This is a genomic window from Albimonas donghaensis, from assembly GCF_900106695.1.
Lineage (GTDB): Bacteria > Pseudomonadota > Alphaproteobacteria > Rhodobacterales > Rhodobacteraceae > Albimonas > Albimonas donghaensis.
In genome coordinates this window covers 565,192-790,306 of record NZ_FNMZ01000002.1, presented here as the reverse complement: position 1 = coordinate 790,306, position 225,115 = coordinate 565,192, and the positions used below count along the sequence as shown (strand labels likewise).

The window sequence follows — 225,115 nt, the reverse complement described above, 5'->3', positions numbered from 1 at the left end:
CACCTCGATGAACTCGGGCGCGTCGGGCGCGTCCTCGGGGTTCACGGTGCGCTGGTAGACGTAATCGGGCGCGTCCACCGCCGGATCCTCCAGCACCTTGCCCTCCGACGAGGTGTGCAGAAGGTTCGCGTCGACCGAGAACGGGGCCTCGTTGCGCTTGTCGGTGGGCACCGGCACCTGGTGCTTCTCGGCCCAGGCGATCAGCGAGGTGCGCGAGGTCAGGTCCCACAGCCGCCAGGGCGCGATCACCTTGATGTCGGGGTTCAGCGCATAGGCCGACAGCTCGAACCGCACCTGGTCGTTGCCCTTGCCGGTGGCCCCGTGGGCCACGGCGTCGGCGCCGGTCATCTCGGCGATCTCCACCAGGCGCTTGGAGATCAGCGGGCGGGCGATGGAGGTGCCGAGCAGATACAGCCCCTCATAGACCGCGTTGGCGCGGAACATGGGGAAGACGAAATCGCGCACGAATTCCTCGCGCACGTCCTCGATGAAGATGTTCTCGGGCTTGATGCCCAGCAGCTCGGCCTTGGCGCGCGCCGGCTCCAGCTCCTCGCCCTGGCCGAGATCGGCGGTGAAGGTCACCACCTCGCAGCCGTATTCGACCTCCAGCCATTTGAGGATGATCGAGGTGTCGAGGCCGCCGGAATAGGCCAGGACGACTTTCTTGGGGGCGGACATGGGCGGGCTCTCGGGTCAGGCCGGGCGAGGGGCCGGGATCGGGAGCGGGGCCGGGCCGGGGCGCAGGGCCCCGGACGCGCGACCCCGCGGGGTCGGCCCCGCGCATAGCGCGCGGGCGCGGCGGGTTCAAGCCGGAGCGCGTTTCGGCGCGGGCGGGCAGCCCGGCGGCGCCCCTTGCGGGGCAAGCCCATGTCTGCGGCCGCAGGCGGCCTTCGGGGCGCCCCTCTCCCTGTCCCTCTCCCCGGTGGGGGAGAGGGGAGCGGGCGGCGGCCGACCCGGTGACCGGCGGGCCGGGCGCGTGTGGCGGGCCAGAGCGCCGTTGCGCCGAGAAGGCCCGGAAGCCGGCCTTGCGGGAGCGTGAGGCGAGCCTTCGTCCGCCTCGAGGCCGGGCTGGGCCGGGCCGGACGCTGCGCGGGCCTTGAGGCGGTCGACGTCTCTCGGCGCGGTCAGGGCGCCGGCCTACGGTATCAGGATCGCCCTGAAATCGTTGACATTGGTCAGGGTCGGGCCAGTGGTCACCAGGTCGCCCAGCGCCTCGAAGGCCGAGAAGGCGTCGTTGGCGTCCAGCTGCTGGCGCAGGTTCAGGCCCAGCGTCGCGGCCCGGGCGCGGGTGTCGGGGCCGATCATCGCGCCGGCATTGGTCTCCACCCCGTCGATGCCGTCGGTATCGGCGGCCAGCGCGTGGATGCCGCCGCCCGCAAGATCCTCGCCCAGCGCCAGCGCGAGGGCCAGCAGGAACTCCGCGTTGCGCCCACCCCGCCCGTCGCCGCGCACCGTCACCGTGGTCTCCCCGCCCGAGAGCAGCACGCAGGGCCGCGCCGCGGGCTGGCCGTGGCGCAGGACCTGACGGGCGATGCCGGCCATGACCGTGGCGACCTCGCGGGCCTCGCCTTCGAGGGAATCGCCCAGGATCAACGGGGTCAGCCCGGCCTTGCGCGCGGCGGCGGCGGCGGCCTCCAGCGCCATTTGCGGGGTGGCGAGCATCCGGAAGTCCTGGGGGGCGAGCGCCGGGGCCGGGTTCGCGGCCATGGCCTCCGCCAGGTGGTCCGGCAGGGCCACCCCGCGCCGGGCGAGGATGGCCTCGGGCGCCTCGCCTTCGGGCAGAGGGACCGTGGGGCCCGAGCCGATCACCGCCGGCGCGTCGCCGGGCACGTCCGAGATCGCCCAGGTCACGCAGGCCGCGCCCCGCGCCCCGGCGACCGCGGCCAGCCGCCCGCCCTTCACCGCGGACAGCGCCTGGCGCACCCGGTTCATCTCGTCGATCGGCGCGCCGGAGCGCAGCAGCGCCCGCCCGATCGCCTGCTTGTCGCCCAGGCTCACCCCCGCCGCCGGCGCCGCCAGCAGGGCCGAGGCGCCGCCCGACATCAGGAACACCACCAGGTCGTCGGGCCCGGCCTCGGCCGCCAGCGCCAGGATGCGGCGGGCGGCGGTCTCTCCGGCGGCGTCGGGGACGGGGTGGGAGGCCTCGGCGACCTCGATGGCGCGGGTGGGCGCGCCATGGCCGCGGCGGGTGACCACGAGGCCCTCGGGCAGGGCGCCGGCATGGGCCTCCCACGCGTCCTCGAAGGCGGCGGCCATGCGGGCGGCGGCCTTGCCGGCGCCCAGCACCAGGGTGCGGCCGCGCGGGGGGGAGGGGAGGGGGGCGTAGCGGCCTTCCGGTCCGGCGGCGTCGAGGGCGGCGCGGAACAGGGTGCCGAGCAGGGCGCGCGGGTCCATGGGTCCTCCGGTTTCGGCCTGGGGCGGGCGCCCGGGCCGTTGTGGAGCGGGCAGTGTCGCGTCGCGGGCGGGCGGGCGCAAGGGCGGGCGCGGCGGGAGCGGGGGCGAGGGCCGGGGCGGAGGCAGGGCGGGGGCGCCGCGTCCGCTGAAGCGCCCGGCGGCGCCCGGGCGCCCGCGGCGCGCTGCGACGAAGGCGCGGGCGGCGAGGTCTCGGGTCGCCGGGGCCGGGGAGCGGCGGCGAGCGTGGATCTCCCGGCCCCGGCCCGACGCTCCACCGGGCGCGCCCTCGAACGGGCTCGCTCCCGAGTCCCGGCCATGGTCCGAGCGCTCGCCCGGGGTCCGTTCCGCGCGCCCCCGGTGGAACTGGCCGGCCGGCGCGCGCCCCGCCCCGACCGCCCCCCCGGGTGGCGTCCCCGCCCCCGCTTCCCTATATGCGGGCCGAGCCGCAACGCCCCATCCGAACCCCATCACCAAGCAAGGCGGAGACCCATGAGCGACGACACCTTCCCCGGCTGGCACGGCACCACCATCCTCGCGGTGCGCCGCGGCGGCCGCGTCGTCGTCGCCGGCGACGGCCAGGTCAGCCTCGGCCAGACCGTCATCAAGGGCTCGGCCCGCAAGGTCCGCCGCCTCGCCCCCGGCGGCCAGGAAGTGGTGGCGGGCTTCGCCGGCTCCACCGCCGACGCCTTCACCCTGCTGGAGCGGCTGGAGACCAAGCTCGAAGCCCAGCCCGGCCAGCTTCTGCGCGCCTGCGTCGACCTCGCCAAGGACTGGCGCACCGACAAGTACCTGCGAAATCTCGAGGCCATGCTGATCGTCACCGACGGCGCCCAGCTGTTCGTCATCACCGGCGCCGGCGATGTGCTGGAGCCCGAGCATGACGTGGCCGCCATCGGCTCGGGCGGGAATTTCGCGCTCGCCGCCGCCCGCGGGCTGATGGAGACGGATCTGGACGCCGAGGCCGTGGCCCGCGCCGCCATGGCCATCGCCGCCGATATCTGCGTCTACACCAACGGCAACCTGACGGTGGAATCCATTGCCGCCTGACGCCGCGCCGACCGCTCCGGACGCGCCCCCCTCCGACGCCGTTCTGAACGCCGGCGACCTGCGCGCCGCCGTCGGCGCCGGGCTGGTGACCGAGGCGCAGGCCGTGCGGCTCGCCGCCCTCGGCCAGTCCCGCCGCGGTCTGCGCGCGCGGGTCGGCGACGAGCCGTTCGAGCTGTTCCGCGGCCTCAACGACGTCTTCGTGGCGGTCGGCGTCGCGGCGCTGGGCCTGGGGCTGTGGCTGCTCGGCCTCGCCTTCGGGGACGCCGGGCCGGGCCTGCTGGGCATGGCCGGGTCCTGGGCGCTGGCCGAGTATCTCACCCGCATCCGCCGCATGACGCTGCCCAGCCTGCTGCTCGCCATCGGCTTCGCGGCCTCCGCCGCCATAGCCGCCGCCGGCTTCGCGCCCATGGTCGGGCACGGGGCGCTGGCCCTGCAGGGCGGCCTCGCCTCGGCCGCAGCCGGCGCCGCCGCGATCGCCTTCTTCCTGCGCTTCCGCCTGCCCTTCGCGCTGTTCCTCGCCGCGCTCGCGGCCTACGCGGCGTTGATGAGCGCGCTGATCATCGACATCGACGCGGTCGCCATCCAGGTGATCGAGGGCGGCGGGATCGAGGCGCTGTTCGACCTCGGCGCCTCCTCGGCCTTCGCCATCGCCACGCTGGTCTTCGGGCTGGCCTGCTTCGCGCTGGCGCTGTCCTTCGACCTGCGCGACCCGCACCGGGTCACGCGGCTTTCCGCCTGCGGGTTCTGGCTGCACCTCGCCGCCGGGCCCGCCATCGTCAACACCGTCGCCCTGTCGCTGCTGCGCGATCCCGGCCCCGCCTCGGGCGCCGCCATGGGCCTGTTCCTGGCGGCGCTGGCCGGCCTCGCGCTGGCGCTCGACCGTCGCTCGCTGCTGCTGGCGGCGGCGGCCTATCTCGCCTCCATGGTCTGGGGCGTCGCCCAGGCCGCGACGCTGGGGCCGGCCGGCGGGCTGATGCTGCTGGGCGCCGCCGTGGTGGGCCTCGGCGCCGGCTGGACCGGCCTGCGCGCCCTCCTGATGCGGGCGCTGCCCGATTTCCCCGGCAAGGACCGCCTGCCGCCCTGGACGCCGAACCTCCCGGAGACCCCTCTATGACCGACCTGACCCCGCGCGAGATCGTCTCGGAGCTCGACCGCTTCATCATCGGCCAGGCCGACGCCAAGCGCGCCGTCGCGGTGGCCCTGCGCGCCCGCTGGCGCCGCCGCCGCCTGCCCGCCGAGATGCAGCCCGAGGTCACCCCCAAGAACATCCTGATGATCGGGCCGACCGGCGTCGGCAAGACCGAGATCAGCCGCCGGCTGGCGAAGCTCGCCCGCGCGCCCTTCCTGAAGGTCGAGGCCACCAAGTTCACCGAGGTCGGCTATGTCGGCCGCGACGTGGAGCAGATCGTGCGCGACCTGGTGGAATCCGCCATCGTCATGGTCCGCGAGCAGCGGCGCGAGGAGATGCAGGCCCGCGCCCACCAGGCGGCGGAGGAGCGCGTGCTCGACGCGCTCACCGGCCCCGGCTCGCGCGAGGGCACGCGGGAGATGTTCCGCCGCAAGCTGCGGGCGGGGGAGCTGGACGACACCGAGATCGAGATCGAGGTCTCCGACCAGTCCAACCCGCTGGCCATGTTCGACATTCCCGGCCAGCAGCCAGGGCAGATGGCGGATCTGGGCGCGATCTTCGGCAAGGCGATGGGCGGGCGCACCAGGAAGCGCAAGGTCAAGGTCCGCGACAGCCATGACCTGCTGATCGCCGAGGAGGCCGACAAGCTCGTGGACCAGGAACGCGTCACCCGCGATGCGGTCGAGGCGGTGGAGCAGTCGGGCATCGTCTTCCTCGACGAGATCGACAAGGTCTGCGCGCGTGAGGGCGCCCGGGGGGCCGACGTCTCCCGCGAAGGCGTGCAGCGCGATCTGCTGCCGCTGATCGAGGGCACGACGGTTTCCACCAAGCACGGGCCGGTGAAGACCGACCATGTGCTGTTCATCGCCTCGGGGGCGTTCCACGTCGCCAAGCCCTCGGACCTGCTGCCGGAACTGCAGGGCCGTCTGCCGATCCGGGTGGAGCTGGGCGCGCTGACCGAGGCCGATTTCGTGCGCATCCTGACCGAGACCGACAACGCGCTGACCGGCCAGTACACCGCCCTGCTGGCGACCGAGGGCGTGACCGTGACCTTCGCCGAAAGCGGCGTGGCGGCGCTGGCCGAGATCGCGGCGGAGGTGAATCGGACGGTGGAGAATATCGGCGCCCGGCGCCTCTACACCATCCTGGAGCGGGTGTTCGAGGAGCTGAGCTTCGAGGCCCCCGACCGCGACGGCCAGGCCGTGGAGATCGACCGGGCCTATGTCGAGGCCCGCGTCGCCTCGCTGGCCAGGTCCACGGACATGAGCCGCTACGTGCTCTGAGCCGGGGCTTCGGGTTCGCAGGGGCGGCGCGGGCGGCCCTCGCTTCGCTGCGCTCCGCATCGCCCCGCCCGGCCGTCCCCGCTCCTGCGCCCGGCGGAGCCTGCGTCGCCCGGGCTTCCGGCGGGGCGGAACCCGGCGCGCCGCGCCCTCCCATCCGTTTCGCCCGCCTGCCGCGAGCCGCCCCTCTCCCACGCTGGGGGAAAGCTGGGTCCGCCGAGGTCGCGGGCCCCTCGCCGCTCGCGCCCTGGCGCCACATCTCCGCGCGCCGCGGGCGCCCCGGTGCAGCCCGCGCGCCCTGGACGCGGCGCCTGCGATCCGGCCGACCTTCGGCCCGACGCCGATCCCCGCGCGCGTCGCGGGCCGCTCAGCCGTCACGCCGCGCGGCGACCGCCCGGCGCGGGAGGCGGGACACGGGACACGGGACACGGGGCGCGGGACACGGGGCGCAGGCGGCGTGACATGCGGCACGCCGCGCGCATAGGCTGCGCCACCATGCGCATGCCCCGCGCCAGCGAAGGACCCGCCCCATGACCGACGCCGCCGCGCCCAAACCCGCCCCGGCCCCGCTCTGGACCGAGACCCCGGCCGAGCGCGCGCTGCTGGAACGCGACATGCTCTACCTGCCCGACAGCCCGCCGCCCTCGCTGGAGCGGCTGGCCTCCTCGCGCCTCCTGCGCCGGATCAACACCATCCGCACCATCCGCCGCGCCTCGCGCAACCTGCTGGACATGGTGCATCCGGACCTCGCCCATCGCCGCTGGCACGCCACCCGCGTCGGGCCCGAGGTCGTCATCACCATCAACGACCCCGACCTCGCCCGCCACGTCCTCCAGGCCAACGCCGGCAACTACGTGAAGGGCCGCTTCTACGATATCGTCTTCGCGAAATTCCTCGGCGCCTCCAGCCTGACGCTGGACGGCCCCGCCTGGCGTCAGCGCCGCCGCCTGATCTCGCCCGCCTTCAACGCCCGCGCCATCCGCGGGGTCGAGGACATCGTGGCCCGCCATGTGGAGGCCATGCTGGACCGCTGGCGCGCCGTCGCCGGAGCCTCCCCGCAGGGCGGCGAGATCGACCTCAGCGCCGAGGTCTCCGAACTCGCCATGCGGGTGGCGATGGAGGCGTTCTTCTCCTCGGACATGGGCGAGGAGACGGCGCGCATCGGCCGGCTCATGGACATCACCATCACCGATGCCGGCTCGCCGCCCTTCGCCGACGTGATGGGGCTGGGGAAATGGGCGCCGCGCCGGTCCCGCAAGGCGGCGATGGAGGCGCTGGAGGCGCTCGACGCCTGGCTGCTGCCGCTGATCGACGCCCGTCTCGCGCGGCGGGCGGACGGGGCGGGAGAGCCCGATTCCCCCGACCTGCTCGACATCCTGGTCCATGCCCGCGACGAGGAGACCGGCGCCCTGCTCGACCGCGGCGCCATCCGCAACGAGGTGCTGACCCTCTTCGCCGCCGGGCACGAGACCACGGCCCTGTCGCTGGTCTGGGGCCTCGACCGGCTGTCGCGGGAGCCCGTGTGGCAGGACCGCCTGGCCGGCGTCGCGGGGGCGGCGGCCGAGGCCGCGGGCGCGCCGCTGGACCCCGCCGGAGCCAAGGCGGCGGCGGAGCTTCCCGCCGCCTATGACGAGATCCTGCGCCTCTACCCGCCGGCCTTCACCGTCGGGCGACAGGCGATCGAGGCCGACCGGTTCGAGGACCTGGAGATCCCCGCCGGCGCCCGCATGCAGGTGGTGATCGGGCTCATCCACCGCAACGCGCGCCTGTGGGAGGCGCCGGGCAAGTTCGACCCGGGGCGCTTCCTGGGCGATGCGAAGACCGGCCGGCACCCCTTCGCGCATATCCCCTTCGGGGCGGGGCCGCGGATCTGCGTCGGCCTTGCGCTGGCGCGGCTGGAGGGGCTGATGGTTCTGGCCCGCGCGCTGCCCGACCTGCGCCTCAGCCCCGCCGGCCCGCCGCCCGACCCGCTGGGCAAGATCACCCTGCGCACCAAGGCGCCCGTGCGCCTGCATGTCGCTCTGCGCCGCGCGGCGGAGGGCTAGGCCGGCGCGCGCGGCCCTCGCTCCGCTGCGCTCCGCATCGCCCCGCCCGGCCGTCCCCTTTCCTGGGCATGTCGCCGGGGGCGTCTCGACTGCGGGCAGGGGGCGGGGAGGGGCGACCGTCCCCCGGCAGATCCCAGCCCGCCAGGGCCCGGATCCCGGACGCTCCCCGGACGGCCCTGCCTCCGCATCCCGCCAGGGCCCCCGCGCCGAGCGAAGACCGCGGATCGCCCCGCGGGTCCCGGAGGGTCGGGGCGCCGCGCAAGCCCCGCTCAAGCGCGACCGGTCCCGAATCCCCGCCCGGCGGGTCGGCTTCCTGCCTTCGCCCTCCCGCCTCCGCCCTCTCGACCCGCGCCGCCGCCGCCCCGCGCCGCGGGCGCTTCGGCGCAACCGGGCGCGGCCTCGACGCGGCGCCTCCCCCGACGCGTGAGGGCTCGCCTTCCGGCCGGGTGCGTGGTCAGTAAGCCCATGCTCACGCCGCCCGCATCTCCGCCCTCCCGACCGGCCGCGCAGGACGCCTCCGGGCCCGCGGGCGATATCGAGGGCGGGCTCGGCGGCTTCCTCTCCGCCAACGCCCGCTGGTTGGGGGCCGGGGCGCTGATGACCTTCGCGTCCTCCTTCGGGCAGACCTTCTTCATCTCGCTCTCGGCCGGCGAGATCCGGGGCGAGTTCGGGCTCAGCCATGGCGAATGGGGCGGGATCTACACGCTGGGCACCCTCGCCTCCGCCGCCACCATGCTCTGGGCCGGCGGGCTCGCCGATCGGGTCCGCGCCGGGCGGCTGGCCGGCGCGCTGATGGCCCTGCTGGCCGGGGCCTGCCTGGTCATGGCCGCCTCGCCCGTCGCCGCCGCCCTGGTCGGCGCGGTGTTCCTGCTGCGGCTCTTCGGGCAGGGGATGCTCTACCACACCGCCATGGTCTGCATGGGGCGCTGGTTCGCCCGCCGCCGCGGCCGCGCCGTGGCCATCGCCGGGCTCGGCATCGCGGTCGGCGAGGCGCTGCTGCCGCTGGGCTTCGTGGCGCTGACCGGGCTGGTGGGCTGGCGCGGCGGCTGGATCGCGGCGGCCTGCCTGGCGCTGGCCCTCGCGCCCCTCGCCCCGCTCTGGCTGCGGCGCGAGCGGCGTCCGGGCGCCCCCGGCGCGGCCTCCGAGACCCCAGGCCTCGGCGGCCGCCACTGGACCCGGCCGCAGGCGCTGCGGCACTGGCTGTTCATCGCCACCTTCCCCGCCTTCCTCGCGCAGCCGGTGTTCTCCACCGCCTTCTTCTTCCAGCAGGCGCATCTGGCCGACATCAAGGGCTGGACGCTCGCCCAGTTCGTGGCGCTGTTCCCGCTCTACGTCGCCGCGGCGATCCCGATGACCTTCCTCGGCGGCTGGATCGTGGACCGGGTGGGGGCGCGCCGCGCGGCGCCCGCCTGGCCGCTGCTGCTGGCGCTGGCGCTCGGCGCGGCGTCCTTCGGGCAGGGGCTGGCCGCCGCGGCGGCGATCATGGCGCTGATGGGGGCCATGCAGGGCTACGGGTCCGCGGTCGCCGGGGCCTGGTGGCCCGAGATCTACGGGACCCGCCACCTGGGCGCGATCCGGGCGGCGGCGGCCTCGGTCATGGTCTTCGCGACGGCGCTGGGCCCTGGATTGTCAGGTATGCTCATCGACGCAGGAGTCGGATTGGAAACCCAATTGTCAGGAATGTCGTTATACAGTCTTCTGATGGCCGGCGTGTTCCGGTGGGTGGATCGGAGGGCGGGACGTGATCCCGACCTCTTGGAAAGGGTGAAATGAACAAGCGGTCGGGCGGACGAAGCAAGAAGGCGGATCCTCTGGGCCCGTGGCGGATCTGGACGGACCTGTGGACCCAGCAGACGGAGACGGCGGTCGCTTCGGCCGAGGTCATCGCGCGGCGGTCCATGATGATGATGACCGGGTCGATGACCACGGAAGAGGCCATGCGGATGGTCACGGAAAAGCACACCGCCTTCACGCGGGGGATCGAGGCGGCGGCGCTGGCCCTGGCCTCCGGGGCGACGCCCGAGCACGCGCTTTACGACGCGACCGAGCCGGTGGCCGTGCGGGTGCGCAGCAACGCGCGCCGTCTTCGGGGCTGAAGTTTCGGGCGGCGGGGGACGTCGCGGGCGGCCCTCGGGTCGCTGCGCGCCCCATCGCCCCGCCCGGCCGTCCCCGCAGCGGGACGCGGCCGCGGGCCGCGCGAGGCATGACGGGGCGCGGTGGCGGTGAGGCGCGAGGCGGGGCGAGGGCGCTCAGTCCTCCGAGGCCGCGCCGCCGCCGGGAATATACACCCGCCGCAGCGGGATCAGCCGCTGCCAGCGCGGCTCGAACTTGTGATAGTGATTGTAGATCAAGGCGATGAGCGCATCGCCATCGACCAGCCGCAGGTTCGGTTTGCTGCGCTCGAACACCCGCGCGTCGTTGGTGAACCCGCCCAGCGTCTCGAACAGCCCATGCTCGCCGGTCTCGATCGCGCCATGCAGCTGCTGCACCGCGGGCCGGCCGATCTGGTCCAGAACCTGCTTCACCTGCACCTTGATGATCGGCGGCTCGAAGCCCAGCTCGTCGCGATGCGCGATCACGTCCACCCGGCCGTCGCCCGAGGCCTTGGTGACCCGTGCGTGATACCCCATGCAGGTCAGCGGATGCGCCCCGAAATGCTCGAAACGATGATGCTCGAACCGATAATGCGTCCGGCCTGATTTCAGACGTTTGAGGATGAGATCCCCGGCGGTCTCCTCGACCTGGGCCGAGACCCGGAGCCGGGTGATCGCCAAGCGGATCCCCGGCAGGGCCGACTTCGAGAACATGGCCCATGGCGCGCTGCGTCGCCCGCGCAGGCGCCTTCGGCAGGGGGAGCGCCGCCGCCCGCGCAGCCCGGTTGCAGCCGCTCCGGTCCCGGCGAGACCTCGCCAGGTCAGAGGCGGCCGCTCGCTCCCGGTCCGGGCGCCGGAATGCGAAAAGGGCGGCCCGGGGGCCGCCCTTTCCTGCGTCGGATCCGCGGGCGCGGCCTCAGACCAGGTCGCGCACGTCGGTCAGCTTGCCGGTCACCGCCGCGGCCGCGGCCATGGCCGGGCTCAGCAGGTGGGTGCGGCCGCCGCGGCCCTGACGGCCCTCGAAATTGCGGTTCGAGGTCGAGGCGCAGCGCTCCCCCGGCGCCAGCTGGTCCGGGTTCATCGCCAGGCACATGGAGCAGCCGGCCATCCGCCATTCGAAGCCCGCGTCGATGAGCTTCTGGGCGATGCCCTCCTCCTCCGCCTGCGCGCGCACCAGGCCCGAGCCCGGCACGATCATCGCCCGCAGGCCGTCCTTGACCTTGCGGCCCTCCATCACCTTCGCGACTTCGCGCAGATCCTCGATGCGGCCGTTGGTGCAGGACCCGATGAACACCGCGTCGATCTCGATATCCGACAGCCTGGTTCCCGCCGTCAGACCCATGTAGTCCAGCGAGCGCTGAACCGCGTCGACCTTGCCGCCGGCGAAGTCGCCGGGCGCGGGGACCGCGGCGGTGATCGGCAGAACGTCCTCGGGCGAGGTGCCCCAGGTCACCACCGGCGCGATCTCGGAAGCGTCGATCTCGATGATCTTGTCGTAATGGGCGCCGTCGTCGGAATAGAGGGTCTTCCAGTAGTCCAGCGCCTGCTCCCAGGCCGCGCCCTTGGGGGCGTGCGGCCGGCCCATGACATAGGCGAAGGTCTTCTCGTCCGGGGCGACCAGACCCGCGCGGGCGCCGCCCTCGATCGCCATGTTGCACAGGGTCATGCGGCCTTCCATCGACAGCGCGCGGATCGCCGAGCCCGCGTATTCGATGACGTAGCCGGTGCCGCCGGCGGTGCCGGTCCTGCCGATGATGGTCAGCGTGATGTCCTTGGCGGTGACGCCGGGGGGCAGCTCGCCCTCCACCTTCACCAGCATGTTCTTGGCCTTGCGCTGGATCAGCGTCTGGGTGGCGAGCACATGCTCGACCTCCGACGTGCCGATCCCGTGCGCCAGCGACCCGAAGGCGCCATGCGTCGCGGTGTGGCTGTCGCCGCACACGATGGTCATGCCGGGCTGGGTCCAGCCCTGCTCCGGCCCGATGATGTGGACGATGCCCTGACGCACGTCGTCCACGCCGTAATAGGTGATGCCGTTTTCCTTGGCGTTCTTCTCCAGCGCCTCGACCTGGATGCGGCTTTCCTCGTTCTCGATGCCCTTGGCGCGGTCGAGCGTGGTGGGCACGTTATGGTCGGGCACGGCCACGGTCGCGTCGGGGCGGCGGACCTTGCGGCCGGCCATGCGCAGGCCCTCGAAGGCCTGGGGGGACGTCACTTCGTGGACCAGGTGCCGGTCGATATAGATCAGACAGGTGCCGTCCTCGGCCTGGTTCACCAGGTGGGCGTCCCAGATCTTGTCATACAGCGTTTTGGGGGCGGACATCGGATGGTCTCCGGAATTGGGGTCGTCGCGGGGGAGGCGTCATCGGCCGGCGGCGCGGGCGCGCGCGGGCATGCGGGCTCAGCCTCGAAGGGGGAGCTCGGCGAGCCGCGCGTAGAACCGCCAGGGCAGGCGGGCGCGATCGGATATGACGAAGGGTCCGGACATGCCGCGGAACCTATGCCCGGCGGCGCTTGGTCGCAAGCCGGATTCGGCGGCGGCGGGGCCGGAGGGGGCGGCGATCCGCGGGGTCACGGGGCCGGCCAGCGGTCGCGGACCACCTCGATCAGCTCGATGAGCGTCCCGTCCGGGTCGCGGGCCAGCGCGATCTTCGCCATCCCCTCGGGACATTCCCGGGGGGGCGAGACGAAGGCGACCCCCGCCGCGGACAGCCGGGCGTGCTCCGCCGCCAGGTCGCGGGTCCCCAGGCAGATCCGCGCCACGCCGAGATCGGACGTCTCCAGCGGCGGTCGCGCCGCCAGCCCGCGGAACTCGGTCAGATCCAGCTTCGGATAGCCGCCGCCCAGCTCCAGGATGCAGGCCCGTCCGGTCGCGCCCGGCGGAACCCCCAGCGCCTCGGCGCATTGGGGGGGAAGGGGGCGCGGCTCGGCTCCGTCCTCAAGCCCCAGATAAGGGATGCCGGCCCGATACTCGGTGAAGCCCAGCAGCGCGTAGAACGCCCGCGCCCGGTCGAGGTCCGAGACGTTGATGTTGATATGCCCCCACATCATCCGGGGCGTTTCGGGCGCCATGTCGCCGCCTCCCTGTGCTCCCGGTCGTGGCGCCGGGTGGGACAGGGGTAGCGGCGCGGGCGGAGGGCGGCAATCGCCGCGAGGGGGGGGAGGCGCCGCGCCCCGGTCGCGCCTGCGGAACCCGGGCGCCCGCGGCGCGCGGCCTTCGTCGGCGCGGGTCGCCGGGGGCCGCGGGTGACAGCGCGTCGGCGCGGGGCTAGGGAGAGAGGCCCCCCGCCCATATCCCCGCCCATATCCCCGCCGGAGCCCCATGCCGCCCGACACCTCCCCCCCCATCCCGCTCCCCATCGCCCCGGGCGTGCCCTCCCAGGGTCTGCCCGTGGAGGCTGCGCTGCCCGAGCTGCGCGCGGCGATGGCGGGGGCGGGGGTCGCGGTGCTCCAGGCCCCGCCGGGCGCCGGCAAGACCACGCTGGTCCCGCTGGCGCTGGCCGCGGAGCCCTGGGCGACCGGCCCCGAGGGCGGCCGCATCGTCATGCTCGAACCCCGCCGCGTCGCCGCCCGCGCCGCCGCCGACCGGCTCGCCTCCCTGCTGGGCGAGTCCCCCGGCGCCTCCGTCGGCTACCGCATCCGGGGCGACTCCCGCCCCGGCGCCCGCATCGAGGTGGTCACCGAGGGCGTGCTCACCCGCATGATCCAGTCGGATCCCGAACTCCCCGGCGTCGCCTGCCTGATCTTCGACGAGATCCACGAGCGCGCCCTGACCGCCGATCTCGGCCTCGCGCTGGCGCTGGAGATCCGCGCCGCGCTGCGCCCCGACCTGCGCCTGCTCGCCATGTCCGCGACGCTGGAGACGGGGCGGCTGGCGGAGCACCTCTCCGCCCCCGTCATCGCCTCGCAGGGGCGGGCATACCCGGTCGAAACCCGCTGGCTCCCCCGCGCCTGGCGCACGCCTCCCGGCCGCGGCCGCGGCCCCCGGTTCGAGGACGCCATGGCCGACCTGATCGCGGAGGCGGTGGCGGCCGAACCCGGCTCGGCGCTGGCCTTTCTGCCGGGCGTGGGGGAGATCGAGCGGGTGGCCCGCAATCTCTCCGGCCGCCTGCCCAAGGGGATGGAGCTGCGCCGCCTCCATGGCTCGATGCCGCTTGCCGACCAACGCGCAGCCCTCGCGCCGGGGGGGCGCAAACTGGTGCTCGCCACCGCCATCGCGGAGACCTCGCTGACCGTCGAGGGCGTGCGGGTGGTCATCGACGGCGGCCTCGCGCGGCGCGCCCGCTTCGACCCGGCCTCCGGCATGCAGCGGCTCGTCACCACCCCCGTCACCCGCGCCGAGGCCGAGCAGCGCCGCGGCCGCGCCGGACGGCTGGAGCCGGGCGTCTGCTTCCGCCTGTGGACGAGGGGGGAGGAAGGCGCGCTCGCCGCCCATCCGTCCCCGGAGATCGCCGAGGCCGACCTCGCCGCCCTCGTGCTCGAATGCGCCGTCTGGGGGGCGGAGCCGGAGGCGATGCCCTTCCTCGACCCCCCGCCCCCCGCCGCGCTGACCATGGCGCGCGACCTGCTGGCCGGGCTCGGCGCGCTGGACGGGGGCGGGCGGATCACCGCCCATGGGCGCGCGCTGTCGGCGCTGCCCGCCCATCCGCGGCTCGCCCACATGATGCTGCGCGCGCTGGAGACCGGCGAGGACCCGGCGCTCGCCGCCGAGCTCGCCGCGGTGCTGGAGGAGCGCGACCCGCTCTCCGCCCGCGCCCCCGCCGACCTCGCGCTGCGCATCGAGGCCCTGCGCGACCCGGCCCGCTACGCGCGTGAGCGCGCCGGCGCCCCGCCCGACCGCGGCCGCATCGAGGCGCTGCGCGAGGCCGCCCGCCGTCTCGCCGCCGCCGCCGCCCGGGCCGCCGGCCGCAAGGCCCCGCAACCGGGCCGCCCCGCGCGCTTCGACCCCGCGACCCTCGCCCGCCACGCCGCCCGCGCCTACCCGGACCGCATCGCCCTGCGCCGCCCCGGGGGCGCGGAAGGGCAGGGCGCGCGCTACCTGCTGTCCGGCGGCAAGGGCGCGCGGCTGGAGGCCGGCGACCCGCTCGCCGCCCCGCGCCTGCTCGCCGTGGCCGATACCGACGGCGACCCGCGCGAAGCCCGCATCCGCCGCGCCGCTCCGCTCGCCGCCTCCGACCTCGAAGACCTGTTCGGCGACCGGATCCGCTCTGAGAACACCTGCGAATGGTCCCCCCGCGACCGCGCCGTGCTGGCCCGCCGCCGGCGCATGTTCGGCGCCCTCGCGCTCGACGACCGCCCCTGGCCCGAGGCCCCGGAAGACGCCCGCGCCGCCGCCATGGCCGAGGGCGTCCGGGCGCTGGGCCTCGCCTGCCTGCCCTGGTCCCGCGCCGCCGCCCGGCTGCGCGCCCGCGCCGCCTTCGCCCGCGGCCATGGAGAAACCCTTCCCGACTGGTCGGACGAAGGCCTCATCGCCTCCCTCGACCAGTGGCTGACCCCGTTCCTGGGGAAAATGCGCGGGGTGAACGACCTCGCGGGGCTGGACCTCGCCGCCATTCTCGAAGGCGGGCTGGACTGGGAGGCGCGGCAGGCGCTGGACCGCGCCGCGCCGGGCGCCTGGACCGCGCCCACGGGCACGCGCTGTCCCATCGACTACGACCGCGATCCGCCCGCCATCTCGGTGCGCATCCAGGAGCTTTACGGCCTCGACCGTCACCCGTCGCTGCGCACCGCCGCCGGCGACACGCCCCTGCTGCTCGACCTGCTCTCCCCCGCAAGGCGCCCGGCGGCGACCACCCGGGACCTTCCCGGCTTCTGGCGCGGCGCCTATGCCGACGTGCGCCGCGACCTGCGCGGTCGCTACCTGCGCCACCCCTGGCCCGACGCCCCGTGGGAGGCCGAGCCCACCCAGCGCGCCAAGCCGCGCGGGACCTGACGCGCGACCTGATACGGTCGCCTGAACACGCCCCTGATACCCGGCGTAACGCATCGTGATCGCGCTCGGGTTGCGCCTCCTTCACATTCCGTAAACCATGAGCGGGCAGCATCGAGACCCGCGGGACCGGACCTCGCGGACCCCGCGCAGCGTCGGCCCCGACCGCGAAACCGACCGCGTTTCCGAACTCGGCCCGCCGCGCCTTCGCGGAGGACATTCGTCCGGGGCGAGGAAACGCAGCCATGAGAGACTTTTCCACGGAGCCGGGCTTCCGCCAGTCGGTGGAGCTGATGTTCAACCGCGCCGCCGCGCTTATGGACCTCTCCCCAGGGTTGCAGGAGAAGATAAGGGTCTGCAACTCCACCTATATCGTCCGCTTCGGGGTGCGCCTGCGCGGGGCCATGCACACCTTCACCGGCTATCGCGCCGTGCATTCCGAGCATCTGGAGCCGGTCAAGGGGGGCATCCGCTACGCGCTCTCGGTCAACCAGGATGAGGTCGAGGCGCTGGCCGCCCTGATGACCTTCAAATGCGCGCTGGTGAAAGCGCCTTTCGGCGGCTCCAAGGGGGGGCTTTGCATCGACCCGCTCGACTGGACGGAGGAGGAGCTGGAGCGCATCACCCGTCGCTTCGCCTACGAGCTGATCAAGCGCGACCTGATCCACCCCTCCCAGAACGTCCCGGCCCCCGACATGGGCACGTCGGAGCGGGAGATGGCCTGGATCGCCGACCAGTATCGCCGCATGGCCACCACCGACATCAACGCCCGCGCCTGCGTGACCGGCAAGCCGACCTCCATGGGCGGTATCCGCGGCCGGACCGAGGCCACCGGCCGCGGCATTCAATACGCCCTGCGTGAGTTCTTCCGGCACGCGGAGGACGTGGCCGAAGCCGGCCTCACCCCCGGACTGGGCGGCAAGCGGGTGGTGGTGCAGGGGCTGGGCAATGTCGGCTACCACACCGCCCGCTTCCTGTCGGAGGAGGACGGCTGCAAGATCACCACGGTGATCGAGCGCGACGGCGCCGTCCACAATCCCGACGGCCTGCCCATCGTGGCGCTGAAGGCGCATATCACCGCCACCGGCGGGGTCGGAGGGTTTCCCGACGGCCGGGTCTCCCCCGACGGCGCCGCGGCGCTGGAGACGGAATGCGACATCCTCATCCCCGCCGCGTTCGAGGGCGCGATCCATCTCGGCAACGCCGCCCGCATCCGCGCGCCCCTGATCGTGGAGGCCGCCAACGGCCCCGTCACCGCCGGGGCGGACGAGATCCTGCGCGCCCGCGGCTGCGTGATCATCCCCGACCTCTTCGCCAATGCCGGCGGGGTCACGGTCAGCTATTTCGAATGGGTCAAGAACCTCAGCCACATCCGCTTCGGCCGCATGGAGCGGCGGCGCGAGGAAGCCCGCCACCAGATGCTGGTGGATGAGCTGGAGCGGCTGGGCGACGGCCTCTCCGACGGCTTCAAGCAGGCCTATCTCAAGGGGGCGGGAGAGCTGGAATTCGTCCGCTCCGGCCTCGATGACACGATGCGCGAAGGCTATCAGGAGATGCGGGAGATCTGGCGCGCGCGCCCCGAGGTCCCCGACCTGCGCATCGCCGCCTATCTGGTGTCGATCGAGCGGATCGCCGCCAGCTACCGCGCCATGGGGCTTTGAGGCGAGGGGCGCGCCCCTCGCCGCAGGGCGGGCTTCGGCCCCCGGGTCAGCCGGGCGTCCCGGCCTCGGGCGCGGGGCCGACGATGGCGGCGGATTGCGAGACGAACGGCGCGCGCATGCCCGGCGGGCGGGCGTTGGGGCCCACCACGCGCCCGGGTTTCGACCGATCGCGATAGGACCGGAGGCGCGGCTTCGCGCCGGGCCGGCGCAGCACCACCGCCATGGCCACGGCCAGCGCCAGCAGCACCGCCACGCCGATCAGCACGGCGCGGGCGTCGACGCTCTCGGTCTGCGTGTCGCGCGCGGCCTCGCGGTTGGGCGTCCCGGGCAGGGGCGGCTGGTTGGCCAGGTCGTCGGGGACGCGGGCGTTCAGCCCTGTCTCGGCCGCCTGGGCCGCGCGGCCGGTGGCGATCGGGTCCAGCCGTCCCGCCTGCAACGTGCGCAGCAGCGCCGCCGGCGCGTTGGCCAGCAGTTGCGCGATCAGGCTTTCGACCTGCGGGCCGCCGCTGATCCGCGCCATAAACGGCTCGCGCGGGCCCAGCAGGTCCGAGGACTCCACCGCCCGGCTCAGCGCCGCGCGTTCCGGGTCCGGGGCGGCGGTGTCGCGCAGAGCCTGGGGGATGGCGCTGACGTCGGCCAGCGCCTCGATTCGGACGGGGGTGATCCGCGGCGCGCGCACAAGGGTCTGGGGAAAGTCGGCGGAGAGCGGCGAGGCCAGGGTTTCAGGCGCCGCGACGGCGATCGCCGGCGGGCCGTCCAGCGGCGAAACGGAACCGCCGAGGGCGATTCCGGGGACAACGAACGCGAACGCGAACAAGGCGAGGCGCAAGGCGATGCGCATCGATGCCTCCTTCCAAAAGCCCCGCATACAGGTGGCGGGGCGCAAGCAAACGGAACAGCGGGAACCTTACCTTGGTCCTGGCGTCGCCGCAGCAGGAAAACGGGCGCCTCGCCGCGGCGGCTTGTCTGCGCCCCGTCCGGCCGGGATGGGGCCGACCCGCTCAGGCCAGGCCGCGCGACCCGATCTCCAGGAACTTGCGCCGCCGGGCCGCGCGCCGCTCATCCGGGGTCATCGCGTCGAGCTCGCCCAGCATGTCGCCGATGGCCTGCCCGACCCGCGCCAGCGCCAGCCCGCGGTCGCGCTGGGCGCCGCCGACCGGCTCGGGGATGATGCGGTCGATCACGCCCAGCTTGTGCAGGTCCTGCGCGGTCAGCCGCAGGGCCTCCGCGGCCTCGCGCATCTTCTCGGCGTTCTTCCACAGGATCGAGGCGCAGCCCTCCGGCGAAATCACCGAGTAGACCGAATGCTCCAGCATCGCCACGCGGTCCGCGGTGGCGAAGGCCACGGCGCCGCCGGAGCCGCCCTCGCCGATGATGACCGAGATCGACGGCGCGGTGATCTCCAGCCCGGTCTCGGTGGCGCGCGCGATGGCCTCGGCCTGCCCGCGCTCCTCCGCGCCCTTGCCCGGATAGGCGCCGGCGGTGTCGACCAGCGTGATCACCGGCAGCCCGAACCGGTCCGCCAGCCGCATCAGCCGGATCGCCTTGCGGTAGCCCTCGGGCCGGGCCATGCCGAAATTGCGGTCCAGGCGGGACTGGGTGTCGTGACCCTTCTCATGGCCGAAGACCACCACGGGGCGATCCTCGAACCGGGCGAGGCCCCCCACCACGGCGCGATCCTCGGCGAAGCCGCGATCGCCGGCCAGCGGCGTGTATTCGGTGAACAGCGCCCCGATATAGTCCAGCGCATGGGGCCGCTGCGGGTGCCGCGCCACCTGGCATTTCCGCCACGGCGTCAGCCCCTTGTAGAGATCCGACAGCATGGTCTTGGCACGGCTGTCGAGCGCCTTCGCCTCGTTCGCCACGTCCATCTCGGGGTCGTGGCGCGCCATGGCGCGAAGCTCTTCGGCCTTGCCTTCGATCTCGGCGAGGGATTTTTCAAAGTCGAGATAGGTCTGCATGGGGGGGCGCGCTCCCGGGCTTTGGTCCGGGGGCATGTAGGGCGGGAAGGGGTCGGGAGGCAAGGGCGGGCGCCCCGCCGCCCGCATCCGCGCCTCAGTTCCGCGGCGCGCCCGAGGTCATGTCGGGCAGGTGCGACAGGCTGGAGCTTCCCGCCTCGCGCAGCGCCTTCAGAGCGCGGGCGCGTTCGACCTGCTGCTGGTAGCGGCCCTCGGCGTCCGGGTCCTGCAACGCCCGGATCTCCGGCGTCGCATCCACCGGCGAGGCGGCGTTGCGGGCGTTGAACCGCTGCGTGGTCCCGTAGGGCAGTTTGCGGAAGGTGATCTCGTCGGCGCCCGGCGGCTGCGTCGCGCCGGGGGTTGCGACGGGGGTTCCAACGGGGGCCGAAACGGAGGCCGGGGCGGGCGCGGACAGCGCGGCGGCGGCGGCGTCCAGCGGTCCCGGCGCCGGTTCCCGCGTCTGGGCCGCCCCGACGCCGGGCGACGCCAGCGCGACGAGGACCGCGAAAGCGGCGACGGTCGGCAGGGGGCGGGCGCGGCGGGTCATGTCGATCTCCTTGGCTTGAATGCTCAAGGACTTCCACGCCCGGCCGGCGGAATTCAGGCGGAGACGCGGCCGAACCGCGGGCGTGCCCGAAAAAGACGGCTCAGATCACCAGCTCGGCCGGGTCCGACAGCGCCGCGATCTCCACATTCGCCTCCGGCGCCGCGCGGTCCGCCACCAGGAAATCCTGGCTCGCCAGGGTCAGCAGCGGGAAATGCCAGATCCCGCGCCCGATCTGCGCGCCCTGGTCGCCGCGGCACAGAAAGGCGTGCAACGCCTCCCCCGGCGCCTCGGCGCAGACCACCAGCCAGGGATGTCCGCCGAGCGGGAAGAACGCCTGGCTCCCCTGCGGATGCCGCTCCAGCATGTCGATGACCAGCGGCCGCGGCCGCCCGCGGAAGATCGACAGGATCGGGGCCGCCCCCTCCACGTCGATTTCCGCCAGCCCGTGAAACCGCGTGGTGAAGCCCGCATTGATCCCGACCGCCGAGGCGGGGTCCGCCTCGATCACCGACCCGAAGGGCGCGAAGCCCTCCGCCGTCAGCGGCGTCGGGACCAGCGTCCTCACGTGCGCCGCCCGAACACCCGGATGCGCGAGATGCCGCCATCGGGGTGGATGTTCAGCTTGATATGCGTGACCGGGGCCAGCGTCTCCAGATGCTCCTTGCCGAAGACATGGATCTTGTCGGGGCCGAGCTTTCGCTCCTGCATCAGCCGGGGCCAGAACATCGACTGGGTGACGACGCTCTGATCCGTCCCCCAGCCCACATCCGCCGCCTGGATCGAGCAGCGGTCCGGGTAATTGCCCTTGAAATTGGCGGTGTCGACCTCGATCCGCTCGACGATCCCGGGCGCGCCCAGCTGCACGATCAGCCAGTCATAGCCCGGCTCGCGCCGGCGCCGCGTCTCCCAGCCATCGGCCTGGTTGCGGCCCCGGCCCTCGGACAGCACCGCCCACACGTCGCCGTAATGCGCGTCGTTCCAGCCCAGCACGCGGCCGCCGTTGCGCAGGGCCGACAGCTCCACGATCCCTTCGCGGTCCGACCCCTCCCAGGACGGCGCCGGGTTGCCGTAGACCCGCAGCCGGGCCACGCCGCCATCGGGGAAAATGTTCAACCGCACCCAGTTGTAGAGGCCCGGATTGCGGGTCTCCACGAAGTGATGCGCGTTCGGGCCCAGCGTGGTGGAGGGGATGATCTCCGTCCACGCGGAGCTTTCGGTCGGCGGCGCCTCCGAATACACGGCCCAGACCGAGGCGGCGCGGGGGTAGTTGCCGGTGAAGAACGAGGTGTCGATGTCGACCCCGTGGATCGACCCCTTGCCGCCCAGCTTCAGCACGCACCAGTCATGGCCCGAGTCGCGCCGCCGCCGGCTTTCCCACCCGTCCATCCACTTGCCGTTGTCGTCGAATTCCTCCGGGCGCCAGATCGGCGGCGCGTCCTGGAGCATCCGGTCCATCGGCGCGAAGAAATCGTCGGTGCAGGCCGCCGCCTCGGCGCCCAGGCGCGGGGAGGCCAGGTTGATATGCGTGGCCGCCCATTCGGGGAGCTCGGGAAGCGGGGCGATGACGTCCTGGGCCATGGATTCTCCGGTCTGGGGCGGCGGATGTTCGGGATCCCTTACCTCTTGGACGCGGTTGCGGCGCCGCGCAAGTCTCGCGGCGCCGTCGAGGGGCGGCGAAAGGCGCCGCCTGATGGAAGGGCCGGGGCGGCGGGCCGCGGCCGTCCCTGTCGCGGCGGGAACAGCCGTTCAGCGCCCCCCCGCCGCCCCGCCCGCGTCGCGCCCGCCGGGCCTGCGCCTTCCGCATGACGAAGGCGGTCGCCGGGGGCGCCCCGCCGGGTTTCCAAAATTTTTCCGCGCCGACCCGTCACGTTCGCTTGCCCGGGAACGTCTTCGCTTCGACACTCCCCGGCAGAAGGACCTCCGCCATGCACGCCCGTCTCGACTACGCCGCCGCCGCCCCTGACCCGCTCAAGGCCATGATCGGGCTGGAACGCGCGCTCGCCGCCGCCAGCCTCGCGCCCGCCCTGCGCGAACTGGTCAAGATCCGCGCCTCCCAGATCAACGGCTGCGCCTATTGCCTGGAGATGCATACCCGCGAGGCGCTGGCGGCGGGCGAGGATCCGACCCGCCTGCACGTGCTCGCCGCCTGGCGCGAGTCGCCCCTGTTCTCGGAGCAGGAGCGCGCGGCGCTGGCCTGGACCGAGCAGCTCACCCGCCTCGCCGAAAAGGGCGCGCCCGACGCCGCCTTCGCCCCGGCGCGCGCCGCTTTCGATGACCGCGCGCTGGCTGAACTGACCTTCCTGATCGGGGCGATCAACCTCTGGAACCGGCTCAGCGTCGGCTTCGCCGTGCCGCATCCGGCGCGGGCGGGCGCTGTTCCGGCCCGGGCATGAGCGGCGCGCGGGGGAGGGGGACGCCCCCCTCCCCCGACCCCTCCCCCGACCTCGCACGCGGTCCTGTTCCCGATGCGGGGCCCGATGCGGCGGAGATCTTCGAGGCCTACCGACGGCGGCTCTTCGGCCTCGCCTACCGGATGCTCGGCTCGGTGGCCGAGGCCGAGGATGTGGTGCAGGACGCCTTCCTGCGCTGGCTCGCCGCCGATCGCGCCGGGGTCGCGCGCCCCGGCGCATGGCTCGCCACCGCGGCGACGCGGCTCTGCCTCGACCGGCTGCGGGCGGCGCGGCGGGCGCGGGCGCTCTATGTCGGGTCCTGGCTGCCCGATCCGCTGCCGGATGCGGCGCCCGACCTGCCGCCCGACCTGCCGACCGACCTTCCGCCCCACATGCCGCCCCACCTGCCGCGCGGCGCCTTTCGCGAGGAGCCGCCCGACCCCGCCCCCGGCCCCGACGTGGCGCTGGAGCGGGCCGAGGCGGTGTCGCTCGCCCTGATGCTGGCGCTGGACCGGCTCGGCCCGGCCGAGCGCGCCGCCTTCCTGCTGCATGACGTGTTCGGCGCCCGCTTCGCCGACATCGCCGCCACCCTGGGCCGGACCGAGGCCGGCTGCCGGCAGCTCGCCGCCCGCGCCCGCGCCCGGCTGGCGGACGCCGCCCCCTCCGTTCCCCGCGCCGCCGCGCCCTCCGACCCCGAGGCCGCGCGCATCGCCGACGCCTTCTTCGCCGCGGCGCGCAGCGGCGATGCCGGCGCGCTGGCCGCGCTGCTGGCCGAAGGGGCGGCGCTGGTTTCGGATGGCGGCGGGCGGGCGCGCGCGGCGCTGAACCCGATCCTGGGCCGCGACCGCGTCGCCCGTTTCTTCGCCGGCATCGCCGCCAAGCGCAGCCGGCTCTACACCGACGCCGCCCCGGTCCTCGCCCGCCGCCTGACGCTCAACGGTCTGCCCGGCCTGCTGAGTCTCGGGGCCGACGGCGCCCTTCAGACCCTGTCCGTCGAGATCGCCGCCGGCCGGGTGGTCGCGGTCTACATGACCCGCAATCCGCATAAATTGGCGCATCTGCGCGCCTACCTGCCCGAAAACGCGCCCGCTCCCCCGTCCTGAGCGCCCGTTCATGCATGAATTTTGTCCATGTTGCGCTGCGGGGTGGTTTCCCGCGTCGCAAACAGGCTAGGCTTGTCGCATTCGAAACAACACGGAGACGCGCGCGATGACCCTGCTGACCTCGGCCGAGGAGATTTCGGATATCGCCTTCGGCTTCATGGGCTCCAAGGCGCTGTTCGCCGCGCTCCATTACGGGGTGTTCACCCATCTCGGGGACGGTCCGCTCTGCGCCGAGGAGGTCGCCGCCAGGTCCGATCTGCCGGTGGAGCGCGCCCGCACCCTGCTCACCGCCGTCGCTTCGCTGGGGCTGGTGTCGGTCGAGGACGGCAAGTTCGCCAACGCCCCCGCCTCCGAAGCCTTCCTGGTGCAGGGCGCCAAATACGACTTCGGCGACTATCTGCGCCTGCAGGTGGATCGCCAGATGTACCGGCTGCTCGACCAGATCGAGCCGGCGCTGGCCAACAAGCTGTCCGACGCCGACACCGGCTCCTACGCCGAGTGGTTCTCCGACCCCGAGGAAGCCCGCCTCTATTCCGAGAGCCAGCACGCCGGCTCCCTCGGCCCGGCCCGCGGCCTCGCCAAGCTGGTGGACCTCTCCGAGGCCCGCAAGCTGCTGGACGTGGGCGGCGGCACCGGGGCGTTCTCGATCACCCTCTGCAGCGCCAATCCGGAGCTGACGGCGACCATCGTCGACTTCCCCAACGTCGCCAGCCTCGGCCGCAAATACGTCGCCGAGGCCGGCCTGTCCGACCGCATCGCCTATGACGACGGCGACGCGCTGGAGCTCGGCTGGCCCGGCGGGCAGGACGCGGTGCTGATGTCCTACCTGTTCTCCGGCGTCCCCGGAGACGCGCATGAGGGCCTGATCGCCGACGCCATGACCGCGCTGAACCCGGGCGGCCGCATCATGATCCATGATTTCGTGGTCGAGTCCGACCGCACCGGCCCCAAGCTCGCCGCGCTCTGGCAGCTCCAGCACACCGCCTTCACGCCCACCGCGCGCTCGCTCGACGACGCCTGGCTGGCCGAGGCGCTGGGCAAGGCCGGGTTCGAGGACGTGACCGTCGGCCCGATGATCCCCGGCCTCACCATGCTCGCCATGGGCCGCAAGCCCGGCTGACCGGGGCGGAGGGGCCCCGCGCCCCTCCCCTCACGCCGCCGGCGCCGGGAACCTCGCCTTCCAGTGCCGCGCGATCTCCAGCCGCGTGGTCACCCAGATCTCCGGGCGCCCCGCCACCTCATCGAGAAACCGCTTCAGCGCCGCCGCCCGCCCGGGCCGCCCGACCAGCCGGCAATGCAGCCCCACGGTCATCATCTTGGGCGCCCCGTCGCGCCCCTCCTCCAGCAGCACCTCCACCGAGTTGGACAGGTATTCGTGGAAATCCCGCGGCCCGCCCCAGCCCTGCGAGGAGATGAACCGCGCGTCGTTCGCATCCAGAGTGTAGGGCAGGATCAGCTGAGGCCCCGTCGGCGCGTGATGCCAGTAGGGCAGGTCGTCCGCGTAACTGTCCGCCGCGTACTCGAACCCCCCCTCCGCCGCCACGATATCCACCGTGTTGACCGAGCATCGTCCCGTATACCATCCCAGCGGCCGCTCCCCAGTCGCCTCGGTATGCATCGCGATCGCCTGGTGGAGATGCGCCCGCTCCGCCTCCACCGTGAAATCCTTGTATTCGATCCAGCGCAGCCCGTGCGAGGCGATCTCCCACCCCGCCGCCTTCATCCCGGCCACCGCCTCGGGGTTGCGCGCCAGCGCCATGGCCACGCCGTAGACGGTGACGGGAAGGTCTCGCTGGGTGAAAATCCGGTGCAGCCGCCAGAACCCGGCGCGTGAGCCGTATTCGTACATGCTCTCCATGTTCCAGTGCCGCTGGCCGGGCCAGTTCGTCGCCTGGGTGACTTCCGAGAGGAACGCCTCCGACTGGTCATCCCCATGCAGCAGCGAGTATTCGGAGCCCTCTTCGTAATTGATCACGAAGTTGAGCGCCAGTTTCGCGCCCTTCGGCCATTCGGGGTCGGGCGGGTTGGCGCCGTAGCCGATCAGGTCGCGCGGGTAGTCGGGGTCGAGCATGGGGGGCCTCCGGGGTGGTGTCCGGGGGATAATGGCGCCGGGGGGGGGGGGGAGGGAAGGGCATTAGTTGTAAATGCGGTGCCTTTGAAGCGGTATCACTAGCTCGGCCGTCTCTGCCTCAATGGGTCGACGCCATCGATCCAATCAGCGGGCGGAATCTGACTGGCGGATCCTACAATATACTTCACTAATCTTCCTGCTTGAGTCTCTACTCTTTCACCAGTTATGCGAATATGTCCGTTTCGACCGATTGAGTATTGCTCCATGCTTAAAATCAAGGCAGTTGTGGTGTCGTGCTGTGTGAAATCACGAAGACTGAAGGGGATCGTGGCGTCTATTTCATTGCTGAATAGTCGCCCGTTTCTTGTTAATAAATTAAAAGATGTAATATTGCTGTCGATCGTGTCGAAGTCGCCAGTCGGCCTGGATTTCAGATTTTCCTTGGTGTTTGAGTCAAAGCAGAAGATTTCGCGTGCGCCCGTTCTTAACGTAATCGTCTCTGCTGTTCGTCCGATCGCTGCGTGGGCTCGAGTAAGGGGGGGCTCGATTCGCTGAGTGATTGTATTGAGATCGTTTCGATTGAGCTTTTCAAGAAAAGTGCCTAATTCATCTGAGGGATTGTCACCTAGTCCTACTACTTGGTTAAAGAGGTAGCTAATCAGGCCGCTGATGTAGGGTGTTACGACATTTACTGCAATTCCTCCGACAACTAAAGCTAGGAAGGGGTTCTGCTGAACGAGGATGTTTAGATCATACAGGACGCTGCCTCGGCGTGGCGGCGAAATGAAAATCTTTGCCGATTTGCTCAGGTCTCGCGAGTATCGAGTTCTCCCTGTGATGCCATAGTTTAATACTAGCGCAATGGCCCAAGATAGGCCTTCAATGCTTTGTCCTGCGGAGTGAGCCTCAAGCATGTTTCGGTCCGCATCGCGTCCATCGAAATTTAGGGCGTAGCTAATCCAAATGTTCTCTATCTCAGCCAAGGCACTCCGCTCCTCCACTATTTGTGCTATTATAATATAGCGCGCTCACGCTTTAGCGAGCAAGGGATATGAATTATCCATTGCGGCGGGCAAATTTCCAGAGATACTGAGGGATTGGCCGCTCTTTATATCTACTATCTGCTAAAGGTTGGCTGCTGAAGGGCCAAGTCTGTCATTCCTAATTACGTTGAGCCGATGTTTGACTCTCGCAGAGGCTAGGTTGATTAGCCATCTTGCCCCTCAATCCTGACGATTTTACTAGGCATACGCCCGGTGCACGCACGGTGCACGGGTGTCACCCCCGCCGAAACGCCGAAAGCGTTAACGTGAACCTGAACGACCCTCAGTCTCCTGAAGAATCACTCCGCCGCCGCCTCGACCTCCGCCAGCCGCAGCAGAACCGCGCCCTCGGCCACCTGGGACCCCTCGGCGCAGAGCAGGTCCAGGACCTCGCCGTCGCGGGGGGCGGTCAGGCGGTGCTCCATCTTCATCGCCTCCATGACGATCAGCGTCTGGCCCTCGGTCACGCGGTCGCCCGGCGCCGCCGAGACCAGTTTGATCAGCCCCGGCATCGGCGCCGACAGCGCGTCGCCCCCGCCCGAGGCCGCCGCCTCCGCCGCCGCGATCGGGTCCGGAAGCGTCCAGGTCGTGGCGGCGCCGTCGAGGATCACCGTCGCCTTGCCGTCATGCCGGACCAGCCGCACCGGGCGCGCCGGCGCGGCCTCGCCCCAGGTCATGCGCAGCGCCTCCGCCGGACGGTCGAGGCTCAGCGGAACCGCGCCCTCCGCCCCGATGACGGCGAAGCGGCCGGGGCCCCGGATCTCCAGAACCACCTCCGTCGGCCCCTCCGGCCCGTCCAGCACCACCCGTCGCCGCTCCGGCGCCCAGAGCCGGAATCCGTCTGCCATTCCAAAGGGTTCCGCGCCGTCCGGCGCCGTTCCGGCCAGCCCCAGCGCCGCCACCGCGGCCAGCGCCGGCGCGGCCTCGGGCATCGGCGGAGGCGCCGTCAGCGCCTCCAGCTCCCGGTCCACGAGCCCGGTATCCATCTCGCCGGCCGTGAACGCCGGATGGTCCACGAGCGCGCGCAGGAACGGCAGGTTCGTCACCAGCCCGGCGATCTCGGACGCCCGCAGCGCCGCGAGCAGCCGGGTCCGCGCCTCCTCCCGCGTCGCGCCGGTGGCGATGATCTTGGCGATCATCGGGTCATAGTGCGGGGTGATCGCGTCGCCGGCCCGCACGCCCGAGTCGATCCGCGCCGCGCGGTCGGGCAGGGCGAGATGCGCGAGCCGTCCGATCTGGGGCAGGAACCCGCGGGCCGGGTCCTCGGCGTAGAGCCGCGCCTCCATCGCCGCGCCGCGGATCGACAGGTCCTCCTGCGCCGCTGGCAGAGCCTCGCCGGCCGCCACGCGGAGCTGCCATTCCACAAGATCGGTCCCGGTGATCGCCTCGGTCACCGGATGCTCCACCTGCAGGCGCGTGTTCATTTCCATGAACCACACCCGATCCGCCCTCAGCCCCTCCGACCCATCCGCGATGAACTCCACCGTCCCCGCCCCGGAATAGCCGATGGCCTTGGCGGCGCGGACCGCGGCGGCGCCGATTTCCGTGCGCATTTCCGGGGACATGCCGGGGGCGGGGGCCTCCTCGATCACCTTCTGGTGGCGGCGCTGGAGAGAGCAGTCGCGCTCGAACAGATGCACCGCGTCGCCGTGGTCGTCGGCGAAGACCTGCACTTCGACATGGCGCGGGCGGGTCACGTATTTCTCGATCAACACCGCGTCGTCGCCGAAGGCCGAGGCGGCCTCGCGGCGGGCGGAATCCAGCGCCTCGGCGAAGCCGCCGGGTTCGTCGACCCGGCGCATGCCCTTGCCGCCGCCGCCGGCGCGGGCCTTGATCAGCACCGGATAGCCGATCTCGGCGGCCCGTTCGGCGAGGAAGGCGGGGTCCTGCTCGGCGCCGTGATAGCCGGGCACGACGGGCACGCCGGCCTTTTCCATCAGGGCCTTGGCGGCGTCCTTCAGCCCCATGGCGCGGATCGCGGAGGCCGGCGGGCCGATGAAGCGCAGCCCGGCGGCGGCGACCGCGTCGGCGAAATCCGGGTTCTCGGAGAGGAAGCCGTAGCCGGGGTGGATGGCCTGGGCGCCGGTCGCCAGCGCGGCGGCGATGATCCGGTCGCCGCGCAGGTAGCTCTCGGACACGCCCGCCGGGCCGATGCGCACGGCCTCGTCGGCCTCCGCCACATGCAGGGCGGCGGCGTCGGCGTCGGAATGGACGGCGACGGTCGCGACCCCCATGCGGCGCGCGGTGCGGATCACGCGGACCGCGATCTCGCCGCGATTGGCGATCAGGATTTTTCCGAACATGCCCGTCCTCCCCGGTTTTTCACCGTCGCGGCGGCCTTCGCGGGCGCCTACGTGGACAGGTATCGCCCGGCCGGGGCGGAACGCGCAAGGCCGGGCGGGGGGCTCAGGCGGCGTGGGTTCCGCGGATCGGGTAGCCCTTCTCGCGCACGAAGGCGATGCCGTTGGTCAGGGATTCGAGGTCCGGGCGCGCGAAGGGGGCGTTGGAGATGTCGAGGATCTGCACGCGGCCCTCGGCGTTGGTCACGAAGACGGCGGGTTCGGGGAAGGGGCGGTCGGTCTCCTGCGGGGAGCGCGGGTCGGAGATCCACAGTCCGAGCGCGGCCATCTGCTCCGGGCTCAGGTCGTGGCCGACGGGCAGGGTGAGGGCGTTGTCGGCGGCGAAGGCCTCGGCCTTGTCCAGCGGGTCGGCGGAGACGGTGGCGACGTCGACGCCGAGGCCGTGCAGACGGGGGAGCAGCGTTTCCAGCGTCTTCAGGTAGCGCGCGCAGATCGGGCAGTGCTTGCCGCGATAGACCACGAGCATGGCCCAGTCGCGGCCCGAATCCGGGGCGGGACGGCCGAGCGCCAGGGTTCCGCCGCCCAGGCGGGGGACCGAAACGTCAGGGAAGGCGGAGCCGGGGGCGAGGCGGGGCATGGAGGCGTCTCCTTCAGGGGGCGGGCCGCTGCGGGCCGGTTGCGCGCAGGAGGCGCCGACTTGAGCGATTGGTCAAGTTTCTGTCGATCACGTTCGCGGGCACGTTCGCGGGCATGTCCGAACGGCGCGCCGAGCTCGCGGGTCGCCCTGCGCCCTGCGCAGCCTCCCGCCCGCCCACCCCGGCGCGCAGGGCGCAGGGCCTGGCGGAAGCGCGCCTATTCAGGTCACCCGCGCGGCGCCGGCTGTCAGGATCGCCTCGGCCTCCGCCGTCATCCGCTCCAGCAGTTCGGCGGCGGGACGGATGTCGCGCATCAGGCCGGCGGCCTCGCCGATGATGGGGTTGGCGACCGAGGCGTCGCCCGCCGCCGCCGCGTCGCCCCAGCGTGGCCCCTCGGTCCCGATCGCGGCGCGCAGGCCCTCGGGGTCGGCGTGCCAGCGGTCGGTGAAGCCGTTGCGCAGCACCCTTATGTCGAAGCGCTCGGGCCAGTCGCGGCCCCGCGCGATGTCCACGGCGGAGGTGCGCAGCGTGTCGTCGCCCGACGCCGCCACCGCCGCCGCCTGAAGGCCGGGATGGACGAGGCATTCCTCGGAGGCCCAGAAGCGCGAGCCGACCACCGCGCCATCCGCCCCCAGCGCCAGCGCGGCGGCGAGCCCGCGCCCGTCCGCGATCCCCCCCGCGGCGCAGAGCAGGACGTCGGGGGCGCGGGCGGTGAGCAGGTCGGCGACCTCCGGAACCAGGGTCATGGTGGCGCGGCGGGCGCCGTGGCCGCCGGCCTCGGTCCCCTGGGCTACGAGCACGGCGGCGCCCGCATCAAGCGCGGCGCGGGCGTCGTCGAGGGTCTGGACCTGGCAGATCAGGGGCGTGTCGGCGGCATGGATGGCGGGGGCGAAGGGCGCGGGATCGCCGAAAGAGAGGAACAGCGCCCGCGGGCGGCGGGCCAGCGCGGCGTCCAGCAGCTCGGGGGCGTTGGCGAGCGACCAGGTGATGAAGCCGACGCCGACGCCCTCGTTCCCGGCTTCGGCGTATTCCCGCTCCAGCCAGGCGCCGTCGCCATAGCCGCCGCCGATCAGGCCGAGGCCGCCGGCCCGACTCACCGCGGCGGCCAGCCGGCCGCCGGAGGCCAGCGCCATGGGCGCCGAGATCACCGGATGGGTCAGGCCGAACTGCGCGGTGAGGCGGGTGGAGATCATGGCGGGGCTCCCATCAGGTCGGCGAAAACATGCGCCTGATCCGAAGCATTTGGCAAGCCTGCGGGCGGGATACCTCTCGACCCGCGTCTCCGGTCCCGCGCGGCGCGGGCGCGACGGCGCCGGCGGCGGGCGGTCCGACGCGCCGCTCCCTCACATGCGGAAGACGCCGAACTTCGTGTCCGGGATCGGCGCGTTCAGGGCCGCCGACAGCGACAGGGCCAGCGCGCGCCGGGTCTGGCGGGGGTCCACGATGCCGTCGTCCCAGAGCCGCGCGGAGGCGTAGAGCGGGTGGCCCTGCTGCTCGAACATGTCGATCACCGGGCGCTTGAAATCGGCCTCGGCCTCGGCCGACCAGGTCTCGCCCTTGCGCTCCATGCCCTCGCGCCGGACGGTGGCGAGCACGCCGGCCGCCTGTTCTCCGCCCATGACCGAGATGCGCGAGGTCGGCCAGGTCCACAGGAAGCGCGGCGAGTAGGCCCGCCCGCACATCCCGTAATTCCCCGCCCCGAAGGAGCCGCCGACGATCATCGTCACCTTGGGCACGGAAGTCGTGGCGACCGCCGTCACCAGCTTGGCGCCGTGGCGGGCGATGCCCTCGGCCTCGTATTTCCGGCCGACCATGAAGCCGGTGATGTTCTGCAGGAACACCAGCGGGATCTTGCGCTGGCTGCACAGCTCCACGAAATGCGCGCCCTTCACGGCGGACTCGGAGAACAGGATCCCGTTATTGGCCACGATGCCGACCGGAATGCCCTCGATATGGGCGAAGCCGCAGACCAGCGTCGTGCCGAAGCGGGCCTTGAATTCGTCGAAGCGCGAGCCGTCCACCACCCGCGCGATCAGCTCGCGGATGTCATAGGGCTGGCGCAGGTCGGCGGGGACCACGTCGAGGATCTCCTCGGGGTCGTAGGCCGGGGGTTCGGGGGCCTGCATCTCCACCGTCACCGGCTTGGGGCGGTTCAGGTTGCCGATCATCCGGCGCACGAGCGCCAGGGCGTGGGCGTCGTCCTCGGCCAGGTGGTCGGCGACGCCCGACAGGCGCGTATGCACGTCGCCGCCGCCCAGATCCTCGGCGGAGACGACCTCTCCCGTCGCGGCCTTCACCAGCGGCGGGCCGGCGAGGAAGATCGTCCCCTGCTCCTTCACGATGACGGTTTCGTCCGACATCGCGGGCACATAGGCGCCGCCGGCGGTGCAGGAGCCCAGAACGGCGGCGATCTGGGGGATGCCGCGGGCCGACATGTTGGCCTGATTGTAGAAGATGCGCCCGAAATGCTCGCGGTCGGGAAAGACCTCGTCCTGCTGGGGCAGGTTGGCGCCGCCGGAATCCACCAGGTATACGCAGGGCAGCCCGTTCTCGGCGGCGATCTCCTGCGCGCGAAGGTGCTTCTTCACCGTCACCGGGTAGTAGGTGCCGCCCTTCACGGTGGCGTCGTTGCACACCACCATGACCTCGCGCCCCGCCACCCTTCCGACGCCGGTGATGATGCCGGCGCAGGGCGCGGCCCCGTCATACATGCCATGCGCCGCCGTCATCCCGGTTTCAAGAAAGGGCGAGCCGGGGTCGAGCAGGGCCGCCACCCGGTCGCGGGGCAGCATCTTGCCGCGGCTCTCGTGCCGGGCGCGCGCCGCCTCCCCGCCCCCCGCGGCGGCGAGCCCGGCGGCCTCGGAGACCTGCGCGATCGCGTCCAGATGCGCCGCGCGGTTGGCGCGGGCCTCGTCCGAGGCGGGGGAGAGGGCGGAGGCGAGCACGGTCATCAGGTCAGTCCAATCCGGTCTGGCCGCGCAATTGAATCGCGCGGCGGGCGAGGGTGCGCATCTCGCAATCGGCTTTCGCCACGTTGCGGAAATCGGAACGGCCCCAGAGCGCGTAGGCGTAGCCGCATTCGGCCTCGGCGAAGCTCTCCCAGGCGCGCTGGGCGCGGCGCAGGGCGTCGGAGGAGGCGCTCTGCCGGTCGTCGCGGGCGTCGAGCGACACGGCGGAGGCCAGAAGGTCCGGCCACCATTCGCTCATCAGGCTGTCCCAGGCGGCGGTTTCGCGGGCGAGGCAGGCGGATTCGGCGGCCTCGCGGGCCTGGGTCGGGCTCTGGTCCTCGGCCGGGTCGCCCAGCGGGGCCTCGGCGCAGGGCAGGGCGATGAGGCCGAGGCAGGCGGCCTCCGCGGCGGCGGTCCCCTGCGAGAGATGGGATTCGACGCATTGGCCGATGAAGCGGCTGTCGTCGATGGCGTCGGCGCGCGCCGGGGGGGCGGCGAACAGCGCGGCGAGCCCCGCGGCCAGCGCCAGAGAGGCGAGCATCAGCGCGGTCGGCCCGCGCGACAGGCGGGGCGCCGGGGCGCGGCGGGCGATGGCGCGGGGCCGGGCCGGCGGGGCGGGGTGTCGGGAGAGGCGTTGCATGACGGCTCCTTTGTGACGCGGCGCGGGCGGGGCGCCAAGGGGCGCGGCGTTCGCGTTCGCGAGGGCGGGCGCGGGGGCGTCGGCGGGGGCGGCCCCGGCGCGACGCGGCGCGAACGCAGGTGACCCGTGCGGCGCGGCGCGGGTCGGGCGCGGAGAAGGCGCGAAGATGGCGCGACCGGCCGCGGGCTCACGGCGCCGCCGCCAGCCGCTCGCGAAACCGCAGGGCCCGCGCGGCGGTCAGCCGAAGCTGGCATTCGGCCCCGTAGACCTGGCGAATCGTGCCGCCCCCGGCCAGCGCGTAATCATAGGCGCATTCGGCGTCGCGGAAGGCGAGCCAGGCCCTCTGCGCCTCCTGCAGCATCGGCGCGGCGGGGGGAAAGCCGGTGTCGCCCGACGCCTCGTCCAGCTTCAGGGCATGGGCGCGCAGCGGTTTCCACCACAGGTTCAGCAGGGCGTCCCAGGCGTCGCGCTCGGCCAGGGCGCAGGCCATCATGCCGGTCGTCGTCTGGTTCTCGGGGCGGTCGATGCAGGCGGAGGTCTCCTGCCCCACGCAGCTCCGGGCGCCGGCCCCGTCCGCATCGCCGCCCGCCGCGGAGGCGGCGTCGAGGCAGGCCTCGATGGCGGTTCGCATGACGCTGGGCGCGGGGATTCGCTGGCTGGTGTCCGCCGCGGCCATGCCCGGCGGCCCCGCTATTCCGAAGGCGATCAGCCCGGATGCGGTCAGGGCGGCGGCGAGGGGCGGCATGCGGGGCCGGGAAAGGCGCGGAAGGCTCATGGGCGGGGCCGGCTCCGGATGCGGCGGGCGGGAGATGCGGGGCGGAGCTTGGCCCGCCCCGGCCGGCCGCGCAACCTCGGCGCCACCCGCGGCCCGGCCTCAGACCAGCCCGGCCAGCGCCCAGAGGCCCATGGCGGCCATGCCCAGGTTCTCGCCCAGCGAGACCGCGCCCAGCGGGGTGCGGCTGCCGGCGCCGAGGCAGGCGCAGGTCAGCTCCCGCCCGTCGATCCACACCGCCTTGATCACCGAGGCCGCGCCGATCCCGCCGATCGCCAGCGCCACCGGGCCGGACAGCCAGGGCGCGATCCCCGCCAGCATCAGCAGGCCGGCCCCCGTCTCCAGATACGGGTAGGCGTAGGCGTAGGGGACGTGGCGCCGGGCCAGCAGGTCATAGCCCAGGAACATGGTCGAGAATCCCTCGACGTCCTGCAATTTCTGAAGCCCAAGCAGGCACATGGCCGAGGCGACGGCGGCGACCAGCGCACGCCCGGCCTCGAACCCGCCGGGCGCCGCCCAGGCGATGCCGAGCCCCATCAGCGCCGCCACCGCCAGCAGGGCGATGATGGGCCGGTAGGTGGTCGCCTCCGGATCCGGCAGGGGTTTCCCGAGCCAGGCGCGCAAGTCGTCGTAGCCGCCGATGCGCTCTCCCCCCACGAAGGTCTGCGGCGTGGTCTTCACGCCATGCGACTCCATGAAGGCGTCGGTCGCCTCGCGGGTTTCCAGGGGGTGATCCTCGACCTCGTAGCCCGCGCGCTTCAGCAGGCTGAGCGACTTGAGGCCGAAGGGGCAGAGATGGTCCGGCATCGCCATTCGATACAGCGCGGCGGTCTTGCGGTCGGCGCCGTCGGTCTCGGCGGCCCTGGCCTTGGGGCGGGTCTCATCGAAGGGCATGGGGCGCTCCTTTCCCGTGTCGCGGAACGGGAGGGCGCGCAGGAGCGGGTTGCGATGGCGGCCCCGCCGCCGCGCGCCCCCCGAATGACCCTCCACCTAGGGCGGATCTGTCGGGATTCGAGCGCGCGAACCGGAATCGGGGCCGGGTTCCAGCGGCGGGAGCGTCGGCCCGCCGCAGGGGCCGCCTGGGGTTACGCGGTGGCCTTCATCAGTTCGCGCCCGCAGAGCATCCGGCGGATCTCGGAGGTGCCGGCCCCGATCTCCATCAACTTGGCGTCGCGGAAAATCCGGCTGACGGCGCTGTCGGCGAGATAGCCGGCGCCGCCGAAGGCCTGCACCGCCTGCACCGCCTGCTGCATGGCGACCTCGGAGCAATAAAGCACGCAGGCCGCGGCGTCCTGACGGGTGACCTCGCCCCGGTCGCAGGCCCGCGCCACGGCATAGAGATAGGCCCGCGCGGTGTTCAGGGCCGTGTACATGTCGGCGATCTTGGCCTGCATCAGCTGGAAATCGCCGATCTTCTGCCCGAACTGCCTGCGCTCATGCATGTAGGGCATGACTTCGTCCAGCATGGCGTGGATCAGCCCGGTGCCGATTCCCGACAGCACCACGCGCTCGTAATCCAGCCCGGACATCAGCACGTTGACGCCCTTGCCCTCCTCCTTCAGCACCTGCTCGAAGGGGACCTCGCAATCGTCGAAGATCAGCTCGCCGGTGTTGGAGCCGCGCATCCCGAGCTTGTCGAAATGCGGGCCCTGGGCGAAGCCGGCCATGGATTTCTCGATCAGGAAGGCGGTCATCCCGCGGGGGCCGGCATCCGGGTCGGTCTTGGCGTAGACCACCAGCACGTCGGCGTCGGGGCCGTTGGTGATCCAGTATTTCGAGCCGTTGAGCACGTAGCGGTCGTTGCGCTTCTCGGCCCGCAGCTTCATCGAGCCGACCACGTCCGACCCGGCGCCGGTCTCCGACATGGCCAGCGCGCCCACATGTTCGCCAGAGACCAGCTTCGGCAGGTATTTCGCCTTCTGCTCGGGCGAGCCGTTGAGGCGGATCTGGTTGACGCAGAGATTCGAATGCGCCCCGTAGCTGAGGCTGACCGAGGCCGAGGCGCGGGCCACCTCCTCCACCGCCACGGCATGGGCGAGATAGCCGAGGCCGAGGCCGCCGAACTCCTCCTCCACGGTGATTCCCAGCAGGCCGAGCGCGCCCATCTCCGACCACAGATGCGCGGGGAAGACGTTGTCGCGGTCGATCTCGGCGGCGATCGGCTTCACCCGCTCCTGCGCCCAGCGATGGGCGGTGTCGCGAATCGCGTCGATGTCCTCGCCCAGGGCGTGGTCGAGCGTGGCGTGGAACATGGCGCGTCCTCCCGGTTTGCCGCGGCGCGGGCCGTCGCTTCGGGACGGGGCCGCCGGGGAATTGGTAGCGGACCGGGCGGAGGGCGCAAGCCGGGGCGTCGAAACGGGGCGGCCGCTCGGGGCGTCCCCGGGCGGAACCGGCCCCCGGAATCGCAGAGGCCCCGGACCGAAGTCCGGGGCCTCGCGGGGCTGGAGCGCGGGTCTGGCGGGCCGCGCTCCGGGGTCTGGCGACCGGATCAGAGATCCGAACGCAGCAGGATGATCTCCACCCGTCGGTTGCGGGGGCCGCTCGGATGCTCGACGTCCGAGGGATCGCGGTCGGCCTTGCCCACCACCCGGGCCACGCGGTCCTCCGCCAGGCCGGCGGTGACCAGGGCGCGGCGAGCGCTCAGGGCGCGGTCGCTGGACAGCTCCCAGTTGGTGTAGTCGCCGCCGGGGAAGGTCCGGTCGTCGGTATGCCCGTCGATGGCGACCTTGTTGGTGACCAGCTCGGTGACCTGGCCGACCATCTTCAGCAGGGCCCGCATCTGGGCCGTGGGACGGGCCGTGCCCTTTTCGTAGAGCGGACGCTCGGCGGTGTCGAAGAGCTCGATCACCAGGCCCTCGTCCGTCACCCGGGTGCGGATGTGCTGCAGCAGGGCGTTGGCCTGCTCGGATTCGCCGGACATGCCGCGGAACATGTTGTCCAGGGCGGTCATCGCCTCGGCGACGCCTTCCCTGTCGGCGGCGTCGGGGGACGCGCCGGTCTCGCCCTTGGCCTTGTCGTTGTCGCTGGGCGTGTTCTTCGAGGCGCCGGTGCCGTTCTGCGCCATCGTGTCCTCGGACATCATCGAGTCGCCCCCGAACGCGCCGGTGCCGCCGCCCGAGAGGCGGGCGATCGGGACCTTGGGATCGAAATACTCGGCCAGGCCCTGCTTCTGCTCCTCGGACGTGGCGTTGAGCAGCCACATCAGCAGGAAGAAGGCCATCATCGCGGTCACGAAGTCGGCGTAGGCCACTTTCCAGGCGCCGCCATGATGGCCGTCGCCGCCCGAGACCTTCTTGCGTTTGATTATCGTCGTTCCGCCAGCAGCCATGATCGTGTCCTCGCTGTTTGCCAATCACCAGACCCAGCGCCGTTCTGCGCCGCGCCGACTTGCGGGCGGCTTTCGGAACGCGGTTGCCCAAAAGTTTCAGGGTTTCCCGGAAGTTGATGGCGGCGGGTCGTGGTGCGGCGCGCGCCGCGGCCCAGGGGCGGGGGCCGGCGGTCGGCGCGTCCGCCGGGGGGGCGGGCACGCGCGCCCGCACGCGAGGGGGGCGCAGGAAAACCGCGCCGAAGCGAGACGACGGCCCCGACGTTCACCCGTTTCTAACGAATGCAGACGAGTTTCCGCGGCAGGAGAACCGGAGGCGCCGAGCGCGCGACAGGAGACGGGCCATATGGACCTTGCCGAGGACAGCGCGATTCGCCGCAAAGTGGCCGGCAACCGGGTGGGCCGCGCGCCGATTCCGGGGATCGAGGAGATCGGCGAAAACTTCGCCACGCTGCTCGACGAACGGCTGCGCGGACTGATGCGGACCCTGACCTCCACCATCGTCATCGACTGCGAGGTGAAGAAACTCTCCTCCGTGCTGGAGGAGATCCCGGTCCCCGCGATGATCGCGGTGGTCGACGTGCGCGGGTCCCAGAACTCGGCGCTGATGAACATCGGCATGGACCTGCTGTTCAATGTCGTCGACCTGCGCATGGGCGGCGATCCGGCCGCGGCCCCGGGGGCGATCACCCGCTCGGTGACCTCGATCGACTGCGCCTTGTGCGAGGATTTCATCCGCGTGGTGCTGGAGGCGTTCGAAGCGTCGCTCCGCGTGCATCTGGGCCCGGGCATCCGCTCGGCCATGAAGCTCGATCACTTCGAGCAGCACGTCACCATGGTGCGCATCGCGCCGGACCATTCCGACGTGCTGGTGCTGAAGCTCAGCCTCGACATGGGGGAGGCCGCGCGCAGCGGCGAATTCGACTTCGTGCTGCCGCTGGCGGTGCTCGATTCCTATCGCGCGGCGGCGCCGGGCACGTCCCAGTCGGGCGGCGGTCGCGTGCGCTCCGACATCTGGTCGCGCCACATGGCCAAGGCGGCGAACGACGCGCCGGTGCGGCTGCGCGCGGTGCTGCACCGCCAGAAGCTCAACGTCGCGCAGCTTCAGGCGCTGGAGGTCGGGGACCTGCTTCCCCTGCCGCAGGAGGCTCGGGAGGCGGCGGAACTGGTGATCGAAGGGCCCTCCGGCGGATCCTTCGCGGTCGGGCGCATCGGCGCGATGGACGGCGGCAAGGCCGTGAAGCTGACCGAACCGCCGGACCGGACGTTGCTGGCGGGGCTCAAGCGGATGCTGGCGGCCAAGGACGTGAAGGAAAAGGACGCCGCCAAGGACGCCAAGGGATGAGCCGCGCGCAGGCGTGGCGGAACTGCGGGGCGCAAGCCCCTGACCGCAAATGGAGCCGGGGAAGGATCGGGCGATGACCATGAACAAGGACGCGGAGGCGACATCGAAGGTCGTTCCGGACGACGCCTCGGCGGACCCCGGCGCGGAGGCGCCTGAAAAGGCGGCGGCCGATGACCTGGCGTCGGAGGCATCCGCCGCGCCCGATGCCGAGGCCGCTGCCGAGGACGCCGACGCCGACGCGCCCGGAGAGCTCGCCGCCGTGGCGGGGGATGAGAGCGACCCCGAGGCCTCCGACCCCGCGCCCGATGACGAAGAAGACGCCAGGCCCGAAGCGCTCGCGCCGGAAGACGCCGCCGCCCCCGACCCCGACGCGGCGGCCGGCGGGCCCTTCAAGCTCCACCGGCGCGCCCGGCTGGAGGAGACGGAAGCGCTGCTGGCCTGGCTGCTCGCCGCGCCGGCCGACGCCCCGTTGGAATTCGACGCCTCCGAGGTGGACAACATCTCGACCCCCTATGTCCTGGCCATCGTCGGCGCCGCGCGCGCCCGGGCCGAGGCGGGGAGCCCGGCCGCCGTGCGCAGCCCCTCCCCGGCCTTCGTGGACGCCTTCTCGGACCTCGGCCTGTTCGGGGACCTCATGAAAATGGAGATCCGCCCATGAGCCGCATCCTCGCCGTGGACGACACCCGGTCGCTCCTCAACATGCTCAAGGCCTGCCTGGAGCGCGGCGGACACGAGGTGTTCACCGCCAAGGACGGGGTCGAGGCGCTGGAAAAGCTGCGTGAGCACGAGCCCGATCTGGTGATCACCGACCTCAACATGCCGCGCATGAACGGCCTGGAGTTCATCGCCGCCGCGCGGGGCGAGCCCTCGGGCCGGGCCCTGCCGATCCTTCTGCTGACCACCGAGACCGCGCAGGAGCTCAAGGACCGGGCGCGGGAGGTGAAGGCGACGGGCTGGCTGACCAAGCCCTTCGACCCCGACCAGATCCTGGGCCTCGTGGCCCGGCTCGCCTGACGCCCCGCAATCCAAGGACGGACATCGCAGATGGACGACGACAACGAAGACTATCTCGCCCTGTTCTTCACGGAATGCGGGGAGCTTCTGGCGGATCTGCAGGAGCAGCTCGACCGCCTGATGGACGGCGAACGCGATCCGGAGCTGGTGAACGCCGCCTTCCGCGCCGTGCATTCGGTCAAGGGCGGCGCGGCGGCCTTCGGCTTCGACCATCTGATCGGCTTCGCGCATGTGTTCGAGACGGTGATGGACGGACTGCGGTCCGGTCGTCTCCAGCTGGGCTCGGACATCGTGAACCTGCTGATGCGGTCCGGCGACGTGATGGAGACCCTGATCGAACAGGCCCGCGACGGCGGCGACGTCGATTCCGGGCATGTCGACCGTGTCCGCCAGGAGCTGGAGGAGCAGATCGGCCGATCCTCGGCCGAGGAAGCGCCCGAGGACGGCCCCTCCGCCCCGGCCTCGGCCGCCCCGCCGCCGCCCGCGCCGGCCGAGGCCGAGCCTGAACCCGGCGAGCCGCGCGAGGTCATCGTCTCCTTGATCCCGAGCGAGGATTTCATCCATGGCGGCCACGATCCCCTTCGGGTGATCCGGGCGGCGCGCGAACTCGACCTTGTGGCGGCCGAACCGATCGGCGACCTGCCGCCGCTGGCGGAGTTGACGCCGGAAGGCTGCCCCATCGGCTGGAAGCTGCGCTTCGAGACCGATCGCCCGCCCTCGGCCTTCACCGATTTCTTCTCGGTCTACGAGCATATCGCGGTCGTCGAGATCGTGGACGAGAACTGGTCCGAAGCCCCCGCCGCGCCCGCGGGCGCCGAGGCCGCTCCGGCCTCCGTCGCGCCGACCGAGGCGAAGGGCGACCCCGCGCCCTCCGCCGCGGCCGCGCCTCCCGAGGCGGGCGGCAAGGATGCGGGCAAGGACGGCGCGCGCCACTCCGCCGCCAAGACCTTGCGGGTGGAGCTTCCGCGCATCGACCGGCTGGTGAACCTTGTCGGCGAGATCGTCATCACCCAGGCGGTGCTGGCGCAGAAACTGTCGGAGACCGACGCCGCCACCGCCCTGGAGGTCGGTCATTCGGTCGAGGCGATGTCGCGGCAGACCCGGGAGCTTCAGGAATCGGTCATGGCGATTCGCGCCCAGCCGGTGAAATCGGTGTTCTCGCGCATGCCCCGCGTGGTCCGGGACCTGGCCGACAAGCTCGGCAAGGAGGCCAGGCTGGTGCTGGCCGGCGAGCATACCGAGGTCGACACCACGGTGATCGAGGAACTCGCCGAGCCCCTCACCCACATGCTGCGCAACTCCATGGATCACGGGCTGGAGCTGCCGGACGAGCGCGCCGCCGCCGGCAAGCCGCGCACCGGGACCATCCGACTGGCCGCGGAACATCGCGGTGAGCGCGTGATCATCATCATCGAGGACGACGGCCGCGGCATCAACCGCGAGCGGGTGGTGGAGAAGGCCATCGAAAACGGCCTGATCGGCCCCGACGACAACCTGACGCCCGAAGACATCGATCAGCTGATCTTCCATCCCGGCTTCTCCACGGCGAAGGAGATCAGCTCGGTCTCCGGCCGCGGCGTCGGCATGGACGTGGTCAAGAAGAAGATCCAGGCGCTGGGCGGCCGATGCCACCTGCGCTCGGACCCCGGCAAGGGCACGCGCTTCCAGATCACCCTGCCGCTGACGCTGGCGGTGCTGGACGGCATGACCATCTGCGTGGGCGACGAACGCTTCATCCTGCCGCTCAGCTCGGTGGTCGAGGCGCTGCGCATCGACGGGGAGCGGGTGGAGGTGCTGCCCGACCGGTCCCAGGTGCTCGCCCGCCGCGGCCAGTACCTGCGCCTGATCAGCCTGCGCAACGCGCTGGGCATCGACCTCGGCGACAAGCGCGAGGAGATGGCGATCGTCGTCGACACCGAGACCAACGGCCATGTCGCGCTGCTGGTCGATGAGCTGATCGGCCAGCGCCAGGTCGTCCTGAAAAGCCTCGAGGCGAACTTCAAGCGGGTCGAGGGCGTCTCCGGCGCCACGATCCTGGGCGATGGACGGGTGGCCCTGATCCTCGACATCCCGTCGCTCGTTTCCATGGGCGGCTCCGCGCGCGCCCCGATCCAGGAGGTGTTCCATTGACCGAAGCCGCGATGCAGACCGAGCCCGCCCCTGCCGCCGCCCTTCCGGGTGAGACGGAGCCCGCGGGCGCGGCGCGCTACAAGCAGTATGTCACCTTCCTGGTCGGCGACCGGGCCTACGGGGTCGACATCGTGCTGGTGCGCGAGATCAAGCAGTGGACCCCGACCACGGCCCTGCCCAACCAGCCGCACTACATGCGCGGCGTGCTGAACCTGCGCGGCACCATCGTGCCGGTGCATGACCTGCGCGCCCGCTTCGGCGGCAACCTGACCGAGGCGACCGAGACCCATGTCGTCGTCATCGTCTGGATCGGCGACCAGACGGTCGGCGTTCTGGTCGACGCGGTGTCCGACATCATCACCGTGAGCTCCGACGACATCCGGCCGGTCCCGCCCTCCGAGGCGGATCTCGACCAGTCCTCGATCGGCGGCCTGGTGAACGCGGAATCCGGCATGGTCGCGCTGCTCGACCTCAAGGCGCTGTTCGGCGGGGCGTCGATGGGCATGGTCTGAAGACGCGCCCGGAAAGCCTCCCGCCCCATGACGGTCCCGGCCCGGCCGCGCCCCGGCGCGCCGATGACGCTGCGACGAACGGAGACGAGCATGAACAACCCCCCTCCCGCCTCCGCCTTGACCAAGGGTCCGGGCATCGGACCGCGCCTGACGGCCGCGGCCGGAGGCCTGGCGTTGCTGACCGGCGTGACCGTGGGCGCGGTCAGCTACATGCTCGAGGCCGAGGCCCTGCGTCATGAGGCGGCGAACCGGCTGGCGTCCATGGCGGACGGCGCCGGCGCGCGGGTCGAGTTCCTGCTCGACGACGTGCGCCGCGACATGGCGCTGCTCGATGCGTCCGAACTGGGGACGGACCACCTCCTCGAATTCTCGACGACCTGGGATGCCGAGGCGATCGTTCCGCTCTACCTGGACGGCAACCCGCATCCGCTGGGGCAGCGCCAGGCCCTGCGCGACGCCGGCGACGGCTCCGACTGGTCGGACGCGCACCGGCGCCACCATGTCACCCTTCGCGCGTTTCAGGAGCAGCGGGGCTACTACGACCTGTTCCTGATCAACCCGGCGGGCGACGTGGTCTACACGGTCGCGAAGGAAGCGGATTTCGGAACCAACCTGACCAATGGCCCCTACGCGGATTCGGGCCTTGGCGAGGTGTTCAGGCGGGCCAGGGACCTTTCGGCCGGGCAGGTGATCTTCGCGGATTACGCGGCCTACGCGCCCTCCGCCGGCGCGCCCGCGGCCTTCGCCGCTTCGCCGATGTTCGACGAAGACGGACGACGCATCGGGGTGGTCGCGGCGCAGCTGGGCGCCGAGCGGCTGGCCGAGGCCCTGTCCTTCGCAGGGGCGGAGAGCGGGCTCACGGTCTTCCTGACCGGCGCCGACGGCATCCTGCGCACCGAGCTCGCCTCGACCTCCGGCGACGACGTGCTCAGGACCCGCTACGCCCCGCCCCCGGCCGAGCCGGGCGCCGACGTCGCCTTCGGTCCCGGCAGCGACGGGGAGGACGCCTATGTGGTCACCCGGCGCATCACGCGCGACGGGCTCGACTGGACGCTGGTGACGGAGGAGCGGGGATCGCTGATCGCCGGGCGCCTGAACGAGGCCGCGATGGCCCTGGCCCTGACCATTCTGCCGGCGCTTGGCGTGGCGCTGCTGCTGGGCTGGCTGATGGCGCGCGGTTTCGCACGCCCGGTGCGCGAGATGGCGCAGGCGGTGGGCGAGCTGCTGGAAGGGCGTCGCCACGACGTGCCCGGCGCGGAGCGGACGGACGAACTGGGCGGGCTGGCCCGCTCGCTCAACCGGATCCACGGGAATGCGGTCGCCGCCCGGCGCATAGCCACCGCGCTCACCGCCTCGGCGGACATGGTGATGATCCTCGACAACGACATGAAGGTGGTCTTCGCCAACCAGGCGATGGAGGACGGGTTCCGGCCCCTGCTGGGCAAGCAGGCCGAGGGGCCCGACGGGCTGGTGGGCCTGCCGGCCTCGGCCTTCGTCAAGGACACCTCGCAGTTCCTGAGCCCGGACCGTCGCGGCGCGCCGCTGGTCGAGATCGGCGACAAGCAGTTCGGCCTCGCCATCACGGAGATGCGTGACGAGCATGGCGACATGATCGGCCGCGCGATCACCTGGCGCGACCGCTCGACCCCGATGCTCTCGGAGACCCAGGTCAACGAGGTGCTCGACGCCACGGTGAACGGCGACTTCTCGCGGCGGCTGGACGGCGCCACGGGAGACCGCTTCACCCAGCATGTGTCCAAGTCGATCAACCGGATGGGCGAGGTCGCCGGCGGCTTCTTCGCGGATCTCGAGAAGATGGTCGACGCGCTCGCCACCGGCCGCCTGTCTCACCGGATGGTGGAGACGCATTCCGGCCGCTTCGGCGAGGCCGCGGGCAATCTCAACAAGGCCGTCGGCCGGCTGGCGGAGACCATCGCGGATATCGAGAGTGCGGCCGACGGCATGCGCGGCGCGGCGGACTCGATCTCCGAGGAAGCCGGCCAGCTCTCCGCCCGCACCGAGGCCCAGGCCTCCTCGCTGGAGGAGACCGCGGCGACGATGGAGGAGATGGCCGCCAATGTGAAAACCACCGCCGAGAACGCGTCGAGCGCCGAAAATCTCGCCCGCGACGCCGCCCAGCGCGCCCAGTCGGGCCGTTCGGTGATGTCGGACGCGGTGTCGGCGATGGGCCGGATCGAGGACAGCTCGACCAAGATCTCGGACATCATCTCGGTGATCGACTCGATCGCCTTCCAGACCAACCTGCTGGCGCTGAACGCGGCGGTGGAGGCGGCCCGCGCCGGGGAGGCCGGCAAGGGCTTCGCGGTGGTGGCGGCCGAAGTGCGCACGCTGGCGCAGCGCTCCAGCCAGGCGGCCAAGGACATCTCGGGCCTGATCCAGACCTCCTCGGGCCATGTGGTCGAAGGCGTCCGCCTCGTGCAGGGCACCGGCAAGGCGCTGGAGGATATCGCGGACGGCATCGCCCGCACCGCGGCGACCATCGAAGACATCTCCTCCGCGGTGCGCGAGCAGAGCTCGGGCGTGCAGGAGACCAGCCAGGCGGTCAGCCATATGGACGAGGCGACCCAGCGCAACTCGGCGATGGCGGAGCAGAGCGCCGCGGCCGCGCGCCGGCTGCAGAACGAGGCGCGCTGGCTGATCGAACGGGTGGGCTTCTTCGACACCGGCCTGTCCGCGGCGAGCCGCAAGGCCGGGGGGGGCGCAGCCCGGGCCGGCGACGGGATCTCTTCCTCCTCCGCGGCGTCCGGGTCCCTGGCCCCGTCGGCGGGCCGGCAGGCGGCGGCCAAGCCTGCCCCGAAGCCGACCCCGAAGCCAGGCGCGTCGTCGATCGCCGCCCGCCCCGGCGCCGCCGCGGCGCCGCGGCCCAGGGCTCCGTCCGCGGCGGCCGCAGCCGGAACGGCGTTCAAGCCCGCGCCGAAACCTGCGCCGAAACCGGCCTTGAAGCCGGCGCCCCAGCTCGCGCCCCAGCTCGCGCCCAAGCCGGCGGACAAGCTCGCCGTGCCGATGCGCAAGCCCGCCGCGGTCTCCGAGAACGCCCATCCCGAGCCTGCCCCGCGTCCGACCCCGGCCCGTGCGCCCGCCGCCGTGCAGGCCGCGGCGGTCGCGGACGACCAGGACTGGTCGGAGTTCTGATCCCATGACCCCCCGTTCCTCCGCCCCCCGCGTTTCCGACAGCCGGGACACCGGCGCCTATGGCGGCGAGTTCAACATGTCGGACGCCGAGTTCCAGCGCGTCGCCGACAAGGTGTTCGAGATCGCCGGCATCGTGCTCAAGGACCACAAGCGCCAGATGGTCTACACTCGCCTGTCGCGCCGTCTGCGCGCGCTCGGCATGACCAGCTTCACCGACTACATGGACCATCTGGAAAGCGGGGCCGGATCCCGGGAGATCACCGAGTTCTCCAATGCGGTGACCACCAACCTGACGTCCTTCTTCCGGGAGTCCCACCATTTCGACCACCTCCGCCACGAGGTGCTGGAGCCCCTGGGAAAGGCCGGGAAATCCCGGATCCGGGTCTGGTCCGCAGGGTGTTCGACGGGGGAGGAGCCCTATTCCATCGCGCTGACCGCCCGCGCGGCGGCGCGCAGCATGGGCGGGGCCGATTTCCGGATCCTGGCCACCGATCTCGACACCAACGTCCTGGCCAAGGCCAAGGCGGGCATCTATCCGGAGGCCCGGGCCGCCGACGTGCCGTCCGAGCTGCGATCCGGCGCCATGTCCCGGCGCGGCGCGGATGTGGAGATGTCGGCGCAGCTCAAGTCGATGATCGCCTTCCGCCAGCTCAACCTGCTGCACGCCTGGCCATTCCGCGGGCCGTTCGACGTCATCTTCTGCCGCAACGTGCTGATCTATTTCGACGCCGAGACCAAGGCGGGCCTGGTGCGCCGCTATGCGGAGGCGCTGACCGACGACGGCATCCTTTATCTCGGCCACTCGGAATCGCTGCTGGGGGAACACCCGCTGCTGAGCTCCGAGGGCCGCACCATCTATCGGAGGCGCCGATGAGCTCGCGGGCCGGGGGGGGATCGGCCTCCTATTTCGACCCCAAGATCGGCGCGCGCGCGATCTCCGTCCTGCCGGGGCACCACGACGTGACCCAGGAGACGGACGTCGCGGTGACCACGCTGCTTGGCTCCTGCGTCGCGGCCTGCATCCGCGATGTGGACAAGGGCATCGGCGGGCTCAACCATTTCCTGCTGCCCGGCGAGGACAGGTCCGAGGCCGGCGCCCGCTCGGCGCGCTACGGGGTCCACGCCATGGAGGTCCTGATCAACGACATCCTCAAGCGCGGCGGCCAGAAATCGCGGATGGAGGCCAAGGTGTTCGGCGGCGCCAACGTGATCGACGTGTCGGCCAAGGATACGGTCGGCATCCGCAACGCCCAGTTCGTGAAGGATTATCTCCGCTCGGAGGGCATCCGTCTCGCGGCTTCGGACACCGGCGGAGACCGGGCGCGGCGGGTCTATTTCTTCCCGTCTTCCGGGCGCGTCTCGGTGCTGCGCCTGCCGGCTTCGGAAACCCGGACCATGCGGCGGACCGAGACCCAGCTTGAGCGGAAGGTCCAGCAGGCGCCGCGCGGCGGCGGGGTGGAGCTGTTCTGATGGAGGGTTCCTGATGTCCGGCGGACCGATCCGGGTGGTCGTGGTCGACGACAGCCGACTGATGCAAGGCATCATCACCGCCGCGCTTGAGGCGGAGGGCGACATCAAGGTCGCGGCGAAGGCCGGGAACGTCGCCGAAGGGCGTCGGATGATCAAGGAGACCGACCCCGACGCGGTGACGCTGGACGTGGAGATGCCGGGCATGAACGGCCTGGAGTTCCTGGAAAAGATCATGACCCTGCGGCCGACGCCGGTGGTCATGGTCAGCTCGCTGACCGCCGAGGGGACGGAAATCACCCTCGCCGCGCTGCAGATCGGCGCGGTGGACGTGGTCCGCAAGCCCAGCGGGCCGGATCCGATGGGGCCCTTCGGGCGTGAGCTGCGGGAGAAAGTGCGCACCGCCGCCCGCGCCCAGGTCCGGCGTCGCGCGCCGCTTGCGGCGCCGCCGGTCCCTCTTCCCGGCGACGGCGCCGGCAAGGCCGCGCCTCCGCTTCGAACGGGCCGCCCCGCGTCGAGCCGGCCCGATCCGGCGCGCGTCGGGCAGGGGCGGCAGCCGGCGCCCGCGCCCGCGCTCGCCGACAGACCAGCCGCGCCGCCGGAACCGACCCGTGCCAGCGCCTGGAAGCGCGCGCTGATCGCCGTCGGCGCCTCCACCGGCGGCGTCGGCGCCCTGGCCGAGCTGCTGGAGGGGCTGCCGCATGACCTGCCTCCGGTGGTGATCACCCAGCACATGCCGGAGGGATACACCGACCGCTTCGCGCGGCGCCTTCGCGACAAGCTCGGCCGCGACGTGGCCGAGGCCCGCGACGCCGAGCCCCTGACCAGCGGCATGGTCCGCATCGCCCCCGGCTCCCGCCATCTGGAGGTTCAGATCGGCGGCCGCAGGCTGCTGACACGGTTGGGAGATTCGACCCCGGTCACCGGTCACTGCCCGTCGGTGGACGTGCTGTTCGGCTCGGTCGCCCGCGCCGCCGGTCCCGGCGCCGTCGGCGTGATCCTGACCGGCATGGGCCGGGACGGCGCCGCCGGGCTGCGCGCCATGCGCGGCGCCGGGGCCGCCACATTGGGCCAGTCCGAGCGGACTTGCGTGGTCTACGGAATGCCCCGCGCCGCCCGCGAGCTGGGCGCGGTGGAGGAAGAGCATGACCTCGACCGGCTCGCCGCCCGTATCTGCGATTTCGCCCGCAGCGCGCCGTCCCGGCGCGCCGCCCCGGGAAACTGAGGAGACCTGAAATGCCCGCAGCAAAATCCCTGAAGGTGCTGGTCGTGGATGACCAGCAGACCATGCGCGGCCTCGCGCGACAGTGCCTGAAGCGGCTCGGCGTGGTCGACGTGACGCTCGCCGCGGCCGGCGACCAGGCGCTCGAGGCGATGATGACCAAGAAATTCGACGTGGTCATCTCGGACCTCAACATGCCCGGTCTGACCGGGGTCGAACTGGCCCAGAAGATCAAGGAGCATCCGGTCTTCAAGGCGACGCCGGTGTTCCTGGCCACGTCCGACGCCTATCGCGACCAGGCGGCTGTCGACACGGTGGACCACTTCGTGGCCAAGCCGTTCTCGGTGGCCGACATGCGCACGGCGATCGAGGCGCATCTGGGCGCGCTGACCTGACCCTCGCCCGGCCCGGCGTCGCGCGATCCGCCGGGCCGGCGGGCCGGCGCCGGGGCGCATCCGATCATCGCGGGCCCAAGCCCCGCGCAGGATGTCGACACGCGCGCCCGCGATCCTGTCGCGAAGCCTGACCTGTCGCGAAGCCCGGCTCCGGAACGCGGTCCGATATGGCGGGCCGTGGGCGGAGCGCCATGAGAATTCACGTTTCGGGGCGGTCCCCTCGGCGATCCCCTCGGCGGCCTCCAGGGCGGGCGATTCCTCGCCGCCGCCTCCCGCCGTCTGTTCGCAAGCCCATCGGGTCGCCGCCCCGGCCAGCCGGCCCAGCCTTCGCCCGTGCGCCTTCGCCCGTGCGCCTTCGCCCGTGCGTCTCGACCTCGCACCGGGCGCGCCGACCGGAACCCTCTTGCCTCCAATTCATCCTATCCCGCCGCCCCGCATTAAGGGCCGGGTAAGAGTCCCGGCCGATTTTCAGGACCGGGCCAGCCGCGCCGTCGCCAGACGAGTCGCGGCCCGGATACGGGACCCGCCCAAGGGCGCGCCCGGCGACGGTCCAGGCCCATCGACCTTCTCCGCGGCCCCGCGCCCCGGAGATCCGCAGTACGTGGAGCCGGCGCCGCCGGACCGAACCTGAAGGAATAGCGATGACCATCTCCTCCTCGCTCAACGCCAGCGTCGCCGGGCTGAACGTGAACGCGAGCAAGCTTGCGACCATCTCGGACAACATCGCGAACGCCGGGACCTACGGCTACAAGCGCGCCGATGCGGATTTCTCCGCGCTGGTCGTGTCTTCGGGCAATGGCGGCTACACCGCAGGCGGCGTCACCGCCACCGCGACCCGGGAGATCTCGGCCCAGGGCTCGATCGTCTCCACCGAGCAGGCGCTGGACCTCGCCGTCGTCGGGCGCGGCATGCTTCCGGTCACCCCGGCCGCATCGCTCAACCTCAGCAATCCGGAACTGCGGCTCAAGCCGACCGATTCCTTCTCGCCCGATCAGAACGGCACGCTGGTCTCCGCCTCCGGCTTCGCGCTGCTCGGCTGGCCGCTGGACAATTCGGGCAACGTCATCACCCAGCTGCGTGATTCCACCACGGGGATGGAGCCGATCTCCGTGGCCTCCAGCCAGTTCGTCGCCTCGCCGACCACCGAGATGGATCTGGGCGTGAACCTGTCGGCGGAGGATACGCGGGCCGGCGCTTCGGGCGACACGCTCAGCGTGCCGATCGAATATTTCGACAATTTCGGCTCCTCCCAGACGCTGACCGCGACCTTCACGCCGACGGTGCCCGCCACCGGAGCGTCCAACGAATGGACGTTGAGCTTCGATGACAGCGCCACCGCGGCGGCCTCGAACCCGATCGCGACCTATACGCTGACCTTCGACAGCGCCCGCGGCAGCGGGGGCTCGCTGCTGAGCGTCGCCACGGTGACGGGCAACGCCTACGTCCCGGCCGACGGCACGGTGCAGCTGGACGTCGATGGCGGCCCGATCGACGTGACCTTCGGGCCGCTGGGGCCGGGCTCGTCCCTCACCCAGCTGTCGGCGGAATTCGCCCCGTCCTCGATCCGCAAGAACGGCAACAGGGCCGGTATCCTGACCAGCCTGGAATTCGATCCGGACGGCTACCTGAATGCCATCTACGACACCGGCTTCACCCGCCGGATCTACCAGGTTCCGATCGTCGACGTGCCCAATTTCGACGGGCTGGCGGTGCAGGATGGGCAGACCTTCACGGTGACCCCGCAGAGCGGACCGTTCTACCTCTGGGACAGCGGCTCCGGCCCGGCCGGCATTCTCACCGGCTTTGCGCTGGAGCAGTCGACCACCGACATCGCCGGCGAGCTGACGTCGCTGATCGAGACGCAGCGCGCCTATTCGTCCAACGCCAAGGTCGTGCAGACCGTGGACGAGATGCTGCAGGAAACCACCAACATCAAGCGCTGAGGCGCTGAGCTCTCCGGGCGGTCCGCCGCCCGGAGCCCCCTGAACCCGGAGCTGACGAGACCGCGCCATGAGCATGTCCGCCGCCCTCACCAACGCCCTGTCCGGCCTGAACACGAATGCGCGCCGGACGCAGGTCATCTCCGACAACGTCGCCAACGCGCTGACGCCTGGCTACGCGCGGCGAAGCGTGTCCACCGCGCCGCGGGTCGCGGCCGGGGAGGGCGCCGGCGTGACCGTGACCGGCGTCGCCCGGGCCACCGATCCGCGCGCCACCGGCGATCGCCGCCGCGCCGAAGCCGCGAGCGGGGAGAGCGCGGCTCTCGCCAGCGCCGAATCCCGCCTTCTGGGAAGCATCGGCGGCATCGCCGACGCGGGTTCGATCTCGGCCCGCGCGGTGACCTGGGAATCGGCGCTGGCCCGGCTGGCGGACTCGCCCGAAAGCGCGGCCCTGCAGGCCGACGCGGCGGCGGCGGCGCGCGGGCTGGTCAGCGGTCTCAACGCCGCGAGCCAGGAGACCCAGCGCGTGCGCATGGATGCCGATGGCCAGATCGGCCTGATGGTTTCGGAGATCAACAGCGCCCTCGAATCGATCAGGGAGCTGAACTCGGACATCGAGCGGATGACCATCTCCGGCCGCGACACCGCTGCGCTCGACGACGCGCGCTCGCGGGAGATCGACCGCATCTCTTCGCTGGTCCCCGTGAGAATCGCGGGGCGGGAGAACGGCAAGATCGCCCTCTACACTCCGGACGGGGGGATCCTGCTTGACGGGCGCGCCAACCTGCTGGGCTTCGAAGCGACGGGCCAGATCACCGCGGACATGACGCTTGGCTCCGGGGCGCTGTCTGGTCTGACCCTGAACGGAGAGCCGATCTCGGCGGGAACCGGCGACGGTCCGCTCGACGGCGGCGCGCTGGGCGCCCAGTTCGCGATCCGCGACACCCTTGCGCCGGAGGCGCAGGGCCAGCTCGACGCGCTCGCCCAGGACTTGATCCTACGCTTCGAGGATCCCGCCGTGGACCCTACCCTGGCGGTCGGCGATCCCGGCATTTTCACCGATGAGGGCGGGGCTTTCGACGCGCTGGACGTGATCGGCCTGGCGGGGCGGCTCCAGGTCAACGCGGCCGTCGACCCCGCGCAGGGCGGCGAGGCCTGGCGGCTTCGCGACGGCATCAACGCGGCGGCGCAGGGGCCGGTCGGCCTCGACACCCTGCCGCGCGCCCTGATGGCGGCGCTGGCGGACCCTGTCTCAGCCCCGGCCGGCGTGGGCTTCTCCGGCATGTTCGGTTTTCTCGACCTGGTCCAGTCCGCCGTCGCGGGGCGCGAGCAGGCCAGCGCCGATCTCGAATCCCTCGCCGCTTTCTCGGGGGGGCGCTTCACCCTGTTGCAGGAGGCCGAGGCCGCGGTCACCGGCGTCGACACCGACAAGGAGCTCTCGGATCTGCTCGTGGTCGAGAACGCCTATGCGGCCAATGCGCGGGTGATCGAGACTGTCGACGGCCTGCTCAAGCGCCTGCTGGAGATCTGATCGTGCGATACGCCCTGACCCCATTCCGGACCGGCATCGCGCCCGGACGCCGGCCTGTTCCAGACCTGACGGGAGACTGCAGATGATGACCTCTCCGCTTCCCGATCTCGCTTCGGCGCTGCGTTTGCAGCGCGACGCGGGCGACGTGCGCGCGGCGCTGGAACGCGCGGGCCGGGAGTTGTCGACCGGCCGCAAGGACGACCTCTTCGCGGCCTCCGGTCACGATCCGCGCCGTTTGCTGGCCATCGAGGCCTCGCAGGCTCGCGCGGCCCGGGAATCCGAGGGCGTCAGCCTGTCCCAGGGACGCGTTTCCCTGACCCAGTCGGTGATGGGCGGGCTCGGCGAGCTCGCCAACGAACTGGGGCTGGAGCTTTCGGCCTCGCTGGCCCGGGGCGATTACAACAGCGCCCGCATTCACGCGGCCGGGGCGCAGGATGCGTTCCGGGCAGCGGTGCAGAACCTCAACACGCGCTATGGCGGCCGGACGCTGTTCGCGGGCGCCGCCGTCGATCAGCCGGCATTGGCGCCGCCCGACGACATCCTGGCGGACGTCTCCGCGCTGCTGGCCGGCGCGGTCGACGCGGCCGACGCCATCGCCCAGGTGGATTTCTACTTCGATGACCCGGCCGGAGGGTTCGCCGCCACCCGGTTCCTTGGATCGGCGGAAGACGCGCCGCGCGCCACGATCGACGAGGGGGCCTCGGTGGACATTTCCCGCCGGGCGGACGATCCGGAGGTGCGCGCGTTGCTCAAGGGCCTGGCCCTGGCCGCGGCGACGGTGGACCCGGCCTATGCCGGTCCGGCGGATGCGGAGACCGACCTGCTGGGTCACGCGGCCGACGTCACGGTCGCCTCGCGAGAGTTGATCGTTCAGTCCCAGGCCATGCTCGGCCTGTCGGAACAACGGCTGGAGGAGGCGTCGGTCCGCATCTCCGCGCGTCGCGACGCGCTCGACATCGCCTGGAACGACGCCACCTCGCGCGACCCCTTCGACGCGGCCACGGAATTTCAGGCCGTAGAACAACAGCTTGAGCGGGTCTTCGCGGTCACCGCGCGCATGTCGCGCCTCACCTTGCTCGATTTCCTGCGATGATCGGTTGCGCCGACCGCGCGGGCTCGCGCATCCGGAACTGGACCGTGCTGGCCCTGGCCAGCCTGGCGCTGATAGTCTCCGCCTGGGTCGGCCCCCTGCCGGCCCGCGCGGGGCAAAACCGCGACGCGATGTCGGTCATGGAGCCGCCGGAGGGCGCGATCCGCGTCCGGCTCAAGGACCTCGTCGAATTCGACGGCGTCCGGGGCAACGATCTGGTCGGCTACGGCCTCGTGGTCGGGCTCAACGGAACCGGCGACGGTCTGCGCAACTCGCCCTTCACCGAGGAGGCTCTGGTCAACCTGCTGGAACGGCTGGGCATCAATGTTTCGGGGGAGCAGTTCCGCCCCAACAATGTGGCCGCGGTGCTGGTCACCGGGGTGCTGCCCCCCTTCGCCCGGGCCGGCAGCCAGATCGACGTCACCGTTTCGGCCATCGGCGACGCGTCGAGCCTGCTCGGCGGCACTCTGGTGATGACCCCGCTCAACGCCGCGGACGGAGAGATCTATGCGGTGGCGCAGGGCTCGATCATCGCCGGCGGCGTGACCGCCGAAGGAGAGGCGGCCACCGTCACGCAGGGCGTGCCCACCGCCGGCGGCATCCCCAACGGCGCCCGTGTGGAACGTGAGATCCCCTTCGACTTCAGTCAGATGGGCCGCATGCGGCTCGCCCTGCGCGACCCCGACTTCACAACCGCCGCCCGGATCGCCGACACCATCAACAGCCAGGCCGACATGCAGCTCGCCCAGATGCTGGACGCCGGCACCATCGAGATCGACGTGCCGCGCTCGCGCCTCTCCCCGGCCCGCCTGATCAGCGCGCTGGAGAACCTGGAGATCGCGCCCTCTCGCAAGGCCCGCGTGGTGGTCGACCAGCGCTCCGGCACCATCGTGCTGGGCGACGACGTGCGCGTCTCGCGCATCGCCATCAGCCAGGGCAACCTGGTCCTGCGCATCCAGGAAACGCCCGTCGTGTCCCAGCCCAACCCCTTCGCGCCGCAGGGGGAGACCATCGTGGTCCCCCGCACCGAGGCGGCGATCGAGGAGGAGCCGGGCACCGGCCTGGCCGTGATCGACAACACCGTGACGCTGTCGCAATTGGTCGAAGGGCTCAACGCGCTGGGCGTCACTCCGCGCGACATGATCGACATCCTGAAAACCATCAAGGCGGCCGGCGCGCTGCACGCCGAGTTCATCGTTCAGTAGTTACGATCCGCCGGCTGATCTCGCGACGCCGAGCCGATGTCCCCGGCGAAGCCAGGCGACACGGTTCTTCGCGCCGCGGGCGGTCCCGTTCCGCCGGCGCGCGTTCGACGCGGCGCTTCGCTGCCATCGCAGCCCGCGATCGGCGGCGAAAGCTGCGCGGCTGAACGAAAAGCGAACCTGGCCCTTGCCGCAGCGCCTCGGCCGCGCCAGTTTCCCCGCCATGAAGGCGACCGAACTCCTCGAACTCCGGCCCCAGGGCCTGTGGTGCCCGCCCGCCGGCGCCTTCATCGACCCGGTGCGCCCGGTCGACCGGGCCATCGTCACGCATGGACATGGCGACCACTGCCGACCCGGCTCCCGCGCCCTGCTCGCCACCCCCGAAACCGTGGCCATCGCCGAGGCCCGCTACGGCCGCACGGCCTTCGCCGCCACCCAGGCGATCCCGGCCGGCCGTCCCATGCGCCTCGGCGACGCCACCATAACCCTGGTTCCCGCCGGCCATGTCCTCGGCTCCGCCCAGGTGGTGGTCGAGGCCGGCGGCGCCCGGGCGGTCGTCTCGGGCGACTACAAGCGCGCCGCCGACCCCACCTGCGCGCCGTTCGAACCCGTCCCCTGCGACCTCTTCGTCACCGAGGCCACCTTCGGCCTGCCGGTCTTCCGCCACCCCCCGGTGCAGGACGAGATCGCCCGCCTCCTCGCCTCCGTCCGCGCCCAGCCGGAGCGCTGCCACGCCATCGGCGCCTATGCCCTCGGCAAGGCCCAGCGGATGATCGCGGAACTGCGCCGCGCCGGATGGGACCGCACCATCTACCTGCACGGTGCGCTTGTGGGCCTGTGCACTGTCTACGGGCGCCTCGGCATCCCCCTCGGCCCGCTCGAAACCGTGCGCGGCCAGGGCGCCGAGCTGAAGGGCGAGATCGTGCTCGGCCCCCCTTCGGCGCTGAACGACCGCTGGGCGCGCCGCCTGCCGGACCCGGTGATCTGCGCCGCCTCGGGCTGGATGCGCGTCCGCCAGCGCGCCAAACAGCGCGGCGTGGAACTGCCCCTCGTCGTCTCCGACCACGCCGACTGGGACGAGCTGACCGCCACCATCACCGAGACCGGCGCCCAGACCGTCTGGGTCACCCATGGTGCGGAAGAGGCGCTGTGCCTGTGGTGCGCCGACCAGGGGCTCGACGCCCGCCCTCTCGCCCTCGCCGGGCGGGGCGAGGAAGAGGCGATGTGAGCCCATGCGCGCCTTCGCCGACCTGCTGGAGACGCTGGTCCACACCCCGCGCCGCACCCGAAAGCTGGCCCTGCTGCGCGCCTATTTCCGCGCCACTCCCGATCCCGACCGCGGCTACGCGCTCGCCGCGCTGGCCGGCACGCTGGAGATGCCGAGCCTCACCCCCTCGGTGATCCGGGGCGTGGCGCAGGCCCGAGTCGACCCCCGCCTGTTCGCGCTGTCACATGACTTCGTGGGCGACCTGGCCGAGACGGTGGCCCTGATCTGGCCCGACCCGCCCACGCCCCCCGGCCCCCCGCCGGGCCTCTCCGAAACGGTCGAGCGTCTGCGCGCCGCCTCCCGCGCCGCCCGCCCCGGCCTGCTGGACGAGCTTTTCGACCGGCTCGACCCCTCGGCCCGCTTCGCGCTGATCAAGCTCTGCGCGGGGGGCATGCGGGTCGGCGTCTCCGCGCGCCTCGCCCGCACGGCGCTGGCCGAGGAATTCGGCCGCCCCCTCTCCCGGATCGAGGAGCTGTGGTTCGCCCTCTCCCCCCCCTATGCCGACCTTTTCGCCTGGCTGGAGGGCGGGGAGGAGCCCGAGGCCGACCTGTCGCTCGCCTTCCGCCCGATGATGCTGGCCAACCCGCTGGAGCCCGAGCGGTTCGAAACCCTCGCCCCCGCGGACCATATCGCGGAGATCAAGTGGGACGGCGTCCGCGTGCAGGCCGCCGCCACCAGGGCCGGGCGGCGTCTCTATTCCCGCGCCGGCGAGGATCTCGCCCCCGCCTTCCCCGACATTCTCGCGGCGATGGACTGGCAGGGTTGCGTGGACGGAGAGCTGCTGGTGGCGATCGACGGCGCCCCCCGCCCCTTCGCCGAGCTTCAGGCCCGGCTCGGCCGCAAGCGGGTCACCGCGAAGATGCTGGCCGAGGCGCCCGCCCATATCCGCGCCTATGACCTGCTGCATGACGGGGAACGGGATCTGCGCGCGCTCCCCCTCGCCGAGCGCCGCGCGCGCCTCGCCGCCTGGATCGAGACCCACGCCCCCGCCCGCCTCGACCTCTCCCCCGAGATCCGGTTCGAGACCTGGGACCAGCTCGCGGCGCTTCGCGACGCCCAGCGCGCCGAGGGGCAGGAGGGGCTGATGGTCAAGCGCCGGGACGCCCCCTACGCCGCCGGCCGCCCCATCGGCCCGTGGTGGAAATGGAAGCGCGACCCGCTCAGCGCCGACTGCGTGCTGATGTATGCCCAGCGCGGGCATGGGCGGCGGTCCTCCTATTATTCCGACTTCACCTTCGGGGCGTGGGAGCCGGACCCGGAGGGCCCGCCGGGCGCCGAGCGTCTCGCGCCCGTGGGAAAGGCCTATTCCGGGTTCACCGACGCGGAGCTGGTGGAGCTCGACCGCTGGGTGCGCGCTCACATGACCCAACGTTTCGGTCCGGTCCGCGCGGTGGAGCAGGCGCTGGTGGTGGAGGTCGCCTTCGACGCGGTGCAGATCTCGCGCCGCCATCGCTCCGGCGTCGCCATGCGCTTTCCGCGGATCAAGCGCATCCGCTGGGACAAGCCGGCGGACGAGGCCGACCGGGTGGAGACGCTGCGCGCGCTGGCCGCCCCCCAGGGCTGACGCGGCGCCCATCCCGGTCCGCCGAAGCCCACGGGCGGCGCAGCCGTCCGCGCGTCCCCGGCGCGGCCGGGGTGGGCGGGCGGGAGGCTGCGACGGGGACGCGCCCTTCGCTCCCGTCCGCGCGCCCGCGCCGTATCGCGGGAACCGATCCCACCTGCCCGCCCCCCCTCGGGTCCCGGCGCCGGGCGGCTCCGCCCCTGTGACGCCCCCGAAAGCAGGTGCATGGCCGCCGCGCGCGCCCGGCCGGCGCGCGACCCGAAGCCGGCGCCGCGTGGCCATCGCCCCGGGATGGGTCTGGGGGGTTTGCGGCGCGACGCCCGTGGGCTATCTGTGTCCCGTCGCCCCTCCGGCGGCCGCGCTGATTTCCCTGCGCACCTTTATCGAGCACCGGGCCGAGCTGCTGCCCGATCATCGCAGCGCGGTCGTGGAAGCGGGAGCGTTCTGGCGGCTCATGTTCCTCAACGACACTCTTCAGGCGGTGCGTCACGCCGAGCCCTCGCCGCCCCGGCACGCCCCGCCCGCCCGCTGCCGCGAGCCGCGCGACGAGGCGCTGTCGGGCTGCGGCCGCTTTACGCCCCGCGCGCGGGCGCCGCGGGCCCTTCCCCTCATGCGGTGCGCGCCATGACCGGCGCCGCCCTGCAGGGGCTCGCCTCATTGCCGCTCTATGACTGGCCGGAGCTGCGCGACGCCACCGACGCGCTGTGGGCGGCGCTGGGGGCGCGGCTGCGCGAGGTCGGCCTGCCGGCGCCCGAGACGCTGGACCGCGACACACCGGCCGCCGCGCTCTGGGCGGATCCGGAGCTGCTGTTCTCTCAGACCTGCGGGTTGCCGCATGTCGCGGGCGCGGCGCGGGCCACCCGGCTGATCTGCACGCCCAATTATGACGCCGAGGGCTGCGGTTCGGGCCGCTACAGTTCCGCCATCGTGGCGCGGCGGGGGGCGGTCGCGGATCTCGACGCCTTGCGCGGCGGGCGTTTCGCGGCCAATGGCTCGGACAGTCTGTCGGGCTGGGCCGCGCTGCTCGACGCCATGGAGCCCGCGGCGATCGGCGAGGTGGTGTGGACCGGCGCCCATCGCGCCTCCGTCCTCGCGGTGGCGGAGGGCCGGGCCGACGCCGCCGCCATCGACGCGCTGTGCTGGGACATGGCGCAGCGGTTCGAGCCCGCGGCGAAGGAGCTTGTCGTGCTGGGCTGGACCCGCCCGGCCCCGGCGCCGCCCTTCGTGACCTCGGCGCTCACCGTCTCGGGCGACCGGGCGCGCATCCGGGCGGCGCTGGTGGAGACGCTGGTGGACCCCGAAACCGCCGCCATCCGGGCCGAGCTGCGGCTGAGCCGCATCGTCGCCTTCGCCGACACCGATTACGACGACGCCCGCGCGCTGGCCCGCCTGGTCCGCGTCGCCGAGACCGCGCGGCCCGAGCTGCGCGAGGGCTGAGCCCGGCTCGCCCCCCCGCATTCTCCCGGTTCCGGCAACAGTTCATTGCTGTCGCAACGGTAGCGTCCGCCGCCCTGCGCGCTAGGTTGCGCGTCAGACATTCGGGACAGGGAGCGCGCGCGATGGGATTGTTGGTGGAAGGCGTCTGGCACGACCAGGGCTATGACACGTCGAAAACCGGCGGCAAGTTCGTGCGCACCGACGCGAAATTCCGCAACTGGGTGACGCCCGACGGCGCCCCCGGCCCCTCCGGCGAGGGCGGCTTCAAGGCCGAGGCCGGGCGCTATCACCTCTATGTCTCCTACGCCTGCCCCTGGGCCCATCGCGCGCTGATCCTGCGCGCGGTCAAGGGGTTGGAGGACCTGATCGACGTCTCCGTGGTGCATCCGGACATGCTTTCGGACGGCTGGACCTTCGACACCGACTTTCCCGGCGCCACCGGCGACCGGCGCGCAGGCCATGCGTTCCTGCGCGAGGTCTACCTGGAGGCCGCGCCGAAATTCTCCGGTCGGGTGACGGTGCCGGTGCTCTGGGACAAGGAGACGGGGACGATCGTGTCGAACGAAAGCTCCGAGATCCTGCGCATGTTCAACGCGGCCTTCGACGGGATCACCGGGGATCACCAGGACTTCCACCCCCCGCAGCTGCGCCTGGCCATCGAGCCGGTGAACGCGCGCATCTACGACACGCTCAATAACGGCGTCTACAAGTCGGGCTTCGCCACCACGCAGGCGGCCTATGAGGAAGCCGTCCAGCCGCTGTTCGAGACGCTGGACTGGCTGGAGAAGCGCCTGAGTTCAAGGCGTTACCTGATGGGCGCGCGGGTGACGGAGGCCGACTGGCGGCTGTTCCCCACCCTGGTGCGGTTCGACGCGGCCTATTACGGGCACTTCAAGTGCAACATCCGCCGGATCGTCGATTACCCCAACCTCTGGGGTTATCTGCGCGAGCTCTATCAGTGGGGCGGCGTGTCGGGGACGGTGAATTTCGACCACATCAAGCGGCATTACCACTACAGCCACGAGTCGATTAACCCCTACCGCATCGTCCCCGTCGGTCCGGCGCTGGACTTTCATCAGCCGCATGGGCGGGACGCGCTGCGCGGAGCGGCGCGGGAGACGGCCTGAGCGGGAGGCGGCCGCCGGGGGCCGTCAGTCGAAGGTCCCGACCGACTGGGCGACCAGCATGAAGGCCCGCCCGGTGCGGCTGTCGGCGAGGTCGACCAGCCGCCCCTCGCCCCGCGGTTCGGCGGCGGCGAGGCGCAGGACGGCGTCGTAGCGGCGCATCAGGTGCATGGCGGTGTCGCGGAACACCGGGTCCGCCTTCATCATCCGGCGCACGGTGTCGACCAGCGCCTCCGAGGCGACCCCGCCGACGGAGGCGAACTCCGTCCCCCGCTCCCCCCGCGCGAAGCGCAGCCAGAGCGCGGGCGGGGCGTGACGGATCTCCAGATCCTCCATGTAGATGCCATGCTGGGCGAGGATGGTCAGCGCGTCCTCGGCGGCCTGCAGCAGCTCGGCCATGGGGCGGTCGCGGGTGGCGACTTCAAGCGCGGCGAAGCCGGCCTCGTCCCGTTCGTCCCTGGGGAAGTCCAGCGCCAGCGCCATCACCGACCAGTCGCGGATGCTCGTGGGCGGCGCGGTTTCCTGCGGGTCCGAGAGCGGCAGCGAGGGCTGGCTATCCGGCGTCTCCGGCGCGCGCGGCGGGGAGGCCGGGATCGGGGCCGCCTGGCGGAGCGCCTGGGCGGGCGCCTGCTCCGGGGCCGGTTCGGGCGCCGCTTCGGCTTCGGCGGTCGGTTCCGGCTCAAGCGTAGTCTCGGGCGACGGATCGGGCGGCGGCTCGGACGACGGCGGGGCGAAGGTCGCGGCCGGTTCGGCGAAGCCCGCGGGCGCGGGGGCTTCCGGATGCGGGGCGGGGGGCAGCACGGGGGCCTGAACGGTCGCGCCGGCGCGTTCCGCCGTGTCGGCGATCACCAGGTCTATGCGCCGCTGGGTCTCGCCCAGTTCGGCGAGCTGCCGGGCGATGGCCCCGCGCTCGCGGTCCAGCGCGTCGCGGGCGGCATGGGCGACGGCGTGGGTCAGATCCTCGCGGCTCAGCCCCTCCGCCACCGCCTGCGCGCGGGCGCCGGGCCCGGCCCCGAGCGCGGCGCGGGAGGCGGCCCGGCCCACGGCGTCGAGCCGCAGCTCCGCCGCCGCGGCGCGCGACGCCAGCGCGCCCCAGCCGATCGCCAACGCCGCCGGCGCGGTCACGCAGAAGGCCAGGGTCACGGCTTCGGTCAGGGTCGCGGGGCGCAGCCCCTCGGGCAGAAAGCGCACCGCCCAGGTCAGCCCCGCGCCGACCCCGAGCCACAACGCCGCGCCGCCCAGCGCCGCCGGCCAGACCGGGGCGCGGTCGCGCAGGGGCGAGGCCGCGAGGCCGTCGTCCCGCATCGGGCCAAGCGCCCCCCGTTCCGTCGCGGCCTGGGCCGCGCCGGGGTCCGGGTGGGCGCCGCGCTGCGGCGGCTCGACCATGCTTGCGTCCTCCGCGTGGATTGGGACGGGGTCAGATAAAGGCGATCTTGAGGATCTCGTAGGCCTTGCCGCCGCCGGGCGTCATCACCTCGACCGCGTCGCCCTCTTCCTTGCCGATCAGCGCGCGCGCCAGCGGCGAGCGCAGGTTCAGCTTGCCCTTGGCGATGTCCGCCTCGGTTTCGCCGACGATCTGGTAGGTCTTCTCCTCCTCGGTGTCCTCGTCCACGAGGGTCACCGTGGCGCCGAACTTCACCGCGCCCGACAGCTTGGACGGGTCGATGACATCGGCGCGGGAGATCAGGCCTTCCAGCTCCTGGATACGGCCTTCGATGAAGGACTGTTTCTCGCGGGCGCTGTGATACTCGGCGTTCTCCGAGAGGTCGCCATGCTCGCGCGCCTCCGAGATCGCCCGGATCACGGCCGGACGTTCGACGGATTTGAGCTGCTTGAGCTCGGCGTCCAGCGCGGCGAAGCCGCCGGCCGTCATGGGGACCTTTTCCATGCCTCGCCCTCCTTCGGGTGGGGACTTTTCAAGTCGGCGGACGGGCGGCGGACCGCGGTCGTCCTGAAACGCGAAGCAGCCGCGCCTGACGCGGCGCGGCTGCGGTTCGGATTGAGACTAGGCGCCCGCGGGCGGGGTTTCAAGATGCGCCGAGCGGGCTGTCAGGCCGGCGCGTCGGGCGTTTCGCCGCCGAGCCGCCCAGGCGCCGGGTCAAGCGCGCGGCGACCCACCTTCTCCCGCCAGTGGCGCCGGCAGTAGGAAACATAGCGGTCGTTGCCGCCGATCTCGACCTGGGCGCCCTCCGTCGCCGCGGAGCCGTCGGCGCCGACCCGCGCCACCATGGTCGCCTTGCGCCCGCAATGGCAGATGGTGCGCACCTCCCGCAGGCTGTCGGCCAGCGCCAGCAGCGCGGCCGAGCCGGGGAACAGCTCCCCCCGGAAATCCACCCGCAGGCCGAAGCACATCACCGGAATGCCGAGATCGTCGGCCACGTCGGCGAGCTGCCAGACCTGCGTCTTGGTGAGGAACTGCGCCTCGTCCACCAGCACGCAATCCACCGGGCCCGCGGCCAGCCGCGCCTCGATCAGCGCGCGCAGGTCGTCCCCGGTCCCGTAGGTCTCGGCCGGTTCGGCGATGCCGATGCGCGAGGCGATGCGGCCGGGCCCGGCGCGGTCGTCGAGCCGGGCGGTCAGCAGCAGCGTGGTCATGCCCCGCTCGCGGTAATTGTGCGACGCCTGCAGCAGGTTGGTCGACTTGCCCGCGTTCATGGTCGAGTAGAGGAAATGCAGCTTGGCCATGCCCCCGCTTTTCGCCCCGCCGCGCCCGGCTGGCAAGACGGAGCGGAACGCGCGGCTCAGGTTGTGGGGGGGGACGGGTTTCGAGTATCGTGCCCAATCCCCACATCTTGTGGACGCTCGACTCGGAGGCCCCCGCATGTCCGCTTTCGCCGCGCCCATCGCCGAACAGATCTGGGATATGAAATACCGGCTGAAAACGCCGGAGGGGGCGCCCGTGGACGCCTCGGTGGAGGCGACCTGGGCCCGCGTGGCGCAGGCGCTGGCGTCGGTGGAGGCCGACCCCGCCGCCTGGGCCCCCCGGTTCGAGGCCGCGCTGCGCGATTTCCGCTTTCTTCCCGCCGGGCGGATCCTGGCCGGGGCGGGGACGGGGCGCACGGTGACGCTGTTCAACTGCTTCGTCATGGGGACGGTGCCCGACAGCCTCGCAGGCATCTTCGACATGCTGAAGGAAGCCGCGCTGACCATGCAGCAGGGCGGCGGCATCGGCTACGACTTCTCCCCCATCCGGCCCAAGGGGGCGCCGGTGGCGGGGGTCGGGGCGGACGCCTCCGGCCCGCTGAGCTTCATGGATGTGTGGGACTCGATGTGCCGCACCATCATGTCGGCGGGCGCCCGGCGGGGCGCGATGATGGCCACCCTGCGCTGCGATCACCCCGATATCGAGGATTTCGTGGACGCCAAGCGCGACCCCGCCCGACTGCGCAACTTCAACCTCTCGGTGCTGGCGACGGACCCGTTCATGGCGGCGGTGGAGGCGGATGGCGACTGGGACCTGGTGTTCGACGGGAGGGTATACCGCACGCTCCGCGCCCGCGACCTGTGGGACCGGATCATGCGGGCGACCTATGACTACGCCGAGCCGGGCGTGATCTTCATCGACCGCATCAACGCGCGCAACAACCTGGCCTACGCCGAGACGATCTCCGCCACCAATCCCTGCGGAGAGCAGCCGCTGCCGCCCTACGGGGCCTGCCTTCTGGGCTCGATCAACCTCGCGCGGCTGGTGCGCGGGGCGTTCGAACCCGGCGCCGACATCGACCAGGACGAGCTGGCCGAGCTGGTGGGCACGGCGGTGCGCATGATGGACGACGTGGTGGACGCCTCCCGCTTCCCGCTGCCCCAGCAGGCGGAGGAGGCGCGGGCCAAGCGGCGCATCGGGCTGGGGGTCACCGGGCTCGCCGACGCGCTGATCCTGTGCGGGCTTCGCTACGGCTCGCCCGAGGCGGTGGCGCGCACGGAGGCCTGGATGCGGGCGGTGGCGCGGGCGGCCTATTTCGCCTCGGTCGAGCTGGCGCGCGAAAAGGGCGCCTTTCCCTTGTTCGAGGCCGAGCCCTTCTGCGCCTCCCCCTCCGTGCAGGCGCTGGGCGAGGACGTGGTGGAGGCGGTGCGGACCCATGGCATCCGCAACGCGCTGCTGACCTCGATCGCGCCGACGGGGACGATCAGCCTGTTCGCGGGCAACGTGTCCTCGGGGGTGGAGCCGGTCTTCGCCTTCGCCTATCGGCGCAAGGTCACCCAGCGCGACGGCTCGAAGACCGAGGAGGAGGTGGCCGACTACGCCATGGGCCTGTGGCGTGAGAAATTCGGCGACGCCGAGCCGCCCGAGACCTTCGTGGACGCCCAGACCCTGAGCCCCGCCGACCATGTGCGGATGCAGGCGGCGGCGCAGAACTGGGTGGATTCCTCCATCTCCAAGACCATCAACGTGCCCGAGGATATCGGGTTCGAGGCGTTCAAGGACGTCTACATGATGGCCTGGGAGACGGGGTGCAAAGGCTGCACGACCTATCGGCCGAACGCGGTCACGGGGTCGGTTTTGAGTGTCTCTGCTCCCGGCCGCTCTGTCGGCGAGCGGCTGAAGGCGGCAAGGAAAGCGGCTGGCTTGACGCAAGCAGCGCTATCGGAAGCTGCGGGAATGCGTGTTGCGACCATCTCGGATATCGAGACAGGACGAAGCGCGATGGGCTTGAAGTTCGCGGAGAGAGCCGCACCGGTGCTTGGCGTGACCGCTACCGATCTCTTGTTCGGTCCGGGCGACGCGCAGAATGCGCCAGCGGCGAGTTCATCCATCACTTCCGTCGAAACCTGGCACGAACCCCTCGACCGCCCCGAGACCCTCGACGGGCGCACCTACAAGATCAAATGGCCCGACAGCGCCCATGCCATCTACATCACGCTCAACGACGTGATGGAGAACGGACGCCGGCGGCCCTTCGAAATCTTCATCAACTCCAAGAACATGGAGCATTTCGCCTGGACGGTGGCGCTGACCCGCATGATCTCGGCGGTGTTCCGGCGCGGCGGCGACGTCTCGTTCGTGGTGGAGGAGCTTAAGGCCGTGTTCGATCCGCGCGGGGGGGCGTGGATGCAGGGGCGCTACGTGCCCTCGATCCTCGCGGCCATCGGGGGCGTGATCGAGCAGCACATGATCGAAACCGGGTTCCTGGAGGCGGGCCGGGGCCTTTCGGTCGATCCCGCCGCGCGGGCGGAGGCGGTGGACGCCGAGCCCGCGGAGAGCGGCCCGGAAGGCGGGGCGCGGACGGGCGCGCCCTGTCCCTCCTGCGGGGAATACGCCATGCGGATGCTCGAAGGTTGCATGACCTGTCAGAGCTGCGGGTTCTCCAAATGCGGCTGATCCCCGGCCGGGTTTCGCCTGCGGCTTCCCCTGGGTAATTCCAATTGTCCGGCGGATCGGGCATGATCGTCGCCGTCGCGGGCCAGGCCGCCGGGGACGCGAAGGCGACGCGGGCCCGAGGCTGAGCGACGGCTGATGCGCGGAGATCCGCTTTGTTCATCAGGCGTTTATGCGGGGGCGGTCCGAAGCCCTGCCGGACAGGGGCTTTGTTAACGGATTCACGGCGCTTGACGTTGTGACAGGCGCATACGATACGGTTCGGAAACGAGCGTTCAGGTGACTCGAACCACGGGGGGCGTGTGATGCGCACAGGGCGCGGAGCGGCCGCGACTCCGACCGGCGGGATCGTCGGCGCGCTGGCGCTCGGCCTGCTTGCGGGGGGGCTCGCCCCGGCGCCGGCGTCGGCCCTGCCGGTGGAGGACGAGGACGACGCCTCCGCCCATGCGCCCGCGCCCGACTCCGAAGCCGCCCGCGCGGGGGCGGGGCTCTCGATCGTGCCCCTGTCCTTTTCGCTTGAGCCGGAGCGCCGGCCGCAGAGCTTTTTCGACGTGCAGGACTGGCGCAAGGGACTGGCCGAAAGCTTCGGGGTGAACCGCCCGGGCATCGGTCTCGTCCCGCTGGACGCGGGAACGGCGCCGCAGGAGACGCGCCGAACCGTCGCCGTCGCGCAGGCCGCCGACAGCCTGACGCCGCTGCCCGCGGCGCTGCCGCTGCTGGGGCTGGGGCTCGCGCTTCTGGCTCTGGTCGCGCGCCGCCGTCGCCGTTAGTCTCCGCCGCGACGACGCCCGCCGGTCCCCGAAGCGGGCGCGACCGGGAGCGAAACCATGACCCTGCAGGCCGATCTCTTCTTCTCTTTCCGCTCGCCCTATTCCTATCTGGCGACCCCGCGGCTGCACGCGCTGACCCGCGAATGGGACCTGGAGATCAACCTCCGCCCGGTCTACCCGATCGCGGTGCGCGACCCGGCCTTTTTCGCGCGCAACCCGCCGGGCTGGGTCCCCTACCTGCAGCGCGACGTGCGCCGGGTGGCGGCCTATCTGGACCTGCCCTTCGGCTTCCCGCGCCCCGATCCCATCGTGCAGGACATGCAGACCCGCGCCATCGCGGCGGACCAGCCCTATATCCGGCGCATCACCCGCATGGGCGTGGCGGCGGCGCGGCGGGGGCCGGCGGCGGGGATGGATTTCATCCTGCACGTCACCCATGGGCTCTGGGGCGAGCGGGTGCAGGACTGGCACCTGGACGAGAACCTCGCCCCCATCGTGGCGCGCACCGGGCTGGATTTCGAGACGCTGAAGGCCGAGGTGGAGGCCGATCCCGAGGGGCTCGACGCCGTGGTCCAGGCCAACCAGGACGGGCTGGACGCCTGCGGGCACTGGGGCGTGCCGACGCTGGCCTTCGAGGGCGAGCCGTTCTTCGGTCAGGACCGGATCGACCTGGCGGTCTGGACCATGAAGAAGGCCGGGTTGAAGCCGCGCGGCTGAGGCGCGGCGTCAGCCCAGCCCCGCCAGGATGCTCCGTTGCAGCAGCAGCGTCGGGGTCAGCCACATGTCGGGGCGGTCGTAGGCGCCGCAGAAGGCGACCGCGACCAGCCCCGTCTCCGGCGCCACCCAGAGCCGCTGACCGCCATTGCCCATGCCGGCCATGACCTGCACCGGGCCGGAGGGGGCCGGCTGCTCGGTCAGATACCACTGCCCGCTGTAGCCGGGGCCGAAGCCGGTCTCGATCCGCGACGCGCGCAGGCGGGCCAGCCAGGCCTCCGGGATCACCGGAGCGCCGTTCCAGCGCCCGCCGGCGGCCATCGCCTGACCGATCCGCGCCAGTCCCCGCGCCGTCATCCGCAGGCCGGAGGCCGCGGACAGCGCGCCGTCATCGCCGGCATGCCAGTGGAACGCGTCGATCCCCAGCGGTCCGAACAGCGCGTCGCGCGCGAAGGCGTCGAGGCGCTGGCCGGTCCCGTCCTCGATGATCCGCCCGAGCAGCGCCGAGGCCCCGCCGCAATAGGTCCAGCGGGTTCCCGGCGGTTCCGCCAGGGGGCGGTCCAGCACGAAGCGGTAGCGGTCCTCGGCCCGCTCCATCGCGATCTCGGCATTGTCGGGGTCGGTGTAGTCGAGGCTTTCGGGCCACTCGGTTCCCAGGGTCATGTCCAGCGCATGGGCCAGCGTCCAGCCGGCGCGCGCGGGGTCGCGGGCCAGGTCCGGATAGGCGGGAAAGCAGTGCAGGAGGGCCGCCCCGGGCGGCGGGACCAGCCCCCGGTCCAGCGCGATGCCGTAGAGCAGGGAGACCACGCTCTTGGTCACCGAGCGCAGGTCATGGAGCGTGTCGGGGGTGAAATCCACCCGACCCAGCGGGCGGCCCCAGTCCTGGTCCTCGCCGGGAAAGCACGCCTCGGCCAGGGTCTCGTCGCCGCGCAGGACCACGACCGCGTGCAGCCCCTCCAGCAACCTGGCGCGGACGCCCAGCGCGATGCGGTCTTCAAGAGGCGTGGACATGGCCGGGGGCTCCCGAAATGGAAGGAGGCGCCCCGGCGGGACGCCCCCGCGGATCAGTCGGAAATGCGCGAGATCTTCGTGCCCTCGATCCCGGCGCCGGCGAAATAGCCGGACTGGCCGACGAAGAACACGTAGACGCCGCTTTGCTCCGAGGTGGTGGAGAACTTGGCGGCGAAACCGTCATCGGCGACGGTCACGTTGGGGCCGACGCCGACTTCCCAGCCGTCGGTGGCTTCCACGTAGTCCAGCGCTCTCTCGTCCATCAGCAGCATCACGTAGCCGAAGCTGGCCGCGCCCGCCTGCAGCCCGTAGCTGACCGCCATGGAGCGGTAGCGGGCCACGGTCTCGCCCTCCACCTGCAGGACCCCGTCGCCGCCGGCGCCGCCGACCACCAGCCCGACCTTGATGATCTCGGGGAAAATCAGGATGCCGGCGGCGCGCTCCAGCATGTCGCGGGTGACGGGGTGGGTTTCGAGCAGCAGTTCCAGCGTCTCGGCCGCGGCGGCGTCGAGCGCCTCGGCGCTGGCGGCATGGGCCGGGACGGGGGCGGAGGAAAGCCCCAGCCCGAGGGCCAGCGGCAGGGCGGCGGCGGCGGCCAGGAGGGCGCGTCGGAACATCGTGTTTCTCCCCTCGCCGGCGGGCCGGCGTTCCTGCTGTCCGGAGCGCGTGCGCGCCGCGGGCGCCCCCGGAGGGCGCGTCGGGGCGGGCGCGCTGCGAAAGCGCCCGCCCCGTGGCTTGTCGCCGTGGCTTGTGGCCGTGGCGTGTCGGCCGGGACTTGTCGGCCGGGGCCTCAGTGCCCCGACAGCACCAGCGTCTCCACCGGCATGCGCAGCGCCGCGATCCGCAGAATCGCCGCGTGGACCAGCGCCGTCGCGTCCACCGCATGATAGAACATGAACCGCCCGGTCGGCAGGTCCTCGTTCTCCAGCTCCTGGTGGAAGCTGGAATAGGCGTTGGCCACGCAGTGGGAGCCGGGAATGATGAGCGCCGCGTCCTCCTTGTAGAGCGGCTCCATGAACACGGTGACGCCGCCGGGGGCCCGGCTGAGCATTTCGCCCGCCAGGAAATCGGTGGGCCGGAACTGGCCCTCCGCGATCACCGACTGGATGTCGGTGATCACCGTCGGGATGATGTCGAAGGGGGTCGAGAGGCAGGCGACCTCCCCGACCATCCCGACTTCCAGCACCTGGGCGGAGACCTGGTCGAAATTGGCCACCACGCGCCCGCCGCGCACATCGTCGGGGATCAGCAGCCCGGCGGGGCGGAGCACGGCGCTGACATAATCGCCGACGCGCAGGGCGAATTGCTCCAGCTTGCCGTCGATGCCGGCACGTACAATGGTCTTGTCGAGCATCACCTCCGCCTGGTCGAGCGCGGCCTCGGCGCTGGCCTTCTGGGCGGGGAGCAGCGTGGAGATCTTGGCCTCGACCGCGCCCTGGTTGGCGATGGCCGAGCTCAGCGCGCCCTGGCGGGCGTTGACCACGTTCTGCAGGCGCTCCAGCTCCCGCGCGCTGACCACGTTGGAGTTGCGCTTGGAAAGCTCGGTGGAGCGGTTGAGTTCGTCCTGGGCCTGTTCGAGCGAGCTGCGCGCCGAGTCGACCTGGCCGATGGCGGCGGCGAGCTCGGACTGGGCGACGGTCTGGGCGGCGTCGATCTCGGAGACCTGGCGGCGGGCGGATTCCACCTCGGCGCGCTGCCGGGAATCGTCGAGCCGGAACAGCATGTCGCCGGCCTTGACCTGCTGTTCGTTGATCACGCCGATCTCCGCCACGCGGCCGCCGGACTCGGGGAGAATGGCGACGGTGCGGAACACGGCCACGGCCCGGGTGGTGGTCGGGTGGTGGTAGAAGATCATGGTGATCAGGCTAAGCGTGAGGATGGCGCAGAGCGTCAGGCCCCAGCGCAGCTCGGTCCAGATGGTGAAGAGCGTCAGCTCATGCCCCCAGCGCTTGCCCTGCACATAGCGGCGGAACAGGTAGTCGGGCAGGATGGTGAGCGTCGCGCAGATGGTGAACTCAAGCATCGCCGCGCTCCTGGCCGGTCGTGTACGGGGAGGCGGGAGCGGCGGCGGACGCGGGCGCCGTGGCGGTGGAGGCCGCCGCGGGGGCATGGGCGGGGGCATGGGCGGGCGCATGGCCCGCCTGGCCGGGCGCGGGATGCGCCGCGTCGGGCGCGTAGGCGTCGGCGCCGCGCTCGGGCTCCCTGCGCGGCTTGCCGCGGATGGCGTCGGCGATGTCGGCCAGCGGCCCGTTGAAGTCGGGGATCTTGAAGGCGGCGAGCAGCAGGGCCAGCACCCAGAAGATGTTGTTGTGGGTGAACAGCGCCAGCAACGCCATCACGCCGACCAGCTGGAACTGCGAGCTGTTGGCCCCATGGGCCATCCGCTCGGGCAGCGCGTGCATCCTGAAATAGATGATGCCGACCATGACCACCACGCCGATCACGGCGAGCGTCATGACGACGAACATCTGGTCGGTCTGGTCCGGCCCGGCGATGAAGTAGGGCGCGTGTTCGAGCGCCTCGGGATGCAGTAGTTCAGCCAATCCGGCTCTCCTGATGTCTGCGCCCGGCGTCCCTGGCGGAAACCGGGTCGTCGCCCCGCGGCGCGCGGTCCCGCTCCCCCCTCCGGGCGCGGGACCGCGGTCCGCTCAGCCTCCCTGGGCGGGCGGCGTCCGGGCGGTGTCGGCCGCCGCCGCGGCGATGGCTTGCTGGCGGGCCGCGTCGCCGCCGCCGGCATCGTCGTCATCCTCATCGGCCACCCGCACGCGCACCTCGCGCCGGGCGAACTCGATCCCCGCCTCGGCGAAGGCGGCGTTGACGCGGTTGAAGATCTCCTTGCGGATCATGAACTGGGTTCCGGGACGGGCCATGAACTTGCCGCGCAGCACGATGCCGACATCGTCGAATTCGAGCACGCCCTGGCTCTTGAACGGCTGCATGAAGTCGTTCTTGAACTCGGGCAGGGCTTCCATTTCCTTGCCGATGTTCTTGAAGATCTTCTTCACCTTGTTCGGGTCGGTCCCGAAGGGCACGGTGAACTTCAGTTTCACGATCACCCAGTCGCGGCTGTAGTTGGTGACCTTGGCGATCTCGCCATAGGGGATCGTGTGCACCGCGCCGCGATGATGGCGCAGCTGGACCGAGCGGATGGAGATCCGCTCCACCGTGCCGAGCGTGCCGCCGACGTCGATGTATTCGCCCTGGCGGAAGGCGTCGTCGACCAGGAAGAACATGCCCGAAACCACGTCCTTGACCAGCGTCTGCGCGCCGAAGCCGATGGCGAGGCCGAAGACGCCGGCGCCGGCCAGCAGCGGCGCGATGTCCACGCCCGCCTGGCTGAGCGCCAGCAGCAGCGTGAAGGCGATGATCGAGCCGAGCGCCGCCCAGCGGATCAGCGGCAGCACGGTGGCGAGCCGCGAGGCCCCCATGCCCGGCGCGCCGCCGCCCTCGCCGCCGACCTCGTTCTGCTCCTCGGCGGTCAGGGTGCGGCCGGTCATCTCCCGCGACAGGCGCAGGTTGATCCGCACGTTGACCAGTTCGTAGATGAAATAGCCGATGGCGCAGATCGACAGGAACTTCAGCAGCCCCGCCGCCAGTCCCGCGCCCATGCCCGACGCGGCCAGGCCGAACAGGGTCAGGCCCCAGAGCTTGCCGATCAGCATCACCAGGCCGACATAGACGAAGACCCGGCCCATGCGCAGATAGGCGCGGCCGGTGGCCTCGGCGGCGGCCTGGGCGCCGTCGCCCTCGCCGGTGGCGGTGGGCGCGAGCCGGGAGGCGACGGCGCGGATCAGCGAATCCAGCCCCGGCAGCAGCAGGATCAACGCCATGCTCAGGCGGCTCTGCCCGTGCAGGAGGTCGGTGCGGCCGACCGCGGTGATGATCTCGACCAGCACCCATTGCAGGGCCACCAGCGCGATCGCGAGGCGCGGCCACAGATGCGGCCAGGACCCGGGGGCCGTCGCTTCGCCGGGCGCGGCCATCATGGCGGTCAGCGCGTCGCGCTCCTTCGCCAGGAAGGCGATGGCGGCGCCGGTGAACAGCAGATAGCCCCAGAAGGCGTAGCCGGTGACGAAGGGGTTCACGCCGGCGAGGATCTGAAGCTGGCTGACCTGGGCCAGCACGGCCATCAGGATCGCCAGCCCCATGACCGAGCGGGTGATCCGCGCGGCGGTGGCGTCATCGGCCGAAAGCGCGCGCAGTTCCGGGTGCTTGGGGGCGAGCGCCAGCACCAGCAGCGCGTGGACCAGCGGCAGGGTGACGCCGGCCGCGAAGGCGACCTGCCAGGCCGCGTCTCCGCGGATCTCGCCGTTCTCCAGCCCCGCGGCGCCGAAGCGGATCACCAGCCCCGCGACGATGGCGTAGGCGAGAATCCCCAGAAGCCTGGCGCCGAAGCGGCGCATGGCCACGCCGAAGCGCCCGAAGGCGCCGGGCAGCGGCGGTCCGTCGGCGCCGAGCAGCTTCAGCGCGCCGAGCCGCGCCCCGAACCCGAGCGCGATGGCGACGCCCAGCAGCAGCAGAAAGGTCACGAAGCCCATGAAGGAGCCGGCCGAGAGCATGGCGACCATGGCGCCGAGCCCGTCCAGCGCGGCGCCGAGATGGGTGACGGTGGCCAGGATATGCGCGCCGACCGCGCTGATCGCGTCGCCGATGCCCGGCCCGGTCTCGACAGCGGCTTCGGCCTGCGCCCGGGCCACGGCGTCGAGCCGTTCCAGCAGCAGGTCGCGGACCTGGCCGTCGGAGAGCGTGGCCACCAGTTCGCGGATGGTCTCGGGCGTCAGCGGATCAGGCAGGGCCGGAGGGCCGGCCGGCGCGGCGTCCTGCGCTTGCGCGAGACCGGGGGCCAGTCCCGCGACAGTCCCTGCGGCGAGGGCGCGATGGGCCGACGGCGCCCTCGCCTGACTCACCGGCTTGCGAACGGATCGGAACGTCTCGGCAATCATCTCAGCCCTCCCTGGATGTTGGTTTCGTAGTTAATGAGCGGCTTGGAATCCATCACTTTCGACCGGGGGCCGCCTTGGCGCGGGTCTTGGGCGACCTCGCGGCGCCGAAATGCACCAAACCGCGCGCGGGGCCGACGCCCTGACGGCGAAGCGTCCCGGGGCGGAGGGCGCCGGGACGGCTTTCGGCTCGGTCCGCCCGCGGCTCAGTCCTCCCCGCGGCTCAGTCCCCCCCGCGGCTCAGTCCAGGGTGACCGCGTCGGGGGCGGCGGCGGCCAGCGCCTCGGGGGCGAAGGCGGCGCGGACGGCGGCGGCGTCGGGCGCCTCGGCGTTGACCACGCCCTTCTCGACGATCCAGGCGGCCTCTTCGGCGATCAGCTCGGCGAGCCCCGACGACAGCTCAAGCCCGATCTCCACGTCGCGCCACAACGCGACCAGCGCCTCCCTGGGCATCACGCCGTTCAGGTTGGCCAGCACCGCGTCCTGGGCCGCGGACGGATCGGCCTTCACATCGGCGTCGGCCTTGACCAGCGCGCCCATGAAGGCGGCCAGCGCCTCCGACTTGTCCGCCAGCGCCTCGCCGGAGGCCGAGAGGATGAAATGCGCCTGGTAGCCGGGGGCGCGCAGCTCCCGGTAATCGTCGCCCAGCGCGGCCCTGGCCGAGGCGTAGAAGGTCGGGAAGGTCACCATGGCGTCCACGTCGCCGCGCGCCAGCGCCGGGGCGAGATCGGCGGGCCCGGCATTGATCACCGTCGCCTCGACGCCCGCCGTCTCAAGCACCCGCGACAGGTAGAAATCCACGTTGGTGCCCAGCGTGGTCCCGATCGTCAGCCCGGCGAGATCCGCGGGGGACTCCAGCGGCGTCGCCTCGGCGTTGCCGATGATGCGCGAGCCGGTGAAGCGCGCGAGATCCCCGATCACCCCGAAGGACTGGCCGCGCAGGACGCCGATGGCGGCCGGGAACTCGGCCATGAAGGCGATGTCGACCTGGCCGCCGAGCAGGGCCTCGAAGCCCTCGCGGCCCGAGACGAAGGAGATGAACTCGATCTCCAGCCCGGCGTCCTCGAAATAGCCCTCGGCCAGCGCCACATCGACCTGCGGCGTCTGGGGGTTGGGGGACCAGGCGACGACCAGCTTCTCGGCGGCGCAGGCGAGGGAGGGCGAGGCGGCGGCAACGATCGCGAGGAGCGCGGCGCGAAGGATCGGTTTCATGGCGATATTCCTTTGATCTGCAGGAATGGCGGTCGTCAGGCGGCCGGCTCGGCGGCGGGCCTCAGCAGGTCGAGAATGCGGGCCCGCATGGCGAGCTGGGCCGCATCGAAACGGGCGGCGGAGCGGGGACGGGCGGCGCTGAGCTCGAAGCTCTCCACAATGCGTCCGGGGCCCGAGGACATGACGTGGATGCGGTCGGCGAGCACCAGAGCCTCGTCCACGTCATGGGTGATGAACAGGACCGTGGCCAGATGGGCGCGCCACACGCCGGACAGCAGGTCATGCATCGACCCGCGGGTCTGGGCGTCGAGCGCGCCGAAGGGCTCGTCCATCAGCAGCGCCTTGGGCCGGCCGGCGAAGGTGCGGGCGATGGCCACCCGCTGCTTCATGCCGCCCGAGAGCTGGCCGGGGAACTTCTTCTCCTGCCCCCGCAACCCCACTTCGGCCAGCGCCGCCATGGCCTTCTGCCGACGTTCGGCCCTGGAGAACCCGAAGCGGCGCAACGCGAAATCCACGTTCCCGAGCGCGGTCAGCCAGGGGAACAGCGCGTATTGCTGAAAGATCACCCCGATCTCCGGGTCCGGACCGCGGACCGGGGCGCCGTCCACCAGGATCTCGCCATGGGCCGGGGCGATGAAGCCCGCCGCGGCGTTCAGCAGGGTGGACTTGCCGCAGCCCGAAGGGCCGATGATGGCGGTGAAGGTCCCCGGCTCCAGCGTCAGGGTGGTGCGGGTGACGGCGGGGGTCGGGCCGCGGCGGCCGTCGAAGGCGATCTCGACGGCGCGGAACTCGACCCTTCCGCGGGTGTCGGCGGCGTGGGCCATCATGCCTGCTCCCAGTGGACGAGGCGCCTGCAGATGCGGTGCACCGCCTGATCCACCAAGGCGCCGGCCGCGCCGAGGACGATGAGCAGGGCGAACATCCGGTCGGTCCGCACGTATTGGCGCGCCTCCTGAAGGCGATAGCCGATGCCGGACGACGCCCCGGTCAGCTCGGCGGCCACGAGGCTCAGCAGCGCGAGCGCGACCCCCAGCCGGATGCCGGCCGCGATATGCGGGGCGGCGGCGGGGATCACCACCACCAGGAACTCGCGCAGGCGGGAGGCCCCGAGCGAGCGCGAGGCGCGGATGTAGATCTCCGGCACGTATTCCATGCCGTGATGGGTGTTGAACCACACCGTCAGGAACACCGTGTAGGCGATGACGAAATACTTGGACTCCTCGCCGATCCCGAACCAAACGATCGCCACCGGCACCAGCGCGATGGCCGGGATCGGACGCATCAGGCTCAGGAACGGGCCCAGCAGCATCCGGAACAGCTGCGTGCGCCCGGTCGCAAGCCCCGCGGCCACCCCCAGCCCGGCGCCGATGAAGAACCCGATGGCGGCGCGGCCGAGCGAAACGCGGAGATCCTCCCACAGCACGCCCTGCCGGGCCATCTCGATGAAGGCCGAGACCACGGTCCAGGGCGCGGGGAACAGCGCCTCGTTCACCAGCCCGGCGAGGGAGACCGCCGACCAGATCGCCAGCACGAAGCCCAGCGACACCACCGGGCGCAGCGGCCCGGAAAGGCTGCGGCCCAGCGCCGGCCGAAGCGGCGGTCGCCTGGGGGCGGAGGCGGTCATCTCGTGTCCTCTCGCGTCCGGCGCGGAACGCGCTGTTGCGGTGGCCGACGATCTTGCCGACGCGGCCCGGCTCGGGATAGGGCGCGACTTCCGGAATAACGTATTCCCGGACAACTTTTTCACCAGGCGTGACTTCGAACGGCCGTCCCCAGGGGCTGTCGGCGATGAAAGTATTGCCCGTTCCCTGTCTTGGCGCCTCACCCATATGGGGGAGAAGAAGGACGGGCCGTTGGGGCAACGGTATTACCGGACGATGGCGCCCTAGGGGGGCAGGGGCCTCGGCGCCGGATGCCCGAGGCGTCCCGCGTCCCGTTCATCGTCGGTCAGCGATCCTGGCGGCGGACGGCCTGCGCCGCTTTCCGTGCGGCGGTCAGCCCGCCGCCCCGACGACGCCGGGTCATCTGGTCGACCTGGGCCAGAGCGTCCGCGGCTTGCTTTCGATCCGGGGTCATGGTCATGGTTCGCCTTGGCGCGGAAATCGTTTGCTTAAGGGAAAAAACGATTTTCCGGATCGGTATGATTGGAAAGTCGACTTGAACCGGGCGCCGGGGTCGCGTTTCGGCGGGGTCGATCAAGGGTTGCGCAGGCGTCGCGCAGGTTTTGCGCGCTTGTGAACGTAGGAGAAGGCCGATGTCGGGGAAACAGCCGCGTCGCGTGACGATACTGGACATCGCGCGGGAGATGGGCGTGGCGCCGTCCACGGTGTCGAACGCGCTCTCGGGCAAGCGCTATGTCGATCCCGCTCTGGTGGAGCGGGTGAAGGCGACGGCCGAACGGCTGGGCTATCGGCCCAATCCGGTGGCGCGGCGGCTGCGCTCGGGCCGGGCCTCGGCGATCGGGCTGTTCTCGGCGATGCCTTTCGCGGTGGCCGGCGGGGCCTCGCGGCTGGGCTTCATGATGGATATCGCGGCGACCGCGGCCGAAGAGACCATGCGCTCGGGCCTGTCGCTGACCCTGGTGCCGCCGATGGAGGCCTCGCCCCCGGTCGAAGACCTGCTGATCGACGGCGCGCTGCTGATCGAGCCGGCTCGCGACGACCCCTTCGCCGAACTGCTCGACGCCCGCGGCCTGCCCGTGGTGCGCATCGGTCGTCAGCCGGGGCGGGAGAGCGCGCCGCATGTGGACCTGCGCTCGGCCGAGACGGCGGCGAAGCTGCTGGCGCATCTGGAGGCGCGGGGCGCCAGGCGCATCGCCCTGATGACCGGCCAGGGCCGCCGCGCCAGCCATGAGGAGACCGAGGCCGAATACGCGCGGTTCTGCGCCCTGCGCGGGATGGAGCCGCTGGCCTTCCGCCTGACCGAGACGAACGGCGTTCAGGGCGGCCATGACGCGACGCTGAAGCTGCTGGCGGAGCGGCCCGACGTGGACGCGATCCTGGCCCCGGTCGATGTTTTCGCCGCCGGCGCCTGCCAGGCCGCGAAGGAGATCGGGCGCCGGGTGCCCGAGGATCTGCTGATCGCCACCCGCTATGACGGCCCGCGCTCGCTGGCCTCCGACCCGCCGCTGACCGCGGTGAACCTGAGCCTTCCCGTGGTGGCGCAGGAGGCGGTGCGGATGCTCACCGCCATGATCGAGGGCCATGAGACGCCCCGCGTCGTCCCCTCGCCCGAGGCGCGGCTGGTGATCCGCGCTTCGACCGGGGGCTGAGGCGCGCGAGGTTCCTCGGCCCGGCCCCCCCCCCGTTCGCATCCCCGTGCCCGCCGCCGTGCCCGCCGCCGTGAATGCCGCCAGGCCGAACACGGTGAGGCGCCGCGCCTGACCTCTCCCTTGATAACGTTGGGTTAACTCGGCCGCGGTTAACTCGGCGGCGCGTAGGGTTGAGGTCGGTTGTGGAGGATCGCGTTTTGATCCGTCGTTTTCTGTCGGCCGCGATGTTGCTTTGCGCGGCGCCCTCCGGGGCCCAGACGCCCGGACTGCCGACCGTCGGGCTTCCGACGCCGCAGATCCCGGCGCCGCATGGCGGCGGCCGCGGGCCGGGACCGCTTCCCTTCCCGGGCGGTCCTTTCGCGGGGCCTGCCGGCTGGGTGGGCGCCGGGGTGGGCGCTGGGGTGGGAGCTGGGGCGCTGGCCCTGCTGGCGACCGGGATCCCGGACCGGCTCTCGGGCATGATGGACGATGCCGCGGCGGGGCTCGCGCTCGGCGCGCCGGCGGATTGCCTGCTGCGCCTGCAATCCATGGCGCTGGCCGGCGGGCTCGCCCGGGCCATGCTGCCCTTTTCCGACGCCTGGACGCTGGAGGATGCGCGCGGCCCGGTGGTGCGCCTGCGCGTCGTCATCGGCGGCCTGCATCGCCATCAGGACAGTTGGTGCGAGGGCGGCCGCCTCGCCGCCGAGACCCTGCCCTGGGGAAAGGGCGAAGCCACGCCGCGGGCGGTGGAGACGGGGACGCTCGATCTCGCGCTCGCCGGCATGACCGCGCTGGGGATGCTGCCGGGGGATGTCGGCGCGAGCGCCGGGACCGGGGCGGGGCCCGAAGCCGGCGCCGAAACCGGGGCGGAGGCGGGCGCCGAGGCTGGGACCTCCATCGTGCTCGGTCCCGGCCGGACCGCGTTCGTGCCGTTCTCGCCGCCCCCGTCCCTGCGCGCGGCCGAGGCGATGCGCCTGCGCGACGTGCTCTCGCGCAATTGGGCGCTGCCGCGGCTGCATGACCTGCCGGACTGGCGGCGGCTGGGGGTGACGCTGCTGGTGCGGCTCGCCCCCTCCGCCCGGCTCGCCGAGACGCCTGAAGTGCTGCGCCCGAAGAATGCCGAGGGGCGCGACTGGGACGAGGCGACCGAACTCGCCATCCGCGCGGTGGAGGCCGGCGCCGCCGAGGGTTTCCGCCTGCCCGCGGCGGAGCACGTCCGCTGGTCCGAGTTCGTCGTCACCTTCGACCCGGTGCGCGGCATCCGTTTCTAGGCCGTGTGGGCGAAGCGCCTGATCCCACTGGCGGATCGAGGTGATCTGAGCGAAGCCGAGGAAGCGGGCCGCGGTCCTGCCGTAACGGGTGGCGCCAGGCGTGGATGGCCGCTCGCGCCCTGCGGGGCCTGCGGGTCGGGATCACGGCCACACCGCCGAGGGCCTGCATCTCCTGGCAGCATGCGGGCGGCCTTGCCGGGGGCCGGATTCTCTCATGAAAGGCGCGAAGACCCCGCCGGGCGCCGCCGAGAGCGCTGCCGATCATCCTGACGACCGCTGGCGGCCGCCGCTCGACAGCTCAAGGCGTCCGGCCGGGCTGGCCAGGGCGAAGGTTATCGGCGTGACCTTGTTTCCCTCGCGGAGCCATCGTCACCCGTCCGGGCCACGTCGACTGCGCCAACGCGCCGATCGGGTCGATCACGGGTCCCGAGGACGCGGAAATCAACGCGATTCTCGAACAACGCGACGTCGCTTCGGACCCGCAATTCGCCCGCGCGGCGTCTCGAAATCGCGAAACGGCAACGCGCGTTCCCAACCAGCCCATGCGGGCCGGTTCTGATGACCGGAAATGTCAGGAAGGTCTGTGGCTGGGGAACCTGGATTCGAACCAGGACCGACGGAGTCAGAGTCCGCTGTTCTACCGTTAAACTATTCCCCAACGGCGACGGCGCTCAAGTATCGGAGGCCCGGGGGGAGGTCAAGGGGCCGGAGGGAGGTTTCGCGCCCTCCGGCGATTTCGCCTCGGGCGAAGCGCCGGGGCCGCGGCCCGCCTCCCTTGCGGAAGGCGACCGGACGCGGCGCCGATCCCGGGCGCGGAGGCCGTCGCATTCCCCACGCCGCCGGCGCCGCGCCCCTTTCCATCCGACCCCGAGAGGCCTATCTGAGGGGCAGGCGGGTTCTGTTCCTCTCGTGCGGCGCCCTACATCCTGGTGGCCTAACTTCTCGCACGGGAGCTGGCTCTGTTTCGGGTCGTGGCCTGAAGCAACCGGCGCCCACCTGGTTATCCAGGCTGCGAGGATTAGACGCGCTCACGGTCGCAACGGGCCCGCCGCCTTTCCCACATCGCCACGCGCCGGCCGACCGCTTTCGCGGGCCGGCGGCGGTTCGCGCCCCGCGGGGGGCGTCTCAGCCCTCCGGCTCGGGCGCGGGGATCGCCCAGGGGCGCAGGACCGCGTCGCGGGCGGCGAAGGCGGCGATGTCGTCGGCGCGGGCCCGGGTCAGGTCCAGATCGTCCCAGCCGTTCAGCAGCTTGGTGCGCCAGACCGGCGCGATCTCGAAGGCCACCGGCGCGCCTGCGCCGCGGATCTCCTGCGCCTCCAGATCGACCTCCAGCCGGGTCAGCCCGCCCGCCAGCGCGTCGAGCAGCGTCTCCGCTTCCGCCTCCGTCACCCGCGCGGGCAGCAACCCGTTGTTCACCGCGTTGCCGGAGAAGATGTCCCCGAAGCTGGGCGCGATCACCGCGCGGATGCCGTGGTCGACCAGCGCGTAGACCGCGGCTTCGCGCGACGAGCCCCCGCCGAAATTGCGCCGGGCGACGAGGATGCGCGCGCCCGCCCGCTCCGGCGCGTCCAGCGGGAAGCCGGGGACGGGGGCGCCGTCCGCGTCATGGCGCAGGTCGTGCAGCAGCACCGGGCCGTAGCCCTCGGATCGCGGGCGGGACATGAAGCGCGCCGGGATGAGCTGGTCGGTGTCCACGCCCGACAGCGGCAGCGGGCAGGCGACGGCGTCGAGCTTGCGGAACGGGTCCATCACAGCTCCTCCCGGGTCAGGTCGCGGTGGTCGCAGAGCCGGCCGGCGACGGCGGCGGCGGCGGCCATGGCGGGCGACATCAGGTGGGTGCGCGCGCCCGGCCCCTGCCGGCCGCGGAAATTGCGGTTGGTGGTGGAGGCCACCCGCTCCCCCGGCGCGGCCAGATCGCCGTTCATGCCGACGCACATGGAGCAGCCGGACTCCACCCATTCCAGCCCCGCCTCGCGGAACACGGCGTCGAGACCCTCGGCCTCGGCCTGCGCCTTGACCAGCGACGAGCCGGGGGAGACCAGCCCGGGCGTGCGCGCCTTGCGCCCGCGCAGCACCTCGGCGGCGGCGCGCAGATCCTCGATCCGGGCATTGGTGCAGGAGCCGATGAAGACCCGGTCCACCTGCACCTCGGCCAGCTTCTGGCCGGCCCGCAGGCCCATATAGTCGAGCGCGGCGCGCAGGGCGGCGGCGCGGGCGGGGTCGGCGATCGCGTCCGGGTCCGGGGTCGCGGCCCAGATCGGCGCGGCCTCTTCCGGGCTGACGCCCCAGGTGACGGTGGGCGCGATCTCGGCGCCGTCCATGGTGATCTCCCGGTCGAATTCCGCCTCCGGGTCGGAGGTCAGCGCGGCCCAGGCGTCGCAGGCCCGCGCGAAGGCCTCGCCCCGGGGCGCGCGGGGGCGGCCGCCGAGAAAGGCGAAGGTGGTCTCATTGGGGGCGACCTGGCCGCAGCGCGCGCCGCTTTCGATCGAGAGGTTGCAGAGCGTCAGGCGCCCCTCCATCGACAGCGCCCGCACCGCCTCGCCGGCGTATTCCACGGCGTGGCCGCGGGCGCCGTCGGCCCCGACCTTGGCGATGAAGCTCAGCGCCAGGTCCTTGGCGGTGATGCCGGGCGCAAGCCGCCCGTCGACGCGCAGCCGCATCCGCCGGGGCCGGCTCTGCCACAGGGTCTGGGTCATCAGCACATGCGCGACCTCGGAGGCGCCGATCCCGAAGGCCAGCGCGCCGAAGGCCCCATGGGTCGAGGTATGGCTGTCCCCGCAGACCATGGTGAGGCCCGGCAGGGTCAGCCCCTGTTCCGGCCCCAGAACATGCACGATCCCCTGCCGCGGATCGTCGAGCCCGTAGAGCCGCACCCCCTGCGTCGCGCAATTGGCCTGAAGCCGCCGCACCATGTCGGCGATCCCCGGATCGATGGCGGCGAGGTCGCGGGTCCGGGTCGGCGCGTAATGGTCCGCGACCCCGAAGGTAAGCTCGGGCCGCGCGACCTGCGCCCCCTTCTCCCGCAGCTTCGCGAAGGCGTGGTGGGAGCCTTCGTGCACGAAATGCCGGTCGATCCACAGCAGGGTCTGGCCGTCCTCGCGCGTGGTCACGGCGTGGGCGTCCCAGAGCTTGTCGAAAAGCGTGCGGGGTGCGGTCATTGGGCGCCCTCCCCGGTCCGGACAAATCGGGCGGTCCGGCGCAAGGTGGCGGCGGATAGAGGAGACATCATCATGGCGGATCTTTCGTTCGACCTTACGGGCCGCGGCGCGGTGGTGACCGGCGCCGGCGGCGATATCGGGCGGGCCGTCGTCGCGCGGCTGACGGCGGCGGGGGCGCGTGTGGCGGCGCTGGACCTGACCGCGCCGGAGGACGTGGGCGAGGTCGCGCTGGCCTGCGACGTGTCGGACGCGGGCGCGGTGGAGGCCGCTGTGGCCGAGGCCGCCGCCAGGCTCGGCGGGCTGGAGATCCTGGTCAACAACGCCGCCGCGCCGACGCCCGTGGGCGACGTCACGCAGATCGCGCCCGAGGCCTGGGCGCGAAGTCTCGCGGTGAATCTGACCGGGGCGTATCTCATGTCGCGCGCCTGCATCCCGCATTTCCGCGCTCTGGGGCGCGGGGTGATCCTCAACGTGGCCTCCCAGCTCGGCCATGTGACGACGCCGGGCCGGGCGGCCTACTCGGCCTCCAAGGCCGGGCTGCTGTCGCTGACCCGCACCCTGGCGCTGGACCACGCGACGGAGAACATCCGCGCGGTGTCCCTGTCCCCCGGCGCGGTGATGACCAGCCGGATCATCGACCAGGCGGGGAGCGAGGAAGCGGCCGAGGCCGCCTTCGCCCCCCTTCATCCCGTCGGCCGGGTGGGACGGGTGGAGGAGATGGCCTCGGCCGCCCTTTTCCTCGTGTCCGACGCCGCGGGCTTCGTCACCGGGGCCGACCTGCTGGCGGACGGCGGATACACCGCCCGCTAGCGGGCCGCTCAGGCGAGGGTCAGCGCCACCTCGACATTGCCGTGGGTGGCGTTGGAATAGGGGCGGTTGCGGTGCGCCTCCTCCAGCAGGGCCTGCGCGGCCTCGCGCTCCGGCCCCGGGATGGTCACCGCCATCTCGACGGCCAGCCCGTAGCCCGGCTTGTCCTCGTTCGGCCCGATGGAGACCCTGGCGGCGGCGAAGAGCTGCTCGGGATTGGTCCCGCTCTCGCCGGTTCCGCCCATGCCGACGGGTTTGACCAGTTTCAGGTCCAGCGCCCTGTCGGGGGTGGAGGCGGTCCCTTCGCGGCCGCCCACGGCCTGGGCCTCGGCGGTGTAGAGGATCTTCATGCGGCGTCTCCCTTCGGGGTCAGCAGGGCGGAGGCGGCGGGCGTCGCCAGCCAGGCGGCGTAGTCGGCCGCGGCGGCCTCGGGGGTGAGGTAGTCGAACCCGAAATCCTCGCGGAACCGGCGCCCGTCGATCGGGGTCCGGGTGCGGCTCAGGTCGTCATTGTATTCGAGGTCGCCCTCGTCGGTCCCGGCCCCGGTCAGGGACCAGTCGAACGGGGTTTTCGACTGCATGGCCTCTGCCAGCAGGTCGGGCCGCCAGATCGCGCCGGAGGACAGGTTGTAGAGGTCATGGGGCGGCGCCTCGGCCCGCAGCAGGGTGGCCAGCGCCCGCGCGATATCGCGTGAGGACGTCCAGTCCCGCGCCCCGCCGGCCCCGATCCGGGTGGGCAGGCCGGCCAGCCCGCGGGCGGCGATCTGGAAGGGCGGGGACAGGGTTTCGCGCACGCCGGTGTCGTATTCCCACGGCCCGAACACCGCGGTGATGCGGGCGCGCACGGTGGACAGGCCGTCGCGGTTGGCCTCCTTCGCCAGCGCCTCGGAGGCCAGCTTGGTGAAGCCGTAGAGGCCGGAGGGGGCGGGCTCGGTCGCCTCGGTCACCACTTCGGGCCCCAGCGGCAGCGCGCCGTAGACCGCGCCGGAGGACGGGTAGACCACGCGGGGGACGCCGGCGCGGCGCGCCTCCTCCAAAAGGATGGCGGTGGAGAGGGTGTTGACCTCCGCCGCGCGGCGGGCGGGAACGATGTCGGCGCGCGCGCCCAGGGTGATGGCCGCCAGGTGCACCGCGCCGGCGGTCCCCTTCAGCGCGGCGGCGACGGCGGCGCGGTCGCGGACATCGCCGCGGATCGGCTCCAGCCGTCCGGGCAGGGTGGCGAAATGGGCCAGCGCCTCGGGCGCCAGGGGGCGGTCGTTGAACGCCCGCACCGTCGCGCCCCCGGAGAGCAGGTGGTCGAGCAGGGCGAGGCCGACGAAGCCGCCGGCCCCGGTCACCAGATAGGTCATGCGATCTCCCGTGCGGCCTGATGGCCGGAATAGATGGCTTCGAGCGCCGTGCGCGGCGCGTTGGCGTCTCCGATGCGGCGCGCCGGCAGGCCGCGGGCGCGCAGCTCGGGCCAGAGGCCGGGGGCCGCCCGATCATGGTCCGCGACGATGACGGCGGAAAGCCCGGTCATGTCCTCGGTCTCGCCGCTGGACAGGTCCTCGACGGTCAGCGTCGCGCCATCCCACCGGACCGGGCGGCGCAGGGGGCGGACGCGGACCGCGCGCGCCCGCAGGCGGGCCGAGGTGGCGAGCGTCGAATAGATCGTGGTGCGCCAGGCGAAGGCGGCGGGCGGGGTCAGCACGGTGACGTCCAGGCCGAGATCGGCCAGCCGCTCCACCACCGACAGGGCCGGCCAGTCGCCGGTGAAATCCGCCACCGCCACCCGCGGACCGAGCGCGGCGGGATCGGCCAGCGCCTGGGTCAGGCTGCGCAGGGCGCCGCCTCCGGGCAGGGAGGGGACGGCGGGCGCGGCGCCGGTGGCGAGCAGGATGGCGTCGGCGCCGAACGCCTCGATCGCGTCGATGTCGGCGCGCGTGTTGCGGCGGATGTCCACGCCGGCGCGATGCAGGGCGCAGGCCTGCCGATCCAGCATTTCGGCGAAACCGGCGCGCTTGGGCATCGATCTTGTCCAGATCAATCGGCCGCCCAGATGGGGCTCGGCCTCCCACAGGGACACAGCGTGGCCGAGCGCCGCGGCGGTGGTCGCGGCCTCCATCCCCGCGGGGCCGCCGCCGATCACCAGGACCTTTCGGGGGGCGGGTGCGGGGGCCGCGGCGGGCTCGGGCCAGACCCCCTCCATCCCCGCCATCGGGTTGACCATGCAGCGGATCGGCAGGTTGCGCTCCAGCATCCCCGCGCAGCCCTGGTTGCAGGCGATGCAGGCGCGGATGTCGGAGCGCCGCCCGGCGCGGGTCTTGGCCACCAGCGCGGGGTCCGCGATATGGGCGCGGGCCATGCCGACCGCGTCGGCGATGCCGTCGCGCAGCGCCGTCTCGGCCTGGTCGAGGGTGGTGAAGCGGCACACGGCGAAGACCGGCGCCGGGTCGCCGGCGGCGCGCAGCGCGGTGCGCACGCGGGCCGGAAGCGCGCGGAACGGGGTCGGGTCCATGGCCATGTCCGCCATCTGCGTCGCCAGCGAATGAGACGCGTGATAGGCGGAATGCGAGACGTTCACGAAGTCCAGCCGGGAGGCGGCGGCGAGGCGGGTCACGGCGATTTCGGCTTCGTCGATGGTCAGCCCGCCGGGCACGTATTCCTCCGCCCCGAAGCGGATTCCCAGGCAGAAACCGTCGCCCAGCGCCGCGCGCACGGCTTGCAGCACCGCGATGGGAAAGCGCAGCCGGTTGTCGAGCGACCCGCCATAGGCGTCCGTCCGGTGGTTCGACAGGGGCGAGATGAACTGCTGGAGCAGGTGGCCATGCGCCATCTGAAGCTCGATCCCCTCGAACCCGGCCTCGACCAGGTTGCGGGCGGAACGGACATGGCCGTCGATGACTTCCGCCATGTCGTCCTCGTCCATCTGGCGCGGAGGCAGGCCGGTGGCGGACCAGGCGACGGGCGAAGCGCCCCAGGACACCGTGCGCTCGAAATCCCCTTCCACCTGGCGGCCCAGGTGGATGATCTGGCCGAGGATCCGGGCGCCCTCGGCCTTCACCGCGGAGGTGATCCGGGCGAAGGGCGCGATGCAGCTTTCGTCGAAGCCCTGCACCGCCTGCGGTCGCCCGACGGAGTTCAGATGCACCCGGATCGACTCGAAGACGATCGCCCCGACCCCGCCCCGCGCGCGGGCGAGGTGGTAGTCCAGATGCCGCTGGCTCGGCAGGTGGTCGTCCCCGAAATTGGTGGTGTGGGCCGGCACGAAGATGCGGTTGCGGAAGGTCAGCGGCCCCACCTGCAGCGGGCTGAGCGCAAGGGCGTGGCGGTCCTGGGGCTGCGTCATGCGGGGCGGAGACCTCCGGGTTCGAATTCCTTGTCCGGACAATATTCCGATTGACCGAAGCTGTCACCTGTTTCATACAAGTTTCGTGTCAGGAAAGAGACAAGCGCGGAGCGACAGGTGAGACAGGCGACCGAGCCTCTCAAGGCCCAGCGGATCTATCTTCTGCTGCGGGACCTCATCCTGGCGGGCGATCTCGGCCCGGGGGCGCGGCTGCCCTCCGAGCCCGCGCTGGCCGAGGAGCATGGCGTGTCCCGCGTCACCATCCGCCGGGCGCTGGCGCGGCTGGACGAGGAGGCGCTGATCGAGCGGCGCGCGGGGTCGGGCACCTTCGTGCGGGCCGCGGCGCCCATGGTGCGCGCCGCCATCACGGACATGTCCAACGTCTTCGCGCATCTCATCGAAATGGGGCGGACCACGGAGGCCCGCCTGCTCGGCTTCGACTACATGACCCCGCCCGCCGCGATCCGCGAGGCGCTGGGCCTGGAGGCGGACGAGCGGGTGCAGCGCTCGGTCCGGGTGCGCACCGTGGACGGGGCGCCGTTCTCCCATCTCACCGCGCATGTGCCCGAACGCATCGGCCGCGCATGGTCCCGCGAGCAGCTCGCGACCGAGCCGCTGCTGGGCCTGATCGAGGCCACCGGCCGCAGCCCGGTCCGCGCGACGCAGGAGGTCTCGGCGGTGCTGGCCGGGCCGGACGTCGCCGATGCGCTGGAGGTCGAGGTCGGCTCCGCGCTGGTGTCGCTGACCCGCACCGTGCAGGGCGCCGACGGCGACGGGCTGGAGCATCTGCAGGCGCTTTACCGCCCGGACCGCTACAGCCTGCGCATGGATCTGGTGCGCGAAGGCGGCGTCGGGAAAGGGCGGTGGAGCCCGATCAGCCCGGCGGCGACCGGCGCCGCGCGGGCCGGTTCCGGCCAACCCGCCCCCGGCCAACCCGCGCCTGGCGAGCCCGCCGCGCAAGGGCCCGGTTCCCGGAAACCCAATCCCGACAGGCCGAACTGAACAGGCCGAATTCAACAGGAAGGTGAAGACATGACCGCTATGTTCAAGTCTCCGTCCCGGCGCGCGGTTCTGCGCGGCGGCGCGGCCGCCGCGGTGACCGTGCTGGCCGCCCCCCGGGTGCTGCGCGCCCAGCCGGCGGCCGTGAAGCTCGGCCTGCTTCAGCCGATGTCGGGCTTTCTCGCCCAGGCCGGCGATCTGGCGCGCATCGGCGCCGAATACGCGGTGAAGGAGATCAACGACGCCGGCGGCATCAAGGCGCTCGGCGGCGCCCCGGTCGAGCTGATCGTCGGCGACAGCCGCTCCAACGCCGAGGCCGGCGCCCAGGCGACGGAGGAGCTCAACTCCGCCGGCGTCGTGGCGATCGGCGGCGGCTTCGCCTCGGGCATCTCGCTGACCGCGACCCAGGCCGCGGCGCGCTATGACCTGCCCTTCCTGGTGGACAGCGCGGTGGCGGATTCGATCACCCAGCGGGATCTCGCCAACACCTTCCGCTTCGGCCCCAACTTCACCATGGCGACCGAGGTCGCGCTGGCCAACCTGGTCAAGCTGAACGACGCCGCCGGCAAGCCCGCGAAGACCGTGGCGCTGGTGCATGAGGACGGGCTGTTCGGCTCGGGGCTCGCGCAGATCATGCAGGACAAGCTGCCGGGGCTGGGCTTCGAGATCGTCGAGGTCATCTCCCACCCCACGCCGGCCCGCGACATGTCCAACGTGGCGCTGCGCCTGCGCTCGCTGCAGCCGGACCTGATCATCCCCTCGCATTACTACAACGAGTTCGTGCTGCTCGCCCGCACCCTGCAGCAGCAGCGGGTGAAGCCGAAGGGGATCTACGCGATCTTCGGGGGGGCGGCGTCGTCCTACCAGTTCGTCTCCGAGTATCCGGAGGCCGCCGAGGGTGTGTTCGACTGCAACCACTGGGGCGATCCGTCGAACCCGACCGACGCCGCGCTGAAGAAGGAGGTCGAGGCCCAGGGCAAGTTCTTCGCCTACAACGCCCCGATCAACTACTCGCTGGTCAAGGTGCTGGCGGAAGCGGTGGAGAAAGCCGGCGCCGCCGACCGCGCCGCGGTGATCGAGCAGCTGGCCTCCGCCGAATTCGCTTCGGGCGTGATGCCCTACGGGATGACGAAGTTCGACGCCTCGGGCCAGAACGCCTCGGCCCTGCCGCTGAACACGCAGGTGCAGAACGGCGAGATCAAGGTGATCTACCCCGCCGATTACGCCCAGGCCGAGCCGAAATTCCCGGTCTGAGCCGCACAGCGATCCTCCGGGGGGCCGCGACGCCCCCCGGAGCCCAACCCGGAGCCCCGGACCCCGCATGTATTCCCCTCTGATCGTGGCCGAGGCGCTGCTGAACGGCCTGATGCTGGGCGCCGTCTACGCGCTGGTGGCGCTGGGCCTGACGCTGGTCTACGGCGTCCTGCATATCGTGAATTTCGCCCATGGCGCCTTCCTCACGGTGGCCATGTTCGGCGTCTGGCTGGCCTGGAGCCAGCTGGGCATGGATCCCTACCTGTCGATGATCCTCATCGTGCCGGCCATGGCCGCGCTCGGCTACGCCGCGCAGCGCTGGATCATCGGGCCGGCGAGCCGGGGGGCCGACAATTCCATCCTGCTGGTGACGCTGGGCCTGTCGATCATCATCCAGAACGGGCTGCTGGCGCTGTTCAGCTCCGACACGCGGACCATCGACACCGATTACGCCTTCCAGGTGGTCGAGCTGGGGCCGCTGCTGCTGTCCTTCCCCCGCGTGGTCGGGCTGGGGGCGGCGCTGGTCACGGCGGTCGTGCTTTGGGTGATCCTGAACCGCACCGATGTCGGCCGCGCCATCCGCGCCGTGGCCAGGGAGAAGCTGGGCGCGAGCCTCGTGGGGATCGACGTGGGCCATATCTACGCGGTGACCTTCGCCATCGGCTCGGCCTGTCTGGGCGTGGCCGCGGCGCTGCTGATGCCGGTGTTCTACGTGGAGCCGAACACCGGCGCCGCCTTCGTGCTGGTCGCCTTCACCATCGTGGTGCTCGGCGGCATGGGCTCGGTGGTGGGCGCGCTGGTCGGCGGGCTGCTGATCGGGGTGGTGGAGAGCGCGTCGTCCCTGTGGTTCGGCGACAGCCTCGGCCAGATCGGCATTTTCCTGATTTTCATCGCGGTGCTGCTGATCCGGCCCACCGGATTGTTCGGAGCGCGCCAGTGACCCCTCGCGATCTCGCCGCCCCCGCCGCCGTCACCCTGGCGCTGTGCGTCACGCCCTTCGTGGGGCTCGACGGGGCTATGCTCAACCTGTTGATCTTCATGATGATCATCGCGCTGGCGGCGCAGGGGTGGAACATCCTCGGCGGCTTCGGGGGGCTCGCCTCCTTCGGGCACGCGGCCTTCTTCGGGACCGGCGCCTACGCCACGGCGATCCTTCAGACCAAGGCCGGGCTGGGCGCATGGCCGTCGCTGCTGCTGGGCGTGGCGCTGGGCGCGGCGGTGGGGGCCTTCATCGGGTTTCTCAGCTTCCGCTCCGGGCTCAGGGGCTCCTATTTCGCGCTGATCACGCTGGCCTTCGCCGAGGTGCTGCGCATCGCCTCCAATTCGGCCGAGATCACCGGCGGCGCCGCGGGCATCCTGGTGCGGCTGGATTACGGGTTCTGGAACATGCAGTTCGAGGACCGGCGCTGGTTCGCGGTGCTGGCGGTGATCTGCGTGGGCCTGTCGCTGGCGCTGGTCCGCTGGATGGAGCGCGCCCGCTTCGGCGCCCGCCTGATCGCGGTGCGTGAGAACGAGGAGGCCGCCAGGGCGCTGGGTGTCGACGTGTTCCGGGTGAAGATGGGGGCGATCACGCTTTCGGCCGGGGTGACGGCGCTGGCCGGGTGCCTTTACGCGCAGAACTTCCTCTTTCTCGATGCGCAGGTGGCCTACGGGTCGTGGATCTCCATCGAGGCGCTGTTCGCGGCGATCGTGGGCGGGCTCGGGACGCTGTTCGGGCCGCTGATCGGGGCCGTGGTGCTGCTGGGCGTGGGCGAGATCACCAAGGCGGTGGTCGGCGGCGTGCCGGGCGTGGACCTGGTGGTGTTCGGCGTGCTGCTGATCCTGACCGTGGCCTTCGCGCCCGGCGGGCTGGCCGGGCTGGCCGAGCGGCTGGGCTTCAAGCGGCCGGGCGCCAAGCGGATCGGTCTGAAGGGGGGGCGCGCCTGATGCTGCTCGCCGAAGGACTGACCAAGCGTTTCTCCGGCCTCACCGCCGTCGACAACGCCACCCTGCGCGCGGAGCAAGGCGCGATCACCGGGCTGATCGGGCCCAACGGGGCGGGCAAGACCACGCTTTTCGCCATGGCCTCGGGGTTTCTCAAGGCCGATGCGGGGCGGGTGAGCTTCGCCGGCGAGGACGTGACCGCGACCCCGCCCCATATGCGGGCGGAGGCCGGGATGGCCCGCACCTTCCAGATCGTGCAGCCCTTCGCGGGCCTGTCGGTGCGTGAGAACATCGCCGTGGGCGCCTTCCTGCGCACGCCGTCGCGGGCCGAGGCGATGGCGCGGGCGGATGCGGTGGGGCGTCGGCTGGGGCTCGGCCCCGACCTGGACCGCGCCGCTGCCGGGCTGACCGTGGCCGGGCGCAAGCGGCTGGAGCTGGCGCGCGCGCTGGCCACCGAACCCAGGCTGCTGCTGCTGGACGAGGTTCTGGCGGGGCTCAATCCCTCCGAGATCCGGGACATCCTGCCCGTCATCCGGGCCATCCGCGACGAGGGCGTCACCATCCTGATGATCGAGCACATCATGCAGGCGGTGATGAACCTGTGCGAGACGGTCTACGTGCTCAACCAGGGCCGGATGATCGCCGAGGGCCCGCCCGCGCAGGTCTGCGAGGACCCCATGGTCATCGAGGCCTATCTGGGCAAGGGCGCCGCCGCGCGGATGCGGGCCGATGCCGGAGGGGCGGCCCATGTCTGAAGTTCCCATGCCCGCAAGCCCCATGCCCGAGACCCCCATGCTCGAAGTCGCCGACCTGCGCGCCGGGTATGGCGAGGCCGAGGTCCTGCGCGGCGTGTCGCTGACCGTCGGCGCGGGGGAGATCGTGGCGGTTCTGGGCGCCAACGGCGTCGGCAAGACCACGCTGAACATGACCCTCTCGGGCGTGCTGAAACCCTGGTCCGGCGCGATCCGCTTCAACGGCGCCGAGATCGGCGGCGCGAAACCCCCCGCCGTGGTCGCCGCCGGGCTGGTGCATGTGCCCGAGGGGCGCAAGATCTTCCCCAACCTCTCGGTGCGGGAGAACCTGGAGCTGGGCGGCTACCGCGTGTCGAAATCCGGGCGCGACGCCAATCTGCAACGCGCCTTCGACACGTTCCCCCGCCTCAAGGAGCGCGCCGGGCAATATGCCGGCACCCTTTCGGGCGGGGAGCAGCAGATGCTCGCCATCGGCCGCGGGCTGATGTCGGAACCCAAGCTCCTGATCCTCGACGAGCCGTCGCTCGGCCTTTCGCCGCTGCTGGTGGAGGAGATGTTCGGCCTGATCGCCAGCCTCGCCCGCGACGGCCTGCCGATCATGCTGGTGGAGCAGAACGTGGTGCAGTCGCTCGACCTCGCGTCGCGCGCCTACATTCTTGAGAACGGCGAAGTCGCGATGCAGGGGGAGGCCGCCAAGCTCGCCGCCGACCCCGAGCTGAAGCGCGCCTATCTGGGCCTGTGAGGCCCCGGACCGCCGCCGGGCGCAAGACGCCTGCGGAGCAAAGACAAGGGAACGAACCCATGAGCCTGAAAACCCGCCTGGCCGAAGACCGCGTGCTGGTCGCGCCGGGGGTCTATGACGCGCTGTCGGCCTCCGTCGCCACGGCCGCGGGCTTCGAGGCGCTGTATCTGTCGGGCGCCGGCATCGCCTACACGCGGCTGGGCCGCTCCGACATCGGGCTGGTCTCGATGGCCGAGGTGGCGGATGTGATCACGATGGTCCGCGACCGGGTTCCGACGCCGCTGATCGTGGACGCGGATACCGGCTACGGCAACGCCCTGAACGTCGAGCGCACGGTGCGCCTGTTCGAGCGGGCGGGGGCGACCGCCATCCAGCTTGAGGATCAGACCAACCCCAAGCGCTGCGGCCACCTGAAGGACAAGACGGTGATCGGGGCCGGCGAGATGGTCGGCAAGATCAAGGCCGCGGTGGACTCGCGGGCCTCCGACGAGACCCTGATCGTGGCCCGCACCGACGCGCTGGCCACCGAAGGCCCGGACCGCGCCATCGCCCGCGCCCACGCCTATGCGGAGGCCGGCGCCGACGTGCTCTTCGTCGAGGCGCCCCAGTCCGCCGAACAGCTCGCCCGCGTGGCGCGCGAGCTGTCCGGCACGGTCCCGCTGATCGCCAACATGGTGGAGGGCGGCGACACCCCGATCCAGGGGGCGGACGACCTCGCCGCGCTGGGCTTCCGGATCGTGATCTTCCCCGGCGGCATCGTGCGCGCCGTGGCCCGGACCATGACCGACTATTACGCCTCGCTGGCCAAAGCGGGCTCCAACAAGCCCTTCGCCGACCGGATGTTCGACTTCAACGGCCTCAACGACCTGATCGGCACGCCGGAGCTTCTGGCCCGCGGCGCCCGCTACGAGGCTATCGACGAGGAGACGCGCAAGTGAGCGCCCGCGATATGCAGACCCCCACGCCCCCCGCGCTCGATCCCGTCACGCTCGCGGTCCTCAAGGGCCGGCTGGAGCAGATCGTGGACGAGATGGACGCGACGCTCTACCGCTCGGCCTTCAACCCGACCATCGCCGAGGCCAAGGACGCCTGCCACGGCATCTACGACCCCGTCACCGGCGACACGCTGGTGCAGGGCGCGGGCGGGCTGCCGATCTTCGTCGGCGCCATGGCCTTCGCGGTGCGCGCGGTGATCCGGCGGGTGGAGGCCGACGGCGGACTGGAGCCGGGCGACGTCTACCTGTTCAACGACCCCTATGAGGGCGGCACCCATCTCAACGATTTCCGGCTGGTGCGCCCGATCTTCCGGGACGGGAAGCTGTTCGCCTGGATGGCCTCGGTGGGGCACTGGCTGGACATCGGCGGCAACGTGCCGGGCGGCTACAATCCCAAGGCGGTGGAAAGCTTCCAGGAAGGCATGCGCCTGCCCCCGGTGAAGCTGTTCCGGGCGGGCGTGATCCAGAAGGACATCACCGCCATCCTCGACGCCAATTCGCGGCTGCCCATGTCCAACTGGGGCGACCTGAACGGCCAGCTCAACGCGCTGGACCTGGGCGAGACCCGGCTGCACGCGCTGCTCGACGAATATGGCGACGCCACCATCGCCGGGGCGTTCGAGGCGTTCTCCGACCGGGCCGAGGCGATGATGCGCGCCGCCATCACCGCCATCCCCGACGGGAAATATTCCTTCGAGGACGTGCTGGACAATGACGGCATCGTGGACGAACCCCTGACCGTGGCGCTGGACGCGACGGTGACCGGCGACCGGATGATGCTGGATTTCTCGCGCTCCTCCGGCGCGTGCCTCGGGCCGATCAACATCTCCCGCTCCACCACCATCGCGGCCTGCTACGTCGCGCTGAAGCACATCTTCCCGGAGGTGCCCGCAAACGCCGGCTGCCTGCGGCCGATCGAGTTCGGGATCGTCGAGGGCTCCCTGCTCGGCGCCGACGCGCCGCGGCCGGTGGCCGGCTATACCGAGACCATCCTGCGCCTGATCGGCGTGGTCTTCGGCGCCGTCGCCCAGGCCGATCCGGACCGGGCGCTGGGCGGGCCCTTCGGCACCATCAACGCCCTGTCGCTGTCGGGCCGACGGGGGGACGGCTCGCGCTGGGTGATGTTCTCCTTCTTCGGCGGGGGGCTGGGCGGCAATCCGGAGACGGACGGGCTGAACCACGCCAACAACCCGATCTCCACCGCCACCATTCCGCCGGTCGAGATCCTCGAAGCCGCCTATCCGGTGATGTTCACCCAATGGGCCCTGCGCCCCGACAGCGCCGGCCCCGGCGTCCATCGCGGCGGCGTCGGCGCGATCTACGAGATCGAGCCGCTGGTCGAGGCCGACGTCGCCCTGCTGGGCGAACGCGGCAAGGCGGCCCCCTTCGGCGTCGCGGGCGGCGGGCCGGCCGCGATGAATGAATTCCACTGGCAGACCGAGGACGGCGAGGCCTCTCCCCCCATGGTATCCAAGATCACCGACCTGAGGCTGCCCGCGGGCCGCCGCCTGCGCCTCGAAACCCCCGGCGGGGGCGGATGGGGCGACCCGATGGCCCGCAAGCCGGAGGCGGTGGCGCGGGACGTGCGCCTCGGCTTCGTCAGCCGGGCGAAGGCGCAGGCCGATTACGGCGTGGCGCTCGACCCCGCCGGCCAGGTGGACGCGGCGGCGACCGCCGCCCTGCGGGAGGCGCGGGCATGACCGGGGGCCTGGGATCCATCGTCGGCGTCGATGTCGGCGGCACCTTCACCGACCTGTTCCATTTCGACGAGGCGACGGGGAAATTCCGCACCGGCAAGGTGCCCTCGAACCGCGGCGACGAGGCGGTGGGCTTTCTCGACGGGCTCAAGGGCTTCGGCGCGGTGGCGGACCTCGCCTCCATCGTCCACGGCACCACCGTCGGCACCAACGCCTTGCTGGAGCGCAAGGGCGCCAGGGTTGGCCTGATCACCACCGCGGGTTTCCGCGACGTGCTGGAGATGCGCCGCCGGGACCGGCGCGCCACCTGGGGCCTGACCGGGGATTTCACGCCGGTGGTGGAGCGGGACTTCCGGCTGGAAGTCGATGAGCGGACCCTCGCCTCCGGCGAAATCCGCGTGGCGCTGGACCCCGCGCAGGTGCGCGAGGCCGCGGCGAAGCTGGTGGCGATGGGGGCCGAGAGCCTCGCCATCGTCTTCGTCAACGCCTATGCCAACCCGGCCAACGAGATCGCCGCCATCGAAGCGGCGCGGGAAGTCTGGCCGAACGAGCATCTTGAGCGCTCCTCCGCCATCCTGCCCGAGATCCGGGAGTTCGAGCGCGCCTCGACCACCGCGCTGAACGCCTATCTTCAGCCCGGCGTGGGGTCCTACCTCGCCAAGCTGGAAGGGGCGCTGGCCTCCGAGGATTTCGCGGGCAAGTTCCACATCGTGCAGTCCAATGGCGGCGTCATGTCGACCGAGACCGCGCGCAGGCTCCCCGCCCGCACGGCGCTTTCGGGGCCGGCGGCGGGGGTCATCGCGGCCGCGGCCATCGCCGAGGCGGCGGGGTTCCCGGATGTGATCACGGGCGATCTCGGCGGCACTTCCTTCGACGTGTCGCTGATCGTGGGCGGGGAAACCGCGCTCGCCCCGCAGACCACGGTGGATTTCGGGCTCGTGATCCGGACCCCGATGATCGAAATCACCACCATCGGGGCCGGCGGCGGCTCCATCGCCCATGTGGATGCGGGGGGGATGTTGCAGGTGGGGCCGGAAAGCGCCGGCTCCCGCCCCGGCCCGGTCTGCTACGGGCAGGGGGGGACGCGCCCCACGCTGACCGACGCCAATGTCGTGCTGGGCCGGATCAACGCCGAGCGCCCCATCGGCGGCAAGCTGGCGCGGCTGGACGTGGAGGCCGCCAAGGCCGCCATCGACGAACATGTGGCGACCCCGCTGGGCCTCGGCGTCATGGAGGCGGCGGAGGCCATCGTGCGCGTCGCCGACGGCAAGATGGCCGGCGCCATCCGCCTGATGTCGATCGAGCGCGGCCATGACCCGTCGCGTTTCGCGGCCGTTCCCTTCGGCGGCGGCGGCGCGCTGCATGCCGGCGCGCTGATCAAGGACGTGGGCCTCAAGGCGGCGCTGGTGCCGCGCTATCCCGGCGTCACCTCGGCGCTGGGCTGCGTGATCGCGGATATCCGGCACGACCAGGTGCAGACGGTCAATCTCGGGCTGGAGGGGCTGGACGCCGAGGCGCTGGGCGCCCGCATGGCGTCCGAGGCCGAGGCGGCGGTCGAGGTGGTCAAGGCCGCTCGCCTCGCGGTGGACCGGATCGAGACCCGCTTCGAGCTCGACATGCACTATGTCGGCCAGACCCACACGCTTGCGGTCTCCCTCCCCGCGAGCCTTGAGGGCGGGCGGGTCGAGATCTCCGAGGACATGATCCGCGCGGCCTTCGAACGCGCCTATCAGGCCAGCTTCTCGCGGCTTCTGCCCGGCGCGGGGATGCGGATCGTGAACCTGCGGACCTCGGCCATCGGGGTGCGGCCCAGCTTCGACCTCGCGGCGCTCGCGCCCGGGGCGGAGGCGTCGGAGGAGGCCGCGGCCCGGCCCTCGCGCCCGGTCTGGTTCGCCGGCGCCTGGCACGAGACCTCGGTCTGGGCGCGGCTCGACCTGCCGGTGGGGGCCGTGGTCCCCGGACCCGCCATTCTGGAACAGCCGGACGCGACGGTGGTGGTCGACCCTGACCTGACCGCCCGCATCGACGGCTTCGGCAACGTGATCGTGGAGCGCAAATGACCCGTCCCGTCCCCATCGAGCGCACGGCGCTGCTGACCGTCGACCTGCAGAACGACTTCATCCACCCCGAGGGCGCCTATGGCCGCGCCGGGCAGGGGGCGGCGGAGATCGCGGCGCTGCCCGCCCGGCTGCGGCCGCTGGCGGACCTGCTGCGGGCGAAGGGCGGCTGGTTCGTCTCCACCCAGTTCACGCTGGTCCCCGCCAAGGGCGAGCCGATGATCGCGCCGCATCTGAAGGAACTGCGCCCCTTTCTGACCAGGGGCGACTTCGCGCCGGGGTCCTGGGGCAACGCGCTGGTGGACGAGCTTCAGCCCGCCGATCTGGTGGTGGAGAAGATCGCCTATTCCGCCTTCTACCAGACCCGCATGGAATGGGCCCTGCGCAAGGTGGGGATCGAGCGGCTGCTGGTCGCCGGCATCGTCACCAATGGCGGCGTCGCCACCACCTTCCGCGCCGCCCATGTGCGGGAGTTCGACGCGATCCTGCTGGAGGACGGCTGCGCCGCCTTCTCGCGGAAAACCCATGACGAGGCCGTGCAGGCCCTGCGCCCCGTCGGCCGCGTCGCCACCATCGCCGAGATGATCGCGGAGCTCGACGCCCAGTGACCGACGCCGCCCCCGCTCCTGCGCCCCGCGTGGAGATCTCGGACCGTGGGTTCGAGGTCTCCGTCCCCGTGGCGATCGTGGGCGGGGGCGCGGCCGGGCTGGTCGCGGCGCTGACCCTGCGCGGCGCGGGGGTGGAGGCGTTGGTGCTGGAGCGGGACGCGGTCCCCCGCGGCTCCACCGCGCTGTCCGCGGGGCTGATCCCGGCGCCCGGCACCCGCTGGCAGGCGGAGGCCGGGGTGGAGGACGACGCCCCCCGCTTCGTCGCCGACATCCTGAAAAAGGCCCATGACGAGCCCGACCCGGCGCTGGCCGCGCGGATGGCCGAGACCGTCGGCCCGACGCTGGAATGGCTGGCGGACGCGCATGGGCTGCCCTTCTCGCTGGTCGACAATTTCGCCTATCCCGGCCATTCGGCGCTGCGGATGCACGGGCTGCCCAGCCGCTCGGGCGAGGAGCTGATCGACCGTCTCGCCCGCGCGGCGGAGGCGGCGGGGGTGGAGATCCTTGCGGGCGCGCAGGTGGATACGCTGTTCGCGGGGCCGGATGGCACGGTGCGGGGCATAGGTTTCGCGCGCCCCGATGGCGGGCGGGAGGAGGTCGGCTGCGACGCCCTGATCCTCGCCTGCAACGGCTATGGCGGGAACCCCGCGAAGGTGGCCGCGCTGATCCCGTCGCTGCGCGATGCGCTCTATTTCGGGCATCCCGGCAACATGGGCGAGGCGCTGGACTGGGGCGAGGCGCTGGGCGCCGCGACCCGGCATCTGGGCGGGCATCAGGGGCATGGCTCGGTGGCGCATCCCGAAGGCGTCCTCATCACCTGGGCGACGGTGATGGAGGGGGGCTTTCAGGTGGATCTGACCGGCGCCCGGTTCTCCGACGAATCCGCCGGCTATTCCGAGCAGGCCGCCAAGGTGCTGGCCCAGCCCGACGGGCTCGCCTGGACGATCTTCGACGACCGCATCGCCGGCATCGCCCGCCAGTTCGAGGATTTTCGCCGCGCCGAGGCGATGGGCGCGATCCGGGGGGGCGAGGACGTCGCGGCTCTCGCCGCCGCGATCAGGGTCCCCGAGGCCCGGTTGCGCGAAACCCTCGATACGGTCGAGGCCGCCAAGCGCGGCGCGGCGCCGGACCCGTTCGGCCGCGACTTGCGGGGGGCGCCGGCGCTGGCGGCGCCCTACCGCGCGGTGCGGGTGACGGGCGCGTTGTTCCATACCCAGGGCGGGCTGGTCGTGGACGGCGAGGCCCGCGTGCTCCGCGCCTCCGGCGAGGCCTTCGGGAACCTCTACGCGGCGGGGGGCGCGGCCTGCGGCGTCTCCGGCGCGGGGGCGGAGGGGTATCTGTCGGGCAACGGCCTGCTGTCCGCCGTGGCGCTGGGCCGGGTCGCGGGGCTGGCGGCGGCGAAGGGCGCCGCCTGAAGCCCGCGCCGGCCGCGCCTATTCCCCCGGCGCGTGCGCGCGGGGGATGCGGGCGGCGATGAAGCGGGCGATGAACGGCCCCGTCGCCAGCACCGCGAGGAACCGCGCCGTCTGCATCGCCATCACGAAGGGCACGTCCACATCGGCGGATGCGGCGATGATCGCCACCGAATCCGCCCCGCCCGGAGAGGTCGCGAGGAAAGCGGTCAGCGGGTCGATCCCGGCGAGCTCGGCCAGCGCCATGGCGAACGCCCCGCACAGGACCAGCAGCCCCGCGATGGCCAGCACCAGCCGCGGCAGGGCCCGGGCCGCATGGCGCAGGATCAGGCGGTTGAAGCGCAGGCCGACGGCCCAGCCGGTCACCGCGAAGGCCGCGGCCAGCAGCCAGGGCGGGGTGGCGATCTCCGCCGTCCCCGAATTCTCCAGCGTCGCGGTGATCAGCAGCGGCAGCAGGAAGGCGCCCGAGGGCACCCGAAACGCCCGCGTCGCCGCGAGGCTGACCGCGATCACCCCCGCCGTGACGCCGAGCCCCGGGAGGTCGAGCGCCGGGAACCAGTCGGTCGCCGCGGCCTCCCCCTCCGGCGCCCCGACCCAGAGCCTTGTGACCAGCGCCGCCGACCCCGCCACCATGCCCACCCGCAGGTATTGCATGACCGCGACCAGCCGCATGTCGGCCCCGTAGCTCGCCGACATCAGCACCATGGCCGAGGCCGCGCCGGGGAACGCCCCCCACACGGCCGTGGTCCCCGGCAGCACCTGCGCCCGGGCCAGCACCCAGCCGAGCCCGGCGCTGACGCAGATGACCGAGCCGACGCCGAGCAGGAAGATCGGCCAGTCGGTCCCGAGCCCGGCCAGGGTGCCGGCGGGGATGTTGGCGCCGACCATGCAGCCGATGACGCCTTGCGCCAGCAGGAAGGCCGCGTCGGGAGCCTGCGCCCGCGCGCCGTTCACCGCCACCGCGATGGCGGCGGCCATGGGGCCCAGCAGCAGGGCCGCGGGCAGATGCGCCCATTCCATCAGCCCGGCCACGATCAGCGACAGAACCGTCAGCGCCGCCCACTGCATGCCCGTCGGCCAGGACGCGAGCCGGCCGGCCGCATCCGCCGCGGGCGCCGCGGGCGCGGGCGCTTCGGGAAGTTGGGGAAGATCGGGCAAGACGGATACGCTCGCGAAATGGCGGGCGCCGCGCTCCGCGGGGACGGAGGCGGCGCGGTCGGGAAAAAGGCGCGGTCCCGTCGCGCGGGGCCGAAAGCGGCGGGCCCCCCGGTTCGCAACCGGAGCAGCCGGGTCAGGGCATGTAAGCCCCGCCGTTAACCCAGAGAACCTGACCGGTCATGAAGGCGGCGTCCTCGGACAGCAGGAACTTCATCGGCCCCACGATATCCGCCGGGACCGCCACCCGTCCAAGCGGCGTCATGGCGCGGTGGCGCGAGAGGTCCACGGCATCGGCCTGCGTCTCGTCCGACCGGCCGGTGCCGCCGCGGATGAAGGCGGTGTCGACCACCGCCGGCCCCACCGCGTTGACCCGGACCCTGGGGGCGAGTTCCAGCGCCAGGGTCTTGGTCAGCGCGATCACCCCGGCCTTGGCCATGGCGTAGGGCCCGAAGCCCGGACGGATGAAGGCGCCGAGCCCGGAGGAGGTCAGCACCATCGCCCCGCCCTCCGCCATCCGCGGCGAGGCGGCCCTGGCGGCGAGGAAGGCCGAGCGCAGGTTGCCCTCGATCACCCCGTCGAAATAGTCGGCCGGGGTGTCGGAGACGGGGCGGATCTCGGAGTTCCAGCCGGCGAGGTTGACGAACCCGTGCATCCCCCCGGGCCAGAGCGCCGCGACCGCCGCCATCGCCTCGGCCACGGAAGCCTCGGAGGTCGCGTCCACCGGGATCTCGGGGCAGTCCTGCGGGTGGCGCGCCAGCGAGGCCGGCAGGTCCAGCACCGCCACCCGGTCCCCCTGCGCGATCAGCGCCGCGACCAGCGCCCGGCCGATGCCGCCGGCGCCGCCCAGAACCGCGATGTCGCGCGTCACGTCGCGACCCCGTCCGAGACGTTGGAGAGATAGGCGAGGATCTCGGCCTCCGACACCACGTCCGCGTATTTGGCGTTCATGTCGAAGAGGTTGGCCTCATGCGGGCCGGGATGGCGGTCGCCGCAGGCCTCGGCCACCACGATCGTGGCGAAGCCGTGGGACATGGAATCCACGCAGCTCGCCCGCACGCAGCCCGAGGTGGTGAGCCCGGTCAGGATCACCGAATCCACACCCGCCGCGGTCAGGGTCGAGGCCAGCGAGGTTCCGAAGAAGGCGGACGGATACTGCTTGGGGATGATCAGTTCGTCCGCCTCGGGGATCAGCCCGTCGGCGAATTCGGCGGTCTTGCGCCCCTTCACGAAGGCCTTGAGCGGCCTGGCCTTCTGCCAGAAGCGCCCGCCATCGACGCCGGTGTCGTGATAGACCACCTGGGTCAGCGCCACCGGCACGCCCGCCGCCCGCGCCGCCGCCCGCACCCGCAGGGCGGAGGCCAGCGCGTCGTCGACACCGGCATAGAGGTCGCAATCCGGGTCGTAATAGGCCTTGGCGAAGTCGACCATCACCAGGGCCGGGCGCTTGCCGTAGCCGCTCCTGTTCTCATAGAGCGCGTAATTGGCGGAGAGGTCTTCGGTCATGGCGGGGTCCGCTCCGGTCAGTCGGTTTCGGGGAAACGCTTTTCGAACGCCCACACGTCGGGGAAGCCGACCAGCTCGTTGAACTTCGAGAAGTCGTGCAGGTCCACGGCCTCGGTGGTCTCGCCATGGGACTTCAGGTCGGCGTAGGCGTCGCGCAGGGCGGCGCCCATGGCGAGGAAGCCGACGGCGGGGTGAATGGCGATGGCATAGCCGATCTCCTTCAGCCGCTCGGCGGGCAGAAGGGGGGTGCGGCCGCCATTGACCATGTTGGCGAACAGCGGCGCGTCGATCTCGTCGCAGACCCGCTTCATCTCGTCCTCGGATTCGGGGGATTCCACGAAGATCACGTCGGCTCCGGCGGCGGCGTAGGCGCGGCCGCGCGCGATCGCCTCATCCAGCCCGAGGCTGGTCCGGCTGTCGGTGCGCGCCACGATCAGGAAATCGTCGGACGTGCGGCTGTCCACGGCCACCTCGATCTTGCGGCACATGTCGGCGGTCGGGATCACCCGGCGGCCCAGCGTGTGGCCGCAGCGCTTGGGGAACTCCTGGTCCTCCATCTGCAGGGCGGTGACGCCGGCGGCCTCGTAGCCCTGCACGGTGTGGCGCACGTTCAGCAGCCCGCCATAGCCGGTGTCGGCGTCGGCGATCACCGGGGTCGAGGTGCGCGCGACCATCATCCCGATCCGCTCCACCATGTCGCGATAGGTGGCGATCCCGGCGTCGGGCAGGCCCATATGGGACGCGACCGTGCCGTAGCCGGTGACGTAGAGCGCGGGAAACCCCGCCCTGTCGGCGAGCAGCGCCGAGATGCCGTCGAAGATGCCCGGGGCGAGGATGAAGTCGCCGGCGTTCAGCATCTGACGCAGTTTGGGATCGGCCATGGGGAGTCCTCCGGTTTTCGTTTGTTTTTCAGTGGGCCGCGAGCAGTCGGCCGCAGCCCGCGATGCGGTCGTCCAGCCCCGCTTCGCGCAGCGCGGCCCAAAGCGTCGCCTGGTTCGAGGTGATGACGGGAACGCCCAACTCGGCCTCCAGCGTCGCGACCAGCGGCAGGGTCGGGAAGTCGGTGCAGGTGATCAGCAGCGCGTCGGAGCCCGGGACGAAGGCGGCGCGCGCGTGGTCGGCGACGGCCGCCAGCGGCGTCCGGGCGATGCGCGGATATTCCTGGGGGCCGCCGGCGCCGATGCCGAGCCCGATCAGCCTGGCGACCTCGAAGCCCTCGTTCCGCAGGAAATGGGTCTCGTGCGCGTTCAGCGCGTCGGCATAGGGGGTCGCGACGGACAGCCGGGCCGCGCCCAGCGCCTTCAGCCCCGCGACGATGGCGGCCGAGGTGGTCACCGCCGCCACCCCGTTGCGCGCCGCCAGCGCGTCGGGCAGCGCGCGGGGCGGCGAGATCATCGACCCCGCCGTGCAGGCGTAGGCCACCACCGCGCAGCCGGCGGGCTTGAGCATGTCGAAGGCCGCGTCGAGGTCCGCGTGCAGGCCGGTGAGCCCGGCTTCGGAGCTCACGTCCGGGTGCAGGCGCATCCGGTGGGTGTGAAAGCTCACGCCCGCGGGGAGCATCGCGCGCCACTCGGTCTCGTTCACCGTGTTGGTCGGGGGCACGATCAGGCCCAGGCGGGCGCGGACGGCGTAATCCGATTGAATCAGCGGAGACATGCTCTTTCCGGCAGATGACGTTTCGGGTATGTCCGGCCCGGATCGCATAGTGTATCCATATTTGTCCATACCTATTCGCTCAGGCGCGGCGCCACGTCTTCAATCGGCACGCGCGCGCTTGCACGAGAGGTCGCTTTGCGCGAGGGGAAGGGGGACCGGGCTCCCCCACGTCCGGCCTCGCGCCGCCAGAAGGAGACCGCGCAGCGATGACGCAGACCGAACCCGCCGCCGCTCCGTCCGCGGAAGGCGCCCGCACCGGCGCCGCCGGCCCCTCCGCCGGCCCGCGCTACGCCCGCATCCAGAAGGTGCTGGAGAACCGGGTCCGCGACGGCGTCTATCCCGTCGGCTCGCTGATGCCGACGGAGATCGAGCTGGCCGCGGAATTCGACACCTCGCGGTTCACCGTGCGCGAAGCCCTGCGTCACCTGACCGAGAACGGCTTTGTCGAGCGTCGCCAGGGCGTCGGCACGCGGGTCATCGCGGCGCGTCCGCAAGTGCGCTTCCAGCAGAGCTTCGACAGCCTGTCCGAACTGTTCCAGGTGGCGGTCGAGACCTATTTCGTGGTGCTCGGAGCCGAGGACGTGACCCTGGACGCCGATCTGGCCGAGCAGGTCGGCGGCCTGCCGGGAGAGGTCTGGGTCCGCATCGACGGCATGCGATGGACCGAGCCGGGCGGCAAGCCGCTGTGCTATATCCAGAGCTACGTGCCCGAGCGGTTCCGGGACCTCGTTCCGCAATTCTCCGGACATCAGGGGCCGCTGTTCGCGCTGCTGGAAAGCCATTCCGAAGAGCAGATCGAGGAATGCGTGCAGGAGATCCGGGCCATGCCGATGCCCGAGCCCTACCAGCGCATGCTCGGCCTTCAGCCCGGCGCGTGGTCCCTGCAGCTTCTGCGCCGCTACATGACCTCGGCCGGGGCGCTGATCGCGTCGTTCAACTGGCATCCGGCGGACCAGATGACCTATGTCATGCAGATCAACCGCTCCCGCCTGATCCCCGACGCGGCCGGCTGAAGGACACGTCGTAGGGCGGGTGCGAACCCGCCTCCCCTGGCCCGCCGGGGCGCGCATCGCGGGATCTGCGGGCTTCACACGAAGTCCGGGCGCCATCCGGCCTCTCCCGCAGGGGCGGCGCGCAGGGCGAGCGGGCCGCGCAGATGGGCGGGCAGGATCAGGGCGCCGTCCGCATGGGCGTCCTCCAGCAGCGCGATCCGCGTCGCCACCGCCTGCTCCCGATCCGCGCAGAAGGCCGAGCACCAGTCCGGCCGGCGCAGCTGCGCCGGGGAATGGATCGCGTCGCCGCAGAAGATCGCCCGCACCCCCGACGCCGCGAGCCGCGCGAGATAGCCGGTGGCCGCGCGGTCATGCCAGTCGGCGCGGCGGGGGCGGGGTTTGTGCTCGCCCACGCAGGCGTCGATCAGGATCGTCAGCCCGCCGACCCGCAGAAGGTGGCTCTGCACGCCCAGCAGGACGTTCCCGGCGGCGAAATCCACGTGATGGGGCGCCAGCCAGGGCTCCGCATCGCGGATCGCCTCGATCTCCGCTCCGGGAAAGAGCAGCCCCAGCGGCAGGGCGAAGGGGTCGAGGTCGATGACCCGCTCGACCGTGGCGGCGCCCAGCGTCAGCATCACATGATCGCCGGTTTTTCGATATGGGGGGACCGCGCGCCGGCGGCGGCCTCGGCGTCGGGCAGGGCCGGATCCCAGAGCCGCGCGATGAAGCGCGCCCCAGTGACCCCGTCCGAGCCCGGTCCGCACAGCCAGCCGATCCCCCGCCGCATGACCGAGGCCGGCAGCAGGTTGCCGTCGGCCCCCTTCCTGTCGGCGGAAGGCGGCAGCAGGTCGGTGTCCGCGGCCCCGCCGGGCAGGAACACGTTGACCGTCACCCCGGTCCCGTCGAGGTCCTGCGCCCAGACGCGGGACGCGGCCTCCAGCCCCGCCTTGGACGGCCCGTAAGGCGAATAGCCCCGCCGCACCATGGTCTGGTCCGAGGTCGAGACGTTCACCACCTTCCCCGCCCCCCGCGCCACCATGGCGGGCGCGACGGCGCGGGCCATGTTGAAGGCGCCGTTGAGATTGGCGGCGATGATCGCGGCCCAGTCCTGCGGGTCGGTCTCCCAGAAGCGGGTGGGCCGGGTGTTGAAGGTCTCGGAGATGCGGCGCATCCCGATCCCGGCATTGTTGACCAGCGCGTCCACCGGCCCGAAGGCGGCGACGGTCGCCGCCGCGGCGGCCTCGCAGGCGGCGAAGTCGGCCACGTCGGCGGCGAGCGTCAGCGCCTCGCCCCCCGTCGCGCGGATCATCGCCGCGGTCTCCTCCAGCGCGGCCGAAGGCGCGGCGCCGGTCGCCGCCACGCGGGCGCCCCGGGCGGCGAGTTCCAGCGCCATCTCCCGTCCCAACCCGCGCGAGGCGCCGGTGACGATCACGCAACGACCATCCAGGGCGCCGGTCATGCCACGCCCCCCGGTCCGCGCAGGCCGGGCGCCGAGGGCGGTTCCGGCTTGGTCGAGATGATATGGCCTTTCATCGCCGCCTCCGCCCATTCCGCGTCCCTCCGCGCCAGCGCCGAGAGGATGTCCCGGTGCTGGGAATTGGAGCGCCGAACGTTGATCGTCTGGTCGCACACGAAGCGCTTGATGGTCACCAGAGGCGCCGCGAAGGCCCGCGCCGTCAGGCTGCGAAGCTGGGTCGAGCGGGTCGCCGTGACGATCGCATCGTGGAAGGCCGCGTTGAGCGTGAAGAAGCGGTCGATCTCCGCCTTTCCCTCGCCGTCGCCGAGCGCGTCGATCTCGTCCACCAGGGCGCGCAGGCGGTCCAGCTCGGGTTCCGTGATGCGCGTCGCGGCGAGTTTGGCGGCGTAGCTTTCCATCCGGGCGCGCAGGTCGAAGATCACCTCGACCTCGTGGAGGGAGAAATCGGCCACGAACCGGTGGCGGTTCTCGGCCAGGGCCAGTCCTTCGGCGGTCAGGCGCTGCAACGCCTCGCGCACCGGCGTGCGGGAGGTGCCGGTCATCTGGGCGAGGCTTTCCTCGCGCAGATGCTCGCCCGCGGGCAGGGCGCCCGACAGGATGGCGTCGCGGATGGTCTCATAGGCCCGTTCCGCCGGCTTGGGGCCGGCGGGCTCGGGGGGCGTGATCTGTTCGTGCGCGGTCATGCGGCCCCTTCTCCGGCCCCGTCGGCGGTCGGAATATGGCTCTCGTGGTTCTCCAGATACCATTCCGCGATCTCCTCGCGGGTGGCGAACCACACTCCTTCGAAGCGCTTGGCGTAGCGGATGAAATCGCGCAGCGCCCGGATGCGGAAGGGCTGGCCGATGACATGCGGATGCAGGCCGAGATTCATGTGGCGGCCCGAGACCTCGGATTCGGCGTAGAGCCAGTCGAACTGCTCCTTGAACACCGCGAAGCCGCCATCGGCGGTCTGGCCCTGCCGCATGAAGATGGTGAAATCGTTGACCTCGGACGTGTAGGGGACCGAGACCATCTTCTTCCCCGACGCGGTGCGCACCAGGTAGGGCTGGTCGTCGTTCAGCAGGTCGGTGGTGAAGATCAGCCCCTCGTCCGCGAGGATGTCCACCGTGTTCATGGTGGAGCGCAGCGAGGACGACAGCCACCCCTTCGCCGGCTTGCCCACCGCCTCGCGGTAGATGTCGAGCGTCCGGCGGATGACCTCGCGCTCCTTCTCCTTGTCATGGGCGAAATCGGTCAGCAGGTCGGTCTGCACGTAGTTGTGGGGGACCAGCTCCCACCCCTTCTGCACCGCGGCGTCGACCACGGCCTTCCGCTCCAGCGCCATCTTGGCGTTCATGGTGCAGGAGGAGGGCACGCCCTCCGCGTCGAACACGTCGAACATGCGCCAGACCCCGACCCGCTGGCCGTATTCGCGCCAGGTCCAGTTGGGGTTGTCGTAGACATTGCCCGCCAGCTCTCCGCCCACGATCCCGGGGCCGCCCGGATAGAACGGCTTGGGATCCTCCCGCGCCCGGTCCCAGTATTCGAAATTCGTGGTCAGGATGATCGCGAGCCGCTTGCCGTCCGGCCAGCGGAGCGGTTTGCGGTGGGGCATGGGGACGAAATCGTAGTGCACGGGCGGAAGGCTCCTGATGGGGTCGCGCCGCCCCCGGACGGGAACGGCGCCGGGCGCGTCAGTGGTGGGAGAGCAGCGTCCCGAAGCCCTGCACCTTGTCCTCGATCCCGTTCATGCGCAGCGCGTGCCAGTAGGTGGCGGTGTTGATCGCGATCACCGGCTTGTCGAGCCAGAATTCCGCAATCCCCCCGACCCGCGCCATCGCGAGGTTGGTGCCCGCCTGCACGATGGCCTCGACCGAGGGGTCGTTGACCTCGTTGATGGCGTCGCGAAGGGTCTTTTCGGTCTCATGCGCGATCTGCACGGGGGAGCCGCATTTCAGCCCCTTCACCTGCACCACCTCGAAGCCGCATTCGGTGAAGTAGCGCTCCACCTGCTTGTCGCCGACCGGCATGTAGGGGGTGACCACCGCGATCCGCTTGATGTCGCCGAAGCATTTCAGCGCGTTCATGCAGGCGTCGGAGCCCATGGCGACGTTCATGCCGGCGCGCTCGACGATCTCGGCCTGGAGCTTGTCGGCCCGGTCCTTGCCGTCCCAGAAGGTCTCCGCGGACATGCCCATGATCATCGCGTCGGGCGAGCAGGTCTTGACCGCGTCGATGGCGTCCATGGTGGCGGCGCGGATGCGCATGACCAGGTCGTCGAAATCGGCGTCGGACTTCACCGGCTTGTCCTCGACGAGGATGCGGGAGAAGTGGTTGGTCACGCCCACCGGACGCATGTCGTCGAATTCCGGCTGGACGGAGGTGTTGGTCGACGGCGCGATCACGCCGAATTTCATCCGGTAGCCGAGGGAGTCGGTCATCTTTTGGGTCCTGTTGGTCTGGGGGCGGGTCAGGCGACGGCGTCGAGGTCGATCAGCGACTGGATCATCGAGGATCGCATGACGAAGTCGCGATGGCGGGCCGGGTCCTCGACCGTGGCGCGCATGTCGTCGTGGAAGGCGGCGCGGGCGGCGGGGTCGGTCTCGGCCAGCATCTTGCGGTTGCGGATGGTCTGGGCCTGCACGGTGTCGATGCAGACCTGGCGGCGCTGACGCTCGTAGCGGCCGAAGACCTCCGGCCCGGCCTCGCCCCGCCACACGGCGGCGAGCTTCTCGACGAGGTTCACCGCGTCGTGGACGCCGCCGTTCATGCCCATTCCGCCCAGCGGGTTGTTGAGATGCGCGCTGTCCCCGGCCAGGAACACCCGGCCCATGACGTAGTTCTTGGCGACCCGCTGATGCACCCGGTAGGCGGTGGCATGGGCGATGTCATAGCCCGCGGGGTTGGGGCACAGCGCCTGAAGCCGGGCCTGCATGGCGTCCGGGTCCTTGATCTGCGCCTCGGTCTGGGCCGGGTCGGTGGGCAGCAGCACCCGCCACAGGCTCGGCGTGCGCAGCAGCACCGCCCATTCCTCGGGGTCCGTGACATAGGCGATCGGGGCGAGGTCGGGGATCGCCGCGGCGAAGTCGAAATGCGTCGACATGCTGAGGAAGATCTCGGGGATGGTCATGCCCTCGAACTCGATCCCAAGCCGCTTGCGGATCACCGAGCGCGCGCCGTCGCAGGCGATCAGATAGGCGCCCTTGTGGATCTCGGAGGAGCCGTCGCCGCGGGTTACGGTCAGGCTCACGCCGTCGGCGTCCTGGGTCACGTCGGCGGCGGTGGCCTCGTAGTGGATTTCGGCCAGCCCCGTCTCCGCGATCTGGTCGCGCAGCATCTCGGTCAGTTTCCACTGCTCGCATTGCAGGCGGTAGGGGTGGCGCGTGGCGCTTTCCAGAAGGCCCAGGTCGAAGGTGGCGACGACGCCTTCCTGACGGTCCCGGAACTGCCATTTCGGGCAGACCAGCCCCTGCTCCACCAGCCGGTCGGACACGCCGAAACGGTCCAGCATGTCCAGCGTCGGCGGGTGGAAGGTGGAGGCCCGGAGGTCCTTGGGCAGCTCCCGGCTCGACTCGAAGACCGAGACCGGAATGCCCTCGGCGGCGAGGCTCATGGCCGCCACCAGTCCCACGGGCCCTGCGCCCACCACCAGAACCCGCGCGTTCTCCTCGCTCATTCCCCGGCCTTCCTTTTCGATGACGTTTCGTTGGCACGTTTCGCTTGACAGCGTTCGGGCTCGCTCTCAATGTGCACAACATGTCTGGACATATCAACGGTAATTTTCGCAAAAGGTCAGGCGGAAGTTTCCAGGTAGGTCCGGTCGGCACAGCGCCTCGCGCAGGTTTCCGATCAATAGCTTGGCGCGTTTGCTGCGCTGCATGAAAAAGGGACGTTGGATGGGGCTGACGGTGGCGCGAAAAGGGGCGGAGGGCTGCGATGCGGCCTCGGTCGACGCCTGTGGGGGGCGCTGGATTGACCCCGCGTTGGGCGCGAGGCGCATCGGCTTTGCACACAATGGCGACGATAAGGTCTCCACATTGTGCACAAACTCCGGCCCGATCGCGGAGGGCGCCCGATGCTTCTGATCCAGCAGGTGGTCAACGGGCTGATGCTGGGTTCGGTTTACGTGACCGTGGCGGTGGCCTTCACGCTCACCATCGGCATTCTCAACTTCCTCAACTTCACCATCCCCACGCTGTTCATGCTCGCCGCGATGATGGGCTGGAGCTTCGCCGCCTGGGGGCTTCCCTTCGGCCTGACCGAGCCGCTGGCCTGGCCGCTGGCCCTGGCGCTGGGCGTGGCGGTGGCGATCGCGGCCTCGCTGGTCGTGGAGCGGTTCACCTTCCGCTACCTGCGCACGAAGCACGGCGATTCCACCGAGCACGCCATCCCGCTGGTGTCCTCGCTGGGCTTCCTGCTGGTGCTCGAGAACCTCGTGCGCATCGGCTACGGCTCCGACGCGCAGCGGTTCCCCGGGCCCTCCGCGGACCTGACGCTTTCGGTCGGCGGGCTGTTCTTCCGGATCCCGCAGGTGATCAGCCTCGTCGTCGTGGCGCTGATCGTGCTGGGGCTCGCCTGGATGATGAAATCCAGCCGCATCGGCCGCGGCCTGCGCGCCATCGCCGAGAACCCGGACGCCGCCGGCATCCTGGGCGTCGACACGCGGCGCGTGGTGCCGGTGGTGTTCATGCTGACCGGGCTGCTCTGCGGGCTGGCGGGGTCGCTGTTCGCGGTGAACTACGGCGAAGTCTCGCCGCAGATGGGCGAGGACATCGGCTCCAAGGCCATCGCCGGCATGGTCCTGGGCGGGCTCGGCTCGCTCTGGGGCGCGGTGGCCGGGGGCATCGTGATCGGGCTGATCGAGATGCTCACCATCCATTTCTTCGGCGCGGACACGGTGCAGGCCACCGTCTGGGGGGCGCTGCTGCTGACCCTGATGATCCGCCCGCAGGGCCTGTTCGGCCATAACGCCATCGGCAAGGGAAAGCTGTGATGAGCGGCTACTGGACGGGCATCGTCACCATCCTCGCGATCAACGTGGTCTTCGCCTACGGGATCTACCTGGCGGTGGCGACCGGGCAGCTGAACCTGGGCGGCGCGGGCTTTCAGGCGCTGGGCGCCTACGCCGCGGCCTGGCTGTGCTTCGAGCTGGACTGGTCGCCGGCCTGGACCATCGCCGCGGGCACGGTCGTCGCGGGCGTCATCGGCATGGGCATCGCCATCCCGATCCTGCGGCTGAAGGGCGTCTACCTGGTGCTGGGCACCTTCGCCTTCGCCGAGGTCGTGGCCGGCCTGATCCTGAATTCCGAGACGCTGGGCGGGGCCATGGGCCTGCCGGTGCCGGCCTATATCGAATGGCAGGTCCCCGTCGCCGCCGCGGTGGCCTGCGCGCTGCTGGTCTTCTACCTGATGGCCACCCGCTTCGGGCTGGCGGTGCGGTCGGTGCATGACGACGACGTGGTCGCCGACCTGATGGGCGTCAACGTGCGCGGCGTGCGGGTCGCGGCCTTCGCGCTGGGCGCGGCGCTGGCGGGGCTGTCGGGCGGGCTCTACGCCCACGCCTTCTCCTATGTGGAGATCCAGGGCTTCAACGCCTCGCTGTCCATCTACGTGCTGCTCTACGTCCTGCTGGGCGGGGCGCAGACCGCTTGGGGGCCGCTGGTCGGCGCCGCCTTCTTCACCCTGCTGCCGGAGGCCATGCGCTCCTTCCTCCCCGCGGCGAAGGAGGCGATCTGGACCGCCTTCGGCGTCACCGGCGACATCTCTCCCCCCGACGAAAGCTGGCGCTTCGTGGTGCTGGGCGCCGCGGTCATCGCCATGATGGTGTTCCGCCCCGAGGGGCTGGTGACCCGCGACACGTTCGCTTTCCCGCGCCGCCGGTCCCCCGCCGCGGCCCCCACGCGGGAGGCCGCCGAATGACCGCCCTTCTCAAGGTCGAGGGCCTGTCGAAAAGCTTCGGCGGCGTGCAGGTCATCACCGACGTGAGCTTCGAGGCCGAGGAGGGCGCGCGGCTCGCGCTGATCGGCCCCAACGGCGCGGGCAAGACCACGCTGTTCAACCTGCTCACCGGCGTGTTCCCGCAGGACGAGGGGACGGTGACGCTCGCCGGCCAGGTGATCGACGGCGCGCCGTCGCGCCGCCGGATCGGCATGGGCATGGCCCGCAGCTTTCAGAACATCCGCCTGATGCCGCATCTGTCGGTGGTCGAGAACGTGATGCTCGGCCAGCAGCACCGGCGCTCCGGCCTCGGCGCCATGCTGAGCCCGCTGACGCTGTTCGGCCGCTCCGAAAGCTGGCGCGAGGCGGAGGCGCTGATCGCCGACATGGGGCTGGAGGCCTGGATGGGCGAGACCGTCTCCACCCTCCCCTACGGCATCCGCAAGCAGATCGAGCTGGTGCGCGCGCTGGCGGCCAAACCCCGCCTGCTGCTGCTGGACGAACCCGCCGCCGGCCTCAACGGGACCGAGACGGCGCAGCTTCGCGACTTCCTCGCCCGCATCTCCGGGACCGGGATCACCCTGCTGGTGGTGGAGCATGACATGAGCCTGGTGCGGTCCCTTTGCGACCGCTGCGTGGTGCTGAACTTCGGCCGCAAGATCTACGACGGGTCGACCGCGCAGGTGCATGAGGATCCGCTGGTGCTCGAAGCCTATCTCGGCGCCCGCCATTCGGGGGAGACCGCCGATGTCGCTTGAAGTCACCGGGCTGGAGGTCGCCTACGGCCGCACCCGCGCGGTCCGCGGCCTGACCCTGCGGGTCGAGCCGGGGGAGATCGTCACCGTGCTGGGCGCCAACGGGGCGGGCAAGACCAGCCTGCTGCGCGCGCTGCAGGGCGCGGTGAAGCCGGCGGGCGGCCAGATCGTCTATAACGGTCATGACCTGACCGGGCAGGGCGCCGCCGCGCGGGTCCGCGCCGGCATCGCGCTGGTGCCCGAGGGGCGGCAGATCTTCGTCTCCATGACCGTGCATGAGAACCTGCTGATGGGCGGTTACCTGCGCGGCGACGACAAGCTCAACCGCGATGTGGAGGCGATCTACGACCGTTTCCCCAACCTCGCCTCGCGCCGGGACATGCGCGCCTCGGTGCTGTCGGGCGGCGAGCAGCAGATGCTGGCGGTGGGCCGGGCGCTGGTCGCCCGCCCCAGCCTGGTGATGCTGGACGAGCCCTCGCTGGGCCTGTCGCCGCTGTTCGTGGAGCGGCTCTTCGGCCTGATCCGGGAGATCAACGCCGAGGGCCTGTCGATCCTGCTGGTCGAGCAGAACACCCACATGGCGCTGGAAACCGCGACCCGCGGCTATGTGCTGGAACTGGGCCAGGTCACCCGCGAAGGCCCGGCCGAACGGCTCGCCGCCGACGCCTCCATGGCCGAGGCCTATCTGGGCGGCGGCGCCGATCCCGCCCCGGCCCCCGCATGACGCTTTCCGCCTTCCATTCCCACAGCGCAGCCCAACCGAAGAAGGAGCGCCCGATGACCCTCAGACCCGCCCTGCTGGCCGCAGCCGCCGCGATCGCGGCGTTCGCCCTGCCGGCCCACGCCGCCGACACCATCAAGATCGGCAATATCGGCGTCACCTCCGGCTTCCTGAAAGGGCCGGGAGAGCCCGCGCTGGCCGCCTTCGACATCGCGGTGGAGGAGATCAACGCCGCCGGCGGCATCAACGGCAAGCCGATCGAGCTGATCCGCTTCGACACCGGCTCCGACCCCAAGCAGGCCGCGGTGGGGGCGCGCAAGCTGATCCAGGATGACGAGGTGCTCGCGATCCTCGGGCCGTTCTCCTCGGGCGAAACCCGGGTGGCGCTGACCGTGGCCGACCGAGCCGGGGTGCTGATGATCCCCACCGCCGCCTCCGCCCCCGGGCTGGTCGACAAGTCCGCCTATGGCTGGCGGCTGACCGAGGACGAGAGCAAGCAGTTCTCCCGCCTGCTCGCCGCCATCAAGGACGCCGGCCTGCCCGCCGAGACCGCGGCGGTGATCTACGTGTCGGACGAGGTCGTCTCCAACACCGCGGGCACCAAGCTCTACCCGCCGCTGATGGAGGCCGCGGGGATCGAGGTCATGGACCCGATCCCGGTGCAGTACAAATCCTTCGACATGTCCGCCCAGGCCGCCCAGATCCTTGAGGCCGACCCGGATCTCGTGGCCATCGCCGGCCTGCCCGACAGCGCCTCCAAGGTCATCAAGGAGCTGCGCCGCCAGGGCTTCGAGGGCCGGATCATCGGCTCCCAGATCTTCTCGGACCCGGTGGTGGTCGAGCTGTTCGGCCCGGAGGGCGAGGGCACGATGATGGTCGCGGGCTTCTGGAAGGGCCGGACCGAGGCCTCCGCCGCCTTCGACGCCCGGTTCCTGGAGGAACTGGACAAGCGCGGCATCCACAAGAAGGGCGCGCACCATTCCGACGCGCAGGCCTATGACGGCGTGTATCTGCTCAAGCAGATCATGGAGGCCGCCGGCGTCACCGGCGACCCCGAGAAGCTGGAGGAGGAGCGCGCCGCGATCGCCGCGGCCATGGAGGGCGTGCGCTTTTCGGGCGTGGTCGGCGACGACATCTGCTTCGCCGGGCATGACGCCGAACTGCCGGGCTACGTGATCGAGATCAAGGGCGGCGCGTGGACCAAGTTCGCCGAGGCGCCCGCCGACAGCTGCGAGTGATCGCCTGAGAACCGCGGTCCCCGACCCGCCGGTCGGGGGCCGGACCCTCGCGCAGGCCGGCTGGGCGGCGCGGACAGACGCAACGACGAAAGGACAGGGACCATGTTGAGAACTCTGGCGCTCGCCGCCGCTTTCGCCGCCGCCGCCGTGACCGGCGCGCAGGCCCAGACCGTCGGGCTCGGCACCACCAAGGGCGGGGCCACGGCGCAGATCTCGACCGCGCTGGCCTCGGTGATCTCGGGCGGCTCGGACCTGATGGTGCGCCCGCAGGCGCTGGCCAACACCTCGCAATATCTGCCGCTGGTGGACTCGGGGCGGCTGGATTTCGGGATCGCGAACTATCCGCAGACCTCCTACGCCATCAACGGCACGGGCATGTCCGAGGGCCAGCCCAACCCCAATATCCAGATGGTCGCCACGCTGGTTCCGTTCAACGCCGGGCTGCTGGTCCCGTCCTCGCTGGGGATCACCGACATCGCCGGGCTGGCGGGCAAGCGGGTGCCGCGCTTCCCGGCCGGATCGCTGGGCGACACCGTGATCTCGGCGGTGCTGGCCACCGCGGGGCTGACCTATGACGACGTGGAGTCGGTGCCGACCGCCAACTTCCCCGCCATGTTCCAGGGCGTGAAGGACGGGACCACGGACGTCACCATCGCCGCCATCGGCTCCAAGCCCACCTTCGACATCGAGGCCGCGTTGGGCGGCGTCACCTTCCTCAACCTCAAGGAAGGCGACGGCGAGGTTCTGGACGCGGCGCTTCCGGGCACGAAGCTGCGCTACTGGAAGGGGCGCAAGGCGGCGCCGGGCGCCAATGACGACACGGTGGTGTTCTACTACCCCTACACGCTGTTCGCCAACAAGGACGTGTCGGATGAGGTGGTGACCAAGGTCCTGACCGCGCTCTACGAGGGCGAGGCGGCGCTGAAGGCCAACGGTCCGCTCTGGGCCGAGTTCACGCCCGAGGGCATGGCCGAGGTCGGGTCGCTGCCCTACCACCCCGCCGCCATCGCCTACTACGAGTCCAAGGGCATCTGGGCGGGCGAGTGATCGCGCGTTCCGGGTCCTGGCGACCTGAATCCGGCCGCGGCGCATCCGAGGCGCCGCGGCTTCGACGACTTCCGCCCTTTCCGCCGAAGGCGCGCGCCGCCGACCGATCCGGGACCTGACCGACCTTGCCGATCTCCTTCGTCAACCGGGCGCTCGACGCCTTCGCCGCCGCGCTTTGCGTGATCACGCCCGCGCTGGCGATCCTGTGGGTGCTGTCGGTCCCCTCGCGGGTCGGCCTGCTGATCTATCCCGAGCAGATGGCCGCCGGGATGCTTGGGGCCGCGATGGGCGTGGTCTATCTGCGCGGCCAGTCGGGCAAGGGCGGCGCGCGGGCGGCGCTGGACATGGCGCTGGGGCTCGGCTCCGTCGGGCTGGGCGTCTACATGTTCCTGCGGTTTCCGACCCTGACCGAGGCCGCGCACCTGCATCAGACCGAGGCTCTGATCCTGGGCGTCGTGGTGACCGGGCTCGTGATGGAGGGTCTGCGCCGGGTGGTCGGCTGGACCCTGGTGGGGATCTTCGCGGTCCTGTTCCTCTACGCGCTGTTCGGGGATCACGTGCCCGGCGCGCTGGTCGGCCGGCCGATCCCGCTCGACGAAGTGCTGCGCTATCTCGGCGTCGATTCCACCGGCACCTGGGGGCAGGCGTTGCAGATCGCGGCCTTCGTGGTGGTGGTCTTCGTGCTGTTCGGCGGCATGCTGATCGCGGTGGGCGGGGGCGATTTCTTCACCCAGCTGGCGCTGCGCGTGGCGGGGAACGGGCCGGGCAACACGGCCAAGGTGGCGGTGGCGGCCTCCGCCCTGATGGGGTCGGTGTCCGGGTCGGCGGTGTCCAACGTGATGTCGACCGGGGTGATGACCATCCCGCTGATGAAACGCGCCGGCTTCCGGCCCGAGCAGGCCGGCGGGATCGAGGCCGTCGCCTCCACCGGCGGCCAGCTGATGCCGCCGATCATGGGGGCCGCGGCCTTCCTGATGGCCGAGCTGCTGCAGATGCCCTACCGGGAGATCGTGCTGGCGGCGCTGCTGCCGGCGGCTTTGTATTACATCTCGGTCTTCGTGCAGATCGACTTCCTGGCGCGCCGGGACCGCATCGCCTCGCTGGCCGATTTCGACCGGCAGCGGCTGCGGGTCGTGCTGCGGCGCGGCTGGATCCCGGTGCTGGCCTTCGCCACCCTGCTGACGCTGATCTTCGAGCTGCGGATGCGGGCGGAGGCGGCGGCGGTCTGGACGGTGTTCGAGCTGGTGGCGCTGGGCGTGATCTCGCGCGCTTTCGGCGGGGCCGGGCTGACCCTGGCCGAGGCCGGGCGGGCGGTGGTGACCACCGGACGGACGACCTGCGACGTGCTGCTGATCACGGCGGCGGCGGGGATGATCATCGGGCTCCTGTCGATCACCGGGCTGGGCTTCGCGCTGTCCTGGTATCTGCTGGACTTCGGGGATCAGAGCCTGTTCGGGCTGCTGGTGATCACCGGGCTGGTGGGGATCGTGCTGGGGCTGGGACTGCCGACGACGGGGGTCTACCTGCTGCTGGCCTCGCTGGCGGCGCCGGCGCTGGTGCAGCTGGGGGTCCCGCAGCTGGCGGCGCATATGTTCGTGTTCTATTTCGGCATGTTGTCGATGATCACGCCGCCGATCGCCCTGGCCGCCTTCGCGGCGGCGAGCCTCGCGGGGGCGTCGCAGCTGAAGACCGGGCTGCAGAGCTTCCGCTTCGGCTGGATCGCCTATCTGCTGCCCTTCCTCTTCGTCTACAAGCCGGCGCTGCTGCTGGACGGGACGGCCTGGGAGATCGGCTATGTCTTCTTCAGCGCGCTGGCGGCGTTGGTGCTGGTGACCGGCGGGATCGTGGGTCATGCGCTGCGGCCGCTGGGCGGGGCGATGCGCGTGGCGTGGGGCGGGCTGGGCTTCGCGATGATCGCGCCGTTGCACGAGGTCGCGCCGATGGCGGTGGAGTATGCGGTGTCCGCGGCCGGGATCGCGGTCCTGGCCGTGTCGGCGTTGATGTCCCGCCGGGCGGCGCCCCGGGCGACCGCGGCGGTCCCGGCGGAACCGGGCCGGTCCTGACCGCCCCGGCCGCGCGAGCTTCCGGGGACGGGAGCCGCGCGATCGCCGGCCCGCCCCTGTCCCGGGAGCGCCCGCGCGGCGGCTCGGCCCTTGCGCGGGCGTCGCCGTCTCCCGGCGGGGCGGACGGCGCGCGCGGGCGTCAGAGGTCCTGGCGCACGATGTCCGTCACCAGCACGTCATGCACGATCGGGCCGAGAATGCTCTCGGCTTGTTCCAGAAGCGCCCCGCGCAGGTCCCGCATCACCGGGCCGGCGGTGAAGACCCCGTCGAAGGCGCCGGACTGGGCGTGGCGGAACAGCACCTGCAGGAAGCGGTCGCGCAGCTTGGGCTCGCGGGTCAGGGCCTCCGACGACATGCCGGGGTCGATCTCGAGCGAGAGGGTCAGGATGACCAGCGCCGAGACCTGCTCCTGCTGCACGACCGGCACCACGAACTGGCGGTCGAGCTTGACATAGTCGCGCTTCAGCTCCGGGTCGTAGGCGGGCGGGGGGCCGTCCGGATGCGCGGCCGAGGCGGTGACCGGCGCCGGCTTCACATGCCCGCCGTCGTCGCGCCCGCCTTCGCCCGCCCTGGCCGGAGCGTGGCCGCCCCCGCCGCCCGTCATGTCGCCGTGATCGCCGGCCTCGCCTTCCGCCATCTGCTCCGGCGGGGGCGGGGGGCGCATGAAATGGCCGGCGGCGAGGCCGCCGCCCAGGCCGATCAGCGCCAGGATCAGGGGGATCAGCATTTTCAAGTCGTCCTCCTTTCCGGGCTCAGAACGGCAACAGCACGTCCAGCACCTGCTGGCCGTAGCGGGGCTGCTGCACGTCGGTGATCTGGCCGCGGCCGCCATAGGCGATGCGGGCCTCTGCCATCTTGTCGTAGGTGATCTCGTTCTTGCGCGAGATGTCGTTGGGCCGGACGATGCCGGCCACCTGAAGATCGCGCAGCTCGTAGTTCACCCGGACCTCCTGATTGCCGGCGACCACCAGATGGCCGTTGGGCAGCACATCGACCACGGTGGCGGCGATGCGCAGGGTGATCTGCTCCGACCTTTGCACCGAGCCGTCGCCGGAGGAGGAGGAGCTGGACCCCAGCCCCGCCGCCGGATCGAGGGGCACGTCGAAGGCGTTGTCGATCAGCGCCGGCAGGCCGAACAGCGCGCTTACCGAGAGATCCTCGCTGTTGCTGCGGTTCCGCTCCGTCGCGTTGTCGATCTGGGCCTCGTCGTCGATTTCGATGACCACGGTGAGGATGTCTCCCTGCGTGCTGGCGCGGCGGTCGCCGAACAGCGATTCCGGACCGGAGCGCCAGAGCGACGCCACGGCGTAGGGCGGAGGCGCCGGCTTGGGCGGTGGCGTGGCCAGGGCCACGCGTTGCGGGGTCACCGGGGGGGCGGGCTGCTGAGCCTCGCCGGGGGCGGTGAAGTCGGGCGCGCGGCCGATATTCTCCAGTCGGTCGGCGCAGCCGGCGGTCAGCGCCAGGGTCAGGGCCAGGGCCCGCGAGGCGGGGCGGAACGCGGGGGCGGTCATGGCGCCACCTCGATCACGCCGTCGGCGGCGACGCGGCCGGTCACGGTCTGCCGGGACGCGAGATTGGCGGCGCGGATCCGGTCCCCCTCGGAGCCGCGGTCCAGCGCCCGTCCCTCCGCCGTGATCAACAGCGTGCCGCGCCGATAGCGCAGCAGAACCAGGCTGTTGCGCTCCACCAATGTCGGGGGGCCGATATCCTCGAGGCGGACGGGGCGGCCGGCATAGAGGGCGACGCGCGCCTCCTGCCCGACCACCTGGTCGATGGATGGCAGGCCAGGGCCCCACGCGGTGGCCGCCATGGTCAGGTCGCTGGGCGAAAGCACCGCGCCGCTGGGAATGGCGCGGGCCGCGACGACCACCGGGTCGGACGTCACCTCGCCCGGCTGGACGCCGCCGGGGGACCAGCCGGGCGGGGCCCAGGACCTGGCCGAGCGGGGCGACTGCGCCGAGGCGTCGGCGGCGGACAGGAGCGCGGCCAGGCCGAGCGCGATCGCGGCGAGCGCCGTCGCCACGCGCCTGCGTCCGCCTTTCGGGGTTCGGGGAGGGATTTCCTGCGGAGCGGCCATGGGATCACCGGATCTGCGTGGTCGAGGCCAGCATCTGGTCGGCGGCCGTGATCACCTTGGCGTTCATCTCGTAGCCGCGCTGCGCCTCGATCAGGTGGGTGATCTCGCGCACCGGGTCGACGGCGCTGTCCTCCAGGAAGCCGGAGCGGAACGTGCCGCGCCCGTCGGTCCCCGCGTCCCCGACATCGGGCGCGCCGGAGGCCTCCGTCTCCAGGTAGAGATTGCCGCCGATCGCCTCGAGCCCCTTCTGGTTGACGAAGCTCACCAGATCGAAGCGGTTCAGAAGCTGCGGATTCACCTGGTCGGCGAAATAGGCGTAGACCTCGCCCTCGGCGTTGATGGAGATCGAGCGCGCGTCGGCGGGAATGGTGATCTCGGGCGCCACGGGATAGCCGTCGGAGGTCACGATCAGCCCGTCGCCATTGCGTTTCAGCGCGCCGTCGCGGGTATAGGCGGAGATGCCGGAGGGCAGGATCACCTCGAGGTAGCCCGAGCCGTCGATGGCGACATCCAGCTCGCCGCCGGTCTGGCGCAGGGAGCCTTGCGACACATCCATCGACACGGCCGCCGGCCGCACGCCGAGGCCGAGCTGGACGCCCGCCGGCAGCACCGTGCCGTCCGAGGCGTTGACCGCGCCGGCGCGCTGCACCTGTTCGTAATGCAGGTCCGAGAACTCGGCCCGGCGCGGGTTGTAGGCGGTGGTGCTCATGTTGGCGAGGTTGTTGGAAATCACCTCGACCCGCATCTGCTGCGCCTGCATGCCGGTGGCGGCTATCTTCAGGGCTCGCATGGTCCGTCTCCTTCTGAACGGGGCGCGCCGGGGAAGGGCGCGGCTTTGTCTCCTGGGTCCGGCCGGGGGGCCGGGGCGGTGCGGCGCGCCTGTCAGGCGCGCCCGAATTCAGGGGCGCGGTCCGGCGTCAGCTGGAGGCGCCCAGCTGGCGGACGGCGCCGCGGATGCGTTCGTCCTCGCGTTCCAGCAGTTTCTGGCCGAGCTCATAGGCGCGCTGGACCTCGATCATCCGGGTCAGCTCCTCGACCGGATTGACGTTCGCGTCCTCGATGAAACCCTGGAAGATCTCGCCATCCGCGGGTTGCAGGGGCTGGTCGGTGGAGAACATCGTCCCGGCTTCCCGCGTCAGAAAGCGGGGGTCGTCGACGGTGACCAGGCCGAGGGCGCCGATCTGCTGGCCGTCGACGGTGATCGCGCCGTCGCGGCCGATCACGACCGGACCGCCGCCTGGGGGGGCGAAAACCGGGGCGCCGCCGGCGTCCAGCGCCGGGTAGCCGTCGCCGGTGACCAGCGCGCCGGCGGCATCGCGGAAGAAGGCGCCGTTGCGGGTCAGGCGCGGGCCGTTCGGGGTCTGCACCTGGAAGAAGCCTTCGCCCTGGATGGCGAGGTCGAAGACCCCGCCGGTCTGGCGCAGGCTGCCCGGCGAGAAGTCGGTGCGCCTCACCCGCGCCTCGGTCATCGAGATCGAGCCGCCCTCCACCGGCATCGCCTCGATCATCTCGGCGAACACCACGCCCTCCCGCCGGTAGCCGGAGGTGTTCATGTTGGCGATGTTGTTGGCGACCGCCTGCATCTCCTTCAGCAGACCGTTCTGGCGGCTGAGCGCGAGGTAGATCGGGTTGTCCATGGGTCAGATCCCTTCTGGCTGATCCGTGCGCGTCATGTCGGCGTCATCCCCCGCCCAGAGCCTGCAGAAGCAGGCCGCGGACGCGATCCGAGCGTTCGATGGCCTCCCGCGCGCCCGCCAGCGAGGGGGGAGCGTCGAGGTCGGGGCGGGAGAGGAAAGGCTCGGGCGTCGTCGTCTGCTCTGGCTCTCCGCTGCCGGCGGCTTCGCTCGGCGTCCGCGCGCCGGGTGCGGGGGCGGGCGTTGCGGCCAGGGGCGAAATCGATCCCGGCGGGGCGTCGCGGTTCGCCATCCAGCGCGCGAACAGGCGGCGCGGATCGTCGTCGGGCAGGGCCTCGGCGTCGTCCCAGGCGGCGCCGCGCCAGGCGAGCTCGGCGCGCTCGTCTCCGCTGTCGGGGAGATGTGCCTCCACGGTGGCGTAGGCCTCGTCATTCCGGTTCAACGCGGCCAGCGCCCGCGCGCGCAGGCGCGCGGGGTCGGCGCCGTCCAGGCCCGCGAGCCGTTCGAGCGCCGCCTCCGGGCCGCCGACCGCGATATCGGCGGCGGCGGCGGCCATCCGCGCCTCCGCCCCGTTTCGCGTCAGCGCGGGGGACAGCAGGTCCAGCGCCGCGTTCGACAGGCCGATGCCCGAGAGCTCCCGCGCCACCTTGACCCTGGCCGGGTCGAAAGCCGGGCTCTCCCCGATCAGCTGGCGATGGGCGAGGATGGCCGAGGCGTAGTCCAGGGGCCCCACATCCTCGGCCCGCGCGCGTTCGAGGATGGCGCGCATCGCCGCCTCCAGATCCTCTGATCTCGAGCCGCCGGCATGAAGCTCGGTCTCGATCACGTCCAGCGCCACGCCGAGCTGGTCCCGCCCGGCGCGGCCGAGAATCTCCGCCACCAGCAGGCGGCGGCCCAGCAGCGTGCCCTGGTGTTCGAAGGCGGCGAGCGCGATGTCCTCCACCAACTGGTCGGGCAGGCGGTCGCTGCGGGCCAGGATGCTGTCGGCGAGGTCCAGCATCGCTTCCGGCGCCAGGGGGCCGCCATGATCCACGACGGCGGCGAGCAGCGCGTCGCCGGATGCGACGTCGCCGCGGGCCAGCGCCAGCCGGCCGAGAGACATGCGCCAGGCGTCGCCATGGTCGCCGGGAGCGCGATCCAGCCGCAGCCGCGCCTCTTCGGCGAGATCGAGCGCGCCGGCCTGGATCAGCGTGTCCAGAAGATCCGGGCCCACGCGACGGCGGATCGTCAGGGGCAGTTCCGCGAAGGCGTCGAGCACGCTTTCGCCCCAGTCCGGGTCATCGAGCTCATCGGGGCCGGGGGGATAGTCGGCCGCGAGCCGCCACATGCCGGCGCGTCCCCCGCAGCCGTCGGCGGAGGCCAGGGGGCCTTCCGGCGCCGCCGGGTCGCCATCGGCCATGCGGGCGATGTCCTCAAGCACCGCGGCCTCGGGGATCGGCGGCACGAATTCCTCGAGCACCTGACGCGCCTCGATCCCGAAGCCGAGACCGGTCTGCAGCCGGGCGAGGGCCAGCGCCGCCTTCGGGTCGGCCCGGTCGAACTCCACGGTGAGCGCGCCCCGCAGCGCGGCCATCTCGGCATAGGGGGCGTCGACGGGGAGCCATGCGGTCGGGTCGAGGTGAGGCTCGGCGGCGCAGGGCTCCGGCCCCGGGGGCGCGGGGCGGGGGCCGACGGCGTCGAAGGCGGTGCGCGCGTCGAGTTGAATGGGCGGGGGCGGTCCGGTCCGGGCGGGCGTCGAAGGCGCATCCCGGGGCGACGTCTCCGGGGGAGCGGGCGACGACGCGGCGGAGCCGGTGGCTTCCTTAGGCGCATCGGATGCGTCTGATGCGGTGTTGACCGCCGGCGCTTCCTCCGGCGGGCGCGGTTCGGCGGCCGTCTCTGCTTCGGCAGGCTTTTCGGCGGCGGCATCGGCCGGCGCGTCGGCGCCCGTGCGGGCGTCGCCACGCGCTTCCGGGCTGCGGAATTCGACAAGGCCCTGGTCGGCGGCCCTGGACAACTGCTGCAGCAGCCGGCGCTGCGCGTCGGAAACGGTGACCTCGTCGGGCTCGGAGGTTTGCGGCGTCGCGGTCGTCGCCTGCGCGTCAGGGGAGACGGTCTCCGGGGTCGACTGCGGGTCCTCGAGCAGGATCGCGGATGTGGCGGGCGCGGGTTCGTCGCGTTTGATGTCCAGCGCGGAGGGCAGGCGGCGCGCGGGCGGACCTGACGACAGGCCGGATCCTGCGGTCTGCGCGTCGGACCCGCCGGGATCGCCGCCGCCGTTCCGATCGGTCGGGGCCGCGCCATCGTCGCCGCCCGCGCCGGCGCTCTCCGGCTGCACGGACGACGGCTCGTCATTCTCGGGCCGGATGTCGATGACCAGCATGCCTGGCTGGAACTCGTAAGTCTCCGCGTCGCAGGAGCAGGACAGCGACAGCATCAGTCGCGTGCCGTCGCGCCCCCGCTCGCTCCGCGCGCTGGTGACGCGAGAGACGCGGCGGCCGGGGAAAATCTGCGTGGTGTCGAACAGAAGCTCCCGGTCGCGGAACAGAACGGTCAGGATGCGGCCGTTGCGGGTCGCGTCCCATTCGCCGAGACGGGGCACATCGAGCGCGATGCGGCTGAAGCCGGCATGTTCGCCGGCGCGCAGCCGGGCCTGTTCCTGCGCTTCCGCGAGCGAAGGAAGCAATCCCGGCGCAAGCATGGCCAGCGCCAGGCCGAGGGCCCGGGCGACCTGGACCCGGCGCCGGGTCGCGCGCGTCGCATTCGTTGCCGACCGGGTCATGCGACCTTCGCCTCACGCAGCGCATCGCTGAGGTCCGAGAAGGACGGTCGCAGGCCGCGCGGCGTGTTCTGGCGACCGACCTCGACGCAGATGTCGGGCGAGTGGTTGTGCAGCGCCGCCACCAGCACCTCGCGGATCAGAAGATAGAAGGTGTGGTCCTCCTCCAGCACGCCCTTCACGCGGGCGGCCATCGGGCCGACGAAGCCGTAGGCGAGGAACACGCCGAGGAAGGTGCCGACCAGGGCGCCGCCGATCATGCCGCCCAGCACCGCGGGCGGCTGGTCGATGGCGGCCATGGTCTTGATGACGCCCAGCACGGCCGCGACGATTCCCAGCGCCGGCAGCGCGTCGGCGACGTTCTGCAGCGCGTGCGAGGAATGCATGGCGTGGTGCTTTCGGGTTTCGAGCTGCTTTTCCAGCACTTCCTCGACCTGGTGGGGGTCGTCGTAGTTCATCGATCCGGCGCGCAGCGTGTCGCAGATCAGGTCGACCGCGCCGCCATCCGACTGAATGCGCGGGTACCGCGCGAAGATCGCCGAGTCCTGGGGGCTTTCGACATGCTGCTCCAGATCCATCGGGTTGTTGCGGCCGACGCGAATCAACTCGAACAGCAGGCAGAGCAGGTCCCGGTAATCCTGGGGCTTCCACTTGGGCCCCTTGAAGACCTTGCCGACGTCGCCGATCGTGTGCTTCACGGCCGCCATGTCGTTGGACAGCAGAAAGGCGCCGACAGCGGCGCCGCCGATCATCATCATCTCGAACGGCAGGGAGGCGAGGATGATGCCCATCTTGCCGCCCGCCGCCATGTAACCGCCGAAGACCATGGCGAATGTGACGGCGATTCCCACGAATCCGATCATGTCTCTTCCCCGCTTTCCGCGCCCTTGCGGCGCCCCCGTTGCGCCGCTCCGGACGCAGGCCGACCCTGCGCGGATCCGGTTAAGAAAAGCTGAGGCCGGGGGGGCGAGATGCGCGGAATTCGAGCGGCCGCCCCCTGGTCTCGAACGGGCCCCGGCCGGCGACGCGCCGCGCGTCGCACGGGCGTTCCGACGCGTGGTTCTTCACGGCGGGGGCGCGCGGAACGGCGCGCGGCGCTCCGCGGCAAGCGCCGAATCGTCCCTTTTCACTCCCGCGGGACGCTGGCGTTGCGGCCGGCGATCACCGCCGAAACAGCGTAGGCGCGCTCCGCCGACATGCCGCCGAGGATCCGTGCCGCCGCCTCCTGGCGCATGCGGGCGAGGAAGCCGGCGGCGAAAGTGATGTCCATGGTCTCGAAGATCTTGGAGGCGTCCTTCGGCTTCATGCTCTCGTAGACCTTCACCAGCCGCTCGACATCCGCCTCCGCCGCCTCGTCGGCGACGGCGAGCGTGGCGGCGAGCTTCTCCTCGGCGGTGCGCAGGGCTTCGAGCTGCTCCTTGAACTTGGCTTCGGCGACGTCGAGCAAACGCTCGCGGTCGGCGATCTCGGCGGCGCGTGCGTCGAGCTGGCGCTCCCGCTCGCGCAGCGTGGCGAGCAGGCCGGTGGGGTCGTCGACCATTTCGCATTGGGCGGGCGCTTCGACCGCGGGACCGTCCTCGTCGCCGATCGACGCGGCGGCGCGGGCCAGGGAGCCGCTCGGGTCCGTGACCCTCAGCAGCGCCGAGGCCGCGAAGCAGCCCGCGATGAGAATCAGCGCGCCAGGCGGGCGGGCGCGGCGGCGTTTCGGCTTCGCGGCGGTCATTCGCTGGTCTCGCGGGCCAGCGCTTCGAGCGCCTTGCGCAGAGCCGCCGCAGCCTCGAGCCCGTCACGGGGCGCGGCGTCGGCGCCCGGCTTGGAATCATCGCCGGAGAGGGTGTCCGCCACGTCGTCCAATGCCTCGCCCGTCGCATTCTCGGAGGCGGGCGCAGCGTGCCGTTGCTCGTCGGGAATCGCCTCGATCTTGAAGAGGCGACGCGTGGGGGTTGAGGCCGCGGACTCCGCGTCCACGCTTGGTCCAGCTTCGGCTGAATCGGCGATGGCGTCCTCGTCGAACGCGGCGACGCCCTGAGCTGCGACATCATTCTCAAGGTCGGTTCCGGGTTCGGGCGCCGCGAAAATGGGCTTGCGGGCCGTGGCCACCGCGCGCAACGGCGTCGCCGCAGCCGCGCCGGAAGCGCCTCCGCCTCCGCCGCCGAACCCCGCCCGTCCGGCCCGCCGCGCCGCGATGTTCACCGGCGAAGCGCCGTCCTTGTCGTGCAGCGAGGCCAGCAGCAGCTCGAGCCGCCCGGCCGCCATTTCCGCCCGCGCGGTGCGTTCGCTCAGCGTCCGGGTCGATTCGCCGGCCGCGGCGCGAGTGGCGCGCAGGGCGGTCCGCATCTCCTCGACCTGCGCGACCAGGGCCGCGATCGCCTGGCCGACGCCGCCGTCGAGCTCCTTCAGTTTGCGCAGCCGTCCGGCCAGCACATGGCAGTAGATCGCCGAGACCAGCGCGGCCGCGATCATCAGTCCGTCCGCGATCAGGGACATGTCGGTCTCCTTGAATGGAACGCCGAGCGCGGCGAGGGCGCCGGGGGCGGGAGGGGGGCGCGCGCGCTCATTGCAGGATGAACTCGGTGATCAGGAGGTCGCGCACGCCCTCCTCCCCCAGCACGATCTTCATGCGGCGCAGCAGGTGCGAGCGCATGCGGGTCATGGCGGCGGGCCGGTCGATGTCGGCCTCGTCCAACGCCTGGAGGTAGCTGTTGATCACGTCCTTGACGCGCGGCATCAGCTTTTCGACCTCCGCCTCCGTCCCCGGCGCGACTTCGAGCTGGACCAGGATCTTGAGGTGTCGGGCGCGGGCCGTGGGGCCGAGCGTGACCGTCATCGGGTCGATGGCGACGAAGACGGGGTCGGGGTCGTCTGGTCCCGCCTCCTCCTCATGCGCGGCCTCTTCCCGCCCGCTTTCCGCGCCGTCTCCGCCGAAAGGCAGCGCGAGCATCCCTGAGAATGTCGCGAAGAATCCCCCGCCGCCGAGCAGCAGCATGGCGACGAGCCCGATCAGCAGCCCCTTCTTGCCCTTCTTGGGCGGAGGCGCTTCGTCCACGTCCAGTTTGGCGGCATCGGCCATAGCCCGTTCAACCTCGTTCGTCCCGCGACCTGCGCGGCGTCACATCCTGCGGCGTCGCCTTCCCGGCGGGGCGCACCCTGCCGATCAGCGTGAGGAGAGGGGTAACGGCTTCGGGCTAACCGAATCTTAAGCGGCGGGGGCCCAATCAAGGGTCAGACCAGAAAGGTCGCCCCAGGACGGGGGCCTAAGACGCAAGAGGCTTGGCGTGGAACGTATTTCGGCCTTGTGGAGCGGTATGGACGGGAGACGCCGCTTGATCGTGGCGCTTGCGGGACTGGCCGCGGTGATCGCGGTCTGGGGGCTGGCGAGCGTTGCGACGCGGCCGGCGCTCGGGCTGCTATATGCGGGGCTCGACCCCTCGGCGGCGGGCGGCGTGGTATCGGCGCTCGAAGCGCGTGGCGTGGCCTACGAGGTGCGCGGCGATTCGATTTACGTGGAGGAGGGTCAGCGCGACGCGTTGCGCCTGGCGCTCGCGGCCGACGGCCAGCCGCAGACCGGCGCCGCCGGCTATGAACTGCTGGACGGCCTGTCCGGATTCGGGACCACCGCGCAGATGTTCGACGCGGCCTACTGGCGCGCCAAGGAAGGGGAGCTCGCCCGCACGCTGCTGGCGATTCCCCAGGTGCGCCGGGCCCGCGTGCATATCGCCAACCCGGTGCGCCGGCCGTTCGAGCCCTCGGGGTCGCCGACCGCTTCGGTCTCGGTCAGCGTCGGCGCCGGCGCGCTGGGGGAGCCGCAGGCGCGCGCCATACGTTATCTCGTCGCCTCCGCGGTCGCCGGCCTGTCGCCGGGCGACGTCACCGTGGTGGACGCCGAAAACGGAACCGTCCTGTCCGAAGAGCAGGGCCCCCTCGCCGCGGCGGGCGGGGAGGATCGCTCCGAGCGCCTGCGCCAGAACATCGAGCGCCTGCTGGAGGCCCGCGTGGGCCGCGGCGCCGCGGTGGTCGAGGTCATGGTCGACGCCGATCTCAACTCCGAAACGGTCAAGGAGCGCGTGCTCGATCCGCAGAGCCGCGTGGCGATCCATTCCGACACGCAGGAAAGCTCCGAGAGCTCGCAGGGCGAGAACGCCGGGGTCACGGTCGCCTCCAACCTGCCGGATGGCGAGACCGGCGGCGGCGGCTCGTCGAGCAACGCCAGCGAGACCCGCGAGCGCGTGAATTACGAAGTCTCCGAGGTGCTGCGCGAAAGCGTCCGCAACCCCGGGGCCATCCGCAAGATCACCGTCGCGGTGCTGGTCGACGGGGTGCGGGTCCCGGGCGCTGGGGGCGAGCCGGAATGGGCGCCGCGGCCGGAGGAGGAGCTCGCCGCGCTGCGCGAGCTGGTCGAGTCGGCCATCGGCTTCGACGCGGCGCGCGGCGACGTGGTCACCATCCGCAGCCTGGAATTCACCCTGCCCCCGGATCTGGGGACCGAGGCGGTGTCGGGCGCCGGGGACTTCCTCGCCGCCAACGCCATGTCCCTGATCCAGTTGGGCGTTCTCAGCGCCGTGGCGCTGCTGCTGGGCCTGTTCGTGCTGCGCCCCATGCTGGCCCGCCAGGCCGAGGACGCCGACCTTCTGGAGCTTCAGGCCGGCGGCGAAGCGCTCGCCGGGAGCGAGGGACTGGCCGACAGCATCGCGCTTGCCGGCGAAGTGATCGACGCCCGCGGCGTGGCCGCCGAACGCATCGACGCGCTGCGCGGGGCGGTGCTCGAACGCCCGGACGATACCGCCGCGCTGCTTGGCGAATGGCTGAGCATGGATGAAACGAGGGAGCCCGCATGAGCCCGCACGCGCTGAGCTGGGAAAGCTTCGAGACCGATGAACCCGGCAGGGGCAAGTCCGCGAAGGCCCCCGCGCCCGCCCCCGCCGCGACGAAAGCGACGCCGGAGCCGCGGAAGGCCAGGGCCGCGCCGAAGCCGGCCCCCTCGCCGGCCGCCGAGTCGCTCGAAACCCTGCTCGCCCGCGCCCGGGGGGAGGGCCGCGCCGCCGGGTTCGAAGAAGGCGCCGCCCATGCCGAGGCCCAGGGCCAGGCCGATCTTCGCCTGCTCCTGTCGGACATGCGCGAGCAGCTCGCCGACGCGCTGCATGCGCGGGTGGAGCGGGAGGAGGCCATGCTGACCTCCGCCCGCGATCTCGCCGAAGCGCTGCTGACCGGGGTTGCGCCGGCGCTGGCCCGCCGCGGCGTGGCGTCGGAGATCTCGGATGCGGTGCTCGCGGCGCTTCGCGAAGCCCGGGCGCGGCGGGTGGAGGCGGGCGACGCCGGCCTTTCGGTCCGGGTCGCGCCGTCCCAGCTCGAGCCGGTGCGCGCCGCCTTCGCCGCCGCCGGCATCGCGACGCCCGTGGACCCGGATCCCGACCTCGGAGAGCTCGCCGCAAGGCTGGACTGGGCCGAGGGCGAGGACGAGCTCGACCTGGACGCGGCGATCGCCGCGGCCCGCGCCGCGCTCGACCGCCACTTCCCCGAAACGCAGGCGTTCGAGCCCGAGGGCCCGGAAACGCAGGCCCCCGACCAGGACAGGAGAGTCGCGCATGGCTGAGGAAATCGACGACGGAACCGAGGGCGACGCCCTCCCCGCGGCCCGTGAGGAGCTGACCCCCGCCCGCAGCGGCCGCCGGAGCGGCTCCGCCGTGCTGGGCGTGCCGATAGAGGTGGTGATCTCGGTCGGCCGCGCCCGGCCGCTGGTCTCCGACCTGGTGAACCTGCGCCGCGACTCGGTGCTTCCGCTGGACAGCCGAATCGACGACCCGGTGGAGATCCTGATCGGCGAGCGGCTCATCGCCCGCGGAGAGCTGCAGGAGATGGATGACGACAGCGGCCGCCTTGCGGTTCGGTTGACCGAGGTCGCCGATCTCTCCCAGGGCGTCTGAGCGCTTGCGCGGAGAAACCGGCATCACGGCGGGCGGCTGTCCGCCATGCGGCGCCGCGGCCGGCCGCGTCCCGACCGGGCGCGCCGGTTGCGGGCGGCCGAGCGTGCGGCCGTCCGCCTGGGCGGGGCTGCGCCGGCGCGCCGCGCCGATCGCCGTCACCCTTTCGCTGGCCGCGCTCGCGCTGGCCTGGGGCGCGGGCCCGGCGGTCGCGCAGGAGGTGGCCATCGACCTGGGCGGCGACGGCAGCCTGACGCTCCGCGCCGTCCAGCTCTTCGCGGTGGTGACGGTGCTCAGCCTCGCGCCCGCCATCGCCGTCACCGTCACCTGCTTCCCCTTCATGGTGACGGTCCTGTCGATCCTGCGCGCGGCCATCGGGTTGCAGCAGTCGCCCCCCAACATGCTGATCGTGTCGCTGGCCCTGTTCCTGAGCTGGTTCGTCATGGCCCCGGTCATCGACGCCGCCTGGACCACGGGAGTCGAGCCGCTGCTGGCCGAGGACATCACCGTCGAGCAGGCCGCGCCCCGCATTCTCGCCCCGTTCCGCGCCTTCATGGCCGCCCGGGTCGACCCCGACGCGCTGTCGGCGCTGGCCGAGGCCGTGCCCGCCGCGGCGCTGGGCCCCGCCGCCGCCCCGATCGACGGCGCGCCGGCCCCTGACCCGCGCGCGATGACCCCGGCGGATGCGCCGTCCAGCCTGCTGGTCCCGGCCTTCCTGCTCTCCGAGGTGCAACGCGCCTTCGAGATCGGGTTCCTGATCTACCTGCCTTTCCTGTTGATCGATCTCGTGGTGGCTTCTGTGTTGATGTCCATGGGCATGATGATGGTGCCGCCCGCGGTGGTGTCGCTTCCCTTCAAACTCGCCTTCTTCGTGGCCGCCGACGGCTGGCCGCTGCTCGCGGGGGCGCTGGTCCGGGGGTATGGAGCATGAGCGAAGGCGCGATGGTGGTCGCCAAGGGCGCGCCGGTCCCCGCCCCCGTGGGGGGAGAGGAGCCCTCGCCCGCGATCCTGCTGAGCCAGGCCCAGAAGGCCGCCGTGGTGATCGTGGCTCTGGGGCCCGAAGCCGCGACCGAGATCCTTCGCAATCTCGGCGACGCCAACATCAAGCGTTTCGCCTCCGCGGTTTCCAAGCTCAATGGCGTGCCGCACGCGGTCGTCGATGCGGTGGTCAGCGAGTTCCTCGCGACCATGGGCGACGAGCTCTCGGTGCGCGGCGGGCTGGACGAGGCGCGGAAATTCCTCGGCCAGGTTCTGGACGAAGACAGTCTCAGCCGTGTGCTGGAGGAGATCGACGCGCGTTCGGTGCGCACGATCTGGCAGCGCCTGGCGGATTCCGCCGACGCGCCGTTGTCAAACTGGCTGTCGGCGGAGCATCCGCAGGTCGCCTGCCTTGTGGTCTCCAAGCTGCGTTCCGACCAGGCGGCGCGGCTGCTGGAGCGGTTCGAACCCGCCTTCGCGCAGGATATCGTCCTGCGCATGTCGCGCGTGCCGACCCCGGACAACGCGGCGCTGGAGATCCTCACCAGGACGATCGAGCAGGATTTCGTCTCGGTGATCGAGCGCAACCAGGGGGCCCGCAAGCCGGCCGAGCTGATCGCGAGCCTGATGAACCATGTCTCCGCGACGGCGCGGGATTCGTTTTTGGGCCACATGGATTCGGTGGATTCCAAGCTGGCGCAGGAGGTGCAGCGGGTGATGTTCACCTTCGCCGACATCGCCAGCCGCGTGAACCCGCGCGACGTCGCGAAGGTGATGAAGGAGGTCGAGGAGCCGGTGCTGATGACCGCGCTCAAATCGGCGCTGGCCACGGAGAATCCGTCGGCGGATTTCATCCTCGGCAACATCGCCAAGCGCCTGTCCGAGCGTCTGCGCGAGGATCTCGACGGCATGCCCGACGTGCGCCAGAAGGAGGGCGAGGCCGCGCAGGCCGCGCTCGTCAACGCGATTCAGACCCTGGCGCGGCGCGGGGAGATCAAGCTGATCGAGATCGACGCGGGCGACGACTGAAGCCGGCCTCATTGCGGGCGAGGTCGAAGCGTGGTTTTCGGCCGGACCGGACGGATGGGCGAGGCGCCGTGAGGGGGCGCCGGCCGGCCCTCGCGCGGGAGCTGCGCTCCCGGCATCGCCCCGCCCTGCGTCCCCTTTCTGCCCAATAGGAGGGCGGTTCGCCTGGGCGTGGGGGGCTCTGGACAATCAGCGCAGGGCGGGGGGGCGGTTCCCGGATGGCGAACTTGCGCGTCCGGGGAGGTGCGTCTCCCGGATCGGGGGCGCAAGGCGGGCGCATCAGAGCCCGCGACAAGATCTCGACCTAGGGGGGCTGCTTCGCCGGCGGAGCGGGGCGTTGGGGATGCGCCATCGGCGGCCCCTGGTTTCATGCGCGTTGGTTGCGGCGTGGGGGACGGGCGAAGCCGGGGTCCATCGCAGTCGCCGAACTGGCTGGCGGTGAGGGCCCGGCCCCCGGAACCGGGGCGGATCGTATGCCCGATGACTGGCGCGACTGACGCCGCGCCTTGGGCTTGGAGGCGGGCCGAGCGGATCAGTCGCTGCGTGGGGCAGGGCGTGAAGGCGGCATCATTTCCGACAGCAGCCTTTCTTCCGCGTCGCGTGTCGCGGGCGACGCGCGGCCATTTCTCTGACCCTCCGACTGGACCGCGCCAGCCGGAAAATCTCCACGACGTCCGCGAGTCGCCTGGCCCGAGCGCCGATGGCCATGCCAGCGCTTGCGGCGACACCGGTGTTCGCTCCCATGGCGGCGCCGACGACGCGGCCGCCCTGGCGAAACGCCTGGCAGGGCGCGTCGATCCCTGGAATTGGCCATTCGTCTTCAAGGAGCGGGTCTGGAAGGCGTCGACGTGCGCTTCGGAGGCGGTTGGCCGGGTGTTTCGAGGCGCCTGTTTCGCTCTTGGGTTGCGCCATGGCGTGCGGGGATCGGGACCGAGGCGCCAAGGGAACAGGTCTCTTGGATCACCGCGGATCGGGCGTGATGTCGAGCCGCTCCATCCGCCGCCCCTCCGGCGAGGCCTGACTTGCGGCGTGGCGGCCCGGACGTCGCGCGGACGATCGGTGAACCACCCCAGTGGCCCTGGGCTTGCCGGGCGATATGCTTGAGGCGCAGGCGGCGCGCGCTCGGGTTGCGCGTCCGGAACCCGCGTGGATGCACGACCCGGCCCGCGGTTCCAAGATGGGTCCAGGGCGCTTGGCGCCGACCTCCGGGCGCTCGTCAAGCGCGTGGAGCGCGCGCCATCAGGGCCCGCCATGGCGGAGATCGAACGAGACGACGGGCCTCAATCCGGCTGGCCGTCCTGTTCCCGACGTCGTTGCATGGCGCGGCGTCGCGCGGTCTCGGCGCGCTTCGCCAAGGTCTCCAGCGCCCTGCGGCGAGCCATGCCCATCGCGGCGTCATCGCGGGCGGCGTCCGCTGCGGTCTCCGCCCGGTCCGCGGCCTCGACGGCCTGGCGGATCCGGGTCCGCTCCGCCTCGCGCCAGCGGGCGGCGGCGGCGAGGCGCGCGGCCTCCGGCGCCTCTTCGGCTGCGAGTTTCGCCTCCTCCGCCGCGGCGCGGGCCTGCCGACGCGCGGCGGCGGCGGCGGCCAGGTCGCGGGTCCGCGCCTCCTCCGCCATTCGCGCGAGCCGCGCCAGCTCCGCGATCCGGGCGAGACCGGCCAGCCGGGCCAGCGCCTTGGGGTCGCGGCTCATGAAGGTCTCCCCCAACCGCGATCCCGGGCGATGTCGCGCATCTTCTGGGCGTAGCGGATGGCGGCGGCGACGGCCTGGTAGTGCTCGGGCAGGATCTCGTCGCCGATCTCCACGGCCGCGTTCAGCGCGCGGGCGGTTGGCGGATCATGGTGGATCGGCACCCCGTTCTCGGCCGCGATGCGCCGGATGGCGGCGGCCACGTCGTCCTCGCCCTTGGCCACGCAGACCGGCGCCGAGCCGGGCTTGCGCGACCATTTGAGCGCCACCGCGACATGGGTCGGATTGGTCAGCACCACATCGGCGTCGGGCACATCCATCAGCATCCGGTTGGTGGCGATGGCATGGGCGCGGCGGCGACGCTCCGATTTCATGGTCGGATCGCCCTCGGACTTCTTCACCTCCTCCTTCATCTCCTGGAAGGACATGCGGTTCTTGCGGGCGTGGTCGAAGCGCTGCCAGAGGAAGTCGATCGCGCCGATCACCACCGCGATGGCCGCGATCACGGACAGGAGCGAGATGCCGACCCGCATCATCTCCGGCCCCACGGCGCGGGCGTCGGCGCGGACCAGGGCGGCGATATGGTCGGTTTCGGCCACCAGGAACAGGAACAGCACGGTCGAGATCGCGGTGAGCTTGACCGCGGATTTGAGGAACTCGACCAGCCCGGTGGGGCCGTACTTGTTCTTGGCGTTGGAGATCGGATTGATGCGCGACAGCTTGGGCGCGAGCTTCTCCGGCGCCGCCACTATGGCGCGCTGGGCGGCGTAGGCGATGAGCGCCGCGACCGCGGGGGCGAGCAGGATCGGGATCAGCGGGCCGATGGCCTGGCCGACCAGCGACAGCGACAGCGCGCCGCCGCCGGGGCCCAGAAGCCGCCCCGCCAGCAGGTCCGAGGCGCCGATGATGCCGGCCAGCACCTCGCCCGAGCCGATAGCGGCCTGGGTTCCGAAGGCGCCGAAGGCCACGAGGGCGAAGATATAGATGGCGGCGGCGGCCACGTCCTGGGACTTGGGCACTTCGCCGCGACGGCGCGCGTCCTCCAGTTTCTGGGGCGTCGGCTCGTGCGTTTTCTCGCCGCTTTCGTCGTTGCCGGCCATGTCAGTCGATCCCGAACGGATCGGCGAGCGCGGCGTCGAGCCGGGTGTGCCAGTGGGCGAGCAGGTCCGGCGCGCAGATCCACAGCAGGAACAGGGCGCCGGCGGTGATGGCGGGGGCGCCGACGAAGGCGACCATCAGCTGCGGCATGGCGCGGTTGATGGCCCCGAGCGCGAGATTGTAGGCGAAGGACGCGACCACGAAGGGGGCTGCGAGCGAGACGGCGAGGTCGAAGGCGGCCCCCGCCCGCGCCGCGCCCCAGCGCCCGACATCGGCGGCCAGAGGAAACTCGCCCAGCGGCGCGACGCTGTAGGACCGGGCGAGCAGCGCCACCGCCTTCACGTGCAGGCCCAGATGCATGGCCAGCGCGATGCCCGCGACCACCAGCAAGGCCCCCAGCGCGGGCATCGGGTCGGGGGTGACCTGGGCGCCGGCGATCTGGGAGACGGAGGTGGCCTGGGCGGCGATGGCGCCGGCGAGCTGCAGGGCCATGACCGTCAGCCGCACCGCGATGCCGAGCATCAGGCCGACCGCCGCCTCCGCCATCAGCGCGCGGAACAGGGGAATCGGGGCGCCGTCGGCGAGCCCGGGGCGACCGGCGGCGACCGCTTCCTCGGCCAGCGGCACGACCGCGGGCCAGATGGCCATGGTGAACATCACCGCGGCGGCGAGCTTCACCCGCGCGGGCAGGGTGCGCTCCCCGAAACCGGGCAGCAGCGCGACGACCGCGCCGACCCGGGCGAAGACGGCGACAAGCGCATGGATCGGCGTCTCGCCGACGCGGGCGATATGTTCGGAGGCGCCGAAAAGGCGGGCGAGGGCGGCGATCATCTCCGGGTCCATCGCGCTCAGCCCCCGGCCGATCGGCAAGCGCGGGGGAGGGCCGCATATGCGGGCGAGGCCCGCATGCCCTCGCGCCCTGCGCGAGGCGCCCCCGCTGCGCGGCGGCATGCGGCCGGCGGCGCCAGGCGGTCGGATCGCGGCGCCAGGCCGAAAGGTCGCGGAGCGTCTTTCGGTTCGGCACGCCGCCTGAACGAAGCGACGGCGCCGAATGCGACTCCGGTCCAGCGCCGGCGCGGCGCGCGGGCGCGGCTTGCGCGCGGTTCGGCGCCGGCTTCCGAACCCGGACGCCGCAGCTGCGGGCGAAGGCGGGCGCCGACGGTCACGCCTGCCCCAGCAGCGTCGGACGACCGGACGCGCCGATCTCCTCGAAGCTCAGAACCGGGTTGCGCACCCCCTTGGCCGACAGCACCGTGCGCAGGAAGCGCCGCCGGCGGGTGGAGGTCACGATCGCCGGATAGCGCCCGTCCGCGCCCGCCTTCGCGACCTTGTCCGCCACCGCCGCGGCCAGCCGGTTGAACTCCGACGGCGGCAGCGCCACGTCGCCGGCGCCCTCGCCATCCTTCAGCTCGTGGGCGGAGAACGTCTCCTCCCACTCGGGCGAAAGCTGGATCAGCGGCAGCGCGCCGTCCTCCTCCAGCATCTCGGCCACGATCTGGAAGCCGAGGCGCTGGCGCACATGCTCCGCGATCGCCTCGGGCGCGCCCAGCTGGCTGCGGCTTTCCGCGATCGCCTCGAGGATCAGCGGCAGGTTCCGGATGGAGACCTTCTCCTCCAGCAGCAGCCGAAGCACGGTTTGCAGCAGGTCCACGGGCACTTTCTCGGGGATGAACTCGTCGAGGATCCGCCGGTTCGCCTCGGCCCGCTGCGGATCGGAGACCTTCACGAAACTGTCCATCAGCTTGCGCAGCGCGCGACGCGAGAACAGCCGGGCGAAGTTCTCCTTCACCGTTTCCAGAAGATGGGTGGCGACGACCTCGGTCGGCGACACAACCGGCAGGCCGAGGATCGCCGCGTCCTCCTGCAGGGCGGGGTCGATCCAGCGGGCCGGGGCGCCGTAGACGGGTTCCTTCACGTCGCGGCCGGGGGGCGCGCCGTCGGGGGAATCGCCCAGCAGGATCAGCGTCTTGTCAGGCTCCAGCAAGGCGCGGACGATCTCCACCCCCTGGATGCGGATGGCGTAGCCGCCGGGCGGCAGGGTCTCCTCGTCGGTCAGGCGGATTTCGGGGATCACCACGCCGTAAACCTGCGCCACGTGGTTGCGCATGTTGGCGATGCGGGCGCCGAGGCCCGTGCCCTCGTCCATCACCGTCGCCACCAGGTCGGGCGCGAATTCCACATGGATCTCGTCGAGATCGAGCACGTCGCCCAGCGGCCGTTCGGCCCGGGCCTGGGCGGCGGGCTCGCCCTTCTGCTCCACCGCCTCGCGGGCGCGCTTCGCCGCCTGCTCCCTCCAGGCCAGCCAGGCGGCCCCGCCCAGCAGCCCGGCGCCGCCGACGAAGGGCAGGAAGGGCAGGCCGGGCGCCAGCGCGAAGGCGGCCATCAGCGCCGCGACCGTGGCCAGCGCCGCCGGGAACCCGCCCAGCTGGCCGATCAGGGCGCGGTCGACCGAGCCCATCATCCCGCCCTTGGCCAGCAGCAGCGCCGTGGCGATGGAGATGATCACCGCCGGGATCTGCGTCACCAGCCCGTCGCCGACGGTGAGGATCGCATAGGTCTCGAACGCCCGGTCGAGCGGCATGTCATGGCCGAGCACCCCGATCCCCAGCCCGACCAGCAGGTTGAGCAGGGTGATCAGCAGCCCCGCCACCGCGTCGCCTTTGACGAACTTGGAGGCGCCGTCGAGCGAACCGAAGAACGTGGTCTCCTCCTGCTCGATCTTGCGGCGGGTGCGGGCGTCGTCATGCGAGATGGCGCCGGCGGCCATGTCGCTGTCGATCGCCAGCTGCTTGCCCGGCATGCCGTCCAGGGCGAAGCGGGCCCCGACTTCGGCCATGCGGCCGGCGCCCTTGGTGATCACGATGAAATTCACGATCAGCAGCACGCCGAACACCACCAGCCCGAGATAGACCGAGCCGCCCATGACGAACATGGCGAAGCCCTCGATCACCCCTCCGGCGGCGCCGGTGCCGGTATGCCCCTCGCCGATGATAAGCTTGGTGGAGCTGACGTTGAGCGACAGGCGCAGCATCAGCGAGGCGAGCAGGATCGTCGGAAAGGCCGAGAAATCCAGCGGCCGCTCGATGAACAGCACGTTGGTGAAGATCAGGATGGCGATGCCGAAGGAGGCGGCGAGCCCCACGTCCAGCACCCAGGAGGGCATCGGCAGGATCATCATCACGATGATGGCCATGAGCGCCAGCGCCAGCAGGACGGTCGGCTGGTAGAGCTCTGCGACGGTCAGTTTGGGCATGTCAGCGGGGTCCTTCGCCGAGGATCGGCCGGGCGCGGCGCAGCAGGCCGCCGCCCGGGGCGGCGATCAGGCTGGGCGGGGCGGCGGCGGAGGAGAGCCAGGCATGGGCGAGGCTGGCCGCGGCGGCGTCGGCGTGGGCGTCGGCGTGGGCGTCGCGCAGCGCGGCCTCCCGGCGCGCGCCGGGCGAGATGCTGGCGAACAGGCGCATCGAGGGCGCCGGGCCCGGCGCGGCCAGCAGCGAGCCGCCCCGCGGCGGGCCCATGACGCCGCGACCGGGGACAAGTCCGGGGCCGAGCGCGAAGCCGCCGGGCAGGTCCGGCGCGGGCAGGTCGGCCATTCGCAGCACCCGGGCGCGATAGCCCGCGGCGAGGTCGGGGGTGCGCGAATGGTAATAGCCGACCGCGGTTTCCCAGCTGCCGGTCTCGTCGCGCAGGGCGCGCAGGAAGCGGGCGGCGTAGCGGGCGTTGGCCTCGGGGTCGAGCATCTGCTCCAGCCCCTCGAAGGCCTCGCCATGCCAAAGATGGTTCACCTGGAAACAGCCGAGATCGAAGCTGCGGGCCCCGGCCGCCTGCCGCGCGCGCACCCATTCGAGCAAGGGGCCGGGGGCGTCGAACCAGCGGCCCTCGCCCTCCATGTTCACGGTCCAGGGCCAGGGCTGGAAGCGGCCGTCGCGCTTGCGCCCGGTCTCGGCCAGCGAGATGCCGCGGAGCAGGCGCAGCGGCACGTCCTCGGCGGCCGCGGCGCGTCGGGCGGCGGCTTCGCACATCGCGGGCAGGCGCGGGTCGGGGGGGGCGGCCGCGGCGGCGCGGGGGGCGGGGAAGGTGGAGGCCGCCGCCAGGACCGCGAGGGCGACCAGCGCGAGTCGCCGTCGGAGGCGTCGCGCCGGCGCGGATCGCGGCCCGCCGTCCGCGCGGACGCGTCCGCGCCCGGCCGCCGAGGCGGCCGGATGTCTCCGCAAGGCGGAGACGAGGACGGCTTCGCGCCCCACGGAAACCGGGGCGCCGGGCGGAGAGGTCGGAGGGGCGCGCCGGGCGGTCATGCGGCGCCCGAAGCGATCAGCGGGATCAGGTTGTCCCGCCACAGGTCGAGGAAGGCCGCGCTCATGAACTCCATGGCCAGCCAGAAGGTCGCGCCGATGGCGGCGAGCTTGGGCACGAAGGTGAGCGTCATCTCCTGGATCGAGGTCAGCGCCTGCACCAGGCCGATGGCCAGGCCCACGATCAGCGCCACCGACAGGATAGGCATGGCCGAGAGAATAGCGGCCCACAGCCCCTGCTTGAGCATGTCGAACAGGATCGCGTCGGTCATCGCGGCGCCTTTCGGGACGGCCTTCGGCTCGGGCCGTTCGCGGCGTCGGGGCGCGGGCGGGGCATCGGGGGCATGTCTCCTGGACGGGGGCCGTTTCCGTTCCCCGGCGGCGGCGCGCGGGCCGCGAGCGGGCAGGTCGCGCAGGCCGGATCAGACCGGCATGCGCAGGATTTCCTGGTAGGCCTCGACGACCTTGTCGCGCATGGTCACCGCGGTCTGGACGGCGATCTCGGTCGCGGCCAGCGCGGTCACCACCGACTGCATGTCCGCGGAGCCGGACAGGCCCTTCATCGCCGTGGTCTCGCCCGAACGGAGGGTGTCGAGGAAGCCGCGCGCGGCCTCGCCCAGGGCGCCGGAGCCGGAGGAGGCGCCCGGATCGCGGGTCGGGGGCGCGCTGGGGCCGACGGCGGGGGCGAGGCCTTGGTAGAACCGGGCGGCGAGACTGTCTGAAACGCTCATGGGGAGCTCCGTTCTGGAGAGGGGGTGTCTGGAATGTGGGGGATCAGCGGCGCAGCAGGTCGAGCAGGCCGCGGCTCATCTGGCGGGCTTGCTCCAGCAGCTTGAGGTTGGCCTCGTAGCTGCGCTGCGCCTCCCGGGAATCGGCGATTTCGGTCATCAGGTCGATCGACGATCCCTCGTATTCGCCCTGGTCGTCGGCGAGCGGATGGGAGGGGTCGTGGATCACCGGCAGATCCCCCTGGAAGAGCCGCAGCCGGCCGATCCGGACGGCGGCGCCGGCGGCCCTTTCGGGATCCAGCGCCTCGAACGGCACGGTCTTGCGGCGGTAGCCGGGGGTGTCGGCGTTGGCCAGGTTCTCGGCGCTCAGCCGCAGGCGGGCGGATTGCGCCTGCATGCCGCTGGCCGAGGCGGCCATCGCCTGGACGAGATCGCTCATGGCGCGGGCTCCTGTTCAGGGGACGGAAACGGATTCGGCCGCAGAAAGGCCGGAGCGCGCCGCGCAGGATGCGGGCGCGCCGGTCCAGCCGCAGCGCGCCGGTCGGGTGCGGGATCGGAACCGGAGACGGGTCCGCGATCGGGGAAGGGGGAGGCGGCCGGAGCGCCCGGGGCGTCGACGAACATGATCGACCTCATCTCGGCGGGGTGATCGCGGCGCGCAGAATGTCCAGCGACTTGCGCCAGACCCCCAGGGCCAGTTCGTGCTGAAGCCGGGTTTCCGAGGCGCGGACCATCTGGTCCTCCAGCGACACGTCGTTGCCGTTGGGCGAAACCGCGCCGCGGGAGGCCTCCCGAATCGTCTCGGCGCCCGAGGGCTCCGCCGACGGGTCGAAATGGCCGGCCCGCGTGGCGTGCGGACGAAAGGCGAGACCGTCTTCCGACGCCTCCATCGCCTGATAGGTCTGCGAAAACGGGGTGAGGTCCTGGGCGCGGTAGCCCGGCGTATCCGCATGGGCGACGTTGCGCGACAGCACCGTCTGCCGGGCGGAAGCAAAGCTCGCCAGCGATTCGGCCAGGGATAGAATCTTCAGTCCGACGCTCATCTCGGGGTTTCTCCTCCGGTGGCTTCGAAACCGGGGATTAACCTGCGTTCGTTGACAAGTCGTAACCGGCGGCAGCGATCGGCAGGGGCAGGAGGCCCTGATTTTATGGATCTCGAACATCTCGGCGCGGAATTGCGCAGCCTGCCCGCGATGCGTCGCATAGGGCGCGTCACGCGGGTGGATGGCGGAGCGGTGACCGCGATGGGTCTCGCCCCCCGCGCGCGTCTGGGCGACCGGGTGGAGGTCACCGCCCGCGACGCGCCCCCGCTGGAGGGCGAGATCGTGTCCCTCGCCGACGGCAAGGCGACGGTGATGACCTATGGTCCCTCCTATGGAATCGGGCTTGGCGACGCGGTGACGCTGACCCCCGATCCCGGCCTGCGCCCCTGCGACGCCTGGATCGGCCGGGTGATCGACGCGTTCGGCGCGCCCATGGACGGCCGCCCCCTGCGCCAGGGGCCCGAGGCCGTCCGCCTGCGCCCGCCCGCGCCCGATCCGATGCGACGCGCGCGCCTGGGCGCGCGGCTGGCCACGGGGCTTTCCGTCTTCGACACGCTGCTGCCGCTGGTGCAGGGGCAGCGAATCGGTCTCTTCGCCGGCTCCGGCGTCGGCAAGTCCAGCCTTCTCGGGGCGCTCGCGCGCGGCGTTCAGGCCGATTGCGTGGTCTTCGCGCTGATCGGCGAGCGTGGGCGCGAGCTGCGCGAGTTCACCGAGGGCGTGCTGGGCGCCGAGGGGCTGGCCCGCTCCGTCGTGGTCTGCGCGACCTCCGACCAGTCCCCCCTGGTCAAGCGCCGCGCCGCGTGGACCGCGATGGCCGTGGCCGAGCGCCTGCGCGATTCGGGGCGACACGTCCTGCTGCTGGTCGACAGCCTCACCCGTTTCGCCGAGGCGCATCGCGAGGTCGCCCTGACCGCGGGGGAGCCGCCGTCGCTGCGCGCCTACCCGCCCTCCACCGCCGCCATGCTCGCCGCCTTGGTCGAGCGTGCAGGCCCGGGGCCGGAGCGGATGGACGGGCGTCGCGGCGACATCACCGGCATTTTCTCGGTGCTGGTGGCGGGCTCGGACATGGAGGAGCCGGTGGCCGACATGACCCGAGGGCTGCTCGACGGCCATACGGTGCTGGAACGCGGCATCGCCGAGCGCGGACGTTTCCCCGCGGTGGATGTGGGGCGGTCGGTGTCGCGGTCGCTGCCCGCCTGCGCGAGCCCGGCGGAGAATCGTCTGATCGGCGTCGCGCGTCGCGTCTTCGGGTTGCATGAGAAAGCCGAGCCGATGCTCCAGGCCGGGTTGTGGCGGGAGGGCGCGGATCCCGAATCGGATCGCGCCGTGCGTCTGCACCCTGCGCTGGACGCTTTCTGCGCGGCCCAGGCGCCGGAAGGACCCGCGGACAGCTTCGCGCGGCTGGCGGAAGCGCTCGACGAATCGGGCGCCGACCTGGCCGCGGAACGGGAGAGCGCCGCGCAGAGCGCTTCGTCCGAGGCTGGCGCGCCCTCCGACGTTGACGAGGAGGAGGCGAAGGCGCCTGAAGTCGCTGCGTCATCCGGGGCGTGATCCCTGGGCTTTCGCGTGCGGCGCGCCAGGTCGCTAGGATTGCAGCGATCTGCGGTGGGGCCGGTAACTCCCCGTTATGACTTTCCCGTCAAAAGTCCCCCTCGGCGGCCTCAGGGTGGGCCGGCGCGGCGGGTCGAACGCCCGATGCGCTCCGTCAGAACGGCGGTTCTCTTCGTCCACGCGAAGCTTGGACGATATTGAAACAGCGGCGCGACATGCGTCGCCGGCTACGGGAATACGCAGCAATGGCTAGCATTCTGACGAACAACAGCGCGATGGTTGCGCTGCAGACGCTCAACGGCATCAACAAGAACCTCGAGGGCATTCAGTCCCAGATCTCCACCGGCAAGAAGGTCGGCAACGCCAAGGACAACGCGGCGGTGTGGGCCATCTCCTCGGTCATGCAGTCCGACGTGAAGGGCTTCAAGGGCATCTCCGAGTCGCTCTCGCTCGGCTCCTCCACCGTGGCGGTCGGCCGTCAGGCGGCGGAAACGGTCACCGAGCTGCTGACCGACATCAAGGGCAAGATCGTCTCCTCGCAGGAAGAGAACGTCGACCGCGCCAAGATCCAGACCGATATCGAGGCGCTGACCTCGCAGATCAACTCGGTCCTCGGCGCCGCGCAGTTCAACGGCAAGAACCTGGTCGACAGCTATGACGCCACCTCGGTGCTGTCGTCGCTGGATCGTTCGGGCGACGGCTCGGTGAGCTCGTCTTCGATCTCCTTCACCGGCCAGAACCTGACCGGCGAGGCCGGAACGGTCGAGACCGCGGACGCCATCGACCGCATCGGCACCGTCGCCGATGACGGCACCTACACCGTGGGCGCGGGCGCAACCCTGTCCTCGGCCGCCAACGACGCCACCATCACGCTGGCGACCGACCTGGCGGACACGGACACGCTGACCATCAACTTCGCGGATCAGCAGTTCAGCTACACCAACAACACCGGCGGCGTGATCGCGGTCGCCGATCTGGACGACATCGTGGCCGCCGGTCTCGCCAATCTCGGCGTCGAAGGCGTGACCACGGCCGTGTCCGGCGCGGGCGAGGTGACCATCTCCTCGACCAACAGCTTCGACACGATCGATATCGACGGCACCTCCGGCTCCACCACCGTGGTGGTCGACCCCGACGCGGGCGGCGCGCAGGCGGCCCTGGCGGCCGGCGCCACCGGCACCCTGACCGCCCGGGCGGAGACGGTGTCGCTCGGCGGCGCCGGCAACACCGGCGGCGTGGTCAACGAGGGCGACGGCTTCCGCATCTCCCTCGGCGGTCAGAGCTTCGACTACACGGCCAAGGACGGCGACACGCTCAACGACGTGGCGACCGGTCTGAAGCGGGTGATCGACGCTGGCGGCATCGACGGCGTGTCGGTGCAGGTGAACCTCTCGGACGATCCGGTCTCCGAGCCGCCGACGATCCAGATCGACAATGACAACACCGCCGACATCGCGCTGACGGTGGATGACGGCTCCGGCGGCGTCGCTTCCGGCGGCCTGGTCGGGCTCGACGGGATCGACGTGTCGACCGCCGAGGGCGCCGAGAACGCGCTGGCCAACATCGAGAGCCTGATCCAGACCTCGATCGACGCCGCCGCCGAGTTCGGTTCGGTCCAGGGGCGGATCGACATCCAGGCGGACTTCGTCTCGAAGCTGTCGGATGCGCTCACGTCGGGCATCGGCGCCCTGGTTGACGCGAACCTGGAAGAGGCTTCGGCCCGCCTTCAGTCGCTGCAGGTTCAGCAGCAGCTCGGCGTCCAGGCTCTGTCGATCGCCAACCAGGCCCCGCAGAGCGTCCTGTCGCTCTTCCGCTGACGCAAGCCAGGAAAGGCCGGGATCCTCCCGGCCTTTCCGTCCCCCAGGCGCCCGCGCATGCGGTGCGGCGCGCCCGCCCGGGACCTGGCCTCGCCGATCGGGCCGCGCCGAAGCGCACGCGAGCGCCGGATGCGCGGATGCAGGCCGCAACCTCGCCCAGTCGCGACGGCGGTCTCCCCGAAAAGCCTCCCAGGTGCGATCGCGCCGTCCGCTCTTTCTTCCGGGCGATGCGGCGACGGGCGGGGTTCCTGACGACGCCCGAAGCGCGTCGGCGGCGGACTGAAGAGCAGATCGGCGCCCGGCAGGGCCGGCGCGCGTGCCCGAGGACCCGACATGACAACCCACGCGACCCTTTCCCATCGCTCCGCCGCCGGACGGGCCGGCGCGGGCCCAGGCTCCGCCCCCGGCGCGGCCTATGGCGACGCCCGCGATTCGGTGCTCACGCCGCGACAGGCCGAATACCGGGTCTTCGCGCGGGCCACCCACCGGCTTTCCGACGCCTCCGCCCGCCATGCGGAGGGCGACAGGCTCGCCTATTTCAAGCTGGCCGAAGCGGTGCACGACAATCTCCGGCTCTGGCTGACGCTGGCTACGGACCTCGCCACCGACGGCAACGGGCTGCCGGATCCTCTGCGCGCCAGCCTGATCTCTCTCGCCGGTTTCGTGGAGAAGCACTCTCAGCTTGTTCTGAACAAGCAGGCCGACGCGTCCGCCCTGATCGAAGTCAACGCCGCGGTCATGAAGGGCCTGCGCGGCGGGACGGAGCGCGACTGATGCCGGGCCTGATCCTGAAGCTCGGACCCGGAGAGCGGGTCATGGTCAACGGCGTGGTGATGGAGAACGGGCCGCGACGCACCCGTATCAACATTCTGTCTCCCGAGGCCAACGTGCTGCGCCTGCGCGACGCCATCCACCCGCATGAGGTGACCACGCCGGTCCGACGGGTCTGCTACATCGCCCAGTTGGTGCTGGCTGGCGAGGCCGAGCCGGTGGAAGCCCGTCGCCAGCTCCTGATGGGCATCGAGCAGCTCAGCCAGGTCTTCGATGACCCCGACAGCCGCGCGCGTCTGACCGAGGCGACCGAGCATGTGGTGGCCGAGCACTACTACCAGGCCTTGAAAACCCTGCGCACGCTCCTCCCGCGGGAGGAGCGTCTGCTCGCCGCCGCCTCGGCGGCCGAATAGCCTCCGCGCGATCCGACGCGCCAACCAGGAGACGGAGACATGGCTTTCGCACCGGTGCTTCCGCTTGGCGGCGTGGCCGGATGGCTGCTGCTTCAGCGGGTCGAGAACACGCAGCGCGCGACATTCGAAAAAAGTCCGGATATCGAGCGTGAGGCCGCCTATTTCGCGGAGAATGTGAGCAAGGCGACCAGCCCGGCGGATCTGGTCGCCGACCATCGCCTGCTCAATGTCGCCCTGACCGCCTTCGGCCTGGAATCCGAGATCGACAAGCGCGCTTTCATCCGCAAGGCGCTTGAAAGCAACACCCTCGACCCGGAGAGCTTCGCCGTGAAGCTGGTCGATGACAGCTATGAGAAAATGGCCCGGGCCTTCGGCTACGGGGACATCACCGGTGCGCGGGTCGCGGACCCGGGCTTCGCCGGCGACATCGTCGCCGCCTACAAGGAACGCAGCTTCGACACTGCGGTCGGCGAGTCCGACTCGTCCTTGCGACTAGCCCTGAACGCAAGGCGAGAGCTCGAGGGGTTCGCGGAGACGGCGGCCAAGTCCGCCACCCCCGATTCGGTGTGGTTCTCGGTGATGGGCGATCTTCCGCTCCGCGAAGTGCTGCAGACCGCGTATGGCCTGCCCGATTCCTTCTCGCAGATCGACATCGACAAGCAACGCGAGACCCTGCAGGACAAGACCCGCGAGCTCTTCGGCACCGACTCGGTCGAGGCCTTCGCGGACCCCGAGAATGTCGAAGCGCTTATTCGGCGCTTCCTGGCCCGCGACGCGGTGAACAATGGTCCGACCTCGGCGACGCGCGGCACGGCGGCGTTGAGCCTGCTTCAGCAGGCTGGATCCAGCTTCGCGAGCCTGGTTCAGTCACGGTTCTGACCTTCCGCTTTCATCCCGCGCCGCGGCGCAGATCTCCGCCTGCGGCCGTCCGACGGGCGACCCAGGCCAGCTCGGAGCGCCTGAGGGCGCTGTCGAAGCGCTGCGGCGTCAACCCGAAGACGATGGCGAAGCGGCGGAAGCGGGCTTGCGCCGCGCCGGCCGTCCCGTGGGACCGCGCGAAGCAGGCTCGACGGCGCTCAGCGTCGAAGACGAAGCGGTGGTCGTCGCCTGTCGCCGCTGGAAGATCGCCTCTATGCGCTTCAGCCGACGATCCCGCCTCGTGCGCGGTCATCGGGGCGCCGCGGTTGCCTTCGCGCGCATCTCCGGCCGCGTCCGCCAGGAACACGGCATCGACCATCGTCTCGCCAACGCGCCCCCCCTGGAGCCACGGCCGGGTCGGGCGTATGAGCCGCGCGATCAAGGGCGCGAGCGTCAGGCGCCTCCACGACGGCCATCATTCCAGGGTTCAGCGGCCTCTGGCGGGTTTCATCGACGCCCGTTCCCTCCCGCACCCGCCTCCCCCGCCCCTCCGCGCGTTTCGCATGGCGGCGGGCGCCGCCGCGCGCTAGCATCGCGGCCATGAGCGACCCAGACGCCTTCTCCCCGCCGGGCCCCGGCCTCGCCGCCGCGCCTGGCGGGGGCTCCGGTCCTGACTGGGACGCGCGCTACCTCGCGGCCGAGGGCGGGCTCTTCGGCGAGACCCCGAACCTGTGGCTGCGCATGGCGCTGGCCCGGCCCTCGCCGGTCTCGGCCCCTGCCTCGGCCCTGCTGATCGCCGACGGGGACGGACGCAATTCCGCATGGCTGGCCCGCCAGGGCCCTGTGGTGACCGCCTTCGACCTCGCCCCCGAGGCCGTGCGCCGGGCCGAGGCCCGCGACCGCGCCGCCGGCGTCGAGGCGGAGCGCTTCGCCGCCGATCTCACCGCCTGGTCGCCCAGGGCGCGGCGCTGGGATCTCGTCGCGCTGATCCACCTGCAGGGGCCGGAAACCCTGCGCCGGGCGGCCTTCGCGGCCTCCGCCGCCGCGCTCGCCCCCGGCGGGCGCCTGGTGCTGGAGGGCTTCGGCGGCGACGGCGGCGGCCCCGGGCCGGAACGCTCCGCCCAGCGCTGGCAGGACGTGGAGGTCGAGGCCTGGACCGCCGCCGAGGGCCTCGTGGCCGAGGAGCTTCTGGAAGGGCTGGTCACGCTGGACGAGGGCCCGCGCCACCAGGGCCCGGCCCGTATGCTGCGCCTGATCGCCCGCCGCCCGGCCTGAGGGGGCGGGAGACGGCGGGGCGGTCGCGCGCCGCTCAGATCGCCAGCAGGTCCATCGCGCCCGCCGCCACCAGCCGCGCCGCCAGCAGGCACAGGATCCAGGTCAGGATCCGGTGAAACCGCGCGTCGTTGGAGCGGGCGAGGAACCGCTTGCCCGCCAGCGTCCCCGCCAGTCCCGCCGCCGCCATCGCCGCGACCGGCCCCAGCCACGGCCCGAAGGCGAAGCCCAGCAGGCCGAAGACGGCGACCTTGATCAGGTGCTGCCCGGTCATCATCGCGGCATGGGTGGCGACATGGGACATGCGGTCGAGCCGCAGGGTTTTGACATAGGCCGCCACGAAAGGGCCGGTGGCGCCGAAGAACATGGTCAGAAAGCTGGAGACGAACCCCGCCGGCCCCGCCGCCCTCGCCAGCGCCGCGGGCGGGGTGGCGAGCGCCGACCAGGCGACGAAGACCCCGACCCCGATCTCCACCACCGGCCCCGGCAGGCTGACCGAGACCGAGCCCCCCGCGCCGGCTCCGATCAGCGCCCCGACCAGGAAGGGCGCGAGCCGTTCCCACCGGATATGCGAGGCCATGGACGCCGCGCGCCCGGTATTGGAGGCGAGCTGCACCAGCCCATGCACCGGGATCAACGCCGCGGGCGGCAGCACGGAGGCGAGGATCGCCAGCATCGCCACGCCTCCGCCCAGCCCGAAGGCCGCGGTGAGGAACGAGGTGCAGAAGCTCGCCGCCGTGATCAGCGCGAAGATCGCGGGCGTCAGTTCGGGCGGCAGGGAGAGCAGGTCGGCGGGCATGGGGCGGCATCCGGGCGGGATCGGCGCGAGGGGGCGCGCGACGGCGACAGGGCCCTCCCGCCACTTCCCATCCCTTCCCCGCGCCGCTGGGTCAAGCCCCTCGGACGGGAGCCGCGCGTCGACCCGACCAAGGTCGGCGCCCGGGCGCCCGCGCGGCGCGGCGACGGGGGCGCGGGGCGGCGCCGTCGCCGGGCGGGCGCCGGTGGGAAGAGATCGGCGCCTGCGCAGGACGCGGGGGGGCGGACACGTGGGGGCGGACACCTGGCCGGGCGGCATAGGAACGGACGGACGAAAAGGGCGGACGGGCGTAAGGGCGCCGGGGGAACGCGTCCGGCGCCCGCAGGCCTGCGGCGCGGCCAATGCGGGGAGGCTCGCCCGGCACATGCGCGCGCCGGCTCCGCCGCATCGGGCGGGGGGAACGCGGAAAAAGGCCTTCGCCCCCCCGGCGCCGCGTCGCGGTCTCGCCCCCGCTCGTTTCTCGCCCCCGCCCCGACGCCTGCGACGGTCCCGTCCGGCGCCCCCGCCTCCGCGCGCCGCGGGCGACCGGAGGCCACCCGCGCGACCGCGACGCGGCGCCCGGCGCAGGGGGCGTAGGGCGGGGGCTCAGGCCCGGACGTGCTCCAGCATCGCGAGCAGCGCCGGCAGGTCGGCGACCGTGTCGATCACATGGTCGGCCCCGGCGCCGCGCAGCGCCTCGGTGGCGCGGGTCCGCAGCCGCTCGCGCTCCGGAGCCGGCAACGCCGCCAGGTCCTCGGGCGTCAGGCCCACATGGTTGCCAGACATCGCCACGCCCACGGTCAGCGCGCCGACCGCCACGCCCTCGGCGATGCCCGGCTCGGTGTCGTCCACCTTCACCACCGCCGCGCCATCGGTCACGCCCAGCAGTTCCATCGCCCGCAGCATCTGCCCCGGCCCCGGCCGCCCGTCCGCCACGTCATCGGCGCAGACCACGCATTCGGGCGCATAGCCCTGCGCCGCCGCCGCCGGCAGCACCCGCGCCATGATCGAGCGGGTGTAGCCGGTGGTCGAGCCCACACGGATCCCCCGCGCCGCCAGCTGGTCGACGGCGCCCTTGGCCCCGGGCACCAGCGCCGCGTAGCGCGGCGCGACCTCCTCGTTCATCGGCACGAAGATCTCGTAGATCGCGTCCACATCGGCCTCGGTCGGGGCGCCGCCATGCGCCGCCTCCCACTGCCGGCGAATGCCGTTCTGCGCCAGCATGGCCTGGATATGCGCCCGCTTGGGCCGTCCCATCGGTCCGCGGGCGTCGGCGATGGTCGCCTTGATCCCGAAGCGCGAGAACGCCTCCACGAACACCCCCATCGGCGCGAAGGAGCCGAAGTCGATCATCGTGCCGGCCCAGTCGAACACGGCGGCCTGGAATTTCATGCCCGGGTCCTTTCCCGTTACTCCGCTCCGCGGTCAGTCGATCCGCGGCCCATCGATCGACGGTCAGTCGAACAGCCCCGCCACCGTCTCCTCGCCGATGGCGAATCCGGTGGACGCGCCGCAGCCCGCGGTGACGATCACCACCCGCGTCGCCGCATCCGGCGCGTCGGTCAGCCGCCAGCGATCCGGGGCCGAGGCGTAGGTTCCCAGCCACCGCTCCGCCACCCGCCAGGGGCCGAGCGCCAGCGTGGCCTCCATCTCATCCGTGATCAGCGCGTCCACCGATTGCGGCGCGAACGGATCGGGCGTGGCCGCGTAATGGTGGCTGTCGCCCACCACCAGCGAGCCGTCGGCCGAGCGCACGACGATCAGATGCACCCCGTTGGCGCGCTGCTCCGGCTGCTCCGCGTCCAGCCGGGCGGCGAGGGCGCGCGCCTCGGGCAGTTCCGCGTAGCCGAGATAGCGGGCGAGGCCGAGATCCGACATCACCGCCGCCTCCAGCCGCACCGGGGTCTCGGGGCGGATCCGCAGCATGTGCAGCTTGCAGCGGGTCAGGCCATAGGCCGCGAGCCGGTCGGCGAAGGGCCCGGAATAGTCGTCGCCGGGGCAGCAGATCACCGTCTCCGCCTCGATCACGCCGGCGGAGGTCTCAAGCCGCGGCGTCTGCACGGCGTGGACCTCGACGCCGCGTCGGAACTCGACCCCATGCGCCGCCGCCAGCCAGGCGGCCAGCGCGGGAATGGCCTCGCGGCTCTCCACCCGCAGTTCGGTCGGGGACCAGAGCGCGGCGGAGACGGAAGCCGACAGCGGGGCGAGCGCCGCGGCCTCGTCCCGCGTCATCCGGCGGCAGTCGGTCTGCCGCGCCATGTCGGTTTCGAGAAAGGCGTCGATCACCGCCTCCGCCTCCGGCCGGCGGGCCGTGACCAGCATTCCGCGATGGAGGATGGGGATGCGGGCGGCCTCAGCGACCTCCGCCCAGATCTCGCGCGTGCGCCGCGCCAGCGCCCAGCAATCGCCCGCCTGCTGGCCGTTCACCGTGACGAAGCCGAAATTGCGGATCGAGGCGCCGTTGGCCTGCGCGTCGCGGTCGATCACCACCACCCGCTTGCCCCGCCGCGCCGCGGCCAGCGCGTGCGCAAGGCCGAGCACACCGGCCCCGATGACCGCGAGATCATAGCTCATCGCATTGCGCTCATTCGTATTTTTCGAGGAAAGCCTCGACCGGAAGCTCCCGGAAGTCCTGAAGCCTAGCGCGAAGCGTGGCGTGATCCCAGTCCCACCACGCGAGCGCCTGAAGCCGCGCCGCGACCCCTTCGGGGAACCGCCGCTTGATCTCCGAGGCCGCGACCCCGCCGACGATCGTGTAGGGGGCCACGTCTTTGGTCACCACCGCGCCCGCGGCCACGATGGCGCCGTCGCCGACGCTCACCCCCGGCATGATGACGGCGTTGTAGCCGAACCAGGTGTCATGCCCGACGGTCACGCCGTTGCGGCGACGTTCCTCGAACACCTCCGCCTCATCCTCGGCGTCGTCCCAGTAGCTCGCGGCGCGATACATGAAATGATGCAGCGAGGCCCGCTGATAGGGATGGTTGGTCGGGCAGATCCGGCAGCCCGAGGCGATGTTGGCGAACTTCCCGATCCGCGAATAGGCGATCTCGTTGCGCCCGGCGCAGTAGGAATAGTCGCCGAATTCCACCTCCAGCAGGGTCGAGCCCGCCATGATCTCGGTGCAGCGGCCCAGCACCGAGTCCACCACCCGCGCGGTCGGGTCGATCCAGGGCGCCCCGCTCAGCTTCGCCATTCCCGTCTCCTCACGCTTCGCGCGGCTCGCCGCCCTGGATCAGCCGGCGACGCAGCCAGCCGGACAGGGCGTCCATCGCGAAGACCACGAGGATGGTCAGCACGATGATGTAGAGCGTGTTCTCCCAATCGCGCGACGTGCGCATGGTCTCCACCAGCATCAGCCCGATGCCTCCCGCGCCCAGCGCGCCGATGACCGTGGCCGAGCGGGTGTTGGATTCGAGGTAGTAGAGCACCTGGCTCACGAAGACCGGCAGGATCTGCGGGATCACCCCGAAGCGGTAGCGCTGGAACTGCGTGGCGCCGGTGGCGCGCACGCCCTCGATCTGCTTGTCGTCCACGTTCTCCAGCGCCTCGGAGAACAGTTTCCCCAGGCTCCCGGTATCGGTGAAGGCGATGGCCAGCGCGCCGGTCAGCGGCCCCAGCCCGAAGGCCCGGATGAAGATCAGCGACCAGATCAGCATGTCGATCCCGCGCAGCAGGTCGAAGCCCCGCCGCACCACGAAGCGCAGCCCCTGGTGCGGCGTGAAGTTGGAGGCCGCGAGGAAGGCCAGCGGCAGCCCCACGAAGGCCGCGACCAGCGTGCCCAGCACCGCCATCATGATGGTCTCCAGCAGGGCCTGGAACACCTCGCCATGCTGCCAGCCGGAATTGCCGCGGAACTCGTCGAAGATGAAGGCGGCGTTGGACATCAGCGGGTCGACGCGCTCATCCGACCAGGCCAGCGCCCAGACCTCGCCCGCCGACAGGCCGCTGAGCGGCGAGTCGAAGTCGAACCAGAAATTCTCCCAGCCCCAGTAGTAGCGGTGCAACTCCACCTTGGCCGAGCTCATCTGGATGCGCTTGCCCAGCTCGGGGCGGGCGTCGAACTTCTTGTCCGACAGCTTGATCCAGTCGGGGACCGGGCCGGGGGGCAGCGTCGCCTCGATCCGGCGGTCCACGGCCTCGACCCGGATCTCGCCATAGCCCGGCGCGTCGACGAAGATCACCGGGCCGTTCATCAGCACCCGCCAGCCATCGCCCAGGTCGACGTCCAGCGCCGTCTCGCCGGCGTCGGGGGCGGCCCGCACCCAGTCGGGCCAGGCGTCGGCGGCGTAGGTCGCCATGCGCTCGCCCTCCACTGCCACTTCGAGCCCGCCGCGGCGCAGGTCTTCCTCCACATGGACCTTGTACATGACCGAGTCCGTGGCCAGCAGCGCCGCCCGCTCCGGCCGCGCCGAGGCGATCAGCCCGTTCACGTCGAACGCCACCCAGGCGTAGCCGAGATAGATCACCGCCAGCAGCGGCGCGGCCATGGTGGCGAGCATCCGGCGGCGCACATGGGCATGGGCGCGGGCCACGCGGTCCTCGCCCCCGGCTTCGGTCTGGGCCTCCGTCTCCTCGCCCTGTCCGGCCTTGCCGGCCAGACGCGCCCGGCCCCAGGAGGACAGCTGGTCGATCAGGAAGATCGAGGTCACCAGCAGCACGAACAGCGCGATGGTCTCATCGCCCGAGCCCTGCCCCCAGCCGATGGTCCGGCGCAGCTCGGTCCCGATCCCGCCGGCGCCCACGAAGCCCAGAATGGCCGAGGCGCGGACGTTGATCTCCAGCCGCAGCAGGAAATAGCTCAGCCAGTTGGGCGCCACCTGCGGGATCACCCCGTAGCGCACCCGCTGGAACCACGATCCGCCGGAGGCCGCGAGGCCCTCCATCGGCTTCACGTCGATGTTCTCGTTGACCTCGGAGAACAGTTTCCCCAGCGCGCCGACGGTGTGGAAGGCCACCGCGATCATCGCCGGCACCGGCGAGGTGCCCAGCACGAAGATCAGGAACAGCGCGATGATCAGCTCGGGGAAGGCGCGCATCACGTCCAGGCAGCGGCGCACCGGCAGCCGCAGCCAGGCCGGCGCGCCCAGGTTCGGGGTCGCGGCCAGCGACAGCACCGCCGCCCCCGCGCCGCCCAGCAGCGTCGCCGCCACCGCGATGTTCAGCGTCTCCAGCAACGCCGGCAGGAACCGCCACAGCAGGCCGGGAAACTCGCCGATCTTCGCCCAGGTCTCGGCCAGAAGGCCCGCGGGATAGTCGAAGAACTGCCCCATCCCGTTCCAGAACGACCCGGAATTCATCGAGTTCGACAGATCGAAGCCCGAGATCAGCACCGCCGCGATCAGCAGCACGACCAGGCCGGAATACATCTGCCGCCGGCGGGTCTGGCGGACGATCTCGGTTTCGAGAGCGGCGAGCGTCATCGAGGGCCTCGGGTTCGGATACAGGGGGAGCGCATGGAAAGAGGCCCCGGAACCGGTCCGGGGCCTCTGGGTTCGATCAACGCGGGGCGCGGATCACTCGGACTTCGCCTTGCGGGCGTCGACGATGGAGGTGTAGGCGTCGTGGCCGATCGGCATGAAGCCCTGCGCGTCGCCGGCGATCACGCCATAGGCGCACTCGGGGTCGACGGTCGGCAGGGTCGCCATCAGGGCGGTCATCTGCAGCTTCACCTTCTCGGGCAGGTTGGTGGCCAGCACGATCGGGCCCTCGGGGATCGGCTTCGAGCGCCAGATCTCGACCAGCTCCGACATGTCCACGAGACCCGCGTCCACCGCCTTGCGCAGGGCGCCGGAGTTGTAGCCGTCCTCCCACTCGCCCAGGCCGTCGGCCCAGGTCACGCCGGCCTCGATGTCGCCGTTGTAGACCGCGACGATGGTCTGCTCATGGCCGCCGGTGAACACCACGTCGCCGAAGAACTCGCCCGGGACCATGGACTTGCCGCCCTGGGGGATCTCGATGGAGGGGATCAGGTAGCCCGAGGTCGAGTTCGGATCGCCGAAGCCGAAGGTCTTGCCCTTCATGTCGTCGAGCGAGGCGATGCCCGCATCGGCCCGCGCGAAGCCGATGGAGTGGTAGCCGTAGGAGCCGTCCACGTTGACCTTGACCAGCACCGGCTCGACCGCTTCGGGGTCGCTCATGTAGACCTTGGCGTAGCCCGAGGCGCCCAGCCACGCCATGTCGAGGTTGCCGCCCAGCAGGCCCTCGATGACTCCGTTGTAGTCGGCCGGGGCGAACAGCTTGGTGGGCACGCCCAGCAGGGCCTCGGTCTTCTCGCGCAGGCACTCGTTGGAGCGCATGCGGTCGGAGGCGTTCTCGCCGCCCAGCAGGCCGATGCGGAACTCGGTGATCTCCTGCGCCGAGGCGAAGGAGGCGGGAGCGGCGACGGCGACGGCCGCGGCGGCGGCAAGAACCAGGGATTTCATCGGGGGATCTCTCCGTGAAGGAAGGTCGGTCTTCGGAAACGAAAGCGTCGGATACGCGGATCGAGGCGCGAGGCGCCTCAACCGACGGCGGAGACCCCCGACGCGGCGCGCGCCAGCGCCGCGTCGGGCGCCAGCGCGCCGATGGAGGTGGAGGTGGAGGCCTCGGAGAACTCGGCGCCGGCGCCGTAGATCTCCCGGGCCATGGCCTCGGTCAGCAGCTCGGACGGCCCGTCGAAGACGATCCGCCCGGCGCGCATCCCGATCACCCGGTCGCAATAGCGGCGCGCGGTGTCGAGCGTGTGGAGGTTGCAGATGACGGTCAGGCCGTCCTCCTCGTGGATGCGCCGCAAGGCGTCCATGACCACCTGCGCGTTCATCGGGTCGAGCGAGGCGATGGGCTCGTCGGCCAGCACGAATTTCGGGTTCTGCATCAGGGCGCGGGCGATGGCGACGCGCTGCTGCTGGCCGCCCGACAGCGCCTCGGCGCGCTTCAGGGCGTGGCCCTCGATCCCCAGCCGCTCCAGATGGCCGAGCGCGGCGCGGATATCGGCCTCGCCGAACACGTTGAAGGCCGAGGCCAGCGCCGAATGCCCGTTCAGCCGGCCCAGCATGACGTTGGTCACCACGTCGAGCCGCGGCACCAGGTTGAACTGCTGGAAGATCATCGCGCAGTCGCGCCGCCAGGCCCGCAGCGCCGCGCCCTTGAGCGTCAGCACGTCCCGCCCCTCGACCAGGATGCGCCCGGAGGACGCGTCGGTCAGCCGGTTGATCATGCGCAGCAGGGTGGACTTGCCGGCGCCGGAGCGTCCGATGACCCCGATCATCGCCGGCTTGTCGACCAGTATGTCGGCCCGGTCCACGGCGGTGGCGGCCCCGAAGGTCTTGGTCAGCGACTCGATTTTCAACAGCATGAACGGCTCCCGTGCGACGGGGCCGGGTGTAGACGCGCTGCGCGACAGTCGTTCGACGTTAGGGATTCAGTTTTGTGACGGGCGCGGGGGGGCGCCGCCCGCCGGGCCGGCGGCGTCGGCCTGCGGGCCCGGATCCGCGGGCCGCGGCTTTTCGAGGCGTCCGCCAGCGGCTAAGCATGTGCCCGGAAGCCGCCGGTTCCAAGGCGGCGCGGCGCGCGGGTCCGCCTGCGCGCCCCCGGCCCGAGGACCCACTCCATGCCCGAATTCTCCGTGCCCGTGAACCGCCTCAAGGCCGACCTGCTGGCGCGCAGGCGCAAGCTGACCGGCCTGTGGCTGGCGCTGGGCTCCGAGCCCGCCACCGAGATCTGCGCCGACGCCGGCTTCGACTTCGTGTGCGTCGACGGCGAACATGCGCCGCTGGACCAGGACCTGGTGCGCCGCCAGCTCGCCGCCGCCGAGCTCGGCTCGACCTCCATCGTCGCGCGTCCGCCGGTGAACGAGGCCTGGGTGATCAAGCAGATGCTGGATTCGGGCGCCCAGACCCTGATCATCCCCATGGTCGACACGCCCGAGCAGGCCGAGGCCGCGGTCGCCGCCTGCCTCTACCCGCCGCAGGGCATCCGCGGCGCCGCCGGCGCGGTGCGGGCCGCGCGCTACGGCCGGATCCGCGACTACCTGACCGCCGCCAACCCCGAGATCTGCATCATCCCGCAGGTCGAAACCGCGCTGGCCGTGGAGAACATCGAGGCGATCTGCGCCGTGCCCGGCGTCGACGCGATCTTCATCGGGCCCTCGGACCTGTCGGCCTCGATGGGCTTCACCGGGCGCTCCACGGCGCCGGAGGTGGAGGAGGTCATCCAGTCCGCGATCGCCCGCATCCACGCCTGCGGCAAACCCGTCTCGACGCTGTCCTTCGACGCGACGGTGGCGAAGCGCTACATGGACTACGGCGCGGATATGGTCGCCGTGGGCTCGGATTCCACGCTTCTGATGAAGGCCGCGGCGGATCTGCGCCGGTCTTTCGACTGACCTCGCCGGCCGCGGCGGCTCTGCGGGCCGCCAGGTCATTCAGGCCCCGACGCGTTTTCCGCGTCGGGTCGCCTTGACGGGCCCTCCGGCTTTTCGTATCAGGCGCGCGGCTCGGCGGAGTAGCTCAGTTGGTTAGAGCAGCGGAATCATAATCCGCGTGTCGGGGGTTCAAGTCCCTCCTCCGCTACCAAGCCCCCCCGGACGATGAAATCAGATGTCGATTCCGGAAGGGGAGCGGGTTGCTCCCACGTTTTCCCGACATTTCGATCGAAAGATCCTCGCGGCGCGGTCCGCAGCCGTTGCGGCCTGCGCGTGCGAGGCCTTGAGCATATCGCGCATCTTCGGCCACGTCCGCCGGAAGCGCGGCATCGAGCATCGGCGCGTCCAGGCGACGCGCGACTGGACCGCCGAGCCCGAGAGATTTAGCCTCGCGCGAGAGATTCAATCTCGATCCGATCCAGCAGGCGCCGGGACTGACCGCCCGGGCTTGCGGGAAAGGCCGTTCCGCGTTTCTCCCCGCGCGCCGACGGGGCGGGGGATGGCGGCGCGGCTCCGGATCCCCCCGGGAGTTCCCGGGGGGAGGGTGGGGAGCCTCCGCCGAAGCCGCGGGAGGCCGGCCCTCGTTGGCCAGCGGCCGCCGAAGCGCGGCGCGCTCCGACGCCGCCGCGGCGTCCGGCCCGCGCTCAGCGCCGCCAGAAGCCCGGGGTCAGCAGGATCAGGGCGGTCAGGATCTCCAGCCGTCCCAGCAGCATGGCGAAGGCCAGAACCCATTTCGCCGCCGCGGGCAGCGGCGCGAAATTGCCCGACGGCCCGATCACGTCGCCCACGCCGGGCCCGACATTGGCCAACGCCGTGGCCGCCCCGCTGACCGCGGTCAGCAGGTCCAGCCCCAGCAGGCCCAGCAGGCCCGCGACCACCGCGAAGGTGATCAGGAACAGGGTGCAGAAGGCGACGACGGAGATCAGCGTGGCGTCGCCCACGGCCCGCCCCTCATAGCGGATCGGGACCACGGCGCTGGGGCTCAGCGTTCGGCGCAGGTCGGCGAAGATGGCCTTGGCGGTCAGGATCAGCCGCATCGCCTTGAGCCCGCCGGAGGTCGAGCCGGTGCAGCCGCCGAACACCGTCACGATCAGGAACACCACCACCGGCCCCGCGCCCCAGGCGGTGTAGTCCTCGGTCGCGAAGCCGGTGGTGGTGACCACCGAGACCACGTTGAACGCCGCCCGCAGCAGCGCGTCGAGCGGTTCCGCCAGCCCCGCCAGCGCCAGCCAGGCGGCCATCCCGAGGATGATCGCGGCCAGCGAGGCGAGGTAGATCGCCACCTGCTCGGACCGCCAGGCGCCCTTGTTCCAGACCCGCAGATACCACACGAAAGGGATCGAGCCCGACAGCATGAACACCGTCGCCGTCCCCATGATGAAGCGGTCGTCGAAATGGCCGAGCGAGGCGTCGTAGGTCGAGAACCCGCCCGTGGACACCGTGGTCATGGCGTGCAGGACGGCGTCGAAGGGGGCCATGCCGCCGATCTCGTAGGTCAGGGCGCAGGCGAGGGTGAGCGCCGCGTAGACCCACAGGGTCGCGCCGGCGAAGCGGGCGGCGGAGCCGAGCTCCTTGTCCGCGGTGTCCGAGCTTTCGGTCCGGAACAGCTGCATGCCGCCGACCCGCAGCATGGGCAGCACGGCGATGCCGGTGACGATGATGCCGATGCCGCCGATCCATTGCAGCATCGCCCGCCAGATCAGCAGGCCCGGCGCGGTCCGGTCCAGTCCGGTCATCACGGTGGAGCCGGTGGTGGTCAGGCCGGACATGGCCTCGAAGAAGGCGTCGTGGATGTCGAGCCCGGCGAGATGCAGGGGCAGGGCGGCGAGGGTCCCGGCGGTGAGCCAGGCGAAGGTGGTCATCGGGAAGGCGTGCCGGGCGCGGAAGCTGCGGTAGTCGGGGCGCCGGGCGGCGACGGCGACGAGGGCGCCGAGGGTGATGGCGAGGAAGGCCGACAGAAGGAAAGGCCGGGCATGGGTCGCGTCGGCTGCGGCGGGGATCAGCATGATCGCGCCCACCAGCACCGCCACCAGCCCGTTCATGCGCAGCACGAGCTGCACGCGATGCGTCCTCCGCCAGGCGATCCGACGTGGATCGACGGTCGCGAAATTCCGCCGGAACCGGGGGCGCGTCAATCGCGGGCGGCGTCAAAACCGGTGGGCGCGCTGTTATGGCCGCGGCCCCGAACGCGGCCCCGGTCGCGGCGCCGGTCGCGGCGCCGGCGGGCGGGCGGCTCAGTCGTCGCGGGCGGGGGACTGGCGCAGGGCCTTGACCTCTCCGCGCTGGGTCTTGGCGGCGAGGCGGCGGCGCTTGGAACCCAGCGTGGGCTTGGTGGCGATGCGCCGCCGGGGGCGTTCCAGCGCCTTGCGGATCAGCTCGGCCAGGCGTTCGCGGGCGTCCTCGCGGTTGCGGGACTGGGAGCGGTGGGCCTCGGCGCGGATGATGAGCGCGCCCTCCTCTGTCCAGCGGCGTCCGGCGAGCCGGCGCAGGCGGGCCTTGGCGTCATCGGGCAGGTTGGGGGAGCGGGCGGCCTCGAACCGCAGTTCGACGGCGGTGGAGACCTTGTTGACGTTCTGCCCCCCCGGCCCGGAGGCGCGGGTGAAGCTCTCGGTCAGCTCCCAGTCGGCGATGGAGACGGCGTCGGTCACGCGGAGCATGGCGGGGGCTCGGGTCCGGTTCGGGGGCGGGATGCGGGTTCGGGTTTGGGCGCAACCTGCACCGGACCGGGCCTCCGGAACAAGTCCGCGGGGCGGCGCGGGCGGGCGCCGGGCCGCGCGTCGACCGGCGCGAGGGCTGCGCCGGGGCGCCCGCGCGGCGGGGAGAGGACGGTTCGGGCGGCGCGGGAGGAGGGCGCCGGGGGAGAGGGGGCGATGAGGACCGGGGGCGGGGCTGACGGAAGACAGGGGCGACGGGAGGCAGGGGCGACGGGAGGCAGGGGCGGGGGGCCGCGGCGCGTCGGCGCGAAGCGGTCCGCCGCCGGAAAACCGGTCCTGAAACGGCAAGGACCGCGGCGTGAGCCGCGGTCCCCGTGAGCCTTGGAACCTGAAAGCGGGCGGGGTCTGAAACCCCGGCGCCCGGGCCATCGGAAAGGAGGCTGCTCGCTATTCGCGAACCTCGAACGCCGACCCGACTTTCTGCTCCAATATCTCACTCGACATCAGACCACCTCCTTTCACGTTGTTGAACCTGTGAAGCAACGATGCGCGCCATGGCCCGTCCGGTCCAGAAAAATATCTGCGCGAACTTCAAAAAAACCGCTTAAGTCCGTATGCCTGCACGGGTATTATGCGCCAGCCGATGGTCGAGGCGCCTGCGCCGCGACGCGTCCCCGCTCGTCCTGCTGTCCGCTTGTCCTGCTGTCTGCCGGGCGCGGCTGGCGCCGGCCTCCGCCGCCGCAACGGCTCCTCCACCGCTTCCGCACCGCCGCCCGCGCACGGAAACGCGGAACGCCCGGCGCAGGGGCCGGGCGTTCGGGCGCGCGGAAAGGTCGGGCCGCCGGGCGCGGCGCGCGGGGTTCAGCCCGGAAGCATGCCCAGCGCGTTCATGTAGAGCTCCAGGATCGCCTCCTCCTCGGAGCGCTCCTCGGGCTTCTTCTTGCGCAGGGCCACGATCTTGCGGAGGATCTTGGCGTCGAAACCGTTGCCCTTGGCCTCGGCGTAGACTTCCTTGATCTGCTCCGCGACTTCCTTCTTCTCCTCCTCCAGCCGCTCGATGCGCTCGACGATGGCGCGGAGCTGGCCTGCGGAGACGGTGGTGGTCGAAACGTTGTCGTCGTCGTCAAGCATGTCCGGGCTCCGGTCGGGGTGGAGGGGCAAAGGGGGAATCGAGGGCGCGAAGCTAGTCGCCCGCGGGCCGCGCGGCAAGGGCGGGGACGGGGGCAAGGGCGGGGGCGGCCCTGCCCCCGTCCGGGCGCGCTCAGGTCCGGCCGACCAGCGACAGCGCGTCGGCGGCGCCGGGGGCCTCGCGCCGCAGCCAGCGGATGAAGGCGGCCAGCGCCGGGCGGGGCGGGCCGGGGCGGCGCACCAGGTGGTAGCCCAGCCGCCCCTGATGATCGTCATCCTCGAACAACGTGGTCAGTCGTCCGGCGGCGATGTCGTCCTCCACGAAGACCTTGCCGGCCAGCGCGATCCCCTGCCCCTCCAGCAGCGCGGGATAGAGCATGTAGCCCGGCATCGCCGCGCCCCCCGCCTCATGCGCCCCGGTCACCCCGCGCGAAGTCAGCCATTCGCGGATCTCCTCGGTCCCCTGTTCCTGCAGCCAGGGCAGGCTCAGCAGGTCGGCGGGCTGCTCGATCCGGCGCCCGGCCACGAGACCGGGCGTGGCGACGATGACCTTGGGCGCGGCGATCAGCAGGCGCGTCTCCAGCCCCGGCCAGTCGCCGTCGCCGTAGCGGATGGCGAGATCCGGGCCGCCGGGCCCCAGCTCGACCATCCTGGCGGAGGGGTCGAGATCCAGCTCGATCTCCGGATGCTCGGCGCGGAAGGTGCCGAGGCGGGGGATCAGGAAGCCGACCGCGAAATTGGGAGTCATGGTGATGCGCAGCGGGCGCGAGGCGTCGTCGGCCCGGAAGGCGTCGAGGGCGCTGCGGATGGCGTCGAAGCCTTCGGTCAGCCCGCGGGCCAGGGCGGCGCCGTCCACGGTCAGCGCCAGCCCGCGCCCGGCCCGCACGATCAGCGAGCGGCCGAGCTCGTCCTCCAGCCGGCGCACGTTCTGGGCGACGGCGGCGTGGGAGACGTTCATCTCCCGCCCCGCCTCGGAGAAGGAGAGCGTGCGGGACGCGGCCTCGAAGGCGCGCAGGGCGGCGAGGGAGGGCAGCGGGGCGAGGCGCGGGGCGGTCACGGGCGGGCCTCCGGAAGGGGCGGGGAGGGGCGCTTGCGGCGGCCGGTCCGCGAGGCGCGGCGCAGGGGGCGCTGAGCTGTAACCCTGAGTTTCATATCGCGAGAATTCCTGAGTCGCAATCCGACGCGCGGATCGTCATGTAGACGCTGACGAAACGCACCGCTCAGACACGCCCAAGGAGGGCCGCGAGATGTTCACCGTGATGGCCGCCACCATTTTCACCGCCACCCGCGCCGCCGAGGCGTCTCCCAAGGCCGATCGCGAGGCGCCGGCCCCCCGCGCCCCGTCCGCCTGGTCGCTGCGTCACGCCTTCCGCACCCGGCTGGGCGCCTCCGATTGCGCGCCCTGCGGCGAGACCCGCCGCGGCTGACCGGCGGGTCGGGGCGGAGCCCGCGCCCGACCCTGCGGACGCCCGACCCTGAAACGCGAAGCGCCGGCCCCCGGAAACGGAGGCCGGCGCTTCGCCGTTCGGAAAGGAGGGCCGCCAGCCCTTCCCCGTCAGGCCTTCCCCCGTCAGCCTTCCCCCGTCAGCCTCTCGGAGTCAGGCGGGTGACGTGGCCCATCTTGCGGCCCGGCCGCGCCTCGCCCTTGCCATAGAGGTGCAGGCGGGCGGTCGGATCGGCGGCGAGGCCGGACCAGTCCTCGGCCTCGGCGCCGATCAGGTTGTCCATCACCGCGTCCGAATGGCGCGAGCCGTCGCCCAGCGGCCAGCCGCAGACGGCGCGGACATGCTGCTCGAACTGGTCCACCGGGCAGGCGTCCAGCGTCCAGTGGCCGGTGTTGTGGACCCGCGGCGCGATCTCGTTGACCACGAGGCCGGCGTCCGTCTCGAAGAACTCCACCCCGATCACGCCGACATAATCGAGCGCGCGCAGGATCTTGCCCGCCGCCGTCACCGCGTCGAGGCGACGGGTCATGGAAATCGGGGCCGGCGCGGTGGTCTTGCGCAGGATGCCGGCCTTATGGGCGTTCTCGACCGGGTCATAGGCCACGACCTCGCCGGACAGCCCGCGGGCGGCGATCACCGAAATCTCCCGCCGGAAGGTCACGAACCCCTCCAGGATCGCCGGCGCTCCGGCCAGTTCGGCGAAGGCCGCGCCGGCGTCGCCGGGGCCCGCGAGCCGCGCCTGGCCCTTGCCGTCATAGCCCAGCCGCCGGGTCTTGAGGATGCCGGGCGCGCCGTGGTCCGCCATGGCCTCCTCCAGCTCCGCCGCCGAGGCGACGGCGCGATAGGGGGCGGTCGTCAGGCCGAGACCGCTGAGGAAATCCTTCTCGGTCAGCCGATCCTGCGCCATGTCCAGCGCCAGCGGGCCGGGGCGCACGGGGGCGAGGGCCTCCAGCGCGCGGGCGGCCTCGACGGGGACGTTCTCGAACTCGTAGGTGATCACGTCGGCGGCGGCGGCGAGCGCGGCCTGGCCGGCCGGGTCGCCGTAATCGGCGCGGATCACGTGATGGGCGACGTCGCCGGCGCAGGGCTCGGCCTCCGGCGCCAGGATCACCGTGCGCAGGCCGAGCCGGGCCGCGGCCATGGCGAGCATCCGGGCGAGCTGACCGCCGCCCAGGATGCCGACGGTTCCGCCCGGGCCGATGGGCGAGGGCGCGGGGGCGTCAGAGGTCATCGGGTTCCTCGGCCACGGAGGCGGTCTGCGCCTCGCGCAGCATGTCCAGCCGCTCGGCCAGCTCGGCGTCGGTGGTGGCGAGCATCGCGGCGGCGAAGAGCGCGGCGTTGGCCGCGCCGGCTTCGCCGATGGCGAAGGTGCCCACGGGGATGCCGCGGGGCATCTGGACGATGGAGTAGAGGCTGTCGAGCCCGTTCATGGTCCGGCTCTGCACCGGCACGCCGAGCACCGGGACGCGGGTCTTGGCGGCGAGCATGCCGGGCAGGTGCGCGGCCCCGCCGGCGCCGGCGATGATCGCCTTCAGGCCCCGGCCCGTCGCGGTCTCGGCGTAGTCGAACAGCCGGTCGGGCGTGCGGTGGGCGGAGACGATGCGCACTTCATGGGGCACGCCGAGCACCCGCAGGGTGTCGCGCGCCGGGCGCATGGTCGGCCAGTCGGACTGGCTGCCCATGACGATGCCGACCACCGGGCCCAGGGCCTCGGCGGCGTCCTCGGCGGCCTCTTCGACCGCATCGACGATCTCGTCCGGCATCTCGTTCTCGGGGTCTTCGGCCATGCGAGTCCTCCGCTGCGCCCGTGTCGCGGCCCCTCTGCCGCCCAGGAACGCCCTTAGCCCGTCGCGCCGGCGCTGTCACCCGGGCACGGGCGGGCGCGGGCGGCGGTTCAGGCGATGATATCGGGAAAAAGCTCGTCCTCGATCCGCGAAATGCGGTCCTTGAGCGCGAGCTTGCGCTTCTTGAGCCGCTTCAGCGCCAGCTGGTCGGCGGCCGCGCTGGTCTGCATGGCGTCGATGGCCGCGTCGAGATCGCGATGTTCGGCCCGGAAGGACTCGAGCTCCGAGGTCAGGAGCTCTTCACGGCTCATCACGTGGGACGTCATGCGTGCTCCGGAAACCGTTGCGGGGCCGCGGCCGTTCGGGGCCGCACGGGAGCGCGCATGATAGTCGAACCCGGCGCCCGCACAAGCGATCCGAGCGGGCCGGCGACGATGCGTCCGCTTCGGTCCCCCGGTTCAGGGCGCGACTGTTTCCGAATGACGCGTCGGCGGCGGACATGGGGGAGCGGGACGGGCGTCGCGCGCCTGCGGCGCCGGCGCGCCAACCGGCCGCGCGGCAGGCGAGAACGGTTGTCGCGGCGCACGACCGCCTCTAGATGAGAGCGATGGATATTCGCCGCCCCCTTCGCGCGCTCGCCGCGGCGCGCCGCGCGCCGCGCGTCAGCGTGCTCCGCCTCTACGGTCCCATCGGGCTGCCGGGGCGCATGTCGTCGTCGCTGTCGGACGCCGGTCTCGCCGAGCCGATCGAGGCCGCCTTCGCCGCGAAACCCGCGGCGGTGGCGCTCGCCATCAATTCGCCCGGCGGGTCTCCGGTGCAGTCGGCGCTGATCGCCGCGCGCATCCGGCGGCTGGCCGAGGCGAAGAAGGTCCCTGTCTATGCGTTCTGCGAGGACGTGGCGGCCTCAGGCGGCTACTGGCTGGCCTGCGCGGGGGACGAGATCTGGGCGGACGCGTCCTCGGTGCTGGGCTCGATCGGGGTGATCTCCGCCGGGTTCGGCTTCCAGGACGCGATCGGCCGGATCGGGGTCGAGCGGCGGGTGCACACCGCCGGGACCCGCAAGATGATGCTCGACCCGTTCCAGCCCGAAAAGGACGAGGACGTCGAACGCCTGCTGTCCCTGCAATCGGAGATCCACGACGCTTTCGCCGGCCATGTGCGGGCGCGGCGCGGATCGAAGCTGGCCGATCAGGACCTGTTCACCGGCGAGTTCTGGACCGGCGCCCGGGCCGTGGAGCTGGGGCTGGCCGACGGGCTGGGCCATCTGCGCGCGGTGATGGAGGGCAAGCTGGGCGAAAAGGCCCGCTTCCGCGAGTTCGGGGCCAAACGCAGCTTCGCGCAGCGCTTCGGCCTGTCGGGCGGCGGGGCCGGGGCCAACGCGCCCGCCGGGTTGGCCGCCGAGGCCGCCCATGCCGCGGTCGAGGCGCTGGAGACCCGCGCCGCCTGGTCCCGGTTCGGGGCCTGAGCGCGGAATGCTCTGGAAATTCGCCATTCTGTTCCTGCTGGCCATGGTCCTGATCGTGATGATCTTCGGCCGGCCCAAGGCGGGCGATGCCGGCGGACGCTGGCGGCTGGGCGGGCGCGGCAAGCGGCGCAGGCCGCCCGACGACCGGCGCGGCTGAACCGTCGCGCCAACGCCGCACCGCCTCCGCAACCCGTCGCTCCCCCTTATAATCCGCCGGCCAGAAGCCATATGACAGGCTCGCCGGCCCAACCGATGCGAAAGGACGTTCATGGACCTGGTCGCCGCGGTTCTGGGGCTCGCCATTCTGCTTGGCGCGGGCGATGCGCTGGTGCGCGGCGCCGTCGCGCTCAGCCTGCGTCTCGGCATCCCCGCCCTGCTGGTCAGCCTGACCGTCGTCGCCTTCGGCACCTCGGCGCCGGAGCTGCTGATCTCCGTGCAGGCGGCGCTGGACGACGCGCCGGGGATCGCCTTCGGCAACGTGGTCGGGTCCAACATCGCCAATGTGCTGCTGGTGCTGGGCGTGCCGGCGATGATCTCGGCCATCGACGCGCGCGACTGCGACAGCCGGCGCAACTACGCGATGATGCTCGGGGCCACGGCGGTCTATGTCGTGCTGTGCTTCCTGGGGCCGCTGGGCTGGCCGCAGGGGCTGTTCCTGCTGGCGCTGCTGACGCTGGTGCTGGGGGACGCCTATCGCGCCGCGCGCGCCCATCGCCGCGCCGTGGCGGGGGCGGAGGCCGACGAGGCCGAGATCGAGGACGACCTGCCCGAGGAGATCGCCGACGCCGACCCCAACATGCCGGTCTGGCGGCTGGCGCTGTTCCTGGGCGCCGGGCTGATCGGCCTGCCCGCCGGCGCGCATCTGCTGATCGAGGGCGCGCGGGGCATCGCCACCGCCATGGGCGTGTCCGAGGCCGCGATCGGCCTGACGCTGGTGGCGCTGGGCACCTCGCTGCCGGAGCTGGCGACCACCGTCATGGCGGCGATGCGCAAGCAGGCCGATGTGGCGCTGGGCAATGTCATCGGCTCCAACATCTTCAACATCCTCGCCATCATGGGCGTGGCGAGCCTGTTCGGCCCGCTGGAGGTCCCGCCGGGCCTGCTGACCATCGACCTGTGGGTGATGGCGGCGAGCGCGCTGGTGATGTGGCCCTTCATCTGCGGCAAGATGGTGATCGGCCGGGCGGCTGGCGGAGCGATGATCGCGGTCTATGTCGGGTATGTCGCCTTCGCGCTGACCGGCGGTCCGGTCTGAGACGCGTCGCCGTCCGGGGAGGATCATGATGACGTCACCGACCGATGAGACGGCCCCGGATGCGGCGGGCGGCGTGCCGCCGGGCGCGGCGCTGGTCACCGGGGCCGGGCGGCGGATCGGGCGGGCCATCGCCCGGGATCTCGGCCGCGCCGGCTGGGACGTGGCCCTGCACTGCATGACCTCGGTCGAGGGGGCGGAGGAGACCGCCGCCGAGATCCGCGCCCTGGGCCGCCGCGCCGCGGTCCTGCGCGCCGACCTGCTGGACGAGACCGACGCCGCGGCGCTGGTCCCCCGCGCCGCCGAGGCGCTGGGCGGGCCGCTGAGCCTGCTGGTCAACAACGCCTCCATCTTCGAGCATGACACGCTGGCCTCCGCCACGCGCGAGAGCTGGGACCGGCACATGGGATCCAATCTGCGGGCGCCCTTCGTGCTGACCCAGGCCTTCGCCGCGCAGGCGCCCGAGGCCGCGACGGACGCCGAAGGCTTTCCCCGCGCCACCGCCTGCGTGGTCAACATGATCGACCAGCGGGTGTGGAAGCCGACGCCGGAATTCATGACCTATTCGCTGGCCAAGGCCGCGCTATGGGCCTTCACGCGGACCGCGGCGCAGGGGCTGGCGCCGGGCATCCGGGTCAACGGCATCGGCCCGGGTCCGACCCTGCAGGGCGACCGGCAGAGCCGCGCCCATTTCGACGGCCAGCGCCGCGCCGTGCTGCTGGAGCGGGGCGCCTCCACCGCCGAGGTCTGCGCCGCCCTGCGCTGGATCCTGGCGTCGGATTCGCTGACCGGGCAGATGCTGGCTCTGGACGGCGGACAGCACCTGGGATGGCGCACCCCCGACGTGCAGGGGATCGAGTGACGTTATGCAACCTGTGGTGGAGAAAAGGTTTTCCAGCGAACCCTGAGATGCGGCATGATCCTGGTCGTCGGTGAATCTTTTCCACCTGGGTCGCCTTACGTCGCGCCACCGTCTCGAAAACGTCAACGGAATCAAGAAGTCGGGTTTCCAAGGAAAATTCACGTTTAAAAACAGCGCTTTGATAAAGTGCTTAAAAAAGCGTCAATCCGAGGAAAGGCCTTTGCGGTCAAGGGGAAGCGAATTTCATTCAGAGTTGCCTACAGACTTATCCACAGGTTCAGTGGACTCCTTACCGCTTGATCTCCGGACCCCGCTGTTCTAGCCGAGACCCCGACTCATGACCCCGTCCGACCCCGAAACCGACGCCGAATCCACCCCCGACTCCAACGCCGCCGAGACGGTCGCGGAGTCGAGCGCGCACACCGTCTCGGCGCCGGGCTCCGAGGTCGCAGGCGCCGCCGGGGAAGGCGCGCGCGCCGCCGCCCAGTTCGACGAGGACGGCGCCGCGCGCCCCCCCGGAGAGGCCGGCGTCACCGGCATCGAGGTCATCCGCGCCCAGCTTCGCCACCTGCCCGATCAGCCCGGCGTCTACCGGATGCTCGATGCCAGGGGGGAGGTGCTCTATGTCGGCAAGGCGCGCAGCCTGAAGACGCGCGTCGCCTCCTACGCGCGCCCCACCGGCCACACCGCGCGCATCGCGCGGATGATCTCGGCCACGGCCTCGATGATGTTCCTGACCACGAACACCGAGACCGAGGCGCTGCTGCTGGAGCAGAACCTGATCAAGCAGCTCAAGCCGCGCTTCAACGTGCTGCTGCGCGACGACAAGAGCTTTCCCAACATCGTGGTCGGCGACGCCCATGCCTTCCCCAAGATCGCCAAGCATCGCGGGGCGCGGCGCGAGGCGGGGCGCTATTTCGGGCCTTTCGCGGGGGCGGGGGCGGTGAACCGCACGCTCAACCAGCTGCAACGGGCCTTCCTGCTGCGGACCTGCACGGATTCCGTCTTCGACAACCGCACGCGCCCCTGCCTGCTGTTCCAGATCAAGCGCTGCTCGGCCCCCTGCGTCGGGCGCATTTCGGAAGAGGACTACGCCGGCGCGGTCGACGACGCGGTGCGGTTCCTGGAGGGCAAGTCCTCCGACATCCAGAAGGGGCTGGCGGAGGAGATGGCCGCCGCGTCCCGGGCGCTGGAATTCGAGCGCGCCGCCGCCCTGCGCGACCGGATCAAGGCGCTGACCCAGGTGCAGGCGGTGCAGGGCATCAACCCCGAAAGCACCGACGAGGCCGACGTGGTGGCGCTGCACCAGGAGGGCGGGCAGGCCTGCGTGCAGGTGTTCTTCTTCCGCGCCCACCAGAACTGGGGGAACCGCGCCTACTATCCGCGCACCGGGGCCGGCGCCGAACCGGCGGAGATCCTGGAGGCCTTTCTCGTGCAGTTCTATTCCACCAAGGAGCCGCCCAAGCGCGTGCTGCTGTCGGACCCGGTGGAGGACGTGGAGCTGCTGGCCGAGGCGCTGGCGGCGCGGCGCGGGCGCAAGGTGGACGTCGCCGTGCCGGCGCGGGGCGAAAAGCGCCTGCTGGTGGAGCACGCCCTGCGCAACGCCAAGGAGAGCCTCGCGCGCAAGATGGCCGAAAGCTCCGCCCAGGCGACCCTGCTGGAAGGGCTGGCCGAGGCCTTCGGGCTCGACTCCCCGCCGCAGCGCATCGAGGTCTACGACAACTCGCATATCCAGGGCGCCCATGCGGTGGGCGCGATGATCGTCGCCGGGCCCGAGGGGTTCGTGAAATCCCAGTATCGCAAGTTCAACATCAAGCAGGCCGGCACCGACGACGATTTCGGCATGATGCGCGAGGTGCTGGAGCGCCGCTTCGCCCGCCTGCTGAAGGAGGACCCGGACCGGGAGCTGGGGCATTGGCCCGACCTGCTGCTGATCGACGGCGGGGCGGGGCAGATCTCGGCCACCGCGGGCATCCTGGCGGAGCTGGGGGTGGAGGACGTGGCCCTGTTCGGCGTCGCCAAGGGCGAGGATCGCGACGCGGGCAAGGAGGTGTTCCACGTCCCCGGCCGCGCGCCCTTCGCGCTGCCCCACCGCTCGCCCACGCTGTATTTCATCCAGCGGCTGCGCGACGAGGCGCATCGCTTCGCCATCGGCACCCATCGGGCCAAGCGGGCCAAGGCCAGCGTGAAGAACCCGCTGGACGACGTGCCGGGCGTGGGGCCGACGCGCAAGCGGGCGCTGCTGGCGCATTTCGGCTCGGCCAAGGGGGTGACCCGGGCGGGGGTGGAGGAGCTCAAGGCCGTCTCCGGCGTGTCCGAGGCGCTGGCCGAGACCATCCACGCGCATTTCCATCCGGGCGCCTGATCGCCGCGCCTGACGCTGCGGCGTTGAGGTCACATGACGCAGGGATCGCATGTTCCGCCGGCGGAGCGATCTTGCCCGCGGGCCCGCGGCAAGGCCATTCACGGGGCTCATGGGGAAACAATCGCCAAGGGGAGGCGTGAATGGCCATCTTCAGAATCAACCGCGAGCTCAACAACCGGGACCTGAACCTGCGCCCGACGAGCATTTCGTTCGAGTTCGACGACGACGGCTACGCGGTCACCGGCAGGAACAAGAACGGCAAGTCGGTGGCCATCACGGTCGAGGGGGATTTCGACTTCAGCGGCGCCAACGCGGCCGCTTTCGCGGTGACCGCGGGCCAGCTCAACCGCTTCGACATCGAGATCGGCGGCAAGACGGTGCTGAGCATCCGCAATCTGGACCTGTCGTTCTCCTTCTCCGAAGGGTTCGCCAACTATGGCGGGTTCCTGGCGGGCAAGGACCTGCTGGTCGGCTCGCGCAAGGCCAACGAGCTGTTCGGCTTCGGGGGCAACGACAAGCTGAAGGGCGGCGGCGGGCGCGATGAGCTGGACGGCGGGACCGGGCGCGACCTGCTGATCGGCGGACGCGGGGCGGACGACTTCATTTTCTCGGTCAATGCGGGCCGGGACAAGGTCAAGGACTTCAAGGCCGGCGTCGACGACCTGGTGTTCGAAACCACCGAGGCCTTCGAGGACCTGACGCTGCGCGACGTGAGGAATGGCGTGCTGATCGTGCATGAGGACGGCAAGGTCCTGCTGCTCGGCGTGGACCGTTCCGACCTGTCGGACGGCGATTTCCTCTTCGGCTGAGCCCCGGTCTCCGGGATCCGGGCTTTTGATCCGCCCCCGTTCCGGTCGCCTCCGGGCGGGGGCGGATGCGTTTCGCCTCCCCCGAGGACCGGAGCCGCGACGACCGGAATCGCGACGTCAGGCGCCGCGCGCCATCGCGGCCCGCGTGCGGGCGTCGGCCATCCCGCGCAGGGTCCGCAGCAGGGGCGTCGCCCCGGTCCGGTCGCGCCCATAGTCCAGGTTGAAGCCGAGGTCGAAGCCCGGCGGATGGGCGCCGACCGCGTGCTGGAGCAGCGTCTCCAGCTTGTCCAACCCCTTGGCGGCGCGGGCCTCGGGGCTTTGGCCGGCGGCGTAATCGGCGCAGAGGTCGAGGATCTCGGCCCGCAGGTCGGCGGGCAGGGGGGCGCAGAGCGTCTCCAGGTCCGCGCGTTCCCGCGCCTCGCGTCCATCGCCCGGCCGCTGGTCCACCGCCGGCACGTCGCCGGAGATCGCCTCGCCCAGATCGTGCGCCAGGCACATGCGGATCAGCCTCAGCGGATCGCATTCCGGCGTCTCGCGCGTCAGCAGCATGGCGAGAAGGGCGAGCCGCCAGCTGTGCTCGGCCGTGCTCTCCCGCCGCCCCCGCCGGGTGGCGCCGGAGCGCAGCGTGTCCTTCAGCGCCTCGGCCCCGTCGAGAAAGCCGAGGATGGCGGCGAGGCGGTCGGGATCGTGGGGGTCTGGCGGGGTCATGGCGAAGGCTCCGGTCCTGTCCGGGGGCGGGCGCGCCCCCGAGGGTTCCATGGCGGCCGCCCCGAGGCGGATCGCATCCCGCCCGGGACGAGACGCGCCCGCCCGTGGTCCCCGGGCGGGCGCGCGATCCTCGATCCCCGGCGGAGGCCGAAGCGCCCGGTCAGGCCCAGGCCCCCGTCGGGCGCGGGCCCGCGTCAGGCGCGTGCCCCGGTCAGGCGCGTGCGTAGACGTCCTCGTAGCGGATGATGTCGTCTTCGCCGAGATAGGGGCCGGACTGCACCTCGATCAGATACATCGGCACCTTGCCCGGGTTCTCCATCCGGTGGACGGCGCCCAGCGGGATGTAGACCGACTGGTTCTCGCTCAGCAGCTTCACCTCTTCGCCGACGGTGACCTTGGCCGTGCCCTCGACCACCACCCAATGCTCGGAGCGGTGGACGTGCGACTGGAGGGAAAGCTGCCCGCCCGGATAGACCATGATCCGCTTGACCTGGAAGCGGCGGCCGAGGCTCAGCGTCTCGTACCAGCCCCAGGGGCGGTGGAAGCGGGGGAAATCCTCGGCCTGGCCGGCGTTCTCCAGCTTCAGCGCGGCGACGGCTTCCTTGACCCGCTGGCTCTGCCGGATGTCGGCGACCAGCACCGCGTCCTGCATGGCCACGGCCACGATGTTCTCCAGCCCGATGCCGACCAGCCGGGTGCCCTCGGAATCGGTGCGCAGGAAGGTGTTCTTGCAGTCGATCGCCGTCGCGCCCTGGGTGGTGGCCACCCCGTCCGCATCCGGCCCCGTCTCCCGCCACACGGTCTCCCACGACCCCAGGTCGTTCCAGCCGCCGTTGAAGGGCACCACGGTCAGGTTCGCCGCGCGCTCCATCACCGCGTAGTCGATGGAGATGTCCTCGGCGCCCATATAGGCGGTCTCGCCCAGGCGGAAGAAGCACAGATCCGTCGCGCCCTCGGCGACCGAGGCGCGGACCGGCGCCATCAGCCCCGGCGCGTGATCCTCGAAGGCCTTGAGGATGGTCGAGACCTTGAACATGAAGATGCCGGCGTTCCACAGGAAGCGGCCGGTGGCGAGCATTTCGGCGGCGGCCTCGGCGTCGGGCTTCTCGACGAACCGCTTCAGGGGCTGGGCGCCGGCGTCGGGCGCGGTCTCCAGCTCCAGGTAGCCGTAGCCGGTCTCGGGCCGGTCGGGGGTGATGCCGAAGGTGACCAGCTGCCCGGCCTCCGCGGCGCCCGCCGCCGCGTCCACCGCCAGCCGGAAGGCCGCGTCGTCCTTGATCACGTGGTCCGAGGGCGCGACCAGCATCAGCGCGTCGGGCTCATCCGCCAGCGCCACGGCGGCGGCGAGGATGGCGGGCGCGGTGTTGCGGGCCGCCGGCTCGATCAGGATCTTCGAGGCGTTGCCCCCCGCTTCGCCCAGCTGCTGGGTGGCGATGAAGCGGAAATCGGAGTTGGTCAGCAGCACCGGATCCGCATAGCCCTCCCCCGAGAGCCGCTTGAGCGTGAGCTGGAACAGCGAGGCCTCGCCCATCAGGGCGGAGAACTGCTTGGGGTAGCTTTTGCGCGACAGCGGCCAGAGGCGGGTGCCCGAGCCTCCGCACAGGATCACGGGATATATCTTGCGGGTCATTTTTCTTGCGACGCCTCCGAACACGGATTCCACACACGTTCCCCAAGGCCGCCGGAGGGGCGGCCGGCTATTGTGATACCCGCTCCCGCTGCGTGGGCAAAGCGCGAGGGCGAGAGGTGGGGCGGTTGGGCGCGGGGGCGTGGTCAGGGGGCGTTCAGAACGACCTGCGCCCACTTCTCAAGTTGGGTCAGGAGCGAGCCCAGAGTCGCGCTGACCTCGACCCCGGCGATGTTGGCTGTCAGCGCGCCGGCAGCGAGAGCGCCGAAGGCGCCGGCGAAGCTGTCCGAGGCCTTGTCAAGCTTTCGGCCGAACCAGCGCAGGACATCCCGCAGGACGCTGGCGGATTTCGCGACGTCGACCAGATCGGGTTCCGGCTTCTCCAGTTCCGCGTCGAGGGCGTCGAGCGCGTTGGAGGCCTGGTCTGCGAATTCCTCGACGATCCGCTCGCCTTCTGGGGGATTGTTGCCCCCTATGCCCTGGCGTTCGGTGTGCCGGACCTCCTCCTGGATCAGCCCTCGCACATCCGCGATGAGTGCGCGGGCCGCCCGTCGCTCGGCAAGCTCCGCCTCGGTTCCGAATTCCGGGGCTGGGCCGGAAGACAACCGCGATGTGATGACCTCGGGGTCCAGCACATCGACATCGCGCACCGGGGGCGTCAGCTCCGGTAATGGCAACTGGCTATGCGCCTCGATCAACCGAGCGATCTCGGCGTTGAGCACCTTCGGCCCTTTCCGCCATTTATCGTCGGGGATCAGCATTCGGGCGCGTTCGAGGGGCCAGTCCACCGGGTCGCCGCGCAGCCGCGCGTCATACCAGTCGGTCCAGACCTCCCAACCCTCGTCCGCATCGAGAAGCTGCTGGCGGAAGACCTTCCATGCCGCCTTCAAAGCCTCGGGTTGCGCGTCAAGCCATAAGCCTGGACCCACCATTTCCTCGGCAGCGAGGGCGGCGTCGGTGGCGGTGGCGGCGTCAGTGTCGGCGTGGGCGGCGTCGAGGGCGGCGTGGGTGGCGTCGAGGGCGACGTCGAGGGCGGCGTAGGCGGCGCGGGTGGCGGCGGCGGGGGCGGCGTGGGCGGCGTCGAGGGCGACGTCGAGGGCGGCGTAGGCGGCGCGGGCGGCGGCGGGGGCGGCGTGGGCGGCGGCGCGGGCGGCGTCGAGGGCGGCGGCGCGGGCGGCGCCAAGGGCTATATCGTCGTCTTGGACGAAAAAACTAAACATCGTCCAAGACGACGATATAGCCCTCGCAAGCGGCAGGATTATGGAAGCATTTCGATCTGGGGTTAGCTCGATGGAAATGTCACCGACACGCGGAAACACCCGCAGCGCGGATCGGGCGGCCATGAGGACGACCTTCTCGCGCGGCTGCGCGAGAAACCACCGTCCCGCCGCCTCCTTGTCCGAAAAATCCGGTATCGCCTCAACCAATCGTCGGCCCTCCCCGGCCCGACCCTAGCACGGCTTCGGCGCCCCGCAACGGGGCGACAAGCGGGGGCGGCGGGCGAGTCGGGGGCGGGGGCGGCGGCTCGGACGGGGGATGGCGGCGCGGGGCGCGCCGGGGCGGCTGACGAAAATTCCATGGGAGGGGGCGGAGGCCCGGCCCGGCGCCGCGCGACCGCGGTTCCTCGCGAAATATTATTTCCCGACGCGACGTCCCTGGCCGGCGCCCCCGCCCCCGCGGGCTTTTGAGTTTGCAACCGTTTGGGTTGCGCCTATCCTCAAGTCAGGAATGCGGACCTAATCAAGCAACGGGAGGGAGACCCCATGGCTCCTCTGGACGCACAGGTCGCGCTCACCGACAAATATCGCGTGAGCCGCGGCGCCGCCCTGATGAACGGGATGCAGGCGCTGGTCAGGCTGGTCATCGAACAGGCCGACGCCGACAAGGACGCCGGCTGGAAGACCGGCGGCTATGTCTCGGGCTATCGCGGCTCGCCCATCGGCGGCTTCGACATGGAGCTGATGCGCGCCAGCGCCGAGCTGGAGGAGCGCAACGTCGTCTTCAACCCGGGCCTCAACGAGGACCTCGCCGCCACCGCCATCGCCGGAACCCAGACGCTGGGCGTCGTGGACGATCCGGAAGTCGAGGGCGTGTTCTCGCTCTGGTACGGCAAGGGACCGGGGGTGGACCGGTCGCTGGACGCGATCAAGCACGCGGCGCTCGCCGGCGCCTCGCCCCGGGGCGGGCTGATGTTCCTGCTGGGCGACGACCCGGTGTCCAAGTCCTCGACCACCGCGCACCAGTCGGAAACGGCGATGATGCATGTGCAGGTGCCGGTGCTCTACCCGGCCTCGGTGCATGAATACGTGCCGCTGGGGCTGCACGGGATCGCCATGTCGCGGCATACGGGGGCGGCGACCTCGCTCAAGATCGTCACCGACACCGCCGACAGCACCGCCACCGTGGCGCTGGACCGGCTGCGGCCCGAGAACATCGTCTATCCGACCCTGCCCGGATTCGAGCTGCCGCTGCACAACACCGGCACGCTGCTGCCCTATGTGGCGCAGGAACGGCGGATGGGCGTGCGGCTGCAGGCCTGCATGGATTACGCCTACGCCAACAAGCTGAACGAGGCGGTGTTCCAGCCCTCGGGACAGAAGCGGCTGGGGATCGTGGCGGTCGGCAAGGGCTATGTGGACGCCATGTCGGGGCTGCGGATGCTGGACCTCGACGCCGACCGGGCGGCCGCGGCGGGCATCGGCATGTTCCGCATGCGCATGACCTGGCCGGTGGAGCCGAAAAGCCTGATGGAGTTCGTCCAGGGCTACGACCAGATCCTGGTGATCGAGGAGAAGCGCGGCATCGTCGAGGACGCGCTGGCCCGGATGCTGGTGAACCTGCCCGGTCCGCGTCCGCTGGTGACCGGCAAGCTGGACGCGCAGGGCGCGCCCCTGACCCAGGACTGGGGCGAGCTTCAGCCCGACACGGTCGCCGAGGTCATCAGCCGCGAGGCCTGCGGCATGGGCCTGATCGAGGCCACGCCCCCCGCGCCGCCGCGCCTGACCGGCAACGCGCCCACGGCGCCGCGCACCCCCTATTTCTGCGCCGGCTGTCCGCATAACCGCTCCACCAAGCTGCCCGACGGGTCGCTGGCGGGGGGCGGGATCGGCTGTCACGCGATGTCGGTGATGCACGATTCCCTCAACACCCAGATCTTCACCCAGATGGGCGGCGAGGGCATGCACTGGGTCGGGCGGGCCAATTTCGCCGGCCGCAAGCACATGTTCCAGAACATCGGCGACGGCACCTTCACCCATTCGGGGCTGCTGGCGGTGCGCGCCGCCGTCGCTTCGGGCGTGAACATCACCTACAAGCTGCTCTACAACGACGCCGTGGCGATGACCGGCGGCCAGGTGATGGAGGGGCAGCCGCTGCCCTCCGACATGGCCCGGCAGGTGCTGTCGGTGGGCGTGAAGCGGGTGGTCGTGGTCTCCGACGACGTGGAGGCGACGAAGGAGACCGGGGACTGGCCGTCCGCCAACGTCTCCTTCCACGACCGGTCCGAGCATATCCTGGTGCAGACCCAGCTGCGGGAGGAGGAGGGGACCACCGTTCTCCTTTACGTGCAGACCTGCGCCGCGGAGAAGCGCCGCCGGCGCAAGCGGGGCAAGTTCGCCGATCCGCCCAAGCGCGTGGTCATCAACCCGCTGGTCTGCGAGGGCTGCGGGGATTGCGGGATCCAGTCCAACTGCGTGGCGGTGAAGCCGCTGGACACCCCCTTCGGGGTGAAGCGGCGGGTGGACCAGACCGCCTGCAACAAGGACTATTCCTGCCTGGAGGGCTTCTGCCCGTCCTTCGTGACGGTGGAGGGCGAGGAATCCGATCCCCTGCTGGGCAAGAAGGGCATCCGCCACCAGCCGCCCGAGGACGCGCTGCCCGAGCCGACGATCGCGCCGCCCGCCGACTGGGGCGCGCTGATCACCGGCATCGGCGGCACCGGCGTGGTGACGGTCGCGGCGGTGCTGGGCATGGCGGCGCGGCTGGAGGGGCTGCACTCGCTGGCGCTCGACCAGACCGGCCTGTCCCAGAAGAACGGCGCGGTGCAGAGCCACCTTCAGATCGGCCCGCTGCCCATCGACGACCGCCCGGCCCGGGTCGGCCGCGGCAAGGGCAAGCTGCTGCTGGCCTGCGACATGCTGGTGGGCGCCGGCGACGAGGCGATGGCCCTGCTGGATCCGGCCGAGGGCCGCGCCATCGCCAACGCCGAGGTCGAGCCCCTGCCGATGTTCGCCAAGGACCCGAACGCGCGCCCCGATGCGGGCCAGCTCTCGGCCCGGCTGACCCAGCATCTCGGCGAAAGCCGGGTGATGGTGCAGGACGTCAAGCATCTCGCCACGGCGCTGGTGGGCGACGGCATGGGCGCCAACCTGATGCTGGTCGGCGTCGCCTGCCAGGCCGGGACGCTGCCGGTGACGCCGGAGGCGATCGAGCGGGCCATCAAGCTCAACGGCGCGGCGGTGGAGATGAACCTCGCCGCCTTCCGCTGGGGCCGCTGGATCGCCCATGACCCGGCGCGCGCGGAGGCCGCGGCGGGGGAGAAGAAGCTCCCCTCCTGGCTGACCGAGGACTATGACGCGCTCGTCGCCCGGTTCGAGTCCTACCTGACCGACTACCAGTCCGCCCGCTACGCCCGGAAGTTCCGCGAGGCGCTGGCCAAGGTGGAGGCGGCGGAGGAAGCCGCCTGGCCCGGCCGCCGGGACCTGTCGCGGCTCGCCGCGCGGGCGCTGCACAAATCCATGGCCATCAAGGACGAATACGAGGTCGCGCGCCTGCACCGCCATCCCGACTGGCTGGCGCAGCTGGGCCGGGACTACGCGCCGGACGCCAGGGTCTCCACCTGGCTGGCGCCGCCGATGCTGGCCAAGACCGATCCGCTGACCGGCCACCCGAAGAAGAAGGCCTTCGGGCCCTGGGTGCAGAAGGCGTTCGGGACGCTGGCCGGCATGAAGGCGCTGCGCGGCACGCCGCTCGACGTGTTCGGCCGGACCGAGGAGCGCAAATCCGAGCGCGCCCTGGTCGGGGAGACCTTCAAGCTGGTCGATCTCGTGGCCGGAAAGCTGTCGCCCGCCACCGAGGCCCGGTGCCGGGAGGCGCTTTCCCTGCCGCTGGAGATCAAGGGATTCGGTCACGTGAAGGCCGCCAATCAGGCCCGCGTGAAGCCCGAATGGGATCGACTTGTCGCGGATTTGTCTAGCATTGCATGAACTTGCGCGTTCAGCCGCGGCGCCCCGCCGCGGCTGATCGTTTATGACGGCGGTTTTCGGGGATTCTTCAACGGCCTTCTGAATCACTCTCTGTTTTCAGTCACTTGAGGTGTCATGAAACCTTCGCTGGTTTGAGATTAAACCCCCGGCGACCGGTGCTACCACCTCGACAGTTCTTCCGGAGCTTCGCAGCGCCCGGAAGCGGACCGACGTATTAACGGAGAGATCCCCCGTGAAAGCCACCAACCTCATCGCCCTGGCCGCCGCCGGCATCGTGGCCGCCGCCACCGGCGCCCAGGCGCGCGACCAAGTCGCCGTCGCCGGCTCCTCGACGGTTCTGCCCTACGCCTCGATCGTCGCCGAGGCCTTCGGCGAGAACTTCGACTTCCCGACCCCGGTGGTCGAGTCGGGCGGCTCCTCCGCCGGTCTGAAGAAGTTCTGCGAAGGCGTGGGCGAGGCGACCATCGACATCGCCAACGCCTCCCGCGCCATCCGCGAGAAAGAGATCAAGGCCTGCGCCGAGAACGGCGTCACCGAGATCATCGAAGTCCGCATCGGCTATGACGGCATCGTGTTCGCCAGCCAGACCGACGGCCCGGCCTTCACCGCCTTCACCCCCGACCAGTGGTACCACGCCCTGGCCGCCAAGCAGATCGTCGATGGCGAGCTGGTCGACAACCCCAACATGAAGTGGTCGGACGTCGACCCGTCCCTGCCGGACGTCGAGATCGCGGCCTTCATCCCGGGCACCAAGCACGGCACCCGCGAAGTCTTCGAGGAGAAGGTGATCCTCGCCGGCTGCGAAGAGTCGGGCGCCATGGCCAAGATGACCGGCGACCTGGGCATGTCCGAGGATGACGCCGAGGACGCCTGCATGGAAGTCCGCGCCGACGGCAAGTCGGTCGACATCGACGGCGACTACACCGAGACCCTGTCCCGCATCGACGCCAACTCCAACGGCATCGGCGTGTTCGGCCTGGCCTTCTACGAGAACAACACCGACAAGCTGAAGGTCGCGACCATGAGCGGCGTGGTCCCGTCCACCGAGTCCATCTCCACGGGCGAGTATCCGGTGTCGCGTCCGCTGTTCTTCTACGTGAAGAAGGCCCATATCGGCGTGGTTCCCGGCCTGAAGGAGTTCGCCTCCTTCTTCGTGTCCGACGCCGTCGCCGGCCCCTCCGGCCCGCTGGCCCAGTACGGCCTGGTGGCCGATCCCGAGCTGGCCGACACCCAGGCCGCCATCGCCGCCGAAGACGTGATGAACTGATCCTCTCCGCGGCTTCGGCCGCGGGCTGAAAGGACCCGGGAAGGCGGCCGCCGCTGCGCCGCCTTCCCTTTTTCCGAGGGGACCGTCCGGGCCATGTTCGCCACGATTTTCTTCGTCCTCCTGGCCGTGCTGGTCATCGGAGGACTTTTCCTGGGGCGCCGCAAGGCGATCGCCGCCGCCGGCGGGGACGTCAAGCAGCTGCACTCTCTGGTGTCCTATCACGGCTGGAACGTCGCGCTCGCCGCGGGGCTGGCCGGGGTCGGCGTGCTGGCCGTCGGGGGCTTCGCCACCCGCTTCATCGGCCTGCCGATCAACGTCATCTACACGGCCGCGCTGCTCGCCGCCCTGGCCGGCTTCGTCTACGCCTACCAGCGCATCGACCGCGACTTCCGCGCGCGCAACACGGTCGAGACCATGGTGATGGGGCTGCTGATCGCGGCGTCGTCGATCGCGATCCTGACCACGGTCGGCATCGTGTTCTCGATGGTGTTCGAAACCGGGCGCTTCTTCTCCCAGTATTCCTGGACCCATTTCTTTTTCGGAACCACCTGGTCGCCGAACTTCCGGGGCAACTCGGATCTCGGCATGCTGCCGCTGCTGTGGGGCACGCTCTACATCAGCTTCATCGCGCTGGCGGTGGCGGTGCCGATCGGACTGTTCGCGGCGATCTTCCTCAGCGAATACGCCTCGCCCCGGGTGCGCGGCGTGGCCAAGCCGCTGATCGAGATCCTGGCCGGCATCCCGACCATCGTTTACGGCCTGTTCGCGCTGATCACCGTGGGCCCGCTGCTGCGCGACTACTTCGCCGAGCCGCTGGGCCTGGGCGAGAGCGCGTCCTCGGTGATGACCGCGGGGCTGGTGATGGGGGTGATGCTGATCCCCTTCGTGTCCTCGCTGTCGGACGACATCATCAACGCCGTGCCGCAGTCGATGCGCGACGGCTCGCTCGGCCTGGGCGCCACGCCCTCCGAGACCATCCGCAACGTGATCATGCCCGCCGCCCTGCCGGGCATCGTCGGGGCCATCCTGCTGGCGGCCTCGCGGGCCATCGGCGAGACCATGATCGTGGTGCTGGGGGCCGGCGCCGCCGCGCGCCTGTCGCTCAATCCCTTCGAGGCGATGACCACGGTCACCGTCAAGATCGTGTCGCAGCTGACCGGCGACACCGACTTCGCCTCGCCCGAGACCCTGGTGGCCTTCGCGCTGGGCATCACCCTGTTCGTGCTGACGCTCGGGCTGAACGTTCTGGCGCTCTACATCGTCCGCAAGTACCGGGAGCAGTACGAATGACCGACGCCGCCATGCCTCCCGCCGCCGCGGCCGGGCCGTCCCGCAAGCCCAAGAAGTCGCTGCATGTGCTCGACGACAACACCCGCCGCCGCAACGGGGCCGAGCGTCGGTTCCGCATCCTCGGCGGCTGCGCCGTGGGCACGGGCGTGCTGGCGCTGGTGGTGCTGCTGATCTCGATCCTCTCGGCCGGTCTGCCGTCCTTCCAGCAGACCTTCCTGAAGGCCGAGATCTATCTCGACCCCGCGGTGCTCGACCCCTCGGGGGAGCGTGATCCGGAGGCGATCTCCAAGATCCTGACCTTCAGCTACAGCCCGATGATCAAGGGCTCGCTGACCGCCCTGGCCGAGGAGCTGGAGGCCCAGGGCGCGGAGAACCTGACGCCCAAGATGCTGGCGGACATGGTGTCCGGCGCCGCCAACGCCAAGCTGCGCGACTACGTCATCGCCAATCCCGACGAGATCGGGAAGACGGTGGAGTTCGAGTTCCTGACCAACGCCCGCATCGACCAGTACCTGAAGGGCAAGGTCACGCGGGAAAGCGCGGCGCTGGACAGCCGGGTGGACGTGGCCCAGTTGAACGCCGCCGACGAGCTGGTCGCTTCGGGCGCGATGGAGAAGCGGTTCAACTGGGACTTCATCACCGCCCCCGACGCCTCCGAGAACCGGCCCGAGGCCGCGGGCCTGGGCGTGGCGCTGCTCGGCTCGCTCTACATGATGCTGATCGTGCTGTGCCTGGCGCTGCCGATCGGGGTCGCGGCGTCGATCTACCTGGAGGAGTTCGCCAGGAAGAACTTCTTGACCGACGTGATCGAGGTGAACATCTCGAACCTCGCGGCCGTGCCCTCCATCGTGTTCGGCATCCTCGGGCTGGCGATCTTCATCAACATGATGCACCTGCCGAATTCCGCGCCCATCGTGGGCGGGCTGGTGCTGACGCTGATGACCCTGCCGACGATCATCATCGCCACCCGCGCCTCGCTGAAGGCGGTGCCGCCCTCGATCCGGGACGCGGCGCTGGGGGTCGGGGCCTCCAAGATGCAGGCGGTGTTCCACCATGTCCTACCGCTGGCCGCGCCGGGCATCCTGACCGGCACCATCCTCGGGCTCGCCCAGGCGCTGGGCGAAACCGCGCCCCTGCTGCTGATCGGCATGGTCGCCTTCGTGCGCGACTATCCCGACGCGCCTCCGGGCGGCCTGTTCGAACCCGCGACGGGCCTGCCCGTGCAGGTCTACAACTTCACCCAGCGGGCGGACCCCGCCTTCGTGGAGCGCGCGTCGGGCGCCATCATCGTCCTGCTCGTCTTCCTTGTGATCATGAACCTCGTGGCGATCATCCTGCGCCGCCGGTTCGAGCGCCGGTGGTGAGCGGAAAAACCATGAATCTGGAGACGAGCGAGATGTACGACCACAACCAGGCCAAGGCCGTCGTCGAGCACGACGTCAAGTTCCAGTGCGAGGGGGTGGACGTCTATTACGGCGAAAGCCACGCCATCAAGGACGTGAGCGTCGACCTGCTGGACAAGACCGTGACGGCCTTCATCGGCCCGTCGGGCTGCGGCAAGTCCACCTTCCTGCGCTGCCTGAACCGGATGAACGACACCATCGACATCTGCCGGGTCACCGGCTCGTTGAAGCTGGACAGCGAAGACATCTACGACCGCAAGGTCGATCCGGTGCAGCTTCGCGCCCGCGTCGGTATGGTGTTCCAGAAGCCGAACCCGTTCCCCAAGTCGATCTTCGACAACGTGGCCTACGGGCCGCGCATCCACGGTCTGACCTCGAAGAAGTCGGAGCTGGAGGAGATCGTTGAAAAGTCGCTGCGCAAGGCCGCGATCTGGAACGAGGTGAAGGACCGCCTGCATGCGCCGGGCACCGGCCTGTCGGGCGGCCAGCAGCAGCGCCTGTGCATCGCGCGGGCCATCGGACCTCCCCCGAGGTGCTGCTGATGGACGAGCCGTGCTCGGCCCTCGACCCCATCGCCACGGCGCAGGTCGAGGAACTGATCGACGAACTGCGTGAGAGCTTCTCGGTGGTGATCGTCACCCATTCCATGCAGCAGGCGGCGCGCGTGTCCCAGAAGACCGCGTTCTTCCACATGGGGATCATGGTCGAATACGACGAGACCACCAAGATCTTCACCAACCCCACCGATCAGCGCACCCAGGATTACATCACGGGCCGCTTCGGCTGAGCCGCGACCTGCGAGGAGGACCCAGCACATGGGCACTATGGACAACGGGCCGCACATCGTCTCGGCCTTCGACGAAGAGCTGATGGGCATTCGCGCCAAGCTCGCCGAAATGGGTGGGGTGGCCGAACAGATGCTCGCCGACGCCATCGTGGGCGTGGAGCGGCGCGACATCGAACTGTGCGAGCAGGTGGTGGCGCGGGATCGCCGGCTCGACCGGCTGGAGCAGGAGGCGGAGGAGCAGGTGATCCAGCTCATCGCCCTGCGCGCTCCGGTGGCGACCGACCTGCGGCTGCTGGTGGCGTCGATGAAGATGTCCTCGACGCTGGAGCGGGTGGGCGACCTGTCCAAGTCCATCGCCCGCCGCGGGCTGGACCTGAGCCGCGACCGGCCGATGCCGATCACCTCCTCCATCGCCCGCATGGGCCGGGAGACGCAGCGCCAGCTGTCGGACGCGTTGGACGCCTTCGCGTCGCGGGATGTGGACGCCGCGATCTCGGTGTGGCGCCGGGATGTGGAGATCGACGGGCTCTACAACTCCGTGTTCCGGGAGCTGATCACCTACATGATGGAGGATCCGCGGACCATCACGCTGGGTTCGCACGGGTTGTTCATCGCCAAGAACCTGGAGCGGATCGGCGACCACGCCACCCACCTGGCGGAGCTGACCTATTACGTCGCCGTGGGCGAGCCGCTGACCGAGGAACGTCCCCGCGGGCCTCGTGGTTACGGCGACGGCGGGGCCGCGAGCCCGGCCGCGGGCGACGCCCCTTCCGACGATGCCGCGTCCTCCGACGACGCCAAGACCGACAACGAAAGCTGAAGCCCGGTCCCTGTTCCGTCGCGCAGGCCGGCGCGGAGGAACGGGGGCGCGCGGCGCCTGAAAGAAAGACGTCATGACCGCACGCGTTATGGTGATCGAGGACGAGGAGTCGCTCTGCGCGCTGCTCGAGTACAACCTCACCCGCGAGGGCTACAAGGTGAGCCTGGTGAGCGACGGGGACGAGGCCCTCTATGCCATCGAGGACGAGAAGCCCGACCTGATCCTGCTCGACTGGATGTTGCCGCATGTCTCGGGGATCGAGATCTGCCGCCAGATCCGGGCGCGCTCGGAGGTGAAGGACACCCCCGTCATCATGCTCACCGCCCGGGGCGAGGAGGATGACCGCATCCGGGGGCTGGAGACGGGGGCGGACGACTACCTCACCAAGCCGTTCTCGATGACCGAGCTGCTGGCCCGGATCCGCGCCGTGCTGCGCCGGTCCCGGCCGACGCTGGCCGGCGACGTGGCGACCTTCGGGGACATCATCCTCGACCGTCAGGCGCACCGGGTGCGGCGGGCGGAGCGGGACCTGCATCTGGGGCCGACCGAGTTCAAGCTGCTGGACGTGCTGATGCAGCGCCCGGGGCGGGTGTTCTCGCGCGAGCAGTTGCTGGACCTGGTCTGGGGCCGCGACGTGTATGTGGAGATCCGGACGGTGGACGTGCATGTCGGCCGGCTGCGCAAGGCGATCAACCGGCGCGGGGATCGCGACCCGATCCGCACGGTGCGCTCGGCCGGCTACGCGCTGGACGAGACCTACGCCGCCACCCCGGCCCGCCAGGCCGCGCGGGGCTGACGGCGCGCCGGGGGATCGGCGCCGACCTGAAACCGCCGCGCGGGGGCGACCCCGGCGCGGCGGTTCGCGTTCCGGACTGCGGCGCGCGGACGGTCAGGCGCGGCGGGCGCCCCGGCGATCGGGCGCGCCCGAGCCGGCGCCGCATGGGTTGCGCGCCCCACCACGCCCTCGCCGCGTCACGCCTCCCCCGAGCCGGGACCGGGCGGCCGGTCTTCGCCACGCCCACCCTGTCCGCCATGTCGCCTATGTCCACCATGTCCGCCGTCGCCCACCGGCGCCGGGGTTGGCGACTCGGCCGCGGGCTCAGCGGGCCTGCAGATAGGCGAAGAGCTTGCGCGGGTAATGGGCCAGCGGCGGGAATTCGGGCAGCACCTCCATCCCCAACGCCTTGCGGGCCGCGCTGAGCGCGCCGAGCTGGGCGAGGACCGACCCCTCGGCCCGCCGCCCGGTGTCGCGCTTGCAGCGCGCCACGATGTCGTGACGCGGGGCGGGCCGCCCCTCCTTCCGGCGGGCGACGGCGGCTTCGTACACCGCGTTGGTCAGCCGGTATTCGCCCTTGCTCCAGATCTCCGCCATGCATCCCTCCCACCACTCGCGCGGCGGGGTTATCGGTCGAATTCCTTGAAAATCGGTGAAACCCCTGCGGCTCAGCGCAGGTTGACCCGCAGGGCGGCGGCGGCGGCGAAAGGGGCGATGCCGGCCGCGAGCAGCGTGACGGCGCCGAGGAACAGCAGCGCCGTCCCCGGCTCCAGCCCCGTGGCGGCGCGGTCGGCGGCCTGGGCGCCGAAGATCAGCGTGGGGACATAGAGCGGCAGCACCAGCACCGACAGCAGCAGCCCGCCGCGCCGCAGCCCGGCGGTCAGCGCCGCGCCCACCGCGCCGATCAGGCTCAGCGCCGGGGTGCCGATCAGCAGGCTCGCGACCAGCGTCGCCTGGGCCTGGCCGGGCAGGGACAGCATGACGCCCAGCACCGGCGCCACCACCGCCAGCGGCAGGCCCGTGGCCAGCCAGTGCGCGGCGGCCTTGGCCAGCACCGCGGCCTCCAGCGGCAACGGCCCCAGCGCGATCTGGTCGAGCGCCCCGTCCTCCAGATCCGCCTGGAACAGCCGGTCGAGGGTCAGCAGGCAGGCGAGCAGGGCGCAGACCCAGAGCACGCCGGCGGCGATCCGCGCCAGCGCCCCGCCCTCCGGCCCCACGCCCAGCGGGATCAGCAGGGCGGCGAGCATGAAGAAGGCGATGCCCAGCAGCCCGCCGCCGCCCGCGCGGAAGGTCAGGCCGAGATCCCGGCGCAGCAAGGCCAGCGCCGCCCTCATGCCCAGTCCTCTCCGAGGAACGGGTCGGAGGCGGCGTGGTTGGCGTCGTCGTCGGCGGGGTCCGAGGCGCCGGGGGCGGGCATATGCACCTCCGCGCCCGCGCCGAAGCCGAGATCCACATGAGTGGCGGCCAGCGCCAGCCCGCCGGCCGCGCAATGCTCCGCCACCACCTGCGCGAACACGGCGACGGAGGCCGCGTCCAGCGACACCGTGGGCTCGTCCAGCAGCCAGACCGGCCGGTCCACGATCAGCAGCCGCGCCAGCCCCAGCCGCCGCTTCTGCCCGGCGGAGCACCAATGCGCCGGATCGTCGGCGCGGCTCTCCAGGCCGAAACGCTCCAGCGCGGCGTCGGCGCGGGCGCGCGGGGCGCCGTGGAAATCCGCCCAGCAGGTGAGGTTCTCGCGCACGCTGAAGCCCGGCTTCACCGCATCGAGATGGCCGGCCAGCGCCACGCGTTCCCGCCAGGCCTCGCCGTCGCGCGCAAGGTCCAGGTCGCCGAGCCGCACCGTCCCCCCGGCCGCGGGCGCGAGCCCCGCCAGCACCCGCAGCAGGGAGCTCTTGCCCGAGCCGTTGGGCCCGCGCAGCGCCGCGGCCGCGCCGGGCGCCACCGCGAAGCCGAGCCCGCGGAAAATGGTGCGTCCCGCGCGCCGGCAGGCCAGGTCATGGGCGACGAGTTTCATGGGAAGAGCTTTAGGGGCTTCGCGCCGCCTACGGAAGCGGGCGAGGCGGCGCGGGACGGGCGCGGGACCGGTCCTGCGGCATGACGCCCCGTCGCGGGGTCGGGCGCAGGGGGCGCCCCGCCCTGAAGCGGAACGCCCGTTGCGCACAAGGACGCGACGCAGGGGGATTGCATTGCATTCTACCGCATACAATCGCATACAGCGATTGCATTGCGTTGCGAATGGTCGTATCACCCACTTACCAAGCCGGTTGCCAGGACCGGCCCGCGTGAAGCCGTCGCCGCTGCGGGCGCTGAGCCCTCCGCCTCCCGACGCTGCGATCCGCGGGCCCAGTCGATAAGGAGAACGAGCGTGCCGATCATTGTCGGACAGGACACCGCGGGCGCCCGCCGCGAGCTGAGCATCGACGGTCAGACCATCGCCTACTACTCCATCCCCGCCGCCACCGAGGCGGGGCTCGGCGATTTCTCCAAGCTCCCCGCCGCCCTGAAGGTGGTGCTCGAGAACATGCTGCGCTTCGAAGACGGCAAGACCGTCTCCGTGGACGATATCAAGGCCTTCGCCGAATGGGCGGAGAAGGGCGGCCAGAACCCGCGCGAGATCGCCTATCGCCCGGCCCGCGTGCTGATGCAGGACTTCACCGGGGTTCCGGCGGTCGTGGATCTCGCGGCCATGCGCGACGGCATCGTCGCCCTGGGCGGCGACCCGGACCAGATCAACCCGCTGAACCCGGTGGACCTCGTGATCGACCACTCGGTCATGATCGACGAGTTCGGCAACCCGCGCGCGTTCCAGATGAACGTCGACCGGGAATATGAGCGGAACATCGAGCGCTACACCTTCCTCAAATGGGGTCAGAAGGCGTTCAACAACTTCCGCGTGGTGCCGCCGGGCACCGGCATCTGCCACCAGGTGAACCTGGAATACCTCGCCCAGACGGTGTGGACCGACACCGACCAGAAGGGGATCGAGGTCGCCTATCCCGACACGCTGGTGGGCACCGATTCCCACACCACCATGGTCAACGGCCTGGCCGTGCTGGGCTGGGGCGTGGGCGGCATCGAGGCCGAGGCCGCGATGCTCGGCCAGCCGGTGTCGATGCTGATCCCCGAGGTCGTCGGCTTCAAGCTGACCGGCTCGATGATGGAAGGCACCACCGCCACCGACCTGGTGCTGAAGGTCGTGCAGATGCTGCGCGAAAAGGGCGTGGTCTCGAAGTTCGTGGAATTCTACGGCGACGGGCTCGACCGCCTGCCGCTGGCCGACCGGGCGACCATCGCCAACATGGCCCCCGAATACGGCGCCACCTGCGGCTTCTTCCCGATCGACGACGAGACCCTGCGCTACCTGCGCACCACGGGCCGCGACGAGGCCCGGATCAAGCTGGTCGAGGCCTACGCCAAGGAGAACGGCTTCTGGCGCGGCCCGGACTACGATCCGGTCTACACCGACACCCTGCATCTCGACATGGGCGAGATCGTGCCCGCCATCTCCGGCCCCAAGCGCCCGCAGGACTACGTCACGCTGGACAAGGCGGCGGGCGAGTTCATGAAGGTCGTGGGCGAGTATCGCGGCGTCGACATGTCCGAGCGCGCCGCCGACATGGCGGCCGAGGGCCCGGCCCCCGTCGCCGGCGGCGACCCGCGCAAGTCGGTGAAGGTCGACGGCCAGGATTACGAGCTGCGCGACGGCTCGGTGGTCATCGCCTCGATCACCTCCTGCACCAACACCTCGAACCCCTATGTGATGATCGGGGCCGGGCTGGTGGCGCGCAAGGCGCGCGCGCTGGGTCTGACCCGCAAGCCCTGGGTCAAGACCTCGCTGGCGCCGGGCAGCCAGGTGGTGTCCCAGTATCTTGAGGCCGCGGAGCTTCAGGAGGACCTGGACGCCATCGGCTTCAACCTGGTCGGCTACGGCTGCACCACCTGCATCGGCAACTCCGGCCCGATCGCGCCGGAGCTGTCCAAGGCGGTGGCGGACGGCGATCTGATCGCCACCTCGGTGCTGTCGGGCAACCGCAACTTCGAGGGCCGGATTTCTCCGGACGTGCGCGCCAACTACCTGGCCTCGCCGCCGCTGGTGGTGGCCTACGCGCTGGCCGGCGACCTCAACATCAACCTGACCACGGACCCGATCGGTCAGGGCAAGGACGGGCAGGACGTCTATCTCAAGGACATCTGGCCGACCACGCAGGAGATCGCCGAGCTGGTCGAGAAGACCGTGACCCGCGAGGCGTTCCAGTCGAAATACGCCGACGTGTTCAAGGGCGACGAGAAGTGGCAGGCGGTCGCCACCACCGACTCCAAGACCTATGACTGGCCGGCGCAGTCGACCTATGTGCAGAACCCGCCCTATTTCCAGGGCATGTCCAAGACGCCGGGCGTGATCACCGACATCGTCGACGCCAAGGTGCTGGCGGTGCTGGGCGACATGGTCACCACCGACCACATCTCGCCCGCCGGGTCGTTCAAGGAAACCACCCCCGCCGGCCAGTATCTGGTGGAGCGTCAGGTGCCGGTGCGGGAGTTCAACTCCTACGGTTCGCGCCGCGGCAACCATGAAGTGATGATGCGCGGCACCTTCGCCAACATCCGCATCAAGAACGAGATGCTGGACGGGGTCGAGGGCGGCTACACCAAGGGCCCCGACGGCGGCGAGACCTCGATCTTCGACGCCGCCATGGCCTACCAGGCCGAGGGCAAGCCGCTGGTGATCTTCGGCGGCGAGCAGTACGGGGCGGGGTCGTCCCGCGACTGGGCGGCCAAGGGCACGGCGCTGCTGGGGGTCAAGGCGGTGATCGCCGAGAACTTCGAGCGCATCCACCGCTCCAACCTGGTGGGCATGGGCGTGATCCCGTTCGAGTTCACCGGCGGCCAGACCCGCAAGTCGCTGGGCCTCACCGGCGAGGAGACGGTGAGCATCCGCGGGCTCGAGGGCGACCTGAAGCCGCTGTCGATCGTGAAGGCCGAGATCACCCGGCCCGACGGCGCGGTGGAGACGATCGACCTCAAGTGCCGGATCGATACCGAGGTGGAGATCGAATACGTCGAGAACGGCGGCGTGCTGCACTACGTGCTGCGCAACCTCGCCAAGGCCGCTTGACCGGCGCGCATCGACGCCTGACGTGACTGGAAGGGCCGCCCCCCGGGGGCGGCCCTTTCGCGTTGCGATGGGCCGGCCGGGGGGGGAGGCCGGCCGGCCCATCGCGTCCGCCCGTGCCGGGCGGCCGCATCCGGCCCGCCCTGCCTCCCCCGAGTCCGCGCCTTTCACGGGACGCGCGTGGTGGTCGGAGGCGGCGACGCGGGCGCCGTTAGCGTGGCCTTTACCCCGACGGTCCATCTATCGCGCGGCCGCCGCCTGACCGGCGGCGCGAGATGCATGGAACCCGCGATGACGCCGACGCGACCCGATCCCCGCGCGCCCGATCCCGCCCCCGAGACAGCCCCCGAGCCCGGTATCGTCCGGGCCGGACGGGAACGGGCGGGACGGGAACCGGCGGGGCGGGGGCGCGGCGCGCTGGCCGCGCTGGTGGTGGTGGTCGCGCTGGCCGGGCCGCTGGCCGCCCTGGCCGGGCTCGCGGCGGACCCCGCCGGGACAGGGGCGGCGCGCGCCCCGGTGCTGGTGGTGGCGCCGCCCTGGCGCGACCTCGACGCCATCGCGGACGCGGCCGGCGGTCGGATCGTGGGGCCGGTCCAGGCCCCCTTCGCCGCCTTCGCCGCCGGCGGCGACGCCGATTTCACCGAACGTCTTCTGACCTCCGGCGCCTGGTTCGTGCTGGACGCGGGACGACTCGCCCAACTTTGCGGAGCGGCTGCATGAACACCATCGCCTCATTCCTCGCCGGCGCGGAAACGGGGGAGACCGACTCGCTCGCGCTCGCCCAGAAGCGCGCCACGCGCGGCCTCGCCTGGTACGCCTGGGCCCATGCGCCGGTCATGGGCGCGGTGGCGATGATGGTCGGCGGGCCGGCGATATGGGTCGCCGGCCTGTCGCTGCTCGTCTCGGCGGTGATGGAGGCGACGCTGCGCGGCGCCCCCAACATCGCGCGGGCCGGGGTCGCGGTGGCGCTGGTCGGGCAGGCGGCGCTGTTCACCGTGGCCTTCACCGGCCACGCCTGGCAGGTCGACACCCACATGTATTTCTTCGCGGTGCTGGCCGCGCTGGCCGCCATGGTCGATGTCGGCGCTGTCCTGGCCGGCGCCGGGGCCATCGCCGTGCATCACCTGTCGCTGAATTTCGCTTTCCCGACTATGCTTTACCCCGGGGGCTCGGATCTTGGCCGCACCCTGTTCCACGCCTGGATCGTGGTGCTGGAGACCGGGGTCCTGGTGGCCGCGGTCAGCGACCGCCGGGCGCTGGACCTCGCGGCGCGGCAGGAGCGGGGGAAGGCGCAGGAGGAAGCGCGCCGCGCCCAGGCCGCCGAGGCCCATGCCCGCGAAGCCGAAGCCGCCGACGCCCGCCGACGGGAACAGATGATGACGAGGCTCGAGACCGTATTCGGCGAGACCGTGCGCCAGGGCCTGGCCGGGGACTTCTCCCGCCGGATCGAGGAACGTTTCGAGGAACCTGCGATGCAGAGCCTCGCCGACGGCCTCAACAGCCTGTTCGACCGGGTGGGAGAGGTCTTCGACGACCTCGACAGCCATCTCGGCGCCCTGGCCGGCGGCGACCTGACCCACGAATCGCGCCGGGCGCGGGAGGGTCGGTTCGAAACCGCGCGCACCAGCCTCAACCTCACCTCCCGGTCGTTGGCCGACATGGCCCGCGGGATCTCGGAGGCGGTGAGCCAGGCCGACGGCGCGGTCGAGGACATTTCGGGGAGCGCGGGCGCCGTGGCCCGTCAGGCCGAGGGCCAGGCCGCCTCGCTGGAGGAGACCGCCGCGACGATGGAGGAGATCTCGTCCACCGTCGCCTCCTCGGCCGAGCGGCTGACCGAGGCCGAGCGCCTCGCCGCCGACATCACCCGCCGCACCGAAACCGGCGAAACCGCGGCGCGGGAGGCCGTGGATGCGGTGGAGCGGATCGAGAACAGCTCCTCGCGGATCTCGGACATCATCTCGGTGATCGACTCGATCGCCTTCCAGACCAACCTTCTGGCGCTCAACGCGGCGGTGGAGGCGGCGCGCGCCGGCGAAGCCGGCAAGGGCTTCGCCGTGGTGGCGGCGGAGGTGCGCACCCTCGCCCAGCGATCCTCGGAGGCGGCCAAGGACATCACCGCCCTGATCCAGGAGAGCACGGGGCACGTCTCCGACGGCGTGAAGCTGGTGCAGCGCACGGGCGAATCGCTTGGCCAGATCACCGAGGGCATCGACTCGCTGGCCCGGGCCATCGCCGACGCCGCCTCCGCGGGACGGGAGCAGTCGCAGGGTCTGTCAGAGGTCAATCACGCGGTCACCCAGCTCGACGCGGCGACCCAGGAGAATGCCGCGACCGCGGAGCGCGCCGCCACCGCGGTCGGCCGCCTTCGGGACAACATGGCCGAGCTCAGCTCGCATGTCGGCCGCTTCGTGATCGACCAGGCCCGCCGCAACCGCGCCGCCTGAGGCGCGCCGGTCGCGCGTCGCGCCGGGCGCCCCCGCCGATGCGGGGGCGCCCGGCGGCATGATCGGCGCCCGGCGCCCGCGGCCCGCGCCTCGGCTGACCAAAATACAGGCGACGTGCCCGCGCAGGCGTCGCAAACCGCGCCGAGGCAGGGAAATCCGCGATCCCGCGCAGAAATCAATGGAACCTCCACGCCTATCCGCCAAACTGGCCTCACCGCCGGCGCCGGGACCGTGCCGAAACGCACGCCGCCGACCGCGCGCAACCCTGCTGAAGGAGACGCCATAGAGGAGCACGCGCATGACCCCGGTCGATCCCGACTTCCGTCGCCAGCTCGAAGGCTGGTCGCTGGCCACCGCCGAAATCACCTACCGCCTTCCCGACGCCCGCTCGATCCTGCAGACCTATCTCTGGCAGGACTACGACCTGGCCCCGGAATTCCCCAAGCTCAGGGACTTCCTGGATTTCTGGAGCCGTGAGCTGGAAGGCCCGCTGCATTCCGTCCGGGTTTGCCATTCCAGGCTGCTCGGCGCCCGGGAAGTGAACTGCCGCACGCACGAGGTCATGCTGCATTGACGCCGACGCCCCGCGCCCGGGCGACGGTCCGGCGCGGGGACCCGCCGCGCGAACCTGCGGGCCCCCCGAAGCCGCGCCCCGAAACCGCGTCCTGAAACCGCGTCCTGAAACGGGGCCGCATGAACCGACGTCGCCGCGCCGCGCGGGCGCCACGGCGCCACCGGCGGGCGGGTCGTCGCGCGGCTCCCTCCCCGGCCGGCCGGGTCATCGCTCTCGGGCTCTCTCGCAGGCTTGACTCGCAGGCCGCCGGCGCCCCCGCTAGGGTTCTGCCACCCAACGGAGGCGCATGATGATTTCCAGCCTGATCAACCGCGTGACCCGCCTCGGCCGTCGCCCCGCGCCCCGCGCCCGGCCCGGCCCGACGCGGCTGCCGCGCCGCGCCGCCGCCGCGACGGCCGTGGCGCTGGGGCTCGCCGCCGTTCCCGCCGGAGCGGAGCCGCCGGCGCCGCTGACCGTGGTCGAGTTGTTCACGTCCCAGGGATGCTCCTCCTGCCCGCCGGCGGACGCCTTCCTCGCCGAACTCGCGGCCCGCCCGGACATCCTCGCCCTGTCGCTGCATGTGGATTACTGGGACTATCTCGGCTGGCAGGACGTCTACGCCATGCCGGCCTTCACCCGCCGCCAGGTCGCCTATGGCGAGGCCGCGGGCGCCCGCTCGGTCTACACGCCGCAGATGGTGGTGCAGGGCCGCGCCCGCCTGGTCGGCAGCCATCGCGACGAGGCCATCGCCGCCATCCGCGCCATAGCGGACGAGCCCCGCGCCGCCGCCATCACCCTGACCCTGCATGAGGATGCGCTGGAAGTCCGGGTCACGCCGCTGGCCGATCCCGCCCCCGCCGGCGTGCTCTGGTTCGTGCCCTTCCACAGCCCCGAGCCGCTGCTGATCGACCGAGGCGAGAACGCCGGGCAGGAGATCGCCTATCGCAACGTGGCGCGCAGCTGGATGAAGCTCGGCAAATGGGACGGGCGGGACGAGGCGGTGTTCTCGGCCCCCGTCCCCTCGGATTCGCCGGGACATGACGCGTCGGGCGCCGGGGTCGCGGTGATCCTGCAGGAAAGCGGCATCGGGCCCGTGATCGCCGCGGCGCGGCTGGAATACTGAGCGGGGCGGCGCTCAGCCGCCCTGGGGGCCCGTCTTCCCAGCCGCGACCTTCCCAGCCGCCGCCTTCTCGGCCTCGGCCCGCGCGGCGCGCACCTGCTCGCCCCGGGCGCGCCGCTTCCAGCGACCATGCAGCCACAGCCACTGGTCGGGATCCGCTTCGACCCAGGCGCCGATGCGGTCGTTGACCCGCGCCATCATGGTCTCGGGGTCGGAGGGCGGGATCTCGTCTTCGAAGCGCACGTCGAAGGTCAGCCCGTCCTCGGCCCGCCGGGCCCGCGCCGGGATCAGCGCCGCGCCGTAGCGCAGAGCCAGTTCCGCCGCCACCGTCGCGGTCTCCGCCTCGCGCCCCAGGAAGGGCAGCAGCGGCGCGCCGGTCTGGCGCTGGTCGACCAGGATCATCACCATGCCGCCGCGCCCCAGGTGACGCAGCAGATCCCGCGTCCCGTGCATCCCCTTGGGGATCACCGGCCCGCCGGCATGATGCAGCAGGCTGTTGATCCATTTGTCGAAATGCGGGTTGTTGTAGGGTCGATAGACCATCGCGCAGTCGCGCCCCGTGGCCGCGCGGGCGGCCAGGCGCACCGCCTCCCATTGTCCGAAATGGGCGGAGACGAGGATCGCCCCCCGCCCCGCCGCCTGAGCCTCGGCCAGCGGATCCGCGCCCTCGTGGCGCAGCCGGGAGGGGTCGGCGGCGATGCGGTCCAGCGTGCCGTATTCCAGCATGGCCCGGGAGAAATGACGCCCCACGCCCGCCGCCAGGCGCCGCCTTTCGTCCGCGGGCATGTCCGGACGCACCAGGTCCAGGTTGCGCTCGATCCGTTTGCGCAGGAAACCCAGCCGCGGCAGCAGAAAGCCCCCGCCCGCGGCCAGCATGTCCGAGGCCCGGCGGGGCGGCAGGCGGGTCATCACCGCGCCCAGCACCCGCAGCGCCCCGATCTCGATCCGGTCCTGCACGCGCCGAGGCCAGCTGCGGACCCGCGCCGCGGGCTGCTTCGCCTTCGCGCCCGCCTTCGGCTTCGCCGCCCTGTCCGCCATCACGCGATCTCCCGCGCCCGCTGACGCTCTCGCCACCACACATAAAGGCCGGCGCCGACGATCACCGCCGCCCCGACCCAGGTCCAGACATCGGGGAACTCGCCGAAGACCACCAGCCCCCACATCGCCGCCCAGACCAGCCCGGTATAGTTGAACGGCGCCGCGACCGAGGCCGGCGTGTGCCGCAGGGCCAGCGTCATCAGGATATGCCCGATCCCGCCGAGCACGCCGAAGACGCTCATCACCGCCGCATCCGCCCAGGACGGGGTCGACCAGTAGAAGGGCACGAGCAGCGAGGCCAGCGCCGCGCCGATCAGCGCGGTGTAGAGGAACGAGGTCCAGTGGCTTTCGCGCGGCCCCATCAACCGGGTCAGGATGGCGTAGCCCGCGAAGCAGAAGGCCCCGAGGATCGGCAGCAGCGAAGCCGTCTGGAACACGTCCGTCCCCGGCCGGATGATGATCAGCGCGCCAGCGAGCCCGATCCCCACCCCCGCCCATCGGCGCGGGCCGACCTTCTCGCCCAGCACGAAATAGGCGAGCACGGTGATGATCAGCGGGCAGACCTCGAACACCGCCACGGCCTCGGCCAGCTGCATGTGCTGGATGGCGTAGAAGAAGGACAGGCTGGTTCCGAAGGGCATCAGCGCGCGCACCACCTGCAGGCCGGGCTGCGAGGTGCGCAGCATGGTCCGCAGCCAGGGCGCCATGATCACCACCGCCCAGAACCCCTGCGAGGCGTAGCGGGCCCAGACCACCATCAGCGGCTCGTGCCGTTCCAGCAGCAGCTTGCCGACCACGTCCATGGAGCAGAAGCAGAACACCGACAATACGTAGAGCCCGATGCCGTAGATTTCGCGGCTGCGGAAACCCTCGCCCGAGCCGGGCGAGGGCGTGGTCGGCTCTGCAGGGCAGGTCATTCCGCGGCGGCGACGGGGGCCGGATCGGGCAGGCGCGGGACCGCGACGCCGATCATGCAGTCGCGGGTGACGAGGGCGGCGAGCGCCTCCTCGGACCAGCCCTCGGTCCCCTCGGGGCGGGCGGGCAGGACCAGGTAGCGCATGTCGGCGGTGGAGTCGTGGACCCGGACGGTGACGTCCTCCGCCAGGTCCAACCCGAATTCGCCGAGCACCCGGCGCGGCTCGATCACCACGCGGGACCGGTAGGCGCGCTGCTTGTACCAGTCCGGCGGCGGGCCGAGCAGGAAGCGCGGGTAGCAGGAGCAGAGCGTGCAGACCACGACATTGTGGGTCTGCGCGTCGTTCTCCACCACCAGCAGGTGCATGGCCTCGATATCGGCGCCCAGCTCCTGCGCGGCGGCGCGGCCGTCGGCGATCAGCCGGGCCTTGTAGTCCGGGTCGGTCCAGGCGCGGGCGACGACGGCGGCGCCCATGGCCGGCGTTCGGGCCTGCATCCGGGCGATGGCGGCGGCGATCTCGTCGGCGGTCACCAGGCCTTTTTCGATCATCAGCTCGCGCACCGCGATCTCCAGCGCCTGGGCGCGGGTCAGCGGGCCGTCCTGATCGGCGCGGTAGGGATGGCCGGAGGGGCTGAGCGCGCCGGGCGCGTGGTCGTGCCCGTGATCATGGTCGTGGTGGTCATGGGGCATGGTCGTCACCCTCCGCGATGGGTTCGAGCCAGTGCTCGTAGATCTCGGCGTCGATGGTGTCGTCTGGGCGCTCGGCCTCGTCGCCCCAGATCTCGGCCATGGTGAAGCGGATGCGGTAGAGCGGGACCGGCTCGGCCGGCAGGCCGTAGGCGAGCTGCTCGGGGTTCTTGTAGGCCCCCAGGCGCCGCTCGACGATCCCGGTCTTGCCGCGCAGATACCAGGGCGCGCGGGCGTGCAGGCCCTTGGTCCCCCAGGCGCGGACGCGCATGCGTTGCGGGGGGGGGCGTTCAGCCATCGCCGGCCTCGGGGCCCGACCCGGCTTCCGGCGCGGTCAGCGAGCATTCGCCATAGGTCTCGCCGCGGGCGCGGACCTCTTCCAGCTTGGCGGCGAGTTCCGCGGTGGAATAAAGCCCGGATTCGATGAGATTGCGGTTCACCGATTCGATCCAGCGTTCGTAGTAGCTGTGCGTCTCGAAGAATTCGGGGCCCATGTCCTCCAGCACCCGGCGCAGGCCGTCGACGGTGAACTTGCCCTTGGTGGTGGCGAGCGTCAGGAGCGCGTCCACACGCCGTTCCCACAGCGCGTAGTCGTGTTCTTCGGGGACCACGGGGCCGGCGGGAAGGCCGCCCATGTCATGCCAGGATCTTTCGGTCATGGGAGGACGCTACGCCGGCCGCGGCGCGGCGCCAAGCCGGTTGAGGCGCGAAACCGCCCCGGGCAGCCAGAACCGTGCCGCCAGAACCCCGCCGGCCTGATCCCGCCGCCCTGATCCCGGTCAGCGCGGAAAGGCGAGGATCAGGTTGTTGGCCGGCATCTCGACGCGCCGCGGGGCGCCGAAGCCGTGGTCGGAGGCCAGCGCCGCCACGTCCTCGAGGTTGCGCACGCCCCATGCGGGGTCGCGGCCGCGCAGCATCTCGTCGAAATCGCGGTTGGAGCGCACGGCCTCGCCCTTCTCATAGAAGGGACCGTAGAGAATCAGCCGTCCGCCCGCCCCCAGCGCGGCGGCGGCGCCGGCGACCAGCCCCTCGGCCACCGACCAGGGGGCGATATGGATGACGTTGGCGCAGAACACCGCGCGCAGCGGGCCGTGGGTGAGCCGCGCGGCGGCGGCCCAGTCGGCGCCCGAGCCCGCGTCGGCGTTCACGGTCAGCGGAGCGGCGAGGTTCTCCGGCCCTTCCGCCACGCGCCAGGCCTCGATCGAGGCGACATGCAGCGGGTCGGGGTCGGTGGGGATCCAGGTCAGCCGGGGCAGGGCGCGGGCGCAGGCGAGCGCGTGCTGGCCGGTGCCGGCGCCGATTTCCATAACCGGGCCGCGTTCGTCGGCCAGAAGACGGGCGAGCGCGGCGGCGATGTCGGCGGAATTCCGCGAGGCCGCGGGCGCGGTCAGGCGGGCGTCGCCCGCGCCGCCATCCGGTCCGGAGACCGGTTCGGCGTAGCGCGGGCGGCTGTCGGCGGGGTCATGCGCCATGGTTCGGAAGGCCGGTCAGGCCTTGGGCCCGATCACCATGATCATCTGACGGCCTTCCATCTTGGGCATGGATTCGACCTTGCCCAGTTCGACGGTGTCGGTCGCGATGCGCTCAAGCACCTCGCGGCCGAGTTCCTGGTGCGCCATTTCGCGGCCGCGGAAGCGCAGGGTCACCTTGACCTTGTCGCCATCCTCAAGGAAGCGGGTGACGTTGCGCATCTTCACTTCGTAATCATGGATGTCGATGTTCGGGCGGAACTTGACCTCCTTGATCTCGATGACGCGCTGCTTCTTCTTCGCCTCGTTGGCCTTCTTCTGCTGTTCATACTTGAACTTGCCGAAGTCCATGATCTTGCACACGGGCGGCGCGGCGTTCGGCGAGATCTCGACGAGATCGAGCCCGACCTCTTCGGCCATGCGAATGGCGTCGCGTGGATCGACCACGCCGCGGTTCTCCCCCTCATGGTCGATGAGGCGGATCTCCGGAACGCGGATCTTGTCGTTCACTCGGGGGCCGGTGTCGCGGGTGGGCGGCGCCTGATGCGGTCTGCGGGCTATGGTTTTCTCGTCCTTTGTAACCTAAGCGCGAAAAGCGCGCCGTCCCGAACGGGAGGCTCGCTTGACAGGCATCATACGCTTCGTGGCGGATTCGGCAAGATGCCGCAGGGGGAGATGCGCTTCGAATGCGCGGTGTCCCATGCGCCCCCGCCCGGTCCGGCCCGGCGGAGGCGCATCGACGTCGCGGCCGGGGCGTCGCCCGGCTCGGGTCAGAGCGCGGGGGGCGCCATGACCTCGATCTCGCCCTCGACCACCAGCGGCGAGGCGGTTTTGGCCTGAAGCTCCTCGACCGTGATGCCTTCGGCGATGGCTTTCAGGTGGAAGCGCCCCTCGACCACGTGGATGACCGCGAGATCGGTGTAGACCCGGGTCACGCAGCCGATGCCGGTCAGCGGATAGGTGCAGGCGTCCATCAGCTTGGCCTCGCCGGCCCGGGTGGTGTGGTCGGTGATGCACCACACCTGCCGCGCGCCGGAGACCAGGTCCATGGCCCCGCCGACCGCCGGAATGCCCTCGTTCCCCGCGCGCCAGTTGGCGAGATCGCCGTTGGGCGCGATCTGGAAGGCCCCGAGGATGGCGAGGTCGATATGCCCGCCCCGGATCATCGCGAAGCTGTCGGCATGATGGAAGATCGAGGCGCCGGGCAGCAGGCCGATTGCTTTCTTGCCGGCGTTGACCAGATCCCAGTCCTCCTCGCCCTTGGGCGGGCCCTCGCCGAAGCCCAGCACGCCGTTCTCGGTGTGATAGGTGACCTGGCGGCCGTCGGGGACATAGAGCGCGGCGAGCTCGGGCATGCCGATCCCGAGATTCACATAAGAGCCGTCGGGGATGTCCTGGGCGGCGCGCCAGGCCATCTGGGCGCGGGTCAGGCCGATCTTCTTCGGCTTGGCGGTTGCGGCGGCGTCGGCTGCGGGGGTCATGGGTAGCGCGCTCCCTGTTCGAACAGCACCTGTTCCTGCACGGCGTCGGGGGTGTGGACGATTCGGCCGGTGAAGATGCCGGGGGTGACCACGGTCTCGGGGTCGATGGCGCCGGGCTCGACCAGCTCCACGGTCTGCACCACGGCGCATTTGGCGGCCATGCACATGATCGGCGCGAAGTTCCGGGCCGACTTGGAATAGGTCAGGTTGCCCATGCGGTCGGCGCGCAGGCATTTGACCAGGGCGTAGTCGCCGGTGATGGCGTGTTCCATCACGTAGTCGCGGCCGTCGAACGCGCGGATCTCCTTGCCCTCGGCCAGCGGGGTCCCGACGGAGGTGCGGGTGTAGAAGGCCGGCACCCCGGCGCCGCCGGCGCGGATGCGCTCGGCCAGCGTGCCCTGGGGGACGGTCTCCAGCTCGATGCGGCCGGCCTGGTATTCCTCGGTGAAGGCATGGGCGGAGGCCGCGCGGGGGAAGGAGCAGATGATCTTGGCCACCCGCCGCTCGCGGATCAGGGCGGCGAGGCCGACGTCGCCGTTGCCGGCGTTGTTGTTGACGATGGTCAGGTCGCGGGCGCCCTGGTCGATGAGGGCGTGGATCAGCTCCACCGGGTTGCCGGCGCCTCCGAAGCCGCCGATGAGCACGGTGGCGCCGTCGGGGATGTCGGCGAGCGCGTCCTGCGCCGAGAGCACGGGCTTGAGCACGCCCGTGGCTTTGGCGGATGGGGTGGTCACGTCTGGGCTCTCCTCGGTCGCGCCGCGCGGGCCGCGGCTGTCGGGCGGAATCTCGCGCAAAACGCGGGCGGGCGCCAGTGGGGGGGGCGGGGGAGCCGCGCGACGACCCGCCCGCGGGTCGGGGCCGGGCGCCCGCGCGGCGCGGCGGCCGTGGTCGCGGGCGGAACGGCCGCGGGCGGCGAGCGGCCGGGCGAAGCGGAGCCGGCGGTGGGCATCGGGACCGCAGCCGGGGCGCAGAGCCAGAGACCTGCAAGAAAGCCAGGGGCATGCAAGGCGGGCGAAAAAGCTGGGCGAGATTGGGAGCCCGCCGGGCCCGGCGGCGCTCGCCCCGCCCGCTCGCCGCCCGCGGCCCTGTGTCCGCATTCCCACCTGTGTCCGCATTCCCAACGGTCGCCGCGCCGCGCGGGCGGAGCCTCGCCGCCTGCGTCCGGGTTGACGCGCGGCTCCCTCGCCCCTGCGCGGGACCCGTCCCGCAGCGCGCCGGGCGGGGAAGGGATTCCCTTCCGGCCCGCGCCCGGCTAAGCCCCCTGCATGACCCTGCCCGCCTCCGCCCCTCCGCCCGCCGCCGGCCCCGCCTTCCTGGGCGTCGAGCGCTCCGCCCTCGGCCGCCGCTGGGTCGGACCTGCGCCGGAGGTCGAGCGGCTGGGCCTCGCCATCGCCCAGCGGCTGGGAGCGCCGGAAGTGGTGGGCCGGGTGCTCGCCGCCCGCGGCGTGGCGATCGAGGAGGCCGAGGCCTATCTCTCCCCCACCCTGCGCGATCTGATGCCCGACCCCTCCACCCTGCGCGACATGGACGCCGCCGCCGAGCGCCTGGTCGCCGCGGTGGAAAAGCGCGAGCGGGTGGCGCTGTTCGGCGACTATGACGTGGACGGCGCCGCCTCCACCGCCCTGCTGCTGCGCTGGCTGCGCGCGCAGGGGCTGGACGCCGAGGTGCATATCCCCGACCGCATCGCCGAGGGCTACGGTCCCAACATCCCCGCCATGACCCGGTTGGGCAAAGCGGCGGATCTGGTGATCTGCCTCGACTGCGGCACCCTCGCCCACGACCCCATCGCCGCGGCGCGGGCGATGGGCGCGGACGTCATGGTCGTCGATCACCACATGGGCGGGGACACGCTGCCCGACGCCATGGCCGTGGTGAACCCCAACCGCCAGGACGAGAGCGGGGCGCAGGGCGCGCTCTGCGCCGCCGGCGTCGCCTTCCTGCTGCTGGTCGCCGCCAACCGCCTGCTGCGCGCCCGCGGCCTGCCCGAGCCGGGGCTGATGGGGCTGCTCGACCTGGTGGCGCTGGCCACGGTGGCCGACGTGGCCCCGCTGACCGGGCTGAACCGGGCGCTGGTGCGTCAGGGTCTCACGGTCATGGCCCGCCGCGGCCGGCCCGGGCTGGTGGCGCTGGGCGACGTGGCGCGGCTGACCTCGGCCCCCTCCGCCTACCATCTCGGCTTCATGTTCGGCCCGCGGATCAACGCCGGCGGCCGGGTCGGGACGGCGGATCTCGGCGTCCGCCTGCTGGCCTGCGACGACCCCGAGGAGGCGGCGGCGCTGGCCGCCCGGCTCGACGCGCTCAACGGCGAGCGGCGGCAGGTGGAGGCCGACGTGCTCGCCTCCGCCATCGCCCAGGCCGAGAAACGCGGCGCCGACGGCCCGCTGGTCTGGGCCGCCGGCGAGGGCTGGCATCCGGGCGTCGTGGGCATCGTCGCCGCCCGCCTGAAGGAGCGTTTCGACCGCCCCGCCGTGGTGATCGCCCTGAACGGGGAGACGGGCTCCGGCTCCGCCCGGTCGGTCCCCGGCGTGGACCTGGGGGCCGATGTGGCGGCGCTGGCGCGCGAGGGGCTGATCCTCAAGGGCGGCGGGCACAAGATGGCGGCGGGCCTGACGGTCGCCCGCGAGGGCGTGGCGCCCGCCATGGCCCGCCTCGCCGAGCGCCTGTCCCGCCAGGGCGCCGGGACCGGCGGGCCCGAGGACCTGCGGATCGACGGCGCCGTCGCCCCCGGCGGGGCGACGCCGGAACTGTGCGAAATGCTCGACGCCGCCGGTCCCTGGGGCCAGTCCGCCCCCGCCCCGCGATTCGCGCTGGCCGGGGTGCGGGTGAGCCACGCGAAGCCGATGGGCGAGACCCATCTTCGCCTGACCCTGACCGGCGCCGGCGGGCGGGTGGACGCGGCCGCCTTCCGCGTGGCCGACAGCCCGCTCTGGCCGCTGCTCACCGCCTCGGCCGGGGCGCCCCTGCATGTGGCGGGACGGCTGGAGATCGACGACTGGGGCGGGCGCCGCCGTGTGCGCCTGCGAATCGAGGACGCCGCGGAGGCCCGCTGACCGCCGTCGCGCCGCCTTGACGCAACGTCGTCGCCCCTGATGTCGAAAAACCCGCGCGCGGACCGGCCCGCAAGGCTTGCCATCCCGGCCCGAGCCCATTAGTAACGCCCGCGATGCGCCCTTCGTCTAGCGGTTAGGACGCCGCCCTTTCACGGCGGTAACACGGGTTCGAGTCCCGTAGGGCGTACCACCCCCCCCCATTCCCCCAGGCGTCGCCTCCGGCTGCCGGAGATGACCGGCGCCGCCGTTCGCGGCGACGCGCGCCTTGCGGTCTCCTCCTGACGCGCCATCAAGCGGTCAGGCGGTCAGGCGGTCAGGCGGTCAGGCGGTCAGGCGGTCAGGCGGGGGGCGCGGCCTCGATCAGGCTGCGCAGGGTCAGGCTCAGCAGGGCCGGGGCGCGGGGCGCTTCGGGACCCAGCGCCAGCCCGTGCGCCATGGCGAAGACCGCTTCGGCCAGCGCCTCCGGCGGGGCGGGCGGGGTCTTGCCGGCGGCGGCGAAAAGCGCGGCGAAGGTCCGCCCGAAGGCGGCGCGCTGCTCGGCGGCCTGCGCCTCATAGGCTTCGGCGAAATTGGGGATCCGGCGGGCGTGAAGCTGAAGCTCCACCGCCAGCAGGGCCCAGTCCGCCTCCGCTTCGGCAGTCGCGGCCCAGGCCTCCAGCGCCGCCAGCGGGTCGCCGCCCGCGGCCTCCAGCGCCGCCTCGGCCATGGCCTTCTCCTCGGCCTTGCGGCGGGCCAGAAGGTCGAGGAACAGCGCCTCCTTCGACGCGAAATTGGAATAGACGGCGCCCTTTGAATAGCCCGCCTCCTCGGCGATCGCCTCGACCGAGGCGCCGGCATAGCCCGCCCGCGCGAAGACCCGGCCCGCGCTGTCGAGCAGGGCGGCGCGGGTGCGGGCGCGGGCCGCGTCGCGGGTCAGGCGGCGGGGCGGAGGGGCGGCGTCGGTCATTCGGGATACCTCTTGAATCCAGATACTACTCGGTATAATTTTGCGATCCAAGCGGTATGAAAATACTGACCGGTATCCAAGGCGGCCCGTGGGCGGGCAGGAGGCGACCATGCACGACCCTGCGGCCGAAACCCTGCCCGGCCCGCTTCCCGACGCGCCGGTCTTCGTGACCGGGGCCACCGGACTGCTGGGCGTCAACCTGGTGCGCGCCATGCTGGCGCGGGGGCTGCGCGTCCGGGCGCTGGCCCGCGATCCCGCCAAGGCCGCCCGGCTGCTGCCCGATCATCCGGGGCTGGATGTGGCGACGGGCGATGTGCAGGACGTCCCCGGCTTCGCCCCCGCGCTGGCGGGTTGCGGCGCCCTGATCCACGCCGCCGCCTATTTCCGCGACAGCTACAACGGCGGCTCGCATTGGGCGGCGTTGAAGCGGATCAACGTGGACGGCACGGCGGCGGTGCTGGAAGCGGCCTGGGGCGCCGGCATCCGGCGCGTGGTGCATGTCTCCTCCGTCGCCGTGCTGCGGGGCGCGCCGGGCCAGTTGATCGACGAGAGCATGGAGCGGGCGGAGGCCGACGCCGACGACTATTACCGCTCCAAGATCCTCGCGGATCGGGAGGTTTTCGCCTGGCTGGACCGGCGCCCCGACGCCCATGCGACCCTGGTGCTGCCGGGCTGGATGCACGGCCCCTACGATGCCGGGCCCACGGCGGGCGGGCGCTTCGCCATGGATTTCGCCGACGGGCGCATGCCCGCCACCCCGCCGGGCAGCTTCGCTTTCGTGGACGCCCGCGACGTGGCCGAGGCGATCCTGGCGGCGGCGGAAAAGGGGCGGCGGGGCGTGCGTTACCTTGCGGCCGGGCGGCACATGACCCTTCGGGAGATCGCCGGGGGCTACGCGGCGGTCACCGGGCGCAAGGTTCCGGGCCGGGCGCCGATGGCCGCGGTGCTGGCGCTGGCCGCGGCGCAGGAGGCCTGGGCGCGGATCTCCGGCAAGCCGGTGCTGCTGAGCCTCGCCTCCGCCCGCGCGCTGCGCGATGAGGCGGACCGCTCGCGCTACGACCACACCCGCTCGAAGGCCGAACTGGGCGTGCGTTTCCGGCCCGTCCGGCGGACCATGCGCGATGAGCTCGCCTGGCTGGCGGAGGCGGGGATGGTGAAGCCGCTGACGCTGACGCCGGAGGAGCCGGGAAAGGGGCCGGGGAAGGGGCGGGGGCCGAAGGCGCGTTGACGCGCCGGCCCGGCCCCCTCCCTCAGGCGTCGACGCGGGGCGTGGCCTGCGGCTCCTGCCGCGCCAACGGCAGGCTGACCCGGGCCAGCAATCCGCCGAGTTCCGAGTCCTCCAGCGTCAGCGCGCCCTCATAGGCCTCCACGATGTCGGCGCAGATGGCGAGGCCGAGGCCCGTGCCCGGCACCGCCTCGTCCAGCCGCCCGCCCTCGCGCAGCGCGGTCGGGCGGTTCTCGGGCGCGATGCCGGGGCCGTCATCCTCCACCACGATCTCGATCCGCCCGGGCAGACGCCGGGCCGAGACCCGCACCGACGTCCGCGCCCATTTGAAGGCGTTGTCGATGAGGTTGCCGGCCAGCTCCTCCAGGTCCTCGCCCTCCACCCGCGCCCGCAGCCCGGCGGGGGCGTCGAGGTCGAGGTCTATGACCTTCTCGTAATGCACCCGCTCCATCACCCGGCCGAGCCCGCCCAGCAGGGGGCTGACCTCGCAGGAGGCGCCGGGCGCGTTGGCGCCGGCCAGCCGCGCGCGCGCGGTGTAGCGCACCATCAGCGCGTCGATCCGGGCCAGCGCGTCGCGCATCTCGGGCTGGGGCGTCTCCAGCGTGTCGAGCTCGTTGCGGATGATCGCGGCCGGGGTCTTCAGCGCATGGGCCAGGTCCGCCGCCTGCCGCCGCGCCGCGCCGATGATCTTGGCGTTGCGCTCCAGCAGTTCGTTCAGGTCGGCCACCAGCGGTTCCAGATCGGGCGGATAGCGCCCCTCGATCCGCTCCGCCTCGCCCGACCGGTAATCCCAGAACGCCGCGCGCAGACCCACCAGCGGGCGCAGCACCATCCCGGTCATCGCGGTCGCGGCCAGCGACAGCGCGCCGCCCAGCCCGATCAGCGCCGCGAACAGCGAGCGGCGGAATTCCAGCTTGTCCCGCGACAGGCGCACCACCGCCTCCGCCGCGTAAACCCGCCACATGCCTTCGCCGTCCAGGCTGCGCACCACGCGCACCCGGGTCAGGATCAGGAACCCCTCCGGCGCCCGCGCGGTGAAGCTGGTCTCGCCCACCTGGAGATCGCGCAGGGGCAGGGCCTCCGTCCCCAGCGAGGGGGAGCGGACCAGCGCGCCGTCGGGCCGCTCGACCTGCCAGTAATATCCGGATCCGGGTTGAAGATAGCGGGGATTGGCCAGCCGTGTCTGGCTGGGAGCGGTCTCGAGCGATCCGGTGAGGATCAGGCTTTCAAGCTGGTCGAGCTGCGCGGAGAGATTGCGCGAGAAGGTGCGCTCGGCGATGCCGTCGAAGGCGCCCACAAGGAGCCATCCCGACACGCCGAGCGCGAACACGATCCAGAGAACGCCGCCGAGAACCGCGCGGGCGCGGAGCGACAGTCCTCCCAAACGTCAGCTTCCGTCGAACTGGTAGCCGCGACCGCGGATGGTCACGATGATCTTCTGGCCGAGCTTCTTGCGCAGGCGGCCGATGAACACCTCGATGGTGTTGCTGTCGCGCTCCGTGTCGTAGCCGTAGACATGCTCCGACAGCTCGGTCCGGCTGACCACGCGATCCTTGTTGAGGATCAGGTAGCCCAGCACGTTGGTCTCCTGCGCGGTGAGCTGCACCAGCTCGCCCTCTACGGTGACGCGGCCCGAGCGGGTGTCGAATTCCAGGCCGCCCTGCTTGAAGACGGGGTTCGGCTGGCCCGAGGAGCGCCGGATCAGGGCGCGCAGGCGGGCGAGCAGCTCGTCCATCTGGAAGGGTTTGGTGAGGTAGTCGTCGGCGCCCGAGTCGAGGCCCGCGACCTTGTCCCGCCAGGAATCCCGCGCGGTCAGCACCAGCACGGGGGCCTTGATCCCGCTCTCGCGCCAGTCGCGAAGCACGGCGTTGCCGTCCTTCTTGGGCAGCCCGAGATCAAGCACGATGGCGTCGTAGGGTTCGGTCGACCCGAGGAAGCTGCCTTCCTCGCCGTCCCGCGCCACGTCCACCACGCGGCCCTCTGATTCGAGGGCGCGCTGAACCTGACCGGCCAGCACCGCTTCGTCTTCAACTAGCAGAACACGCATATCATCCTCCGGCGTTACGCTCCGGCGCTCACGCAACTCACATTTAGAGTGAGTATCTGCAAGCTGAACGGATATTGCCAACAAAATCTCATGTCCGATCCAGAACGGCCGTTTGTCTCCGGATTGGACAAAGTATTAACCCAATCTGAACGAATTGGCAATCGAACTCCGAAACTGGAATATGTGAAGATAGCGATCTGTTTCCAGGCCAAAAGGAGGCCAAATCATGAACCTCGGCTGAATTCCGGAGGCCGGGGCGGCTGTTGCGATCTGCGGGCCAGATTGGCAATCGCCCAAAAAACAGACGCGGGTTTGCCGAAAAATCGGTCCAAGTCGCTTTGCCACTTGCCAATCCGCGCGAATATGGCACGATCACTGGACTTCGGGGTCCCCCCAATCCCGAGGAGAGGTTCCGGGCGGTCGCATCACCCCCAGCTTGTCTCGCGGTTGCAGCATAACGTCGCCGCTTGACTGGCACATCCCACACACACCCGCGAAAGCCCGGAACCTCGCACTCGGTTCCCGAGGGATCGTGCCCAATTGCGCCACAATTGAGGCGGGTTTGTGTCGCGCTGCAGCGTGTGAGTTTCGGCACATTCACCCGGGCTGCGACGAGATGCTCACCGCTGGCGGGCAGAATCGCCTGCGCTGATTCCCCCGCGTTCAAACTCCGAACGGTCCCGAGGCGCCTCCGCGCCGACTCTCCATGACCCGGTTCACCCGCAAGGCGGCGATGTCCGGAACATGAAACGGCGCCCCTCGGGGACGAGGGGCGCCGTTCCGGGTCGCCTGCCGGCGCGTCGATGCTGCGGAGAAACCCGGGTCAGCCGCGCCCGCCCGAGTCCCCCGAGTCGTCGTCCGACTCGTTTTCGGGCGACTCGTTTTCGGGCGACTCGTTCTCCGGCGGCTCGCGTCCCACGCCGCGGAACACGGCGCGGAAGGGCAGGGCCCAGATCACGCCGAGCCCCACATAGATCGCCAGCTCCAGCAGCATCGGCGGCCGGTCGAACAGGCTGGTGACATAGAGCGCGGCCACCACGAACAGCGGCAGCCAGACCAGCAGCAGCAGGACCGACAGCCGCCGACGCGCCTTCCAGCTCAGCCTCATCGGCCGGCGAACGGGTCGGCGACCAGGATCGTGTCGTCACGCTCCGGGCTGGTGGAGAGCAGGGCGACCGGGCAGCCGATCAGCTCCTCGACCCGGCGCACATACTTCACCGCCTCGGCCGGCAGATCCGCCCAGGTGCGGGCGCCGACGGTGGACTGCGACCAGCCGGGCAGCGTCTCGTAGACCGGCTTGCAGCGGCGCTGAAGCTCCGACGCGATGGGCAGGTGGTCGAGCATCTTCCCGTCCAGCTCGTAGCCGGTGCAGATCCGCAGCTCCTCGAACCCGTCCAGCACGTCGAGCTTGGTCAGCGCGATGCCGGTGACGCCCGAGGTCATGCAGGTCTGGCGCACCAGCACCGCATCGAACCAGCCGCAGCGCCGCTTGCGCCCGGTATTGGTGCCGAACTCATGCCCCCGCTCGCCCAGGCGCTGGCCGACGGCGTCGTCCAGCTCGGTCGGGAACGGGCCCTCGCCCACGCGGGTCGTGTAGGCCTTCACGATGCCCAGCACGAAATCCACCGCCGACGGGCCGAGACCCGAGCCGGTGGACGCCATGCCCGCCAGCGTGTTCGACGAGGTCACGTAGGGATAGGTGCCGAAATCGATGTCCAGCAGCGCGCCCTGGGCGCCCTCGAACAGGATGCGGTCGCCGGCGGCGCGGCGCTCGGCCAGCACCTTCCATACCGGCGCGGCGTAGGGCAGCACCTTGGGGGCCACCTCCAGCAGCGCCTCGGTCAGGGCGGCGCGGTCGATCTCGGGCAGGCCCAGCCCACGGCGCAACGCGTCGTGATGGGTCAGCAGCCGGTCCAGCCGGCTTTCCAGCGTCGCCCGGTCCGCAAGGTCCGCCACCCGGATCGCCCGGCGCCCGACCTTGTCCTCGTAGCACGGGCCGATGCCGCGCCCGGTGGTGCCGATCTTGGCGGCGGAATTCTGGGCCTCGCGGGCGCGGTCCAGCTCTCCGTGCACCGGCAGGATCAGCGGCGTGTTCTCCGCGACCATCAGGTTGTCGGTCGTGACCTCCACCCCCTGGCCGCGCAGCTTCTCGATCTCGGTCAGCAGCGCCCAGGGGTCGAGCACCACGCCGTTGCCGATCACGCTCAGCTTGCCCTTGCGCACGATGCCCGAGGGCAGCAGCGCAAGCTTGTAGACGACGCCGTCGATCACCAGCGTATGGCCGGCGTTATGCCCGCCCTGGAAGCGGACGATGACATCGGCGCGCTCCGACAGCCAGTCGACCAGCTTGCCCTTGCCTTCGTCGCCCCACTGGGCGCCGACCACCACTACGTTGGCCATGATGGCCCTCCCGATCCGGGTTGCGCAAACGGGCCGGGTTGTAGCCCGATCCGGCCGGCGAGCACAGCCCGTCGCATCGTCGCGGCGCAGGGGGGAATTGTCGGCGGGCGGTTGCGTGGAGAACAAAGGAGGTCCATCATCTGGGGCGCGCGAGGGCGGAGTCCGCAAGATGTTGCAAGACCTTCAGGAAATGGCGGGCGCCGCCTGGGCTGACGCTACGGCGTGGCATGCCGGGCTGGGCCTGGCCGGGCAGGGCTGGGTGGCGGCGGCGCTCGGGGCCGCGGCGGTCGCGGCGCTGGGATTGCGGCCGCTGGCAAGGCGCGCGGCCCGCGCGCAGGCCGACGCCGCGGAGGCTCGCCGCGCTCTCGCCGCCGCCGAAGCGCGGGCCGAGCGGCTCGCCGCCGCCGAGGCCGAGGCCGCGGTCCTGCGCAACCGCCTCGGCGACGCCGCCGAGGCCCGCGCCGACCTGACCGCGGAACTGGAGGGCGAGCGCGCCGCCCACGCCGCCCGCCTCGATGAGCTGCGCCGCGCCGAAGCCGCGGCCGAGCGCAAGTTCGCCGCCCTCGCCCAGGAGGCGCTGGGCCGCAACGCCGAGAGCTTCCTGAATCTCGTATCCGAACGGTTCGAAAGCCATCGCCAGACCGCGACCGCCGAGCTGGACGCCCGCCGCCTCGCCATCGAGGGCCTGGTGAAACCCGTGGCCGAGAGCCTAGGGAAATTCGAGGCCGTGGTGGGGGAGCTCGAAAAGGCCCGCGCCGGCGCCTATGCCGAGATCCGCGAGCAGGTCGCCGCCCTCGCCGCCGGCCAGAAAGGGCTGAGCGCCGAGACCGGCAAGCTCGTCCAGGCCCTGCGCGCGCCCCAGACCCGCGGGCGCTGGGGGGAATTCCAGCTTCGCCAGGTCTTCGAGATGGCGGGGATGCTGGAACATGTGGATTTCGCGCTGGAATCGGGCTTCGACACCGATGAGGGGCGCCGCCGCCCCGACGCGCTGGTGCGCCTGCCCGGCGGCAAATGCGTGGTGGTGGACGCCAAGACCCCGCTCGACGCCTATCTGACGGCGCTGGAGGCGACGGACCCGGACGCCCAGCGCGCCGCCCTCGCCCACCACGCCCGCCAGTTGCGCGGCCATGTGCGGATGCTGGGCGGCAAGGACTATTGGCGGACCCTGCCGGAGACCCCCGATTTCGTGGTGATGTTCGTGCCGGGAGAGGCCTTCTACGCCGCCGCCATGGCCGAGGATCCCGGCATATTCGAAGCGGCGCTGGAGGCGAAGGTGCTGGTCTGCTCGCCCACCACGCTGATCGCGCTGATCAAATCGGTGGCCTATGGCTGGCGGCAGGAGAAGCTGGCCGAAAGCGCCGAGGCCGTGGCTCGCGACGCCCGCCTTCTGCATGACCGCCTGTCCCGGTTCGGAGAGCTGATGGACGGCGTCGGCCGCGGCCTGAAGGGCGCGGTAGAGAAGTACAATGCCGCCGTCGGCAGCCTAGAGACCCGCGTGCTCCCCGCCGCCCGCCGGTTCGAGGCCGCGGGGGTGCTGGAGAAGGGCGCCGACCTGCCCGCGCCCGCCCCGGTGGAGACCGCGCCCCGCAGCCTTGGCGCGCCGGAGTTCTCCGGCGGCTACGCGGGGGAATAGGAAAGGGGGGGCGGCCGCGCCGGGGCATCGAGCCCCGACCCGCCCGCGGCTCGCTTCGCGATCCGGGCGCCCGGACGGCGCAGCCGGACGCGGGGCGGAGGGGGCTCGACGCCCCCTTCGGCCCGCCCCCCCTTCAAGTCCCGCCGCTCAAAGCGTTTCGTGGGTCCCGTCGCAAAGCGGCGCCGCGCCGGTGTGCTTGCAGCCGCAGAACCAGACCTCGCCGTCCTCCGCCGCCGTCCACTTCACCGGCGCCAGATCCGACCCCTTGTGCGACCCATCGCAGAAGGGCTGTTTCGCGGACCTGCCGCAGGCGCACCAGAAATAGGTCCTTCCGGCGGCGACCTCGACTCCGTAAGGGGCCTTCTGGGCGATGACGGGGGCGTCGGAGGGCGTGTCGGTCATGGCGTGGCGGCTCCTGGCGTGTGGCTGGGATGGGCTCTCCCCTGATCCTAGCCCCGCCGTTCCCAAGGTCGAGCCCTCTTCCCCCGCCGCCCTGAAAAGGCGCGCCACGAAAAAGGGCGGCCGAAGCCGCCCCTTTCCCCATCCATGGCGCGGGCGAGACCGCGCAGGTCGGACCGCGCGGATCAGAAGCGGATCGCCTTGGCCTGGGTCACCTGCGGCAGCGCCAGGATCTGGTCGACCATCGGCTGCGTCACCGGCTCGTCCACGCCGAGCAGCGCGATCGCCTCGCCGCCCTTCTCCGACCGGCCCAGCGCGAAGGTGGCGATATTGATCCCCAGCTCGCCCAGCTTGGCCCCCAGCGCGCCGATGAAGCCCGGCACGTCGTTGTTGGTGGTGTAGAGCATGTTGGGCAGCGGATCGGCCTCGAGGTCGATGCCCTTGATCTGGATGATCCGCGGCTTGTTGTCGGAGAACACCGTGCCGGCGATGGCGCGGGTCTGCTTCTCGGTGGTCACCACCAGCCGGACGTAGGAGCCGTAGGCGCCCTGCGCGTCCTTGCGGGTCTCGGAGATCTTGATGCCGCGCTCGCGCGCCACCACCGGGGCCGAGACCATGTTGACCCCGCCCTCGCCGACCAGCGGCTTGAGCAGGCAGGCCACCAGCGTCGCGGTCAGCGGCTTCTGGTTCAGCTGGCCGACGCGGCCGACATATTCGATGTCGATCGACTTGATGGCGTTCTCCGTCACCTGGCCGGCGAAACCGCCGAGGCTTTCGCACACCGCGATCCAGGGCTTGAGCAGCGGGGCCTCTTCGGCCGTCACCGACGGCGCGTTCAGCGCGTTGGAGATCGCGCCCTTCATCAGGTAGTCCGACATCTGCTCGGCCACCTGCAGCGCCACGTTCTCCTGCGCCTCGTTGGTCGAGGCGCCCAGATGCGGGGTGCACACGCAGTTGGGGGCCGAGAACAGCACGTTCTCCTTGGCCGGCTCCTCGGCGAACACGTCGAAGGCGGCGGCGGCGAGATGGCCGGACTTCAGCGCCTCGGCCACCGCTTCCTCATCCACCAGGCCGCCGCGGGCGCAGTTCACCAGCCGCGCGCCGGGCTTCATCTTGGCGATGCGCTCGGCGGACAGGATATTGGCGGTCTGCGGGGTCTTGGGCAGGTGCAGGGTGACGAAATCGGCCTTGGCGAGCAGGTCCTCGACATCGTCGAACTTCTCCACCCCCAGCTCCTGCGCGCGCTCGGCCGACAGGAACGGGTCGTAGGCGGCGACCTTCATGCGCAGACCCAGCGCGCGGGAGGCGACGACCGAGCCGATATTGCCGCAGCCGATCACGCCCAGCGTCTTGCCGGTGATCTCCGAGCCCATGAATTTCGACTTCTCCCACTTGCCGGCGCGGGTCGAGGCGTCGGCTTCCGGGATCTGCCGGGCGCAGGCGAACATCATGGCGATGGCGTGCTCGGCGGTGGTGATGGAATTGCCGAAGGGCGTGTTCATCACCACGATGCCCTTTGCGGACGCGGCGGCGATGTCGACATTGTCGACGCCGATGCCGGCGCGGCCGATGACCTTTAGGTTGTCGGCCTTCTCCAGCAGCGCCGCGGTGGCCTTGGTGGCCGAGCGGATGGCGAGCCCGTCATAGTTGCCGATGATCTCGGCGAGCTTCTCGGGGTCCTTGCCCAGCGCGGGCTGGAAGTCGACCTCGACCCCGTTGTCACGGAAGATCTGGACGGCGGCGTCGGACAGGGCGTCGGAAATCAGAACCTTGGGCATGGTTCGCTCCTTTGGGGGAAGCGCCCCGGCGCGGATGGCGGCCAGGGGCGGGCCCTCGGGGGGGCCGTTATGCGGGGGGATGGCGCGCCCTTCCCCCGCGGGGAAGGGCGTTCAACGGGATCAGGCGGAGGCGAGCTCGGCCTTGGCGGCGGCGAAGGCCCAGTCGAGCCAGGGCGTCAGCGCCTCGACATCGGCCGTGTCGACCGTGGCCCCGCACCAGATGCGCAGGCCGGCCGGCGCGTCGCGATAGCCGTTGATGTCCAGCGCGGCGCCCTCTTTCTCCAGCATCGTGACCATCTTCTTCACGAAGGCCCGCTGTCCCGCGTCGTCGAGCGCGGCGACCGCCGGATCGACCACCGAGAGGCAGACGGAGGTGTTGGACCGCGCCGCCGGATCGGCCACGAGGTTCTCCACCCAGTCGGTCGCGTCCACCCAGGACTGGATCGCGGCGAAGTTGGCGTCGGCGCGGGCGCGGGTGGCCGCGACGCCGCCGAGTCCCTCGACCCATTCCAGCGCGTCCAGCGCATCCGCCACGCAGAGCATGGAGGGGGTGTTGATGGTCTCGCCCTTGAATACGCCCTCGATCAGCTTGCCGCCCTTGGTCAGGCGGAAGATCTTGGGAAGGGGGCGCGGGGGGACGTAGGATTCCAGCCGCTCCACCGCGCGGGGCGACAGGATCAGCACGCCGTGCCCGCCTTCGCCGCCCATCACCTTCTGCCAGGAGAAGGTCAGCACATCGACCTTGGCCCAGTCGATGTCCTGCGCGAAGGCGGCCGAGGTCGCGTCCACGAAGGTCAGCCCGGCGCGGTCGTCGGGGATCCAGTCGAAATTCGGGATCTTCGCGCCCGAGGTGGTGCCGTTCTGGGTGAAGCAGATGTCGGCGTCCGCAGTCCGCACCTGCGCGAAGTCCGGCAGCACGCCGTATTCGGCGGTGATCACCCGGCAATCGTCGAGCTTGAGCTGCTTGGTCGCGTCGGTGGCCCAGCCGGCGCCGAAGCTTTCCCAGGCCAGCATGTCCACGGGGCGCGCGCCCAGCATCGACCACATGGCCATCTCGAAGGCGCCGGTGTCGGAGGCGGGAACGATGCCGACCTTGTAGCCCTCGGGCACGCCCAGCAGGGTCGCGGTCAGGTCGATCACCTGCTTGAGCTGCGCCTTCGGCCCGGAGGCGCGATGCGAGCGGCCCAGCCACGCCTTTTCGGCGACGGCGGTCAGCGACCAGCCGGGACGTTTCGGGCAGGGACCGGAGGAGAATTCAGCACGCGCAGGCAGAGCCTGCGGCTTTTCGGGGAACGTCATGAGACGCGCTCCATCGTCAGGGCGAGATAACTGAGCCGCCACCGCTCGCCCTTACCCGGTGACTGGCCCGCAGCCCCGATACGCCTGCGGGCGGAGTCGGTCAAGCGGGAAACGGCGTCGGGCCTGAAGGTCGATGCGTCGTATTCGAGCGGCCGCCCCGGCCGCCGCGCCCGGGCCCGCCGGCCGGCCGCAGGGGCCCGCCTCGCAGGGCGAGGCGCGGGGCGCAGGGGGCTCGACGCCCCCTTCGTCCCGTCCTCCCGGCCCGCGCCGCTTCAGGCCGCCTGCGCCGCCTCCGACACCGCGGCGCAGATGTCGTCCACCACCGCCTCGACCAGGCCGGCGTCCTCGCCCTCGGCCATCACCCGGATCAGCGGCTCGGTGCCCGACTTGCGGATCAGCACCCGGCCCGAGCCCTCCAGCCGCGCCTCGCCCGCCGCGATCGCCGCCTGCACCGCGCCCAGTTCCAGCGGCGCCTGCCCGGCGGCGTAGCGCACGTTCTTCAGGACCTGGGGCAGGGGCTCGAACCGCTTGCAGGTCTCCGAGGCCGGTTTCCCGTCCTCGACCAGCGCGGCCAGCACCTGAAGGCCCGCCAGCAGCCCGTCGCCGGTGGTCGCATGGTCCGACATCACGATATGGCCGGACTGCTCGCCGCCCAGATTGTAATTGCCGCGCCGCATCGCCTCGACCACGTAGCGGTCGCCGACCTTGGTGCGCAGCAGGCGCACGCCGATCTCGTCCAGCCGCCGCTCCAGCCCCAGATTGGACATGACGGTGGAAACCAGCGCGTCGCCCTTCAGCACCCCGTCGCGGCGCCAGCGCTCGGCGATCAGGGCCATGATCTGGTCGCCGTCCACCACGGTCCCGGTCTCGTCCACCACGATCAGCCGGTCCGCGTCGCCGTCCAGCGCCAGCCCCACATCCGCGCCATGGGCCAGCACCGTCTCGGCGCAGGTCAGCGGATAGGTCGACCCGCAGCGCTCGTTGATATTGACCCCGTTGGGCGCGACGCCGACCGGGATCACCTCGGCCCCCAGCTCCCACAACACCATCGGCGCGGTGCGATAGGCGGCGCCGTTGGCGCAATCCACCACCACTTTCAGCCCGTCCAGCCGCAGCGCCCGCGGAAAACTGCCCTTGGCGTTCTCGATATAGCGCCCCAACCCGTCGTCGATGCGCTTGGCCCGGCCCAGCCGGGGCGCGTCCACCAGATCGGGGGGCTGGTCCATCATCGCCTCGATCGCCGTCTCCGCCTCATCCGACAGCTTGTAGCCGTCCGGCCCGAACAGCTTGATGCCGTTGTCGTTGAACGGGTTGTGCGAGGCCGAGATCATCACCCCCGCATCCGCCCGCAGGCTTTTGGTCAGCATCCCCACGCCCGGCGTCGGGATCGGCCCCAGCAGGAACACGTCCACCCCCGCCGACAGGAACCCCGCCGTCATCGCCTGTTCCAGCATGTAGCCCGACAGGCGGGTGTCCTTGCCGATCACCACCCGGTGCCGATGCCCGCCGCGCCGGAAATGCACGCCCGCCGCCTGGCCGAGCCGCAGGGCGATCTCGGGCGTCATCGGGTGGGCGTTGGCGCGGCCGCGCACCCCGTCGGTGCCGAACAGCGATCTGGTCACGGGCGGTCCTCCGGCCTCTTGCGGTCGGCGGAGCCTTCCGCCGCCGGTCCCTCCGCGGTAGCCGAGCGGGGCGCGCGGGTCCATAAGCCGGAGCCCCCGCGGGCGATAAAACTTTTCTGAACTGTGAAATCATCCGTGAAGCTCAGGACGGGTGTGATTTATTGCATTCCCCAAGGCGCGCCCCTACGTTGCGTTGCAGTAGAGATCGCAATGGGGATTCCCGCCATGGCCAAGGCCTTCAAACCGCAGGTTCTGACCGGCAATGCGCTGCATGGCGGCGAGTCGGTCTGGTGGACCGGCGCCCGCTGGTCCGACGACTTCGCCGACGCGATGGCCGCCTCCACCCCGGCGGAGGTCGAGATGTTCGAGGCGCTCGCCGTCGCGCCCTTCACCCAGGGCCTCGTCGTCGGCGCCTACCTGGCCGAGGTGCGGCAGACGCCCCAGGGCCTCATGCCCGCCACGCGGCGCGAGGCGATCCGCGCCGCGATGCGCCCGACCTTCGACTACATGGCCGGCGCCGAGGAAGCGACCCGCGCGGCCTGACCGCCGCGCCGCGCCGCTCCCCTTCGGGAGGCCAGCCTCCGCCAGCCCGTTCCCCGCGCGGCCCCGCCCGCGCAGATCCGCGCCCCCGACGCCGCCTCCGCGGCGGGTCCGGGCGCCGAGGACCCGCACATGTATCGCTACGACGAATTCGACGCCAAGATCGTGAACCAGCGCGTCGCCCAGTTCCGCGGCCAGGTCGAGCGCCGTCTCACCGGCGCGCTGACCGAGGACGAATTCAAGCCGCTGCGCCTGATGAACGGCCTCTACCTGCAGCTTCACGCCTACATGCTGCGCGTGGCGATCCCCTACGGCACGCTCTCGGCCGCCCAGATGCGCCAACTCGCCATGATCGCGGAGCGTTACGACCGCGGCTACGGGCATTTCACCACCCGTCAGAACATCCAGTACAACTGGCCCAAGCTCGGCGACATTCCCGACGTGCTCCAGCATCTCGCGGATGTGGAGATGCACGCCATCCAGACGTCGGGGAACTGCATCCGCAACACCACCTCCGACCCCTATGCCGGCGTCGCGCGGGACGAGATCGAGGATCCGCGCCCGACCTGCGAGCTGATCCGGCAATGGTCCACCCTGCACCCGGAATTCACCTTCCTGGGCCGAAAGTTCAAGATCGCCGTCACCGGGGCCGAGACCGACCGCGCCGCCATCCGCGTGCATGACATCGGCATCCAGATCGTGCGCAACGCGGAGGGCGAGATCGGCTACCGGATGTTCGTCGGCGGCGGTCAGGGCCGCACCCCGATGATCGCGCCCGTCATCCGCGATTTCCTCCCGCGCGAGGACCTGCTGCCCTGGCTGGAGGCCGCGCTGCGCGTCTACAACCTGCACGGCCGCCGGGACAACAAGTACAAGGCCCGCATCAAGATCCTCGTCCACGAGATGGGCGCCGACAACTACGCCCGCGAAGTCGAGGAGGAGTTCGCGCGCATGGATCGCGACGTGCTCACCCCCGACGCCGAGGAGCTGGCCCGCATCGACGCCTATTTCGCCCCGCCGGAATACGCCGACCTGCCGGCCGAGAGCGCCCGGCTCGCGGCCGCGAAGAAGGCCGACCCCGCCTTCGCCCGCTGGGTCGACCAGAACACCGTGGGTCACAAGACGCAGGGCTACGCCATCGCGGTGATCTCGCTCAAGCCCATCGGCGGCGCGCCGGGCGACGCCACGGCCGAGCAGATGCGCGCCATGGCCATCGCGGCCGAGCGCTTCAGCCTCGACGAGCTGCGCATCACCCATGAGCAGAACGTGGTCCTGCCTTATGTGAAGCTCGACGACCTGCCCTCGCTCTACGCCCTGCTGAAGTCGCAGGGGCTGCACGCGGCCAATCTCGGGCTGGTCACCGACATCATCGCCTGCCCGGGGCTGGACTATTGCGCGCTCGCCACCGCGCGCTCCATCCCCGTCGCCCAGGCGATCGCGGAGCGGTTCGCGGATGAGGACCGCCAGCGCCGGATCGGGCCGCTCGCGCTCAAGATCTCGGGCTGCATCAACGCCTGCGGACACCACCATGTCGGCCATATCGGCATTCTCGGGCTCGATAAGGCCGGGGTGGAATCCTACCAGATCACGCTGGGCGGCGCGCCGGGCGAGGACGCCTCGGTCGGCGAACGCACCGGGCCGGGCTTTTCCTACGAAGACGTGCCCGACGTGATCGAGAAACTGGTCGACCGCTACCTGGAGATCCGCCAGCCGGGCGAAACCTTCCTCCAGACCTACCGCCGCGCCGGGATGCCGGCTTTCAAGGAGGCGATCTATGCCGCTGCTTGATGCGAACGGACCGATCCCCGAGACCTGGGTGAAGCTGGCCGAAGGCCAGGCGGCGCCGAAGGGCGAGAAGGTGATCCTGGAGGAAGCCCGCCTGCGTGAGGAAGGGGCCCCCAGGGGCGTCTCCGCGCTGGGCGTGATCGTCGGCCCCGACGCCGACGCGCGCAGGATGGCCGACCTGCTGCCGACCCTGTCGCTGGTGGCGGTGCGCTTTCCCAGCTTCGCCGATGGGCGCGGCTTCTCCATCGCGCGCCGCCTGCGCGGGCTGGGGTTCCGCGGCGAGATCCGCGCCGTGGGGCCGGTGATCGCCGACCAGTTCCCGATGCTGCTCGCGGTCGGGGTGGATACGGTCGAGATCCCCGAGGCCATGGCCGCCCGCCAGCCCGAACCGCAATGGCGCGACGCCAAGGAGGCGGTGAGCCTCAGCTACCAGTCGGGCCTGACCCGCGGCGCCGTCTCGATCTTCGAGGCCCGCCGGGCGGCGCGCGGAGAGGCCCGCGGCCCCCGCGCCGACAAGGCCGCTCCCGAGACGCCGGAGCAGATGGCCGCGCGGCTCAACGCCAAATACGCCGGCGCCACGGCGCAGGAAGTGCTGCGCGCGGGGATCGAGAAGGAATTCCGCGGCGGCATCTCCATGGTCTCGTCCTTCGGGGCCGAATCCGCGGCGCTGCTGCACATGGTCAGCCAGATCGACAAGGCGACCCCGGTGCTGTTCCTCGAAACCGGGATGCTGTTCCCGGCGACGCTCGCCTATCAGCAGGAGCTGGCCGAGCATCTGGGCCTGACCGGCGTGCGCCTGGTGCGCCCGGACCACGCCCAGGTGAAGGGCGAGGACCCGGACGGCGACCTGCACAAGGACTACGCCGACAGCTGCTGCGACCTGCGCAAGACCCGCCCGCTGGAGCGCGCGCTGGCCCCGTTCCAGGCGTGGATCACCGGCCGCAAGCGGTTCCAGACCGCCGACCGCGCCGACCTTCAGCTGTTCGAGGCCGACGCCAACGGCCGCATCAAGCTCAACCCGATGGCGGAATGGGACGCGGCCCGGATCTCGGAATACATGGACGCGCACAGCCTGCCGCGGCACCCGATGGTCTCCGAGGGCTTCCCGAGCCTCGGCTGCGCCCCCTGCACCACCAAGGTGAAGCCGGGCGAGGATCCGCGGGCCGGGCGCTGGCGCGGGTCGGACAAGACCGAATGCGGCATCCACATCGTCGACGGCCGCGTGGTGCGCGGCGCCCCGCAGGCCGCCTGATCGCGGGGACGGAGGGCGGGGGCCAACCCGTCCTCGCCGCTTCGCGCAGCCATGCCGCTCAACGGCGCGGTCCCTCCCCGGGGGCCGCGCCGTTCTCGTTTCCGGCGCCCCCGGCCCGGTTGCGCCGCCCCGCGCGCCGGGCGAGGGTCGCCGCGACAAAGCCGGCCGGCGCAGAACGGCCGAGCAACAAACAGGAGGAACCCCCATGCCCGAACCGATCCCCGCGCGCACGCTCGCCATGCGCTCGACCCTGACCGCGGGGGGCGAGCTGCGCCTCGGCCTGCATGAGGTCGACCTGCCCGCGCCCGGTCCCGACGACGTGGTGGTGCGGGTCGAGGCCTCGCCGATCAACCCGTCCGACATTCTCGTGCTGCTCGGCCCCGCCGATCCCGCGGACCTCAAGGCGGCGGAGATCGACGGCCGCCCCGGCCTGGTCGCGCAGGTCCCGGCCGAGCGCATGGGCGCCATGGGAACCCGGCTCGACCTGCCCCTGCCCGTGGGCAACGAGGGCGCGGGCGAAGTCATCGCCGCCGGGGTCGGGGCCGCGGCGCAGGCCTTGCTGGGCCGTCGCGTGGCGATGCGCGGCGGGGGGATGTATGCGCATCACCGCACCCTGCGCGCCGCCGACTGCCTGCCGCTGGCCGATGGCGCGGACCCCGAGGAAGGCGCCGCGGCCTATGTCAACCCGATGACCGCGCTCAGCTTTCCCGAGGTGATGCGCGCCGAGGGCCACAGCGCGCTGATCCACACCGCCGCCGCCTCCAACCTGGGCCGGATGCTGGTGCGCATCTGCCGGGCCGACGGCGTGGGCCTGGTCAACATCGTGCGCTCCGAGGCCCAGGCCGAGATCCTGCGCGCCGAGGGCGCCGAGCATATCTGCATCTCCTCCGCCCCGGATTTCGACGCGAAGCTGGAGGAAGCGGTGGCCGCGACCGGCGCCACCCTGGCGTTCGACGCGGTGGGGGGCGGCGATCTCGGCGGCCGGATCATCAACGCGATGGAGCGGGGGCTGGCCAGGGACAAGCCGTGGAGCCCCTACGGCACCTCGGTGAAGAAGCAGGTCTATCATTACGGGCTGCTGGACGAGGGCCCGATCGTGATCCCGCAGGGCATGGGGCTGTGCTGGGGGGCGGGGGGCTGGCTGCTGACCAACTTCCTGGCCGCCGCGGGGGGCGAGGTCGCGGCACGGCTGCGCGCCCGGGTGGCGGCGGAGCTGACCACCACCTTCGCCAGCCGCTACACCGCCCGCGTGTCGCTGGCCGAGGCGCTGGACCCCGAAACCGCCCGCGCCTGGGCCCGTCGGGCGACCGGTGAGAAATACCTGGTCCGTCCCGACCGCGAGGTCTGAGCCGGGCTCTGATCCCGACTCTGGTCCCGGCCCTGATCCCCGCGTCGGGGCGGGCGTCGGGGCCGGCTTCGGGCCGGGCGGCGCGTCCAGCCGCGCGCCGCCTGCGCCGTTCCGCCCGCGCCGCGGGGCGACGGGGGCGCCTTCGGCCCGGTCTCCACCCTCGCCACGGGTGCGCGCGCCGCGGGCGGAGCCGGGACGCCGGGCGCGACGGTCGACGCGGCGCCCGGTTCCGGGGCCCGCCCCCCCCCGTCTGCCGCCTGCCGCCTGCCGTCAGCTGCGGTCGCGGATCGAGCCGACGATCAGCTGCAGGATCGACCAGGCCAGCAGCAACGTCACGAAGATCGCCAGGGTCCAGGTGATGCGCAGCGGATATTCCGGCTCCTCCGACAGGGTCGGCTGGATATGGGTCGCCAGATAGCGCTGCGCCCGCCGCGCATCCGCCCGCGCCGCCTCCAGCGAGGACTGGGCGGCCACATACATCTGCGTCGCCAGCTCCAGCTCCACCTGAAGCTCTTCCTGGGCGCCGGCGGCCTCGGCCAGCGTGTCGCGGGCCAGGCCGGGGAGACGCTCGCCCGACCCCGCCCCCTGCGCCTCCGGCAGGGTCGAGATCCGCGCCTCCGCCTCGGCGATCTGGGCGTCCAGGCTCTCCACCCGCCGACGCAGGGCCGACAGGGTCGGGCTGTCCCGGCCCAGCAGGCCCTTGCGGCTGTCATACTCCGCCTGCGCCTCGGCGCGGCGTCCGCGAAGCTGGCCGATCAGCTGCATCTGCTGGGTGATGTCGCCCGAGATGTCCGCCGTGCCCTGGCCCGAGCGGAAGGCCTGCAGGGCCACCCGCGCGGTGCGGATGCGGGCCTCGGCCTCCACCAGGTCGACCTGCGCGAAGCGGATCGCGTCCTGCCGCGCCCCGGTGCTGAGCCCGTTGATCAGAAGCTCGCTCTCGGCCAGCGCGGCCTCGGCGAGGGCCTTCGCGTCGCCGGGCCGGAAGGCGCGGACCTCGACATAGATGATCCCGCTCGACGTGTCGTAGGACACCGTGGCCGCCCGGTTCCAGTAGGCCACCCGCTCCTCCACCGTGCGGTCATGGCCGAGCGAGAACAGCCAGTCCGCCTCGGGCCGGTTGTAGACCTCGTCCAGGTCCACCCGCTCGCCGATCAGCTCCACCAGGGGCTGCGACTGGAGATATTCGAACAGCATCTGGCTGTCGCCGGCGGTGGAATCCGAGGCCCCGCCGAACAGCTCCGTCACCGGCGAGGGCAGGGTGCTGTCGAGGCTGCGCACCGCGAAACTGACCTGGGAGGCGTATTGATCCGCCGCGACCACGTTGAGATACCAGCCCGCCAGCGTCGCCGGCGCCGCGACCAGAATGATGAAGGACAGCCACAGCCGGACCTGTCCCCAGAAGCGCCGGCGCCGGGCGCGGGCGACGATCTGGTCGGACTGCACGTCGACGACGACCGAGCGCTTGCGGCCCCCGCCGCCTCCCCCGCCGGAACCGCCGCCGCCGGAACCGCCCCCCGCGTTCGAGCCGGCCTTCGGGCGGGCGTTCGCGCCGCGTCGGGCGACCGCGCCGCCGCCGCCGCCGGAGCTTTCTTCCGCCTCGGCCTCGGCCGCGGCCTCGCGTCGGGCCAGCCGGCGCTCGCGGCGCTTGGCCTGGCGCGCGGCCTCCTCTTCGGGCGACAGCTCCTCGGCGTCCTGGGCGTCGTTCCCGCCGCCGCCCGCGCCCGCGCCCGCCTGGGGGTTGCTCTCGTTCCGGTCCATCTCAGATCATTCCCCGACGCGCCCCGCGGCGCCGTTTCATCCGCGCTTTCACCTTCGCCGCCTCGCGGCGCCGACGGCGGCCGCGCGGCCCGCCGTCCTCCTCGCGCGACATGCGCATGTTCTCTTCGTGCCGGGCGATGGCTTCCTCAAGGTCGTCGTAGACCTCGACCCGCCCGTTCTCCAGCACCATCCCGCAATTGCAGTAGTCCCGCAGCTGCCCGATGGAATGCGAGACCATCACCACGTTGGAATGGGTCAGCTTGCGCTCGAACACCTGGCGGCTTTTCAGGCGGAAGTTCTTGTCGCCCACGGCGGTCAGCTCATCCACCAGATAGGTGTCGAAGGCGATCCCCATGGACACGCCGAAGGCCAGCCGCGCCTTCATGCCCGAGGAATAGACCCGCACCGGCTGTTCCAGGTAGGCGCCCAGCTCCGCGAAGTCGGAGACGTAGTCGGTCAGCATCTCCGCGTCCACGCCGTAGATGCGGGCCACGAAACGCAGGTTCTGCGCGCCGGTCATGTCCCGGTGGAACGACCCGGCGAAGCCCAGCGGGAAGCTGACCCGGCAATGCCGCAGGATGCGCCCGCGATCCGGCTTGATCGAGCCGGCGATCATCGACAGCAGCGTGGATTTCCCCGCCCCGTTGCGCCCCAGCAGCGCCAGCGAGCGGTTGCGCGGGATGGTCATGCTCAACCCGTCCAGCACCGTCTTGACGCCGCCCTTGATCGGGTAGGCCTTGGAGACGTCCTGAAGCTCGATCACCGTTCCGCCAGCCTCTCGTCGTAGCGTTTCAGCAGGATCAGCCCGAAGAACACCGACACCAGCCCGATCGCGAACGGATATTCCAGCGAGTTGATCGCGGGGTGATAGACCGGGTAGACGCCCTCGCGGAAGGCCGAGACCACGTGCACCAGCGGGTTCCAGGCCAGCAGGTCGCGGATCTGGGTGGGCATGCTTTCCGGCGTGAAGAAGATGCCCGAAATCAGGAACAGCGGCCGGTTGACGATGCTGAACACCTGCTCGTAGGTCGGGAAGATGTGGAACAGCACCGCGTTCATGAAGCCCGCGCCGGCGGCCATCAGCGTGGCCGCCCCGACCGCGGCGGCCAGCAGCGGGAAGTTCAGGCTGACGGGCTCGTCGGTCCACCAGATCGTGATGCTCAGGATGATGACCGCCACGAACAGGTTGGTCAGCGTCTGCAGCAGCAGCCGCGCGACCAGGGCGTCATAGGGGGTGACGTTGGGATATTGCAGCAACGAATAGTTGTTGCGCACCGCCGTCGACATCTGCTGCGAGGTGACCCGGTAGAAATTGAAGCTCAGATATCCGGTGGCGAAGAACATCATGAAGCTCTGCCCGATCTCCGGCACCCGCGTCAGGATCGAGAAGGCCATGGAGATGATCAGGATCATGCCCACCGGCTCGGCCACCGCCCAGAAATAACCGCCGGTGGCGCGGCCGTAGCGGGCCGACATCTCGCGCATCAGCAGGGCGCGGACCACGCGCAGATGCACGCGCAGCGGCGAGGGGTCGGTGGTCAGGACCGGCGCGGGGCCGGATTGGGGCTCGGTCGGGCTCGCCATGCGAGGGCGGTCTCCTGCTGGCCTGCGCCGGGGCGCGCGGCGGCGGGGGGCCGGGCGGAGGGCGCTGCGCGTCCCATCCTGCGCCCGGCGCACCGCGCCCGATAGCACATTCGGCGGCCGGAAGGCGAGGCGCGGCGGCCGCGACGGATGCGGCGGCGCGGGCGCCTCGGGGGCCTTCGCGGACCGGGCCGGAGGCGACGTCGGGCAGGGGGCGGGGGGCGGCGCGCGCCAGCCGCGGCGCCGGTCCGGGCCCGGGCGCCGCATGTGCTGCGAAGCCGGCCGGGACACGCAGGGGGCCTGCTGCAGTTGCGAACCGCCATGTTTCTGAACTGTAATGAAAATGTCGCGTTCTGCGGCGGATTTGCGCAGCGCACCATTGGTCACGCTGCAGTCACGTCAATCCTGCGAAACAGTGAGAACTTAACCAGATTCGGAGATTCGGCCGTGCCCGCCCGCCAGACCCTGAGCCTCGCAGCCTTCGGTTTCGCCGTGGCCGCCATCCTGTCGGTCTCCGCCATGGCGGAGACCGACCTGAGCGCTCCCGCCGACAGCCTCCTGTTCGGCGATCCCGCGCCCGTCGTTTCGTCCGCCGCTTCGCCCGCCGCTTCGTCCGCAGCCCCGAGCCAGGGCGACGCCGCGACCCTCGGCGCCTGGCCCTGCGTGGAGGCGCCGGGCTGCGACCGGCCGGCGCCGACCGGCTACGCCATCTCCGCCCTGCAGCTGGAGACGCCGCCGGCCGCGATGGCCGAGGCCGCCGCCGTGCCGCTTCCCGCCGCGCTGACCCTGCTGGGCTTCGCCCTGTCGGGAACCGCGCTGGGCCTGCGCGCCCGCCGCCGCAAGGGCTGAGGGCTCCTCCCGCCTCCCGGCCCCCGCCTTCCACCCGGCCCCCGCCTCGCCTTCCCCGTCTTACCCCGCGTCGCGTCGCCCGATTGCGCGCCGCGGGTTGCCTGCGCGGCCCGGGCGATGCACAACCCGGGTTCGCCGCGCGCCCATCGCGCGCGGGACCGCGATGCGCGCGCCCCCGGCGCCGCAAGGCGGACAGTCTGCGGACGGGGAGAGGCTGAACATGCGGGCTTGGATGATCGGCGCGGCCATCGTGCTGGCGGGCTGCACCTCCATGCCGATGAGCGGCCCCACCATCGGCGCGATCGAAACCGCGGCGCTGGAGTCCGACAGCACCCTTCAGCCCTTCGCCTTCGCCGCGCTCACCCCCGAAACGCTCGAGGTCCTCGACCGCCGGCGGCGGGAGCCGCCCAGCGACCTGACCCGCGGCGGCGGTCAGAACTTCCAGCTCAAGGTCGGCGACGTCGTGTCCGTCACCATCTGGGAGGCCGTGGAGGGCGGCGTCTTCTCCGGCAACGGCATGGGCAACCGCGCCTCCGGCCTGCCGCGCCAGCGCATCGGGGATTCGGGCGCGATCTCGGTCCCCTATGCCGGCCGCATCCGCGCCGCCGGCCGCACGCCCGAAGCCGTCGCCTCCGCCATCGTCACCGCGCTGGAGGGCAAGGCGATCGAGCCCCAGGTGCTGGTGACGCTGGACACGTCCCCGGTCTCCGCGGTCACCGTGATCGGCGACGCGCTGGGCAAGGCCGGCCGCATTCCCCTGGCCGGCGTGGGGGAGCGGGTGCTCGACGTGCTCGCCACCGCCGGCGGCGCCTCGATCCCCGCGCACCAGGCGCTGGTGCGGCTGACCCGCGGCGACGCGCAGGCCGAAACCCACCTGTCGCGGATCCTGCGCGAGCCCGCCCAGAACGTGCGCGTGATGCCCGGCGACGTGCTGACCGTGATGAACTCGAACGAGAGCTACTCGGTCATGGGCGCCGCCAACCGCCCGCGCCGCATGTCCTTCTCCGCCGAAATCATGACCCTGGACGAGGCGCTGGCCGATGTCGGCGGGCTGCGCGACAGCAGCGCCAGTCCCTCCGCGGTCTATGTGTTCCGCTACGAGCCGACCGAGCTCGCCCGCCAGCTGCCTCCGGTTCCGGACATGACGCCGGAGGGGCGCGAGCCGCCCTCGGCCAGCACCTCGGCCGGCCTGATGTCGCCTGTGGTCTACAATCTCGACCTGTCGGATCCGGGCTCGTTCTTCCTGGCGCGGCGCTTCGTCGTGCAGGACGGGGACATCATCTACGTGGCCAACGCCGACTTCGCCAATGCCCAGAAGGTGTTGCGGGTCTTCGCCTCGGTGCTGACCCCGGCCGCGGCGACCCTGCGGCTGATCAACGACATCAACTGATCCGACGGGCGGGGCCGGGGCGGGTCCGGGGGGGGGGCGTCCCGGCCCCGCCCGCCCGCGCTCAGGCCCCGGTCAGGTCCGCTTCGCGCGGGCGCACCGGCAGGCGCGGGGGGACGGGGACGAAGGCGCCCAGCGCGTTGACCCGACCCTCCGCCACACGGGCCACGATCTCGGCCTTCGCCCGCG

203 protein-coding genes, 3 tRNA genes and 2 pseudogenes (2 of these 208 running past the window's edge) are annotated in these 225,115 nt (G+C 71.7%); 97 read left to right on the top strand and 111 right to left on the bottom strand.

Translation table 11 applies throughout. From position 1 onward, the window contains the following. Both BLV24_RS09480 and BLV24_RS09475 read right to left on the bottom strand, forming a co-directional pair. On the bottom strand, window positions 1-678 hold the 5' portion of the coding sequence (locus BLV24_RS09480) for an argininosuccinate synthase (protein WP_092680913.1). 549 nt of this gene lie to the left of the window's left edge; the window shows 678 of its 1,227 coding nt (coding positions 1-678); it begins with the start codon at window positions 676-678; its stop codon lies beyond the left edge, outside the window. Window positions 679-1,137: 459 nt separating this feature from the next. Next, the gene (locus tag BLV24_RS09475; RefSeq protein WP_092680911.1) at window positions 1,138-2,394 is read right to left on the bottom strand and encodes a glycerate kinase type-2 family protein; all 1,257 of its coding nucleotides are present in this window, start codon (window positions 2,392-2,394) and stop codon (window positions 1,138-1,140) included. A 489-nt stretch (window positions 2,395-2,883) separates the two neighbouring features. Between BLV24_RS09475 and hslV the strand changes: the two genes are divergently transcribed. The 6 genes from hslV to BLV24_RS09445 all read left to right on the top strand — a co-directional run bounded on the left by hslV (window position 2,884) and on the right by BLV24_RS09445 (window position 9,991). Next, window positions 2,884-3,441, top strand: a complete 558-nt coding sequence (gene hslV / locus BLV24_RS09470; protein ID WP_092680909.1) for an ATP-dependent protease subunit HslV — start codon at window positions 2,884-2,886, stop codon at window positions 3,439-3,441. Beyond that, window positions 3,431-4,555 carry a hypothetical protein gene (locus tag BLV24_RS09465; RefSeq protein ID WP_092680907.1) on the top strand — a complete coding sequence of 375 codons (1,125 nt, stop codon included), beginning with the start codon at window positions 3,431-3,433 and terminating at the stop codon, window positions 4,553-4,555. The genes hslV and BLV24_RS09465 overlap by 11 nt, the downstream gene beginning before the upstream one ends. Continuing rightward, on the top strand, window positions 4,552-5,853 hold the full coding sequence (gene hslU / locus BLV24_RS09460) for an ATP-dependent protease ATPase subunit HslU (protein ID WP_092680905.1): 1,302 nt from the start codon (window positions 4,552-4,554) through the stop codon (window positions 5,851-5,853). The genes BLV24_RS09465 and hslU overlap by 4 nt, the downstream gene beginning before the upstream one ends. 527 nt (window positions 5,854-6,380) lie before the next feature. Then, window positions 6,381-7,895, top strand: a complete 1,515-nt coding sequence (locus BLV24_RS09455; RefSeq protein WP_092680903.1) for a cytochrome P450 — start codon at window positions 6,381-6,383, stop codon at window positions 7,893-7,895. Window positions 7,896-8,360: 465 nt separating this feature from the next. After that, window positions 8,361-9,668: an MFS transporter gene (locus BLV24_RS09450; RefSeq protein WP_092680901.1), complete on the top strand. Its 1,308-nt coding sequence runs from the start codon at window positions 8,361-8,363 to the stop codon at window positions 9,666-9,668. After that, on the top strand, window positions 9,665-9,991 hold the full coding sequence (locus BLV24_RS09445) for a hypothetical protein (protein ID WP_092680899.1): 327 nt from the start codon (window positions 9,665-9,667) through the stop codon (window positions 9,989-9,991). The genes BLV24_RS09450 and BLV24_RS09445 overlap by 4 nt, the downstream gene beginning before the upstream one ends. Before the next feature lie 153 nt (window positions 9,992-10,144). Here the strand turns inward: BLV24_RS09445 and BLV24_RS09440 are convergent, their stop codons facing one another. From BLV24_RS09440 to BLV24_RS09430, 3 genes are all read right to left on the bottom strand, one after another. Next, entirely contained in the window at window positions 10,145-10,702 is a 558-nt protein-coding gene (locus BLV24_RS09440; RefSeq protein ID WP_092680896.1) for a restriction endonuclease, read from the bottom strand. 202 nt (window positions 10,703-10,904) lie between these two features. Continuing rightward, window positions 10,905-12,311 (bottom strand): 3-isopropylmalate dehydratase large subunit, encoded by a 1,407-nt coding sequence (leuC, locus tag BLV24_RS09435; RefSeq protein ID WP_092680894.1) that lies wholly within the window; start codon window positions 12,309-12,311, stop codon window positions 10,905-10,907. A gap of 248 nt (window positions 12,312-12,559) precedes the next feature. Next, window positions 12,560-13,060: a VOC family protein gene (locus tag BLV24_RS09430; RefSeq protein WP_218133377.1), complete on the bottom strand. Its 501-nt coding sequence runs from the start codon at window positions 13,058-13,060 to the stop codon at window positions 12,560-12,562. Between the two features lie 250 nt (window positions 13,061-13,310). Here BLV24_RS09430 and hrpB point away from each other — a divergent pair, with 250 nt between their 5' ends. Next, complete coding sequence (gene hrpB / locus BLV24_RS09425) at window positions 13,311-15,920, top strand: ATP-dependent helicase HrpB (RefSeq protein ID WP_092680892.1); 2,610 nt, start codon at window positions 13,311-13,313, stop codon at window positions 15,918-15,920. Window positions 15,921-16,162: 242 nt separating this feature from the next. After that, window positions 16,163-17,578, top strand: coding sequence for a Glu/Leu/Phe/Val family dehydrogenase (locus tag BLV24_RS09420; protein ID WP_092680890.1), 1,416 nt, complete (start codon window positions 16,163-16,165; stop codon window positions 17,576-17,578). 46 nt (window positions 17,579-17,624) lie between these two features. Here BLV24_RS09420 and BLV24_RS09415 read toward each other — a convergent pair whose 3' ends face one another. From BLV24_RS09415 to alc, 5 genes are all read right to left on the bottom strand, one after another. Next, window positions 17,625-18,419 carry a hypothetical protein gene (locus BLV24_RS09415; protein WP_092680888.1) on the bottom strand — a complete coding sequence of 265 codons (795 nt, stop codon included), beginning with the start codon at window positions 18,417-18,419 and terminating at the stop codon, window positions 17,625-17,627. Between the two features lie 160 nt (window positions 18,420-18,579). Next, the gene (locus BLV24_RS09410) at window positions 18,580-19,539 is read right to left on the bottom strand and encodes an acetyl-CoA carboxylase carboxyltransferase subunit alpha (protein ID WP_092680887.1); all 960 of its coding nucleotides are present in this window, start codon (window positions 19,537-19,539) and stop codon (window positions 18,580-18,582) included. A gap of 94 nt (window positions 19,540-19,633) precedes the next feature. Next, complete coding sequence (locus BLV24_RS09405; RefSeq protein WP_092680886.1) at window positions 19,634-20,083, bottom strand: hypothetical protein; 450 nt, start codon at window positions 20,081-20,083, stop codon at window positions 19,634-19,636. A gap of 100 nt (window positions 20,084-20,183) precedes the next feature. Continuing rightward, on the bottom strand, window positions 20,184-20,648 hold the full coding sequence (locus BLV24_RS09400) for an ureidoglycolate lyase (protein ID WP_092680885.1): 465 nt from the start codon (window positions 20,646-20,648) through the stop codon (window positions 20,184-20,186). Continuing rightward, window positions 20,645-21,661 carry an allantoicase gene (gene alc / locus BLV24_RS09395; RefSeq protein WP_092680884.1) on the bottom strand — a complete coding sequence of 339 codons (1,017 nt, stop codon included), beginning with the start codon at window positions 21,659-21,661 and terminating at the stop codon, window positions 20,645-20,647. Before alc ends, BLV24_RS09400 begins: the two co-directional genes overlap by 4 nt. Before the next feature lie 347 nt (window positions 21,662-22,008). On the opposite strand from alc, the gene BLV24_RS09390 reads away from it, so the two are divergent. The 3 genes from BLV24_RS09390 to BLV24_RS09380 all read left to right on the top strand — a co-directional run bounded on the left by BLV24_RS09390 (window position 22,009) and on the right by BLV24_RS09380 (window position 24,696). Continuing rightward, on the top strand, window positions 22,009-22,476 hold the full coding sequence (locus tag BLV24_RS09390) for a carboxymuconolactone decarboxylase family protein (RefSeq protein WP_092680882.1): 468 nt from the start codon (window positions 22,009-22,011) through the stop codon (window positions 22,474-22,476). Next, window positions 22,473-23,576, top strand: a complete 1,104-nt coding sequence (sigJ, locus tag BLV24_RS09385) for an RNA polymerase sigma factor SigJ (RefSeq protein WP_092680881.1) — start codon at window positions 22,473-22,475, stop codon at window positions 23,574-23,576. Before BLV24_RS09390 ends, sigJ begins: the two co-directional genes overlap by 4 nt. A gap of 106 nt (window positions 23,577-23,682) precedes the next feature. Beyond that, window positions 23,683-24,696, top strand: a complete 1,014-nt coding sequence (locus BLV24_RS09380) for a methyltransferase (protein ID WP_092680880.1) — start codon at window positions 23,683-23,685, stop codon at window positions 24,694-24,696. A gap of 45 nt (window positions 24,697-24,741) precedes the next feature. Here BLV24_RS09380 and puuE read toward each other — a convergent pair. From puuE to BLV24_RS09330, 11 genes and pseudogenes are all read right to left on the bottom strand, one after another. Continuing rightward, window positions 24,742-25,647: pseudogene (puuE, locus tag BLV24_RS09375) on the bottom strand (allantoinase PuuE); the annotation flags it as partial. 98 nt (window positions 25,648-25,745) lie between these two features. Next, on the bottom strand, window positions 25,746-26,630 hold the full coding sequence (locus tag BLV24_RS21535; protein ID WP_143040274.1) for a DUF7946 domain-containing protein: 885 nt from the start codon (window positions 26,628-26,630) through the stop codon (window positions 25,746-25,748). Between the two features lie 359 nt (window positions 26,631-26,989). Beyond that, a complete protein-coding gene (locus tag BLV24_RS09370; protein WP_092680877.1) occupies window positions 26,990-28,993 on the bottom strand; it encodes an ATP-binding protein in 2,004 nt (667 codons plus the stop codon). A 103-nt stretch (window positions 28,994-29,096) separates the two neighbouring features. Further along, a complete protein-coding gene (locus BLV24_RS09365) occupies window positions 29,097-29,627 on the bottom strand; it encodes a peroxiredoxin-like family protein (RefSeq protein WP_092680876.1) in 531 nt (176 codons plus the stop codon). Between the two features lie 219 nt (window positions 29,628-29,846). Next, window positions 29,847-30,818: an NAD(P)H-dependent flavin oxidoreductase gene (locus tag BLV24_RS09360; protein ID WP_092680875.1), complete on the bottom strand. Its 972-nt coding sequence runs from the start codon at window positions 30,816-30,818 to the stop codon at window positions 29,847-29,849. A gap of 150 nt (window positions 30,819-30,968) precedes the next feature. Beyond that, window positions 30,969-32,576 (bottom strand): carboxyl transferase domain-containing protein, encoded by a 1,608-nt coding sequence (locus tag BLV24_RS09355; RefSeq protein WP_092680874.1) that lies wholly within the window; start codon window positions 32,574-32,576, stop codon window positions 30,969-30,971. Between the two features lie 4 nt (window positions 32,577-32,580). After that, the gene (locus BLV24_RS09350; RefSeq protein ID WP_092680873.1) at window positions 32,581-33,213 is read right to left on the bottom strand and encodes a lysozyme inhibitor LprI family protein; all 633 of its coding nucleotides are present in this window, start codon (window positions 33,211-33,213) and stop codon (window positions 32,581-32,583) included. Window positions 33,214-33,400: 187 nt separating this feature from the next. Then, window positions 33,401-33,988: a lysozyme inhibitor LprI family protein gene (locus tag BLV24_RS09345; protein WP_245710473.1), complete on the bottom strand. Its 588-nt coding sequence runs from the start codon at window positions 33,986-33,988 to the stop codon at window positions 33,401-33,403. A 99-nt stretch (window positions 33,989-34,087) separates the two neighbouring features. Continuing rightward, window positions 34,088-34,879 carry a MauE/DoxX family redox-associated membrane protein gene (locus BLV24_RS09340; protein WP_143040273.1) on the bottom strand — a complete coding sequence of 264 codons (792 nt, stop codon included), beginning with the start codon at window positions 34,877-34,879 and terminating at the stop codon, window positions 34,088-34,090. A gap of 191 nt (window positions 34,880-35,070) precedes the next feature. After that, window positions 35,071-36,237: an isovaleryl-CoA dehydrogenase gene (locus tag BLV24_RS09335; RefSeq protein ID WP_092680872.1), complete on the bottom strand. Its 1,167-nt coding sequence runs from the start codon at window positions 36,235-36,237 to the stop codon at window positions 35,071-35,073. A 236-nt stretch (window positions 36,238-36,473) separates the two neighbouring features. Beyond that, window positions 36,474-37,313, bottom strand: coding sequence for a flagellar motor protein MotB (locus BLV24_RS09330; protein ID WP_092680871.1), 840 nt, complete (start codon window positions 37,311-37,313; stop codon window positions 36,474-36,476). 343 nt (window positions 37,314-37,656) lie between these two features. Between BLV24_RS09330 and BLV24_RS09325 the strand changes: the two genes are divergently transcribed. From BLV24_RS09325 to BLV24_RS09235, 19 genes are all read left to right on the top strand, one after another. Then, entirely contained in the window at window positions 37,657-38,655 is a 999-nt protein-coding gene (locus BLV24_RS09325; RefSeq protein WP_176954693.1) for a FliM/FliN family flagellar motor switch protein, read from the top strand. Window positions 38,656-38,728: 73 nt separating this feature from the next. Continuing rightward, window positions 38,729-39,313 carry a hypothetical protein gene (locus BLV24_RS09320; RefSeq protein ID WP_143040272.1) on the top strand — a complete coding sequence of 195 codons (585 nt, stop codon included), beginning with the start codon at window positions 38,729-38,731 and terminating at the stop codon, window positions 39,311-39,313. Then, window positions 39,310-39,669 (top strand): response regulator, encoded by a 360-nt coding sequence (locus BLV24_RS09315; protein WP_092680868.1) that lies wholly within the window; start codon window positions 39,310-39,312, stop codon window positions 39,667-39,669. Before BLV24_RS09320 ends, BLV24_RS09315 begins: the two co-directional genes overlap by 4 nt. A 30-nt stretch (window positions 39,670-39,699) precedes the next feature. Further along, window positions 39,700-41,799 carry a chemotaxis protein CheA gene (locus BLV24_RS09310; protein ID WP_092680867.1) on the top strand — a complete coding sequence of 700 codons (2,100 nt, stop codon included), beginning with the start codon at window positions 39,700-39,702 and terminating at the stop codon, window positions 41,797-41,799. Continuing rightward, window positions 41,796-42,311 carry a chemotaxis protein CheW gene (locus tag BLV24_RS09305; RefSeq protein ID WP_218133376.1) on the top strand — a complete coding sequence of 172 codons (516 nt, stop codon included), beginning with the start codon at window positions 41,796-41,798 and terminating at the stop codon, window positions 42,309-42,311. The genes BLV24_RS09310 and BLV24_RS09305 overlap by 4 nt, the downstream gene beginning before the upstream one ends. A gap of 90 nt (window positions 42,312-42,401) precedes the next feature. Next, the gene (locus tag BLV24_RS09300; RefSeq protein ID WP_092680866.1) at window positions 42,402-45,464 is read left to right on the top strand and encodes a methyl-accepting chemotaxis protein; all 3,063 of its coding nucleotides are present in this window, start codon (window positions 42,402-42,404) and stop codon (window positions 45,462-45,464) included. 4 nt (window positions 45,465-45,468) lie between these two features. Further along, a complete protein-coding gene (locus BLV24_RS09295; protein ID WP_092680865.1) occupies window positions 45,469-46,338 on the top strand; it encodes a CheR family methyltransferase in 870 nt (289 codons plus the stop codon). Next, window positions 46,335-46,934, top strand: coding sequence for a hypothetical protein (locus BLV24_RS09290; protein ID WP_092680864.1), 600 nt, complete (start codon window positions 46,335-46,337; stop codon window positions 46,932-46,934). The genes BLV24_RS09295 and BLV24_RS09290 overlap by 4 nt, the downstream gene beginning before the upstream one ends. Before the next feature lie 13 nt (window positions 46,935-46,947). Next, on the top strand, window positions 46,948-48,156 hold the full coding sequence (locus tag BLV24_RS09285) for a protein-glutamate methylesterase/protein-glutamine glutaminase (protein ID WP_092680863.1): 1,209 nt from the start codon (window positions 46,948-46,950) through the stop codon (window positions 48,154-48,156). Window positions 48,157-48,167: 11 nt separating this feature from the next. Continuing rightward, a complete protein-coding gene (locus tag BLV24_RS09280) occupies window positions 48,168-48,548 on the top strand; it encodes a response regulator (protein WP_092680862.1) in 381 nt (126 codons plus the stop codon). Window positions 48,549-49,189: 641 nt separating this feature from the next. Continuing rightward, window positions 49,190-50,491 (top strand): flagellar hook protein FlgE, encoded by a 1,302-nt coding sequence (locus BLV24_RS09275; RefSeq protein WP_092680861.1) that lies wholly within the window; start codon window positions 49,190-49,192, stop codon window positions 50,489-50,491. A 67-nt stretch (window positions 50,492-50,558) separates the two neighbouring features. Continuing rightward, window positions 50,559-52,019, top strand: coding sequence for a flagellar hook-associated protein FlgK (gene flgK / locus BLV24_RS09270; protein WP_092680860.1), 1,461 nt, complete (start codon window positions 50,559-50,561; stop codon window positions 52,017-52,019). Window positions 52,020-52,104: 85 nt separating this feature from the next. Then, the gene (locus BLV24_RS09265) at window positions 52,105-53,112 is read left to right on the top strand and encodes a flagellin (RefSeq protein ID WP_143040270.1); all 1,008 of its coding nucleotides are present in this window, start codon (window positions 52,105-52,107) and stop codon (window positions 53,110-53,112) included. A 128-nt stretch (window positions 53,113-53,240) separates the two neighbouring features. Then, window positions 53,241-54,314 carry a flagellar basal body P-ring protein FlgI gene (locus tag BLV24_RS09260; RefSeq protein ID WP_245710492.1) on the top strand — a complete coding sequence of 358 codons (1,074 nt, stop codon included), beginning with the start codon at window positions 53,241-53,243 and terminating at the stop codon, window positions 54,312-54,314. Between the two features lie 184 nt (window positions 54,315-54,498). Continuing rightward, window positions 54,499-55,539, top strand: coding sequence for a ligase-associated DNA damage response exonuclease (locus BLV24_RS09255; RefSeq protein WP_342707988.1), 1,041 nt, complete (start codon window positions 54,499-54,501; stop codon window positions 55,537-55,539). 4 nt (window positions 55,540-55,543) lie between these two features. Further along, window positions 55,544-57,142 (top strand): cisplatin damage response ATP-dependent DNA ligase, encoded by a 1,599-nt coding sequence (locus tag BLV24_RS09250; RefSeq protein WP_092680857.1) that lies wholly within the window; start codon window positions 55,544-55,546, stop codon window positions 57,140-57,142. Between the two features lie 271 nt (window positions 57,143-57,413). Beyond that, window positions 57,414-57,767, top strand: coding sequence for a fatty acid desaturase family protein (locus BLV24_RS09245; protein ID WP_092680856.1), 354 nt, complete (start codon window positions 57,414-57,416; stop codon window positions 57,765-57,767). After that, on the top strand, window positions 57,764-58,576 hold the full coding sequence (locus BLV24_RS09240) for a phosphate/phosphite/phosphonate ABC transporter substrate-binding protein (protein ID WP_092680855.1): 813 nt from the start codon (window positions 57,764-57,766) through the stop codon (window positions 58,574-58,576). The genes BLV24_RS09245 and BLV24_RS09240 overlap by 4 nt, the downstream gene beginning before the upstream one ends. A 122-nt stretch (window positions 58,577-58,698) precedes the next feature. Next, window positions 58,699-59,703, top strand: coding sequence for a glutathione S-transferase family protein (locus BLV24_RS09235; RefSeq protein ID WP_092680854.1), 1,005 nt, complete (start codon window positions 58,699-58,701; stop codon window positions 59,701-59,703). A 24-nt stretch (window positions 59,704-59,727) separates the two neighbouring features. On the opposite strand, the gene BLV24_RS09230 is transcribed toward BLV24_RS09235, so the two are convergent. The 3 genes from BLV24_RS09230 to BLV24_RS09220 all read right to left on the bottom strand — a co-directional run bounded on the left by BLV24_RS09230 (window position 59,728) and on the right by BLV24_RS09220 (window position 62,385). Next, complete coding sequence (locus tag BLV24_RS09230; RefSeq protein WP_092680853.1) at window positions 59,728-61,086, bottom strand: hypothetical protein; 1,359 nt, start codon at window positions 61,084-61,086, stop codon at window positions 59,728-59,730. Between the two features lie 31 nt (window positions 61,087-61,117). After that, on the bottom strand, window positions 61,118-61,588 hold the full coding sequence (gene greA, locus BLV24_RS09225) for a transcription elongation factor GreA (protein ID WP_092680852.1): 471 nt from the start codon (window positions 61,586-61,588) through the stop codon (window positions 61,118-61,120). Window positions 61,589-61,749: 161 nt separating this feature from the next. Continuing rightward, a complete protein-coding gene (locus tag BLV24_RS09220) occupies window positions 61,750-62,385 on the bottom strand; it encodes a thymidine kinase (RefSeq protein WP_092680851.1) in 636 nt (211 codons plus the stop codon). Window positions 62,386-62,521: 136 nt separating this feature from the next. On the opposite strand from BLV24_RS09220, the gene BLV24_RS09215 reads away from it, so the two are divergent. The 3 genes from BLV24_RS09215 (at window position 62,522) to BLV24_RS09205 (ending at window position 66,504) form a co-directional block, all read left to right on the top strand. After that, on the top strand, window positions 62,522-65,020 hold the full coding sequence (locus BLV24_RS09215) for an adenosylcobalamin-dependent ribonucleoside-diphosphate reductase (protein WP_092680850.1): 2,499 nt from the start codon (window positions 62,522-62,524) through the stop codon (window positions 65,018-65,020). Between the two features lie 302 nt (window positions 65,021-65,322). After that, on the top strand, window positions 65,323-65,787 hold the full coding sequence (locus BLV24_RS09210) for a hypothetical protein (protein ID WP_092680849.1): 465 nt from the start codon (window positions 65,323-65,325) through the stop codon (window positions 65,785-65,787). Window positions 65,788-65,844: 57 nt separating this feature from the next. Further along, the gene (locus BLV24_RS09205) at window positions 65,845-66,504 is read left to right on the top strand and encodes a 2-hydroxychromene-2-carboxylate isomerase (protein ID WP_092680848.1); all 660 of its coding nucleotides are present in this window, start codon (window positions 65,845-65,847) and stop codon (window positions 66,502-66,504) included. Between the two features lie 9 nt (window positions 66,505-66,513). Here the strand turns inward: BLV24_RS09205 and BLV24_RS09200 are convergent, their stop codons facing one another. The 8 genes from BLV24_RS09200 to BLV24_RS09165 all read right to left on the bottom strand — a co-directional run bounded on the left by BLV24_RS09200 (window position 66,514) and on the right by BLV24_RS09165 (window position 75,288). Then, on the bottom strand, window positions 66,514-67,512 hold the full coding sequence (locus tag BLV24_RS09200; protein WP_092680847.1) for a serine hydrolase domain-containing protein: 999 nt from the start codon (window positions 67,510-67,512) through the stop codon (window positions 66,514-66,516). 53 nt (window positions 67,513-67,565) lie between these two features. Further along, the gene (locus BLV24_RS09195; protein ID WP_092680846.1) at window positions 67,566-68,129 is read right to left on the bottom strand and encodes a lipid-binding SYLF domain-containing protein; all 564 of its coding nucleotides are present in this window, start codon (window positions 68,127-68,129) and stop codon (window positions 67,566-67,568) included. A gap of 173 nt (window positions 68,130-68,302) precedes the next feature. Beyond that, window positions 68,303-69,535, bottom strand: a complete 1,233-nt coding sequence (locus BLV24_RS09190; protein ID WP_092680845.1) for an HlyD family secretion protein — start codon at window positions 69,533-69,535, stop codon at window positions 68,303-68,305. Continuing rightward, a complete protein-coding gene (locus BLV24_RS09185) occupies window positions 69,528-70,055 on the bottom strand; it encodes a hypothetical protein (RefSeq protein ID WP_092680844.1) in 528 nt (175 codons plus the stop codon). Before BLV24_RS09185 ends, BLV24_RS09190 begins: the two co-directional genes overlap by 8 nt. Before the next feature lie 105 nt (window positions 70,056-70,160). Then, entirely contained in the window at window positions 70,161-72,455 is a 2,295-nt protein-coding gene (locus tag BLV24_RS09180; RefSeq protein WP_092680843.1) for a mechanosensitive ion channel family protein, read from the bottom strand. 237 nt (window positions 72,456-72,692) lie between these two features. Beyond that, entirely contained in the window at window positions 72,693-73,664 is a 972-nt protein-coding gene (locus BLV24_RS09175; RefSeq protein WP_092680842.1) for an ABC transporter substrate-binding protein, read from the bottom strand. A gap of 35 nt (window positions 73,665-73,699) precedes the next feature. Further along, window positions 73,700-74,488, bottom strand: a complete 789-nt coding sequence (locus tag BLV24_RS09170) for an ABC transporter ATP-binding protein (protein WP_092680841.1) — start codon at window positions 74,486-74,488, stop codon at window positions 73,700-73,702. Further along, entirely contained in the window at window positions 74,488-75,288 is an 801-nt protein-coding gene (locus BLV24_RS09165) for an ABC transporter permease (protein ID WP_092680840.1), read from the bottom strand. The genes BLV24_RS09170 and BLV24_RS09165 overlap by 1 nt, the downstream gene beginning before the upstream one ends. A gap of 654 nt (window positions 75,289-75,942) precedes the next feature. Here BLV24_RS09165 and BLV24_RS09160 point away from each other — a divergent pair. Then, window positions 75,943-76,935 (top strand): substrate-binding domain-containing protein, encoded by a 993-nt coding sequence (locus BLV24_RS09160; protein WP_218133375.1) that lies wholly within the window; start codon window positions 75,943-75,945, stop codon window positions 76,933-76,935. A 401-nt stretch (window positions 76,936-77,336) separates the two neighbouring features. Next, on the top strand, window positions 77,337-78,185 hold the full coding sequence (locus BLV24_RS09155; protein WP_143040269.1) for a cell envelope integrity protein TolA: 849 nt from the start codon (window positions 77,337-77,339) through the stop codon (window positions 78,183-78,185). A gap of 584 nt (window positions 78,186-78,769) precedes the next feature. Here BLV24_RS09155 and BLV24_RS09150 read toward each other — a convergent pair. The 3 genes from BLV24_RS09150 to leuC (BLV24_RS09140) form a co-directional block, all read right to left on the bottom strand. Beyond that, a tRNA-Gln gene (locus tag BLV24_RS09150) sits at window positions 78,770-78,843 on the bottom strand. Window positions 78,844-79,310: 467 nt separating this feature from the next. Then, entirely contained in the window at window positions 79,311-79,934 is a 624-nt protein-coding gene (gene leuD, locus BLV24_RS09145) for a 3-isopropylmalate dehydratase small subunit (protein ID WP_092680837.1), read from the bottom strand. Further along, window positions 79,934-81,343 carry a 3-isopropylmalate dehydratase large subunit gene (leuC, locus tag BLV24_RS09140; protein ID WP_092680836.1) on the bottom strand — a complete coding sequence of 470 codons (1,410 nt, stop codon included), beginning with the start codon at window positions 81,341-81,343 and terminating at the stop codon, window positions 79,934-79,936. The genes leuD and leuC (BLV24_RS09140) overlap by 1 nt, the downstream gene beginning before the upstream one ends. A 72-nt stretch (window positions 81,344-81,415) precedes the next feature. Here leuC (BLV24_RS09140) and BLV24_RS09135 point away from each other — a divergent pair, with 72 nt between their 5' ends. Next, window positions 81,416-82,153: an SDR family NAD(P)-dependent oxidoreductase gene (locus BLV24_RS09135; RefSeq protein WP_092680835.1), complete on the top strand. Its 738-nt coding sequence runs from the start codon at window positions 81,416-81,418 to the stop codon at window positions 82,151-82,153. An 8-nt stretch (window positions 82,154-82,161) separates the two neighbouring features. Here the strand turns inward: BLV24_RS09135 and BLV24_RS09130 are convergent, their stop codons facing one another. Genes BLV24_RS09130 through BLV24_RS09120 form a run of 3 tightly spaced genes read right to left on the bottom strand, consistent with a single transcriptional unit; the run spans window position 82,162 to window position 85,477 of the window. Beyond that, entirely contained in the window at window positions 82,162-82,500 is a 339-nt protein-coding gene (locus BLV24_RS09130) for an OsmC family protein (protein ID WP_092680834.1), read from the bottom strand. After that, window positions 82,497-83,498 (bottom strand): NAD-dependent epimerase/dehydratase family protein, encoded by a 1,002-nt coding sequence (locus BLV24_RS09125; RefSeq protein ID WP_092680833.1) that lies wholly within the window; start codon window positions 83,496-83,498, stop codon window positions 82,497-82,499. The genes BLV24_RS09130 and BLV24_RS09125 overlap by 4 nt, the downstream gene beginning before the upstream one ends. Next, complete coding sequence (locus BLV24_RS09120) at window positions 83,495-85,477, bottom strand: oxidoreductase (RefSeq protein WP_092680832.1); 1,983 nt, start codon at window positions 85,475-85,477, stop codon at window positions 83,495-83,497. The genes BLV24_RS09125 and BLV24_RS09120 overlap by 4 nt, the downstream gene beginning before the upstream one ends. A 117-nt stretch (window positions 85,478-85,594) precedes the next feature. Here BLV24_RS09120 and BLV24_RS09115 point away from each other — a divergent pair, with 117 nt between their 5' ends. The 11 genes from BLV24_RS09115 to BLV24_RS09065 all read left to right on the top strand — a co-directional run bounded on the left by BLV24_RS09115 (window position 85,595) and on the right by BLV24_RS09065 (window position 97,919). Then, window positions 85,595-86,479 (top strand): GntR family transcriptional regulator, encoded by an 885-nt coding sequence (locus BLV24_RS09115; protein ID WP_092680831.1) that lies wholly within the window; start codon window positions 85,595-85,597, stop codon window positions 86,477-86,479. Between the two features lie 30 nt (window positions 86,480-86,509). After that, window positions 86,510-87,730, top strand: a complete 1,221-nt coding sequence (locus tag BLV24_RS09110) for an ABC transporter substrate-binding protein (RefSeq protein ID WP_092680830.1) — start codon at window positions 86,510-86,512, stop codon at window positions 87,728-87,730. A gap of 67 nt (window positions 87,731-87,797) precedes the next feature. Continuing rightward, window positions 87,798-88,670 (top strand): branched-chain amino acid ABC transporter permease, encoded by an 873-nt coding sequence (locus tag BLV24_RS09105; RefSeq protein WP_092680829.1) that lies wholly within the window; start codon window positions 87,798-87,800, stop codon window positions 88,668-88,670. After that, entirely contained in the window at window positions 88,667-89,656 is a 990-nt protein-coding gene (locus BLV24_RS09100) for a branched-chain amino acid ABC transporter permease (RefSeq protein WP_218133374.1), read from the top strand. The genes BLV24_RS09105 and BLV24_RS09100 overlap by 4 nt, the downstream gene beginning before the upstream one ends. Beyond that, complete coding sequence (locus BLV24_RS09095) at window positions 89,656-90,408, top strand: ABC transporter ATP-binding protein (RefSeq protein ID WP_092680828.1); 753 nt, start codon at window positions 89,656-89,658, stop codon at window positions 90,406-90,408. The genes BLV24_RS09100 and BLV24_RS09095 overlap by 1 nt, the downstream gene beginning before the upstream one ends. After that, window positions 90,401-91,147, top strand: a complete 747-nt coding sequence (locus tag BLV24_RS09090; RefSeq protein WP_245710472.1) for an ABC transporter ATP-binding protein — start codon at window positions 90,401-90,403, stop codon at window positions 91,145-91,147. The genes BLV24_RS09095 and BLV24_RS09090 overlap by 8 nt, the downstream gene beginning before the upstream one ends. Before the next feature lie 59 nt (window positions 91,148-91,206). Next, window positions 91,207-92,085: an isocitrate lyase/PEP mutase family protein gene (locus BLV24_RS09085; protein ID WP_092680826.1), complete on the top strand. Its 879-nt coding sequence runs from the start codon at window positions 91,207-91,209 to the stop codon at window positions 92,083-92,085. An 11-nt stretch (window positions 92,086-92,096) separates the two neighbouring features. After that, the gene (locus BLV24_RS09080; RefSeq protein WP_092681046.1) at window positions 92,097-93,842 is read left to right on the top strand and encodes a hydantoinase B/oxoprolinase family protein; all 1,746 of its coding nucleotides are present in this window, start codon (window positions 92,097-92,099) and stop codon (window positions 93,840-93,842) included. Next, window positions 93,839-95,899 (top strand): hydantoinase/oxoprolinase family protein, encoded by a 2,061-nt coding sequence (locus tag BLV24_RS09075; protein WP_092680825.1) that lies wholly within the window; start codon window positions 93,839-93,841, stop codon window positions 95,897-95,899. The genes BLV24_RS09080 and BLV24_RS09075 overlap by 4 nt, the downstream gene beginning before the upstream one ends. After that, complete coding sequence (locus tag BLV24_RS09070) at window positions 95,896-96,504, top strand: cysteine hydrolase family protein (protein WP_092680824.1); 609 nt, start codon at window positions 95,896-95,898, stop codon at window positions 96,502-96,504. Before BLV24_RS09075 ends, BLV24_RS09070 begins: the two co-directional genes overlap by 4 nt. After that, the gene (locus tag BLV24_RS09065) at window positions 96,501-97,919 is read left to right on the top strand and encodes an FAD-dependent oxidoreductase (protein WP_245710471.1); all 1,419 of its coding nucleotides are present in this window, start codon (window positions 96,501-96,503) and stop codon (window positions 97,917-97,919) included. The genes BLV24_RS09070 and BLV24_RS09065 overlap by 4 nt, the downstream gene beginning before the upstream one ends. 18 nt (window positions 97,920-97,937) lie before the next feature. Here the strand turns inward: BLV24_RS09065 and BLV24_RS09060 are convergent, their stop codons facing one another. The 5 genes from BLV24_RS09060 to BLV24_RS09040 form a co-directional block, all read right to left on the bottom strand. Further along, window positions 97,938-99,074, bottom strand: coding sequence for an AbrB family protein (locus BLV24_RS09060; protein WP_245710470.1), 1,137 nt, complete (start codon window positions 99,072-99,074; stop codon window positions 97,938-97,940). A 133-nt stretch (window positions 99,075-99,207) separates the two neighbouring features. Beyond that, complete coding sequence (locus tag BLV24_RS09055; protein ID WP_176954692.1) at window positions 99,208-99,942, bottom strand: SDR family NAD(P)-dependent oxidoreductase; 735 nt, start codon at window positions 99,940-99,942, stop codon at window positions 99,208-99,210. Beyond that, window positions 99,939-100,577, bottom strand: coding sequence for an isochorismatase family protein (locus tag BLV24_RS09050; RefSeq protein WP_092680822.1), 639 nt, complete (start codon window positions 100,575-100,577; stop codon window positions 99,939-99,941). The genes BLV24_RS09055 and BLV24_RS09050 overlap by 4 nt, the downstream gene beginning before the upstream one ends. 17 nt (window positions 100,578-100,594) lie before the next feature. Continuing rightward, on the bottom strand, window positions 100,595-101,458 hold the full coding sequence (locus BLV24_RS09045) for an isocitrate lyase/PEP mutase family protein (protein ID WP_092680821.1): 864 nt from the start codon (window positions 101,456-101,458) through the stop codon (window positions 100,595-100,597). A gap of 28 nt (window positions 101,459-101,486) precedes the next feature. Then, the gene (locus BLV24_RS09040) at window positions 101,487-102,233 is read right to left on the bottom strand and encodes a maleate cis-trans isomerase family protein (protein WP_092680820.1); all 747 of its coding nucleotides are present in this window, start codon (window positions 102,231-102,233) and stop codon (window positions 101,487-101,489) included. Window positions 102,234-102,439: 206 nt separating this feature from the next. Between BLV24_RS09040 and BLV24_RS09035 the strand changes: the two genes are divergently transcribed. Next, window positions 102,440-103,246, top strand: coding sequence for a GntR family transcriptional regulator (locus BLV24_RS09035; protein ID WP_092680819.1), 807 nt, complete (start codon window positions 102,440-102,442; stop codon window positions 103,244-103,246). Window positions 103,247-103,320: 74 nt separating this feature from the next. Here the strand turns inward: BLV24_RS09035 and BLV24_RS09030 are convergent, their stop codons facing one another. Genes BLV24_RS09030 through BLV24_RS09005 form a run of 6 tightly spaced genes read right to left on the bottom strand, consistent with a single transcriptional unit; the run spans window position 103,321 to window position 108,357 of the window. Then, on the bottom strand, window positions 103,321-103,860 hold the full coding sequence (locus tag BLV24_RS09030) for an MBL fold metallo-hydrolase (RefSeq protein WP_176954691.1): 540 nt from the start codon (window positions 103,858-103,860) through the stop codon (window positions 103,321-103,323). Further along, on the bottom strand, window positions 103,860-104,684 hold the full coding sequence (locus BLV24_RS09025) for an SDR family NAD(P)-dependent oxidoreductase (protein ID WP_092680818.1): 825 nt from the start codon (window positions 104,682-104,684) through the stop codon (window positions 103,860-103,862). Before BLV24_RS09025 ends, BLV24_RS09030 begins: the two co-directional genes overlap by 1 nt. Next, window positions 104,681-105,385: a GntR family transcriptional regulator gene (locus BLV24_RS09020; protein WP_176954690.1), complete on the bottom strand. Its 705-nt coding sequence runs from the start codon at window positions 105,383-105,385 to the stop codon at window positions 104,681-104,683. Before BLV24_RS09020 ends, BLV24_RS09025 begins: the two co-directional genes overlap by 4 nt. Further along, window positions 105,382-106,317 carry a polysaccharide deacetylase family protein gene (locus tag BLV24_RS09015; protein ID WP_092680816.1) on the bottom strand — a complete coding sequence of 312 codons (936 nt, stop codon included), beginning with the start codon at window positions 106,315-106,317 and terminating at the stop codon, window positions 105,382-105,384. Before BLV24_RS09015 ends, BLV24_RS09020 begins: the two co-directional genes overlap by 4 nt. Before the next feature lie 58 nt (window positions 106,318-106,375). Further along, window positions 106,376-107,122 carry a maleate cis-trans isomerase family protein gene (locus tag BLV24_RS09010; RefSeq protein ID WP_092680815.1) on the bottom strand — a complete coding sequence of 249 codons (747 nt, stop codon included), beginning with the start codon at window positions 107,120-107,122 and terminating at the stop codon, window positions 106,376-106,378. A 29-nt stretch (window positions 107,123-107,151) separates the two neighbouring features. Then, window positions 107,152-108,357, bottom strand: a complete 1,206-nt coding sequence (locus BLV24_RS09005) for an FAD-dependent oxidoreductase (RefSeq protein WP_092680814.1) — start codon at window positions 108,355-108,357, stop codon at window positions 107,152-107,154. A gap of 399 nt (window positions 108,358-108,756) precedes the next feature. On the opposite strand from BLV24_RS09005, the gene BLV24_RS09000 reads away from it, so the two are divergent. From BLV24_RS09000 to BLV24_RS08970, 7 genes are all read left to right on the top strand, one after another. Continuing rightward, window positions 108,757-109,674, top strand: coding sequence for a branched-chain amino acid ABC transporter permease (locus BLV24_RS09000; protein WP_092680813.1), 918 nt, complete (start codon window positions 108,757-108,759; stop codon window positions 109,672-109,674). Continuing rightward, window positions 109,674-110,600 (top strand): branched-chain amino acid ABC transporter permease, encoded by a 927-nt coding sequence (locus tag BLV24_RS08995; RefSeq protein ID WP_092680812.1) that lies wholly within the window; start codon window positions 109,674-109,676, stop codon window positions 110,598-110,600. The genes BLV24_RS09000 and BLV24_RS08995 overlap by 1 nt, the downstream gene beginning before the upstream one ends. Beyond that, window positions 110,597-111,376 carry an ABC transporter ATP-binding protein gene (locus tag BLV24_RS08990; protein WP_092680811.1) on the top strand — a complete coding sequence of 260 codons (780 nt, stop codon included), beginning with the start codon at window positions 110,597-110,599 and terminating at the stop codon, window positions 111,374-111,376. Before BLV24_RS08995 ends, BLV24_RS08990 begins: the two co-directional genes overlap by 4 nt. Continuing rightward, window positions 111,366-112,097, top strand: coding sequence for an ABC transporter ATP-binding protein (locus BLV24_RS08985; protein ID WP_092680810.1), 732 nt, complete (start codon window positions 111,366-111,368; stop codon window positions 112,095-112,097). Before BLV24_RS08990 ends, BLV24_RS08985 begins: the two co-directional genes overlap by 11 nt. A gap of 53 nt (window positions 112,098-112,150) precedes the next feature. Beyond that, entirely contained in the window at window positions 112,151-113,332 is a 1,182-nt protein-coding gene (locus tag BLV24_RS08980; RefSeq protein ID WP_176954689.1) for an ABC transporter substrate-binding protein, read from the top strand. 102 nt (window positions 113,333-113,434) lie between these two features. Beyond that, window positions 113,435-114,379 carry a TAXI family TRAP transporter solute-binding subunit gene (locus BLV24_RS08975; protein ID WP_092680808.1) on the top strand — a complete coding sequence of 315 codons (945 nt, stop codon included), beginning with the start codon at window positions 113,435-113,437 and terminating at the stop codon, window positions 114,377-114,379. Between the two features lie 125 nt (window positions 114,380-114,504). Continuing rightward, window positions 114,505-116,442 carry a TRAP transporter permease gene (locus BLV24_RS08970; RefSeq protein WP_092680807.1) on the top strand — a complete coding sequence of 646 codons (1,938 nt, stop codon included), beginning with the start codon at window positions 114,505-114,507 and terminating at the stop codon, window positions 116,440-116,442. Between the two features lie 139 nt (window positions 116,443-116,581). Here the strand turns inward: BLV24_RS08970 and BLV24_RS08965 are convergent, their stop codons facing one another. The 10 genes from BLV24_RS08965 to BLV24_RS08920 all read right to left on the bottom strand — a co-directional run bounded on the left by BLV24_RS08965 (window position 116,582) and on the right by BLV24_RS08920 (window position 125,981). Continuing rightward, on the bottom strand, window positions 116,582-117,169 hold the full coding sequence (locus BLV24_RS08965; RefSeq protein WP_092680806.1) for a flagellar basal body-associated FliL family protein: 588 nt from the start codon (window positions 117,167-117,169) through the stop codon (window positions 116,582-116,584). 25 nt (window positions 117,170-117,194) lie between these two features. Continuing rightward, a complete protein-coding gene (gene flgH, locus BLV24_RS08960; RefSeq protein WP_092680805.1) occupies window positions 117,195-117,953 on the bottom strand; it encodes a flagellar basal body L-ring protein FlgH in 759 nt (252 codons plus the stop codon). Next, entirely contained in the window at window positions 117,950-118,327 is a 378-nt protein-coding gene (gene flgA, locus BLV24_RS08955) for a flagellar basal body P-ring formation chaperone FlgA (protein WP_245710490.1), read from the bottom strand. The genes flgH and flgA overlap by 4 nt, the downstream gene beginning before the upstream one ends. 196 nt (window positions 118,328-118,523) lie before the next feature. After that, window positions 118,524-119,309, bottom strand: a complete 786-nt coding sequence (gene flgG / locus BLV24_RS08950; protein WP_092680803.1) for a flagellar basal-body rod protein FlgG — start codon at window positions 119,307-119,309, stop codon at window positions 118,524-118,526. A gap of 127 nt (window positions 119,310-119,436) precedes the next feature. After that, a complete protein-coding gene (locus BLV24_RS08945; RefSeq protein ID WP_092680802.1) occupies window positions 119,437-120,156 on the bottom strand; it encodes a flagellar hook-basal body complex protein in 720 nt (239 codons plus the stop codon). A 43-nt stretch (window positions 120,157-120,199) separates the two neighbouring features. After that, a complete protein-coding gene (locus BLV24_RS08940; RefSeq protein WP_092680801.1) occupies window positions 120,200-122,914 on the bottom strand; it encodes a hypothetical protein in 2,715 nt (904 codons plus the stop codon). Then, on the bottom strand, window positions 122,911-123,774 hold the full coding sequence (motA, locus tag BLV24_RS08935; RefSeq protein WP_092680800.1) for a flagellar motor stator protein MotA: 864 nt from the start codon (window positions 123,772-123,774) through the stop codon (window positions 122,911-122,913). The genes BLV24_RS08940 and motA overlap by 4 nt, the downstream gene beginning before the upstream one ends. 263 nt (window positions 123,775-124,037) lie before the next feature. Next, window positions 124,038-124,634 carry a MotE family protein gene (locus BLV24_RS08930; RefSeq protein ID WP_092680799.1) on the bottom strand — a complete coding sequence of 199 codons (597 nt, stop codon included), beginning with the start codon at window positions 124,632-124,634 and terminating at the stop codon, window positions 124,038-124,040. Further along, window positions 124,631-125,398, bottom strand: a complete 768-nt coding sequence (locus BLV24_RS08925) for a hypothetical protein (RefSeq protein WP_092680798.1) — start codon at window positions 125,396-125,398, stop codon at window positions 124,631-124,633. Before BLV24_RS08925 ends, BLV24_RS08930 begins: the two co-directional genes overlap by 4 nt. A 67-nt stretch (window positions 125,399-125,465) precedes the next feature. Then, window positions 125,466-125,981, bottom strand: a complete 516-nt coding sequence (locus tag BLV24_RS08920) for a flagellar basal body-associated FliL family protein (RefSeq protein ID WP_092680797.1) — start codon at window positions 125,979-125,981, stop codon at window positions 125,466-125,468. 235 nt (window positions 125,982-126,216) lie between these two features. Here BLV24_RS08920 and fliF point away from each other — a divergent pair, with 235 nt between their 5' ends. From fliF to BLV24_RS08895, 5 genes are all read left to right on the top strand, one after another. Further along, window positions 126,217-127,746, top strand: coding sequence for a flagellar basal-body MS-ring/collar protein FliF (fliF, locus tag BLV24_RS08915; RefSeq protein WP_218133387.1), 1,530 nt, complete (start codon window positions 126,217-126,219; stop codon window positions 127,744-127,746). Continuing rightward, complete coding sequence (locus BLV24_RS08910; RefSeq protein ID WP_092680795.1) at window positions 127,743-128,501, top strand: FliH/SctL family protein; 759 nt, start codon at window positions 127,743-127,745, stop codon at window positions 128,499-128,501. Before fliF ends, BLV24_RS08910 begins: the two co-directional genes overlap by 4 nt. Then, window positions 128,494-128,832, top strand: coding sequence for a FliM/FliN family flagellar motor switch protein (locus tag BLV24_RS08905; RefSeq protein WP_092680794.1), 339 nt, complete (start codon window positions 128,494-128,496; stop codon window positions 128,830-128,832). Before BLV24_RS08910 ends, BLV24_RS08905 begins: the two co-directional genes overlap by 8 nt. 103 nt (window positions 128,833-128,935) lie before the next feature. Continuing rightward, window positions 128,936-129,760, top strand: coding sequence for a flagellar type III secretion system pore protein FliP (locus tag BLV24_RS08900; protein WP_425426086.1), 825 nt, complete (start codon window positions 128,936-128,938; stop codon window positions 129,758-129,760). Beyond that, window positions 129,757-130,836, top strand: a complete 1,080-nt coding sequence (locus BLV24_RS08895) for a flagellar motor switch protein FliG (RefSeq protein ID WP_092680793.1) — start codon at window positions 129,757-129,759, stop codon at window positions 130,834-130,836. Before BLV24_RS08900 ends, BLV24_RS08895 begins: the two co-directional genes overlap by 4 nt. A 1,277-nt stretch (window positions 130,837-132,113) precedes the next feature. Here BLV24_RS08895 and BLV24_RS08890 read toward each other — a convergent pair. The 9 genes from BLV24_RS08890 to flgB all read right to left on the bottom strand — a co-directional run bounded on the left by BLV24_RS08890 (window position 132,114) and on the right by flgB (window position 139,679). Then, window positions 132,114-132,524, bottom strand: a complete 411-nt coding sequence (locus tag BLV24_RS08890) for a hypothetical protein (protein WP_092680792.1) — start codon at window positions 132,522-132,524, stop codon at window positions 132,114-132,116. Next, a complete protein-coding gene (locus BLV24_RS08885) occupies window positions 132,521-133,621 on the bottom strand; it encodes an EscU/YscU/HrcU family type III secretion system export apparatus switch protein (protein WP_092680791.1) in 1,101 nt (366 codons plus the stop codon). The genes BLV24_RS08890 and BLV24_RS08885 overlap by 4 nt, the downstream gene beginning before the upstream one ends. 1 nt (window position 133,622) lies before the next feature. Continuing rightward, window positions 133,623-134,462 (bottom strand): flagellar biosynthetic protein FliR, encoded by an 840-nt coding sequence (locus tag BLV24_RS08880; RefSeq protein ID WP_245710468.1) that lies wholly within the window; start codon window positions 134,460-134,462, stop codon window positions 133,623-133,625. 319 nt (window positions 134,463-134,781) lie between these two features. Continuing rightward, window positions 134,782-136,872 (bottom strand): flagellar biosynthesis protein FlhA, encoded by a 2,091-nt coding sequence (gene flhA, locus BLV24_RS08875; protein WP_092680790.1) that lies wholly within the window; start codon window positions 136,870-136,872, stop codon window positions 134,782-134,784. 1 nt (window position 136,873) lies between these two features. Continuing rightward, complete coding sequence (locus BLV24_RS22825) at window positions 136,874-137,638, bottom strand: lysozyme family protein (RefSeq protein WP_143040267.1); 765 nt, start codon at window positions 137,636-137,638, stop codon at window positions 136,874-136,876. A gap of 269 nt (window positions 137,639-137,907) precedes the next feature. Next, window positions 137,908-138,180, bottom strand: a complete 273-nt coding sequence (locus tag BLV24_RS08865; RefSeq protein WP_092680788.1) for a flagellar biosynthetic protein FliQ — start codon at window positions 138,178-138,180, stop codon at window positions 137,908-137,910. Between the two features lie 150 nt (window positions 138,181-138,330). Next, on the bottom strand, window positions 138,331-138,639 hold the full coding sequence (fliE, locus tag BLV24_RS08860) for a flagellar hook-basal body complex protein FliE (protein WP_092680787.1): 309 nt from the start codon (window positions 138,637-138,639) through the stop codon (window positions 138,331-138,333). Window positions 138,640-138,682: 43 nt separating this feature from the next. Next, entirely contained in the window at window positions 138,683-139,075 is a 393-nt protein-coding gene (gene flgC, locus BLV24_RS08855) for a flagellar basal body rod protein FlgC (protein ID WP_092680786.1), read from the bottom strand. Between the two features lie 193 nt (window positions 139,076-139,268). Continuing rightward, window positions 139,269-139,679 carry a hypothetical protein gene (gene flgB, locus BLV24_RS08850; protein ID WP_092680785.1) on the bottom strand — a complete coding sequence of 137 codons (411 nt, stop codon included), beginning with the start codon at window positions 139,677-139,679 and terminating at the stop codon, window positions 139,269-139,271. Between the two features lie 105 nt (window positions 139,680-139,784). Between flgB and BLV24_RS08845 the strand changes: the two genes are divergently transcribed. The 5 genes from BLV24_RS08845 (at window position 139,785) to BLV24_RS08825 (ending at window position 145,110) form a co-directional block, all read left to right on the top strand. Continuing rightward, on the top strand, window positions 139,785-141,230 hold the full coding sequence (locus BLV24_RS08845) for a FliI/YscN family ATPase (RefSeq protein ID WP_092680784.1): 1,446 nt from the start codon (window positions 139,785-139,787) through the stop codon (window positions 141,228-141,230). A 245-nt stretch (window positions 141,231-141,475) separates the two neighbouring features. Next, window positions 141,476-143,047: a flagellin N-terminal helical domain-containing protein gene (locus BLV24_RS08840; RefSeq protein WP_092680783.1), complete on the top strand. Its 1,572-nt coding sequence runs from the start codon at window positions 141,476-141,478 to the stop codon at window positions 143,045-143,047. A 333-nt stretch (window positions 143,048-143,380) separates the two neighbouring features. Beyond that, window positions 143,381-143,821, top strand: a complete 441-nt coding sequence (gene flaF, locus BLV24_RS08835) for a flagellar biosynthesis regulator FlaF (protein ID WP_092680782.1) — start codon at window positions 143,381-143,383, stop codon at window positions 143,819-143,821. After that, window positions 143,821-144,231, top strand: a complete 411-nt coding sequence (gene flbT, locus BLV24_RS08830) for a flagellar biosynthesis repressor FlbT (protein ID WP_092680781.1) — start codon at window positions 143,821-143,823, stop codon at window positions 144,229-144,231. Before flaF ends, flbT begins: the two co-directional genes overlap by 1 nt. Before the next feature lie 39 nt (window positions 144,232-144,270). Further along, on the top strand, window positions 144,271-145,110 hold the full coding sequence (locus tag BLV24_RS08825) for a DUF1217 domain-containing protein (RefSeq protein WP_092680780.1): 840 nt from the start codon (window positions 144,271-144,273) through the stop codon (window positions 145,108-145,110). Window positions 145,111-145,120: 10 nt separating this feature from the next. Here the strand turns inward: BLV24_RS08825 and BLV24_RS08820 are convergent, their stop codons facing one another. Further along, the gene (locus BLV24_RS08820) at window positions 145,121-145,468 is read right to left on the bottom strand and encodes a hypothetical protein (RefSeq protein ID WP_143040266.1); all 348 of its coding nucleotides are present in this window, start codon (window positions 145,466-145,468) and stop codon (window positions 145,121-145,123) included. 221 nt (window positions 145,469-145,689) lie between these two features. Between BLV24_RS08820 and BLV24_RS08815 the strand changes: the two genes are divergently transcribed. Next, window positions 145,690-146,364: a methyltransferase domain-containing protein gene (locus BLV24_RS08815; protein ID WP_092680778.1), complete on the top strand. Its 675-nt coding sequence runs from the start codon at window positions 145,690-145,692 to the stop codon at window positions 146,362-146,364. A 34-nt stretch (window positions 146,365-146,398) separates the two neighbouring features. Here BLV24_RS08815 and BLV24_RS08810 read toward each other — a convergent pair whose 3' ends face one another. The 7 genes from BLV24_RS08810 to phnC all read right to left on the bottom strand — a co-directional run bounded on the left by BLV24_RS08810 (window position 146,399) and on the right by phnC (window position 154,490). Continuing rightward, window positions 146,399-147,160, bottom strand: coding sequence for a TSUP family transporter (locus BLV24_RS08810; protein WP_092680777.1), 762 nt, complete (start codon window positions 147,158-147,160; stop codon window positions 146,399-146,401). A gap of 603 nt (window positions 147,161-147,763) precedes the next feature. Continuing rightward, on the bottom strand, window positions 147,764-148,549 hold the full coding sequence (gene phnX, locus BLV24_RS08805; RefSeq protein ID WP_092680776.1) for a phosphonoacetaldehyde hydrolase: 786 nt from the start codon (window positions 148,547-148,549) through the stop codon (window positions 147,764-147,766). A 63-nt stretch (window positions 148,550-148,612) separates the two neighbouring features. Beyond that, window positions 148,613-149,731: a TIGR03364 family FAD-dependent oxidoreductase gene (locus BLV24_RS08800; protein ID WP_092680775.1), complete on the bottom strand. Its 1,119-nt coding sequence runs from the start codon at window positions 149,729-149,731 to the stop codon at window positions 148,613-148,615. A gap of 10 nt (window positions 149,732-149,741) precedes the next feature. Further along, window positions 149,742-150,353 carry a DapH/DapD/GlmU-related protein gene (locus tag BLV24_RS08795; RefSeq protein WP_092680774.1) on the bottom strand — a complete coding sequence of 204 codons (612 nt, stop codon included), beginning with the start codon at window positions 150,351-150,353 and terminating at the stop codon, window positions 149,742-149,744. Between the two features lie 10 nt (window positions 150,354-150,363). Next, window positions 150,364-152,580 (bottom strand): phosphonate ABC transporter, permease protein PhnE, encoded by a 2,217-nt coding sequence (phnE, locus tag BLV24_RS22995; RefSeq protein ID WP_342707984.1) that lies wholly within the window; start codon window positions 152,578-152,580, stop codon window positions 150,364-150,366. Window positions 152,581-152,673: 93 nt separating this feature from the next. Further along, a complete protein-coding gene (phnD, locus tag BLV24_RS08780; protein ID WP_092680773.1) occupies window positions 152,674-153,582 on the bottom strand; it encodes a phosphonate ABC transporter substrate-binding protein in 909 nt (302 codons plus the stop codon). 77 nt (window positions 153,583-153,659) lie between these two features. Next, window positions 153,660-154,490: a phosphonate ABC transporter ATP-binding protein gene (phnC, locus tag BLV24_RS08775; RefSeq protein ID WP_092681034.1), complete on the bottom strand. Its 831-nt coding sequence runs from the start codon at window positions 154,488-154,490 to the stop codon at window positions 153,660-153,662. 258 nt (window positions 154,491-154,748) lie between these two features. Here phnC and BLV24_RS08770 point away from each other — a divergent pair, with 258 nt between their 5' ends. Both BLV24_RS08770 and BLV24_RS08765 read left to right on the top strand, forming a co-directional pair. Next, on the top strand, window positions 154,749-155,522 hold the full coding sequence (locus tag BLV24_RS08770; RefSeq protein ID WP_092680772.1) for an HpcH/HpaI aldolase family protein: 774 nt from the start codon (window positions 154,749-154,751) through the stop codon (window positions 155,520-155,522). A gap of 113 nt (window positions 155,523-155,635) precedes the next feature. Continuing rightward, window positions 155,636-155,712, top strand: a tRNA-Met gene (locus BLV24_RS08765). A 493-nt stretch (window positions 155,713-156,205) separates the two neighbouring features. Here BLV24_RS08765 and BLV24_RS08760 read toward each other — a convergent pair. The 4 genes from BLV24_RS08760 to BLV24_RS08745 all read right to left on the bottom strand — a co-directional run bounded on the left by BLV24_RS08760 (window position 156,206) and on the right by BLV24_RS08745 (window position 160,400). Then, window positions 156,206-157,621 (bottom strand): TrkH family potassium uptake protein, encoded by a 1,416-nt coding sequence (locus BLV24_RS08760; protein WP_092680771.1) that lies wholly within the window; start codon window positions 157,619-157,621, stop codon window positions 156,206-156,208. Between the two features lie 174 nt (window positions 157,622-157,795). Further along, the gene (gene arfB, locus BLV24_RS08755) at window positions 157,796-158,218 is read right to left on the bottom strand and encodes an alternative ribosome rescue aminoacyl-tRNA hydrolase ArfB (RefSeq protein WP_092680770.1); all 423 of its coding nucleotides are present in this window, start codon (window positions 158,216-158,218) and stop codon (window positions 157,796-157,798) included. Between the two features lie 858 nt (window positions 158,219-159,076). Further along, window positions 159,077-159,346: a DUF2312 domain-containing protein gene (locus BLV24_RS08750; RefSeq protein ID WP_092680769.1), complete on the bottom strand. Its 270-nt coding sequence runs from the start codon at window positions 159,344-159,346 to the stop codon at window positions 159,077-159,079. A 130-nt stretch (window positions 159,347-159,476) separates the two neighbouring features. Next, complete coding sequence (locus BLV24_RS08745) at window positions 159,477-160,400, bottom strand: LysR family transcriptional regulator (RefSeq protein WP_245710467.1); 924 nt, start codon at window positions 160,398-160,400, stop codon at window positions 159,477-159,479. 190 nt (window positions 160,401-160,590) lie between these two features. Here BLV24_RS08745 and BLV24_RS08740 point away from each other — a divergent pair, with 190 nt between their 5' ends. Further along, complete coding sequence (locus tag BLV24_RS08740) at window positions 160,591-160,770, top strand: hypothetical protein (RefSeq protein ID WP_092680768.1); 180 nt, start codon at window positions 160,591-160,593, stop codon at window positions 160,768-160,770. 157 nt (window positions 160,771-160,927) lie between these two features. On the opposite strand, the gene BLV24_RS08735 is transcribed toward BLV24_RS08740, so the two are convergent. The 3 genes from BLV24_RS08735 to BLV24_RS08725 form a co-directional block, all read right to left on the bottom strand. After that, window positions 160,928-162,019, bottom strand: a complete 1,092-nt coding sequence (locus BLV24_RS08735; RefSeq protein ID WP_092680767.1) for a 5-(carboxyamino)imidazole ribonucleotide synthase — start codon at window positions 162,017-162,019, stop codon at window positions 160,928-160,930. After that, window positions 162,009-162,470 carry a 5-(carboxyamino)imidazole ribonucleotide mutase gene (gene purE / locus BLV24_RS08730; protein ID WP_425426089.1) on the bottom strand — a complete coding sequence of 154 codons (462 nt, stop codon included), beginning with the start codon at window positions 162,468-162,470 and terminating at the stop codon, window positions 162,009-162,011. Before purE ends, BLV24_RS08735 begins: the two co-directional genes overlap by 11 nt. A gap of 212 nt (window positions 162,471-162,682) precedes the next feature. Continuing rightward, window positions 162,683-162,898 carry a YdcH family protein gene (locus tag BLV24_RS08725; protein WP_245710466.1) on the bottom strand — a complete coding sequence of 72 codons (216 nt, stop codon included), beginning with the start codon at window positions 162,896-162,898 and terminating at the stop codon, window positions 162,683-162,685. A 281-nt stretch (window positions 162,899-163,179) separates the two neighbouring features. Between BLV24_RS08725 and BLV24_RS08720 the strand changes: the two genes are divergently transcribed. The 6 genes from BLV24_RS08720 to BLV24_RS08700 all read left to right on the top strand — a co-directional run bounded on the left by BLV24_RS08720 (window position 163,180) and on the right by BLV24_RS08700 (window position 169,325). Further along, window positions 163,180-164,037, top strand: a complete 858-nt coding sequence (locus BLV24_RS08720) for a S49 family peptidase (RefSeq protein ID WP_092680766.1) — start codon at window positions 163,180-163,182, stop codon at window positions 164,035-164,037. Window positions 164,038-164,044: 7 nt separating this feature from the next. Continuing rightward, a complete protein-coding gene (locus tag BLV24_RS21960) occupies window positions 164,045-164,194 on the top strand; it encodes a hypothetical protein (RefSeq protein WP_176954688.1) in 150 nt (49 codons plus the stop codon). Between the two features lie 111 nt (window positions 164,195-164,305). Beyond that, entirely contained in the window at window positions 164,306-165,292 is a 987-nt protein-coding gene (locus BLV24_RS08715; RefSeq protein ID WP_092680765.1) for a calcium/sodium antiporter, read from the top strand. Between the two features lie 28 nt (window positions 165,293-165,320). Continuing rightward, window positions 165,321-166,151: an SDR family oxidoreductase gene (locus BLV24_RS08710; protein WP_092681028.1), complete on the top strand. Its 831-nt coding sequence runs from the start codon at window positions 165,321-165,323 to the stop codon at window positions 166,149-166,151. A 337-nt stretch (window positions 166,152-166,488) separates the two neighbouring features. Then, window positions 166,489-168,516: an excinuclease ABC subunit UvrC gene (uvrC, locus tag BLV24_RS08705; RefSeq protein ID WP_092680764.1), complete on the top strand. Its 2,028-nt coding sequence runs from the start codon at window positions 166,489-166,491 to the stop codon at window positions 168,514-168,516. A 140-nt stretch (window positions 168,517-168,656) separates the two neighbouring features. Then, on the top strand, window positions 168,657-169,325 hold the full coding sequence (locus BLV24_RS08700; RefSeq protein ID WP_092680763.1) for a calcium-binding protein: 669 nt from the start codon (window positions 168,657-168,659) through the stop codon (window positions 169,323-169,325). A gap of 117 nt (window positions 169,326-169,442) precedes the next feature. On the opposite strand, the gene BLV24_RS08695 is transcribed toward BLV24_RS08700, so the two are convergent. From BLV24_RS08695 to BLV24_RS22820, 3 genes are all read right to left on the bottom strand, one after another. Continuing rightward, on the bottom strand, window positions 169,443-170,033 hold the full coding sequence (locus tag BLV24_RS08695) for an HD domain-containing protein (RefSeq protein ID WP_092680762.1): 591 nt from the start codon (window positions 170,031-170,033) through the stop codon (window positions 169,443-169,445). A gap of 211 nt (window positions 170,034-170,244) precedes the next feature. Continuing rightward, window positions 170,245-171,663, bottom strand: coding sequence for a mannose-1-phosphate guanylyltransferase/mannose-6-phosphate isomerase (locus tag BLV24_RS08690; RefSeq protein ID WP_092680761.1), 1,419 nt, complete (start codon window positions 171,661-171,663; stop codon window positions 170,245-170,247). Window positions 171,664-171,806: 143 nt separating this feature from the next. Further along, a complete protein-coding gene (locus BLV24_RS22820) occupies window positions 171,807-173,087 on the bottom strand; it encodes a hypothetical protein (RefSeq protein WP_092680760.1) in 1,281 nt (426 codons plus the stop codon). A 336-nt stretch (window positions 173,088-173,423) separates the two neighbouring features. On the opposite strand from BLV24_RS22820, the gene BLV24_RS08680 reads away from it, so the two are divergent. From BLV24_RS08680 to phoB, 7 genes and pseudogenes are all read left to right on the top strand, one after another. Further along, window positions 173,424-176,864, top strand: a complete 3,441-nt coding sequence (locus tag BLV24_RS08680) for an indolepyruvate ferredoxin oxidoreductase family protein (protein ID WP_092680759.1) — start codon at window positions 173,424-173,426, stop codon at window positions 176,862-176,864. Between the two features lie 232 nt (window positions 176,865-177,096). Next, window positions 177,097-178,131 (top strand): substrate-binding domain-containing protein, encoded by a 1,035-nt coding sequence (locus BLV24_RS08675; protein ID WP_092680758.1) that lies wholly within the window; start codon window positions 177,097-177,099, stop codon window positions 178,129-178,131. A gap of 93 nt (window positions 178,132-178,224) precedes the next feature. Then, a complete protein-coding gene (gene pstC / locus BLV24_RS08670; RefSeq protein ID WP_092680757.1) occupies window positions 178,225-179,421 on the top strand; it encodes a phosphate ABC transporter permease subunit PstC in 1,197 nt (398 codons plus the stop codon). Then, window positions 179,418-180,785: a phosphate ABC transporter permease PstA gene (pstA, locus tag BLV24_RS08665; protein ID WP_092680756.1), complete on the top strand. Its 1,368-nt coding sequence runs from the start codon at window positions 179,418-179,420 to the stop codon at window positions 180,783-180,785. The genes pstC and pstA overlap by 4 nt, the downstream gene beginning before the upstream one ends. Window positions 180,786-180,817: 32 nt before the next feature. Continuing rightward, window positions 180,818-181,611 (top strand): annotated as a pseudogene (pstB, locus tag BLV24_RS08660) (phosphate ABC transporter ATP-binding protein PstB). 28 nt (window positions 181,612-181,639) lie between these two features. Continuing rightward, window positions 181,640-182,431: a phosphate signaling complex protein PhoU gene (gene phoU / locus BLV24_RS08655; protein ID WP_218133373.1), complete on the top strand. Its 792-nt coding sequence runs from the start codon at window positions 181,640-181,642 to the stop codon at window positions 182,429-182,431. A 73-nt stretch (window positions 182,432-182,504) separates the two neighbouring features. Next, window positions 182,505-183,227: a phosphate regulon transcriptional regulator PhoB gene (phoB, locus tag BLV24_RS08650; RefSeq protein WP_092680754.1), complete on the top strand. Its 723-nt coding sequence runs from the start codon at window positions 182,505-182,507 to the stop codon at window positions 183,225-183,227. A gap of 303 nt (window positions 183,228-183,530) precedes the next feature. Here the strand turns inward: phoB and BLV24_RS08645 are convergent, their stop codons facing one another. From BLV24_RS08645 to ccmA, 3 genes are all read right to left on the bottom strand, one after another. Then, window positions 183,531-183,803 (bottom strand): hypothetical protein, encoded by a 273-nt coding sequence (locus BLV24_RS08645; RefSeq protein ID WP_092680753.1) that lies wholly within the window; start codon window positions 183,801-183,803, stop codon window positions 183,531-183,533. A gap of 71 nt (window positions 183,804-183,874) precedes the next feature. Further along, entirely contained in the window at window positions 183,875-184,540 is a 666-nt protein-coding gene (gene ccmB / locus BLV24_RS08640) for a heme exporter protein CcmB (RefSeq protein WP_092680752.1), read from the bottom strand. Then, entirely contained in the window at window positions 184,537-185,220 is a 684-nt protein-coding gene (ccmA, locus tag BLV24_RS08635) for a heme ABC exporter ATP-binding protein CcmA (protein ID WP_092680751.1), read from the bottom strand. The genes ccmB and ccmA overlap by 4 nt, the downstream gene beginning before the upstream one ends. 351 nt (window positions 185,221-185,571) lie before the next feature. On the opposite strand from ccmA, the gene acnA reads away from it, so the two are divergent. The 5 genes from acnA to BLV24_RS08610 all read left to right on the top strand — a co-directional run bounded on the left by acnA (window position 185,572) and on the right by BLV24_RS08610 (window position 192,439). Further along, on the top strand, window positions 185,572-188,322 hold the full coding sequence (acnA, locus tag BLV24_RS08630) for an aconitate hydratase AcnA (RefSeq protein ID WP_092680750.1): 2,751 nt from the start codon (window positions 185,572-185,574) through the stop codon (window positions 188,320-188,322). A 288-nt stretch (window positions 188,323-188,610) separates the two neighbouring features. Further along, on the top strand, window positions 188,611-189,039 hold the full coding sequence (locus tag BLV24_RS08625; protein ID WP_143040265.1) for a hypothetical protein: 429 nt from the start codon (window positions 188,611-188,613) through the stop codon (window positions 189,037-189,039). Further along, window positions 189,036-190,763: a methyl-accepting chemotaxis protein gene (locus BLV24_RS08620; protein WP_092680748.1), complete on the top strand. Its 1,728-nt coding sequence runs from the start codon at window positions 189,036-189,038 to the stop codon at window positions 190,761-190,763. The genes BLV24_RS08625 and BLV24_RS08620 overlap by 4 nt, the downstream gene beginning before the upstream one ends. A gap of 298 nt (window positions 190,764-191,061) precedes the next feature. Next, window positions 191,062-191,337, top strand: coding sequence for an usg protein (locus BLV24_RS08615; protein ID WP_092680747.1), 276 nt, complete (start codon window positions 191,062-191,064; stop codon window positions 191,335-191,337). Window positions 191,338-191,623: 286 nt separating this feature from the next. Further along, window positions 191,624-192,439: a DUF1223 domain-containing protein gene (locus tag BLV24_RS08610; RefSeq protein WP_092680746.1), complete on the top strand. Its 816-nt coding sequence runs from the start codon at window positions 191,624-191,626 to the stop codon at window positions 192,437-192,439. Window positions 192,440-192,451: 12 nt separating this feature from the next. Here the strand turns inward: BLV24_RS08610 and BLV24_RS08605 are convergent, their stop codons facing one another. From BLV24_RS08605 to BLV24_RS22225, 9 genes are all read right to left on the bottom strand, one after another. After that, on the bottom strand, window positions 192,452-193,474 hold the full coding sequence (locus BLV24_RS08605; RefSeq protein ID WP_092680745.1) for a lysophospholipid acyltransferase family protein: 1,023 nt from the start codon (window positions 193,472-193,474) through the stop codon (window positions 192,452-192,454). Continuing rightward, the gene (locus BLV24_RS08600) at window positions 193,474-194,391 is read right to left on the bottom strand and encodes a DMT family transporter (RefSeq protein ID WP_092680744.1); all 918 of its coding nucleotides are present in this window, start codon (window positions 194,389-194,391) and stop codon (window positions 193,474-193,476) included. The genes BLV24_RS08605 and BLV24_RS08600 overlap by 1 nt, the downstream gene beginning before the upstream one ends. Continuing rightward, window positions 194,388-195,080: a nitrile hydratase subunit alpha gene (gene nthA, locus BLV24_RS08595; RefSeq protein WP_092680743.1), complete on the bottom strand. Its 693-nt coding sequence runs from the start codon at window positions 195,078-195,080 to the stop codon at window positions 194,388-194,390. The genes BLV24_RS08600 and nthA overlap by 4 nt, the downstream gene beginning before the upstream one ends. Further along, window positions 195,070-195,375: an SH3-like domain-containing protein gene (locus tag BLV24_RS22815; RefSeq protein ID WP_281242897.1), complete on the bottom strand. Its 306-nt coding sequence runs from the start codon at window positions 195,373-195,375 to the stop codon at window positions 195,070-195,072. The genes nthA and BLV24_RS22815 overlap by 11 nt, the downstream gene beginning before the upstream one ends. Continuing rightward, window positions 195,368-195,736 carry an SH3-like domain-containing protein gene (locus BLV24_RS22810; protein WP_281242896.1) on the bottom strand — a complete coding sequence of 123 codons (369 nt, stop codon included), beginning with the start codon at window positions 195,734-195,736 and terminating at the stop codon, window positions 195,368-195,370. Before BLV24_RS22810 ends, BLV24_RS22815 begins: the two co-directional genes overlap by 8 nt. Window positions 195,737-195,856: 120 nt before the next feature. Then, window positions 195,857-196,549 carry a DUF938 domain-containing protein gene (locus BLV24_RS08580; protein ID WP_092680740.1) on the bottom strand — a complete coding sequence of 231 codons (693 nt, stop codon included), beginning with the start codon at window positions 196,547-196,549 and terminating at the stop codon, window positions 195,857-195,859. A gap of 15 nt (window positions 196,550-196,564) precedes the next feature. After that, a complete protein-coding gene (infC, locus tag BLV24_RS08575; RefSeq protein ID WP_245710464.1) occupies window positions 196,565-197,056 on the bottom strand; it encodes a translation initiation factor IF-3 in 492 nt (163 codons plus the stop codon). A gap of 260 nt (window positions 197,057-197,316) precedes the next feature. Further along, entirely contained in the window at window positions 197,317-198,027 is a 711-nt protein-coding gene (locus BLV24_RS08570) for a 3-oxoacid CoA-transferase subunit B (RefSeq protein WP_092680738.1), read from the bottom strand. Further along, a complete protein-coding gene (locus BLV24_RS22225; protein ID WP_245710463.1) occupies window positions 198,024-198,761 on the bottom strand; it encodes a 3-oxoacid CoA-transferase subunit A in 738 nt (245 codons plus the stop codon). The genes BLV24_RS08570 and BLV24_RS22225 overlap by 4 nt, the downstream gene beginning before the upstream one ends. Before the next feature lie 531 nt (window positions 198,762-199,292). Here BLV24_RS22225 and recJ point away from each other — a divergent pair. Together recJ and BLV24_RS08555 are read left to right on the top strand one after the other, a co-directional pair. Next, window positions 199,293-201,077 carry a single-stranded-DNA-specific exonuclease RecJ gene (gene recJ / locus BLV24_RS08560; protein WP_092680737.1) on the top strand — a complete coding sequence of 595 codons (1,785 nt, stop codon included), beginning with the start codon at window positions 199,293-199,295 and terminating at the stop codon, window positions 201,075-201,077. Window positions 201,078-201,192: 115 nt separating this feature from the next. Continuing rightward, window positions 201,193-201,267: transfer RNA gene (locus BLV24_RS08555), tRNA-Glu, on the top strand. 147 nt (window positions 201,268-201,414) lie between these two features. Here the strand turns inward: BLV24_RS08555 and BLV24_RS08550 are convergent. Then, window positions 201,415-202,023: a TetR/AcrR family transcriptional regulator gene (locus BLV24_RS08550; protein ID WP_176954687.1), complete on the bottom strand. Its 609-nt coding sequence runs from the start codon at window positions 202,021-202,023 to the stop codon at window positions 201,415-201,417. Between the two features lie 109 nt (window positions 202,024-202,132). On the opposite strand from BLV24_RS08550, the gene BLV24_RS08545 reads away from it, so the two are divergent. Further along, window positions 202,133-203,251, top strand: coding sequence for an SDR family oxidoreductase (locus BLV24_RS08545; protein WP_092680735.1), 1,119 nt, complete (start codon window positions 202,133-202,135; stop codon window positions 203,249-203,251). 22 nt (window positions 203,252-203,273) lie between these two features. Here BLV24_RS08545 and BLV24_RS08540 read toward each other — a convergent pair whose 3' ends face one another. The 4 genes from BLV24_RS08540 to BLV24_RS08525 all read right to left on the bottom strand — a co-directional run bounded on the left by BLV24_RS08540 (window position 203,274) and on the right by BLV24_RS08525 (window position 207,695). Next, on the bottom strand, window positions 203,274-204,632 hold the full coding sequence (locus BLV24_RS08540; RefSeq protein WP_092680734.1) for a sensor histidine kinase: 1,359 nt from the start codon (window positions 204,630-204,632) through the stop codon (window positions 203,274-203,276). Between the two features lie 3 nt (window positions 204,633-204,635). Continuing rightward, the gene (locus BLV24_RS08535) at window positions 204,636-205,295 is read right to left on the bottom strand and encodes a response regulator transcription factor (protein WP_092680733.1); all 660 of its coding nucleotides are present in this window, start codon (window positions 205,293-205,295) and stop codon (window positions 204,636-204,638) included. 823 nt (window positions 205,296-206,118) lie between these two features. Beyond that, a complete protein-coding gene (locus BLV24_RS08530) occupies window positions 206,119-206,403 on the bottom strand; it encodes a DUF2842 domain-containing protein (RefSeq protein ID WP_092680732.1) in 285 nt (94 codons plus the stop codon). Beyond that, window positions 206,400-207,695, bottom strand: a complete 1,296-nt coding sequence (locus tag BLV24_RS08525; RefSeq protein WP_092680731.1) for an adenylosuccinate synthase — start codon at window positions 207,693-207,695, stop codon at window positions 206,400-206,402. Before BLV24_RS08525 ends, BLV24_RS08530 begins: the two co-directional genes overlap by 4 nt. Window positions 207,696-207,864: 169 nt before the next feature. Between BLV24_RS08525 and BLV24_RS08520 the strand changes: the two genes are divergently transcribed. Next, window positions 207,865-209,328: a DNA recombination protein RmuC gene (locus BLV24_RS08520; RefSeq protein WP_245710462.1), complete on the top strand. Its 1,464-nt coding sequence runs from the start codon at window positions 207,865-207,867 to the stop codon at window positions 209,326-209,328. 147 nt (window positions 209,329-209,475) lie between these two features. Here BLV24_RS08520 and BLV24_RS08515 read toward each other — a convergent pair whose 3' ends face one another. From BLV24_RS08515 to glmM, 4 genes are all read right to left on the bottom strand, one after another. Further along, window positions 209,476-209,730, bottom strand: a complete 255-nt coding sequence (locus BLV24_RS08515; RefSeq protein ID WP_092680729.1) for a CDGSH iron-sulfur domain-containing protein — start codon at window positions 209,728-209,730, stop codon at window positions 209,476-209,478. A gap of 182 nt (window positions 209,731-209,912) precedes the next feature. Further along, window positions 209,913-211,505 (bottom strand): phosphoglycerate dehydrogenase, encoded by a 1,593-nt coding sequence (gene serA, locus BLV24_RS08510; protein ID WP_092680728.1) that lies wholly within the window; start codon window positions 211,503-211,505, stop codon window positions 209,913-209,915. A 120-nt stretch (window positions 211,506-211,625) separates the two neighbouring features. Beyond that, on the bottom strand, window positions 211,626-212,804 hold the full coding sequence (locus BLV24_RS08505; RefSeq protein WP_092680727.1) for a phosphoserine transaminase: 1,179 nt from the start codon (window positions 212,802-212,804) through the stop codon (window positions 211,626-211,628). A 272-nt stretch (window positions 212,805-213,076) separates the two neighbouring features. Beyond that, window positions 213,077-214,426 carry a phosphoglucosamine mutase gene (glmM, locus tag BLV24_RS08500; protein ID WP_092680726.1) on the bottom strand — a complete coding sequence of 450 codons (1,350 nt, stop codon included), beginning with the start codon at window positions 214,424-214,426 and terminating at the stop codon, window positions 213,077-213,079. 210 nt (window positions 214,427-214,636) lie between these two features. On the opposite strand from glmM, the gene BLV24_RS08495 reads away from it, so the two are divergent. The 4 genes from BLV24_RS08495 to BLV24_RS08480 all read left to right on the top strand — a co-directional run bounded on the left by BLV24_RS08495 (window position 214,637) and on the right by BLV24_RS08480 (window position 219,351). Continuing rightward, entirely contained in the window at window positions 214,637-214,969 is a 333-nt protein-coding gene (locus tag BLV24_RS08495; RefSeq protein ID WP_092680725.1) for a DUF2849 domain-containing protein, read from the top strand. Window positions 214,970-215,098: 129 nt separating this feature from the next. Then, entirely contained in the window at window positions 215,099-216,754 is a 1,656-nt protein-coding gene (locus tag BLV24_RS08490) for a nitrite/sulfite reductase (RefSeq protein WP_092680724.1), read from the top strand. Continuing rightward, window positions 216,741-218,003: a phosphoadenylyl-sulfate reductase gene (locus BLV24_RS22990; protein ID WP_342707983.1), complete on the top strand. Its 1,263-nt coding sequence runs from the start codon at window positions 216,741-216,743 to the stop codon at window positions 218,001-218,003. Before BLV24_RS08490 ends, BLV24_RS22990 begins: the two co-directional genes overlap by 14 nt. Window positions 218,004-218,208: 205 nt before the next feature. Next, window positions 218,209-219,351 carry an alcohol dehydrogenase catalytic domain-containing protein gene (locus BLV24_RS08480; RefSeq protein WP_092680723.1) on the top strand — a complete coding sequence of 381 codons (1,143 nt, stop codon included), beginning with the start codon at window positions 218,209-218,211 and terminating at the stop codon, window positions 219,349-219,351. 270 nt (window positions 219,352-219,621) lie between these two features. Here the strand turns inward: BLV24_RS08480 and BLV24_RS08475 are convergent, their stop codons facing one another. The 3 genes from BLV24_RS08475 to BLV24_RS08465 are packed head-to-tail and all read right to left on the bottom strand — an operon-like array spanning window position 219,622 to window position 222,693. Beyond that, window positions 219,622-221,109 carry a KpsE/RkpR family capsule polysaccharide export protein gene (locus BLV24_RS08475; RefSeq protein ID WP_092680722.1) on the bottom strand — a complete coding sequence of 496 codons (1,488 nt, stop codon included), beginning with the start codon at window positions 221,107-221,109 and terminating at the stop codon, window positions 219,622-219,624. A 1-nt stretch (window position 221,110) separates the two neighbouring features. Next, on the bottom strand, window positions 221,111-221,872 hold the full coding sequence (locus tag BLV24_RS08470; RefSeq protein ID WP_218133371.1) for an ABC transporter ATP-binding protein: 762 nt from the start codon (window positions 221,870-221,872) through the stop codon (window positions 221,111-221,113). Beyond that, entirely contained in the window at window positions 221,869-222,693 is an 825-nt protein-coding gene (locus BLV24_RS08465; RefSeq protein ID WP_143040264.1) for an ABC transporter permease, read from the bottom strand. The genes BLV24_RS08470 and BLV24_RS08465 overlap by 4 nt, the downstream gene beginning before the upstream one ends. Window positions 222,694-223,137: 444 nt before the next feature. Between BLV24_RS08465 and BLV24_RS08460 the strand changes: the two genes are divergently transcribed. Beyond that, window positions 223,138-223,539 carry a hypothetical protein gene (locus tag BLV24_RS08460; protein ID WP_092680720.1) on the top strand — a complete coding sequence of 134 codons (402 nt, stop codon included), beginning with the start codon at window positions 223,138-223,140 and terminating at the stop codon, window positions 223,537-223,539. A 220-nt stretch (window positions 223,540-223,759) separates the two neighbouring features. Continuing rightward, on the top strand, window positions 223,760-224,929 hold the full coding sequence (locus BLV24_RS08455; RefSeq protein ID WP_176954686.1) for a polysaccharide biosynthesis/export family protein: 1,170 nt from the start codon (window positions 223,760-223,762) through the stop codon (window positions 224,927-224,929). A 61-nt stretch (window positions 224,930-224,990) separates the two neighbouring features. On the opposite strand, the gene BLV24_RS08450 is transcribed toward BLV24_RS08455, so the two are convergent. Then, window positions 224,991-225,115, bottom strand: the final stretch of a protein-coding gene (locus BLV24_RS08450) for a capsule polysaccharide biogenesis protein (RefSeq protein ID WP_092680718.1). Its footprint extends 1,240 nt past the window's final position; the window shows 125 of its 1,365 coding nt (coding positions 1,241-1,365); its start codon lies off the right edge, out of view; the stop codon is at window positions 224,991-224,993.

Bases quoted from the DNA above. Each gene is read 5' to 3' on its own strand.
- BLV24_RS09475 (WP_092680911.1), bottom strand. From the start codon at position 2,394: ATGGACCCGCGCGCCCTGCTCGGCACCCTGTTCCGCGCCGCCCTCGAC.
- hslV (WP_092680909.1), top strand. From the start codon at position 2,884: ATGAGCGACGACACCTTCCCCGGCTGGCACGGCACCACCATCCTCGCG.
- hslU (WP_092680905.1), top strand. From the start codon at position 4,552: ATGACCGACCTGACCCCGCGCGAGATCGTCTCGGAGCTCGACCGCTTC.
- BLV24_RS09455 (WP_092680903.1), top strand. From the start codon at position 6,381: ATGACCGACGCCGCCGCGCCCAAACCCGCCCCGGCCCCGCTCTGGACC.
- BLV24_RS09450 (WP_092680901.1), top strand. From the start codon at position 8,361: ATGCTCACGCCGCCCGCATCTCCGCCCTCCCGACCGGCCGCGCAGGAC.
- BLV24_RS09445 (WP_092680899.1), top strand. From the start codon at position 9,665: ATGAACAAGCGGTCGGGCGGACGAAGCAAGAAGGCGGATCCTCTGGGC.
- BLV24_RS09440 (WP_092680896.1), bottom strand. From the start codon at position 10,702: ATGTTCTCGAAGTCGGCCCTGCCGGGGATCCGCTTGGCGATCACCCGG.
- leuC (WP_092680894.1), bottom strand. From the start codon at position 12,311: ATGTCCGCCCCCAAAACGCTGTATGACAAGATCTGGGACGCCCACCTG.
- BLV24_RS09430 (WP_218133377.1), bottom strand. From the start codon at position 13,060: ATGGCGCCCGAAACGCCCCGGATGATGTGGGGGCATATCAACATCAAC.
- hrpB (WP_092680892.1), top strand. From the start codon at position 13,311: ATGCCGCCCGACACCTCCCCCCCCATCCCGCTCCCCATCGCCCCGGGC.
- BLV24_RS09420 (WP_092680890.1), top strand. From the start codon at position 16,163: ATGAGAGACTTTTCCACGGAGCCGGGCTTCCGCCAGTCGGTGGAGCTG.
- BLV24_RS09415 (WP_092680888.1), bottom strand. From the start codon at position 18,419: ATGCGCATCGCCTTGCGCCTCGCCTTGTTCGCGTTCGCGTTCGTTGTC.
- BLV24_RS09410 (WP_092680887.1), bottom strand. From the start codon at position 19,539: ATGCAGACCTATCTCGACTTTGAAAAATCCCTCGCCGAGATCGAAGGC.
- BLV24_RS09405 (WP_092680886.1), bottom strand. From the start codon at position 20,083: ATGACCCGCCGCGCCCGCCCCCTGCCGACCGTCGCCGCTTTCGCGGTC.
- alc (WP_092680884.1), bottom strand. From the start codon at position 21,661: ATGGCCCAGGACGTCATCGCCCCGCTTCCCGAGCTCCCCGAATGGGCG.
- BLV24_RS09390 (WP_092680882.1), top strand. From the start codon at position 22,009: ATGCACGCCCGTCTCGACTACGCCGCCGCCGCCCCTGACCCGCTCAAG.
- sigJ (WP_092680881.1), top strand. From the start codon at position 22,473: ATGAGCGGCGCGCGGGGGAGGGGGACGCCCCCCTCCCCCGACCCCTCC.
- BLV24_RS09380 (WP_092680880.1), top strand. From the start codon at position 23,683: ATGACCCTGCTGACCTCGGCCGAGGAGATTTCGGATATCGCCTTCGGC.
- BLV24_RS09370 (WP_092680877.1), bottom strand. From the start codon at position 28,993: ATGTTCGGAAAAATCCTGATCGCCAATCGCGGCGAGATCGCGGTCCGC.
- BLV24_RS09365 (WP_092680876.1), bottom strand. From the start codon at position 29,627: ATGCCCCGCCTCGCCCCCGGCTCCGCCTTCCCTGACGTTTCGGTCCCC.
- BLV24_RS09360 (WP_092680875.1), bottom strand. From the start codon at position 30,818: ATGATCTCCACCCGCCTCACCGCGCAGTTCGGCCTGACCCATCCGGTG.
- BLV24_RS09355 (WP_092680874.1), bottom strand. From the start codon at position 32,576: ATGACCGTGCTCGCCTCCGCCCTCTCCCCCGCCTCGGACGAGGCCCGC.
- BLV24_RS09350 (WP_092680873.1), bottom strand. From the start codon at position 33,213: ATGCAACGCCTCTCCCGACACCCCGCCCCGCCGGCCCGGCCCCGCGCC.
- BLV24_RS09345 (WP_245710473.1), bottom strand. From the start codon at position 33,988: ATGAGCCTTCCGCGCCTTTCCCGGCCCCGCATGCCGCCCCTCGCCGCC.
- BLV24_RS09340 (WP_143040273.1), bottom strand. From the start codon at position 34,879: ATGCCCTTCGATGAGACCCGCCCCAAGGCCAGGGCCGCCGAGACCGAC.
- BLV24_RS09335 (WP_092680872.1), bottom strand. From the start codon at position 36,237: ATGTTCCACGCCACGCTCGACCACGCCCTGGGCGAGGACATCGACGCG.
- BLV24_RS09330 (WP_092680871.1), bottom strand. From the start codon at position 37,313: ATGGCTGCTGGCGGAACGACGATAATCAAACGCAAGAAGGTCTCGGGC.
- BLV24_RS09325 (WP_176954693.1), top strand. From the start codon at position 37,657: ATGGACCTTGCCGAGGACAGCGCGATTCGCCGCAAAGTGGCCGGCAAC.
- BLV24_RS09320 (WP_143040272.1), top strand. From the start codon at position 38,729: ATGACCATGAACAAGGACGCGGAGGCGACATCGAAGGTCGTTCCGGAC.
- BLV24_RS09315 (WP_092680868.1), top strand. From the start codon at position 39,310: ATGAGCCGCATCCTCGCCGTGGACGACACCCGGTCGCTCCTCAACATG.
- BLV24_RS09310 (WP_092680867.1), top strand. From the start codon at position 39,700: ATGGACGACGACAACGAAGACTATCTCGCCCTGTTCTTCACGGAATGC.
- BLV24_RS09300 (WP_092680866.1), top strand. From the start codon at position 42,402: ATGAACAACCCCCCTCCCGCCTCCGCCTTGACCAAGGGTCCGGGCATC.
- BLV24_RS09295 (WP_092680865.1), top strand. From the start codon at position 45,469: ATGACCCCCCGTTCCTCCGCCCCCCGCGTTTCCGACAGCCGGGACACC.
- BLV24_RS09290 (WP_092680864.1), top strand. From the start codon at position 46,335: ATGAGCTCGCGGGCCGGGGGGGGATCGGCCTCCTATTTCGACCCCAAG.
- BLV24_RS09285 (WP_092680863.1), top strand. From the start codon at position 46,948: ATGTCCGGCGGACCGATCCGGGTGGTCGTGGTCGACGACAGCCGACTG.
- BLV24_RS09280 (WP_092680862.1), top strand. From the start codon at position 48,168: ATGCCCGCAGCAAAATCCCTGAAGGTGCTGGTCGTGGATGACCAGCAG.
- BLV24_RS09275 (WP_092680861.1), top strand. From the start codon at position 49,190: ATGACCATCTCCTCCTCGCTCAACGCCAGCGTCGCCGGGCTGAACGTG.
- flgK (WP_092680860.1), top strand. From the start codon at position 50,559: ATGAGCATGTCCGCCGCCCTCACCAACGCCCTGTCCGGCCTGAACACG.
- BLV24_RS09265 (WP_143040270.1), top strand. From the start codon at position 52,105: ATGACCTCTCCGCTTCCCGATCTCGCTTCGGCGCTGCGTTTGCAGCGC.
- BLV24_RS09260 (WP_245710492.1), top strand. From the start codon at position 53,241: ATGTCGGTCATGGAGCCGCCGGAGGGCGCGATCCGCGTCCGGCTCAAG.
- BLV24_RS09250 (WP_092680857.1), top strand. From the start codon at position 55,544: ATGCGCGCCTTCGCCGACCTGCTGGAGACGCTGGTCCACACCCCGCGC.
- BLV24_RS09240 (WP_092680855.1), top strand. From the start codon at position 57,764: ATGACCGGCGCCGCCCTGCAGGGGCTCGCCTCATTGCCGCTCTATGAC.
- BLV24_RS09235 (WP_092680854.1), top strand. From the start codon at position 58,699: ATGGGATTGTTGGTGGAAGGCGTCTGGCACGACCAGGGCTATGACACG.
- BLV24_RS09230 (WP_092680853.1), bottom strand. From the start codon at position 61,086: ATGGTCGAGCCGCCGCAGCGCGGCGCCCACCCGGACCCCGGCGCGGCC.
- greA (WP_092680852.1), bottom strand. From the start codon at position 61,588: ATGGAAAAGGTCCCCATGACGGCCGGCGGCTTCGCCGCGCTGGACGCC.
- BLV24_RS09220 (WP_092680851.1), bottom strand. From the start codon at position 62,385: ATGGCCAAGCTGCATTTCCTCTACTCGACCATGAACGCGGGCAAGTCG.
- BLV24_RS09215 (WP_092680850.1), top strand. From the start codon at position 62,522: ATGTCCGCTTTCGCCGCGCCCATCGCCGAACAGATCTGGGATATGAAA.
- BLV24_RS09210 (WP_092680849.1), top strand. From the start codon at position 65,323: ATGCGCACAGGGCGCGGAGCGGCCGCGACTCCGACCGGCGGGATCGTC.
- BLV24_RS09205 (WP_092680848.1), top strand. From the start codon at position 65,845: ATGACCCTGCAGGCCGATCTCTTCTTCTCTTTCCGCTCGCCCTATTCC.
- BLV24_RS09200 (WP_092680847.1), bottom strand. From the start codon at position 67,512: ATGTCCACGCCTCTTGAAGACCGCATCGCGCTGGGCGTCCGCGCCAGG.
- BLV24_RS09195 (WP_092680846.1), bottom strand. From the start codon at position 68,129: ATGTTCCGACGCGCCCTCCTGGCCGCCGCCGCCGCCCTGCCGCTGGCC.
- BLV24_RS09190 (WP_092680845.1), bottom strand. From the start codon at position 69,535: ATGCTTGAGTTCACCATCTGCGCGACGCTCACCATCCTGCCCGACTAC.
- BLV24_RS09180 (WP_092680843.1), bottom strand. From the start codon at position 72,455: ATGATTGCCGAGACGTTCCGATCCGTTCGCAAGCCGGTGAGTCAGGCG.
- BLV24_RS09175 (WP_092680842.1), bottom strand. From the start codon at position 73,664: ATGAAACCGATCCTTCGCGCCGCGCTCCTCGCGATCGTTGCCGCCGCC.
- BLV24_RS09170 (WP_092680841.1), bottom strand. From the start codon at position 74,488: ATGGCCCACGCCGCCGACACCCGCGGAAGGGTCGAGTTCCGCGCCGTC.
- BLV24_RS09165 (WP_092680840.1), bottom strand. From the start codon at position 75,288: ATGACCGCCTCCGCCCCCAGGCGACCGCCGCTTCGGCCGGCGCTGGGC.
- leuD (WP_092680837.1), bottom strand. From the start codon at position 79,934: ATGGACCCGTTCCGCAAGCTCGACGCCGTCGCCTGCCCGCTGCCGCTG.
- leuC (WP_092680836.1), bottom strand. From the start codon at position 81,343: ATGACCGCACCCCGCACGCTTTTCGACAAGCTCTGGGACGCCCACGCC.
- BLV24_RS09135 (WP_092680835.1), top strand. From the start codon at position 81,416: ATGGCGGATCTTTCGTTCGACCTTACGGGCCGCGGCGCGGTGGTGACC.
- BLV24_RS09130 (WP_092680834.1), bottom strand. From the start codon at position 82,500: ATGAAGATCCTCTACACCGCCGAGGCCCAGGCCGTGGGCGGCCGCGAA.
- BLV24_RS09125 (WP_092680833.1), bottom strand. From the start codon at position 83,498: ATGACCTATCTGGTGACCGGGGCCGGCGGCTTCGTCGGCCTCGCCCTG.
- BLV24_RS09120 (WP_092680832.1), bottom strand. From the start codon at position 85,477: ATGACGCAGCCCCAGGACCGCCACGCCCTTGCGCTCAGCCCGCTGCAG.
- BLV24_RS09110 (WP_092680830.1), top strand. From the start codon at position 86,510: ATGACCGCTATGTTCAAGTCTCCGTCCCGGCGCGCGGTTCTGCGCGGC.
- BLV24_RS09105 (WP_092680829.1), top strand. From the start codon at position 87,798: ATGTATTCCCCTCTGATCGTGGCCGAGGCGCTGCTGAACGGCCTGATG.
- BLV24_RS09095 (WP_092680828.1), top strand. From the start codon at position 89,656: ATGCTGCTCGCCGAAGGACTGACCAAGCGTTTCTCCGGCCTCACCGCC.
- BLV24_RS09090 (WP_245710472.1), top strand. From the start codon at position 90,401: ATGTCTGAAGTTCCCATGCCCGCAAGCCCCATGCCCGAGACCCCCATG.
- BLV24_RS09085 (WP_092680826.1), top strand. From the start codon at position 91,207: ATGAGCCTGAAAACCCGCCTGGCCGAAGACCGCGTGCTGGTCGCGCCG.
- BLV24_RS09080 (WP_092681046.1), top strand. From the start codon at position 92,097: ATGCAGACCCCCACGCCCCCCGCGCTCGATCCCGTCACGCTCGCGGTC.
- BLV24_RS09075 (WP_092680825.1), top strand. From the start codon at position 93,839: ATGACCGGGGGCCTGGGATCCATCGTCGGCGTCGATGTCGGCGGCACC.
- BLV24_RS09070 (WP_092680824.1), top strand. From the start codon at position 95,896: ATGACCCGTCCCGTCCCCATCGAGCGCACGGCGCTGCTGACCGTCGAC.
- BLV24_RS09050 (WP_092680822.1), bottom strand. From the start codon at position 100,577: ATGACCGAAGACCTCTCCGCCAATTACGCGCTCTATGAGAACAGGAGC.
- BLV24_RS09045 (WP_092680821.1), bottom strand. From the start codon at position 101,458: ATGGCCGATCCCAAACTGCGTCAGATGCTGAACGCCGGCGACTTCATC.
- BLV24_RS09040 (WP_092680820.1), bottom strand. From the start codon at position 102,233: ATGTCTCCGCTGATTCAATCGGATTACGCCGTCCGCGCCCGCCTGGGC.
- BLV24_RS09035 (WP_092680819.1), top strand. From the start codon at position 102,440: ATGACGCAGACCGAACCCGCCGCCGCTCCGTCCGCGGAAGGCGCCCGC.
- BLV24_RS09030 (WP_176954691.1), bottom strand. From the start codon at position 103,860: ATGCTGACGCTGGGCGCCGCCACGGTCGAGCGGGTCATCGACCTCGAC.
- BLV24_RS09025 (WP_092680818.1), bottom strand. From the start codon at position 104,684: ATGACCGGCGCCCTGGATGGTCGTTGCGTGATCGTCACCGGCGCCTCG.
- BLV24_RS09020 (WP_176954690.1), bottom strand. From the start codon at position 105,385: ATGACCGCGCACGAACAGATCACGCCCCCCGAGCCCGCCGGCCCCAAG.
- BLV24_RS09010 (WP_092680815.1), bottom strand. From the start codon at position 107,122: ATGACCGACTCCCTCGGCTACCGGATGAAATTCGGCGTGATCGCGCCG.
- BLV24_RS09005 (WP_092680814.1), bottom strand. From the start codon at position 108,357: ATGAGCGAGGAGAACGCGCGGGTTCTGGTGGTGGGCGCAGGGCCCGTG.
- BLV24_RS09000 (WP_092680813.1), top strand. From the start codon at position 108,757: ATGCTTCTGATCCAGCAGGTGGTCAACGGGCTGATGCTGGGTTCGGTT.
- BLV24_RS08995 (WP_092680812.1), top strand. From the start codon at position 109,674: ATGAGCGGCTACTGGACGGGCATCGTCACCATCCTCGCGATCAACGTG.
- BLV24_RS08990 (WP_092680811.1), top strand. From the start codon at position 110,597: ATGACCGCCCTTCTCAAGGTCGAGGGCCTGTCGAAAAGCTTCGGCGGC.
- BLV24_RS08985 (WP_092680810.1), top strand. From the start codon at position 111,366: ATGTCGCTTGAAGTCACCGGGCTGGAGGTCGCCTACGGCCGCACCCGC.
- BLV24_RS08980 (WP_176954689.1), top strand. From the start codon at position 112,151: ATGACCCTCAGACCCGCCCTGCTGGCCGCAGCCGCCGCGATCGCGGCG.
- BLV24_RS08975 (WP_092680808.1), top strand. From the start codon at position 113,435: ATGTTGAGAACTCTGGCGCTCGCCGCCGCTTTCGCCGCCGCCGCCGTG.
- BLV24_RS08965 (WP_092680806.1), bottom strand. From the start codon at position 117,169: ATGCTGATCCCCCTGATCCTGGCGCTGATCGGCCTGGGCGGCGGCCTC.
- flgH (WP_092680805.1), bottom strand. From the start codon at position 117,953: ATGACCGCCCCCGCGTTCCGCCCCGCCTCGCGGGCCCTGGCCCTGACC.
- flgG (WP_092680803.1), bottom strand. From the start codon at position 119,309: ATGCGAGCCCTGAAGATAGCCGCCACCGGCATGCAGGCGCAGCAGATG.
- BLV24_RS08945 (WP_092680802.1), bottom strand. From the start codon at position 120,156: ATGGACAACCCGATCTACCTCGCGCTCAGCCGCCAGAACGGTCTGCTG.
- BLV24_RS08940 (WP_092680801.1), bottom strand. From the start codon at position 122,914: ATGACCCGGTCGGCAACGAATGCGACGCGCGCGACCCGGCGCCGGGTC.
- motA (WP_092680800.1), bottom strand. From the start codon at position 123,774: ATGATCGGATTCGTGGGAATCGCCGTCACATTCGCCATGGTCTTCGGC.
- BLV24_RS08930 (WP_092680799.1), bottom strand. From the start codon at position 124,634: ATGACCGCCGCGAAGCCGAAACGCCGCCGCGCCCGCCCGCCTGGCGCG.
- BLV24_RS08925 (WP_092680798.1), bottom strand. From the start codon at position 125,398: ATGTCCCTGATCGCGGACGGACTGATGATCGCGGCCGCGCTGGTCTCG.
- BLV24_RS08920 (WP_092680797.1), bottom strand. From the start codon at position 125,981: ATGGCCGATGCCGCCAAACTGGACGTGGACGAAGCGCCTCCGCCCAAG.
- fliF (WP_218133387.1), top strand. From the start codon at position 126,217: ATGGACGGGAGACGCCGCTTGATCGTGGCGCTTGCGGGACTGGCCGCG.
- BLV24_RS08910 (WP_092680795.1), top strand. From the start codon at position 127,743: ATGAGCCCGCACGCGCTGAGCTGGGAAAGCTTCGAGACCGATGAACCC.
- BLV24_RS08905 (WP_092680794.1), top strand. From the start codon at position 128,494: ATGGCTGAGGAAATCGACGACGGAACCGAGGGCGACGCCCTCCCCGCG.
- BLV24_RS08895 (WP_092680793.1), top strand. From the start codon at position 129,757: ATGAGCGAAGGCGCGATGGTGGTCGCCAAGGGCGCGCCGGTCCCCGCC.
- BLV24_RS08890 (WP_092680792.1), bottom strand. From the start codon at position 132,524: ATGAGCCGCGACCCCAAGGCGCTGGCCCGGCTGGCCGGTCTCGCCCGG.
- BLV24_RS08885 (WP_092680791.1), bottom strand. From the start codon at position 133,621: ATGGCCGGCAACGACGAAAGCGGCGAGAAAACGCACGAGCCGACGCCC.
- BLV24_RS08880 (WP_245710468.1), bottom strand. From the start codon at position 134,462: ATGGACCCGGAGATGATCGCCGCCCTCGCCCGCCTTTTCGGCGCCTCC.
- flhA (WP_092680790.1), bottom strand. From the start codon at position 136,872: ATGCCCAAACTGACCGTCGCAGAGCTCTACCAGCCGACCGTCCTGCTG.
- BLV24_RS22825 (WP_143040267.1), bottom strand. From the start codon at position 137,638: ATGTGCGAAGCCGCCGCCCGACGCGCCGCGGCCGCCGAGGACGTGCCG.
- BLV24_RS08865 (WP_092680788.1), bottom strand. From the start codon at position 138,180: ATGACCGACGCGATCCTGTTCGACATGCTCAAGCAGGGGCTGTGGGCC.
- fliE (WP_092680787.1), bottom strand. From the start codon at position 138,639: ATGAGCGTTTCAGACAGTCTCGCCGCCCGGTTCTACCAAGGCCTCGCC.
- flgC (WP_092680786.1), bottom strand. From the start codon at position 139,075: ATGAGCGATCTCGTCCAGGCGATGGCCGCCTCGGCCAGCGGCATGCAG.
- flgB (WP_092680785.1), bottom strand. From the start codon at position 139,679: ATGAGCGTCGGACTGAAGATTCTATCCCTGGCCGAATCGCTGGCGAGC.
- BLV24_RS08845 (WP_092680784.1), top strand. From the start codon at position 139,785: ATGGATCTCGAACATCTCGGCGCGGAATTGCGCAGCCTGCCCGCGATG.
- BLV24_RS08840 (WP_092680783.1), top strand. From the start codon at position 141,476: ATGGCTAGCATTCTGACGAACAACAGCGCGATGGTTGCGCTGCAGACG.
- flaF (WP_092680782.1), top strand. From the start codon at position 143,381: ATGACAACCCACGCGACCCTTTCCCATCGCTCCGCCGCCGGACGGGCC.
- flbT (WP_092680781.1), top strand. From the start codon at position 143,821: ATGCCGGGCCTGATCCTGAAGCTCGGACCCGGAGAGCGGGTCATGGTC.
- BLV24_RS08825 (WP_092680780.1), top strand. From the start codon at position 144,271: ATGGCTTTCGCACCGGTGCTTCCGCTTGGCGGCGTGGCCGGATGGCTG.
- BLV24_RS08820 (WP_143040266.1), bottom strand. From the start codon at position 145,468: ATGGTCGATGCCGTGTTCCTGGCGGACGCGGCCGGAGATGCGCGCGAA.
- BLV24_RS08815 (WP_092680778.1), top strand. From the start codon at position 145,690: ATGAGCGACCCAGACGCCTTCTCCCCGCCGGGCCCCGGCCTCGCCGCC.
- BLV24_RS08810 (WP_092680777.1), bottom strand. From the start codon at position 147,160: ATGCCCGCCGACCTGCTCTCCCTGCCGCCCGAACTGACGCCCGCGATC.
- phnX (WP_092680776.1), bottom strand. From the start codon at position 148,549: ATGAAATTCCAGGCCGCCGTGTTCGACTGGGCCGGCACGATGATCGAC.
- BLV24_RS08800 (WP_092680775.1), bottom strand. From the start codon at position 149,731: ATGAGCTATGATCTCGCGGTCATCGGGGCCGGTGTGCTCGGCCTTGCG.
- BLV24_RS08795 (WP_092680774.1), bottom strand. From the start codon at position 150,353: ATGGCGAAGCTGAGCGGGGCGCCCTGGATCGACCCGACCGCGCGGGTG.
- phnE (WP_342707984.1), bottom strand. From the start codon at position 152,580: ATGACGCTCGCCGCTCTCGAAACCGAGATCGTCCGCCAGACCCGCCGG.
- phnD (WP_092680773.1), bottom strand. From the start codon at position 153,582: ATGAAATCCCTGGTTCTTGCCGCCGCCGCGGCCGTCGCCGTCGCCGCT.
- BLV24_RS08770 (WP_092680772.1), top strand. From the start codon at position 154,749: ATGCCCGAATTCTCCGTGCCCGTGAACCGCCTCAAGGCCGACCTGCTG.
- arfB (WP_092680770.1), bottom strand. From the start codon at position 158,218: ATGCTCCGCGTGACCGACGCCGTCTCCATCGCCGACTGGGAGCTGACC.
- BLV24_RS08750 (WP_092680769.1), bottom strand. From the start codon at position 159,346: ATGCTTGACGACGACGACAACGTTTCGACCACCACCGTCTCCGCAGGC.
- BLV24_RS08740 (WP_092680768.1), top strand. From the start codon at position 160,591: ATGTTCACCGTGATGGCCGCCACCATTTTCACCGCCACCCGCGCCGCC.
- BLV24_RS08735 (WP_092680767.1), bottom strand. From the start codon at position 162,019: ATGACCTCTGACGCCCCCGCGCCCTCGCCCATCGGCCCGGGCGGAACC.
- purE (WP_425426089.1), bottom strand. From the start codon at position 162,470: ATGGGCAGCCAGTCCGACTGGCCGACCATGCGCCCGGCGCGCGACACC.
- BLV24_RS08725 (WP_245710466.1), bottom strand. From the start codon at position 162,898: ATGACGTCCCACGTGATGAGCCGTGAAGAGCTCCTGACCTCGGAGCTC.
- BLV24_RS08720 (WP_092680766.1), top strand. From the start codon at position 163,180: ATGGATATTCGCCGCCCCCTTCGCGCGCTCGCCGCGGCGCGCCGCGCG.
- BLV24_RS21960 (WP_176954688.1), top strand. From the start codon at position 164,045: ATGCTCTGGAAATTCGCCATTCTGTTCCTGCTGGCCATGGTCCTGATC.
- BLV24_RS08715 (WP_092680765.1), top strand. From the start codon at position 164,306: ATGGACCTGGTCGCCGCGGTTCTGGGGCTCGCCATTCTGCTTGGCGCG.
- BLV24_RS08710 (WP_092681028.1), top strand. From the start codon at position 165,321: ATGACGTCACCGACCGATGAGACGGCCCCGGATGCGGCGGGCGGCGTG.
- uvrC (WP_092680764.1), top strand. From the start codon at position 166,489: ATGACCCCGTCCGACCCCGAAACCGACGCCGAATCCACCCCCGACTCC.
- BLV24_RS08700 (WP_092680763.1), top strand. From the start codon at position 168,657: ATGGCCATCTTCAGAATCAACCGCGAGCTCAACAACCGGGACCTGAAC.
- BLV24_RS08695 (WP_092680762.1), bottom strand. From the start codon at position 170,033: ATGACCCCGCCAGACCCCCACGATCCCGACCGCCTCGCCGCCATCCTC.
- BLV24_RS08690 (WP_092680761.1), bottom strand. From the start codon at position 171,663: ATGACCCGCAAGATATATCCCGTGATCCTGTGCGGAGGCTCGGGCACC.
- BLV24_RS08680 (WP_092680759.1), top strand. From the start codon at position 173,424: ATGGCTCCTCTGGACGCACAGGTCGCGCTCACCGACAAATATCGCGTG.
- pstC (WP_092680757.1), top strand. From the start codon at position 178,225: ATGTTCGCCACGATTTTCTTCGTCCTCCTGGCCGTGCTGGTCATCGGA.
- pstA (WP_092680756.1), top strand. From the start codon at position 179,418: ATGACCGACGCCGCCATGCCTCCCGCCGCCGCGGCCGGGCCGTCCCGC.
- phoU (WP_218133373.1), top strand. From the start codon at position 181,640: ATGGGCACTATGGACAACGGGCCGCACATCGTCTCGGCCTTCGACGAA.
- phoB (WP_092680754.1), top strand. From the start codon at position 182,505: ATGACCGCACGCGTTATGGTGATCGAGGACGAGGAGTCGCTCTGCGCG.
- BLV24_RS08645 (WP_092680753.1), bottom strand. From the start codon at position 183,803: ATGGCGGAGATCTGGAGCAAGGGCGAATACCGGCTGACCAACGCGGTG.
- ccmB (WP_092680752.1), bottom strand. From the start codon at position 184,540: ATGAGGGCGGCGCTGGCCTTGCTGCGCCGGGATCTCGGCCTGACCTTC.
- ccmA (WP_092680751.1), bottom strand. From the start codon at position 185,220: ATGAAACTCGTCGCCCATGACCTGGCCTGCCGGCGCGCGGGACGCACC.
- BLV24_RS08625 (WP_143040265.1), top strand. From the start codon at position 188,611: ATGACGCCGACGCGACCCGATCCCCGCGCGCCCGATCCCGCCCCCGAG.
- BLV24_RS08620 (WP_092680748.1), top strand. From the start codon at position 189,036: ATGAACACCATCGCCTCATTCCTCGCCGGCGCGGAAACGGGGGAGACC.
- BLV24_RS08615 (WP_092680747.1), top strand. From the start codon at position 191,062: ATGACCCCGGTCGATCCCGACTTCCGTCGCCAGCTCGAAGGCTGGTCG.
- BLV24_RS08610 (WP_092680746.1), top strand. From the start codon at position 191,624: ATGATGATTTCCAGCCTGATCAACCGCGTGACCCGCCTCGGCCGTCGC.
- BLV24_RS08605 (WP_092680745.1), bottom strand. From the start codon at position 193,474: ATGGCGGACAGGGCGGCGAAGCCGAAGGCGGGCGCGAAGGCGAAGCAG.
- BLV24_RS08600 (WP_092680744.1), bottom strand. From the start codon at position 194,391: ATGACCTGCCCTGCAGAGCCGACCACGCCCTCGCCCGGCTCGGGCGAG.
- nthA (WP_092680743.1), bottom strand. From the start codon at position 195,080: ATGCCCCATGACCACCACGACCATGATCACGGGCACGACCACGCGCCC.
- BLV24_RS22815 (WP_281242897.1), bottom strand. From the start codon at position 195,375: ATGGCTGAACGCCCCCCCCCGCAACGCATGCGCGTCCGCGCCTGGGGG.
- BLV24_RS22810 (WP_281242896.1), bottom strand. From the start codon at position 195,736: ATGACCGAAAGATCCTGGCATGACATGGGCGGCCTTCCCGCCGGCCCC.
- BLV24_RS08580 (WP_092680740.1), bottom strand. From the start codon at position 196,549: ATGGCGCATGACCCCGCCGACAGCCGCCCGCGCTACGCCGAACCGGTC.
- BLV24_RS08570 (WP_092680738.1), bottom strand. From the start codon at position 198,027: ATGACCCCCGCAGCCGACGCCGCCGCAACCGCCAAGCCGAAGAAGATC.
- recJ (WP_092680737.1), top strand. From the start codon at position 199,293: ATGACCCTGCCCGCCTCCGCCCCTCCGCCCGCCGCCGGCCCCGCCTTC.
- BLV24_RS08550 (WP_176954687.1), bottom strand. From the start codon at position 202,023: ATGACCGACGCCGCCCCTCCGCCCCGCCGCCTGACCCGCGACGCGGCC.
- BLV24_RS08545 (WP_092680735.1), top strand. From the start codon at position 202,133: ATGCACGACCCTGCGGCCGAAACCCTGCCCGGCCCGCTTCCCGACGCG.
- BLV24_RS08535 (WP_092680733.1), bottom strand. From the start codon at position 205,295: ATGCGTGTTCTGCTAGTTGAAGACGAAGCGGTGCTGGCCGGTCAGGTT.
- BLV24_RS08530 (WP_092680732.1), bottom strand. From the start codon at position 206,403: ATGAGGCTGAGCTGGAAGGCGCGTCGGCGGCTGTCGGTCCTGCTGCTG.
- BLV24_RS08525 (WP_092680731.1), bottom strand. From the start codon at position 207,695: ATGGCCAACGTAGTGGTGGTCGGCGCCCAGTGGGGCGACGAAGGCAAG.
- BLV24_RS08520 (WP_245710462.1), top strand. From the start codon at position 207,865: ATGTTGCAAGACCTTCAGGAAATGGCGGGCGCCGCCTGGGCTGACGCT.
- BLV24_RS08515 (WP_092680729.1), bottom strand. From the start codon at position 209,730: ATGACCGACACGCCCTCCGACGCCCCCGTCATCGCCCAGAAGGCCCCT.
- serA (WP_092680728.1), bottom strand. From the start codon at position 211,505: ATGCCCAAGGTTCTGATTTCCGACGCCCTGTCCGACGCCGCCGTCCAG.
- BLV24_RS08505 (WP_092680727.1), bottom strand. From the start codon at position 212,804: ATGACGTTCCCCGAAAAGCCGCAGGCTCTGCCTGCGCGTGCTGAATTC.
- BLV24_RS08495 (WP_092680725.1), top strand. From the start codon at position 214,637: ATGGGGATTCCCGCCATGGCCAAGGCCTTCAAACCGCAGGTTCTGACC.
- BLV24_RS08490 (WP_092680724.1), top strand. From the start codon at position 215,099: ATGTATCGCTACGACGAATTCGACGCCAAGATCGTGAACCAGCGCGTC.
- BLV24_RS22990 (WP_342707983.1), top strand. From the start codon at position 216,741: ATGCCGCTGCTTGATGCGAACGGACCGATCCCCGAGACCTGGGTGAAG.
- BLV24_RS08480 (WP_092680723.1), top strand. From the start codon at position 218,209: ATGCCCGAACCGATCCCCGCGCGCACGCTCGCCATGCGCTCGACCCTG.
- BLV24_RS08475 (WP_092680722.1), bottom strand. From the start codon at position 221,109: ATGGACCGGAACGAGAGCAACCCCCAGGCGGGCGCGGGCGCGGGCGGC.
- BLV24_RS08465 (WP_143040264.1), bottom strand. From the start codon at position 222,693: ATGGCGAGCCCGACCGAGCCCCAATCCGGCCCCGCGCCGGTCCTGACC.
- BLV24_RS08455 (WP_176954686.1), top strand. From the start codon at position 223,760: ATGCGGGCTTGGATGATCGGCGCGGCCATCGTGCTGGCGGGCTGCACC.